This window comes from Pseudomonas sp. SLFW, from assembly GCF_009905615.1.
Taxonomy (GTDB): Bacteria; Pseudomonadota; Gammaproteobacteria; order Pseudomonadales; family Pseudomonadaceae; genus Aquipseudomonas; species Aquipseudomonas bambusae.
Map to the genome: position 1 here is coordinate 57,672 of NZ_JAAAKW010000005.1, position 224,285 is coordinate 281,956.

Consider the following 224,285-nt stretch of genomic DNA (forward strand, 5'->3'; position numbering starts at 1 on the left):
CCGCGTTGTTCGCCCGCATCCACTGCGTCTTGTCGCCCAAGGATTACCTGCGATTGCTGTTGACCGGCGAGCAGGTCAGCGACATGTCGGACGCAGCGGGCACTCTCTGGCTCGACGTGGCCAGGCGCGAATGGTTCGCGCCGATGCTCCACGCCACTAGCTTGACCCTGGCGCAGATGCCGCGCCTGCTGGAAGCCGATCAATTGTCGGGCCACCTGACGACTGAAGCGGCCCGGCAGCTCAAACTCCCCGTGAACCTGCCCGTAGCGGCCGGGGGCGGGGACAACCCGGTCTCGGCGGTGGGCATCGGCGCCGTCAATGCCGGGGATGCGTTCGTCACCCTCGGCACCAGCGCCGCCATCGTCGCGATCACCGATCACGCGGCGGGTCATCCACCAAGCGCCGTGCACAGTTTCTGCCATGCGCTGCCGAACCGCTGGTACACCATGGGCGCGATGCTCGCGGGCGCCAGTTGTCTGCGCTGGGTGACACGCTTGCTCGGTCAGCCGGACGAACAAACGCTGCTGGACTTGATCAACACCACGCTGCCGGTCAGTCAGCCTGTCGCCGAAAACGCCCCGCTGTTCTTGCCGTATCTCGCGGGCGAGCGCACCCCTTATAACGACCCGTTGCTGCGGGGCGGCTTCATGAACCTGGGGCATGACAGCACGCCCGCGATGCTCGGTTATGCCGTGCTGGAAGGTGTCGGTTTCGGGTTGCTGGATGCAATGAATGCCGCGCTGTCGGCAGGCGCATCGGTCAACGCCTGCGCGCTGGTGGGCGGTGGCGCGCGCAGCGAATACTGGGCGCAGTTGCTGGCCAATATTCTGGAGCGGGAAGTCTTCACCTTACAGGGCAGCGAATTGAGCGCGTGCATCGGGGCCGCGAAACTCGGGTTCATGGCGATCGGGCAGGGGGCCGATCTGCCACGGCAAGGTCTGCCGATCAAGGCGCGGTATCAGCCCATGCCATCGGCACAACCCGTTTTGCAGGCGCGGTACAGGAAGTTTCGGGGGCTGCTGCCCGCTGCTCGCGGGTTGCACGACTGAGAAGTGGCGGGCCAGCGCCGTCTGACCGCATTTTTTTTGGAACGCGTTTTCAACGGGGCGGTCGGAGTGGTGGGTGATGGCCGACGGCCCTGCTCACATTGGCTTCGACGACCGCTTCACTGTCATCACTCCGACACGTTCTCCGGGCAAAGTAGTGCGAGCGTCGTTAAGCCTGTTGATTGTCAATTCGACGTTTTGCAACCGCTATCGGGATGACTTATGAGTGCCACGGACGCCAGCGCCATCAAATACAAGGGATTGAAACGCCGCGCCACGGTCATTTATCGACGTGATGGAGACATTCTCTTCGTTCGGAAACGCCGGTCGAAATGGAATCTTCCCGGCGGGCGCGTCGAGCGGGGCGAAACCCCTCTGCAAGCCGCTAAGCGCGAGATGTCGGAAGAAACCGGCCTCAGCTTCGACCGCCTGACGTATGTGTCAGAATACAAGCAGGATAACGTCGTGCACTTCCTGTTCGAAGCGCGACGGACCTTGTCCAAGAAGCCCCGTCCCTGCAACGAAATCGACGACTGTCGCTGGATCAGCGCCAAGCGGCTGGCCAAACGCAATGTGCGTGAGCCTATCCGCGATTTGCTCAAGCGCTGCGCCACCGACCTGTAGACGCTGAACGCTAGTCTTCCCTCAGTGGTCAGACGCCTTTCATGACCGGGCGGCTCTGAGCCGACGGCAGCAGCCGCAATCCGGCGCTCTGCACGGGGTGCTGCCGATCCAGAATGAGGCGCTGATACTGCTGTTTCATTTCGCAGATCACAGGCCCCATAAGCGGGTGTTTCCTGAAATTCCCCAAACGCTGATCGATGATCTGTTCCACCCGGCGGAGGGCAGGGCCGGTGTCGTTCGCGGTCATGCAACCCGTCGTGACGGCCAGCAGTTCATCGTCGATCGCGGCCAGCAGGCGCTGGGCCACAGCTATGTCGTGGGTAAAGGTGGTGACTTCCGGAATGTCCATTAACTCGCTCCAAAACGCGCTGAAAGAAGGCCAAAAGGCCGTGCCATCAGTGAACGAAGACCGCTGAAAGTGCCATTCCAGAGCCTTCGAGGCGGTGCATGGTAACGCGACTCGAGTCATCATACGAGTGCGCGGCGATGACAATGTTTTCATTCATCGGGAGCGGCACATCGTGATGTGAGAAGGTCAGCGTAGCTTATGAATGGCATTCCGGGAGTGGATCAAGGGTGCAGCGCCTGGCAGGACGGGAGGTCGGTTTTCAGGTGCCGAGATGTCCATGGTCACAACATCTTGCTGTTGCGGAGGATGGAAACGCACGGGCCGAGACCTTGCTCACCGACTCCGCGCCCAGCAGGTTGATCAGTTCGCCGAGGGCCGGGTGGTGGAAGTGGCGTTCCATCGCCTGCGTGGATTCCCACAGGCCGGTGAGGATCCAGAGACCGCTTCGCCCATGGCTGTGCAGGGCCTGATAGGTGATGCACCCCGGCGTGTCGAGCATGAGGGTCGCGAGCGACGAGAGCTGCGACGCGCACGACGAGGCGGCAAGGTGTCGGGTGTGAACCTCGATAATGCTGATCGCTTCTGTCACGGGGGCATTCCTCATGGGGTCGTCGCTCTCAGGCGAATGTCTCAGGCGAAGCCGCCGTTGGCGCGCAGCACTTGCGAATTGATCCAGCCGCCGTCCGGGCCTGCCAGAAATGCCACCGCACTGGCGATGTCGTCCGGGGTGCCAAGGCGTTCCAGCGGGGCCAGTTGCGCGATGTGCTGAATCTGCTCCGGGGTTTTGCCCTCAAGGAACAGATCGGTGCCGACAGGGCCAGGGGCCACGGCGTTGACGGTGATGCGACGACCGCGCAGCTCATTCGCCAGCACGTGGACCAACCCTTCGACACCGGCCTTGGAGGCAATGTACGGACCGTAGGCCGGGAACGATTTGGCGATCACGCTGGTGGACAACGCGATGATGCGGCCGCCGTCTTCGACATGAGCGGCAGCCTGGGCCAGCACCAGAAACGCGCCGCGCAAGTTGGTTGCGATCACCTTGTCAAAGTCCGCCAGGCTGCCTTCGCTGATGCTTGCCATCGGCATCACGCCAGCGCTGTTGACCACGACATCAATCCTGCCGAACGCATCTTTGGCGGCACGGAACAAGGTCGCGACTTCGTCTGGCTGACCGACGTCGGCCTGCACCGCGATGGCTTTTCCGCCTGCCGCTTCGATGGTCGCGACGGTTTCCTGCGCCTTGGCGGCGTTGTGGGTGAAGTTGACCACCACAGCAAACCCGTCAGCGGCCAGGCGGGTGGCGATGGCTTGGCCGATGCCACGGGAACCGCCGGTGACGATGGCGGTGTGCACGATCTTGTCAGTCATGAAGAGCTCCGGTCATTCGAGTGGGTGGGCATGAGCGCCCTGTGATGCCCATGGTGCTTGTTTGTTGTTGCCGGATAAATACGTATAGATTGGCAACACTATTCAGCAGGGAACAACAATGCATGGACCGTTTCGACTCGCTTCAGCTGTTCACTCGCATCGTCGAGCTGAGCAGTTTCAGCCGGGCGGCTGCGGTGCTGAACATCCCCCGCGCAACCGCGACCCATGCGATCAAGGAACTTGAGAACAGGCTGGGCATCCGCTTGCTGGAGCGCACCACACGACACGTGCGCCCGACCGTCGACGGACAGGCGTTCTACGAGCGTTGCGTGTTTGTGCTGAGCGAGCTGGACGACGCCGAGTCATCGCTGCGTCACGTCGCCTCGAACCCGCAAGGCGTATTACGGGTGGACATGCATGGCACCCACGCCACCAAAATCGTGCTGCCGAGAATCGACGAGTTCAGAGCGCGCTACCCCGGCATCGAACTGACCGCCAGCGGGGGAGACCGGCTGGTCGATCTGGTCCAAGAGGGAGTGGATTGCGTCGTGCGCGCTGGCACCCCTCGCGACTCTACGCTGGTCGCTCGACCGCTGGCCGTGATGCCACAAACCATTTGCGCCAGCCCGGACTACCTGAAGCGGTTCGGCACTCCCCGGACGCCGGACGACCTGGCGAGCCATCAAGTCGTCAAATTCTTCTCCAGCACCGGCTCATCGAGTTTTCCGCTGGAATTGATCATCGACGGCCAGATCCGCTCGTTCGACCTCGACGGTTGGATGGCGGTCAACGACGCGGAAAGCTACGTGGTGTGTGCACTGCGCGGATGCGGCCTGATTCAGGTGCCGCGTTACCACATTGAGGAGGCGTTGGATGATGGGCGACTGGTCGAGGTCTTGCGTGATTGCCAAAGCCCGGGCCTGTCAGTGTCCGCGATGTACCCGCACCACCGGTATCTGTCGCCGAGGGTGCGGGTGTTTATCGACTGGTTGAGCGAGGTGTATCGGGACCGGTTTGGGGCGTTGCCGGGAGATTATCGGGAGGCGACATGAGTCGCTCGGCTTTGGCGCTGGCGTCTTCGGGCCATAGCGTCCGCTGATGTTTCGTCCCTCGCACGATGGAACATGGCCGAAGGCTCAGACAAACACCTCACGTTCCTGTTCGAACATGTCCGCCACCACATCTGCCACCATGCGGATGGACGCATTTTTCCGGTCGCGGCTTCGAGTGAGGAGGTACACCTCTCGGCTCGCAGGAAGCGCACCGAGGTCGCAGATCCGCAATGCGGGGTCTTGCCTGCCAATGTAGTGCGGGATCAGCGCGAGTCCGATACCTGAGCGGGCGGCCATGGACTGCAAAAACTGGTCTTTGGCACGAAATGCCACGCGCGCGCGTGGGAAGTGCTTCGTCAGCCATGCCGCTTGCGTCAGGTAGGCATCGGCCTCGTTGAAACCGATGAACACCAAATCGCTTCCTGCCTCAGCGGCGCGGCAGGCGTGTTCAGTGCCGTAGAAACCGTAGCCAATGGTGGTCAGTGGCCGCGCAATGATGTCGCCGTCTTTTGGTGCATCCACGCGAATCGCGATGTCGGCCTCATGCCGTTCCAGGCTCACCGATCGAAGGGCTGGTGCAAGGTCGATGTTCAATCGGGGGTAACGGGCCGCCAATACCGGAAGGCGGGTGATCAGAAAGCCGTTGGAGAGGCCGGGGGAGGAGCTGATCCGGATGAGGCCCGAGGGCGTTCCATCGTGCGTGCCATTGGTGAGCGCCTGCGCTGCGTCCTCCATCTCGCTGGCCGCCTGCAACGCGTGCGTGCCTGCCAGCGTCAGGACATACCCGTCTGGCCGTCGCTCGACGAGTTTTTCTCCCAGGGCGTCCTCAAGAGAGTGAATGCGTCGGGCGATCGTGGCGTGGCTGACAGACAGCATCCGCGCGGCTGCGGAAAGGCTGCCATGCCGAGCGAGGGCCAGGAAGACGCTGACATCTTGCCAATCGAGGGCTGTTCGTTTTTGATCAGTCATTGATCGAAGATAGGGAATTTCTGAACAGCTGACAACGCTTTATCGTCTGCTCACTCAACGAGCATTCAAGGAGTCAAGCCATGTCAGATTTCAAGAAAGTCGCCATCGTCACCGGCGCATCACAGGGGATGGGCGAAGCGATCGTGCAGGCGTACCGCGCAAGAGGTTACGGCGTCGTCGCCACATCCCGCACGATCCAGCCCTCCCATGACGCAGGCCTGGTGACCGTCGCAGGGGACATTGGGGATCCGGAAACGAGCAAGCGGCTGGTGGCGGCGGCCCTGGAGACATTTGGCCGCATCGATACGCTGGTGAACAACGCCGGCATCTTTATTGGCAAAGCGTTTACCGACTACACGGAAGAAGACTACCGCCTGAAATTGAAGACCAACCTGGACGGTTTCTTCTTCGCGACCCAGACAGTCATTCCGGTGATGCTGAAACAAGGCACCGGCCACGTCGTGCAGATCACGGCCTCCACCGCCGAGTTCGCCAGCTCACTGTCTCCTGCCTTCATTGCCATGTTGACCAAAGGCGGCATGAATTCCGCCACCAAAAGCCTGGCCATCGAGTACGCCACAAAGGGCATTCGGGTCAATGCCGTTGCCCCCGGTGTGATCCGAACGCCGATGCACGACCCTGCGATGGTCGAGCAACTGGCAGGGTTCCACCCCATGAAAAAGCTGGGCGAGGTCGAGGACATCGTCCGTGCGGTGCTTTATCTGGAAGATGCCGCCTTCTCGACGGGGGAGATCCTGCACGTTGACGGCGGCCTTATCGCCGGTCGTTGATCGTGAGCGCAGGGCGGTGACAATGCCCCGCGCTTCGGCGCGGGGGATTGCTGCCGGAGTGCCGTTGTTGCAACCTCGTCGTTCATTTATGTACGAGGTGGAGCATGGACTGGAGCGACATGCGGATATTCCTGGCGATTGCCCGCAGCGGCTCGCTGGGTGGCGCTGCCCGGCAGTTGGGGGTGAGTCATCCGACGGTCGGGCGTCGGTTGCAGGTGCTTGAGCAAACCAGTGGGCAGCCATTTTTTCTGCGGACTGCGCAAGGGCTGGTCCTGACCGACAGTGGTGAGCGGATTCTCGGTCTGGCGCAGGACATGGAACACAGCGCCCTGGCCATCGAACGTCGTCTGGCCGGAGACAGCGATCAGCCGGAAGGGCTGTTGCGCATTTCATCGGCCGACTGGTTCGCCTGTCATGTGTTGTCACCGGTGCTGAGCGAACTGGTGCGTCGGTATCCATTGATCGTTCCCGAAGTCATTGCCGGGCATCGACTGTTCGACCTTGCCCGGCGGGATGCCGACATCGCATTCCGCATCGTGCCTTTCACCGAACCCGACGTCGTGCACCGCAAGCTGACAACCTTGCCATACGGACTCTATGCCGCTGTGCATGCGCCGGCGCCCCACCCGGAGGGCGAAGGTGTGGGCCTGATCCTCATGAGCGTCGCCCAGGCTCACTACCCCGACGTGCTCTGGCTTCAGCAGCGCTATCCGCAGGCGCGCACCGTGTTCACCAGCAGCAGCCGGACCGTCCAGGCGCAGATGTGCGCGATGGGCCATGGGATTGCCGTATTGCCACGGGTCCTGGGCGATTCGGTGCCGGGACTGCGACTGCTGGATGAGTATGAGCCCCCACCGGGTCGGGACATCTGGATGGGGTATCACCAGGACATGCGCCAGATGGACCGCCTGCGAGCGCTGGCCGACCTTGCGTCGAGCATGATCGGCTCGGGTTAGAGCGTTTATGCCCTTCAGGACGTGCGAGCCGCCGACACCTCCGATGCCAGGGTCGACTCCCGCGCCAGGGTCAGGCTCACCGCAGCACCGACCGCCAGGCAAGCCGCGATGCACAGCACGGAAATCGTAAACGCGTGAGTGATGCTGGTCGGGGTTGTCTGGTCTCCCAGCAAGGTATAAAAAACGCCGCCGATCAATGCGACGCTCAGCGATGTGCTGATCTGCAACGTGGCGCTGGTGATGCCCGCAATCATCCCGGAATACGCCGGTGCGACTCGGCCGGTCACCATGCGCATCAACGTCGGCAAGGCCAGCCCTTGTCCAAAGCCGATCAGGAAAAGAATGACGACCAGTGACGTGAGCGGCGGGGCGAGGGCAGGCGGCGTCACTGAGACGAGCCAGCCAAGCCATAGAAACCCCGCCACTTCCAGTGCCATGCCTACGGGATTCACGTAGCCGCCAAGGACGCGTCTGAGTTGAGGGACCGACAGGGGGCCGAGGAGGAACCCTGCGCCAAATGGCAGGAAAATCAGGCCGGCCTGCAGCGCGGTCATTCGCAGCGCACCTTGCATGTACATCGAGAACAGCAGGAAAAATACCCCGATGGCATAGAAGCACAGCGCGACCAGTAACGCTCGGCCCAGGCCGGGTGCTTTCAGGGCGGCGGGCGCGAGGATGGGGGTTCCGCCAGCACGGTGCAGCCGGCTTTCGTAACGCCAGAACACGGCTGCCAGCACGGCGGCGGCCGCGAGCGACAACCACGCCCACAGGGGCCATCCCGCCTCACGGCCTTCAATCAACGGCACGACCAGGGCGGTCAGGCTCAACATCGATAATGCTGTGCCCACCAGGTCCAGCTTGCTGGCGTGCCGGGCGCGGGTTTCCTTGAGCAGAGGGATACCGAACGCAATGACCAGCAAAGCGATCGGCAGGTTGACCAGGAAAATCGCCCGCCACCCCATGCCCAACACGTCGACCGCAATCAAAACGCCGCCCAGCGCTTGACCGATCACAGACGCCAGTCCAAACACCGCTCCGTACAGGCTCAGTGCCAATGGCCTTTCCGACGCCGGGAAAATGGCCTGTACCGAAGCAAGCGCCTGAGGCGCCATCACGGCAGCAGTGACGCCTTGCAAGGCGCGTCCGAGGATGAGGACCCAGGGCGACGCCGCCAGGCCGCACATCAGGGATGCGGCAGCGAAGCCCAGCAGGCCAAGAAAGAACATCCGACCGCGACCGTACAGATCGCCGAGTCGACCGCCGGTAATCAGCGTCACGGCGTAGAGCGTTGCGTAGGAAGAGATCACGAGTTGCTCGGCGGAGGACCCGGTACCCAGATCCCCCTGTATCGAGGGCAGCGCGACATTCACGATGAAGAAGTCCAGGGGAGGCAGAAATGCGCCGACGAGCAAAATGGCGAACATCACCCAGCGCCGTGGCTCGGACACTTCGGTTTCAATTTGAGACATGACAGGCATCCTGTGTGGCCACTCAGGTTTCACGGCGAACGAGAGACGTCGATTGAAAAACAGGCTCGGTCGAGCAGGTTTTTTCGCCGACTCGGGTCAAGCCGATTGCGGCCGATTTTGAGGGTCACTCGCCGTTTTTGCGCCTTACAAAACTGCACGGCCGTCGTTCATTCGTGGCAGTGCCGCTCCGCTCCAAGGATGTTCACCATGGGCGTGTCGCTCCAAACGACGGTTTATTCATGTGGATCAATCAGGGGCATTCAGCCCCACAGGAGAACACCATGGGCATCGAAACCCTGAGCGCTCGACTCGACGCGCTGGAAAGCCGCGCCGCGATCGATCGACTCATCAGCGCTTACTCGAACGCATTCGACCGCATCGATGCGAGGCTCTTGAAAGACATCTGGCACCTCGACGCCAGCCTCGATCTGCCGGGGTTCGGCGCCGCGACGGGCCGTGATGAAATCCTCGCCATGGCTGAAAACAGCTGGCGCCAGATGCCCCATATGCATCACTGGATGGCCAATCCTCTGATCGAGATCGCAGGTGACAGCGCGACAGGAACCGTCGCCGCGGACTGCCTGTTTCATGACGTCGACAAAGGCCCGGTACAAGTCAGCGGGCTCTATCACGACCGGTTCGAACGCCGGGCAGGGAAATGGGCGTTCGTGTCCAGGCGGTTCGAGCTTCACTTCCTGACCCCATTGAACGACTGGCAGCCCATTGCAGGCGTGGAGTCATTTACAACGCTGCCGCTAGAGCCGCGGCAGGGCTGAGCGCGGCATGCCGTCCGGTGCCGTGTCATTCAAGCGCGAGCTCAATGCACCGCCCAGGACCGTGGCGCAGGCGTATGGGAAAACTTCGAAATCCCTTTCACCCAGAATCGCCGGTGGGAGGTCTGGTCCGGTGGCAGCAGCGGCTGGCTGGACCATTGATGCTGACGTTTCGATTCTTCGCGGTAGGCCTTCCATTCCATCGCTTCTGCCGTGTCTTTGGCCGCTCGCTCGTCATCGAACCAGCCCAAAACGGAAACTTCGCCCTGATCGCGGCCGTGTTCTACCAGCAGATAAATGTCGTACATGCCTGTGCCTTTCGTTCATCAAGTCCGGCCCGGTGTTCGGGCTCTACTGATGGCTTATCGACAGTTGACCGAAAAAATTGAGTGCAGCGTGATGGGGCGCTGACCGGCGGCGCCTTGTGCCAGAGCGCCGCGAGGGTCGACGTCGAGGTCACTTCGGCAGTGGCGTCAGCACCTCGCCGTTGTCGTCCAGCAGGATGAACACCAGCAATTTCGCCGGTTGTGTGGCACTGGCGTTGCGCGATTCGTAATGTTTCGATCCAGCGGGTTCGTACCAGGTTTGCCCTGCCTTATAGGTGATCGCCTTGCCGTCGTTGACACGTGAAACGACTTCGCCTTCGAGCACATAGGCCATGGCGCTGCCGGTGTGGCTATGGGGAATGGAAGCCTGGCCGGGCGTGTAATCGACGGTCAGGACCATGGCCTTTTTGCCCGGCGCGTTGAGCATCGGGTGATTTTCCAGGATCGTGATTTTTTCGTGTGTGTCGTCGTGGGCTTGCGCGTTGAAGGACAGCGGCAGGGAAAGCGCGAGGCAGGAGAGGGTGGCGGCCAGCAGTTTCATGAAGGGTGCTCCGAAAAAGGGTGACAGGTGACACGCTAAGCCTCGCGTGCCACCGGTCACACTGCCAATCCGGGGAAAGATCAGGGGGCCAATTGCAGTGCCCCGTTTTAGAGGACAGATATGGGGTAGTCGACGATCAGGCGAAATTCGTTCTGATCCCCCTCGGCCTGATCAGCGTTGCCGCGATGCCACGCCTGGCGGATGCGGAACGACAGATCCTTCGCCGGGCCGTCCTGAATCACGTATTTGGCTTCCAGGTTGGTTTCGTGGTGTTTGCCGTCCTCACCATAGCCATAGGCGCGGTAGGGGCTGTCGGCGGCCATTTTGGTGCCGTCGATGTCGCGGCCGTTGATGTAACGCGCCATGAAACTCAAGCCGGGCACGCCATACGTCGCCATCGATAAGTCATACCGGGCTTGCCACGATTTCTCGCCCGGGCCGTTGAAGTCCGAGTACTGCACGGAGTTGGCGAGGAAGATCGAGTCGCCAGTGGTACCCGGGCCGTTGTCGCCGAAAGACACGTAGTCGAACGGCTCGTCGCCATGGACTTTCTGGTAGGCGAGGGTGAAGGTGTGCCCCGCCAGAAAACTGTAGGCGGCCGCCAGCGACCAGGTGGTGTTGTTGATTTCACCGGCCTTGGCCTGACCTTCGTCGTTGGTGCGGTAGAGGTTGAAGTCAAAGGTCACCGACTGATCGCTGGGCATCGCCAGCACATAGTTGGCGTTGGCGTAGTACTGACGCCAGACGTCTTCGAATTCGGAACCGTATAACTGAACGGACAGGCTGTCGTTGATCGCGTACTTGCCACCGACGAAATCGACGCTGCTCGTGGTCACCCCGGCATAACTGGCGTACAGCTCGCCACTAGAGCTGGTGTGCTGCGGCCCGTTGCCTGCGGTGAAGTGACCACCTTCAAGGTCAAGCCCTTGTATCTCGCTGCTTTGCAGGCTGAAACCGGTGGCGGTTTGCGGGAACAGCCGGGTGCCCCCTGCGGCGAACACCGGCGCGGTGGGCTGCATCGTGCCCCACTTGAGTTCGGTCTTGGAGATGCGCGCTTTGATTGCACCGCCAGCGGTGGCGAATTCGTCTTCCGGGTTGCCGCTGCTGTCGACCGGAATATTGCCCGTGCCGGAGTGGCCCGCGCCGCCGTCGAGTTTCAGGCCGTACCAGCCGTAGGCATCGACGCCGAAACCGACCGTGCCGGGCGTGAAACCGGAGCTGAAGTTGGCCATGGCCGCCTGGGACCAGTCCCGACGATCCCCGGCACCGCTCTTGCCATCCCGGTTGAAGTAATAGTTGCGCAACAGCACGTTGAGTTTGGCGTCCTCGACGAAGCCTTTTGCATCGGCCTGGTCACTGACAAACGCCTCGGCGGCTTCCACCGATTGGACATATCCCGCTGAAACCGCCAGTGCGATCAAACTCAGACTTAGCATTCTCATAATGGCATGACCTCTGAAGTTCCTGAGGCAACGTGCTATCACGGTGTGCGTGCGATAGCGCTCACTTGCCTGCAAGAGCAGAAGCGTAATCCGGCTTTTTGAGTTCGCCACTTTCCGCGCGCAATCAGCCCCTCCGCAGGCCGTTTTTCTGACGATTGGTTTAGTTAACAGGCAATTAAGCGGGGTCGTTAAAGTGTTTGTTCAAGGGGAATTACTGCCCGGACGCTCAACGGCTTGTGGGAAAGTTGCAATGTTCAGCGTCGCTCTCGAACGCCACCTGACGCACGAAACAATTGCTCAGCAAGCCGTTCAAGCCTTCATTGCTCCGTTTGGCGAAGTGGGCGGCCATGACGTCGCAGGACGGCCAGCGCACGTCAATGATCCACAGATCCTGGTCTGCTTCGTCGCGGTTGAGGGTGCTGCTCAGGCAGCCGGACACGGAAGGGAGGTTTTTGACGACACCGGCCAAGTACTCGCCCAGTTCTTGTGAGCGGCCATGAGCGGCGTGAATCCGAACGGTGTTACAGGTTTCCAGGGTCATGCGAATGTCTCCGTCACAAACGATATCGTCTTTCAACGGAGCCATATTAGTGGGGGACGGCGCAAATGCCAGTGGCCAATCGGAGGAATGAGCGGGAGGCCAATGCTGTGGGGGGGAGGTAAGGTCCTGCGCGGCTGTCAGAAATGGCGGGGGAGCGAATCATCTCGCTCCCCCTCACTGCGATTCAAGACTGCTCATTGACAGTCGCAACAGCGCGCACAGCTTGGGGCTTACAGCTCGCCACTCAAGGCTGGCAGCTCGCTGCCCTTTATTTGCTACCGCTGGACCCGCCGGTACCGCCCGCGCCACCGCCGCTGCCGCCCATGCCGCTGCCATTGCTCATGCCGCCACCCTGGCCAGCGGCGCCATTACCGTCCGAGCTGCCCATGCCTTTGGTGCCTGGGGTGGAACTGTTGCCGGCTTTCGGCGTGCCGTCTGTGTTCGGGCCGGCGCTGCCATTACGTGGGCCAGTGGTGTTGGAGTTGGTATCAACCGGATTGGTCGGGCCGGTGGACCCTGCAAACGCAGAACCTGTTGCAATAGCCATCAGGCTGGCAAGGGTCAGAGCCGTCAGTTTTTTCATGATCATGATGTGAATCCCTTTCTGTTGTGGATACACATTGGTCTGGTAGCTGATCGTAGACGTGCCGTGGTCCCGACGAACGGTCATTTCGAACGGTCTGAAAAACCTGGAAACACCTTTATGACTCAATTGCAGCGTTTTGTTGAGCCATCACACGCAAGACCGACATCAACACCGGTCATCCTGACACCGTTTTGTCATATTCACGCCGAAAACACGGGGCTTCAGCGCCGTTATCGAGCCGATTGTGGCGCATTGATATTAATTTCTAAAAACGTGGACAACCCGGTTGGGAGCCAATGAATCCGGGGGTTTTGTTTTTACAGGGTGTAGGAAATCACCTACAAAATCGCCTCGATTCCAAGGTGTGTCCCAAGACTGTCATCAAACAGAAATGTTTCGGGTTTTAAATCTGCATCGGGTCTTCAACTGCGACCACACATACACATTCTCTTGCTGAGGTATTGCCGTGAATCTGCTGACAAAAACACGCCTGTCACTCCTGCTGGCTTCGATGGCCTTGTCCGGAATGGCACACGCTACGGACGTCACTGGTGCTGGTTCGAGCTTCGTGTTCCCAGTCATCTCGAAATGGGCGACCGAGTACAGCGCAAAGTCCGGCAACAAAGTTAACTACCAGTCGATCGGTTCCGGCGGCGGTATCGCACAAATCAAGGCAGCCACCGTTGACTTCGGTGCTTCCGATGCCCCTCTGAAAGCCGAAGACCTGCAGGCTGCTGGCCTGGGTCAGTTCCCAAGCGTGATCGGCGGTATCGTTCCAGTCATCAACGTTGAAGGCATCGAAACCGGCAAGCTGGAACTGAGCGGCAAAGTTTTGGCTGATATCTTCCAGGGCAAAATCACCAAGTGGAACGATCCAGCGATCGTTGCGCTGAACAAAGGCGTGAAACTGCCAGAAACCGCGATCACCGTGGTTCACCGTTCGGACGGTTCGGGTACTTCGTTCAACTTCACCAACTACCTGAGCAAAGTCAGCCCGGACTGGAAAGCCGGTCCTGGCGAAGGTTCGGCTGTTCAGTGGCCAGTCGGTGTGGGTGGCAAGGGTAACGAAGGTGTGGCTGCTTACGTGAAGCAGATCAAGGGTTCGATCGGCTACGTGGAATTCGCCTACGCCAAGACCAACAACATTTCCTACGTCAAGCTGGAAAACGCTGCTGGCAAAACGGTCGAGCCTAGCGCCAAAGCGTTCGCCGCTGCCGCTGCTACCGCTGACTGGGCAAGCGCCAAGGACTTCAACCTGATCATGACCAACGCCCCGGGCGCTGAGGCATGGCCAATCACTGCCACCACCTGGATCATCATGTACAAGCAGCCGAAGAAGGCTGAAGAAAGCAAGGCCGCTTTCGACTTCTTCAAGTGGTCGCTGGAAAGCGGTCAGGCTCAAGCCGAGTCGCTGGACTACGTTCCACTGCCTAAAGAGCTGGTCAGCAAGATCGAAACCTACTGGAAAGCCGAGTTCAAGTAAGAACTCGACGTTATCCGGCTAACCCCTGTCACCGAGCGCTCGGTGACAGGGTTTCCTTGCGAGTGGACCCACCATGACTGAGAACACCCAATATATGTCCGCTGTGATTCCGGATGCTGAATCCGAGAGCGAAAAACGCGCGGCCCGCGATCACCGACACGACGCCTGGTTCCGGCGCACGATGCTGGGAGCGGCTCTGTTGGTGCTGCTGTTGCTGGCGAGCATCGCTGGCTCGACGCTCTGGGGCGGTGCCCTGGCGTTCAAAACCTTTGGCTTCGAATTTCTTACCAGTACCGAATGGGACCCTGTCGCCGGTCATTTCGGCGCATTGGTGCCGATTTATGGCACGCTGGTCACCTCTTTCCTTGCGCTGCTGATCGCCGTTCCGGTGAGTTTCGGCATCGCGATTTTTCTGACTGAAGTGGCGCCGCCCTGGCTGCGCACACCGATTGCTTCCGCTGTCGAGTTGCTGGCGGGCATCCCCTCCATCATCTACGGCATGTGGGGCCTGTTCGTCTTCGGCCCCTTCATGGCGGCCTACCTGGCGCCCTGGATCAACGACAACCTCGGCGCATTGCCGCTGATCGGTCCGGTCTTCCAGGGTCCGCCGCTCGGCATCGGCATGCTCACCGCCGGTATCGTGCTGGCGATCATGATCACGCCGTTCATTACCTCCGTCATGACTGAAGTGTTCCGCAGCGTGCCAGTGGCCCTAAAAGAGTCGGCCTACGCACTGGGCGGCACGACTTGGGAAGTGGTCTGGGACATCGTCCTGCCCTACACCCGCTCGGCGGTGGTCGGCGGCGTCTTCCTGGGACTGGGTCGCGCACTGGGTGAAACCATGGCCGTGACGTTCGTACTGGGTAACGCTCACCAGTTCTCCGCATCGCTGATGATGCCAAGCAGTTCGATTGCGTCTGTGATCGCCAACGAATTCAGTGAGGCGTACACCGACCTGCATCGCTCGTCGCTGATCGCCCTGGGCTTCTTGCTGTTCGTTGTTACGTTCATCGTGCTGGCCATTGCCCGCCTGATGCTGTCCCGTCTGTCGCGCAAGGAGGGCCTATGAGTAAGGTCGACAACGAAAACCTGTATCGGATGCGGGCTTTCAAAAATAAGCTGGCGATGGTCCTGAGTTGCGGCGCGACCGTTTTCGGTCTGCTGTGGCTGGTGTGGATTCTGATCACCACCCTGGTCAACGGTTTCCAGGCGCTGAACCTGCGTCTGTTCACCGAAATGACACCGCCGCCAGGCGCTGAGGGCGGTCTGGCCAACGCCTTCTACGGCAGCTTCCTGATGTCCGGCATCGGTCTGTTGATCGGCACCCCTATCGGCCTGATGGCCGGTATCTGGCTGGCGGAATTCGCGCGCCACACCAAACTGGGCAACGCCGTTCGCTTCATCAACGACATCTTGCTGTCGGCGCCGTCGATCGTACTCGGTCTGTTTGTCTACACCGCCGTGATCCTGCCGATCAGTGCCGTGACCGACCACCGCATAGGCTTTTCGGCCTTCGCCGGTGCGCTCGCCCTGGCGTTGCTGGTGATTCCGGTCGTGGTGCGTACCACCGACGAAATGCTCCAACTGCAACCGGCGACCATGCGTGAAGCGGCGCTGGCTCTGGGCGTGCCACAGTGGAAACTGACCCTGCAGATTGTCCTGCGTGCCGCCCGTGCCGGTGTCATCACCGGTATCTTGCTGGCCTTGGCGCGCATCACCGGCGAAACCGCGCCGTTGCTGTTCACTGCATTTGGTAACCAGTTCTGGAGCGGTAACCTGCTCAAGCCGATCGCCAGCATTCCCGTCGTGATTTTCCAGTACGCCATGAGCCCGTTCGATGACTGGCACTCACTGGCCTGGGCCGGTGCCCTGATCATGACCCTGTTCGTACTGTTGCTGAGCCTCAGCTCCCGTCTCCTTCTTCTGCGCAATAAGGCATCCTGATGAATAACCTTTCGCTTGCCGACGAAAAAACCAAGATCCAGGTTCGCAACCTCGACTTCTACTACAACGGCCACCAGTCGTTGAAGTCCATCAACATGACCATTCCCGAGAAGCGCATCACGGCGATCATCGGCCCGTCGGGTTGCGGCAAGTCGACCATGCTGCGCGTGTTCAACCGCATCTACTCGATGTATCCGAAGCTGGAAGCCAAGGGCGAAGTCTTGCTCAACGGCGAAAACATCCTGGCGCCGGGCTATTCGATGAACCGTTTGCGCAGCCACGTAGGCATGGTGTTCCAGAAGCCGGTGCCGTTCCCGATGTCGATCTACGACAACATTTCGTATGCCGTGAAGCACCACGAAAAGCTGTCGCGTCGTGAGATGGAAGAGCGTGTCGAAGAAGCCCTGCGCGGGGCCGCGCTGTGGGATGAAGTGAAAGACAAGCTCAAGCAAAGCGCTCAGAGCCTGTCCGGTGGTCAGCAGCAGCGTCTGTGCATCGCCCGCACCATCGCACTGCGCCCGCAAGTGCTGTTGCTGGACGAACCGACCTCGGCACTCGACCCGATCTCCACCGGTCGCATCGAGCAACTGATCACGGAGCTGAAGGAACAGTTCACGGTGGTTATCGTGACCCACAACATGCAACAGGCCGCGCGTTGCTCGGACTACACCGCGTTCATGTTCCTGGGCGAACTGATCGAACACGGCGACACCGACACCATCTTCACCAAGCCGACCAAGACTCAGACCGAAGATTACATCACCGGTCGTTTCGGCTGATCCACGCTCCACGCCGTTGCCTGTGGCCGCTCAACCGGGTGGCCACAGGCACGACCCCGAACACCCTGTAGACCTGCAGCACCACGAAACCCCTGTAGGAGCGAATTCATTCGCGAAGGGCTGGTACATCCGACACTTCTCTGTCGGATGTTCGAACGCCTCGCGAATGAATTCGCTCCAACAGTTGGGCTTGCGTCACAGCTCAGCCTTTGGGCAGCGGCGGAATCGGGCTGTAATCCCCCATGAACTGCTCCAGCCGCTTGCGCAGCCAGCGCTCTGCCGGATCAGTGTCCATCACGCTCAGCCAGACCATCGACAGCTCCAGGTTCGGGGTAATGAACGGCAGCGGCTCCCCCTTCAACAGTCCCGAATTGCCCATCGCCAACGTCAGATGATCCGGCAGGTTGCACAACAGGTCGGTCCCGGCCATCAAGGCGGGCAGGGTGCTGTATTGCGGCACCGACAGGACGGCCTTGCGCTTGCGCCCGATGGCCGCCAGCCACTCATCCGCGAAGCTTGAAATATTCGCCACGTGGGAGACCACCACATGCGGCCGTGAGCAGTATTCGTCCAGGGTCAAGGGTTCGGGCGAATCGTCTGCCCGCACCACCATTGGCTGCACGCTGCGCAGCAACTTGCGCTTGGCATTGGCGGGGAGTTCGCGGGTCAGGCACACACCGACCGTGATCTCACCGGACATGAGCAATTCGGAGACATTCCAGTAGCTGACCTGCTGAATGACGATCACGACCCCCGGTGCTTCCTGGCGAATGGCGCGCAACAGGGGCGGCAACAGGCTGTATTCGACATCGTCAGACAGGCCGATGCGGAAGGTCATGTCGCTGCTGGCGGGGTCGAAATCGCGGGTCAGGCTCAGCGCCACGGACATCGCGTCCAGGGCCGGCGACAGGTGGTGGATGATCTCGTTGGCCCGCGCCGTGGGTTCCATGCGGTGGCCTACGCGGATGAACAAGGGGTCGTTGAACAACGCTCGAAGCCGGTTCAGGGCGGCGCTGATGGTGGGCTGGCCAAGGAACAGCTTCTCGGCGGCTCGGGTCACGTTGCGCTCTTGCATCAAGGTCTCGAACACCACCATCAGGTTGATGTCGGCCTTGCGCAGCTCGTTGCGATTCATACCTGATCCCTGTTACGCGACATTCGTCACCCTGCTCGTTGAAAGCCTGCGAAATGATGACCGGCAGTTTATGAAGCACCGTCGTCCGCCGTCCAGCGTAACCGTATGTTTCGCGGACCGGTTGGTTAACGGAAGGGCTTTGCGCCCTGTGCCTGTCGACCGACGCACAGACCTGTGGGAGCGAATTCATTCGCGAAAACGGTATTCCAGGCGATGGAGATGCGGCGCCTGCGCCGACGATTCGCGAATGAATTCGCTCCCACAGCGGTTTACCTGCGCTGCGGAGTCTGAGCCAGACACAAACCTTAACGTGTGGGAGCGGATTCATTCGCGAAAACGGTATGCCAGGCGATGGAGATGCAGCGTCTGGGCCGACGATTCGCGAATGAATTCGCTCCCACAGCGGTTCACCTGCGCTGCGGCGTCTGAGCCAGACACAAACCTCCCAAAGGTTTTTGATCGGGTGCAGCCTGGCGACATCCGCAATGAACTTCCATCCAAGGCCATCAGTCAGCATTTAAACGCTCATCTGAGGCTCGACATTCCATGCAGATTTCCTTGAAAGGCCAGGTCGCGCTGGTAACCGGTGCCAGCTCTGGCTTAGGCCTGGGCGCGGCCCGAGGGCTGGCGGCTTCCGGCGCCGCGGTCGTGGTCAATTACCACTCCCAACCCGAACCCGCAGAAAAACTGGTAGATGAGATATTGAAAGCGGGCGGCCGAGCCATTGCCGTCCGCGCCGACGTGTCGAAAGAGGAGGAGGTCGAGGCCCTGTTCGCCGAAACCCTCAAGGCGTTCGGTCGGCTGGACATCCTGCTCGCCAACTCGGGCCTGCAAAAAGATGCCCCTATTGCTGAACTCAGCCTCGACGACTGGAACACCGTGATCAGCGTCAACCTCACCGGCCAGTTCCTCTGCGCCCGTGCGGCGTTGCGCCAGTTCGCCAAGCAGGAGATCCGCCCCGAGATTTCCCGCGCACTGGGCAAGATCATTCACATGAGTTCCGTGCACCAGGTGATTCCTTGGGCCGGGCATGTCAACTACGCCGCCTCGAAAGGCGGAGTGGACCTGCTGATGCGCTCCATTGCCCAGGAAGTCGGCGAGCAGCGCATCCGCGTCAACAGCATCGCGCCGGGGGCGATTCGTACGGCGATCAACACCAAGGCCACCACCGGCGATGCCGAAAAATCGCTGCTGAAACTGATTCCCTATGGCCGCGTGGGCGAAGCGGAAGACGTCGCCAACGCGGTCGTCTGGCTCGCCTCCGACGCCTCCGATTACGTGCACGGCACCACGCTGTTCATCGACGGCGGCATGAGCCTGTATCCGGAGTTTCGCAACAATGGTTGAGCCTTCCCGCACGCAACACGACCCGCGCGACGAGCCGCAGAATGCCATCGAGAACCACGGCATCATCGGCGACATGCGCAGCGCCGCATTGGTGGCCGATACCGGCAGCATCGACTTCTGCTGCTGGCCGGATTTTGACAGCCCGAGCATCTTCACGGCGCTGCTCGACACCCCGGACGCCGGGATCTTCCAGCTGTCGCCCATCCTTCCCGACGCACGCCGTCAGCAGTTGTACCTGCCTGAAACCAACGTGCTGATGACTCGCTGGATCGCCAAGGATGCCGTGGTCGAAGTCACCGATCTGATGCCCATCGCTGACGAAGTCGAGGACCTGCCACGGCTGGTGCGGCGCATTCACGTGCGTCATGGCACGACGAAAGTGCGGATGCTGTGCCGCGTCCGCCACGATTACAGCCGCGCCGAAACCACCGCGCAGATGGAGGGCAAAGACGTGCGCTTCGAAGCCCAGGGCCAACCGGCCATGCGCCTCTGTGCCACGGTTGACCTGTCGCTGGACGGCCATGCGGCCATCGCCGAATTCGAGATGAAGCAGGGCGATATCGTCGAGTTCATGCTCGGCGGCGCCGACGACGAAAACGTCCGCGCTACGCAATGCGATTGCGACCTCAAAAGTACCGTCGATTACTGGCAGCACTGGAGCCGTCACTCCAACTACCGGGGTCGCTGGCGGGAAACCGTCAATCGTTCAGCGCTCGCCCTCAAACTTCTGACATCGCGCAAACACGGCGGCATCGTCGCGGCGGCCACGTTCGGGCTGCCGGAAGAAGAGGGCGGCGAGCGCAACTGGGATTACCGCTACACCTGGATTCGTGATGCGTCGTTTACCGTCTACGCCTTCATGCGCCTGGGCTACACCGACGAAGCCAACGCATTCATGCACTGGGTCCGCGAGCGCATGGGCGACTGCTGCGACGACTCGACCAAGCTCGGCATCCTGTATTCCCTCGCGGGCCAAGAAGAACTGCCCGAAGAAAACCTGACGCACTTCTCCGGCTACGGCGGCGCAACGCCCGTGCGCATCGGCAACGAAGCCTACAAACAGACGCAACTCGACATCTACGGCGAGCTGCTGGACGCCGTGTACCTGGCCAACAAATACGGCGAGGCCATCTCCCACGAAGGCTGGAAACACACCACCCGATTGGTCAACGAACTCTGCGAAAACTGGCGCAGCAAGGACGTCGGCATCTGGGAAATGCGCGGCGACGATCAGCACTTCCTGCACTCGCGACTGATGTGCTGGGTGGCGCTGGATCGCGCGCTGCGTCTGTCGTTCAAGCGTTCGCTGCCTGCGCCGTTCGAGCGCTGGACCAACGAGCGTCAGGCCATCCACGACGACATCTGGGGAAACTTCTGGGACCACGACCTCGGCCATTTCGTCCAGCACAAAGGCAGCAAAAACCTCGACGCCTCAATGCTGCTCATGCCGCTGGTGCGGTTCGTCGGCGCCAGCGATCCGAAATGGCTATCGACCCTTGATGCCATCGAACGCACCCTGGTGCGCGACGGCATGGTCTACCGCTACCGCAACGACGATGACTACGGCGACGGCCTCGACGGCGAAGAAGGCGCGTTCGTCGCCTGCTCCTTCTGGTACGTCGAATGCCTCGCGCGGGCAGGACGCGTGGAACAGGCGCATCTGGAGTTCGAACAGTTGCTGCGCTACGCCAATCCTTTGGGCCTCTACGCCGAAGAGTTCGACACCCATGGCCATCACCTCGGCAACACCCCGCAGGCCCTGAGCCACCTTGCCCTCATCAGCGCCGCCACCTTCCTCGACCGCAAACTCGAAGGCAGCCAGACCCTCTGGCAGCCCTGAGCGTTAACAAGGAGCAACCCTATGACCCATAAATTTAAAAAAGGCGATCACGTGCGCTGGAACTCAGACGTGGGGCATGTGGTGGGGGTGGTCACCAAGGTGCACACCAAGGATGTTGAGTTCATGGGCAAACATCGGCCTGCGTCGGAAGATGAGCCGCAATATGAGGTGAAGAGCGACAAGACCGGGCATTTGGCGATGCACAAGGAAGGCGCGTTGGAGAAGGTCTGACCACAATCCGGTCGCTCTACGATCTGCGTGTGCCCCGGATCTAAACCTGTGGGAGCGAATTCATTCGCGAAGTCGGAGGTACGGACGACGCAGAGGTGTCGCCAGCACTAGTGTTCACGAATGAATTAGCTCCCACAGAGCGCCGCGTCAGCCTCGAAACCTCTTTACTTCACCCGCAACTCATACCCCACCGGCAACGTCTCCAACGTAAACCGGTCCGCGATCATCCCGCAGTAACTGGTCCGTGCCAGATACGCCCCTGGCCCTTTCAAATAAGCATCGATGTTCGCGACTTCTTCACACAACTCAAACGTCCGCCCTTTGAGCAAGCCACTCGCCTGGGCGGATCGCAGGGCACCGTTGGGCGTCCAGTCGGCGATGATGAGGGCGCCTTCGGGGGCGGACTTTTCGTAGCTGCGCACGAACTCTTCGGCGGAACGGTCGGTGAGGTAGGGCACCATGAAATAGTGAATGTCGTTGCGAAACGGTAGGGTTTCCTTGTGCACGGGCAACTGAATGGCGCCACTGGCGTAAACGGCGAACACCGCGAGGATGACGACAGGCGCGGCGAGGGGCGAGGCGGTGGCAAGGCCCGCAGCGTTGCGCGGCAGCAGGGCGTACAGCTGAATCACGCCGATGATGCTCAGCAGCACGGCCCCTGGCAGGAAGAACGTGAAGCGGTCGGTGACGTTATAAGAGACCGCGAAGATGAAGTTCATCATTGCCGCCGCCCACAACACCCGCAGCGCCGGACGCTTGGGGAACAGCAGCAGGCCGACGAGTTGCGGGCCGATCAGCGACAGCATCAGCAGCACCACCGAGTTCTTCTCGTGCCACATGTCGTCGAAACGGAACAGCGAGCCTTGCCAGCTTTGCTCCGTGGTGCGGTCGGGGATGCCGATCAGGTAGCGATGACCGATGTCGTAGAGGCTCAGCCCGTTCTGCATTTCGTTGATGACGCCGGGGATTGCCACCCCGAAACCCACGACGAAGCCGGGCACGGTGATGAGAATGCGCGCCTTGTGCTGCCAGAGCATCTGCACGTACAGCGGGAACAATACGATGAAGGTCAACTGGTGAATCGCAGCGGCGAGGCCGGTCAATACGCCGATCAGGAACAGCGCGGGCATCACGCCCAGACGCGGTTTGTCTCTGAACTGGATCATGTAGGCGAAGATCACCAGCACCGTGTGCAGGATGTAGACCTCGGCCTTGGTCGAGACCCAGAACACGCAGTGACACAGTACGGCGGTGGCCGCGGCGACCAGCGCCTGCTGGGTCGTCGCGCCGACGCCTTTGGCGAGACGGTAGATGGCCCAGCCCAGCGGGATCAGCAACAGCGAATTCATGAAGCTCAACACCAGCGGCCCGAAGCCTGCAAACAGCGCGGTGCTTACGAACAGATAAAGCGGGTGGTCCAGCGGGCCGAGGGTCTGACTGAAGAAATGGCCTTGGGACGCGTCGGCGAGGAACATGCCGTTGTCCATCCACTGGATCGGACCGCTTGATGCGAGAAAGCTGGCGAGAATCGCCCCGATCATCAACAGCGCGGAAATCAGCATTGATCGATTGCGTACGGCTGCCACCATGAGTTGCACTCCTGTCCCTGTTTTTGCATGACGCGCAGCCGAACGGCGGTGCGCGTGAACCTTACTGAACCGCTTCGCGCCGAGGCGCCGCTTCACCCTTGAGCTTGAACAACATGACTGCGCCGATGGCCACGGCGAACCACAAGGTCGCCAGGCGAATCAGCACTGTGGCGGCCACGGCGTCGGCGCTGTTCATGCCTTTCCACACCAGCAGCCCGACCATCACCGCTTCCGCGCCACCCAGGCCCCCCGGCATGAAACTCACGGCCCCCGCGAGCATCGCCAAGGCGTACACGAACACCGCGAAGGTCAGCGGAATGTCCGCGCCCATCCAGTGCAGAATCCAGTCGAAAGCCAGCGCTTCCGCGCTCCAGGCCACGACGCTCAAGGCGGTGAGGCCCAGCATCAAGCGCAGGCGGTGACATTGCTGGGCATGCACCAGCACTTGCAGCAGATGGCGCAACAGGCCGATGACCTTGCCGCCCTCGGTGGGCACCAACAGGGTCAGGCGTTCCAGCAAACGACGTTGCGACAGCACCAGCAGGCCGGCCAGCCCCAGCCCCACGCCCACGACGATCATCGGCATCGCCTCGGGGTACAGCGACAGGCCGAAGAGGGTCAGCAGCACCACGGCGAACAGGTCCGACAGGCGCTCGCTGAAGAACGCCGCGAAACTCTGCGGATAGGGCACGCCCCAGCGTTTCAGCAGCACGCCGCGCAACGCTTCTCCGGCTTTGCCCGGCGTGGTGGTCAGGGCGAACCCGGCCAGGTAAATGTTCAGGCTCGGGCGCCACGGCATGGGGTGTCCCAGCACCTTGAGGTACGCCTGCCAGCGCACGAAACGCAGGCCGTAGTTCACCGACGACATGAACAGCGCGATGACGATGCCGATCAGGCCGACTTCGCGCACCGCTGCGCCCACGGCCTGCCAGCCGCCCCATAGCGAAAAGGCCAGGTAGCCCAACGCCGAGCCCACCACTGACAGCACGACAGCGCGGTAGCGCCAGCCCGAGAGCTGGACCGGTTCTTCGGAGGCTGTCGCGTTCACAGGTTCAGCCTCTTAAACACGGGCTGCGGGATCGAGCGGATGATCAGCATGATCAAGGCCCAGAACCCTGGCGCGTACAGGGTCGGCACCTTGTTGGCGATGCCTTTGACGATCCGTTGCGCAACCTGCGCCGGTTGCGCCAGCAGCGCGGCGGGCAGCGTCAGGCCTTGGGTCATCGGGGTGTCGACGAAGCCCGGCTTGATCGTGGTGACGTGCACGCCCAGCTTGAACAGCCGCGCCTGCAGCCCTTCGCAATAGGTCGAAACCGCCGCCTTGGCGCTGCCATACAGGTAATTCGAAGGCCGTCCGCGATCTGCCGCCACCGACGAAATGATCGCCAGACTGCCGCAGCGCTGGGTCTCGAATTGCGTTGCCAGCACCGTCAACAAGGCAATCACCGACGTGCAATTGTTGGCGAATTCACGCAGGGCCAGATGCACGTCGCGCTCGCAGGCTTTCTGATCGGGTAGGGTGCCGTGGGCGATCAGCGCGATGTCGATCTGGCCCAGGGCGGTCAGGCAGCGGCCCATCATCAGCGGGTGGGCGTCGATGTCGTTGGCGTCCATTTCATGCAGCGTGACGTTCTTCGCGCCCCGGGCCTTGAGGTCGGCGGCGGTCTGCTGGAGTTTGTCGACGTTGCGCGCGACCAGAAAGAAATCGCTGCCCTCGGTGGCCCACAAACGGGCGCAGGCGGTGGCGATGGCCGATGTCGCGCCAATGATCAGCACTTTTTTCATGTGGGGTGTGTTCATAGCAGCACGCGGCTCCAGAAACGGGACATCAGAGAGGGATCGCGCAGCGCTTCCAGTCGCTCCCAGGCGGGGTACGCCCGACGAAAGTCCGCGCCGCTCATATGGGCATCCTTGGCCGGATACAAGCGGCCTCCCGCAGCCCGAACGATGTCGTCCAGGCGCGGGAATACAACGTCCTCCAGGTGTTCGCTCTGGGGGAAGTCCAGTGCCAGCGAGGTCCCCGGCATCGGAAATGACAGCAAGCCTGGCGAGCGCACGTCGCCGCAGCGCTTGAGCACCGCGAGAAACGAGCCTTGCCCCGCATCGGCGATGGCCCGCAACAGCTCGCCCATTGCCGCTTCGGCGTTGGCGGTGGGAATCACGCATTGATACTGCTGAAAGCCCCGGCGACCGTAGATGCGGTTCCAGTGCAGGATGCGATCCAGTGGGTAGAAAAACGGTTCGTAAGCGCTGCGCCCCGGCGTGCGCCGACTCGGGTGCACGCGCCAATACAGGTTGTTGAAAGCGCTCAGGGACAGTTTGTTGATCAGCGACACCGGTGGCGTGACCGGGATGCTCAATTTAGTGCGACGCTCGGTAGCCAGCGAGCCGTACTGCGCGTGATCGCCGACGATGAACACGCCGCGCCCGGTGTCGGCGCCTTTGGCCAGGCAGTCGACCCAGGCGACGCTGTACTCGTGCTTGTCGTCCAGTTCATCCGAGAGCGCGAAGAATTCGGCGAGGTTGGCGAAGCGCACGGTGGTGGTGTCGATCTGGCTGGCGCGGATCGGCATCAATTGGATTTGCGCCCAATGAATGATCCCGGTCAGCCCCAGGCCGCCAATGCTGGCTGCGAATAATGACGCGTTGACGCTGGGAGAACAGACCATCTCCGGCTGGCCGTGACGCAACAGCCCGAAGCTGCGCACGTGACGGCCAAACGTGCCGCGCACGTGGTGATTCTTGCCATGTACGTCGTTGGCGATTGCGCCGCCGACGGTGGCGAATTGGGTACCGGGGGTGACCGGGAGAAACCAGCCGTGGGGAATCGCGACGCTCAGGACTTCGGCGAGGGTGATGCCCGTTTCGACCTTGAGCACGCCGTTGTCCCAGTCGGCCTCGATCAGCCTGTCCAGCGAGCGCATGTGCAGCACCTGATCGCTGGCCGCGAGGCAACTGTCGCCGTAGCTGCGGCCATTGCCATAAGGCAGGCTGCTGCGGTGATCATCGATCACCCGGTCGAGGTGCGCGGGCAGGTCGTCGAGCCAGACACAGCTGTGACCCCGTTGCGGACTCTGGGGGAAACGGCCCCAGGAATACAGGGGTGTGCTCATGCGGCGATCCAGAACATCAACAGGAAAATTGCGCCGATCAACTGGCTGGTGCGGTCGCGGATGGCGAACACCACCGGGTCTTCGTTCATCTGCCCGCGATGGGTCAGCATCCACACGCGGGTGACCCAGAACAGCAGCAGCGGGCACGCCAGCCAGATCACGTGGGGCGTGACGTACAGCGCGGTGGTCTTGGCGTCCTGGATGTACAGCGCCAGGACCATCACCGCCAGATACCCGGACGACGCACCGAGGGAGGCGATCATGTCCAGGTCACCGGGGTAATAGCCGCGCCCTCGGGCGAAGGTGTTCACTTCCCGAGCGCGAGCGTCGCGCAACTCGGCGTAGCGCTTGACCATCGCCAGACTCAGGAAGATGAACATCGAGAACGCGAGAATCCAGAAGGTCAGCGTGAGGTTGAACGCGGCGACCCCGGCAATGATGCGCGCGGTGTAGAGCATCGCCAGCGCGATCACGTCCCAGGCCATCAGCCGTTTGAGCTTGAGCGAGTAGGCCAGCGTGAGGCCGTAATACGCGGCCATGACCGCCGAGAACTGCCAAGGTAACAACAGCAACGCGGCGCCGAAGGCGGTGAGCAGTAGCGTCGGGACGAGAATCAGCCCGGCCTTGATCGACAGCCGTCCACTGGCAAACGGGCGGTTGCATTTGCTCTTGTGGTGGCGGTCGTCGCACAGGTCCAGCAGGTCGTTGAGGATGTAGACGCTGGAGGCGCACAGGCCGAAGCAGAAGAAGGCGAATATGCCGTCGCGCATCAGGTCGAATTGCGCCAGGCGGTGGGACGCCAGTAGCGGCACGAAAATCAGGGCGTTTTTCAGCCACTGGTGCATGCGCAGCGCCTTGCGCCAATCCCGCAGGCTGGCGGTGTGGGTGCGGATCGTCGGTTCGACTTGGGTCATGGCCTCTACGCGGGACTCAACCCCTGAATCCGGGTTGACCACGTAGGCTTGGCGGGAGACTTTCCAGATCGGCAAATCATCTTTCGAGTTGCCGATGTAATCGAAGCCGCCTTCACCGTAGTGCGCAACTAAGAGGTCACGTTTGTTATTGCCGGACAAGTTGCGATTGGCATTGGACGCTAATACCAGGTCAAACAGTTGAAGGTGTTCGGCAATCTTCTCCGCCAGACTGACATGGCTCGCCGTGGCCAATACGATCATCCGTCCCGTGGCTCTTTCAGCCTGGATCATTTCAATGATCTGGGGATCGTACGGTAATACGGATACATCGATTTCCGTCCCCAGCGCCAAGCCTTCCTTGAGCGCCGCCTTGCCTTTGAGCAACCACCGAAGGAGGCTGAACGCCTTGAGTGGCGTGCCTCTGACAAAGGCCATGGCCGTTTCCATCAGCAGATCGGAACGTAACAATGTGCCGTCCAGATCAACGACCAGCGGGGGAAACGTTTCCTGAACTCTTCCCTGAATTCTTGCCATGTTCGGGTGCTCCTTTGGGGATCAGTCCGACTATAAACAAAAATGTTTTTTCGAAACTTCATTTAAATTAAAGGGTCTCGCGCGGTGCGACGAGTGTCTGACGTCAGATTTAAACAACGCGTTATACCGGCACTATGAAGTGCAAATGTCTCAAGGGTGAAACAGCGCGCGGCGATTAATTGGCGACCAACTAATGGCGTATGTCTATGCCGTTGCGTGGGTGAAATCGTGCGGATTGGCCCTGGCGGCGCTTCGGGCCGGTGTCATAATGACAACGTTTTTTCGGCGCTTAACCGTGTTCTGGAGTTCTATGACCCACCCCTTGCTGCTGGCCCTCGTGCCCCTTGTGGCCGACTTGTCCCGTGATTTGCCAGACCAGGAACGTTATCGGCGGCTGTTACGCTCGCTGCGGCAGTTGCTGCCCTGTGATGCCGTCGCGTTGCTCCGGCTTGAGGAGGACGTGCTGGTGCCGTTGTCGGTCGAGGGATTGAGCCCTGACACCCTGGGCCGCCGCTTTCGGCTTGGCGAGCACCCGCGGCTGGACATCATCGTACAAAACCGCGAGCCCACGCGGTTTTCCACCGACTGTGACTTGCCGGACCCCTACGACGGTCTGGTTGACGGGGTACACGGCGACCTCGAAGTGCACGATTGCCTCGGCTGTCCGCTGTACGTGCAGGACACGTTGTGGGGCGTCATCACGCTGGACTCGCTGGACCCGGCGCGTTTCGGCAGCGCCGATCTGCGGGATCTGCAAGCGTTTGCCAGCCTCGCTGCGGCGACGGTCATGGCCAGTGAACGCATGAGCCTGCTGGCCCGCAGCGTCGAAGATCAGCGGCAACTGGCTGAAGTCTACAAGCGCGCTGCGGGAGGGCGCGGGCCCCGAGAGTTGATTGGGCAAAGCGCGGTGCATCGCCGCTTGCAGCAGGAAATCCAGCTGGTGGGCAACAGCCCGCTGACGGTGTTGATCACTGGTGAAACCGGCGTCGGCAAGGAGCTGGTGGCCGAAGCCATTCACCTGCAATCGCCTCGTGCCCAGAAGCCGCTGATCAGCCTCAATTGCGCCGCGCTCCCTGAATTACTGGTGGAAAGCGAACTGTTTGGTCACGTCAAAGGCGCGTTTTCGGGGGCCGTCAGTGGGCGCAGCGGCAAGTTCGAACTGGCCGACGGGGGCTCGATCTTCCTCGACGAAGTAGGAGAGTTGCCGCTGCCGGTGCAATCCAAGTTGCTGCGGGTGTTGCAGAGCGGGCAATTGCAGCGGGTGGGGTCCGATCAGGAGCATCGCGTGGACGTGCGCATCATCGCCGCCACTAATCGTGATCTCGCGGAGGAAGTGCGCGCCGGGCGTTTCCGGGCTGACCTCTATCACCGTCTGAGCGTGTACCCGTTGGTGGTGCCGCCCTTGCGCGAGCGAGGCCGGGATGTGTTGCTGCTCGCCGGGTATTTTCTGGAAGAGAACCGCGCACGGATGGGCTTGCGCAGCCTACGGATGAGTCCCGAGGCGCAAGGGGTGTTGCTGGGTTATTCATGGCCGGGCAACGTGCGCGAACTGGAGCACCTGATCAGCCGCGCTGTGCTGAAAGCCCTGTCGGCCCACAGCGAAAGGCCGCGCATTCTGACCATCGAGGCGCCCGCGCTGGGGCTGGAGGATGAATCGCCCGTCGCCCTCGGTACGCCATCGCTGCTCGCGGACGTGCACCCGGTGGTCAAACCCGGCGAGGGGCTGAAAGAGGCGGTCGACGGGTTTCAGACGCTGCTGATCAACGAGGCGTTGAGTCGGCACAACGGCAAATGGGCCGAGGTAGCGCGAGAGCTGAACCTGGACCGCGCCAACCTCAGTCGGTTGGCGAAGCGGTTGGGGATCAGGTGAGCGCCAGGCTCCGCTTTTGATTCTGGCCGGACTCCCACGGCCTCCGGCCAGAATCAAAAGCCCTTGCCCTGCGCCCCTCACCGATGCGCAATATCCTCCAGCGCCAGGTTCCGCGTTTTCGGCCCGAACGCGCCGATGGTGATGATCACGATCAGCATGCTGACGACGATGAAGGTCAACACCCCCGGCGTGCCGAAATGGTCGAGGAACAGGCCGATCAACAGGCTGCTGAACACCGTCGACAACCGACTGAACGAATAGCAAAACCCCACGGCGCGGGCGCGGATGTTGGTGGGGAACAGTTCGCTCTGGTACGAGTGATAGGCGAAGCTCAGCCACGCGTTACAGAACGTGATCATCACCCCGCAGACGATCAGCCCTGCCGCCGTACTCTGTTGCGCGAACAGCGTGCCGAAGATCATGGCCCCCAGCGCCGAGCCGACGATCTGCCATTTGTTCTCGAAACGGTTGGCGAACTTCACGAACAGCAGCGGCCCCAGCGGGTAGGCGAGGGTGATGATGAAGGCGTATGCCAGGCTGTGGGTGACGCTGACGCCTTGACCCGAGAGCAAGGCCGGCAGCCAGTTGCCGAAGCCGAAAAAGCCGATGGCCTGGAACACATGAAACACAATGAGCATCAGCGCGCGACGGCGATAGGGCGGCTGCCAGATGTCAGCGAAACGGCCTTTGCCTTCGACGGCCACGTTGTGGGTTTCCGGAGCGTCCAGCGCCTGGCCATGGTCCTTCACGCAGCGTGCTTCGAGGTCGTCCATGATCTTTTCGGCCTCGGCAAATCGTCCGTGCTGCGCCAGCCAGCGTGGCGACTCCGGCAACCGTGAACGCAACCACCAGATGAACAGCGCGAACACCGCACTGGCAATCACCACCCAACGCCAGCCCGCAATGCCGAATGGGTCCTGTGGCACCAGCCACCAGGACATCAACGCCACCGACGGCACCGACAGAAACTGCACAAAGAATGCAAAGGCGAACGCCGAACTGCGCATGCGCTTGGGCACCAGCTCCGAGAGGTAGGCGTCGATGGTCACCAGCTCGATGCCCAGGCCGATGCCCACCAGAAAACGCATGCAGATGATGCCCAGCGCTGAGGTCTGGATGCCCATCAGCACGGTGGCGACGGTGTACCAGATCAGCGCGAAGGTGAAGATCGCACGGCGGCCAAAGCGATCGGCAATCGGGCTCAGCAGGCTGGCGCCGAGAAACAGGCCGAGAAAGGTCGCCGAGGCGAATGCGGCCTGGTCGGAAAAGCCAAACACGCCCTGTGCGCCCGTGGCGAAGAGGCCGTCGCGAATCAGGCCGGGGCTGATGTAGGCGGTCTGGAACAGGTCGTAGAGTTCGAAGAAGCCGCCGATGGACAGCAACGCCACCAGTTTCCAGATCGTTGAAACGGCAGGGAGGCGATCGATGCGCGCAGAAATCCGGGCGGCGCGAACGGGGTCGATGCCATCCATTGGGGTTTGGGCAGGGTCGGAGGAGGGCGAAAGCGAAGACATTATTGTTTTCCAGTTCCGTGGGACGACGCATGTTAGAGCTTTTGCAGAGATTCAAGACAAAATATTTCCCGGCGTTTAAGCTTCATGGCTGATCGCAATCACCCGCCGGACTCCCGTGAAATACAAACTCCCCACCACCGCCACCGCGCCGTTTTGCCCCTCTGCCGTGACCGACACCGTCGCGATTCCGGCCAATGCTTCGTTCCTGCGCAAGTTGATGCTGTTCGTCGGGCCAGGCCTGCTGATTTCCATTGGCTACATGGACCCGGGCAACTGGGCGACGGCCATCGAAGCGGGATCGCGTTTCGGTTACGCGCTGCTGTTCGTGGTGGTGCTGGCGAGCCTGTCCGGGATGGTGTTGCAGAACTTGTGTTCGCGTCTGGGGATCGCCACCGGCCGGGACCTGGCGCAGTTGTCGGCTGAACGCTACAGCCGTCGTGTGGGCATGGGGCAGTGGATTCTGGCCGAGCTGTCGATCCTCGCGACGGACCTGGCGGAAGTGCTCGGCGCGGCGCTGGCCTTTCACCTGCTGCTGGGCGTGTCGATCACCACGGGCGTGGCGTTGACGGCGTTCGACACCGTGATCGTGCTCGCCCTGCAGGGCGCCAATTTTCGTCGTCTGGAAGCGATCATTCTGGGCCTGATCGCAACCATCGCGACCTGCTTCTTTATTGAATTGGTGCTGATCAAACCGTTCTGGCCGGATGTGGTTGCCGGGTTGAAACCGTCGTGGGACGTATTGAGTCAGCAAGAACCGCTGTACATCGCCATCGGCATTCTGGGTGCGACCGTGATGCCCCATAACCTCTATCTGCATTCGTCAGTGGTGCAGACCCGGGTCAATGGCAGCTCTGTCGAGAGCAAGGCCAGTGCGATTCGTTATGCGCGTGTCGACACCATCGCCTCCCTGAGCCTGGCGCTGGTGATCAACGCGGCGATCCTGATCCTTGCGGCGGCGGCCTTTCATGGCAACGGCCATTCCGACGTGGTGGAAATTCAGGACGCCTACCACCTGCTTGATCCGCTGGTGGGCGGCGCCTTGGCCAGCGTGCTGTTCGGGATTGCGCTGCTGGCGGCGGGGCAAAGCTCGACGTTCACCGGGACCATCGCCGGTCAGGTGGTGCTGGAAGGTTTCCTCAACGCCAAGATCCCGTGCTGGCAACGCCGCCTGATCACGCGGGCGCTGGCGCTGATTCCGGCACTGGCCGGTGTGATCTGGTTCGGCGACGGGGCGGTGGGCAAGATGCTGGTGCTGAGCCAGGTCGTCCTCAGCCTGCAACTGCCGTTCGCCTTGTGGCCGCTGATCCGCTTCACCAGCGACAAACAGCTCATGGGGCCGTTTGCCAATAACACCGTGACCAAGGTGCTGGCGTGGGGGCTGTTCGGCCTGATCTCGCTGGCGAACGTGATGTTGATGGTGTTTTGGGTGAATTGAGTTTGGTGGCGCTTGCGGCGTTTGATCCGGTGCCACGTTTTTTTGATTCTGGCCCGAGATGATGGCTATACCTCGATCCGCTTCTGGCCGCAGGCCGTGGGAGTTGGCTTGCCTACGATCTACTGCGCAGCAGTAGCAAAACCGGGCACCTCGGTTTCGTCAGACAAACCGCGTACGCGGGATATACGGCTGCTGCGCAGCCGATCGTAGGCAAGCCAACTCCCACGGCCTTCGGCCAGAAGCCCGACCGCGGCGCTTTTAACTTAGAAGAATCCCGCGTGCCATCCCCGTCGCCGCAATCACGATAATCACCATCAACGCCGCTTCCATGTGGCTGATGCGGGCGAAACGTCGTGAGCGGGAGGTGTCGATGGGTTGCTGTTTTTTGAACGCGATGCGCCATTTGATCAGGGCGAACATCGGCACGACTTCCAGCGCCAGAATCGCCACGAAGGCCGTGATCTTCAGGTGAAACAACGGTTGGTGCAGGTAGTAGAACGAGCCTTTCTCCAGCCCGCCGAACGCACGAAAGGCGCCGGTGATCAGTAGAATCCCCGCTGACACCGCCCAGATGTTGTCGACCACGAACACGTCGCGAAAGGAACGGGGATCGTCCGTGCGCAATCTGCGCAGTGCCCGCCCCCTTGCCAGAACCGCCGCCAGCGCGAAACCGAACGCCAACAGATGCAACGCAGCCACTATCCACTTGACGACCATGGTGCTACTCCCCCGAGCGGTATCCGAAACAAGCCGATACACCTCAAGCGTAGCGGGTCGCGGCCATTATGCGCGGCAGGATTGATGAAACTGTTGTCAGTTCCGCGGCTTAGCGCTGTCCGGGGGCGGGGAAGATGGCGCCTTGACGGGCGCCAACGAGGGCAAATCCGATGAAGCGAAGCGTCGAATCAATCCGAGGCTTGCAGGCCTTTCTGCTTCATGACCAGATTCTTTTCCTTCTTGTACTGCAACGCGACTTCCGGCGCCGGACCGCTCTTACCGGTCTCCATCCACAGGCGCATACGGCTGGCGTCCGCGAAGTGAGTGAACTTGCCGAAGGCGTCCAGAATCACCACCGAAACTTGACGGTTGGCCATGCTGGTCAGCAGCACCAGACAATGCCCGGCCTGGTTGGTGAAGCCGGTTTTGGTCAGCTTGATGTCCCAGTTGGACTTGCGCACCAAGTGGTCCGTGTTGCTGAAACCCAAGGTGTAGTTGGGTTTGCGGAAGCTCACGGTTTTCTCTTGGGTGGTGCTCAGCTCACGCAGTAATGGGTAGTTGCGCGCCGCCAGGGCCAGTTTGGTCAGGTCGCGGGCGGTGGACACGTTGAACACCGACAGGCCCGTTGGCTCCATGTACACGGTGTGGCTCATGCCCAGTGCCTTGGCCTTGGCGTTCATGGCTTTGATGAACGCCGGATAGCCGCCCGGGTAGCTGTGCGCGAGGCTCGCCGCTGCGCGGTTTTCCGACGACATCAGGGTGATCAGCAGCATGTCGCGGCGGTTGAGTTCGCTGCCCAGTTTCACGCGGGAAAACACGCCTTTCATTTCGGCGGTCTGGGAGATGTCGACCTTGACCATCTCGTCCATCGGCAACTTGGCGTCGAGGGTGACCATGGCGGTCATCAGTTTGGTCACCGAAGCAATCGGCACGATGACGTCGGGATTGCTGGAGTACAGGACCTGGCCGGTTTGCAGATCGGTGATCATGGCGCTGCCGGAAGCCAGATGAAGATTGGCCGGGTCACGATTGAAAGCAGCGGGTTCGTTCGCAAGGGCACCGGTGGAAAGTGCCGAGCCTGTGAGCGCAAAAAACAGGCCGATGAGGGTTGTGCGAATGTTCAAGAGCGAAGCTCACTTAAAAAGAATGGAGAGGGCGTGGACAGTCGGACTTTTTTCAAGAGCGACAACAAGATGGGCGCATTTTAGGAGCATGTTTCTAACTATGTCGATGGCCGGCATAGGACGTTTTGGTATTAAAAACCGCTTGTATGGCATCCGTTCAGGTTAAGGGCGAAAAAAACCTGTATTTGCGCTGGGCATGTCGATATTCATGGCACTGCGGCGAGTCACGAATTAGCATTCGACGCCATCGGTGTTTATCCCTCAAATGACCTAGGAGTTGTGCAATGCCCAAAGGGTTTATCAGCAAGGATTACGCGTCTCTGGTGTTCGGTGCGGCAATCGTTGCGGTGCTCTTGCTCGTCGCGGGCTTGTTCGTGCGGCCGTCGGACTGGGCGGGCTGGATTCAGGCCATCGGCCTGATCGTCGGTCTGATGATGGCGATTGCGGTGCCTGCGATTCAGAAACGTCAGGACTTGGCGTTGCAGCGCAAGCAATTGCGGGATCGCGAAACCGGCTATGCGCGGCGGATGCAGTACCTGTGTGGCGAGCTCAATGAGCTGCTGGCGAAAATCACGGTGAACCTGGTGCATTTGCGGGCGGCGGATCGGCACCGCTTGCAGCGCACGCTTGAGGATTACCTGCACCGGCTGTTCGAGTCGCACAAGCTGGACCAGAACGACGACCGTGTCGTAATCGCTCATGAACTGCGGTTAGTGGCGAATGAGATGATCGAAGAACTGGAAAGCGGCCGTTCGGACCGGGTTGTCCTCGGGGCGTTGGAAAAACGGTTGCAGAAACTGGCACATCGCTGCCAGGTGAATGCGACGCAGGCTGAGCGGGTTTGATTCTGTCAGGCAGATGCAAGCCTCCGGCGTCTCCGACGCAAAAAAAAGCCCGCATCTGGGATGCGGGCCAAAGGGAAGTGCGGAGCAACGCACGATTCAGGGAATAACGAATTCAGTTCAGCTGTTGAGCTTGCGGGCTTCAAATTGCTGGGACAGGGCTTGGGCCGCAGGCAACGACGGCAGAGGACCGCTGACCGGTTCGCCGTTCTGGACCAGGTACCAGCAGGCCAGCAAGCCACGTTCGCGAAGCGATGCGGGAACTGCGCTGCCAACTACCGACATGATCTGAACCTTGGTCATAAGTGCCTCCATCAATCTATGGCGCTACTTTACGGCGCGATCCCGATCAGCAGAAATCACCGCGCTCGATAGTCGTCATTGATGTGTGACAGGTCAGTTTTTTTGCCGCCGGGGCACAGGAATTGTGCATCCGTTCTCATCCGAAGCCTGTGACCCCTTCAGAGTCGAGCGCCACGGTCGACACTCAGCAGAAACGAAAACCCCGCCGGTTGGGCGGGGTCTGGTATTCGGGAGGCTGCCGATCGATAACCGACAGTCTCAGGTCGGTGCGTCACTGTTACCAGCGACCGCCACCGTGGTAGTAGCCCGGTGGTGGGCCGTAGTAGCGTGGCGGACCGTAGTAGCGTGGGCCGTAGACGACGGGACGCTCAACCACGTAGGCCGGTTGATAGTAAACAGGCGGTGGCGGCGGTGCGTAGTACACCGGCGCTGGCGCTGCATACACCGGAGCCGGTGCCGCGTAGACAGGGCCGGAAGCCACGGCGGCACCCACCACGCCGCCGACGACTGCGCCGATCACTGCCGCTCCACCCCAGCCTGGGCCGCCGCCATGGGCTTCAGCCTGACCTGCGAGGGCGAGGGCACCTAACAACAAGGCAACCTTGGGGATGTGACGAATCATGACTGTTCCTCGGTGTTCAGTCCCGTTGTCGCGAGCCTGCGTTACGCTCAGGCACTGCCACGGGATAACTGATCAGACAGCGACTTTCGGGAAATCTGCGAAGCCGCTGCGTAAATTTTGTGTAAGGTATTCGGTGACTTTGATGACAATTGCTGCGGTTAATGCCGCAAGCAACTGAATTCTACGCCTTTCTCAGGGCGTTAACGCATACCGTTCGGGAGATTTCATGTTAGTGACTGCAAGCAAGGAAACGCTGTTATGTATGTCCCTCGCCGGGCGTCCCGGCAACTTTGGGGTGCGGTTTCATAACTATCTGTATCAACTGTTGGGCCTCAACTTTTATTACAAGGCCTTTTCCCCGACTGACTTGCCAGCCGCCATCGCGGGCATGCGCTCCCTGGGCATTCGCGGGTGTGGTGTGTCGATGCCGTTCAAGGAGGCCAGCATTGCGTTGATCGATGAGATGGACCCGTCGGCGGCGGCGATTCAGTCGATCAACACCATCGTCAATACCGACGGGCATCTGAAGGCTTACAACACCGATTACATTGCCGTCGCTCAGTTGGTGGATACCCATGCCGTGCCACGTACCCCGTTTGCTTTGCGAGGCAGCGGTGGCATGGCGAAAGCCGTAGCCTGCGCGATGCGGGATGCCGGTTTTACCGATGGCCTGATCGTGGCGCGCAATGAACAGGCGGGCAGGGCGCTGGCGAAGACCTGCGGGTTTGAATGGCAAGCGGACCTGGGCAGCGAGCGGCCGCCCTTGTTGGTCAATGTGACGCCCTTGGGGATGGCTGGGGATCAGGCGGATGCCTTGGCCTTCGAGAAAGCGGCCATTGAAGCCGCCGACACGGCGTTCGACGTCGTCGCCACCCCGGCCCGTACGCCTTTTATCGTCGCGGCGGAAAAAGCGGGCAAGCGTTTGATCACAGGGGATGAAGTCGCTGCGATTCAAGCGCTGGAGCAGTTCGTGCTCTACACCGGCGTCCGCCCCACCGATGAGCAATATCAAGCCGCAGCGACGTTTGCTCGCGGCTGACGCGTACGGCCAACACATGGGTGTCGCCTGATAAGCCTTTCGCGAATAAATTCGCTCCCACAGGAATCCGATGCGCAGCGAGATAATGGGCCTGACGCAGCTCAACTGTGGGAGCGAATTCATTCGCGATTGAGGCCAGTAGATTCACCGCATGGGTGTCGCCTGAAAAACCTTTCGCGAGTAGATTCACTCCCACAGGAATCCGACGCGTCGAAATCTTGGGCCTGAAACGGCCACAACCGTGGGAGCGAATTCATTCGCGAGGCGGCGGACCAGGCGACAGAGACAGATCGCTCAGACAATCAAGTCGCGGCTGTCTGTAGCCGTTCAACCCTCCAGCTTCGCCAGTCGCTCTTCCAGCTCGTTAATCCGCGCTTCCAGCGCTTCAACCCGTTCCGCCAGCCCCGAGCTGCCGCCACTGGAACGCTCCACCGGAGTCTGCCGCGCCGCAAGAATGGCTTCCATGTCTGCCGGATCCCCCAGCGCGTGCATGTAACGGTCTTCCCGCTGCCCGGCCTGTTTCGGGATCAGCACCGCCAGCCCGCGACCGATCAGGCGCTCCAGTTGATGGACCACCGCGTCGGTGTCTTCAAAATCGTGCATGCGGTTGCTGCGAGTCAGCAGTTCGTTGACGGTTTGCGGGCCGCGCAGCAGCAACAAGCCGGTGAGGATGACCTGCGCCGGGACCAGCTCCAGCGTCTTGTCAGCCCGGTGTTCCCAGCGGTCGGCCCGGCTGCCCATCACCAGACGTGTCAATTGCAGGCTTTCCAGCGCCCGCAGGCTTTGGCCGACCTGACCGGGCGTCAGGTTCATCACCGGCTCGCGGCTGGTCTTCTGGTTGCAGGCCAGGACCAGTGCGTTGAGGGTCAAGGGGTAGGTTTCAGGGTTGGTGGCCTGCTTCTCGATCAGGCAGCCCAAAATACGCACTTCGGTGCTGTTCAACTGCAGCGTGTCTGCGTCGTCGCGACCGTTATCGGAATCCAGCTCGGTGGACATGGCCCGTTCCCTGTGTGTTGAAAAGGCTATGAGGGTAGGGGCTGGATGAGGTAAAAGACAAGCCGCGTTCGCATGTCACTCATGCCTCCCCAATGCGACTCACTCCATCAGGAACTGTCATGACCATTTCTCTGTACGCCGCTTCGATTCCTGTCTTCAAGCAAATGCTCACCGCGCTGAGCGCCGTGCTGGCCAAGGGTGAAGCCCACGCCACCGCGAAAAACATCCAGCCAGACGCACTGCTGCAGGCGCGTCTGTTCCCGGACATGTTCCAGTTGGTCCGCCAGGTACAGATCGCCGTCGATTTCGCCAAGGGCGCGAGCGCGCGTCTGTCGGGCATCGAGCCGCCGAAGTACGAAGACACTGAAGTCACCTTCGCCGACCTGCAAGCCCTGTTGACCAAAGTGCTGGCCTTCATCGACACCGTCACCCCTGAACAGGTCGACGGCAACGAAGAGCGCGAAATCGTGTTGCGCCCAGGCACCGACAAAGAAAAACGCATGAGCACTCAGAAATACCTGCTGCACTACTCGCTGCCACAGTTCTTCTTCCACGTCACCACCGCGTACGACCTGCTGCGTCACAACGGTGTGGAAGTGGGCAAGCGCGACTACATGGGCACCTACTGATACAGCCCGTCAGCCTGCGCTGAACCTCTGAATCCGGCCGCCGTCCGATCTGTTCGGGCGGCGGTTTTGTTTTTGTGCGCCGGTCGACCGACTCTGGCGCCGATGTCTGGTACTCTCCGCGCTTCGCACTACGTCATTCCGATTGGCCGCTCCGCAAGGACTGGTCTCTTCGTCGTTTTTGGAGATTTCATGTTTTTCCCCATTTACCTGTTGTCGGCCGCTGGCTTTACCGTGCTGACCACAGAGTTCGTCATCGTCGGCCTGTTGCCTGCCATCGCCCGCGACCTGGCCGTGACGATCCCGCAAGCTGGTCTGCTGGTGACCCTGTTCGCCTTCACCGTGGCCTGCTTTGGTCCGTTCCTGACCGCGTACTTTTCGCGCTTCGAGCGCAAGCGTCTGTTCATTTCGGTGCTGATCATGTTCGGCGTCGCCAACGTGGTCGCGGCGTTCGCGCCCAATATCTGGGTGATGGCCGTGGCCCGGCTGATTCCCGCGCTCGGGTTGCCGGTGTTCTGGGCGCTGGCCAGTGAAACGGCGGTCGATATCGTCGGACCCGATCACGCAGGACGAGCGATCGCCAAGATCGGCTTCGGTATCGTCTGCGCCACGGTGTTCGGGATTCCCGTGGGCACGCTGATTTCCGACGGGTTCGGCTGGCGCACCGCGTTCATGGTGCTGGCGGTGATGGCCTTCGCCAAGGCGCTGTTGCTGTTTATCTATCTGCCGAAGAGCATGCACAAGGATCAGGCGTCGTTCAGCAGTCAGTTTCGCATCCTGCGCAGCCCCATCATGCAGGGCCACGTGCTGCTCTCGGTGCTGGTGTTCAGCGGCATGTTCACGGCCTACACGTACCTGGCCGACATGCTCGAACGCCTGGCCGGGTTCAACGGCACCGTGGTGGGCTGGTGCCTGATGGGCTTCGGCGCCGTGGGCCTGCTGGGCAATTCGCTGGGTGGGCGCTTGGTGGACCGGCATCCGCTGATCGCCAGCCTGACGTTCTGCACGTTCATGATTGGCGGCATGGTGATGGTGGCGCCGAGCATGCATTCGCTGCCTGCCCTGGCGTTGGCCCTCGCAGTCTGGGGCGTGACGCAAGCGGCGTTGTTCCTGGTCAGCCATGTCCGCTTGATGAAAGCCGCCCCGGAAGCCCCGGCATTTGCCGCGTCGCTGAACATTGCCGGGGCGAACCTGGGGATCGGTATCGGTGCCATCGTCGGTGGACGGGTAATCGACCATCTCGGCCTGGCCAACCTGGGTTTCGCGGCGGCCGGGATCATCCTGCTGTCGATTCTGCTGGCCCTGCTGCTGATGACCTTCAAGCCGCGCCCCGTCGGCTGCAACGCTTAGTCGGTGAACAACTGGCGTCGCGCGCCTTCGGTGATGGCGACGATGCCGGGGTGCTTGACCTTGCGCTCGACCGAGATCGCGTAAAACGACTCGGTCACCGCATCGGTCTGGCCGATCAGTTCGACGTCGTACTGAGCCATCACTTCATCGGCGATCACGCTCGGTGCTATGAAGATGCCACTGCCGGACTTGCCAAACGCCTTCATGAGCGCGCTGTCATCGAACTCGCCGACGATCCTCGGCTGCACGTTCTGTTGGGCGAACCAGCGCATCAATCGGCTTCGCACCACGGTCTGCTGGCCGGGAATCAACAGCGGCGCGCCCTGCATGCCGTGAGGGAAATCCTGGCCGTAGGTGCGCGCCAAGGCGGCCGTGGCGAAGAAGCTCACCCCGCATTCCCCCAGTTTCTGGCTGTAGCCCTTGATGTCCAGATGCGAAGGCATGGGGCTGTCGGAAATCACCAGATCCAGGCGCTGAATGGCGAGGTCGGCCAGCAGGCGTTCCAGTTGGTCTTCGCGGCAGGTGATGCGAATCGGCTCGCTCAATTCCATCGTCGGAGCGATCAGCCGGTAAACGATGGATTTGGGCACCACGTCCGCGACACCGACCCGGAACAGGATTTGTTGTTCATCTGGCTGCGCCCGCAGCAACGCTTCCAGCTCGCCGCCAAGCTGAAACATCTGTTCGGCATAGGGCAGGGCGATGCGGCCCATCTCCGTCAGCTCCAACTGGCGTCCCACCCGCTTGAACAGCTCCACCCCGTAGGTTTGCTCCAACAGGCTAAGCTGACCACTGATGGTTTGCGGCGTAAGGTTCAGCTGCTCGCAGGCACGCACGATGCTGCCAGTCTTGGCCACCACCCAGAAATAGTGCAATTGACGGTAGTTGAGCATGAATTCGCCTCGGCACAGACACTTCGTAAAAAACGAAGTATACGCCTGATAAATACGAATTTTACTGAAGTGTTTCAGTCCCTAGAATGCCGCCTTGTCTCATCAACGCGACCCAATGGATACCGGCACATGGAATACCTTTTAGAACTGGCTGCAAGCCCCACCGCGTGGATCGCCTTGGCCACGCTGGTGGTCATGGAAATTGTCCTCGGCATCGACAACCTGATTTTCATCTCGATCCTGACCAACAAGCTGCCGGTTCATCAGCGCACGAAGGCGCGCCGCATCGGCATCAGCATGGCGCTGATTCTGCGGCTGGGCCTGCTCAGTACGGTGGCGTGGATCGTCCAGTTGACCGAGCCGGTCATCGACGTGTTCGGTCAGGTGTTCTCGTGGAAAGACATGATCCTCATCGCCGGTGGCTTGTTCCTGGTGTGGAAGGCGACCACTGAGATTCATCACAGCATGGACATCAAGACCGGGGAAGAGGCCGCGATTTCCAAAACCGTCGTGATGAGCATGGCCGCCGCCATCGGGCAGATCCTGATGCTGGACCTGGTGTTCTCCATCGACAGCATCGTCACCGCCGTCGGCATGACCGAGCATTTGCCGATCATGGTCATCGCTGTGATTGCCGCTGTGGTCGTGATGTTGGTGGCGTCCGAGCCCTTGGCGAAGTTCATTAACGATAACCCGACGGTGGTCATGCTGGCGCTGGGCTTCCTGATCATGATCGGCATGACGCTGATTGCCGAAGGTTTCGGCGCTCACGTACCGAAGGGCTATGTCTACACGGCGATGGCGTTCTCGGCGCTGATCGAAGTGCTGAACATGCTGGCCCGCCGTTCGAGGCAGCGTAAGCTCGACGCTGAAACGACGGCTACGAAAGGCTGACAGGCTGGGAATGAAAAACGGTCGGGGATGGGAATACCATCACCGACCGTTTTTTTGGCTTAAGGTTTACTGATCCGACGAGGTCGGGTGGGCGTCAGTGCGCCGTCGCATGACGGGGTTTACGCGCATTCAAGGGCGCGGATGTGCGGGTGGTTTCAAGGGTTCGATAATGCGGGTGATGACGGCGGGAAATCCGCATCACCCCCCACAGCATGGCGCCGGCCACAGCCAGCCAGGCAGCGATCAACATCACAATGGTCATTCCGAGGCTCATGTCTTCCTCCGGCTCTGCGCTCTTCGTTCTCTCAGTAACCGACAGTCTAGTACGTGGGTTGTTGCTGAAAATTGACCGATGGTAGGAATTCTGTGACCTATTTGTTCTATCCAGTTTCACCGACTGTGCAGAGAGGCTATACCCGGACCCTCGGCGGCTCTATGATCGGCGTCCAGGCCGGGTTGCAGGTTGCCCCGGCACCTGACAAGTGAGTGAAAAATGTCTCGAATGGAAGTCTCTGGAAGCAAACGGATGTGGTGGGGCTTGGCCTTGACGTTGATGCTGACGGGGTGTGCCGACCCTCACGCGTACAAGCCGGGTTATCCGCCGGTCTATAAAAGCCTGCCGGACCGGGTCGAGCTCAACTCGGTGCCGTTCTTCCGGGGCAAGTCTTACCAGAGCGGACCGTTCGCGTTGGCGAGCATGCTGAGCGTGCGCGGCGTGCAGACCACGCCTGGCTTGCTGGAAAAGCCGCTGAAGCTGCCGGCGTCGGAGAAAACCCTCGAACTGAGCATGACGAACGTGGCGCGCGAATACGGTTTCGTGGTGTACCCGGTCGATCATCAACTGCCTGATCTGCTGGCGCAGGTGTCCGCCGGTTATCCGGTCATGGTGCGGTTCAGCGAGGGCTCGTTCTGGTGGAAAGAGCAACGCTATGGCGTGCTTGTCGGGTTCAACCAGAACAAACGCAACATGCTGATCTACACCGGGCTGGGCCGCTTGACCGTGAGTTTCGACGAGTTCACTTCGGACTGGGATAACGCGGGCAACTGGGCGATTCTGGTGCAGGGGCCTCGTCAGTTGCCGTCCCCGGTGGATCGCGAACGTTGGCTCAAGGCTGCGAATGATCTCGCGCAGGCGGGGCAGGAGCAGGCGGCGGGTGAGGCGGTGAAGGCGTTGAATGCCGCGCATTGAGAATGCGGCCTACGCCAGCACGTCGATGATGGGCATTTTGGCTACAGGGTTCAGGTCGGGCGCAAGAAGCCCTGCACACCGCAGAACACCTGTGGGAGCGAATTCATTCGCGAAGAGGCCGGTGCAGGCCACGCACCTCCAGCGCCTGAAGATCTTTCGTCGGATTGCCGCCCAGAATGACTTCGCTTTCACAGTGGAAAACGCGTCATAAAGGGGGCATCTCATCGGCCCGGAGACATTTTGCCGCGTGGGTTGATCAGAACCCCAACTTGTCCCGCAAACTGTAATACCAGGCACCCAGCGCCGTCAGCGGCGTGCGCAACAGCTGGCCGCCGGGGAAAGGGTAGTGCGGCAGTCCGGCGAACGCATCGAAGCGTTCCGCCTGTCCGCGCAGCGCTTCGGCCAGCACTTTGCCCGCCAAGTGGGTGTACGTCACCCCATGGCCGCTGCAACCCTGCGAGTAATAGATGTTGTCGCCCAGACGGCCGACTTGTGGCAGACGCGACAGGGTCAGCAGGAAATTGCCGGTCCACGCGTAATCGATTTTCACGTCCTTTAGTTGCGGAAACGCCTTGAGCATTTTGGGACGGATGATGGATTCGATGTTCGCCGGGTCGCGCGCGCCATATACCACGCCGCCGCCGAAGATCAGGCGCTTGTCAGCGGAAAGACGGTAATAATCCAGCAGGTAATTGCAGTCTTCGACGCAGTAGTCTTGTGGCAACAGCGTGCTCGCGAGCTCCTCGCTCAGCGGCTCGGTCGTGATCACCTGCGTGCCGCACGGCATCGATTTCGCGGCCAGTTCCGGTACCAGATTCCCCAGATAAGCATTGCCCGCAACGATGATGAACTTCGCCCGCACCTTGCCTTGGGCGGTGTGCACCACCGGGCTGGCACCACGGTCGATCCTGATGGCCGCCGATTGCTCGTAAATCACGCCGCCCAGCGACTCCACGGCCGCCGCTTCACCGAGTGCCAGGTTCAGCGGATGGATGTGGCCGCCGCTCATGTCCAGCATGCCGCCGATGTATTCATCGCAGGCCACCACTTCGCGGATGCGGCGTTGGTCCATCAGCTCCAGCTGGGTATGGCCATAGCGCTCCCAGAGTTTTTTCTGCGCCTCCAGATGATCCATTTGCTTAGGGGTGATGGCCGCGAACACACCGCCGTCTTTCAGGTCGCACTGAATCTGGTATTTGGCCACGCGTTCACGGATGATACGTCCGCCTTCAAACGCCATCTCGCCCATCAACTGCGCCTGTCTTGCACCGACCGTGCGCTCGATGACGTCGATGTCGCGGCTGTAACTGTTGACGATCTGGCCACCGTTCCGGCCCGACGCGCCGAAGCCTACCTTGGCCGCTTCCAGCACCGTGACCTTGAAGCCGTTCTCCAACAGGAACAGCGCGCTCGACAGCCCGGTATAACCGGCGCCGATCACGCACACATCCGTTTCCACCTCACCTTGCAGCAACGGACGTTCAGGGGCGTGACTGGCGGACGCGGCGTAATAAGACTGAGGGTAAGCGGTGTTCGTCATCGAGTGGCCCCTGTTTAATATTTTTTACGAATGGGGCGATCCTACCTGAGATAAATGGCGGTCACCAGCGGGAAAGAGGCCGTTGGGTGTCTTATATATGTGCCACTTGGCATGAGTGTTCTGCAAAAAACGATAGTTATCAGCCGGTTAGAAAAAATACCCCGTTGACAGGCTGTGGAATATCCGTAGAATGCCGCTCCACAGCAGGCACGTAGCTCAGTTGGTTAGAGCACCACCTTGACATGGTGGGGGTCGTTGGTTCGAGTCCAATCGCGCCTACCAGTTGTAAGCCCCGAAATACGCGGGCTGTAGAAGGGCGATCAGAAATGGTCGCCCTTTTTTTTGCAAAACTTTTGCAAAACCCCCACCCATATTTCGGGTAAGAGGTGCATTTCTGGCCCGGCCTGCGAGGGCAGAGGGCGAGTCCTGCACCTACCTCGACGTACTCGATTTCCTTGGTGCGATGTCCCTCCTGGTATTCTTTCGTCATCTTCTCATCAGCGTGGCCCATGAGAGCCTGAACATGATCCGCGAGCGCGGCGCGCTGTCCGACATTCTCGTCGGCAACATCGCCGCCGCGATCGACAAGGTGTCGAACATCTGCGCAAGTCTGCCAGGTGCTGGTTATGGCAAGCACGAACACCGGCTAGAAGATTTGCTGGCGCGATATCAGGCGGCGGGCGGGATACTGGCCCCTTCGGTTTAATCGAATGCATCCATCCATCATTTCAGGTGATGAAAGAGTGAATTATGGTGGGCGCGAGTTCTGCACCAAAAAAGATCGGCAGATACTCCATCGCCTGGCCATAGGCCAACCCTCTTTTCTTAATCTTGATGGAAAACCCCATGCTCGGTCGCACGTTCCCCCTAGCTGTTGTCATCAGTTTCGCCACTGCTTTCTCTTCGGCCTTCGCCGCTTCTAACGCTGCGCCAGACACCACCCTGACGGTACCCGTCAGTGCAATGCACTTCTATCAGAACAAAGAGGGGCTAACTATTGCGAATGGCTGGGGCGACCCAGCAACGGGAGAGCACAGTAACTTCATCAAAATGCCGGGTAATACGGCAAGCCCGCTGCATAGTCACAGTTTCAGCTATTACGGTGTTGTCATTAATGGCGTCGTTGCAAATGAGCCTGCCGTTAATTCACCAGACCATCCCTTGGCTGCCGGATCGTACTGGTATCAAAAAGGCGGCGAATCGCACGTCACCAAATGCATATCTCAGACAGAATGCCTGTTCTTCGTGACATCCAAAGGCGCGTTCGATTTCAGCAAAACTAAATGAGTGGCGTTGATCCAGGAGGTGATATGTCTAAATCCGACGATCATGGGCAAAACCCATTGTTCGAACCCATCCGGGTAGGTCCGTATCTGTTGCGTAATCGTATCGTCAAATCGCCAATGTCGCGCATGCGTGCCGCGCAAAACGATATGCCAACAACCCTCATGGCCGAGTATTACAGCCAGCGAGCAAGTGCCGGTCTGATCATCACTGAATCAGTGCAGATATCGCGTCAGGGCAAGGGTTATCGCAACTCTCCTGGCATTTATAACGACGAGCAGATGAGGGCTTGGAAAACCATCGCAGACGGCGTGCACGCGCGCGGCGCGGTGATCTTTATGCAATTGTGGCATTGCGGCAGGCTCTCTCACCCAGATCTACAGCTGAATGGTGGCCAACCTGTTGGTCCTTCAGCTATTCGGCCTAACGTAGAGGTCTACACCGACTCCGGCCCGCAAGCGGTGCCAGAGCCCCACGAAATGGACTCTGACGAAATCGCGCAGGTTGTTGATCAGTATTTTCAAGCTTCGCTGCGGGCCAAGAAAGCCAACGTCGACGGCATTGAGGTCCATGCAGGGAATGGTTTCTTGCTGGATCAATTTCTTCGAGATGGCACCAATCGACGAACAGATCATTACGGAGGCTCTGTCGAAAACCGAGTTCGGCTTCTGATCGAGGTCGTGGAAGCGATCATCCCGATCTGGGGGGCCGATAGAATTGGTGTAAAGATGTCTCCCCTGTCGACCTACGGCGATATCCGTGACAGCAACCCCGAAGCGCTGTACTCGCATCTGGTTAGTCGACTGAATGGGTATGGGCTGGCCTATCTGCATTTCGCGGAAGGGGAATTGCTGTCCAGTCGAGATGTTCCGGGTTTGGATTTCGCTCGATTACGCAGGATGTTTCACGGGCCCGTCATCGGCAACAACTGTTACGACTTGGCCCAAGCCACCGAAGCACTGCAAAGTGGCAAAGTCGACATGATTGCCTTCGCTCGCTTATTCGCCGCCAACCCAGATCTCGTTGAGCGGTTTCGACTCGGCGCTGAATTAAATGAGCTTGACGTGACTACGTTGCAGTCCGGCGGAGCCAAAGGTTACACAGATTACCCAAAGCTGCTTTAGAACAGCTGTCGAAAACTGCGGATTCACTGTAATTATCCCGTATAAGGACTTGACCTTCATGTTCGAAGCAATGTTCAAATTCAAGCAGAAATCCAATCGTGAAGCACTTGAGGGCCTTGCCAAATCAGGTATTGAAATAAGCCAGCCTGATGGCCTTACTGCATTTCGATTCATGAATCACATAAATGTTGTAGATCAGATTTTCAAGGCGCATCTCACAAACACGTCCCATCCTTTTGAGGCCGCGAACACGCCGGAAACTCCAAGCCTCGATGAGCTTCGAGCGCGAATTACAGAGCTTGATGAGTGGTTCGTTGGGTACGCGTCGTCGATGACGACAGAGCAATTGAATGAGCCAATCGAATTTACTTTCACTGACGGCAAACAAGGTCGCATGTTACGGGAAGAAATCCTGCTCCATGTTTTGGCTCACGGGATTTACCACCGAGGAGCAGTAGGATTGATCTTGCAACGGCAGGGTGCGATGCCGCCTCCCGAGACGTTTACACGTTACCTGCATGAGTTGGAGCCGTTCAGGCGAGACGCCGTTTGATAGCTGGCGTGATACTGGCGAAAGCTCAAACGTTCACACGGTAACCGAACTCTTATTCAGACCTAAAGAATTTGCAAAACCCCTCGTAAGTTATTGATTCTTATGGAGTGAAACGGGCAATTTTGAAGGTGGTCGTTTAGATGGGCTTTTCCAATTAAATCAGTAGGTTAGGTGTTATATGCCACCCACCTTGACATGGTGGGGGTCGTTGGTTCGAGTCCAATCGCGCCTACCAAACAAATCCGCTCTGCTGGGCGGTCATGAGAAGGGCGATCCGGGAGGGTCGCCCTTTTTTGTCGTCGAACGTGTCGAGCCTGAACACGCTAGGTCTCGGCCTTGCCCCGCGTAATACGTCCCGCCTTGATCTCATCCACATACGCCCGCAACCGATCCGCGTCCTTGTACTGCTGGTTCATCAGGTGCAGCACCGCCACGACGTCTACATCGTTGATACGCTCGGCCAAACGGCTGATTTCCCCGGCTGTGCGTTCAAGATTACCGGCGATGGCGTTGAGGTCGCGCTTGAGTTCCAGCGCTGATTTTTTCATTCCCACGATCATGTTCCCCAGCTATCGACAGGGCAGGGCGAGAGGTTCTGCCTTTAATACCCCTGCGATGTAACAGGGATGTGATGATACGTCAGTTCCGGCTTTTTTCCGGCCATGAAAAAGGCGCCGCTCGGGCGCCATTTCATGAGAGGGGGTGTTGGTCAGCCACCAGCACCGCCTGCGCTGGAGGAGCCGCCTGACGAGCCTTTGGAACCGCTGCCAGACGAACCGCTGCCGGTGGTTGAGCCGCCTGGCAAATCGACGTCATTGCTGCCGCCGGTGCCGTTGCTCATCGCGCCGGTGTTCATGCCTCGACGAATGCCGTTAGCTGGATTCGCTGGGTCCATGTCAGTACCTTGTCGTTCGATGTCCGCGCCTTGTGTCCGTGGATCCTGGCCCGTCTGCGAGGGCGGTGGTCCCACGGAGGGAGACGCCGCACCAGCCAACGCTGCTATCGAGCCACACGCCAGCGCACAACCCAGCGCCAGTGCCGCAAATGATTTGTTCATCGGGAGATCTCCATGTCTAGGGTCCTGTCTTGACTTGGGCTCTCGGGAATCGAACGGAGTGCCGTCATGGCGACCAACGGTCATGGGACGGATCGGAGCGCGATGGAAACGCGTCCGCGAGGCCTTTGCAAAAAATTCGCATATTCATAGGGTTAACGTGAAAAAAGACGTTGACACACATTTGAATATCCGTAGAATGCCGACCCACAGCAGGCACGTAGCTCAGTTGGTTAGAGCACCACCTTGACATGGTGGGGGTCGTTGGTTCGAGTCCAATCGCGCCTACCAAACAAAATCCGCTCTGCTGGGCGGTCGCGAAAAGGGTGAGTCGAAAGACTCACCCTTTTTTGTTGTCGGTGGTTTTACGTTCCTCGAAAAGCTCCGGCTCAGGTGTGCCGGTGGCTTCAGGCATTTCTCGTCTATTTCTCAAACCCTTACGCAGAAAAAAATCCTGATTTTTCAGTCTCTCGGCTGGACCTTTTGCCACGATGCGCGATCATCAGTGCATGGAAATCGAAAGGAGGTGCGTATGTTTACTCGGTCGCTGACCCTTGCCGTTCTGTTGGCTGTTGCCGGTCCCCTGTTGGCAGCGGATGCAGACACCCCACTGGCGCAGGAGCGTGGCAAGTCGCGTCCGCTGATCATCATCGCTTCCAGTTCTGTGGACCCGACGCTGGTGACGCTGAAGAAAAGCCTCGATGAGCCTGCCAATAAAGAAGCCTTCGCCAAGCGCAACATGGTGCTCTACACCATCGTCTCTCTGGCCGGGCAGCGGAACGGCAAGGACATGGACGCCCAGTCGACCATGGCGCTGATCCGGGAATTGAAACTCGGCGTGCTGGACAAAAACCAGGCCCAGGTGATTCTGGTGGGCAAGGACGGCGAGAAGAAGATCGATCACAAAGGCGCGATCGATCCCAAGGAGATTTTCAGCACCATCGACCAGATGCCGATGGCTGAGAAAGAGGCCGCAGCCGCTGCACCGGTCGCGCCCGCGGCAGAGCCCAAAGCCGCGACGCAGGGGGGCAAACCGGGCAAGGCAGGTAAAGCGGCCCCTGCCGCGCCCCCCGCCGGGCTGGATGACTGATCAGGCGCAGTCAACGCAGGCAATGCGCATCATGTCAGTAGGGCATGGGTCCGCTTGCTGGTAAGATCGCTCCTTTTTTATCGAAGGGACTGTCATGAAACATTGGGCGGGAGCTGTGGCGTTGGCGCTGCTGACGGGGTGCATGGGCTTGAATCAAACGCGTTCCGCCGGGCCTGCGCAGGTGTATGCGAGCCAGAAACCCGCCGCTGCGGTGGCCGAATGCATCAAGGTCAGTTGGGGCAATGTGCAGCTGTTCGGTGATGTCGCCGATGTCTTCATGGAGCAGGGCAAGCCTGGGGAGTTCACGGTGTACACCACCGAAGGCGAGTACTTCGCGGACGTGAGTGCGAAGGGCGGCTCCACCGCAATCAGCTTCTACGCCAAGCCGGGCGGCAAGGCGGTAGACCAGCGTGGAGCAATGGTGGCTACGTGCTTGTGAGGCATGCCCTCTAATTACTGAAACGCTGTTTAAGCGCTCTTGATTCTGGCCACCCGGCCAGAATCAAAGCGGCGTAAGTGCGTCACATCGGCGGTGTCACGCCATTCTCACCCGCAGAAATCGACAGCGCGCTCAACGAGCCGTCCGCTGCCGGTTGTGCTTGCACGATGATCTTCACGCCCGGCTTGAGCAGGCTGCGGTCGCCGGGCACCAGGTTGACGATGGGCACGTCGTCCGGGATCACGATCTTCTTCTGACCGCCCTTGTAGTTGACGGTGATGGTCCGCCCGTTGCTGTTCACCAGATCGCCCACCGAGCCATTGGTCATCGTGCTGTCCTTGCCCAGGTCGAACGCCCGATGGCCGTCGCCCGTGCCGGCCATTTCCGGCGGGAACACGTGCACTTCCAGCGCTTTCAGGGTGCCGTCGGCTTGGGGCACGGCGGCTGAACCCACGTAACTGCCCGGTTTGATATCGGCGACCTGTGCCAGCGTCACGCCGCGCACTTGTGTGTCTTGGGTCAGCTTGACCTGCAGGTCTTCGTTGCGGTTGCTGTGAACCTTCAGTACATCGCCGTCAATCGCGGTGATTGCGCCGCGGACGCGGGTCGGCTTCGCATCTTCTGCCTGCGAGGGTCCGGCCATCAGCATGGCGGATGCCAACAGACTGGAAATCAGCAGGGTGTCACGCAGTCGCTTGCCTGTTGTGATCTTCATGGTGTCGCAATCCTGTGTGGTGAATCAGAACGCCGAGCTTAGCGTTCCCCGCACAGGAAGTGGATGACATCACTGTCAGAATTGGCAGCCTGCGCTTGAAGTGTTTCAGGCATGGCGCGGGAACATGCACAGACGCCCATGGGCGCGCGAGGCCGTGCAAAGCAGAGAGGGGAGTCAGGCGCGCCGTCGTGAGACACGACAGCGCGCCGCTCGAAGGGCGTATTACTGTTGCAGCGAGATGGATGTGTTGGCCAGTTTTGGCTGATTGAACATGCTCACCAGCACTTCATCGAGAATCGACGACGCACCCCAAGGGCGAGCGTCGTTGAGGATCGCGACCACGACCCAGGTGTTGCCGTTGCTGTCCCGACTGAACCCGGCGATGGCGCGAACGGTATTCAGGGTGCCGGTCTTGACGTGCGCTTCCCCGCGCAGCGCGGTGCGTTTCAGGCGTTTGCGCATGGTGCCGTCCATGCCCGCCAGCGGCAGCGAACTCATGAACTCGGCCTGGTACGGGCTGTTCCACGCGGCCTGGAGCATTTGCGCCATTTCACGAGCGCTCACCCGTTCAGCCCGGGACAGGCCAGAACCGTTCTCCATCACCAAATGCGGCGCGGTGATGCCTTTCTTCGCCAGCCACTGACGGATCACCCGTTGCGCGGCCTTGGCGTCATCGCCATCCGCCTCGTTGCGAAACTCGGAACCCAGGCTCAGGAACAGTTGCTGGGCCATCGTGTTATTACTGAATTTGTTGATGTCGCGAATGATTTCCGCGAGGTCCGGGGAGTAGGCCTTGGCCAGCAGCTTGGCGCTGCCGGGCACGACGTCCAGACGGTCCTTGCCGAGAATGGTGCCGCCCAGTTCTTGCCAGATGGCGCGCACGGCACCGGCGGTATAGGTCGGGTGGTCGAGCAGCGACAGGTAAGTCTGCGAGTTGCAGCCGTCGCCTAACTGACCGGACACCGTGACGGTGATGCCGCCATCGGCCTCAGGGACTGGGTTGTACAGCACGTCGCCGGTGCATTTGTTCGACGACAGCGCCTTGACCTGATTGTTGATGTGAATGGCAGCGATGGGCGGTTCGACCGAGACCAGAATCTTGCCGCCGTCGTTGCGGGTCACGAAACGCAGGGCCTTGAGATTGACCATCAGCGAATCGGGGCGGACCAGGAACGGTTTGTTCTTGTCATTGCCGTCGTCGTCGAACACCGGCAGTTGCGGCTGGATGAAATGGCTGCGGTCCAGCACCAGATCGCCCGTCACTTGCTGCACGCCATTGGCGCGCAGGTCACGCATCAACAGCCAGAGCTTTTCCATGTTCAGCTTCGGATCACCGCCGCCCTTGAGGAACAGATTGCCGCGCAGAACGCCGTTGCTCAGGGTGCCGTCGGTGTAGAACTCGGTTTTCCACTGATGGGTCGGGCCAAGCATTTCCAGCGACGCGTAGGTGGTGATCAGCTTCATGGTCGACGCCGGGTTCACCGAGACGTCAGCGTTGAACACGGTAGGAGTGCCCGGACCGGTCAGCGGAAGCATGACCAGGGAGAGGGCATCGTTGTTCAGTTTGGCGACCTTGAGGGCCTCTTGAACCTTGGGGGGCAATGCGGTGTTGATCGGGGCAGCGGCAACAGACAGCGAAATCGGTAGAAGCAGGGTGGCAAAAAACAACGGACGCAAAGACTTGATCATTCAATAAACCCTACTGCAATGAAGAGGGACAACCGGAGGGGATGGATTCCCTCGTGACATGAAAACGGCCGCGACTGAAAAGTGTCCCGGCCCAACAGGCAAAAAATAGCGCCCGGTGACAGTGCGGCATTATGCCCCAAGCTTTCGTGACTTGCGCCGGGGGACAGCCGTCAAACCGCGCTATTTTTTCAAATCTTGTCGAATTGTCACGTGAAACGACAGGCTTCTGTCTGTTTTCGATAAACCACCGCCCATAAAAAAACCACCCATGAAGGGTGGTTTTTAGTCATGACCGATGCCAAGCGACATTCAGTCATGTCAACGCAGCGCGATTACTTCGCAGCGTTGATCGGCTTTTCCGGGTACCAGGCATCCAGCAGTGCGCTGACTTCGACCTTGGTCACTTCACTGCGACCTTTCAGCCAGGCTTCAACGGTGGCGCGTTGCTCTTCGGTGACCGAGCCGCGCTCTGCCAGGCAAACCAGGCCGTAGTCGTCACCGCCAACATAGTCGAGGCCGTTGGCGTCCATGGCTTCGGTCAGGAAAGCGTCGAGGAACGCGTCCACTGCCGCTTCGTCCAGATCCTCTTTGAACTCCAGATTGAGCTCAAAACCCAATTCCTGAAACTCGTCAACACACAGCTTCTTGCGCAGACGACGGGAACGGTTAGTAGCCATGAAAAAATCCTCTAAGTAATTACGGTGCGCAGTCTATCAGCTAAGGCCGCGGGATGCCTGCTCTGTTCGAATGCCCATCCGGTCGCGATTTCATGGCCTCAAATCAATCCAGCGCTGGCAACGCCTCCAGGTTCGGCCGACTTGCCGGATCGGTGTCCTTGAACGTCGCGGGGCTGATGCGGCGGCGGTCGATGGTCAGGTCGAACACGTCGAAGCGGTTGTAATAGCCGGTGATGTCGTGAAACTGCTTCGGCTCGATGCAATCATTGAGGTTGAACGTGGCGTAGGCCAGGCCCTCTTCGTTTTGCAGCGTGTCGCCGAGGGTTGCGCCAGTCGGGTCAAGAAACTGCGTCGCGGCGCGGGGGCTGTTGTCGAGCACGTCGATGGCCACCGGGTCGCCGCTCTTTTTCAGCAGGTCGAGCATCGAATCATCGACGAAACCGGCGTTGAGGATGCCAAACACTTTCGCTTCGAACGAGTGAGCGCCCGCACGAATGCGGTTTGCCGCCAGGTTATCGAAGTTCTGGCCTCCGGGTTTGCGCGTCGGCCAGATCGCCGGCCATGCGGAAATGTGAATGTGCTCGCCTTGCGCCGCCAGTGAATAGCGGGCGAGGGGGTTGGTGTTTTCGCCGCAGATGAGCGCGCCGATGTTGCCGATACGCGTATTCGAGACCTGCAGGCCGTGGCCGTCGCCAGGTGCCCAAACCATCTTTTCGTAGAAGGTCGGGACGAGCTTGCGGTGGTGATTGAGGACCGTGCCTTCCTCGTCGATCAGGACGTTCGAGTTCCAGATGCAACCCACGCTCGCCCGTGTCGATTCGCTGAAACCCAACGACACGATGATCTTGTGGCGACGGGCTGCGGAACGGATCGCGGTGATTTCCGGGCCGTCGATCATCACGCTGTTTTCCACCATCAGACGAAACCAGTCGTGGTTGTAGATGGGGGCCCAGAGTGCCGCCCAGACCGGGAAACCGGGGATGAACGATTCCGGAAACACGACGAGCTCCGCGCCATTGGCGGCGGCCTCTGCGATGAACGAACAGGCTTTGTCGACGCAGGCGGCCTTGTTCATGTAAACCGACGCGGCGTGCGCGGCGGCGACGTTGACAGTGGGGAGTGCCATAACCTTTACCTTATTCAAACGATTTAGTGATGTGCCGCTTCGGCGACGCCCAGCCCGGTCTCGCGCCGGACGGAAAATTCAACCCAGCGCGACTGAGAGAGTTGGCTCGGGAACAACAGCGAAAACAGCACCACCAGCAAGAAGCCCAACGGGATGGAAATCAGGCCGGGGTTGCGAAGCTGGATCAACGGCTCGCTCAGGCCGACGAGGCTGGTGGCCGAGGCCGGAATTCCGTTCGCGATGGCCGTTTGCGCGGCGGCATCGCTGACCCATTTGGCGCGCTCTTCCGGTGTCGCTTGCAGGGTGCCGTTGTCGATCTTCTCGACCTTGGTGCTGGCGGCCGTCGCCGCGCTGATCGCCGCCTGTTTTTGCATCAGCGGGTAGGTCATGTTCGGCGACACCAGTACCAGTCCGATGGACAGGATTGTCCCGCCCAGCAACCCGGCCACCACGCCGGCGGTGCTGCAGCGTTTCCAGTACAGCGTCAGCAGGAGGGCAGGCAGGTTCGCCGACGCCGCCACCGCATAACCAAGGCCGACGAGCTGCGCGACGTTCTGACCCTTGGCGGAGATGCCCGCCAGAATGGCGACGGCGGCGATGGCCAGGGTCGCGATGCGTGCGGCGTTGGTCTGCTCCCGTTCGGTGGCCTTGCCTTGGCGAACCGCCCCGACGTACACGTCATGGGCCAGAGTGGACGCGGCGGCGAGCGTGAGACCTGCAACTACGGCGACGATGGTGGCGAAGGACACCGCCGCCACGAAAGCCAGCATCAGGTTGCCCGCGAGGCTGTCAGGGCCGCCCCCGAGGAATTGCGCGAGCATCGGCGCTGCGAGGTTGCCGCCTTTGTCCATGGACGCCACCGCAAACGGCCCGAGGTGCAGCGCGGCGGAGAACCCGATCACCACGATGAACAGGTGGCAGAGGCCGATGAGCAGCATCGCGGTGAGCGCCGAGGTTCGGGCCTGCTGGGCGTCACGCACGGTGAAGAAGCGCATCAGAATGTGTGGCATGGCGGCCGTGCCCAGCACCAGCGCCAGGCTCAGCGAGATCTGCTCAACCGGGTTTTGCAGGTACAGGCCAGGCTCCATGAAGCGTTGACCGGCCTGTTCCAGTGACAGATTCGACACCCCGTTCAGCAGCGTTCCGAGCACATGTTTCTGTACGGCGGCGCTGCCAACAAGGTCGCTGAAAAACGCGCTGATGTTGAAGCCATAGGGTGCCCAACTCAGCACCACCAGCAAGAAGCAGAACGAGATCAGCAGGGTGGCTTTGAGAATCTGCACCGAAGTAGTCGCCCGCATGCCGCCAAACAGCACGTAAATCAACATCAGACCGCCCACCGACACCACCGATATCTCGAACGGAATGCCAATCAACGCGGCGATGATGACGGCGCCGCCGACGATTTGCGGGACCATGTAAAACAGCGCCACCAGCACGCTTGATATGGCCACGGCAGATTTCGAGGCACGGAAACTGTTGCGGAAAGCGAGCACGTCGCCGAGGGTGAACTTGCCCAGATTGCGGCAAGGTTCTGCCACCAATAAAAGGACGGGAATGAAAGAGATGAAGAAGCCAATGACGTAGGTGATGCCGTCCAGCCCATAAATGGCAATCAGACCGGAAACGCCCAGGAACGCGGCAGCGGAGAGGTAATCCCCCGCAATCGCCAACCCATTCATTTTCCCGGAGAGCGCGCCGCCGGCGGTGTAGAAATCCTTGACGGAATTGTTCTTTCGCGCAGCCCAGTAAGTAATCGCCAGGGTGATAAAGAACAACAGTGCGAACACACTAAAGGTCATGGCCCGGTTGCCGTCCGACACTAAGGTCGCGGCCTGGCTGTGAGTGGCAACCATGGAAAGTAGGGCCGCCGCCAAGAGTTTCGCCTTGCCTGAGACATGAGCGGATGCGTGAGGGGAGCCGAGGAGGCGTGCGGGATTAATGTTTGACATGTTCATCCTGGAATCTCACGGAAACTTCAGTCACGAGGGAGGCGGCCATGCGATCAATGCCTTTCAGGCGATAGGCGTAGAGCACGGCAATGGCGGCGCCGAAAAAGTATTGACCCACGAGATAAATCAATCCGACGTTAATCGCGCCGATGACCTTGTAAGCCAGAAACTCGGGGAAGTAGGCGGACAGGACCGGGATCGCGAAGTACACGGCCATGCTGACAAACATCAAAAGAGACACCAGCCTTCTTCGGCGTCTAATTAATACGGCGAAATCGGGGTGCGCATAAATGGCGTTCCAGATGTTTTCAGGTTTCATGAACAGGCCTCGCAAGTGTGCAGTACGTTGGCGAGTCTAAATCAATGAAAGGCTTCGCCAATCAGCAATGCCACAAGGCCTGTTGCATTCCTGCATCCCTATCTCGGTGCCCTGAAACAGGATGTGCGACGCTTTGGTGCGATTTGAAAATGCGAGGTGCTGACGGCGGCTCGATGGGCTGCCAGTGCACGGCTTCAAGGCGGGTTGAGAATAAGGGCTGCACGTGGGCGGGGCGGCAAGTTTGAATGCGCTGCGTTTAAAACACTAAGAAAGGGGCGGGCCTGTACTAAGCGTTTCGGAAATGCTCGTCGTTTTTAAACAGCCGGGTCAAATAAGCGGTCATGGTTTTGATGCGGGCAATGTAACGCAGGTCCTGATGAACGCTCAGCCAGAGTTCTCGGGTAATGGCTGGGGTCGTCAGTTCGATTTTCCGAAGGCCGAAGCGCTCGGCTTCAGAAAACGAGGGCAACATGACCAGGCCCACGCCCGCCGCTGCGGCGAACATCTGCGACAGCATGCTATTGGAGTAAAACACGATGTTCGGCTTTTGGATCAGGTCATCCAGCCAGCGCACGGCGCTGATCTCGATCAGCTCTTCGACGTAACCGACGAAATCGTGTTCGGCCAGATTCTGCGCATCTGGCAAGCCTTTCTGGGCGATGTAATCGTCTGAGGCGTAGAGGTTCAGTTCAAAGCTGGCCAGCCGTTCGGAATGGAAGCCATGACCCTTGGGTTCGAAGAAGCCGAGGAAGACGTCAGCCTCGCGCCGGGTGACCTGCAATTGATGGGTCGACGTCACCAGCTCCAGGGTCACGTTCGGGTGCAGCGCTTGAAGCCTGGGAATCTGCCGGGTGAGGTACAGCGAAGCGAGCCCTTCCATCGTGCCGACTCTGACGCGGCCCGCGATTTCGTTGGTGCCTGTGTACAGCTCGTCCAGCAGCCCGGAAAACCCGGCGCCCATCAGCTCGACCTGCGCCAGCAACCGGGTCCCCTGATCATTCAGCTGCAATCCGGTGTTGCCGCGTTCGAACAGGCTGAAGCCGAGGCTGTATTCCAGATGATTGAGCCGACGGCTCACCGTCGATTGATCGACCTTGAGCTGCTTGCCGGCCTTGGACAGGTTTTCGCAGCGGGCCACGTGCATGAAAATCCGGAGGTCGTCCCAGCTTAGATTTTCAGCTCTCATCGATACGTCCTGGCGGGAGAAAGGCGAGGCTCATTATCGAGTGGCCCTTGCTCAAGCTCAAGGGCGGTTATCACCGGGGCGTCTGGCCTGATCAGGTCACCTTGAAACGCTGCACCAGCGCCGTGAGTTCGATGCTCAGGCGCGAGAGCTCGGCACTCGCCTCCGTGGTCCTCAAGCTGTTTTCCACCGACTCGTCCGCGATGTCGCGCACCTGCACCAGACGGCTGCTGATCTGTTTCGAGGCTTCGGTTTGCTGGTCCGCCGCGGCTGCAATGTTCAGGTTCATGCTGTGAATCGACGCCACCGAGCCACGGATTTCGCTCAGCACCTGTCCGGCGGCCCGGGCCAGTTCCACGCTGGAGTGGCTCATGCTTTCGCTTTGCGCCATCAGCGCCGTGGCGTCCCGTGCCCCGTTCTGCAATGACAGGATGAGTTGCTCGATCTCTTGAGTGGATTGCTGCGTGCGCTGTGCGAGGCTGCGAACTTCATCGGCCACGACCGCAAACCCTCGTCCACTTTCGCCTGCACGTGCGGCTTCGATGGCCGCATTGAGGGCGAGCAGGTTGGTCTGGTCGGCGACTTCGCGAATGACGCCCAACACCCCGTCGATCTGTTCGCTGTCGTGGCGCAAGCGAGTCATGGCCGTGCTGCATTGCGTCACGTGGGTCAGCAACTGATCGAAGTGAAGCAAGGCCTGGGCGATGATCTGGTCGCCCTCGACAGTGCGTTGCTCCGTCACCTCGGTGGCGTGGGAGGTGTCTCGGGCGTTTTGCGCAACGTGCTGCGCGCTGGCGACCATGTCTGCGACCGCCACGGCCACTTGCGAGGTCTGCTCCCGTTGCTGTCCGGCGCCCACGTCGTTTTGCGTGGTGATGACGGACAGCGCTTTAGCGGCCGAGGTCAGGCGCTCGGCACCGCCGCCAATACGGCCGATGATTTGCCGGAGCTGTTCGGCCATGTCCTGCATGGCCGTCATCATCTGGCCGATCTCGTCTCGGTTGTCGGTGCTGAATTCGCTCGACCCGAACTGGCCGGTCTTGCGCTCGCCGGTCACATCCCCCGACGCGATCTGACGGGCGAGCAGCAGGGCGCGGTTCAACGGCGGGATGATTTGTCGCGTGATGAGCCAAGCGGCGCCCAGCCCCAACATCAGTGTCAGCGTGGCGGTGGTGAAGAGGAACCCTTGCGCGAAACGCACATCCGCCTGACGCCCCTCGACATGCTGGCGATAAAGGGTTTCGCCCAGGGTTTGCAATTCTTTCGCCTGTGCAAGCATCTGCGCCTTGGCTTGCAGGCTGGTTTGAATGTCCTGACGGAATTGCGCCACCTGATCCTGATACACCAGCACGGTGCTGAGGGCTTCTTCCAACAGTCGCTGGAGGTTTTCGTTCGGCAACTGCTCCCACAAGTCGTTGCCCTGCTGGCGAATGCTGTCAGCACTGGAGGACAGCATGCGGTGCGCGTCGTCTGTCGGGTTCTGCACGTAACTGTCGACCTGATCCTGCAACGTGGCAGTCAGTGATTGCAGTGTCACGGCGGACTGAAGGGCGGCGCCAATGCGCACAGTGTCACCCGCCAGCGCGTCGAACAGTCCGCCGGTGACGTGCTCCAGTCGGCTTTTGATCTTGCCGATCACCGGCGTCATCAGGTGTTGGGCGTCCTGAGCGTGACGACGGGCCGCGACGAATTGGTTGAACGTGTCCTGATAGTGACCGCGCACGGCCTTGATGCGCTGGACGGACGCCAGAGCGCGGTCACCGGAATCGCTCTGGACGCTGGCGACGATCTGGTCGAACCGTTCGATTTCCTGGTGAAAGGCTTCAACCGCCGACGCCTCCATGGCACGGTCGAAGTCATGCTCCTGAAGGCGAATCTTCGCGATCTGGCTGTCCAGGGAAATGCTGTCCACCAGCGACTGGCTGCGGGTGGCGAGTTGGTTGACGTTGTACAGCGCGCTCCAGGTCAGCAGCGCGGTCAACAGCAGTACCGCACCAAACCCGGCGATCAATTTGCCCCTGACCGACGTCATCATGCCGGGCCTGCCTGCACCAGACGGATGTCCACTTCCCGGTCGACGAATTGCCATTCCACGGATTCGCGCAGGCGCGCCAGCAGATCGTCGAACGCGGCACTGTCCGCAGGGGCAAACTCGAACCAGGTGACGAAATCAAAGGGCTGAGCCATGGCAAGATCGCGGCAGTGGTACAGCCGGCGGGCGATGGCGGGGAGGTAGCGCATGCCGATGGCAATGTGGTTGGACTGCGTTTCGATGATCGCTCGGCGCTCGTCCTGGGTCAGCGCCCACCACGCAGGATTCTTGCGCAGCGCGATCAGGGCCGCGCAGGTGGCGGCGGGGCGCCCGAGATCGGGCTGGCGGGCAGCGAGCGCGGTTTTCTCATCGCGGGTCACGTAGCGCTCGTTGCTGGTAATGCCTTGCAGGTGCCAGACGGACACGCGTGGGGCCTCACCTGCGACGCCCGGCAGAACCGACACGCGCGCGGCATCTGGCAACGGCGCCCCCGTAAGGTTTGTCTGACGCTGAATCGGCCAGGACCCTTGTTCCCCGCCGATAAAACTGAACAGCCGTTGTGACGGTGCGCTCATCGCGAATACTCGAAAAAGACTGCACGGCTCGGGTGCAGCGTGTGGATGAACATCAGGCGGCCACCGACGGTGTGAGCCGTTGGGCGAGGTGTTGGATCAACGCCTGATCGGGGACCGGTTTCAACTGGTCAGCCGTGCCTTTTTTGCCGGTGCCACGCACCCTGAGCAGGTTCCCCTGATCGGGCCGGTAGAGTTCGTAACCCATTTCGCAGGCCGGGCAGAACACCAGATCGCCTGCGCCATGGGTGCGCGACACGACGACCGTGGGTCCGCAGTTCTCGCAGCGCCTGAGCGGAATGCCGGCATCGGTATGGCCCAAAATGTGCTGCAACCCGCCTTCACGCCCCAGGCTGACGAATAAATGCGCATAGGCCTCGTGAAACTGGCTGCCTGCGCTGTCCTCGACGATCTTCAATGCGTCATCGAGCGGCATGCCCTTGCGATAGGGCCGGTCGCTGGTCATTGCGTCGAAGGCATCGCAAATGCCGGTGATGGCGGCCATTCGCGGAATCTGGTCGCCGCTCAGTCCTCGCGGATAGCCCCGTCCGTTGGGCATTTCGTGGTGGGACCAGACCGCATCCATTACCAGCCCGGCCAGCGGGTGGGTGTCCAGTAAACGTTTGCCGATCTCGGGATGGGTCTTGATGACGTCGTATTCGTTCTCCTCAAGCCGACCCGCCTTGCGCAGCACCGCATCGGGAATGCCGATCTTGCCCAGGTCATGAACAAAACCTCCCAGCGCGATCAATTGCACCTCGGTCGCGGGCAGACCGGCTTTATCTGCCAGCAGCGCGCAATACTGAGAAACCCGCCACAAATGCCCGCCGGTGTAGGGGTCCCGTGCTTCCACCAACCAGGCCATCGACAACAGGCTCGCCAACAATGGCGTGTCGGCGGAGGGCGATGGGGGCACTGGCGTTCCCAGCCAGTCGTTCAACCTTTGCATCAGTTTCATGGGGTATCGGCTTCCGAAGGAGGAGTGAGCACGGCTGGCTTTGTGCCGCTATGCCACCCATTTCGTTGGCGAAGAGCGTTTGGTTACAGGCCTTTGAAATATTTTTTGGGGGCGGCGTGGAGGTGGCAATTTTGGTGAGTCGGCTGTGGCACAGGCTGAGCAAGCTCATCGGAGCCTGTGCATTTTTTATCAGCCGTTGAGACCAGATGGTGAATTTTTAAGTGCCTTCGGCGAACCTAAGATCGACTCCCCTGTTTGAATACGGCTGTTCTGCAATGACCCGCCGATCTTTTTTGGAGAGTAGAACCATGAGCAATTCGCAAAAAAAGTCGCCATCGTCACCGGCGCATCCCAAGGTCTTGGCGCCGCAATCGTCGCGGGCTATCGCAATGCCGGTTTTGCCGTGACCGCGAATTCCCGGAACATCAAGCCATCGTCGGACACCGGCGTTATCGCCGTGCCGGGTGACATCGCCAGCCGCGAAACGGCGCAGAAGCTGATCGACACCGCCATTGAGCGTTTCGGTCGCGTCGACACGCTGATCAACAATGCCGGCATCTTTATCGGTAAGCCGTTCACGGAATACACCGCCGATGACCTGGCCCGCATGCTGCAAACCAATATTCACGGCTTCTTCAACATTACCCAGCTCGCCATCCCGGAAATGCTGAAGCACAAGAACGGCCACATCGTTCAAATCACGACCACCTTGGTCAACCAGGCGTTGACCGATATTCCAGCGGGCCTGGCACTGATCACAAAAGGGGGCCTGGACGCGGTCACTCGCGGTCTGGCCATCGAATACGTGACCCGGGGCATCCGCGTGAATTCCGTGGCACCCGGCATCATCAAGACGCCAATGCACGGTCCGGAAAATCATGAGTTCCTGGGCAAGCTGCACCCAATGGGCCGTATGGGCGAAGAGCAGGAAATCGTTGACGCCGTGATGTACCTGGAGAACGGCGCGTTCGTCACCGGCGAGCGCCTGAACGTCGACGGCGGCCAGCACGCCGGTCGCTGGTAATCGACGGCTTGTCGACGCGGGTCGTGGATGACGCGGCGCCGCTCTGAATGCGCGGCTCGTAGCACGGCGTTTGGTGTCGCACTTGAGAGCGAGTCAGGGTGGTTTCGGAATGAAGGGCGGGGCGGGAACTCGCGGCCTCGCCTGATTTCGAAAGGGCCACACCCGGTTGTCATTCCGGGCCCAGGCCTCACGTCTTAACGCTGTCTTAACCAGCGGGTGGAAGCCTGCCTTTTTTCAGAGGGCTTTTCATGTTGCGATCAGAACTCTCGCGCCTGGCGCTCGCCTGTGCGTTCATTTTCACGGCGTCCACCGCCGCTGCGGCCGATGCTTCCACGTCCCGCTACGGGGAAAATCTGGAAGGCTTCAAATACCCTTATCCGTTGCATTATTTCGCCTTCGAATCCCAAGGCACCCAGCTGCAAATGGGCTACATGGACGTGCCGCCCACAGCGAACGCCAACGGTCGAACGGCGGTGTTGATGCACGGCAAGAATTTTTGCGGCGCCACCTGGGAAGACAGCATCAAATCCCTGAGCGCTGCCGGATACCGCGTGGTCGTGCCCGACCAGATCGGCTTTTGCACCTCGACCAAACCGGATCACTATCAATACAGTTTCCATCAGCTGGCGGACAACACCCATGGGTTGCTGGCCAGCCTCGGCATCAAGAACGCTGACATCATCGGTCACTCTACGGGCGGCATGCTTGCCGCTCGCTACGCGCTGAGCTACCCCGAGCAGACCGCTAAACTCGTCATGGTCAACCCTATCGGCCTGGAAGACTGGAAAGCGAAAGGGGTGCCGTGGCGCAGCGTCGATCAGTGGTATCAGCGTGAACTGAAGCTTAATGCCGACGGCATTCGCAAATACGAGCAGGCGACCTATTACGCTGGCCACTGGAAGCCGGAATACGAGCGTTGGGTGGACATGCTCGCGGGGCTGAACGCGGGTGCCGGGCATCAGAAAGTGGCGTGGAACTCCGCGCTGATCTACGACATGATTTTCACCCAGCCGGTCGTTTACGAATTGCCCAGCCTCAAGGTGCCCACGGTATTGCTGATCGGCGATGCCGACACCACGGCGATTGGCAGCGACATTGCGCCACCCGAGGTGAAAGCCCGGATCGGGCATTACAACGTCCTGGGCAAAGAAACCGCCAAGCTCATCCCGGGCGCCAGGCTGGTGGAGTTCCCTGAGAAAGGACACGCGCCACAAATGGAAGATCCGGTGCTGTTCAACAAGACGCTGCTCACCGAGCTGGACCGCAACTGATAGCGTGAGGTGCGTAAAGGGAAGCCGCTGTCTGGGGTGCTTCCCTTTTTTGTATTCGGTTCTCAGCGCTCACCGCTAGGATTGGCGGTGCTGAAGCAATGCGCGTTCGAGCCTCATCAGTGCGCCTCTCAATGCCTGTGCGTGATCCTTCAGCGTGATCGGCGGGCTTTCATCGTCACAGGCGTGTTCAAGCTGGTCACAGAGAGCAATGACCTCACTGGCGCTGATGATCCGCGCGGCGCCTTTGATCTTGTGTGCGATGTCGCGCATCTCCTGGCGATTGCCCCGTGTGCTCACGTCGTTCAGCTCTTGGGCATCGTCACGACAGCTGCTGATCAACTGTTTGATCAGGTGTTCGATCATCGTCGGACGATCGCCGGTCAGCGCCAGGATACTGCCCATGTCGAACGGTGGATTTTCGGTCTTGAGCCCCCGGTAGCGCTGCCCGACCCCGATTCGTGACAGCCGATCATTGAGCGCGGTGAGGCTGATCGGCTTGAACAGGCAATCGTCCATGCCGGCCTCGCGGCAGCGCAGGATTTCCTCGGGTTGTGCATTGGCGGTGAAGCCGAGAGTGGTGCACGGTTGCTGACCACCCTCACGTTCGTGGGTGCGGATTGCCCGTGTCAGGTCGTACCCATTCATGACGGGCATGTTGCAATCGACGATCACCAGATCGAAGTGTCGGGCCAACCAATGCTCCAACCCTTGGGCCCCCTGTTCGGCCACCTCGCAACGATGCCCCAGGAACTCCAGTTGCTGGCAGAGCAACAGGCGGTTGGCGGGATGATCGTCGACCACCAGAATGTCCAGCGTCGCGGTGTCATGCTCGCTGTTCTCCTTGACCACGGGAAGGTTGGCCAGCGGGTCGAGAGGCGTCAGGTCGAACATCATGTGCACGCGGGTGCCCTGGCCGGGCTCACTGTCGAGGGTCAGGGTGCCGCCCATCATTTCGCACAGACTGCGACAGATGACCAGTCCCAGCCCGGCGCCGGTTCGGGCCAATTGCCCGCTGTTGTCGGCCTGAGCGAAGGGCGCGAACAGCCGGGCCTGATCCTCCCGTGTAATGCCGATGCCGCTGTCCTGGATGACCACGTGCAGGCGAACCTGTTGCTCGGTGGCGGAGTCCTCGGCTTGCAGGCTGATGCGGACCTGACCCTGCTGGGTGAACTTGATCGCGTTGCTGATGAGGTTGGAAAGAATCTGCTTGAAGCGCAGGGGATCGATGAGCACATCGATGTTGATGCGGCTGTCCAGGTCCAGTTGCAGCGACAGGCTTTTTTGCCGCGCAAGGCCGTCGAAAACCCGGACCACCGATTCTACCAACTGCCGAAGATTCGCCCGCTCAGGGCTGAGGGTCAGGCGGCCCGATTCAATGCGCGCAATGTCGAGAATGTCGCCGATCAGTTCCAGCAGGTCCTTGGCGGAGCTGTACGCCACTTCAATGGCAGGACGGTCGAGCTGACCCTGGTCCGCACGTTTGAGGGCCAGTTCGAGCATGCCAATGACAGCGTTCATCGGTGTCCGGATTTCATGGCTCATGGTCGCCAGAAAAGTACTCTTGGCGCGGTTCGCGTCGTCAGCCTGTTGTTTGGCGGTTTGCAGTTCCTCGATCAATTGGCGGCGTTCGCTGATGTCGATCCAGCCACCGATAATGCCTTGTACCTTGCCGAGGGAATCCCGGAACGGAAGAATCCAGTGGTAGATGGTTAATGAGCGATCACCGATGTGCAGCGAACGGTCGAGGATCAGCGGCGTGTCGTTCTGCATGACCTGTTGATAGTCGGCAACGTACTGCCGGGCTTCCTGGGCATCGCTCAGCACCCCGTCGAGGATGCTCTTGCCGATCACGTCTTCGCGGTTAGCCGAAAAGGCGGTCAGGTAGCTGTCGTTGCACAGTTGCAGCAACCCGGCACTGTCGCGCACGTAGATGGGGTGGGGCGTGCCGTTGACCAGCGCGCTCATGAATTCGAACTGGTCACCCAGCGCACGTTCGGCACGTACGCGCTGCTTGATCTGACGCCGCATCCAGGCGTTCCAGGCCAGCAAGCCGAGCAGCAACAGGCCCGCACCGATGACGATCTGGTAAATCAGCAGTTGATAGTCCTGCCAGGCGCCACCCCCTGAAGGGACATACGTGCGCCAGCGGTTGTTTATCACCGCCAGGTCTTCCGGCGCAATGCTCGACAGCGCCTTGTCGATGATGCCGCTCAGTTCCGGGGCGTTGCGCGACGTTGCCATGGCGATGCGCGCCGGGTCACGGCCCACCGTCACCCGCATTTGCAAGGCATCGCTCAGCCCCCGCGATGAGATGAAATAATTGGCGCTGAACAACGACGTGATAGCCCCTTCCACGCGACCATGGGCCAGCATGTCGAGCGCCTGGGCGGGATTGTCGACTTCCACGGGATAAATGCGCGGGTACGCTTGCTGGAGGTATTCCATCACCGGGCTGCCGAGGGTGAGGGCAATGCGTTTGTCTTCCAGTTGATCGAGATTGGAAGGACTGGACGTTTCCTTGCGGGTCACCAGCACAAAGGCGTTGTCCATGTAGGGGCGACTGAAGTTGAAGCGGTTTTCGCGTTCGTCGCTGGGCACCATGGCGCCGATAAGGTCGGCCTGCCCTTGGGTCAGCCGGTTCATCATGTCGCGCATGCTCGGCGCGTGACTGACTTCGAAGCGCAGCCCGGTGCGCAGCTTGACAAGGTCCAGCAGGTCCGCCGTCAGGCCGCGAAAGTTACCGTTGACGTCGAAAAAAGTCAGCGGCGCGTAAGCATCGTTGATCACCACCCGAACCGTTGGATGCTGGGCGATCCAGCGTTCCTCGCGTAGGGTCAGTTGCAGTTTCTGGTCAGTGAGCAGCAGGTCGGCGCCTGCACCCCAGCGTTTGGAAATGGCGATGCGCTCCTCGATGGGAATGCCCTTGAGGACCAGGTTGACGATCTCCAGCAGCGCTGTGTTGTCGCCCTTGACGGCAAAGCTGAACCCGTTGGGCTCGTGCTTGCCAAAGTTGGCCATCTGAACGTTGTTGAGGTAACCCTTGTTGATGACGTAGTGGGTTGAAATGGCGTCGCCCAGAAAGACGTCGGCCTGATTGAACGCGACCGCATTGATCGCGCTCTGGAATGAAGGGAAAGTCTGTAAGCTCGCCTTGGGGTAAAGCGCGCTGATTTCGTCCGGGGGCAAGTAGTGATAGACCATGCTCAGGCGCAGGCCATTGAGACCATCGGTCAGACTCCGGTTCTCACCCGTACGCGTCACCAGTACCGGCTGGTCAACGGCGTACGGAGACGAAAGTTTGAGTTCGGACCCTGCGGCCTCGTAACCGTTGGCGCTGCCCAGCAGGTCGATTTCCCCGCTGAGCAGTGCGTCGATGGCCGCGTTCCTTGAGTCATAGCGCAGGACCCTGATGGGCAGGTCCAATGCCCGCCCCAGAATACCCGCGTAGTCGGCGGTGAAACCTTCGTAGTCACGGCCGGTGAGGGTCATGTCGAAAGGGGGGTAGTCCGGAGCGGAAGTGCCCAGGACCAGCTCGCGCTTGTTGCGCACCCACTGCCACTGCGTCCGGTCCAGCGTCACATCCATGTGCGCCGGGTTGGCACGGCTGAGCAGGGTATAGCGTTCGGCCGCAGCCGATCCGGCATGAATACCCATGCTCAGGCATGCCAACACGCATGCTATCCAATAGTCCTTCAACCCCTTAGACATCCTATCTCTCACACTAGCGAATTGCGTTTTGCCATCTCGATAAGTTCGACGAGCGTCTTGACTTTCAATTTTTGCATCAGACGGGTTTTATAAGTGCTCACCGTCTTGTTGCTGAGAAACATGCCCTTGGCGATTTCCTTGTTTGTCCGCCCTTGGGCAAATAGCTGAAGGACCATCAGTTCTCGGTCATTGACTATTTTGAAGCGCTCCAGTTCTTCGGGAACTCCGTCTGTCTGCGACATGCCGAGCGCCTGACTTGGAAAATAATTGTAGCCAGAGAGTACCGCTTTCACCGAGCTGACAAGTTCGCTGAGGTCTTCTTGCTTGCATACATAGCCCGCGGCGCCGTTTTGCATGCAACGGATGGCGAACAAACTGGGTGCTTGTCCGGTCAGTACCAGAATCTTTGCTGGCAGATTCATGGAATTGAAGCGCGTCAGGACCTCAAGGCCGTCGAGTTTGGGAATGCTGATGTCCAGGATGATCAGGTCCGGCATGCATTCGCGGACCATCTGCATGGCGTCCACCCCGTTGTCGGTCTCGCCCACGATCTCGTAATTCTCATTCTCAAGCAGCATCCGGATGGCGAGACGAATCACAGGATGATCATCGATGATAAAAACTGTTTTCATAATTCAATCCATAACGAGCAACGAAGAAAGCGCGCACCTTATCTCAGAAACTAGAGGGCGCGCATGAGCTGAAAGGGCTGATGGCTGTATATAGGAAATGTCCTACAAAAAATGGCGTATTGCCGTACGTCATTACTCAAGCGGCTCAAAAAAGTTTAAAAAACGAGCGTTATAGTCGTCGAAAAAAAGTTATCAGTCGCATGACGTTTATTGCGAATCGGAATGATCCTACATTGAAGTCAGGCGCTGACTACATATCTAAACCACTCAAAAAGGTGATGCAGCAACGCCTACCCTCAAAATGGGGTATTCATTAACGACTGGGCAGCGTGATGTTATTAACTTGCCAGCGATGCAAGTGCCAATGAGATGCCGCGATAGCGTCAGCAGTCACCGGGAATGGAAGAAATAAGTCGGAACAGTTCCAGCGTGTTCAACGGCTTGATCAGGCAACCGAGTAATGGGATGCCGTTTCTGATGGCCTGAGTTTCGATATCCTGCAACTGTGACGGTTCCAGACCACTCAGCAAGACGGCCTCTCTTATCAGGCACCGTCGGCTTGCCCGTTCGATCAGTTCGATGCCGCTCATGTCCGGCAGGCGTTGATCGCAGAGCAGGAGGTCGTAAGGGATGTCGCTGCGCTCCATTGCCGCCAGCGCTTCACTGGCGGTCAGGGCGGGGGTCACGCGGTAGAAGCCGTGGTTGTTGAGCAGGATCTGCAGCGCGATGAGCTGAAACGGATGATCCTCTACCAGCAAAATGCGAAGGGTGTGTCTGGACATCGTGGGTACCTGGCAGAGCGAGGGGGTTCGCATCGATGCGCAGCCTTGGCGCAGTAGATGGGAACACACAGGATTGAGGCGCTTTTGGCGGGCGAATAAGCGGCGCCGCCAGCGTTTGAGGGCTGCCGGATTATTCGGCAGCGGTCTGAGGGCTGCGATAGGGTATTTCCTGATCGCGTGTAGGACGTTTCCGAAGATTCTGTTTTCTTTTCTCTTGAGCACGCAAAGAAAAGCCCGAACTCCAATAGGATTTCGGGCTGTGAACGCAGCGTCCGGTCCTGGGATCAGTGGATCGGGTTCGAGCGCCCGGTCATTTCCCTCGCCATCTCGCTGGCGTAGCTGTCAGTCATGCCGGCGATGAAGTCGATGACCCTTAGGAACGAGGTGTGTAGCGACCAGTCGGGATCAGGCGCGTTGTTGCCCAGCAGGTCGAGGATGCGGCGGCTCTTGAATGACGGCGTGTGGCCACCGAACTGTTCCAGCGCAGCGCCGCAAAAAGCGTTCAGCAGGATTTCCAGCGTGGTGTAGGCGCCGATTTCGTGGAGGGTTTTGCGTTTGTCCTGAAAGATCTTCTTGCGGGCCATGTCCTTGGCGCTGAGGACGCAGCGTTTGGCCGGGCCGTGCATGTGCTCGACCAGATCGCCTTGCAAGGTGCCTGCAAGCAGGGCGTCCTGCTGTTCGACGAAGGCACGGGCTGCGGCGTTGGTCAGGTGCTCGATCGCCTTGCCGCGCAGGATCGCCAGTTTGCGTCGGCGCGAGTCGTTGGGCCCCAGTTGGCGGTACGTCTCCGGCAGGTCATCACCCACCAGCCCCAGCAGCAGGGACTCGACTTCCGGGTAGCTCAGCAGCTCCATCTCAAGGCCGTCTTCAAGGTCGATGAGTGCGTAGCAGATGTCGTCGGCCGCCTCCATCAGGTACACCAGCGGGTGCCGCGCCCAGCGTTGTTCTTCCAGTTGCGGCAGTCCGAGCTTATGGGCGATCTGTTCGAGGATCGGCAGTTCGCTCTGGTAACAACCGAATTTGTGTTTTTTGTAGCCCAGAGAGTCGGCGTGACGGGCGGTCCACGGGTATTTGAGGTACGTGCCGAGGGTGGCGTACGTCAGCCGGGTGCCGCCTTCAAACTGGTGGTATTCCAGTTGCGTCAACACGCGAAAGCCCTGAGCGTTGCCCTCGAAATTGAGGAAGTCATTGCGCTCGACGTCGGTCATCGCGTCAAGCCAGCCGCGGCCCGCTGCCTGTTTGAACCAGTTGCGGATGGCGTCTTCACCGGAGTGGCCGAACGGCGGGTTGCCGATGTCGTGGGCCAGACAGGCCGACTGCACGACCATGCCCAGGTCGCTTGGCTCGCACCAGTCGGGCAGGGCGCCGCGCAGGGTTTCACCGACACGCATGCCCAGTGACCTCCCCACGCAGCTGACTTCCAGCGAATGGGTCAGGCGCGTGTGGATATGGTCGTTGCTGGTCACCGGGTGGACTTGGGTCTTGCGTCCCAGCCGCCGGAACGCCCCGGAAAAAATGATGCGGTCATGGTCCTTGTGGAACGGGCTTCGCCCCAGTTCCTCGGGGCTGTGCAGGGTCTTGCCAAGGCGCTCGCGGGTGAGCAGGGTCTGCCAATCCAAGGCCGGTACTCCATCGAGTGATTACCGGGCTAGCTTCCCGGTTCGTCTGTCGGGCTGCAAGCAGAACATCAAGCAGCCGATGAATCAAAAGCCGGCGGCGTCGACGTCAATCAGCAGCAAGCGCTGGCCGTTATTGAAGAACTGCCCGGCGGTCAGGCAATACTGGTTGCTCGTCGCGTCGCGGTAGGTGTTGGAGAGGGTCAGACGACGCTCGTGCCAGCCCTCGGCGAGCAGGTGATAGAAGTATGGCCGCCACGACCAGTTATGCCCCATGTAGCGGGTGTCGGCGACCCATGCGCCTTGGCGCCATTCGAGGTTGGGGGTGAGTTGCGTGCCGTGTCGGTCGCATTGATAAAACCGCAGCAGCCAAGGGTATTCCTGCACGTCCGGCAGATGGCCCAGCGGCTCGTCGCCCTCGGCCCAGGCCTGCAAGCGCTGCATGAGCTGGCTGAGCTGTTTGCGCAGATTCATCCAGCGTTCGCGGTCCACCACCTTTTGCATGACGTAGCGGTCGCGCAATTCGGCGAAGCGCTCCACAAAGGCGTCGGCGGCGAAGAAGTTTTCTTCGGCCTGTGCGAACAGGAAGCCTTGGACGTAGCGGGAGCCGCATTCCAGCGCGAAATGCAGTTCGGCTTCGGTTTCCACGCCTTCGGCGATGATCCAGCAACCGGTCTTTTCAGCCATCTGCGCCAGGGCCTTGACCACGTCGCTGCTGGGGCCACCACGGGCCGCCGCCTGAAACAGACGCATGTCGAGTTTGAGGATGTCAGGTTGCAAGGCCAGCACCCGGTCCAACTGCGAATAGCCCGCGCCAAAGTCATCAATGGCGATGCGCGCGCCCGCTTCCCGGTAGCGCGCGACCACCTCGCTCAAGCGCTGGCTGTCGCCGCCCAACTCGGTGATCTCGAAGACGATGCGTTGCGCGGGGATACCGTGTTGCTGCAATTGTTTGAGGCTCGGCAGCGGCTGGCCGGGGCGCAGGCGGCTGATCCAGCGTGGGGAAATGTTGATGCTCAGAAACCAGTCATTCGGGACTTCATGCAACCGCCCCAGCGCGTTGTCGCGTATCAATCGGTCCAGTCGGCGGAGCTCGGCCGCAGGCCTTCTCGGGTCGGCGAACAACGGGCCCACGGACTGCAGGCGCCCGTCAGATTGACGCAGACGTCCCAGTGCTTCGATTCCTGCAATACGGCCGGTGGCGGTATCGATGAACGGCTGAAAACACGCTAGCGGTTGCCCATCGATCACAGGGTGTCCTCAATGATTATTGGCTTTATGGTCAGGCGTAGGCGCACCTTCGCCCCGTGAAAAAACACGGGGCAAAAGCGCAGACAAGATTTGTTGCAAGAATGCAGCCAAATGGCCAGCTCAGGGACGACGCCCCGAGGTTTGAAGGATGAGACGAATGATCGGCATCAGACTGGCGCTGAGTTTGATCAACCGCGTGACACTGCCAGTGCGTTTGCTGCGCGCGCCTTTGCCGGTCAGGAAGCCCAGCAGCGAAACGATGCCGACGCCCCACAGCGGCGCGTGTTTGATGCCCAGGGAACCGGGCAAGTCATGGGCCATGCCGCGCATGCGGTGGAGGGGGCGTAGCAACTGCGCGGACTCGTGGCGGATTTCCTGGCGATGCATTTCCATGCGCAGGCGGATCAGGGCTTTGCGCAGTTCCCGACGGTTATGAGTCTGGGGCGAATCGGGGTGGCTCATGGCATCAGTCGCTCGCGGTCATTGGCCAGTTCTTCCAGGGTCGAATGGAAGGGCGAGGATTCATCGAAGATTGCGGACCGCAGACGCATCGCGCAGAACAGCGCAGCCAGCGTATAGAAGACGCACAGTCCGATGATGCCGCTGAGTCGATAGCTGTCCCACACCAGAATCAGCAGCAACGCCGAGAGCCCGATGAGCAACAACAGCGCGAACACCAGCGCCAGACCCGCGAACAGCAGGAGGCTCACGGTGCGCGCTTTCTGCTCCTGCAATTCAATGCCGAACAGCTCGACGTGGCTGTGCAGCAAGCCAAGAAAGGCCGCTCCCAGTCGACGAGGCGAAGACGTGTTATCGGTCTCGGATGGACCTGTTCCTAGGGTCATATCAGTCAGCGCCTTGTAGCCAGCAGACCCAGCAAGAAGCCGACGCCAGCGGCAATGCCCACGGATTGCCATGGATTGGCTTGCACGTATTCTTCGGTGGCGACTACGGCTTCCTGGCTGCGGTTGCGCAGCGCTTCTTCCGCCAGCGCCAAGGTTTCGCGGGCACGTACCAGGCTGTCGTTGATCTGATCACGCAAGACGTCAGCCTGCTCACCGGCCAACGACGCGGTATGCGCCAGCAGCTTTTCGGTGTCGGCCACCAATGTCTGGAAATCTGCCATCAAAATATCCTGGGCTTTCTCTGCGGTCGGGCGAGCCATGGGTGTTCTCCGTAGGGGTGGCAATATTGGCTTTCGAGTATGGCCTATTCGCGAAGGTTCATTCCAATTGCCCTGCATTGCGATCTGTTTGGCTGGTACAGGTTTTGCTTTGTGTTGGTGCGCCAGGGAGGCGGCGCGCTCCATCGCGGAGCGCGGGAGTCGGTGAATGCGCCGACACGTTGATTCAAAACCATAAAACCGAGAAAAACCCTTAAGCGTTCAATTTTTCTGTCGATAAGCGTGCGCCAAACCGGTTCGCGCAGCGGTGCGCGTGCGCCAGATTGGTGCTGTTTGCCGAGTGCGATAGAAACGTTGTGCCGCTTTGGTGCTTTTCATCACTTGCAGGCCTGCCTCTCGATGGAAAATGTGCAAAGCGCGGTGGACACCCTGGTCCACAGCTCCAATACCCTGTTCATTCTGATCGGCGCGGTCATGGTTCTGGCCATGCATGCCGGTTTTGCCTTTCTGGAAGTCGGGACCGTCCGGCAAAAAAACCAGGTCAACGCGCTGTCCAAGATTCTCAGCGACTTTGCGGTCTCGACCCTGGCGTATTTCTTCGTGGGGTACTGGATTTCCTACGGCGTCAGCTTCCTGCAACCGGCGAGTGTGCTGGCGACCGACCATGGCTACGGCCTGGTGAAATTCTTTTTTCTGCTGACTTTCGCGGCGGCCATCCCGGCGATCATTTCCGGCGGCATTGCCGAACGTGCCCGATTCGCCCCGCAATTGTGCGCGACAGTGTTGATTGTTGCGTTTGTTTACCCGTTCTTCGAAGGCATGGTGTGGAACGGCAACTTCGGCCTGCAGGCCTGGCTGTTGAAGTCTTTTGGAGCGAGCTTTCATGATTTCGCCGGCTCAGTGGTGGTGCACGCGATGGGAGGCTGGCTGGCGCTGGCAGCCGTGACCCTGCTCGGCGCGCGCCACGGCAGGTATCGCGAGGGCAGGCTGGTGGCTTATCCGCCGTCGAGCATCCCGTTCCTTGCGCTGGGCTCGTGGATTCTCATCGTCGGCTGGTTCGGCTTCAACGTCATGAGCGCCCAGACGCTGGACGGCGTGAGCGGTCTGGTGGCAGTCAATTCGCTGATGGCGATGGTCGGCGGCACCGTTGCCGCGTTGATCGTCGGCCGCAACGACCCCGGCTTTCTGCACAACGGCCCGCTGGCCGGGTTGGTCGCCGTGTGCGCGGGTTCCGACCTGATGCACCCGGTGGGCGCGCTGGTCACCGGCATCATCGCTGGCGCCTTGTTCGTCTGGTGTTTCACCGCCGCGCAAGTGAAGTGGAAGATCGACGACGTGCTGGGCGTGTGGCCGTTGCACGGTCTGTGCGGCGTATGGGGCGGGATTGCCTGTGGCATTTTCGGTCAGACGAGCTGGGGCGGTATCGGTGGCGTCAGCCTGATCAGCCAGTTGATCGGCAGCGCGCTGGGTGTGGCGATTGCCCTGGTGGGGGGCTTCCTGGTCTATGGCGTGATCAAACTGTGCCTGGGGCTACGGCTCAGTCAGGAACAGGAGTACTACGGCGCCGACCTGTCGATTCACAAGATCGGTGCTGTCAGTCACGACTGAAGCGTGATACCCACCGTTGGCTATGCTTGTTCCCCAATGGGGCAGGCATGGCCAGAAGCGCCTGCCTCCGACATGCCGGATTTGTCGCGATCCTTGAGGACCGCGTCCGCAGTAGGAGCAGTCGATGGAACGTATCTATTCCCTTCAGGGGTTGAGGGGCGTGGCGGTGTTGGGGGTGGTGCTGTTCCACATGACCGCCGTGGAGCACAAATATTCGGGCGGCGACATTCTGCTGCCGCCGTTGCTGGATTTCTTTCAACTGGGCGTGGACCTGTTCTTCATCATCAGCGGTTTCGTGATGGTGATCGTCAGCCGGGGCCGATTTCAGAAAGCCGCCGAATCCAAGCGCTTTCTGTTCAATCGCGTTTCGCGCATTTATCCCACGTACTGGCTATATTTCTTCCTCACCCTGGCGGTGGTGCTGGTGCAGCCGAACATGGTGAACAGCACCCACGGATCGTCCAACCTGCTGATGTCCTTCCTCCTGCTGCCCAACGACAAAGTGTTGCTGGTGATGGTCGCCTGGTCGCTGCTGTTCGAGCTGTGGTTCTACCTGGTCTTCACCGGATTGATGCTGTTTCGTGAGCGCTGGCTGCCTGCGTTTCTGGCGGTCTGGGCGCTCGTCCTGATCGTGTTCAATTGCGTCCAGGACTGGCGGGACTACAACGCGGCGCTGAGGATCATCCTTCATCCGTACTCGCTGGAATTCATGGTCGGCGTGGCCCTGGCATTGCTGTTTTACGGCCCGCACAGCGCACGCATTCCTACGCGTGCCGTCGTCATCGCGCTGATCGCCGCGTTACTCCCGGGCATCGGGCTCATCGGTTATTACCGCCTGTTTGACGATGACGGCCTGCTGCGCATGTTCGCGGTGGGCGGGGTGTTTGGCACGCTGATCCTCGGGTTCGCCTTGCTGGAGCGCCGTCGTCACTTGCGCATGCCGCCATTTCTGGTGGCTGTCGGAGACATGTCCTACACCGTTTACTTGTCGCATCTGCTGGTGCTGGGGGTGATCGGGCGCGTCTGGCAGATCGTGGGAAGTCGGCCTGACAGCTTGTGGGACAACGTGCTGTTCACCGTGCTGATGATGGCCGCGGTGCTCTGCTACGGGTGGGTTGGCTATCGCTGGTTCGAGAAGCCGGTGCTGGACCGTTCCAACGACTTCTCTCGACGTCGGTTCCGGCTCGACGGCATTTCAGGGCGGGCCTAAACTGGCGTTCAGCCGTTGAAATCCCCATGCAGAGGGTCACGACATGCCGCCAGAGTGCCAACTTTTCGGGACGTTAGGGTGTTATTTATGCGAGGTTGCCGAGGCCGAGCTGATGCCCCTGGTGGAGCACGGCTTGTTGGTCGAGTTGGTCGATATTGCGGAGAGTGACGCGCTGAATGACGCGTACGGCTTGCGCATTCCGGTGTTGCGGCGCACTGACACCGGTGCCGAACTGGATTGGCCGTTCGACACCGGGCAGGTGGTGATGTTTTTGCGTGACTGAGGCCGGGCGGTCTCTCAGTCCGGGGCGCACAATCCAGGTCGGTCAATCAGAGATATTGCGTGTCCACGACCATCGCTTTCGCAACGGCTTCTTTCTGCGCTTCGCTCATGCCATCCCATACGTGCACTTTGGCGTAGTAGCCAAGGCCCGCGACGATGTACAGGCTCAGGGTGAAGACGATGAATACCGACATGAAGGTCCAGCGACCGATATCGCTTTCTTCGTCCTGGAAGGATTGCGAGTAGCGCTCTTCGCTTTCGGCCGGTGTGCCGGTGGAAAGACGTTTGATCCATTGAAACAGTTGAACCAGCATGGGTGTCACCTCAAAGTTTGAAATACAAAATCTGTCGTGGGCAGTGAGAACACCGGGGTGTCCTGGGTCTTCAGTGCCGACGTTGCGAGTCCGGCGGTCGCGCTCGATGCGCGGAACAAACGCTGAAAACGAAAAAAGCCCGTCGAGGACGGGCTTTCTTTTTATGAGTTCAGGTCCGGCAGGCGTTTTCGGATTCGGTCATCGGGTGGGTCTGTGAAGGCCCGGTTGATGTCGATCGGTGTCGCGCCTGCTTGCCGATTTGGAAACATTTTAGGACAAATCAGTTGTCGCTTCTACCGCTGTCATATGGATGTCTGACAACTGGTACTGAATCGGGCTGCGACAAATCGTCACGGCAGTGTCCACCACACCGTCATCCCTGTTGCAGCTCTGCTCGCGCAACGCGGCGGGGCTGGGCGATAATGCCGCGCTTGTCGTGTCCGCCCGATCACCGATCCAGAGCCCCTCATGTCCGAACCCGCTTTCATCGCCGCCGAACGCCAGGCCAGCACCCTTTATCTTCCACCGGGGCCGTGGCTGACGGTGGTCGATTGCCTGTGCGAACGCTTCAGCGCTATCAGCCGGGAACAATGGCTGGACCGGATTGCCCGTGGTCGAGTCCTGGACGGTGAAGGACAGCCCATCGCACTGGACCTGCCGTACCGTGAAGGCCTGCGCATTCACTATTTTCGCGAAGTGCCCAATGAAGTGGCGATTCCCGTGCAAGAGACTATTCTGTACGCCGACGAGCATCTGGTGGTCGCCGACAAGCCGCACTTCCTGCCAGTCACGCCTGCCGGGGAGTACGTCGAACAGACGTTGCTGCGGCGCTTGATTCGTACGCTCGACAACCCCAATCTGGTGCCGCTGCACCGTATCGACCGCCACACCGCAGGTCTGGTGCTGTTCTCCGCGAATAAAGACAGCCGCTCGGCGTATCAAGCGCTGTTTCCCACCCGGAAAATCGACAAACGCTACGAAGCCATCGCCCGCGCCTTGCCTGAGCTGGAATTTCCTCGGGTGCACAAGAGCCGTCTGGTGGATGGCGAGCCGTTTTTTCGCATGCAGGAAGGGGAAGGGCAGAGCAACACCGAAACCCGCATCGAAGTCTGTGAGCGCAAGGGCGACCTGTGGCGTTATGGCTTGTACCCGGTAACCGGCAAGAAGCACCAATTGCGGGTGCACATGGCGGCGCTGGGCGCAGGAATCTGCAATGACCCTTTCTATCCCGAGGTGATCAAGGACGCCGTGGATGATTACGACCGGCCGCTGAAGTTGCTGGCGCAGGGGGTGCGGTTCGTCGATCCGGTGACGGGGGAGGAGCGGGTATTCGAGAGCCGCATCAGGTTGGAGTGGTAAATGAAACGGGTGCAATCAGCAGCGCCCGCCTGACGTTGTGCGTTAATCTACGCCCTCAACCCGACCCCAAGAGCCCCCATGAGCGAAGACCTTCTGCCATCACCTGATGCGCTGCCGATGCAACCGGCGCAACGTCGCGAGATGATCATTCGCAGGCTTCGGCGCGAGCAGACGTTGAGCGTCGTGCAGCTCACGGAAATCTTCAATTGTTCGCACATGACCGTGCGCCGGGACATCGCGCTGCTGGAGCAGGAAGGACTGGTGTTTTCCGTGCCCGGCGGCGTGCGTCTGGCGAGTCAGATGGCCAACGAGCCGAGCCACCATAAGCGCGTGATTCTCGAATCCGAGCAGAAGCAGCGCATGGCCGTGATCGCCGCGCAGTACCTCAAGCCGGGGATGGTGGTTTACCTCGATGCGGGCACGACGACGCTTTGCCTCGTGCCGCACATCATCGCGCTGGAAGGCATCACTGTGGTCACCAACGATTTCAGCATCGTCATCGCCCTGTCGGAAGCGCGGCACGTCAAAGTGATTCACACCGGCGGCGTGCTGGACCACGACAACATCACCGGCATTGGCACCCTCGCTGCCGACACCCTGCGCAATCTCGCCACCGACATTGCTTTCATTTCCAGCAGCTCCTGGGATCTGCAACGGGGCATCACCACCCCGTCAGAGGCCAAAGTCGAGGTCAAGAAGGCCGCCATGGCCGGGTCGTCGCAGGTGGTGTTGATGGCCACCAGCTCCAAATACGGCACCTTCGGCATGTACCGCGTCGCCGGTCTTGACCGCTTCGATCCGATCATTTCCGACGACGGGCTGACGAGCGATTCCGCCGCTGGCATTCGCCGTTCGGGCATCGAACTGATCCTCGCCTGATCGCCGTTGACGTCGCCCTACGGTCAGCGGCTTCCATCCAGCGCCGTGCTGACCCGCATCCAGGCAAATTGGCCATCGCGCACCATCAGCACCTGGTCCTGCGGGATTTCCAGCAGCGGCACCTCGTCATCCCGCACGTCGGTGAGCAACGCCAGGCAACTGCGCAGCACCCCGGCGTGGGCGACCAGAACCGTGTCCCGCTGCAATGAACCCAGCAGGCTGCCGACGCGCTCGAACACGTGGGGGTAATTCTCGCCCTTGGTGGGCATGAAGTTCAGCGGATCAGCCTGCCGTGCGGCGTAACGCTCCGGCTGACGCTCGGCGATCTGCTGCCAGTCCAGTCCTTCCCACTCGCCAAAGTTGATCTCCACCAGCCGTTCATCGGTCTGGTAATCCCCGGCGTCCAGCCCCATTCGCTGACGGATGATTTCCATGGTCTCGCGCGTGCGGCCCAACGGGCTAGCGATGAAGTCGGTGCTCGACGCGTCTGGCAGCAGCCACTTGAGACAGGTGCCGGATACCGCCGCCTGGCCTTTACCCACGGCGTTCAAAGGGATGTCGCGACGCCCCTGCAACAGGCGTTTGGCGTTCCAGTCGGTTTCGCCGTGGCGGATCAGGTAGAGCGTGCGGTGGGTCTGTTCATCAGTGTTCATCAAGAATCCTGAATGTGAAAAGTGATAGCTTGCGCTGTTAAATCTTAACGCAGATTGCTTGACATTGTGAAAAAATAACAAATACTGTGAGCTGCTCACATGTAAAAGCCACACGCCACAACGCGTCGCTCATGACAGAGCGCTAGCCAGAGGGCCTGAACAGGCCATTCCGCGCGCTTTGCCTACCCCAATAAGAATAACGGAGGCAGCTTCATGTCTACACTCGACGGTACCCTGGGAGGCAGCACCTCTGCGCCCAACACCGAGCCGGTTGCGCAGTCGGCGCAACCCACCGCTCACCAGCTCAAACAGCGCCGCCGGGCTTCGGTGGGCAGTCTGATCGGCACCACCATCGAGTGGTACGAGTATTACATCTATGGTGCGACGGCTGCGCTGGTGTTCCCTCTGTTATTTTTTCCCACCCATGACCGACTCGTCTCCTTGATGCTGTCGTTCGCCTCCTTTGCCATCGCCTTCGCGATTCGCCCCATCGGCGCGGCAGTTTTCGGTCACTACGGCGATCGCGTCGGGCGCAAGACCACCTTGATCGTCACGCTGGTGATGACCGGGCTGGCGACCTTTCTCATCGGATTTTTGCCCACCTACGAGAGTATCGGGCTGTGGGCGCCGGTGATCTTGATCATCTTGCGTCTGGTCCAGGGCTTCGGCGTGGGCGGTGAGTGGGGCGGTGCGGCGTTGATGTCGCTGGAGTGGGGCGATCAGAAGAAGCGCGGTGCGGCGGGCGCCTGGCCGCAACTGGGCACGTCCATCGGCCTGATCCTGTCGACCTCGGCGGTGATGGGGTCGAGCTATTTCACCGGCGAGCATTTCCTTGATTGGGGCTGGCGCATTCCGTTCCTGCTGTCGGGGATTCTGGTGGTGGTCGGCCTGCTCGTGCGTCTCTCCATTGAAGAGACGCCGTCCTTCGCGGCGAAGAAGCAGAACCAGCAAATCGAGAAAAGCCCCCTCAAGTTCGTGGTCAAACACCATTGGCGCGAGATCGTCAAAGTGGCGTTCCTGCGCATGTCCGAGCAGATGCCGTTCTACATTTTTACGGCGTTCATCCTCGATTACGCGACGCAAACAGCTCACGTGTCGCGCACTTTTGTGCTGCTTGGGACGTTGTCCGCAGCGATCCTCGACCTGATCCTGTTGCCGATTTTTTCCAACCTCGCGGACCGGGTAGGTCGCCGCAACATGTATTACTTCGGGTGTGCGGTGCTGATCCTCATGGCCTTCCCGTACTTCTGGGTGCTGAATTCGGGCAACGAAACCTGGATTTTCATCGCCATTACCCTGTCGCTGGTGCCTCACGCCATTCAGTACGGCGCCCAGGCGTCGCTGATCTCCGAGCAGTTTCCGGTGCACGTTCGCTACACCGGTGCGGGGGTTGGCTACCAGATGTCCTCGCTGGTCGCCGGTGGTCCGGCGCCACTGATCGCGTCGTTCCTACTGGTCAGCTTCGGTTCGGGGTATGCGGTGGCGGCTTATCTGGCGGCGGGCGGCGTGATTGCCGCACTGGCTTTGTCGAGTCTCAAGGACCGCAGCGATCAGCATCTCTGATGGCTGGGTCTGTCATTCAAGAATAGGAGTTGCAGCATGACGATCAAGAAAGTGGCCGTAGTCGGTTCGGGCTACATGGGCGGCGGCATCGCTCAAGTGTTGGCCTTGGGCGGCGCGCAGGTGGTCTTGGGCGATGTGTCCGCCAGCGTGGCGAAGGACAATCTGGAGCGCCTGCTCAAACAGGCCAAGGCGTTCGCCGAAGCCGGGCTGTTTCCGGAAGATGCCCATGCGCGGCTGAGCGCAAACCTGACCGCCGCAGGCTCCATCGAAGAGGCGGTCGAGGGCGTGGATTACGTGACCGAGGCGGTGTTCGAATCGATGGACGTCAAGCGCGATGTACTGGGGCGCGTGTCGGCGGCGGCCCCAGCGGACACCATCATAGGCACCAACACCTCGGCGATTCCGATCGGCGAACTGGCGAAGTTCGTCACTCACCCGGAGCGTTTTCTGGGCGTGCACTGGATGAACCCGGCGCCGTTCATTCCGAGCGTCGAGCTGATTGCCAGCGAACACACATTGCCCGCTCATGTCGACACGCTGGAAGCGCTGATTCGCGCGGTCGGCAAGGTGCCTGCGCGGGTCGCGGACACTCCGGGGTTCGTCGCCAACCGTTTGCAGTTCGCGCTCTATAAGGAAGCGGTGATGGTGGTAGAAGAGGGATTGGCGACGCCGGAACAGGTCGATCTGGTGGTGAGCAATGCCTTCGGTTTCCGTCTGGCGCTGTTCGGGCCGTTCGCGATTGGCGACATGGCCGGGCTGGACGTTTATGCGTCTTCCTACAAAACGCTGTCGGGCACGTATGGCGACCGTCTGGCGGCGCCGAAAGCCCTGCAGGACCTGGTGGACGGCGGCAACTACGGCCTCAAGTCCGGGCACGGTTTTCTCGACATCGACCCGGAAAAACGCGCCGAACTGCTGGCGTATCGCGACAAGGCCTACGCAGCGTTGAGCAAGTTGCGTGCGGAGCTGGGGCCTGCGCCAGGTTTGGTGAGCTGAGGCCAGTCAGTGGCGGCGGTCAGATAGGTCGCCATCGCTGCCATCGTCCCCCCGGCGTCTCCCACGGGGTTTGCGGTGCGTGAGGATTTCGCGACCGGCCTGAACCTTGTGGGAGCAGCCCGAGCTGTGCGACGGCCGCGAAGCGGTGGGTCAGGCGTTGCACAGCCGGCTGACCCACCACAGTCTTGAATCACGGGCTGCCGAACTCGGCGCGCAGTTTTACAGCCGCCTGCTCGAACGCCACTTTCATCGCATTAATCACTTCATCCCCGTGGTCGAACGAGATGTAGATCCGTCCATAGGGTGACGGCATCATCAGCACACCGGCTTCGCGCAGGGCGAGGTGGAGGGCTTTGGTGAAGGCGGGGTTGGCGACCTTTGAAGCGTCTTCATACGTGACGGGCGCAACGTCGGCGTGCCAGATGCCGAATACGTTGCCATACCCGCTGGTCACGGCCTGGATGCCCTGGGCCTTGAAAATCTCTTCGATCGCCACACGCAGGTGCTCGCCGCGCTGCACCAACTGCTCGTAATCGCTTTGATCCAGCAACGCCAAGGTGCTGCTGACCGCCGCGCAGGCCAGCGGGTTACCGCTGAACGTGCCGCCCCGGGCGACGCGGCCTTCTTCGAAGCCCTGCAAGATATGCGGCTTGCCGACGACCGCCGAGACCGGCACGCCGTTACCGATCGCCTTGCCGACGCTGGCCAGGTCCGGGTCCAGGCCTTCGCGCAAACCCGCCAGCCCGGCAAACAGACGAAAGCCCATCAACACCTCATCGCAGATCACCAGCGCGCCGTGTGCGTGCGCGATGTCCTGGACATGCTTGAGGTAACCGGGCACCGGCATGATGCAGCCCGCGTTGGCGAGCATCGGTTCAAGGATCACCGCCGCAATATCGCCGTCTTCCGCAAACAGCCGCTCGACGTCAGCGAAGTCGTTGAAGCGCAGCAGCGTGGTACGTTCGGTCGCGGGGCGAGCGCCGTCTTCGAAACGCGCTTCGTTGGAGGTCACGTTGCCAAAGCTCACGTCATCGAACCAGCCGTCGAACCCCGCTGCCATCTTGGCGATTCTGCCGCGCCCGGTGTACGCACGGGCGGCTCGGCAGGCGAGGTGTACCGCTTCGCTGCCGGAGTTGGTGAACATCACTTTGGTCAGTTCGCCCGTGTGCTTCGCCAGCGCCGCCGCTGCCGCGTGTTCGCGCACGTGGGCCCAGGACGGCGCGGCACTGTCGCTCAATGCGTGCGTCACGGCCTCGTTGACGGTGTCGTTGGCGTGACCCAACAGCACCGCGCCGAAACCCAGCGCGGTATCGATGTACCGACGCCCTTTGTCATCCCAGAGCCAGGCGCCTTTGCCTTTCTGGATGAACAGCTTTTCACCGTTCAGTTCCGGCAGGATACGCGCGGCGCTGGATACATCGCCCACTAAGTTAGCCATTCTCAACCTCTGAATCCGGACAGTCGTTTGCCGCCCCTGCATAGGGTCGGGGCGGCCTCACATGGTTTTCAATACGTCCCGAACAAGGGACTGCCGCCTGTTTATTGTTGTTTGACCTTCAATTTTTCGTTACGCCGCCGCAGCACCTCCAGCGTCAGCAGCATCAAGACCGACAGCACGACCATGATGGTGGCGACGGCGGCGATATTCGGGCTGATGTTCTCGCGAATCCCGGCGAACATCTGCAGCGGCAAGGTGCGTTGCGAAGGGCTGGCGAGGAACAGCGTCACCACCACTTCATCGAACGAGGTGGCGAAGGCGAACAGTCCCCCGGAGATGACGCCGGGCGCGATCAGCGGCAGCACGACGCGAAAGAACACCGTCAGCGGCGGGGCACCCAGGCTCGCGGCCGCACGGCTCAGGTTGGTGTTGAAACCTTGCAGCGTCGCGTTGACCGTGATCACCACGAATGGCACGCCGAGCATGGCGTGGGCCAGCACCAGGCCGAGGTAGCTGTTGAGCAACTGCAGCTTGGCGAAGAAGAAATACAGCCCCACCGCGACAATGATCAGCGGCACGATCATCGGCGAAATCAGGAACGCCATGACCACGCTCTTGCCGCGAAAGTCACCGCGGCACAGCCCGACCGAGGCCATGGTGCCGAACACCATCGCCAGCAGCGTCGCACCGGGCGCGATGATGAAACTGTTTTTGAACGCCTGCCGCCATTCTTCCGAAGACATCAATTCCTGGTACCAGCGCATGGAAAACCCGTCCATGGGGTACGTCAGGAACGACGACGAGTTGAACGACAGCGGGATGATCACCAGGATCGGCACGATCAGAAACAGCAGGATCAGGATCGACACCGAGACGAGTCCGAAGCGGGCGAGTTTTTCGGCGGGGGATGCGTAGGGTTGCAACATGTCGATTACCTCGCCTGAGTCGGGTTGGTGAGTTTGCCGTACACCGCGTAGAGCAGCAGGGTGGCGATCAGCAACAGGCTGCCAAGGGCAGACGCCATGCCCCAATTCACGGTCTTGTTGGTGTAGAACGCGACGAAGTAGCTGACCATCTGATCCGCTGCACCGCCCACCAGCGCCGGGGTCACGTAGTAACCGATGGCGAGAATGAACGTGAGCAGAGCGCCCGCCGCCAGGCCCGCGAAGGTCTGCGGCACGTACACCCGCCAGAACGCCACGAACGGATGCGCGCCCAGGGAAATGGCGGCCCGCACGTAGTTCGTCGGGATGCTTTTCATCACGCTGTACAGCGGCAGAATCATGAACGGCAGCAGCACGTGGGTCATTGCGATGATCACTCCGGTGCGGTTGAACACCAGTTGGATCGGCGCATCGGCGATGCCGAAAAACATCAGTGTGCGATTGATCAAACCGTCCGATTGCAGCAGGACGATCCACGCGGCGGTGCGCACGATCAGCGAGGTCCAGAACGGCAGCAGCACGCAGATCATCAGCAGGTTGCTTTTGCCCTCCGGCAAAATAGCCAGCCAGTAGGCCACCGGGAAACCCAGGATCAGGCACAGCACGGTGACGATGGCGCCGATGTAAAAGGTGCGGGCAAAAATGTCCACGTAGATCGACTGATTTGGCTCCGCCTTCACCAGATTGACCGTCGCCGAATCCAGCCGATGATCGACGGACGCCAGCAAGTAATAGGGCGTGAGTTTCGACGACGCCTGTTTCAGCGCTTTCCAGTACACGACATCGCCCCAGGCTTTGTCGACGTCGATCAGCGCCTCGCGTTTCGAGGCCGCGCCGTCGTCGGGCAACTTGCGCAGGGTTTTGGTGATGACGGTGCGGTAGTCGGGAATCTCGTAACTCAGGCGCTTGCTCAAGGCGAGGATCTGACCGTTTTCCTTGGCGCTGGCAAGGTCCTTGATCAACGCGGCGTAGGTGCTTTCGCCGGGCAGCTCGGTGCCTTCCCAGCCACTCAAGGCAGTGGTGGTGGCGGGCATGGCGGTGTTGACTTCGGGGTTGTCGACGCTGCGGCTGAGCAGGGTGCCGATGGGGAAGGCAAAGCACACGAGCACGAACAGGAACAGCGGCGCGATCAGCGCCAGCGACTTCAGTTTATACGTGCGTTGGGACCTTCTGAGTTTGGCCCTCAGGTCGACGGGGTCTTCGTCGCGGTGCAACAGAACGGCGGTCTGACTCATGATCGGCACCTCAATGCTGGATGACGTCGAGCGCACGAATGTGCTCGTGCGCCCAGGACAGGGCGATGGAACTGCCGACGGTCCAGCTGCTGTCCATTTGGGTGGCGGGCAGTTTGATCATGAAGTCAGGTTGCCCTGCGATTTCCGTGATCATGCGCACGTGATCGCCGAGGTAGATGTATTCGCGAATCCGTGCGGTCAGGGGCGTACTGCCTGCTGCGCTGACAAGCACGCGTTCAGGACGAATGCACAGCGCGACAGGTTCTCCCGGCTGTGCGCCGGTCACGGTGATCGCCTGAACCAGACTGCCGTCCTTCAAGCGAACGGTGGAGTGGGTGGCGTCCTGGGACAGCACCGTGCCGTGCAGGGTGTTGTTCTCACCAATGAACTGGGCCACGAAGCTTTTGGTCGGGGTTTCGTAGATCGCCGCCGGGGTGTCGATCTGTTGGATCACGCCGTCATTGAACACGGCCACGCGGTCCGACATTGTCAGCGCTTCGCTCTGGTCGTGGGTCACGTAAACGACCGTCAGCCCCAACTGTTTGTGCAAATGCTTGATCTCCAGCTGCATGTGCTCGCGCAGCTGTTTGTCGAGGGCGCCCAAGGGCTCGTCCATCAACACCAGCTTGGGCTCGAACACCAGCGCGCGGGCCAGGGCAACACGCTGTTGCTGACCGCCGGACATCTGCGCCGGGTAGCGTTTGGCGAAGTCGTTGAGGCGCACCATGTCGAGGGCGCGGCGCACTTTCTCGGCGCGCTCGATGCGGTTCATCTTGCGCACTGACAGCGGAAACGCGAGGTTCTCCTCGATGGTCATGTGCGGGAACAGGGCGTAATTCTGGAACACCATGCCGATGTCACGTTTGTGCGGTGGCAGGTTGTGCAGCGGTTTGTCTTTCAGAAAGATCTCGCCCTGAGTCGGTGTTTCAAAACCGGCGAGCATCATCAGGCTGGTGGTCTTGCCCGAGCCGGAAGGGCCGAGCAGGGTGACGAATTCTCCTTCGGCGATGTCCAGGTTCAGGTCTTTCACGACCGGACGAAAGCCGTCGTAGGTTTTCTGGATGTTCTTGAAGCTGACCAGGTGTTTCATGTCGCAGCCCTCATCAGGGTGTAGGCAGGTGCCGTCTTCGCTACTCATCTGCCTGTTCACGCAAAATGAAGAAGCAATCAGTGGCCGTCACGTCGCGCACGGGCGCGCGACATGGCGGAGGTTTGCAGGGTGAGCCGCCACGCTGGAACGGTGGCGGAAAATGCGCCGGAATTACTTCTGGGCGATCCAGGCGTTGAAGCGCTCGGTCAGCGATTCGGTGTTGTCGACCCAGAACTCGACGTCCAGCGGCAGCGCGGCGGCGAGGTTGTCCGGGGTGGTCGGCAGGTCAGCCTTCAGGTCCGCAGGAACTAGCTCGTTGGCCTTTTTGTTCGGCAAGCCGTAGGCGATGAATTTCGGCAGTTTGGAGAGGTTTTCCGGCTTGCTGGCGAAGCCGATGAAGTCCATCGCAGCGGCTTTGTTTTCACTGCCTTTGAGCACGGTCCAGGAGTCGATGGCCGAGACGCTGCCGTTCCACAGGAATTTGAAGTGCTTGCCTTCGTTGCGGTTGAAACCGGTGATGCGGCCGTTGTAAGCCGAGCTCATCACTACGTCACCGGCCGAGAGCATTTGCAGCGGCTGCGCGCCCGCTTCCCACCAGACGATGCTGGATTTGATGCTGTTGAGCTTGTTGAACGCACGGTCCACGCCTTCCGGGGTGCGCAGCACTTTGTAAACGTCAGCGGGCTTAACGCCGTCGGCGATCAGGGCGAACTCCAGCGAGTATTTCGGGCCTTTGCGCAGGCCGCGTTTGCCGGGGAATTTCTGGGTGTCGAAGAAATCGGCCCAAGAGGTCGGCGCGGTTTTCAGCTTGTCGCCGTCCCACGCCACACCGGTGTTCCAGACGATGGCGCCCACGCCGCAATCGTTCACCGCTTCCGGAATGAAGTCAGCCTTGTTGCCGACCTTGGCCCAGTCGATTTTTTCGTAGAGGCCGGTGTCGCAGCCCAGCGCGAGGTCTTCGGCTTCCACTTCGACCACATCCCAGTTCGGGTTGCCGACTTTCACCTTGGCGTCGAGTACGCCGACGCCACCGTCCCAGCTCTGGTCGAGGACTTTTTTGCCGGTCTGTTCGCCGAATGGCTTGAAGAAAATCTCACGTTGCGCGTCCTGAAAGTTTCCTCCCCAGGAAACGATGGTCAGGTCACGGGCGCTTGCCGACTGTGCGGCGGCAAGTCCGGCAACGGTCAACGCGAGAGCGGCTAAAGCGTGGCACGGCTTGTGCTTCTTGTGCATGTGGAACCTCGACGCAGATGATGTTGTGTGGTGGTGGTAAAAATATTTACCACCTGCAAATCTGCGAAGCAAGTTTTATTTTCCCGCGCCCCCGAAAACTGAAATCGCCCGGATGACCGGTAAGCGATTGTTTTTTCACGCCCGGCTTTTGCGATCAGGCCAGCCGTCAAGCTCACGCCGTTCGGGGCATCGAGCCCACGGCCACGCCCGCGTCCGGTGATCGGTCGTCAGCGGTTGTTACTTTTGCGCTTGTCAGCTGACGCCGGTTGGTGCGAAATACCCAACTTGGTGCACCGCGACCCTTCAGGCATCGACGGATGCACGCCGTCTCATACGCGCATTCACGCGGCGTCGGCCCGTGACATGCCGAGTTCATTCGAGGACACAACCGTGACAGATTCGCCGGCGATCAGCCGCAACCCCCACGCGCCGGAAGAGCCCGTCGAAGACGAGGTCCCGAGCGAAGACACGGCGTCGGTCGGCGAGCGGCTCAAGGCGCTGCGTCAGAGCCGGGGGTTGTCGATCCGTGGTCTTGCCGAACTGGCGGGCGTTCCCCATGCCACGCTGTCGATCATCGAACGCGACAAATCGAGCCCGTCAGTCAGTATTCTCAAGCGCCTGCTCAAGCCGCTGAACGTCACCCTGAGCGTATTTTTCTCCGACTCGGCGGTCGTCGACCGTGCGGTGTTCTACAAGGCCAATGAACTGGTCGAACTGGCAGACGGCAAAATGCTGTCCTACCGGCAAGTCGGGGCCAACCTGACCAACAGCTCGATGATGATTCTTCACGAACGCTACGAACCCGGCGCCGACACCGGCCAGGAAGGCGAAGAGTTGTACTCCCACGAAGCCGAGGAGGGCGGCATCATCATCGAAGGTCGTCTGGAAATGACTGTCGGCGATGAGGTCCGCATCCTTGCGCCAGGCGACGCCTATTACTTCGACAGCCGCTTGCCGCACCGCATGCGCAACCCGTTCGACGAAGTGTGCGTGGTGGTCAGCGCGGTTTCGCCGCCGACGTTCTGATCGGCGTGCTTATTCCCATGGATGTTCCTTCAGCTTGTCTTCCAGAAAATCGCGGAACACGCGGATTCTCGGGCTCAGGTGCTTCCTGTTCGAATAAATCAGGTAAATCGGCTCTTTACCCGGCAGGTTGAAGTCGCTCAGCAGCGGGACCAATCGACCCTGCCGGATGTCCTCGCCGATGTGAAACTGCGCCAGCTTGACGATCCCCGCGCCGCTCAAGGCCATCTCCCGCAGCAAGTCACCCTGGGCAAAAACGGCCTTGGGGGCAATCGGCAGGGTGACGATGCCAGCCTCGGCGTCGCCTGTCCCGGCACGAAATTGCCAGGTGTTCCAGGCGCTGTGAAAGCCGAAGTTGAAGCAGTCGTGGTTCAGCAAGTCCTGCGGTTGAGCAGGCGTCCCTTTGCGCGCCAGGTAATCCGGTGACGCGCAGGTAACCCACGCGCTTTCACCGATCTTCCGCGCGATTCGCGAAGAGTCTGGCAGTCCGCCGCTGTGAATCGCCACGTCCAGCCCCTGATCGAACAGGTCCACGTACTGCGGCCCCACTTGCACATCCACCGTCAGGCCGGGGTAGCGCGCCAGGAATTCCGGCAGCCACGGCAGGATCTGGTGTTTGGCGAAAGTGGTCATCGTGTGAATGCGCAGCGCGCCGCTGACCCGGCCGGGAAATGCTTCCGCCAGCGAGTCCGCTTCCGCCATCGCATGGATCACCGCCCGCGCACTGACCAGATAGGCCGAGCCTTCCTCGGTCAGGGTCAACGTGCGGGTGCCGCGCTGAAACAGCCGCACCTGCAAACGGTCTTCAAGCCGGGTGATCAGCTTGCTGATGGCCGAAGGGGTCAGGCCGTTGGCCCGCGCCGCCGCCGAGAAATTGCCATGTTCGGTCGCCCATATGAAGGCCAGCATCTGTGAGTAGTTATCCATCTGCACGCTCGCGACAGGCTACGGTGGGCGCAGCCTGCCAGCATTCGGGCACACGAACAAGCCACCCGCCCGTCGCCGGAGATCGGCCTGTCAGCGAATGAACTGCTCGATGTATTCGTCCGGCAGCCCCAGGGATTTGTAATGTTTGCGTGCGGTTTCGAGCTTGGTGAACACGTCCTCGTATCCCACGGCCACGCCTTGCGGGTCAACGTAGGTGTAACCGCCCTGAACGTGGAACCAGGTGATCATTTCTTCCACGTCTTCCGGCACGAACAGGGTGTGGGTTTCCCCTGGTGGCTCGTAGGCGAAAGAACCTTCGGTGGCCACCCAGTCGTGTTCGAGGTAATACCAGCGGCCTTTAAGGACCAGCGCATGCACGCCGCCGCTGTGGCGATGACGAGACAGCACGCCGCTCTGGCGAACGCGCAACAGGTTGATGTAATAGCCGCCGGTGGTGCTGAGCAACAGGGGTTTGAACGAGACCGACGCGGTGACCGGCACCCATAGATTGTCGTCTTGCAGCCAATCGGTGAGGACGCCAGCGTGCACCATGTCCGGCGTCATGAACGGCACTTGGGGCAGTTGATAAGGGATTGCGAGTTCATCTGGCTTGGGGGCTGTGCTCATCGGTCTCTTTCCACGGTCAGTGATCAGAATCCCCAGAGGCATGTGTGTCCGGGGTGAGCACAGCGTAGGCGAGGGTTCCGGGCAATAAAACACCGCAGATGGCACAGCCAGTGTGAAGGCTCGTCACAGGTGGGCGCGTAAAAAACGAGTCAATGCAGCATGCGCCTGGCGTCGGCCAGTCCGTCCTTGAGAATGGCATTGAGTTCCCGCCAGGGGTAACGGGCTCCGGCCGCAGAGACCTCGCAGGTCTCGGTGTGTCTGAACGGTTGCTCGTTCAACGCGGGGCACTGCCCGGCACCACAGGACCGGCACACCAGTTTGTGGCCATGGATGATCCAGTCCTTGTTCCAGCAATCCATGGTGAAAGGGGGACGTTTGCTCGACATACATACACCTCCCGAAGTGAAAAACGGCGTGGATGATTCGGTTGATGGGGCGGGGATTGTCTGGGGGCGAGCGGACGGCTGGGCGTCATCCCCGAACAGACATTGGGAGTGTAGGAGGGTTTTTAACGCCGTGAAGGCAACTGGTCGGATTGCTGGAGGATCACGACCCAACCTCCCAGCGCAGACGCCCGCGTCCGCAAAACCGTTGCGTGAGTCACCCTGAAAAGTGGCGTTTCGCCGCTCTATTACGGCGTTTCGACACCATTGCGCTGTGCGGGCTCTTTTCTATACTCCCGCGACTCTTCTGGTAGTCCGAAGTCGGGAGGACCTCGTCAACTAATAAGAACACCAGAGGAATCTCGCATGTTGCTCCTACAGCGGTCTTTCACGTATGAAGGGGACCCCGACGCCGTAACGTCGGGGACGGTCGATCTCACGTTTCAATTGCCCCGCTTCAGTTACTCTCCCGGCCCGAGCCGGCAGGGGATTCAGCGCACGCAGATTGGCACGTTGACCCAGCGACAGAGCCTTCACCTCAAAGACAGCCGTTATGAAGCCAGCGCTCCTTCCGCCGGCCTGACCGGCGCCGATAATCAACTGCTGAACTTCCAGCGTTTCACCGACGCCATCATGAAACAGGGTGAAAAGGCCGTGCCGCAACTGGCTTTTCCCATCACCCTCCAGCTGACCATCGCCGAGCTGGAAATCCCGTACCCCACGCCGTTTTCCGCGCTCTATCTGATCAAAGGCACGAATGCCGACGGGGTGACAAGCAACGGCCTCGCCAACAGTATTTTCCTGGTCAATCAGCACCGATACGACGAAGCGCTCCCCGAGTTTCAGCGCATCACCGGTCGTCGCGGCACCGTCAGCCTGCTGCAATTCCTGAAAACCCTGATTGAAGAGAACGACCTTTCCCCCAAGGACCCGATGACCCCCGACGCTGTCATCAATGACCGTCTTGGGCCCCTCGTCAATCGCCTGCACCTGGAGAACGTGGCCGACTTCGCCGGTTTTCTGAAGCAGTACTTCTTTGCCCTGTTCGATTTCGACATCGTGGTCGAGGCGCTGGTCTGGATCGACATCGCTGGCCACCTGCACGTGACGACCGCTGATGGCCGCCTGATCGACAAACCGGATCTGTACTTCTACGCCCTGGACGCGCAATACAGCGGCCTCGATGCGAACGGGACGACGCGGTTTCGTTCCATCGCCTACGACTGGCTGCACAACGCCGAAACACCTGCCGAGAACCGGATTGCCTTTTCACTGACCGCCCAACACAAGCTGCTGCAAAACAGCGTGCAAGGCCCGATTGCGGTGCGGGTGCGCGGCTTCGACGGCGCTGAGCTGTGGCGCAACGAGTTCGCGGCGGATGACGCGCAACTCAAGGACCTGCACATCGAAGTCGCTGAATATGGCCCAGTCGCGCTGGACCCGGACCCTGCGAACCTGCCGGTGGACGGCAAACGGCTACGGGGCAAACTGGTCGGGCTGACCAAGGCATGCCCGTTCAAGGACGCGACGGTGCTGATTCAGGCCAGGGAACACACGGAAGATGTCTGGCGCGTGGTCGGTCAGGCCACCGCCGACAGCAACGGCAACTTCGCCATGGCCTATCCCTATGGCAATTACGTCGCGGCCCAGGCGCTGATTTCACTGACGCCAAACACCCCCGCCGACATCCCGGTCAATCCCGACACCCCCAACGAAACCATTTCCGATGACTTCCTGTACTTGTTGGTGACCGACCCGGTGTGTGACCCAGCGGACGATCAACACAAGGAGGATTGCGATTGTTCGGGCTCGGGCAAGGTCAGCCGCTTGCCGACGCAGGAAGACTTGATCAACTCCGACGAATACATGCAGGACATTGGCGGCGGCTGCATCAACCTGTCCACGCCCAATCGCACCCTGAGCGAATACAACTACACCGCCATCGTGCGTACCTCAGACCCGGATGTGGCCAATTACACCCTGACCCGTTCCACCCTGATGACCTTGCAGGGCGAAGAAGTGTCGGCGTTCCAGCTGGAAGGCGGCACCCAGCAGATCAACCGCAAGCCGGTGAACCTGGACAACCCCATTCGCTGGCAAGACACGCCCGCCGACGGCGATTACCTGTCGTTCTACCAGGCGGTCACGGTCGCGACGGGCCACATCCTGCACTACAAATCGGTGTTCAAGGCGGACGGTTATTCCCTGGGCAACCTGCTGTATTCCTTGCCGCTGGCACCCGGTCAGAAGAAACAGATCGCGGTTTTCGATTCGAGCCACGCGTTGCAAGCCGCCGAGTCGCAGAATGTTTCTCAGGGCGAACGGCTGACCGCTGACCTCGTTTCCGAGCGGGAAATCGCCGACCAGTTGGGCGGCTTTTTGGGGGAAGCCGTGCAAGGCCAGAGTTCAGCGACCACCAGCGGGGTGAGTGCCGGGCTGGGTGTGGCCGCCAATATTGGTGTGGTGTCAGGCGCACTTGGCGTGGCCGGGGGCACGGCCAGTTCCAGCAGCAGCGCCTCGCAAAGCGGCAGCCGCAACACCTCGCAGTTCTTCGCCGAGAAGCTGCGTCAGGCCGTGATGCAAAACGCCGACAGTTATCGCCAGCTCAACGCGTCGGTGGTCACCACCGTGCAAGAGGGTCAGCAATACAGCGCCACCACCGAAGTCGTCGCCAACCACAATCACTGCCACTCGCTGACCATGATGTACTTTGAGGTGTTGCGGCACTTCGCGGTGTTTCAGGAATTGGTGGCGGTGGAAGAGTGCATCTTCGTGCCGCTGCTGATGACCAACTTCACCATGGACAACATCCACAAATGGTCGGACGTGCTGGCGCCCGCGTTGCTGCCCATGCCGTCCAACACCTGGTTGCAGCGGTTCAGCTGGCTCAGGGTTCACCCGCTGCTGAAGGGTTTCGACGCCAACGAGCGGATCAGGACCCATTACGCCCACGTGGATTTCCCGGCCGCGCGCTATTGCGACGACGCGATCACTGAAGTGAAGGGCAGTTTCAGCGTGCGCGCCGTGCTGCCCCGGCCGAAAACCCGTTTCGACCGGATCCTGTCTTTGCCGATCATCCGCAAGACCGTCACCACCCAGGGCGGGGTGGACGTGGAAGGCACCATCCGCGACAACATCAAGTCCACCGCCATCGCGGCGGCTACGGGCGGGCTGTCGCTGCTGTTCGGCGGCGGGCCGTCGGTCAGCTATCAGACCGAATCCCATGACGTGCTGACCCCCGGCAAGATTTTCGACCTGTTCATGACCCTGGACGAGAACTACGAGTCGGTGTCGCCCGCCCAGTGCATCCGCGTGCATTCCTTCAATGACCAGAAAATCCTCGTCAACAACGTGCTGACCCCCATCAGCTTCTTTCAGGGCATGGAGGACGACAAAAAGCTCTGGGATGCCTACGCGAACATTCTCGACATCACGACGCTTGAGCTGCTGAACAAGTTCGCCAACAACGTGATTGCCGACTGGGACCGGATTTTCTTCAGCGACATCGCGCCGCAGCTGGTGACGCGGCTGATCAGCCAATCGACGCTGGTCATGAAGCCGTTCAGCTCCCTCGACATCACCGCGCTGAACCGCTACTCCACCAAAGAACAGTTGCTGCGCTACAACTTCCAGGCCAACAGCACCTCGACCCGCGCCACCATTGCGCAGATTCAACTGGTCTACAGCTTCGCCGCCAGCGTCTCGGCGGTCAGCCGCACCACGCTGGGCAACATGGTCACGCTGACGGTGGAAAGTCTCAACGTCAATTACGCCACGCCTCACTACAACGGGCGGATCTACAGCGGCTATCTGGGCAACGACCTGTTCGACGGCGTCACCCAATCCACCCCGATGAACTCCGATGAGCAACGCAACCCGCGCAAGGAGGACGTGTTCATTGTCAACAAGCTGACCGAGCACCTCAACAGCAACCTGGAGCACTACAACAACCGCCTGTGGTACGGCCTCGACCCGAACCGGCGCTACATGCTGCTCGACGGTTTTTCGATCCAGGTCTACAACGACAGCGGCGTGCCGCTGGTCTATCGAAGCCTGGCGTCGGTGGTGAAGAACGAGCTGATTTGCGTCACCGGCAACTCCCTGGTGTTTCCCGTGGCGGCGGGCTACCGGGTCAGTCAGGCATACATCGTCGAGCACGATGCGCAGGGGGAGGCGGTGGACGTATCGCTGTTCGATCACTACCGGCCGTTGACGCCGCCGCCACCGTTCCGCATCAGTGTGCCGTCCCGTGGCGTGTTCCTTGAAACGGTGCAGGGCGCCTGCGATGCGTGCGAGAAGGTCAAGGACAACACGTCCCAGGACTGGACCCAATTCACCACCGATGAGCCGACTTCAATCGCGCCGCTGACCCCGCCCACCCCGGTGGTCACCGACTGGAAAGCGGTGTTCAAGGACTTCGCGCCGCCGCTGATCAACATCCAGAACGCACCGGCCAACCCGGAACCGGGCGTGGGGCTGGCGACGCTCAACGAATTGCTCGGCAAGGCCGGCATCTTCAAGGACGTCACCGGGCTCGACGCGAACCAGCAGAACGCGATTCGCACCTACCTTTCCAATCAGGACAACGCCAAGGCCTTCGCCGAGATGGCGCAGAAAATGTCCATCCAGGGCCACAATACGGCCAATTCCGACAAGATCATGGACACCCTGAAAAGCGCCCGGCAGGACGGCGCGATTTCTCAAGACGATTACGGCAAGCTGGTCAAGGAGCACATCCAGAATCAGATCGATGGCGGCGACAAGGAAAAAACCGCCCTCGAACGGGCCAGTGCCGAAAAATCGAGCCTGTCCACCGCAGCGGTCAAGGCGATCGATCAGGGCAAAACCGTCAAGGCGCAAAAAACCGATCCCGAGGGCGTGGCTGAATCGGTCGAAGTGTCGGCGGGCACGGCGGAGCAGGTCGTCGCCAAGTTCGCGGGCACCGTGCCGAAAATGAAGCAGCAAAACAGCATGGCGTGCTGGGCGACGGTCGCCACCATGATGGTCAGCTGGAAAGAAGGCCATGCCATGACTGTCGAGGAAGTCTTGCAGAAGGCCGGTGCGCAATACCTGACCAAGTTCCAGAACCAGCAGGGGCTGGCGTCATCCGAGAAAGAAGCCTTCATCGGCGCGCTCGGCATGGTCGGCGAGCCACCCGCCAGTTATTCGATGGCGCAATACATCGATTGGGTGAACACTTACGGGCCGCTGTGGATCACCACCGATTCGTCCACCGCCACCGGGCAGTTCTCGCCCCATGCGCGGGTGGTCACGCGCATCACCGGGACCGGCGCCGCCGACGGCACGGCCACGCAATTCGTGTTCATCGACCCCGCCACCGGAAGCGAGGTGTCCGAGCCCTTCAGCACCTTCCTCGACGCCTACGAGCAAATGGTCACGGACAACCCCGGCGACCTGTTCATCCAGATCGTGCATTTCTCCGATGCCATCGGCGGCGGTGGAGAAGGGGGCACGCCGACGACGCCGGTGCCTGCCTGGGCTGACGCTGTCGATCCGTTTTCCGGCCCTGTCACGGTGAACATCGACACCGCTAACGCCTCGATGACGACCGCGTTCGCGCCGGTGACGGTCAGCACCGCGAACAACCTGTGCGCGGCAGTGGCCGATGTGACCGGGGCTCCGGCGTCGGCGGCGTTCGCGGGGCTCAACGATCAGGACATGGTCTTCGTCGGCAGCCTGATGAAAGTCACGGTGATGTACGCCGCCTTCGCTTTGCGGGCGCGGGTTCAGGCCATGGCCGACGCGGCGCGGCCCAACGGCATCACCACGGCGGCCGATCTGTTCCCGCTGATCAAACGCGCCTGGGCGCCGAAGCTCAAGGCGCTGTTTCCAAGCCGTCCGACCACCAGCCTCGGCAACGGCCAGGACGTGACGATTCCACAATTGAACACGCTGTTCACCCTGTCGGCTGCGGGCAAGGTCGAGTTCGCCATCGCCTCGCCCGCGATCAGCAACGCCGATCTGGACACAGCGGGTGAGTTCGGCGCGCCACCCGGGCAATTCTACGACTGGATGCGGCTGATGATGCGCTGGTCGAACAACACCGCTGCGGGCCGTTGCATCCTGGCGCTGGGGTATTTCTACCTCAACGGGCTGTTCGCCAATGGCGGTTTTTTCGACGCGGGCAGCAACAAGGGGCTGTGGGTGTCAGGGGATTATCAGGGCCATGACTGGGTGCGGAACACAGCCGAAGCGGCGGCGAACGCCGGAGGCGTGGCCCTCACACCGCGTTGGGCCACGGCGCAAGGACGGCAGAAGAGCAACTTTGTGGCCACGTCCCGGCAAGTGGGCCGCTTGATGACCGCCATGGCCATGGGCACGCTGGTGGATGCCCCGGCCTCTGCCGAGATGCGCACCCTGGCGAACCAGATGTCCGGCGGGATCGGCAGCTACGGAGGCAGTGCACTCATGGCTGTCGGGCGCACACCGACTGCCGTGTCGTCGAAAATCGGCTTCGGTGATGACAGCTTCAGTCACGACTGCGTGATCATCGAGCGTACCGTGGCGGGAAAATCGTTGCGTTACGCCGCCGTAGTGCTCGGCTCGGCGCCCACGAAGGCCCGGCAGGACCTCAACGATCTGTTCGTTCTTCTGGATGACACCGTGGTGGTGCATAACCCCTGAAGGCGTGTCGTCGTGCGCAGCAGGCGCAAATCCCGCGTGAGTGAGCGGGGTTTGCATCCCTGCGCCTGTACACGCGCCGAACGGTGACGTTCTTAATCATGGCAACGGGCAGTTTTAGGTACTATCTGCGCACTGCGACCCGATGAAGGCGAGCGGCATTAGAGCGTCTGGCGGGGTTGATGAAGCATGCAGGGTACTGAAGAAAGTCTTGAGCAGAAGTCGTTCGCCCAATTGCGGCCGCTCAAGATATCCAGCGAGATTCTGGCCGCCGTGGCGTGCTGCGTGGTGTTGTTCGTGGCCAGCCGGACCCAGCCCATATCCCCTTGGTTGTATGGCTACTGCGCCATCGCCGGGGTCATCTGTTTTCTCACGTACCGCGCCCGCACCACACGGGAGCTGTGGCTGACCGGGCTGCTGCTGTTGTGCACCTGCACCGCGTGCCTCGGTTCACTGGCCATCGCCCTGGGCAATCCGCTGCTGTGGTTCCTGCCCATCGGGCTGGTCTTGAGCTTGCCGGTGTCGGCCATGCATTTTCATCCACTGCAGGCCTTGAGCACCGGCGCGGCCATCTGGGCCACGCTGTTTTACACGGTGCAACCGGCCTTCGACCGGCAACTGGACCTGACCCTGACACTGATCCTCATCACCGGCAGCCTGCTGGTGGCCACGCTGGTGTGCCAGACGTTTTGCCTGATTCGCAAGGATGTGTTCGACCTGCAACATCAACTGCACGGCATGGCCTACAAGGACACCCTGACCGGGCTGCCCAACCGGCGCGCCTTCATCGAACGGCTCACCGCAACCATCGAGGACGGGAGCGCCACGTCGCCGCTGTTCTTCCTGATGCTCGACATCGACGATTTCAAGAAGATCAACGACGGCTACGGTCACGACGTCGGCGACCGGGTATTGGTCGAAGTCGGCAGGCTGTTGAAGGACCGGAGCCAGGGCCATAACTTCGCCCGGCTGGGTGGCGAAGAGTTCGCCGTCGCGGCTCACGTGCACGACCTCGCGGCGGCACAAGGGCTGGCACTGGCCATCGTCGAAGCCGTCAACACCAGCCCGTTATACGGCCTGACGTTGTCGATCAGCGTGGGCGTGGCGGAGCGTGAGCCGGGCGAGTCGATGTTCAGCCTGATGCGCCGCGCCGACCTGGCGTTGTACGACGCGAAAAGTGCGGGCAAGAACCGCTTCGCGATGGCCCCGTCGGAAGCGGTCAACGCCTGATCTTCACGGGTTTTACCGGGTCATGTGCGCAATCGTGGCTCGCTGTGAACGCACTCGACCAGAAAATCCATCACCGCCTTGACCGACGGCGAGCGCCGAAGATCGGGGTACACCGTCAGCCACAGATCACGGGCGGGGCCATCGCTGTCGACCGTCAGACGGCGTAGCGACGGGTCGCCGTCGCCCACGGTGGTCGGCAGCACCACCGCCCCCAATCCGGACCGGGCCGCCATCTGCTGGGACATCAAGTCGCTGGCGGCAAACACCACCGGGCGATGACGACGAATCTGGTGCAACCACGCCTGCTGCGGGAGGTGATCGCGGCTTGCGTCGTAACCGATGAACGTCCATTGCTCGGCGGGCTGCTCGGCAAACGCAGCGCTGGCGTAGAGCGCGAACCGCACCACGCCGACCTTGCGGCGGACCAACGCGTCTTCCTCGGGCCGCACCGTGCGCAGTGCAATGTCGGCTTCGCCTTTGTCCAGCGCCGCCAGCGACAGCGAGGGCAACAGTTCCACGTTCAAGCGAGGGTGCTGGCGTCGCAGCTCGGCCATGCGTGGCGCCAAGGTGTGTATGGCCAGCGAGGGCGGCGCGCTGACCTTGACCGTGCCCGCCACGTCGATGGACGCCACCCGCGACAACTGCTGCACTTCACTGGTAATTCCCGGCAGCGCTTCCAGAATCCGGCTCAAGGCCCGGCCGTCCTCCGTCAGCGGCCGACTGCGGGGCAAACGGTCGACCAGACGCAGGCACAGCGCTTTTTCCAGTGCGTCGAGGCGCCGTCCCACGGTAGCGTGCTCTACTTGCAATTCGCGGGCGGCCGCGGACAACGACTGCGTGCGGGCCAGCACCGAGAACACGTACAAATCCTGCCAATCGAACATCGGGTTGTTTCCGAACGGAGGGTGGGAAAGTTTGGGGAGTTATCGAACCGACTGCTGCGTTTTAACATGGATCGCATCGACGACGACAACCGTCCCGGAACTGACCCAGGAGTAAGCCCGATGAAAGGCATCATGATCCAGACCTACGGCGGACCCGAGGTCGTGCAATTGCGCAACGACCTGCCCACACCCGAGGTCACGCCGGGCCACGTAGTGGTCAAGGTCGCTTACGCCGGGATCAACTTCATGGACGTGCACACCCGTCAGGGCAAGTACGCGTCCTCCGCCACCTACCCGGTGCGAGCGCCCTGCACGCTGGGCATGGAGGGCGCCGGGAGAATTGTCGAGGTGGGCGAGGGCGTTACGCATCTGGCCGTCGGTGATCGGGTGGCGTGGTGCATTGCGTGGGGCAGCTATGCCGAGTACGCCAGCGTGCCCGCTGAAAAGGTCGCAAAAATCCCCGATGCCATTCCCTACGACCTGGCCGCTGCGACGATTTTTCAGGGCGCGACCGCGCATTACCTGGTGGACGACATCGCCCGATTGGGGCCAGAGAGCACCTGCCTGATTCACGCCGGGTCCGGCAGCATCGGCCAGTTGCTGATCCAGATGGCCAAGGCACGGGGCGCCGACATTTTCGCCACCGCCAGCAGTGAGCGGAAATGCGCGATAGCCACCGCACGCGGCGCCCATCACGCGATGCGCTACGACGAGGGCGGTTTTGCGGATCGCATTCGTGAAGCGACGCAGGGCAAGGGGGTGGACGTGGTGTTCGATTCGGTAGGCAAAACTACCCTGCGCGACAGCTTCAGGGCGTGCCGCACTCGCGGGCTGATCATCAATTACGGCAACGTCTCCGGCTCGGTCACCGACCTCGACCCCATCGAACTCGGGGAGGGCGGTTCACTGTTTCTCACCCGGCCTCGGCTGGCGGATCACATGGCCGACGGAGCCACGGTTCAGCGCCGCGCCGATGCCGTGTTCGGGGCCATTCTCGACGGAACACTGAAGATCGAGATCGAGGGTCGTTACCGGATGGAAGACGTCCAGACCGTTCACGCCCGGATCGAAGCCCGGGAGCAGATCGGCAAGTCGGTGCTGTGGGTGGCGGATGTGGATTGAACGTTAAGGTCGCCGCTTCTGTGCGCGATCAGTTGTCCGATTCAGTCTGCGGGGTTTGCTCGGCGGCCGCTTCAGCCTCAAGCTTTGCCCGGTCGGCCTTGCTGATGTACGTGGACTTTTTCTTCGGGGCCAGTTTGGCGCTGGCTTTTTTGGCCTTGGCCTTGAACAACTGTTGCAGCTTTTTCTGACGGTTCATCTTCGACTCGGCGCGTTTGGGCGGTGATGCGGAGGGACGCGCATTGTAGCGGTGGCGTGCCCTGGCCGATAGCAGGCGTCCGGCCAACCGACGAGCCGACGCCCTCTGCTACTATCGCCAGCCTGTAAGCGTCATCCCATGATCTTCGTGAGGCCGAGGAAATGAACAAGGATCAAGCCGATTTCGAGGGCAGCTGCCACTGCGGCACGGTGCGCTTTCGCGTCCGACTCGCCGATGGACTGAACACCGCCCGTCGTTGCAACTGCTCGTACTGCCGGATGCGTGGCGCGGTCGCCGTGACCGCCCGTCAGGAAGACCTGCAGATCGTGACAGGCGAAGACGCCCTCACGCTGTACGAATTCAACACGCGCACGGCCAGGCATTACTTCTGCTCCAAGTGCGGCATCTACACCCACCATCAACGCCGCTCCAACCCCACACAACTGGGGATCAATGCCGCGTGCCTGAGTGGCATCAGCCCGTTCGATTTTGCCGAGGTGCCGGTGAACGACGGGGTCAATCATCCTTCCGACAGAAAACGTGAAGGCGGGAGCGGCATTCTCGGGGTGTTGCGCTTTGAGCCGACGGAGGAAAAAGACCGCTAATAAAGGGTCTGACTGTCGGACACATCCCGGCGCTGCCATCACCGGCTTGTATGATCAGCCCTGACGGTATTCCTTCGTGGTCTTGCCGGTCCAGCGCTTGAAGGCACGCCTGAAGTTGGTGGGCTCCGAGAAACCGAGCAGTAGGGCAATGTCATCAGTGCTCATCACGGTCGTCTTCAAGTATTCGACCGCCAGTGAACAGCGCACGTCATCAACGATGGCAGCGAATGACGTGTCTTCCATCTGCAGCTTGCGGCGCAGGCTGCGGGTGGTCATGTGCAAATGCTCGGCCACCGCCTCCATGCTCGGAAACTCTCCTGGCGTCTGCATCATCATCTGATAGACCTCTCCGGCAATGCCCGCCGACACCTTTGCCTGCCCGATCAATCGTTCACAGGTTTCCTGGAGCACGGTCGCGGTCAGGCGATGGGCAAGGTGCGGCTTCTGATCGAGAATCGCGCTGTCGTAATGCAGCTCGCATTGCGGGTGGTCGAACACGCACGGACACCCCAGATAGTCGGGGTAGAGGTGGGCATAGGCGGGCGCGGGGTAGGAAAAGCAGGCTTTGGTCGGCGGGCAACTCTGGCCGAACACGTCTTGAAGATGAGTGACGTGCTGGGTGAATTGCTGCTCGATCCAGAACTGTTTGATTTCCCGGGACGGGCTCGGTGTAGAAGCATCGGGAAACGTCCACACCGCGCGGTCTTCGTATTCCTGCCATTCAATGGTCAGCGTCGGCGTGGCCAGCGCGTGGTATTTCACTCCCAGCCGAAAATAATCACGCAGTGACAGGCACGACATCAGCGCATATCCATACATGCCGTAGGCAGACAAGTGCAGGCGTGCGCCAGTCTTGAACGGGGTGGCCGGGTCTTTGGACAGCGACACGGCATTGCCGCACACGGTCGCGTATTGGCGGACCGAGGTGAGGGCAGTGGCGTCGTTGATCTGGTCTTCCGTTATGCCGCTGCCTTTCAAACTGTCGGCAGGGGCGATCCCTTGTTCTGCGAGGACTTCCACCAACGCCGCAATCTTGTAAGGGGCATAGATGCGTTCGTTGAACAGCGGCAGTTTTCGTGACATTCATGGGGCTCCGCTCAATGTCCTTCAGGGATTCTTTAGTGTCCGGTAAGGATCTTACTGCGAATGCACAAACGCAATAAGCTGATCTCGACACGCGCCGCGCCTGCCTGACGTCATTCGCGATGGCGCACACGCCAATAAAAACAAAGGTTGTCCTTCATGAGCTCGCCGAACCGAAAGGTCATCATTTCCTGCGCGATCACTGGCGCTACGCACACGCCGTCGATGTCCGAGTACCTGCCCCTGACGCCCTCCGAGATCGAACGGCACGCCATCGAGGCCGCCGAGGCAGGCGCGGCGATTCTCCATCTGCACGCCCGAGACCCTGAAGACGGACGCCCCACACCCGATCCCGACGTGTTCGCCCGATTCGTACCCGCGATTGCCCGCGCCACCGACGCCGTCATCAATATCACCACGGGTGGCAGCACTCGGATGACGCTGGCTGAACGTCTGGCGTATCCCCTGACGGCTCAACCGGAGCTGTGCTCGTTGAACATGGGCTCGATGAATTTCTCGATCCATCTGATCGCCCGCAAGATTGCGTCCTGGACGTATGACTGGGAGCGTGAACACGTCGAGGGCATGGAAGATGTGGTGTTCAAGAACACGTTCAAGGACATCCGCCAAATCATGCAGCAACTGGGCGAATGCGGCACGCGGTTCGAGTTCGAATGCTACGACGTCGGGCATCTCTACAACCTGGCGCATTTCGTCGAGCAAGGGCTGGTCAAGCCACCGCTGTTCATCCAGTCCTGCTTCGGGATTCTGGGTGGACTGGGTGCCGACCCGGAAAACATGCTGCTCATGCGCACCACGGCCGACCGGCTGTTCGGGCGCGAGAACTATGAGTTTTCAATCCTTGGCGCAGGGCGTCACCAGCTGCCTTTCGTGACCATGGGTGCGATCATGGGCGGCCATGTGCGGGTGGGCCTGGAAGACAGCATCTACCTCGCCAAAGGGGTCAAGGCCAAGACCAACGCCGAACAGGTGCGCAAGGTTCGGCACATTCTCGAGGAACTGTCATTCGAGATCGCCACCCCGCAGGAAGCCCGCCAGATGCTGGGCCTCAAGGGCCGTCAAAACGTGCACCTGCAGTGATGCAACGCGGCCAGACTATCGAGCAGTCAGAACAACAAGAAGAGGTTTGATCATGACGGTCATGTCCAACGCTGCGCAGCTCCATGCGCTCGCGACCCGGCGAGCGATGGTTCGATTGATACCGTTGATGTGCGCCATTTATTTTATGTCCTACCTGGACCGCACCAACGTTGCACTGGCGAAGGCGGCGCTCAATGCTGACCTGGGGATCAGCGCGGCGGCGTTCGGACTGGGCGCGGGCATCTTTTTCATCGGCTACGCCTTGCTCGAAGTCCCCAGCAATCTGCTCGCCCACCGCATCGGGCCACGACGCTGGATTGCCAGGATTGCAGTGACTTGGGGCGTGCTGTCTTCTGCGATGATGTTCGTGCAGGGCGAGGCGTCGTTTTACCTGCTGCGGGTGCTGCTGGGCATTGCCGAGGCCGGTCTGTTTCCGGCCTTGATGTACATGGTGACCCTGTGGTTCGCGCCCAAGGACCGCGGCATCGCCATCGGCTGGATTTACATCGCCCCGGCGCTGGCGCTGGTCATTGGCAACCCGATCGGCGGCGCGTTGATGCGGCTGGACGGGGTGAGCGGTTTGCACGGCTGGCAATGGATGTTTTTGCTGGAAGGCCTGCCGAGTGTGGTGGTTGGCGTGATTCTCTGGTTCAAATTGCCGGACCGGCCACGGGATGCGCGCTGGCTGAATGCGGCGCAGGCGCAATCGCTGGAGACCCACGCGCTGTTGCCGGGGCAGGGTGAGCCTCATCGCTATTCCGGGCAGTGGATGAAGGCATTGACGCGGCCGACCACGATCCTCATCGGCCTGATTTACTTCCTTAACCAAGTAGCGTTCGTGGGCCTCGTGTTCTTCACGCCGTCGATCATCCAACAGATGCAGATCACCTCGCCACTCACCGTGGGCCTGTTGTCCAGCAGCGTCGGCTTCGGTTTTCTCGCGGGGGTTCTGGTGTTGCCGAGGGTGCATCGCGCCGTGGATCGCGACACGTATTGCCTGAGTCTGTTCACTGTGGGGCTGATCGCCAGTTCAGTGGCGTTCACCCTGATTGATGACGCGATAATCCGCATTGCGCTGTTCACGGCCACGTCATTCTTCGCCGGTGGCGTGCTGCCGACTTATTGGGCCATCGCGATGAAACGGCTGCAGGGCATCGAAGCGGCGGCCGGGCTGGCCTTCATCAACACGCTCGGTTTGCTGGGTGGTTTCGTCGGCCCGTTTCTGTTTGGTCTGGCGGAGAAGGCATCGGGACTCAGTTCATCCGGCTTTTTTGTGATCGTGGCCGCCGCCGTGCTCGGCTTGCTCCTCGTACCCTTGTTGGGCATGGCGATCAGCGCGCAAGCGGGTCGCCCGTTGACTGAACCTGCTATTGAAGGAAGGGAAGCGCTGTGAAGATTGTCGATTTGCTCAAACCGCCCGCGGGTCTGAAAGTTTTGATCACCGGGGGCGCCGCTGGAATCGGTGCGGTCATTGCCAGGGCCTTCCATGAAGTCGAGGCCCAGGTGTATATCTGCGACATCGACGGCGAGGCCGTGGAACGGATGAAGCGCGAACACCCTGGCTTACGGGGCAGCGTGGCGGATGTTGGCGTCCGGCACGACGTGGACCGCATGATGGACGAGGCGACGTCATCGCTCGGTGGCGTGGACGTGCTGGTCAACAATGCCGGCATCGCAGGCCCCACCGGCAACCTTGAGGATCTGGATCCGGACGCGTGGGAGCACACCGTCTCGACCAACCTCAACAGTCAGTATTACGTGCTGCGCAAGGCTGTGCCCTGGCTGAAAAATTCAAACTGCAACCCCCATATCATCGCCATGTCTTCGGTTGCCGGTCGCCTTGGTTATCCCTTCAGAACGCCTTACGCCTCCACCAAATGGGCGATCGTCGGGCTCATGAAATCGCTGACCGGCGAACTGGGGCCAGACAACGTCCGGGTCAACGCCATCTTGCCGGGCGTGGTGACGGGCGAGCGCATGAACCGGGTCATCGATGCGCGGGCGCAGACGCTGGGGATCGGCTTCGACGCGATGCGGGACCAGTATCTGGAAAAGATTTCCCTGCGCCGCATGGTGACCATGGAAGACGTCGCAGCCATGGCGCTGTTCCTTTCCTCTCCCGCTGCCGTCAACATCAGCGGCCAGGCGATCAGCGTGGACGGGAACGTCGAATACCTGTGAGCGTACCCCGCTAGCCAAGGGCTAAGCCAACTGCTGCTCAATCGTCTTGCTCAACGGCGTCTCGACGTCGCCGGTGTGCAGGGTGTCCATCGGCTCGATCAGCACGATCCAGCATTCCTCGTCGGCCACCGGGTTGTGCATCACGCCTTTGGGCACGACGTGGATCGACCCGGCGGGTAACTGGGAGACGCGGCCCCCTTCGTATTCGATTTTCAGGTGGCCGCGCAGGACGTAGAACAGTTCGTCCTGTTCCGCGTGGTTGTGCCAGACGAATTGCCCCAGCAATTTCGCTACTTTGACGTATTGGTTGTTCACCTGCGCCACGACCTTCGGCGACCAGTGTTCGGTGATGTCGTCGAAGCAGGCATTCAGGTCGAAGGATTCGGCAAACGGCAGGCTGAGCATGGTCAACTCCAGGTGGGAATGATGGACAAAACGAGCAGGGCGGCCATGGCCAGGTTAAACAGCCGCCAGTGACGTGAGGTGCGCAATAGCCGCGCCAGCAGCACGCCGAGCCAGCACCAGAGGATCAGCGAGGCACACGCGGCGAGGCCGAACGACACGCCCAATAACGCTGCGAACCCGGCAGGGTGGGTCGCCAACGGCGAAAACGCGGCGGCCGCGCTGACGGTCATGGCCCAGCTTTTCGGGTTCAACAAGAGAAGCGGAATGGCGTTGGTAAAACCCAGCGGCTCATCCGATCCGGCGTCAGGCCCTGCACCTGTGGAAGGTGCGCCGCTGCGGGCGATGCGCCACGCCAGCCACAGCAGATAGGCTGAGCCCGTGACCTTGACCGCGAGTTCCAGTCCGGGTGCTTGAGCGATCAGGTTGCCGAGGCCGAACGCGGCGATCGTGGCGACAAACGCCAGGCTGAAGGCGATCCCGAGGATCAGCGGCAGGGAACGGCTTAAACCGAATCGCGCACCGGAGGCGGTGGCAAGGGATGTCGCGCCGCCGGGAGACAGTGTCGAGGCGGCGACGAACAGAAACAGCGGCAACAGCGTGGGCATTGGCCTTTCATCCGTCAGTTGAATGCCGCCGACAGTACGGCTGGCTCGCGGATTAGAAAATCGAATATCTTTAATGCCTGACATTACTGATCGTAATCCCACCATGACCCGAAACCTCGACCTCAGCCTGATCCGCACCTTCGTCGTTGTCGCCGATCACGGCAGCATGACGGCCGCCGCCAATGCGCTTTTCATGACCCAGGGCGCGGTCAGCCAGCAGGTGAAGCGCCTCGAAGAAACCCTCGGCTGCCAGTTGCTGATTCGCAAACCCCGGCAATTGGAGCTGTCGCAACAGGGCGAGCTGTTTCTGGCCAAGGCCCGGCAGTTGCTGCAATTGAACGACGACATCTGGGCGGACACCGTCGAAGGGCCGATTCGCGGGCATCTGCGGGTTGGCGCACCGCCTGATCTCATCACTTCGCTGGCACCGGCCATGAAAGCGTTTACCGACGCCCACCCGCTGGTGGAGTTGTCGTTGAAATGCGAGCCGTCGCCGGTGCTGCACGAAGCCATCGACAACGGTCATCTCGACGTGGCGCTGATCGAATACCTCACCCCCAACGCCCAAGGTCGGGTGATTCGCACCGAGCCGCTGGTGTGGGTGGGAAGTCGCACCAGCGAGGTCTGGAAAACCCGGCCGTTGCCGCTGTCACTGGTGGATGAGCGCTGCGTGTTTCGCCCATTGGTGTTGGGCGCGCTGGCGAAGGAGGGGATTGCCTGGCGGACCGTGTTCGAGAACGGCAGTTTCGAAGCCACCGCGTCCACCGTGCGGGTCGGTCTGGCGATTACCGCATGGCTGGCGTCCACTGTGCCGGAGGACCTGAAAGTGTTGCCGGACGACATCGGGTTGCCCGAACTGCCCGCGTTCGCGATTTGCCTGCGCTTGCCTGCAACCGTTCAGCCGGTGGCCGAGGCGTTCGCGCAGTGCCTGTTGGACAGCTTGCCCCACGAAGACATCGAGCGGATCGAAGAACCGGCAATGGCCTGATCGCTCAGGTCACTGCCGGGACAGTTTTAGCGCAGGCCGCCCGACACGACGAGCAGTTCGCCGGTCACCCAACGCGATGCATCCGAGGCGAGGAAGGTCGCCACGTCCGCGATGTCATCCGGTTGCCCGGCACGGCCCAGCGGGGTCAGGGCCACGAAATGTTTCTCCATGTCGGAACCGGTGATGCCGCCCGCGTGGGTGCCTTCAGTCTCGGTGTAGCCGGGGTTGATGGCGTTGACGCGAATCTTGCGCGGCGCCAGTTCGTTGGCCAGCACGCCGGTGATGGCGTCCACGGCGCCCTTGGTGCCGGTGTAGATGGCACTGGTGGCTGGGGACAGCGAGGTGACGCTGGAGCTGATGTTGATCACGCTCGACCCTTCGCCCAAGTGTTTGGACGCCGCCTGCGTCACCAGCAACAAGCCGAGGACGTTGGTGTTGAACTGGCGGTGAAACTCGTCTTCGGTGATCTCTTCCAGCGGCGAAAACGCATAAACGCCGGAGTTGTTGACCAGGATATCGAGGCGCCCGTAAGCGTCGATGGCGGTTTGCACGAACTTCTGCGCATCGGCCGCCTTGGTGACGTCGCCGCCGACCACAGTGGCCTTGCCGCCGCTTTCAACGATCTTCGCCGCCACGGCTTCCGCCGCTGACTGAGCGCTGGCGTAGGTCACCACCACCGCCGCGCCTTCAGCGGCCAGCGCCTTGGCAATGGCCGCGCCGATGCCTTTGGAAGCGCCGGTGACGAGTGCAACTTTTCCTTCTAACTGAGCCATGATGTTCTCGCATCTGAATGAAGCATTTAGGGAATGAAGCGACTGCGTTGGCCTCGTGGCCGTGTGGCCTCGGAGTGCCGGGTGAAATCGAAAGGGGTCGTCAATGGCGGTCTATGCGTGAATCCCAGATCTGACGCTCCTGAAAAAAAATGAGAAATATTGTGCGTTCAAAGACAACAATTAGCGGCAAAAAAAATCACGGACCGTCTTCGATGGCGGTCACGATTTGAGAGAGGGTGTGTTGCGCAAGGCCCTGTTCGAATGACGTTTGCGCGCTGCACAGCACGCCTTCGAGGCAGCCTTTGATATTGCGACTGACGTGACAGCCCTCGGCGACGGCATACCCGTGGACCACATAGGCCTTGGGCGCGTCGCTGGCGTTGTAAATGTCGAGCAGGGTGATCTCAGTGGCGGGTCGCGCCAGCATGCAGGACCCCGTCTTGCCTCGGGTGGTGGTGACCAGACCGGCCTTGGCCAGCTTGGAAATCACCCGACGCACGAAGCTGGGGTCGGCATTGACGCTGCTGGCCAGATCGGACGAACGCGTCGGCTCGCCGGGGCGGACCGCCAGCGAAGCCATGATGTGCGAAGCGACTGAGAACTGAACGTTGGGCTGAGGCATATTGTGAAACTAATCGTCACAATTCTGTTTGTCAACTGAGGATGGTGGGCTGCGCCAAACGGGCTGCGTTTGAAACCTTGGGTGTTTCAAGTACAGCGCGTATGCCGAGTTTACTGCCGCTGCGCGGCAGGAATCCAGACAACTCAAAATCCGGTTGCGCGCACAGTCCTGTGGGAGCTGGCTTGCCTGCGATCTGCCGCGCAGCGGCAGCAAAACCGGTGCATGCAATGGCGCTGGCACGGCGCAGGGGGCGGCTTCAGGGATTCCACCGCCACACCGGGTTCGAAAGGTGCTCGGCGAAAAAATCCGACAGCGCGCGGATTTTTGCGGGCCGGCTTCGCGCGGAGGGGGTGACAAAATACAGTCCGCCCCGGGCCATGCTCCAGCCCGGCAGGAGCGTGACCAGTCGGCCATCCGCGAGGTATTCGGCGGCAATGAACTCGGGCAGTTCGGCAATCGCCAGCCCCTCCAGCAGCACCGGGAGCAGCGCGTCCGAGTTGGTAACCCGCAATCGGCCTTTCGGCGCCACGTCTTCTTCCGTGCCGTCGGTGTGGGTGAAACGCCACAGGTCACTGCGCGCCCGATAGGCATAACTGAGGCATGACCGATCGGCGAGCTCTCGCGGATGCGCCGGATGCCCGTGCTCCGCCAGGTAACCCGGCGAGGCCACCAGAAATTGCGTCACAGAACACAGTCGGCGCGCTACCAGTGAGGAGTCAGGCAATACGGCGATGCGCAGTGCGGCATCGAAACCCTCGGCGATCAAGTCCACCGATGCGTCAGAAAGATGAAGGTCCACCGACAGCTCAGGGTATTGGCGCAGCAGTCGGGGCAACAACGGCGCAACCCAGCGCAGGCCGAACGCCATCGGCATCGCCAGGCGCACTTGCCCGCGAGGCTGGACGGCCAGATCCTGGGCCTCACTCTCGACCTCTTCGGCCTGCCGATAAATCTCCCCGGCCTTCGCCGCCATGCTCGAACCGAACTCGGTCAGTGCCAGTTGCCGAGAAGTCCGGTTGAACAGCCGACCGCCCAGACGCTCTTCCAACCGGGCCACCGCCCGCGAAACGGTAGGGACGGAAACGCCCATCAGCCGCGCCGCTGCCGCGAATGACCCTTCTTCCGCCACCTTGGCGAACATGGCGAGACCTTCGAAATCGGGGAGTTTGCTCATTTCATTTCTGCAATGATGGATTGCGGACAATTCTATTTTGAAAGGTGTCATTCGTCGATAAGCTTCTCCTCACCGAAACACCTTACCGAACTCACTGACTGACCTTTCTGGAGAAACACCATGGCTCGCAAACTCGAAGGCAAAATCGCACTGGTCACCGGCGGCACCACGGGCATCGGCCTGGCCACCGCCAAACGCTTCGCCGAAGAAGGCGCCCACGTCTACCTCACTGGCCGCCGTCAGGCCGAACTCGACGCCGCCGTCGCACAAGTCGGTAACGCCACCGGCGTTCGAGTGGACTCCACTCGCCTCGATCAACTCGATGCGCTGTACGCACAAATCAGTGCGGAGAAAGGGCATCTTGATGTGCTGTTCGCCAACGCCGGTGGCGGTTCAATGGTGCCGCTGGGCGAGATCACCGAAGCGCACTACGACGACACCTTCGACCGCAACGTGAAAGGCGTGCTGTTCACCGTGCAGAAGGCGCTGCCGCTGCTGGCGAAAAACGCCTCGGTGATTCTCACCGGTTCGACCGCTGGCAGCTCGGGCACCGCCGCCTTCAGCGTGTACTCGGCCTCGAAAGCCGCTGTGCGCGCCTTCGCCCGCAGCTGGATTCTCGACCTCAAGGACCGCAACGTTCGCGTCAACACCTTGAGCCCTGGCGCCACCAAAACCCCTGGCCTCGTTGACCTGGCCGGTCCGGATGCCGCGCAACAGCAGGGCCTGCTCAACTACCTCGCTTCGCAAGTGCCGATGGGCCGTGTGGGTGAACCGGTAGAAATCGCCAACGCCGCAGTGTTCCTCGCATCAGACGACGCGAGTTTCGTGAACGGCATCGAGCTGTTCGTCGATGGCGGTCAAGCGCAGGTGTGATGGATTAACGCGGGAGGGGATTGCCCCGGCTGTCATCGACGGGCGGCGCAAGAAGTGATGAAAACACTTGGCCAGGCGAGCGAATGCTCAGCCTGGCCAGCGTCATGGGCAAATCAGAACTTGCTATTACTCGTCAGTGCTACCGGCGCCCGACGGGCTTTTGTTGCCGGGGCTGGAGTTGCCGCCGCTGCCCGCTTCGCCACCGGAGCCTGGCAGCGCTGTGCCTTTGGTCTTGGCGCCGTTGGTGCCGGCTGCCTTTTTGTCGGTGTGAGTGGATGTGGTATGGGTTTGGCTCGCTTTGGTTTTGTGGGTGTCGCTAGGGGCAGTGGTGGTGCTGCTCGCGGCCATTACCGGCAGCGAAAGAATGCAGGTCAGTCCTGCCAGGGCGAACGCGGAACTCAGTTTCTTATTCATGTCGTCAAGCCTCATGGTCACTAAATTCAGAGCGCATGCATGCTGACGAGGGCGTCAGCAGCTCTAGTGTTTGGGGCATTGAGGGCGGGGAAAAGTTTGTGAAATTAATCCCCCGGCGATGAACGGTCAGATGTCGGGTGGTGACCCGACGCCGTTACGATGCATTCCCGACCCCGCGAAAGCTTGCAGGGAAGGGAATGGCCGGGTGTCAGACCAGACGCGCGCCGCTGGCCTTGTCGAACACGTGCACATGTTCGCAACTGCCCCGCAGCGTCAGCTGTTGGCCCAGTTGAAGGTCGCCCTTGCGCGGAAGAGAGGCCACGACCGGGGTCGTGCCGGACCTGCCGTAGACATGGCTTTCCGCACCCGTCGGTTCGATCAGGTCGATGGTGAGCGGCAGGCTGAAATCCGACGCATGCGCGCTGCCGAGGCTGAAATGCTCGGGCCGGATGCCCATCACCACCGGGCTTGCGCTGGCCAGATCGATACGGCGTCCAAGGTCCACCTTCTGATCGCCCACAAGCACGATCGACGTCGAATCTTCCTGCACCAGAATGCCGTCGATCAGGTTCATCGCCGGGGAGCCGATGAACGTGGCGACGAACAGGTTGGCGGGGCGGTCGTAGACCTCAATCGGGGTGCCGACCTGTTCGATGCGCCCGGCGTTCATTACCACGATCAGGTCGGACATGGTCATGGCCTCCATCTGATCGTGGGTCACGTAAATCGCCGTGGTGCCCAGCCGACGCTGCAAGGTGCGGATTTCGATGCGCATCTGCACCCGCAGTTTGGCGTCGAGGTTCGACAGCGGTTCATCGAACAGAAACACCTGCGGCTGACGCACGATGGCCCGGCCCATGGCGACCCGTTGACGCTGCCCGCCGGACAACGCCTTGGGATAACGATCCAGGTAGTTGGAAAGCCCGAGCATGGCGGCCGTTTCCTTGACCGCCGCCGCGATGCGGGCAGGTGATTCCTTGCGCAACTGCAGGCTGAACCCCATGTTCTGGGCGACGGTCATGTGCGGGTACAGCGCGTAGTTCTGGAACACCATGGCGATGTCCCGGTCCTTGGGCGACAGGTCGTTGATGACGCCGCCATTGAGTTCGATGGTCCCGGAAGACACCGATTCCAGACCCGCGATCATCCGCAGGAGCGTGGATTTCCCGCAGCCCGATGCCCCGACCAGCGAGACGAACTGACCGTCGGCAATGCTCAGGTCGATGCCGTGCAACACCGGGATCGTGCCGTAGTTCTTGCGAAGTTGCTGAATGTTTACGGTTGCCATTTCGGGACACTACCTCTGCCGGGCCACTGCTTCAGGAAAGACGTACAACCTTGGTGAGGTGGCGCGGGGCCGTGCTGTCGAGGCCTTTGTGCCGGGCCAGACGCTCACCGAACAGTTGCAGCGCCGGCAGGATCGCCAGGCTTCGGTCCAGACCGGTTTCGCTGACCTCGACGTGCAGGTCGCCGGGGCCGCCCACGCCAATCACCAGCGCGCCTTTGTCCTTGAGTTCGCTGTACAACGTGGTCTCTTCCTCGTGGGTTTGCGGGCTGTAGATCAGCACCACGCAGGTGTGGTCATCCACCAGGCTGACCGGGCCGTGACGGTATTCCAGCGGGTGGAACACCTGGGTGTAGGTCAGGCTCATTTCCTGGAGTTTCAACGCGCCTTCGCTGGCCAGGCCGTAGTAAGCGCCACCGCCGAGGTACACAAAGTGCGTGCGGGACAGCACGGTGGTGTCGACTTGACGATCCAGCGTCTGCATCGCGCGTTCAGCGGTGGCAGCGATGTGGGCGTCAACCGGCGAACCGGCGAGTCGCAGACCCAGCAGCAGCATCAGGCTGGCGGAGCTGCTCATGACGATGCCTTCCGAGGGGTGGGTCGGCGCAAACACCACCTGATCGCTGCCTTTCGCCAGGCTGCTTTCGCTTTCGCAGGTGATGCCGATGGTCTTCAAGCCACGGGCGCGGCTGGCCTGCACGGCCTCGACCGTCTCGGTGGATTCGCCACTGCGGGAGAGGGCGATGACCAGCGCGTCCTGATAGTGCGCCAGATACGCTTCCGGACGACGCGCCCATTCGCCGCCAGGCACGGCGATGGCGCGCTTGCCGTTGAGATTGAATGCGCTGGCCACCGTTTGCGCCAGGTAATACGAAGTGCCACAGCCGACGACCACCACGATGGTGGCGTCCACGGTCGGGAGGGGTTGAGTCAACGCGGCTTGCCAGAAGGGAAACTGCTCGACGATGACGCGTTCGGTAACGTTCATGTGCGGGTCCTTATAAGGTTATTTGGTCGCGCCGGCGATGAGGCCGCGCACGAGGAAACGGTTGAGAAAGATCACCAGCAACACGGGCGGCAGCATGGCGATGACCCCGGCTGCGTTCATCAGGCCGTAGTCGACGTAGTTGCGGGTCACGAATTCGGGAATCAGGACGGTCAGCGACTTGGTGGCCAATGAAGGCGAGAACACCAGCGGCACCATGAACTGCCCCCAGGCGCTGAGAAACGTGAGGATGGCAGTGGCGATCAGGCCGGGCGCCGCCAGCGGCAGAACGATGCGGATCAGCGTGTACGTGCGGCCCGCGCCGTCCAGCCAGGCGGCCTCTTCGAGGGACACCGGCAGCGATTGATACACGCTGCGCATGAGCCACAACGCCAGCGGCAGAAACGCGGACACGTAGATCAGCGTGACGCCCAGGTACGTGTCGATCAGGTGCAGCGAAATCATCAGGCGATACAGCGGAATCATCACCGTGTACGCCGGTACCGCCATGCTCGCGACCACCAGCCCGAACAGCAGGTTTCGGCCCGGAAAGCGCAGTCGCACGAAGGCGTAGCCCCCGAACGCGGCAGCCACCAGTGTCACCAGCGTCGCCGCGACCGAGGTCACCAGACTGTTGATGAACGCCCGGGAGAATTGCGGCCAGACCGACTGCACTTCGTTGCCCTGGGAGACGCTGCTGGCGCCGAACAGCTTGGCGAAGTGTTGCAGCGTCGGGTGTTCCGGCCACAGCGTCAGGTGCTGACTGAGCATGTCCTTCGGGTCGGTGAAGCTGGTCATCACGGCCCAGTACACCGGGCCAAGCGACCAGATCAGCAAGACCAGTACGGCGAGGGCGAATCCGGCCTTGCCCAGCCATTGCAGGGTGAGTTTGCGCATCAGTCGAACCTCGTCTCGCGGTAGACCTTGAGGACGTAAATCATCGACACCACCAGCGAGGCGATCATGGCCAGCACCGACAGCGCCATGCCGTAGGAGAACTTCAGGTTCTGGAACGCCGACATGTACACCTGAATGATCAGGCTGCGGGTGTCCAGGCTGGAGCCGTTGAGAATCCAGGCCTCGTCGAACAGGTTGAAGGCGAACACCGTGGACTGGCTCAGCGCAATGGCCAGCCCGCCTGCAATCAGCGGCAGCGTGATCATGCGAAAGCACTTGAGCGGGCCCGCGCCGTCGAGCTTGGCGGCTTCGTACAGATCGCCCGGAATCGCCTGCAACGCCGCGAGCAGAATGATCGCGGTGAGGGGCAGCATCCTCCAGACATGCACCAGTGCCACCAGCAGCAAGGCGGTGTTGTGGTCGTTGAACCACACCACGTTTTCGTCGAGCAGCCCGACCGCTTTCAGCAGGTTGTTGAGCAGGCCGTAACTGGGGTTGTAGATCCACAGCCAGACCAGCGCATTCACCACCGGCGGCAGGCACCACGGCAGCACCAGGGCTGCCAGCAACCACTGGCGCCCGTGACGGACCTTGTTCAGCAGCAGGGCGGCCCCCAGTCCTCCGACCGTTTCCAGGACCACGGCCAACACCACGTAAATCAAGGTGTTCCAGGTGGCGTGCTGCACGTTGCTGTCAGTGGCCAGGTTCTGGTAATTCAGCAGCCCGATGAAGGGGCTGCCCGGGCGCATCGGGTCGATGCGGTACAGGCTGTCGAGCACCGTGGTCACCAGCGGCACAAACACCAGACTGGCCATGACCACAATGATCGGAAGGACGTACACCAGCCCGAGCCAAGTCTCGCCCGGCACCGGGCGCAGCCGCTCGCGGATCGCGTTCAGATTCATCACGGCTGCATCGCACTCTGGGCTTCGCGGGCGATCTGGGCCACCGCCTGATCGACCGTCAACTCACCTTTGGCGGCCTGATTCAGCGCACTGGAGACCGCGCTGGTGAACTGCGGGTACCAGACCGGGGTGCCTTGCTTGAACAGCGGGTCCACCAGACCGGCCTGTTGCAGGATCACGTCACCGCTCTTGAGCTTACCTTCGCTGTTGAGCTGTTTGAGGACGCTGGTGCGGGTCGGGAGGTTGCCCAGGGTTTCATAGCTTTCGATCTGGTTCTGCGGCTTGATGAACCAGTTGATGAACGCCTTCGCCCCTTCCTTGTTTTTCGCGGTGGCCGGTATGCCGACCGCTTCCGGCAAACCGATGGTGCGCGCCGTGCCGGTGGTGGTCAGCATCAGGGCGGCGGCGACGTGATCCGCGACCTGGGATTTGGCCGGGTCGCTGTAGACCGCCACGTTGCCTGCCCAACCGGCGAGGTCGAAGGAGGCATCGCCTTTCTTGAACAGCTCCTGGACTTCCACGTCCTTGAGACCTGTCGCGGCGGGGCTGATCAGCCCGGCCTTGAGGGCTTCGACCTCGAAGGCCATCGCCTTGTAACCCGCTGAATCCGGCTTGACGAATTGCGGCTCCAGTTTGTCGTTGAACAGCTCGCCACCGAACACCTTGGTCAGCAAATACCAGGCGGTGGCACTGCCTTCGGTGGCCGACAGGGGAAGAGCGATCGGGTATTGGGTGATGTTCTTGGCCTTGATCGCCTTGGCATCTGCCAGCAACTGATCCGGGGTGGTCGGCGCCGCGCTGATGCCCGCCCGTTGCAGGTGATCGCGGTTGTAGATCAGTACGCGGAAGTCGTTGGCGTAGGGAATCGCCAGCAACTGGCCGTCGAACACGAACAGCTTGGCAGACGGGATGTCAGCCACGGTGGCCGCGTCCACCGCGCCGTCCAGCGGTTGGTACCACTTAGCGGTTCCGAACTGCCCGACCCACGACCAGTCCACTTCCGTCGCGTCCGCCGGTGGGCTGCCCGCGATCATCGAGGTCGCGACCTTGGTCAGAATCTGATCCCAGCCCAGGGTCTGAGTTTCCAGCGTGAGGTGGGTCTCGGCTGTCAGTCGATCCGTCATCGCCTTGGGCAAGGTGCCCCAAGGTGGCAACAGCACTTCGGTGGCGCTGGCCGCGCTGGCGAGCGGGACGAACGCCGGGGTGGCGAACGTCAGGGGCAACAGCGCGAGCGAAGCGATCAGGTGGCGTCGGAGCATGGCAAAACCTCTAGATCGGATAGGGGGAGGTAGATGGCAGTGCAAGCGTGTGATTCAGGTGTGAGGCGAGCGTGTTGATCCAGTTGTTATCCGGGTTCCATCCCGCGTTGTGTGCTGCGCGCCAGAGTGCGCCACCCACCGGTGGCAGACGGGGCGTAAGAGGGGCCGCGGACAGCAGCCGCGTCATCCGGGAGGCGATGCCAGGATGGCTGAACACGCCTCCGGCATGGCTCCAGACCGGGGCGTTCACACCGCCGATGCGCTGCCAGGCCGTCGCGACGTGTTCAGCGAGGTGGCGGGCGGCAGCGTTCAACAGTTCGAGGGCGTCCGGATCACCGGCGTCGGCCCATGCCGAGACCTGAGCGGCCAGCGTTGCGACGCCTGCGCGGCGATTGCGCAGGCCGTACACCCAATCGATCAATTCATCGGGTTTCAGGGCCAGATGCGTCAGCAGTGCCTGGGTCATGCGCGCTGCAGTGGCCCGTCCATCCAGCGTGCGACTGGCCAATGCCAAGGCCTGAATGCCGATCCAGTGCGCGCTGCCTTCGTCGCCGAACACATCCCCCCAACCCCCCACGCGCAGGTGCGGGGCGTCGTCTTCATTCCGACTCGCCCAGGCCATGGACCCGGTGCCCGCAAGGATCAGCACCCCTGCGTGAGCGCCGGTGAATGCGCCGTCGAAGGCGATGCGCACGTCGTTCTCGACGGTCACGGGGCAGGGCAATGCCAGCCGGGCGATGTCGGTCTGCTCCACTGACACCGCGTCGAGTTCGCCATGCAGCGGCAGTCCCAGAACGGCGGCGGCGAGGGGCGTACCCGCGGCTGTTGCCAGCAGCGCCCGCAGCTGTTCGCGCCACTGGGGATGAGTCATCGGGTCGAGCCCTTCGCTCGTTCCCCATTGCACGACCCGGCCCTGACGATCAGCCACGACCCACTGCGTTTTCGAGCCTCCGCTGTCCAGGCCCAGGATGCAGGTGTTCATGCCTTGAGGTCCTCGGCGGCCATCGATTGGCTGGAGCCGGTCAGCAGCCCGCAGCCCAATTCTTTCAGGCGGGCCTGCCATTTGCTGCTCAACTGTTCGTCGCTGACGACTGTGAGCGCTTCAGTCAAAGGGGCGACGCGGTAGGTCAGGCGTTGGTCGAATTTGCTGGAGTCCACCAGCAGCCAGGTGCCGCCAGCGCGGGCCAGCATTTTCTGGTTCAACTGGGCTTCGCTGGCGTCAAGGCTGTAGATGCAGGCGTCCGGGGCAATCGCGCCCGCGCCCAGAAACAGCTGATCGAACCAGAGGTTTTCGATCATCGCCTCGGCCAGCGCACCGACCATCGACGCGTTCTCGGCGCGTAATTGCCCGCCCAGCAGGACGATGGTGATGCCGGGGGTGTTCATCAGCACTTGCGCGACGTTCAGGCAGTTGGTGAAGACCGACAGCGGCACCGGGTCGAGACGCAGACGCCGCGCCAGTTGCAGCACCGTGGTGCCTGCATCGAGGAAGACAGTGGAGCCGGGAACGATCCGCTCATAGGCCACTTCGGCAATGGCGCGCTTGGCGTAGAGGTTCTGGTTTTCCCGCAGATCGAACGCAACCTCGACGCCTGCATTCTTGGCAATGCGTGCGCCGCCGTGGGTGCGATGGATCGTGCCGTCCGCTTCCAGGGTCAGCAGGTCCCGGCGAATAGTCGCCAGGGACGCCTCGGTCACATCCGCGATGGCCTGGATCGTGCTTTCGCCATGGCTGTAGAGGTGCTGGCAGATCAGCGATAAACGCTCGTCTTTAGTCACTGTGATTGCTCTTTAGTGATTCATGGGAATGAAATATAAGCCTTAAAAAATCACTGTCAATCAAAAATATGATTGATTGTGATCGTTTGGCTCTCTATGGTGACGCTTCAACGTCATCCAGAGGCTTTGGTCATGCAGGCTCATTATCTTCAGGAATTGGTGAAAGCTCACGCACAGGCTCGACCTGTCGGCATCACGTCCATTTGTTCGGCGCACCCATTGGTGATTGAAGCGGCCCTGCGTGAGGCGACAGGGCATCAGGGGCCCGTACTGATCGAGGCCACGTGCAATCAGGTCAATCACGAGGGGGGCTACACGGGCATGACCCCTGCGGACTTTCGGCAGTTCGTTCTCGACATCGCGCAGCGCGTGGGCTTCGACGCCGAGCGCCTGATTCTGGGAGGGGATCATTTAGGGCCCAACCCCTGGAAGGACTTGCCCGCCGAGACGGCGATGGTGAAGGCCGAAGCGATGCTCGACGCGTATGCCCGCGCCGGCTTTTCGAAGATTCACCTCGACGCCAGCATGGCCTGCGCGGGAGACGCCGAGCCGTTGCCGGGGGCGTTGATCGCCGAGCGTGCCGCGCGTCTGGCGGCCGTGGTGGAGCGGGCGGTCACGCGCTCCGGCATGCCGCCACCGGTGTACGTCGTCGGCACCGAAGTCCCGGTGCCTGGCGGTGCGCTGGAGAAGGTCGAAGACCTTGCCGTGACCACGCCGCAGGACGCCCAGGCGACTCTGGCGCTCCATCGTGAGGCGTTTGCCGCCCTCGATCTGCAAGAGGCCTACGGGCGGATTGTCGGGTTGGTGGTGCAGCCCGGCGTCGAGTTCGGCAATGAAAACGTGGTGGTGTACGACGCTCCCAAGGCGCGTGCGTTGAGTGCGGTGTTGCAGACCGAAAGGCAGGTGGTGTTCGAGGCCCATTCCACCGACTACCAGCCGCTGACGGCCCTTGGTGAACTGGTCCGCGACGGGTTTGCCATCCTCAAGGTCGGCCCCGGCCTGACGTTCGCGCTGCGCGAAGCCTTGTATGCCCTCGAACAGATCGCCGCGACGCTGCAGGTCTTGCCGGAACAGGGCCACGTGCATGACGTCATGGAAAACCTGATGCGTCAGCAGCCCCAGCACTGGAACCGCTATTACCACGGCGACGAATCGGCGCTGCGCCTGCAACGGCACTTCAGCTACAGCGATCGCATCCGTTACTACTGGCCGTCGGAACCGGCGAGCGAAGCGGTGGAGGTCCTGTTTCAGGCGCTGGGAGAGCAGCCGATCAGCGAAACCCTGATCAGCCAGTTCCTGCCACACCTCTATCCCCATGTGGCGAACGGCAAAGGCGACAGCTCGGCGAAAGGCCTCGTGCTGGCGGCGATTGCCCATGTGCTGAAGCAATACCGCCACGCGTGCGAGGGTGAGCAACAGCGCATGGCGTCCTGACGCGCAGTGGTGATTGGGTCATGGAAGACCCTTATGAACAGCGCGGTCTGCCTCCGAACCGGGCAGCGGTCAAAAAGTCCGAACTCCTTTCGCCCACGCAAAGTCCACCCTAGACGCGCACGTTGCGTCTGGACTTTTTAAAGGAGAGCACCATGACCGATTACCCGAAACCACCGTTCAAGCCTCAACAGCAGCCGGTGCCCGGTGATCAGAGCCGAATGGACCCGTACCCGGATTGCGGCGAAAACAGCTACAAAGGTTCGGGCCGCCTGGCCAACAAGATCGCGCTGATTACCGGCGCCGACAGCGGCATTGGCCGCGCCGTCGCCATCGCGTTTGCCCGTGAAGGCGCCGACGTGGCGCTGTCGTACCTCGACGAGCATGAGGATGCGAAAGAGACCGCGCGTTGGGTGGAAGAAGCGGGGCGGCAGTGCCTGCTGCTGCCGGGGGACCTGGCGAAAAAAGAGCAGTGCTCGGCCATTGTCGATGCCACCGTGAAAGCGTTTGGCCGCATCGACGTGTTGGTCAACAACGCTGCCTTCCAGATGACCCATGACAGCCTCGAAGACATTACCGATGAGGAGTGGGTGAAGACCTTTGACATCAACATCACTGCCATTTTTCGCATCTGCAAGGCGGCGCTGCCGTCCATGGCCCGTGGCAGTTCGATCATCAACACCAGCTCGGTGAATTCGGATTCGCCCAAGCCAACATTGTTGCCGTACGCCACCACCAAAGGCGCCATCGCCAACTTCAGCGCCGGTCTGGCACAGATGCTGGGGCCGAAAGGTATCCGCGTGAACAGCGTCGCGCCAGGACCGATCTGGACGCCGCTGATCGTTGCGACCATGACCGATGACGATGTCAAAAGCTTCGGTGAAGAAACGCCTCTTGGCAGACCCGGTCAGCCTGTCGAAGTGGCGCCGATTTACGTCCTGCTGGCGTCCGACGAGGCCAGTTACATTTCCGGCACCCGTTATGGCGTGACGGGGGGCAAGCCGATTCTCTGACCTGACCCTCAGGCCATAACCTTCAACACCCGGTTCGCCTGCTTCTCATGCCGGTTTTGGTTTGTCTCACTGACGGCCGAAATCGGAGTGGTCAGGGGCGGGAGCGGGTGTTCGTCTGCCTTCCGAAAAATACTGGGAATTTCCTGCGAACCGGCACTGTCCACCGACCACACAATAAAGGTCACCAAGGAACACGGACATGGCCATCTCCACGCTCGAACTTCGCCACATCATTGAATCTGCCTTTCTGCCCATGCGCTCCACCTGTTCGGCCTCGGCCAACGGTGAGCTGACCATCGAAATCATCGACCCGGCCACGGGGTTGAATGTCGTGTTCGGCGGTATTCCCATGGCGTCCCTCGGCACCAGTCGAGCGATTTCCGATCTGATTGCCCAGCTTCGTGCACAGGTCTGTCGTCCAGCCCGACACGCCAGTGCCTATCGGCCCCGCGCGATGGGGTGAACGCTGCTGAGGCGCGACTTGACGGCAGAGAGTGCTGGGCGCGGTCATCCGGAAGGATAAGTGCAGCCTGACGCCGATGTGTCGCCTGCCGGGTCCTTTCGCGAATGAATTCGCTCCCACAGAAATATGGCGTCGCCGTTGATCGTGCAGCCTGATCCAGATTCCACTGTGGGAGCGAATTCATTCGCGAAGGTCTTCAACACGCAGCCTATGTTACATTTGCCCCTGTTTTCACCAGGCGCAACCTTGAGCCTCTCCCCACGACCAGCCCCTTTCAGGACATCCATGACCGACCAGTTCGCGGCGTTGCGCGTGTTCGTTCGCCTTGCGCAGACCGGCAGTTTTTCCAGAACGGCACGGGAGCTGAAACTGTCGCAACCCACCACCTCGCGCATGATTTCTGATCTGGAAGCGCATCTGGGCGTGACCCTGTTCAATCGCACCACCCGCGCCGTGGCGCTGACCCAGGCCGGGGCGGACTACCTCGCGGACATCCAGCCGATTCTCGATGCCTTGACCGAAGCCGATTACCGCATTCGCGGCAGTGGCGAGTTGCGCGGAGAGTTGCGGGTGAGCATGGCGTCCATTATTGCGTCACGCATCATCCTGCCGCGCTTGAAGGGTTTCATGGCCGAACACCCGCATCTCACTGTTCTGCTTTCGACCGAGGACCGACGTCAGGACCTTATCCTGGAAGGCATCGACGTGGCGCTGCGCTTCGGCACGCTGGCCGATTCCAGTGCGTTGGCGCGCAAGGTGGGCAGTTGGCCGCTGATCATGGCGGGCGCCCCGGATTACCTCCGCCAACAGGGCACGCCCTCATCGCCGTCCGATCTGACTGCGCACCGCTTCGTCGTGTCGGGACCGGTGGCCGCCCGAACGCTGTTGATCGAACAGAACGGGCTGGAAATACCCGTCGAGACTCACGGCAACCTGACCGTCACGGGAACGGATGCGGGGGTCGTCGCGGGGAAGGAAGGCCTTGGGCTGGTGGTCGCGACCGTTCCCGCGCTTATCGCCGACATTGAAACCGGCAGTCTGGTGCGGGTCATGGCCGACTGGAACCTGGGTGCGGTGGACGCCTACGCACTTTATCCGGGAGGGCAGACGCCGAAACCCGCCGCCCGGGCATTCGTGGAGTTCATGATCGACGCGCTGAGCGATGTCGATCTCTGCCCCGAGTGAGTCAAGCTAGAACGCGACCCGCGCAGACCCTAACCGCTGCGGTGTTCGTGTAACACCTAAATATCTGAATAAGTCTTATACCTCGCCCGCCGTCGGAACTGGCGGACGCCGATGTTATCGTTCGGCTTCACCTGTATCGCCCGACAGGCAGACTTTTCGTCAACTTCGGGCTGTCCTGTATTTGGAGTCGTTGTCATGATCAAGATGAGTTTATTCCTCACCCGCCGTTCGGATCTCACGTTCGAACAATTCAGCGAATACTGGGCAAATGTGCACTGGCCCATCGTACAAACAGTGCCAGAAGTGTTGGAGCACACCATTCGTTATGTGCAGCAGCACAACGTCGGCGGCCTCCCGGAAGGCGTGCCTGCGGCCCCGTTCGACGGTTATGCGGAAGCCTGGTTCGCCAACAAAGAAGCCATTTATAAAGTGATCGGTTCTCCGAAGTGGGACGAAATCGTTGCGGTCGATGACGAGAACTTTCTCGACCGTTCAAAGACACTCGTATTGTTCACTGAAGAGAAAGTCGATTACGTCGCTTGAAACGTATAAGCGTTGTACAACGCGGTAAACGTTGAACTAAGGAGTCTCTGTGAAGAGGCTCTTTTTTGTGGCTGCATGGTCAAGAACCGGTACGCATGAAGGGCGTTTCCAGTCCCGACAGGTTAGTCGTGACCTGAAGGCAATCTGCATCGCGATTCGAGGGGTTTGCTGGTAGTCTGCCACCCGTGAATACGGGCTCCACAGGAGCAGCCATGACCCCTCTAAACGCCATCCCTACAGCACCTTCGTCCGCCGCGTCCGCGACGTCAAAGGATGATCTGTCCGACATCGAACTGCTGCACACCATCAGCATGGCGCTGATAGGCGAGCAGGACCTTGAAGCCCTGTACGGCAAGATCGTCGATGCAGCGGTGTCCATTACCGGTTCGCAGTTCGGCACGATGCAGAAACTTTGCCCTCCCGACCACGCGTCAGGGCATGGGGGTGAGCTTCAACTGCTGGCTTCTCGGGGCCTCCCCCCCGAAGCCATCGGATTCTGGCAATGGGTCAGCCCCACGGCCTACAGCAGTTGCACGATGGCGCTGAAACTGGGCGAACGAGCCGTCATCCCCGACTTCGAACAATGGGCCGACATTTCAGGCACCGAAGACCTGCAAGCCTTTCGCCGCACCGGCATCCGTGCCGCGCAGACGACGCCGCTGCTGTCGCGCAGTGGCGACCTGCTGGGCATGATTTCCACCCATTGGAGCCAACCTCACCAGCCGTCCGAGCGCGACTTGAGGTTGCTGGACATTCTGTCGCGCCAGGCTGCCGACCTTCTCGAACGCACGATTGCAGAAGAGTCGTTGCGTACGCGGGAACAGGAACTGGCACGCACCTGCGCCATGCTGCTGGAAATCGAAGAGCAGCAGCGTCAAGGCGCCGCCGAGCTGCGCCGCCTGAACGAAACCCTGGAACAGCGCGTCGCCGAACGCACCGCCGATCTGATGCAGGCCGAAGAAAAACTGCGTCAGTCGCAAAAAATGGAGGCCGTTGGGCAACTGACGGGCGGGCTGGCCCACGACTTCAACAACCTGCTGGCGGGCATTTCGGGCTCCCTCGAACTCATGGGCAAACGGATCGTTCAGGGCCGGCTGGCCGAGGTGGACAAATACATGGCCGCCGCTCAGGGTGGCGCAAAGCGGGCCGCCGCGCTTACCCATCGCCTGCTGGCCTTCTCGCGACGCCAGGCCCTCGAACCGCGCGCCACCCACGTCAACACGCTGATGCACGGGATGATCGAGCTGGTCCAGCGGACCGTCGGCCCCGGCATCACGCTGGAAACCGCCGGTGCCGCTGATTTGTGGCCGGCGTTTGTCGACGCGAGCCAGCTGGAAAACGCGTTACTCAACCTGTGCATCAACGCCCGGGATGCCATGCCCGACGGCGGATGCATCACGCTCAGGACGTCCAACGAATACGTCAATCGCGAGACCGCGCTTGCTCACGACATGTCGGAAGGGCACTACCTGTGTCTGTGCGTCAGCGACACCGGCATCGGCATGACGCCTGAGGTGATCGCCCATGCCTTCGAACCGTTCTTCACCACCAAACCCATGGGGCAGGGCACAGGGCTTGGGCTGTCGATGATCTACGGTTTCGCCCAACAGTCGGGCGGCCAGGTGCGGATTCAGTCCCGCGTGGGCGAGGGCACGAGCGTGTTCATCTACTTGCCGCGCCACCATGAAGAAGGGGTGCCGGAAGCGTCGCCCCGGAAAATCTCTGCCGTAGATGTCGCACGGTACGGGGAAACCGTGTTGCTGGTAGACGACGAACCCACCGTGCGCATGCTGCTGGCGGACGTGTTGGGTGAGCTCGGTTACACCGTGATCGAAGCTGCCGACAGCCTCGCCGGACTCAGGCTGCTGCGCTCGGACATGCACATCGACGTGCTGGTCACCGACATCGGCCTGCCGGGCGGCATGAATGGTTGGCAAATGGCCGACGCGGGACGGGAAGTACGACCCGCGCTCAAAACGCTGTTCGTGACCGGGTACGCCGAAAGTTTCGTGCTCGACAGCGGTCAGCTTCAGCCGGGTATGCAGTTGCTGACCAAGCCGTTCGAGATCGACACCCTCGGTGGCCGCCTGCGCGACCTGCTGTCCTCATAACGGTTGGCGGCGGGTCACGCGGCTGGCACCTGCGGCGTTGTGAACCAGGCCTCGGAAGGCGTAGGAAAGCGCATCTTCTCTCGAAGCCGTGCAGCGTTGTTCGCGTTGGTCAGCATCTCGACCAGCAGAAACGCCACTTCCGACGCCGTGCCCGGTCCAGTGGATGTGATCAGCTTCCCGTCTCGCACCACCGGTTGGTCGACGAACGTGGCACCGGTCTCCACCAGTTGCTGCTTTCGGCGTCCGCCCACCTGGTGATAAACCGTGGCGTGGCGGTCGTGCAGCACACCCGCCCGGCCCAGGCACAACGAGGAGACACAGACGCTGGCGACGATCTTGTCGGCCTCGACGAAGTGGCGGATCGTCTCCAGAAATGGCTCACTCAGCGCTTCCTCGTAAAACCCGCTGGGTTCGAAACCACCCGGCAATGCCAAGGCGTCGAACGCATTCAGGTCCAGATCGGCCAACTGCCGATTGGGGCGAATCACCAGGCCAAACGTCGAGGTGATCTCCTCCCGCAGACCTGCCATCACCAGTTCGATCTTTTCGTCTCCTACCAAGTCGGCCCAACCCAAGATGTCGGTGAACGCCGCCATTTCCATGGGTTCAACGCCATTGGCGAGTAACATCAAAACCTTTTTCACATCGTCTCTCCATTCACGTGGACGCACCTCCGGCTCGCAAGCCGTCAGTCATGAACGGAATGGTTGATGTTCGGGCGGCTGGGGACAATCCCTGGAAATCGCAATTGATCATTCCATGCAGTGAAATGATCGCGGGCACTGCGTTCGCTTACCGCTGCTGCAACGCCACCTTCAATCCCAACCCCACGAACAGCGTGCCGATCAGTTTTCCTTCCCAGCGACGGAGTTTCGCCAGGCCTTTGATGCAGCGCCCCAATGGGCGGATGGCAATCGCGATGAGGCTGGTGTACGCAACGCTCAGTCCGGAGAAAATCAGCCCCAGCAGGGCGAACTGCACCAATGAAGAATCGGCTCCGGCGTGAACGAACTGGGGCAGAAAGGCAAGGAAGAAGATCGCCGTTTTCGGGTTCAGGATTTCGGTGCCCACGGCTTGCAGAAACGCTTGCTTCGCGCTGACGGCGGGCAGGTCCGGGTGGCTTGTGGCGCCGGGTTTGGCGACGAACGCCCGGACACCGAGGTAAATCAGATAACAGGCGCCGGCCAGTTTTACCGCGTTGAACGCGGTGGCCGACGTCATCAGAATCGCCGACAACCCGAGTGCGGCGCTCAAGGTGTGAAGCAGATCTCCCGCTGCAATCCCCAACCCCGTCGCAATGCCCAGCTTTCGACCGCCTTGCAGTGTGCGGGTGATCACCAGCAATACCGCTGGACCGGGAATCAGAAACAGACCGAGGACGACAGCGACGTAGGTCACGAGAGAGGCGGGGTCGAACATGGCGGCAGGTCTCGTTGAGGGGTGGGGCGGACAGTAATCCTCAGGTTTTTTATGAAAGCAATAGGCGCGACCTTCCTGTAGCCGTCCGGCTGGGCGGCGGTGACATCTGAAGAGCGCCACCGTCGGCAAGCCGTGCGAATACAGGGGGTGATGTCATTCGCACGATCACGCACTGCCGAGAAACCTGTGGGAGCGAATTCATTCGCGAAAGGTGGGTACAGCCGATACACCTCTGTCGCCTGATCGATTTTTCGTCGGTATGCCGCCCAGAATGAACCGCTCCCACGGGGGGCATGGTGTGTCAGGTTTTTCGTAGCACTACCACGCCGCGCAGCTACGGCGGTTGGCATCACCATCCCCCGTGGTGCTCCAGCAAGAAATCCACGAATACCCGAACCCGCGCCGTCATGGTCGAGCCGCCCACGAACACGGCGTGGATCGGTTCGCGGTCGCCGGGGTTGTAGGCTTCCAGCAGGGGGATGAGCAGACCGCGTTCGATGTCCTCGGCCACGGAGAACGCGCCGATGCGCGCGATGCCTGCGCCGAGTATCGCCAGTTGTGAAAGCGCTTCACCGCTGCTGCATTCGAGGCTGCCGCTGACTTTGAGGGAAAAATGTTCGCCGTTGCGACAGAACGGCCAACCGTCTGCGGCGCGGCGAAAATTGAAGCGCAAGCAGTTGTGGCGGGTGAGGTCTTCGGGTTCGAGGGGCAGGCCGTGTTGTTCGACATAGCCGGGGGAGGCGACGATCACCTGGCCGGTTTCGCCGATGCAGCGGGCAGTCAAGGGGCTGTCGGGCAGGTCACCGAAGCGGATCGCCACGTCGGCCTGGCCCGCGAGAATGTCGACGATTTCGTCGCCCAGGGTCAGATCGACGAGGATTTCCGGGTACTGCGCGCTGAACGCAGCGATCAGCGGCACGATGGTAAGGCGACCGTGTGCCAGCGCTGCGCTGACCCTCAGGCGCCCTCGTGGGACACCCTGGCTTGTGATGGCTTCTTCGACTTCGGCCATGTCCGCCAGAATGCGCCGCGCACCGCGCAGGTACGTTTCGCCTTCGACGGTGAGGGCAATCGCCCGGGTCGTGCGCAATAGCAGGCGGGTTCCGATGCGTTGTTCGGTACGGGCGATGATCCGGCTGACGGCCGAGGGCGTGAGGTCCAGTGCCCGGGCAGCCGCTGATAGGCTCCCCGTCTGGGCCACCTTGGCGAACACCTCCATCTCACCCGACTTACCGTTGAGGTCCATTTGTGCTCCTGGCGCAAAAGTGCTTGTACAGAATGCGGTCTACCGCCTTTAAAGCGGGGATCGTAGCATTTGCGGCATAGATAAGGAGCCTCTCATGCGTATCAATCCACCCCTCATCGCGCTCTCGATCGGTGCCTTTGGCATCGGCGTGACCGAGTTTGCGCCCATGGGCATGTTGCCCGGTATTGCCGCCGACCTCGGCGTTTCCATCCCCACTGCTGGCCTGTTGGTCAGCGCCTACGCGTTGGGCGTGCTGATCGGCGCACCCCTGATGACCCTGACCACCGGAAAAATTCCACGGCGTGCTCTGCTGATCGGCTTGATGGCCATTTTCACGTTGGGCAACCTGATGTCGGCGCTGGCGACCAACTACGAAAGTCTGCTCATCGCCCGGGTGGTGACCTCACTGAACCACGGCGCTTTTTTTGGCATTGGCTCGATTGTCGCTGCCAGCGTGGTGGCGCCTGAGAAACGGGCAGGGGCCGTTGCGGCCATGTTCATGGGGCTGACCATCGCTACGATTGGCGGGGTGCCGCTGGCCAGTTGGTTCGGCGAAATGCTGGGCTGGCGAACGGCGTTCTGGGGCATTGCCGGCCTTGGCTTCGTGGCGATGATTTCCCTCTGGTTCGCCTTGCCTAACCTGCCACTGCCGAAGAGTGACGGCGTGATGGCGGAGGTTCGGGTGTTGCTCCGGGGATCGGTGCTGTCGGCCCTGGCGCTGACGGTCATCGGCTCGGGCGCGATGTTCACGGTGTTCACCTACATCGCGCCGATTCTGCAAAGTGAAACCCACGCCTCCACCGGGTTCATCACCGCCATGCTGGTGCTGTTCGGTGTGGGCCTGACGCTGGGCAACGTGTGGGGCGGCAAGGCGGCGGATCGCTCGGTCGACCGGACATTGATCGTCTCGCTGGTGGTGTTGATCGTAGTGTTGCTGGCGTTCTCGGTGCTCATGCGCTGGCCGCTGCCGACCGCGCTGGCGATTCTGGTCTGGGGCGCGGCGAGTTTTGCCTTGGTGCCGCCGTTGCAGATGCGGGTGATGGAAGCCGCGAAAGACGCACCGAACCTGGCCTCGGCGGTGAACATCGGCGCGTTCAACTTCGGCAACGCCATTGGCGCGGTGCTGGGCGGCGCGGTGATCAATGCCGGTCTGGGCTACCCCGCGATTTCGCTGGCGGGAGCAATGATGGCGGGGCTGGGCCTGTTGATGGTGTTGGGGTTTGCCTGGCGTGCGCGGTCCCGCTCGGTAGGGTATGCCTGACAAGGCGAGTGCGCCCGGATGTGCTGCCGCGCCGCAGCACATCCGAGCGACGCGGCGCCCGCTGCTATTCCATCGCCTCGGCCACCCCCTGATCTTCCCCCAGAAACCCGCCGCTCTGGTGCTGCCAGAGCCGTGCGTAGGTGCCGTTTTTTTCGAGCAATTCGGCGTGAGTGCCTTGTTCAATGATCCGGCCTTCATCCATGACGATCAGCCGATCCATCGCCGCGATGGTGGACAGTCGGTGAGCGATGGCGATCACGGTCTTGCCCTGCATCATTTCATCGAGGCTTTCCTGAATGGCGACCTCGACTTCTGAGTCCAGCGCGCTGGTGGCTTCGTCCAGCAGCAAGATGGGCGCGTTCTTCAACATCACCCGCGCAATCGCCACCCGCTGACGCTGTCCGCCCGACAGCTTGATGCCGCGTTCGCCGACCAGTGTGTCGTAGCCAGAGTGGCCTTGCTTGTCGCTCAACTGACGGATAAACCCATCGGCCTGAGCCATGCGAGCGGCTTCGTAAACGTGCTCGTCGGTGGCGTCGGGCCGGCCGTAGGCGATGTTGTCGCGGATGGAGCGGTGCAACAGCGAGGTGTCCTGCGTGACCATGCCGATAGCGCTGCGCAGGCTGTCCTGAGTGACGTGGGCAATGTCTTGGCCGTCGATGCGGATGTTGCCCTTGTCCACGTCATAGAAGCGCAGCAGCAAGTTGATCAGCGTGGATTTGCCGGCGCCGGAACGACCCACCAGGCCGATCTTTTCACCCGCACGAATGCTCAGGCTCAAGCCGTCGAGCACCTGGCGTTCGCCGTTGTAGTTAAAGCTCACGTTGTCGAAGGTGACGGCGCCACCGGAGGTCGTCAACACATGTGCGTCGGGCGCGTCCTGCACCTTGGGGCCGCGCGTGAAAGTGGTCATGCCGTCCTGCACGGTGCCGATACTCTCGAACAGCGAGGTCATCTGCCACATGATCCAGTGAGACATGCCGTTGATGCGCAAGGCCATGGCCGTGATCGCCGCCACTGCACCCGCACCGACATCGCCCTGATGCCAGAGCCACAGCGCGTAGCCACCGGCGCCGAAGATTAACCCGACCACCAGCGCCTGATTGACGATCTCGAATTGGCTCACCAGACGCATCTGGCGAAAGCCCGTGTGCTTGAAGTCTTCCATCGCAGCGCGGGCGAAGTGCGCCTCACGCTTGGAGTGAGAAAACAGCTTTACGGTGGTGATGTTGGTGTACGCGTCGGAGATGCGCCCGGTCATCGACGAACGTGCATGGGCCTGTTCCTGCCCGACCTTGCCCAGACGCGGCACGAAGTACCACATCGCCAGGCCAAACAGCACGATCCAGGCAATGAAAGGCAGCATCAGCTTCAGCGCGAAGCCCCCGGCCAACGCAATGATCGCGATGAAATACACGCCGATGCCGGGGGCGATTTCGATCAGGGTGAACAGCACTTCGCGCACGGCCAGGGCAGTCTGCATCACCTTGGTGGTGACCCGGCCCGAAAATTCGTCGGAAAAGAACGACAGGCTTTGCCGCAGCATCAAGCGGTGGAAGTCCCAGCGCAGCCGCAGCGGCAAGTTAATCGCCAGCACCTGGTGCTGCACCATCGTGCGCAAAGCCACCAGACCGACGCTGGTCACCAGCACAATGCCGATCCCCCAGAGCACGCGGGTTTCTTGCGCGACCGCGGCGTCTCCGCCGTTCTTCCAGGAGGACAACAGGTCCACCACCTGACCCAGAAAGGAAAACAGCCAGGCCTCGTAGATCGACACCCCGGCGCTGAGCAGGGCAAGGGCGAGCACGTAACCGCGAGCGCCACGGGTGCAGGCCCACAAAAACCGCACCAGACCGTCCGGTGGCGGCGGTACTTCGTCGGGTGGGAAAGGGTCGAGCCATCGTTCGAATGCGCGAAGCATCGGGTTCTCCATAACGTTTCAGTCGGGGGATTTTGCCATTGAACGGTATCGATGAGGGGATAACCGTATTCGCGCACCGATAACGAGAGGCTTCCTGCATATTCGCCTCGCACCATTGAGCGCGTTGCGACTCAGCGCACACGCAGTCGACTCTGCACGGCGAGGTCCAGTGCTTTCTGCATGTCCAGCCGGGCCGAGCGCCCCACATCCTTGTCGTTCAAACGATGGTCACGCTCCGAGGGGAGGATCGGTGCCGTCAGGTCTTCTGCGTCCATGGGCTCGAAATCGTAATTGTCACCGAGGGTCAGCGCGCTGCGCCGCAATAGCATGCGCACCTGCTCGGGTGTCAGGTCGGGGTTGATTGACAGCATGGCCGCCACGACGCCGGCGACCATTGGCGTCGCGTAAGACGTACCGCAATGCACTGCGCCGGTCTGATCGGGGGCTTGGGTGGAGGCGTGGACGCAGGCCGAGGCCGTGATATCCACGCGCATGTCGATGTTCGAGCTATTGCGTTTGACCGCGTAAGCCGGATCGTCGACGGGGAGGTCGGCCCGGTCGCTTCTCTGGTGTCCGCCCACCACCAGCAGTTGGTCGGTGATGAACGACGACGGCAAGCGGTATTCATCCGTGCCCGAAAACGAGGCGCCGTTCCCGGCGGAGTTGATCACGATCACGTCCGGGTGTTCCTTGCGCAGCCACAGGAAAAACTCCTCCAGCAGTTCTTCGTAACCGCTCATGGCGATGCCCGAGCGCAGCAACGAATCGACGTCGTCGCCGTTGACGTTTTTCGCGCCGACGCGGTGAATCCCCCAACTCCAGTTCAGCACCCGCACACCGTCTTCGACGAGGTTCACCGAGGCGGCGATGTTGGCGGTGATGCCTGCGTCGGAATTACGCTCGACGATCACCTCGAAGCCGCCGCTTGCCGGGTCGAGCCCCTTGAGAAAACCCGTATTGCCGCCGTTGTCCCACGCGGCGGCAAGAATGCCCGCGACCGTGGTGCCGTGACCATCGGGTTTCTGCGAGTCTCGGGCGTACACACAGGTGCTGGGCACGCTGCAATCACCGAGGTAGCCCGCGAAGTCCGCCGTGTCGAAGTCGACATCTCGCTCGATCAGGCCAATGCGCACCGGTTGAGGATGAAGGGGGGCTTGCGAGGCGGGGATGCGGCGCCGGTAGTAATTCACCGCATCCAGAAAACGGTTGGCCGCCCACTCATCCGAGCCTACGTCGGGCTTGTCGGCGACCGGGCGGGGCGCGTCGGCTTCCTCGGCTTTCTCTGGCGCTGACTCTTCGACCACCACGGCGTCCACGCTGGTCTCGCTGCCCAACCGCAGCACCAGCGCGTCTCGCTCCACCAAGTTTTTCGCGGGCAGGCGCAGTTGATACAGGTTCAGCGGCGCAATGCTGCCCACCACCGTCGCGCCGTATTTGGCCGCCAGACGCGTGGCTTCGTGACGGCCATCGTGGTCCTCCTCGATCAACAGGCTCACCAGATCGACGTACGTGGTCAGGCCGTCCATGTTTTTAGCCACTTCGTTCGGTTTCGCAGCGACCACGTGGCTGCCCTGGGCGGTCAGCCACACTGCGTTGCTCGAACGGTCGCCCTGTTTCACCACCAGCGGTCCGCTGGCGTGGTCGCGCGCGTTCAGGCGGATGTTCAGGCTGTCGCCGTCGCGCTGTACCGTTTGCGCGGGTAACGGCTTGCCGTCGAGGGTCAGGGTCGCTGTGTCCAGGGTCAGGCCCCGCACCTCAGCGCACCACGTGGAATGCTCGCGGTCCAGCTGGTCGCCGCACCGGTTCAGGCGTTCCAGCCGTAGCGGCAGCTGCGCGTCAACCAGCGGGCTGAACGCCAGGAAAAAGAAGGCGCTGAAGGTGGCAAGCGAGTAGGGCATCGGCCAATGGCTCATTGAAGAAAGGGCTGGTATTCCGACTGAACACTGACGCCCTTCGTTCAACTGCATCCCTACGACGCCATCGCTTGGGGCGGGCCGACTGTCATCACTATGAAATAAAAATGTCACGAAGACTTGTAGCCAGGAACGCTGACCCTTAACGTTGCTCCACCGCATGTGCGGCGTTAGGCGAAGCTTCGTCACAAGGCTTCGCTTTATTTGGATCGGGCAAGACAGCGCTGTCTTCGCCAGACATCAATAACAAAAAGTGCAGAGGTTCCCCCCATGCTTTCAAGATTGAATGCCGTAACCGGCATGTCTGGCGCCGTATTGATGCTCGTGTTGTCAGGGACGGCGCTCGCTCAGGACGCTATCGTCGCTGAGGAAATCGACTTCATCCGCCACGGACAAAGCGAGGACAACCTGGACGCTGGACAACCGGTGGTATCGCTTTCCGGGAAAATCTCTCCCAGTCGTGGAAAGATTCTGTCCGGCTGGAACGCGGCGAGCCTGACGATGCAAGGGGTCAGCGAGGCGGTGAAGGCGGGCGAATCGTTGAAGGCCCATGAGAGCGAGGCTGTCGTTGCGCTCAAGGACGCCAAGTGGGTGTACTCGCCACTGTTGCGCACGCAGCAGACATTGGCAGGGGTAATGGTCGGCGCAGGCATCGCCGACGACAAAGCGATTCAGGCCGCCACTCCGGACCCACGCCTGTTCGAGCGTTCGGCAGGTAGGGTCACTAATCTGACCTGGGATGAAGCCGGCGCAGTCTGGCCGGAAATGCAAAAGGGCCGCGACGCCCGCATCTTCACCGACGCGACTTTCGGGTATCCCAACGGGGAGTCCTTGAGCGATGTGTATCGCCGGTCAGCCGACGCGATCAATGACTACGCGAAAACCAACAAGCGCATCGTCTTCGTGTCCCACGAACTGACCATCAAGGCGATGTTGGCCTACCTGCTGGACGGGAAAATCGACAACGCGGCGTTCAAATACAAAGTGGAGAATGCCAAGCCCATTACCCTGCGTCGGGTGAATGACAAATGGATCATGGTCCAATGAGTCGGCCCCGCTCTGCGGCTGGGGCTTGCGATCCGAAGCTGACGCGCCTTATCGACCGCTGTGGTAGATGAACCAGGCTACCGTAGCCGCGAAAGGGGCGAGCACTATCAAGCTGCCGACGGCGAGCGCCAAGCCCCACGCAAAACCACGCTCTCCCTTGAAGCGGCCGCCAGTCAGCAAGCTCAGTGCAAACACGCCAATGCGATGAGCCAAGAGATTGATCACCGCATCTACTATGAAGTCCATTTGTTCACCTATGCCTCATGGATTTTATCGAGGTTCAGACAAGACCGAATCCCTGCCCCCGACGCATTGAACTCTATATGATGACTGTAATCTCTATCGTTACCTCATTTATTTTCGAGAGCGTCCCATGCACATCACCGAACAGCCGTTCCAAGGTACACGCTTACGATTAACGTCCTCCAGAGCGTTCGAGTCTGTGCTCGGTTCGCTTCTTGAAGACATCGGCCACACGCCGGTGAACATGGAAGAAATAACCGCACGCCACGAGACGTGGGAGGCTTTTCGTGATCATCTGCAACGGCTCGAAGGGCCGAGTGGTTTCATGCTGTTCGGTCTCGTCGACCACGGCGCCTGGACGCGCAAGGCAGGGCTTTCCCGCCGAGCGGTCAGGGTGATCCTGGGGAATCCGTTGATCGCGATCACGATGCTCAAACACGACTCGCAAGCAGGACTGTTTGCCCCGGTCGAGATGTTGCTGCTCGAAGAGCCTGGCAACACCAGCAGTCTGCTCTATGTGAAGCCGTCGTCGCTGATAGTGGTGGACGCCAACCCGCCGCTTAATGAGGCCGCTGCAGTGCTGGACCGCAAGCTTGCGGCGCTCGCCGATAAAGTGGTGGGCCAATAACGTTGTCCTGAGCGCCGAGCGGCTTCTGAAACCGCAGTCGGCGAGTGGCGTTCACTTACCAGGGCAACTCGGCCCCATGGCGGTCGGTGAAGCGAAGGCCGGGTTTACCTGCGTTTCGGGCGACGACGTCAACGACCAGAGGGATGCTCTCCGACACCTCCAACGATGCGCTCTGGGTGCCCATGTCCGTGCGAACCCAACCTGGGGCAACCAGAAGAAGTGCGCGGCTGTCGTGTGCGTGACGCGCATGGAAGCTCTTCATCAGCATGTTCAGTGCTGCCTTGCTGGAGCTGTAGAGTTCCCAAAAGCCGGTACTTTGCGTGATGCTGCCCAATTCAGAAGACATCACCGCGAGGACCCCGTTGTGTTTGACGTTGTCATGGAAGATCTCGATGACGCGCATGGGGCTCAACGCGTTGGTCAACAGCATGTCCAGATAGTCTTTTTCTGACACCTGCAACGGCGTCAGCGCATTGGCTTTGCAGATACCCGCGTTGACGAACAACACGTCCAGAATTCGACCTTGTTGACGACGATGCAGCGCCTGAACGGCGTCGAGATCCACAACATCGACCTGTTCGATTTCGAGGCAAGCGCCGAAGCGTTTTTCGAGGTCGTTGAGGCTTTCAGATGGACGACGGGTGGTTGCGACGACGTGCCATCCACGAGACAGATATTCTTCTGCGAGGGCCAGGCCAAGTCCGCGTGAAGCCCCGATGATCAAGGCAGCAGGTTGAGTGCTCATGATGTTCTCCTTGGTAACGCCCAGTCAGGAAGACGGGCGCAAACGAGGAGGAGAAAGTAGCAACCGCGTTCTTGAGCAACGACGCCTCAACGGTCATCGCAGTCATGACGGCCTGTCATCAATCCGGCCACGGTCGCGACGGGAATATCGCTGTCTTCGGGCAACAGGCTCGCCGAGGCTTCGCCCGTATCCTGTAGGAAGCCGGGTGTCTTGAATGCTCACTGCAGACGCAGCCTCATCCCTGTCAGCCATGGCAGTGTGTAGTTGAAAGCAGGCTCAAGCCAGCTGGGGGGGCAAATCAGGCTGGTTTTTCGTGCGCCCAGTCGCAAGGTCCAGCAGCGTTTGAACCAGCAGATCTGGTGCGCTCATCATCGCGTTGTGGCTCGTCGCAAGTTCTGTCCATGCCCAACCGAATGGCCCGCCTGACCCCTGTTCACGCTGTGCGACCGTTCATCAAACAGTCAGCGGCGCGTGACAGCCGAGTGGGCGGGCCGGGATGTCGCGGTGTGCCAGGACTGACCCGTGCGACCCTCAGGTATCGGGACTGAGCACACCCGCCATTCTGGCTTCTACCTCGTCACGGGTTGCAGCCCAGGCCGGTACGGTTTCGAGCAAACGATGTTGCCAGCGCAGCAGACTTGGAAATTCATTGAACGGTGCGCCGGTACGTGTGTACTGCGAGAAGGGCGCTGCGATGTCGATGTCTGCAAGCGTCAGGGTATCGCCGACGATGAAATTCCGGGTCGCCAGATGAGCGTCCAGGACGCGTGCGGCGTTGCGGATATTCGTCGTCGCCAACTCGACGATGGCGTCGGTTTTGGGTTTGCCCATGAACGTCGCGCCTGCCCACTCGTTGAACAGAAGCGTGGAGAATACCCGCCACTGTTCTCCTGCCCAAAACATCCATTGCAGCACCTGGAACCTGTCCGCCGGCGTTTCTCCGAGCAGTTTGGCGTTTGTTTTCTCGGCCAGGTAGAGGTTGATGGCCGACGCTTCCCAGATGACGATATCCCCGTCCTGAAGAACGGGCGTGAGACCGTGCGGATTGAGCTTCAGAAATTCAGGGGTATGACTTTCCCCCTTGAACAAGTCGACATTTATACGCTCGATGTCGAGGTTCATGATCGCGGCTGCGGTGGTCACGCGGCGAAGGCTACCGGAGCCTGGATCGCCGTAGATTTTGATGGACATGGTTTCTTCTCGCCTGTTGAAAGGGGGATGTTCAAAAGCTCGTTAGGGCTTGACGAGACCACGGTAAACTTTTTCTTCCGGCAAAATTATACTGTCGTTTCGCAGAACACTTATTTGGAATACGAATGACTGACCGTTGGCTGGAGATCAAGGTGTTCACGCGGATAGCCGAGTCCGGAAGTTTCTCCCGCGCCGCTCAGGAGCTTGGCCTGTCGCAGCCGTCCACTTCTCGTATCGTCACGGGCCTGGAGACTCGGCTGGGCGTGAAATTGCTGTTGCGCACGACCCGTAACGTCGCACTCACTGACGCGGGGGTAGCGTTTCTGGAGAGGGCGCGTCAGGCGGCGGCCGACCTGGAAGACGCCGAAGACGCAGCGCGTGGGATCGACTCACTCCGGGGCATCCTTCGAGTCGCAATGCCTATCGTGTACGGCAGCCGTGCGATCATCCCCGCATTGCCGGCGTTCCTGGCGCGCTACCCCGATCTGCGCGTCGAAATCACGATGCGGGACGAGCGACAGAATCTGGTGGCCGCTGGGGTCGACGTGGCAATCCGCATGGGCACGCTTGAGGATTCCACGTTTGGCGCCCGCCAACTGGCTTCCGTGGCGCGGGCTTTGGTGGCATCGCCTTCCTACCTGGCCAGCAGAGGGGTGCCCCAAACACCTGAAGATCTGCCGTTTCATGACGCACTTCTCCACGAACAAAGCTTTCCGGAGAAGAGCACATTGAAGGTGTGCAAAGCGGGCATCGAGCAGGTTGTGATGTTGCGAGGGAGACTCAAGGTCGATGCGGCACCCGGTATTCTGGCGGCTGCACTGGCAGGCCTTGGCATCGCCAATGTCACCACGATCATGGCCGAAAAAGCGCTGCGCGAAGGCCGTCTCGTGCAGTTGTTGCCGGACTACGACATCGAGCCATTGAAGGCGTTTGCCGTCTTTCCTTCCGGCCCGAAACCCTCTGCCAAGGTGCGCGCACTGGTCACCCACCTCATCGCGGCCTTGGCGGAGGGCGAACCGGGGTGATCCGCAGAACCCCCGCAGGGCCCATGCCCTGCGGGGTGCGAAGCGGCCGCCAAGGCGCTGGTCATCACCGGAAAAGGTCGATGTTTTCGATGACACGGTGGTTCTTTAGCGTTTGATCAGAAGCGACAACACCGCACTCGCGGAGCACAACCCGGCCACGATGGGAAAGATGATCGATGTGTCGCCACTGGTATCGATCAGATGCCCGATGATCGGCTCACCAATGCCAGCGAATACATAGGATGCGGTGTTGAGTACTCCGGTAGCCGTTCCAGCGGCGCTTCGGCCGAAAATATCAGGACACAGCGCCCAGAACGAAGAGGCAGGGCCAAAGACGAAGAAACCGCACGCGAACAACAACGCGATTGCCAACAGGCTGCCATGGGGGATGAACATCATGACGATGGCGGTTATTGACGCGAGCACCATGTAGGAGACGATTGCCAGATAGCGGCGCCCATTGAACACGGTATCGGAAATCCAGCTATTGGACAGCGCGCCCAGGGCCATGCCGATGGGTAACGCCACCGTTATCCACTTGGGGTCGATGACGGCTGAAGACGTTTTCCAGTCAAGCCCCAGAAAGTGGACAGGCACCCAAACCACCAATGCATAGCGCGCCGCATTCTGAAAGCCGATTGCCAGCCCCGTGATGTAGAGCTTCCAGTTTCGCAACACCATGACGTAGCGCTCGGCGCTGCTTAATGCTTCCTCCGGTGCCACGGACAAGTTGTTCGAAAGACTGCCTTCGGCCTGTTCCGACACCGTATCTTCGGGACGTTCGGAAACGAATAGCCACAGCACCAGCGCGCCCACTAACATCGTGAGCGGCGCCAGTCTGAATATCCAGATCCAATCCAGGTTCATCGCACCCAAAATAATGATGGGCAATATAAAAGCGAGGACAGAGGAGAAGCCTGAGAAGCCCACATAGATGCCATATACAAAACCGCGATGCTGATGCCCCCACCAGTTGGACAACAATCGACTGCCTGGTGCAAAGCCCATGGATTGAAAGTAACCATTGGCGCCCCAGGCCAGCATGAAAAACCAGAAAGAGTGACCAAAACTGAATAACCAGTTCGCCGCAAGCGACAAGATTACGCCGGCGATCATCATGCGTTTGCCGCCCAGTTTGTCCCCCAGATTACCGTTGATAAATTGCCCGCTGGCGTAGCACCACAACATCGTCGCGCTGATCCAGCCAATCTCGTACTTCGACAACCCATAATCATGCTGCAAGCCAGGAACGGCGAAACCCAATGTCTGACGGCCGGTGTAATAAAACAAATAACAGAACGTCACACCCATCAGGGCGCGCCATTTGTAGCGGTCGTAAGTTGCGCGGCGGTTTGAAGTGGAATAGTCCAGGGTATCAACGGTTTTTATTGTCATGCCTGTCTCCGGGCGGCGCGCCGTATTCGCGGCGCTAACCTTTTTTTAGGCGAAGGGGCGGCCTGCAATCCGGACGGCGCCCCTCATTGTTTTGTTGTTACGCAAGGTGGTTCAAGGCGAGGTCGATGATGTCGAAGTTGCGCAGACGTCCTTTCTTGACAAGTCCCGTCAGGCGGCGATTGAAGATCAACGGTACTTTCTGCTCGGATACGCCGCCGTGGGAACGAAGCGGTACAGTCAATCCCGTCAAATCGTGTTTGTCGGCGGCGGTCCCCAGCACAGTCAGGCGCTCTCCCACGACCACCAGATCGCCAATCCGGTCCCCTGGCAGTTCGAATCTTTCGCAGGCTTGGGCACGTGTCAGCACTTGCTCAACCCCGGCGATGGAAGACAGAAACGCTGCCAACGCTTCATGGCGGTCGGCATTTCTGACATACACGGTGGCGAACGATCCCAGCGCGCCGTGGTGGACGACATAAGGGTCAGTGATGGGCAGGAGTACTCGCGCTTCTTCAGATCCAAAATGTGCATCGAGCAGGTCTTGCAAATACAAAATATTGGGTCGCCCAATGGCGTCGGTCTTTGCATTCATCCCATGATCGGCAGTGATGGCAACGACAGCACCTTCGTCGTGATAGCGTTTGAAATAACTGTCCATCATTGCGTAGAACTGATTCGCTTCGGGTGTTCCAGGTGCGTGCTTATGCTGCACGTAGTCAGTGGTGGAAAGGTACATGAAGTCCGGCCGTTCTTTGGTCAAGAGGGCGAGGCCCGCCGCAAATACGAACTCTGAAAGTTGTGCGCTATAGACCGAAGGCACCGGCATGCCAACCCGCTCCACAATGCCTTCGATGCCGTGCTCCTCAAGGTTGACCTGGTCGGCTTTTTCAGCCGAAAAACAAATGCCTTCCAAGCGATGTCCGAGAAGACTGCGTAACTTGTCTTTTGCCGTCACGACTGCCACTCGCTGACCGGCCTTCGCCATCTCGGCCAGTACAGTAGGTGCACGCAAGTATTTGGCATCGTTCATGAGCACTTCTTCTTGAGTGTCCAGATCAAAGAAGAAATTGCCGCAGATCCCGTGAACCGAAGGCGGTGCTCCCGTCACGATGGACAAGTTATTGGGATTCGTGAAAGACGGAATCACGCAGTCGCCCGTCAATACGGTTCCGAAATTCGCCAACTCGGCAAGAAAGGGAGCATGGCCGGACTGTATGGCCTGGTTAATGTATTCCTGCTCGCACCCGTCAACGCAAATGACGATAGTTGGGGTCGTGGGCAGACGATAATCTCGCGAATTGACGGTGATGGTCTGTGTCATGGTCAGGCCTATAGTGGGTTTTTTAAAATGGCGCCTGGATAACCGCTGCGCCTGAACGCACTTCAGGTTTCAGAGATGCGTGAAGTCACCGTAAAATGCGTGCTCTCCTCACACAATCGAATTAAAGTATCGAACCCTGTGCGCGAGACTCACACATGAGACAGAAACTGCCGCCTCTGCATGCGCTTAAAATCTTTGAGGTCGCCGCTCGAGCGGGCAGCTACACCGCGGCTTCCAAAGAACTCAATTTGACCCACGGGGCGGTCAGCCGACAGATCGCTGTCCTGGAGGATTGGCTTGGCCAGCCACTTTTTGTGCGGGAGGGGCAGAGCATGGTCGCGTCTTCCCACGCACGTGCGCTTGCGAGAGAGATCAGCGCTGCGTTCGATCACATCTCGGATGCGGCCGAACGCTACGGCAAGAGCCAACAGCTGAAGGTTATTCGCGTCAGTGCGCCCGCGACATTCGCGATGCGCTGGCTCATTCCGCACTTAAACGCGTTCGCCGAGCGATGCCCTGGCATCGACGTGAGGGTTTCGACCGTGCTGTCCACGCAGCCGATGCTGAGCGGAAGTTTCGACGTCGCCATACGGAGGGAACCCTTGAACGCGGGGCAGTACCAGGTGCTCCCGTTGTTCAGCGAAACCAACACGATCATTGCCAGCCCGTCACTCCTCGCACGCCGAGGGATCATCGACGTCGAGCAATTGGCCGAAGAGACGTGGCTGACCACCGAGACTCGGCCTGGCGACTGGGAAGCGTGGACGCGCGCGACCCATCATTCAGCGCTCAGGGCCAACAGGATGCTTCGCTTCGATCACTATTTCGTCACGTTACAAGCGGTGATGGACGGCTTGGGATTTGGTATCGGGCCCTTTCCGACATTGGCTATCGAGTGCGCGAACGGTCGCCTCGCGCAGCCATTTCCCTCCCTCTGCGTCCCGGGCTCTAAATACCATGCGATGGTGCCGCTCGATGCCGATAAACCTGCGCATCTGCGCGCGTTCCTGGACTGGTTGCAGTCAGTTTGCCCTGAGCCCTGATCCGGCTGATACCGATTACGCAGACGCCCAGCAGGCGATCAGCCCGTCAGGGGATGGCGTGCGCTGCGTGTGATCAAGGCGGACACTCTCAAGACCTTCTCAAATCGCCCGCTGGTTGACGCGTGAAGAGAGCTGTTCGGCTGACTCTTTACGCTCTGAGTATCGGTCCACCAGGAAGTCTTTACGGTCGCGAAGCAACACGGTGAATTTCACCAGTTCCTCCATCACATCCACAATCCGGTCGTAGTACGCAGACGCTTTCATTCGATTGGCCTCGTCAAATTCCAGGTAGGCCTTGGGCACCGAAGACTGGTTGGGGATGGTAAACATCCGCATCCACCGGCCAAGCACGCGCAGTTGATTCACCACGTTGAACGACTGTGAGCCACCGCAAACCTGCATGACCGCGAGGGTCTTGCCCTGCGTCGGGCGAACGGCGCCGAGCGCGAGAGGAATCCAGTCGATCTGCGCCTTGAACACGGCCGACATGGCGCCATGGCGCTCGGGTGAACACCACACCTGGCCTTCCGACCACTGCACAAGGTCGCGCAACGCTTGCACCTTGGGGTGTTCAACCGGCGCGTCGTCCGGCAGTGGCAGGCTAGACGGATCGAAGATGCGCGTCTCGGCCCCGAAGTGCTCCAGCAGGCGCGCGGCTTCCTCGACCAGCAAGCGGCTGAATGAGCGCTCCCGCGTCGATCCATAGAGCAGGAGGATGCGTGGCTTGTGAGTGCTTGAAGGTGTTGCGGGAGCCTCGATGTCAAACAGACTGAGATCGAGGTTGTGAAGTTCTTCGGACATGTGTCCTCCTGCTTACAGGGTGGCGATGCGATTCAGCTCGTGCTTGAGGGCTTCCGAATCAAGGGACCTGAATGGAAGCTCGAAGAAGGCTCGGCAGCGTCGTTCGATACGTCCGAGGGTGGCGAGAAAGGCCGCATTCACTGTTTCCTCGTCACCGATGGCATCCGAGGGATCCTCCAACCCCCAATGCGCCTTCAGTGCGGGGCCGAAATAGACCGGGCAGGATTCGCCAGCGGCTTTGTCGCAGACCGTAATGACGATGTCCGGGGGACAATGCTCGAACGCATCATTGCCCTTGCTGCTCAGCCCGTCAGTAGAAATGCCAGACTGCTGCAGGGTGCTCAGGCTGCGAGGCAACACCTGTCCCTTGGGAAAGCTTCCGGAACTCACGGCTTCAAAACCAGCGGGAGCCAGGTGGTTGAACATCGCCTCGGACAAGATGCTGCGGCAGCTGTTGGCCGTGCACATGAACAACACTCGCATGAAAAGCTCCTGCCGCACTGAGGCGGACGTCGATGGTCGGTGTATCAGCAGCAGGCGGACGCGCGAACCGGGCGCCCATCCATCTGCTGCAAGCGTTCTGCATTGATCTGGAGCCACTGGGCGTTGGCCAGGGATGTCACGTCCAGGATCTCGTTCACCCACGTTGGCAGGTCAGGATTGAGGCGGTAGTAAACCCACTGGCCTTGGCGACGATCCAGCAACAGACCGCTGCTGCGCAGCTGTGCGAGGTGGCGACTGATCTTCGGTTGGCTGTCATCCAGCGCACACATCAGCTCGCACACACACAACTCGCCTTGGCTGGCGATCAGCAACGTGGCGCGAGCGCGCGTTTCGTCCGCGAGGCTCTTGAAGACTTCGGGAGGGGTGAGCATGGCTGTGCCTTACACATATGGATACGCGAATATACGGATACTCATATATGTTCGGCAAGCGCTGAATGCGCGGGCGCGGCAGTGCCGTTCATCGCTGAGACGCCGAGGCGATTCTCGCTTGCGACCACGCCCGCGCAACCAGCCCATGCCTACTCACCGAAGCGAGCATCACAACCGGCAGCATTGAAACGAAGAATATCCGTCCGGCGTTTTAACCGTTGTTTCTCACGCTGCCCCTGAAAAGAGCGCTCAACCTACGTCAGATTCAATCCGCCGTCTGACAGCAGCACCTCACCGGTCAAATAGTCCGAACCCACCAACATTAAAACCGCGTTTGCAATGTCGTCCGGGCTCGCTGCCCTGCGCATTGGGGCGCGATCTCGCCACAATGCCTGGGCATCTGTCCACTCTGCGGTCAGGGGCGTGTCTACCAGGCCGGGCGCCACAGCATTGACGCGAATGTCCGGCCCGAGTGACACCGCGAGCAGGCGGGTCATGTGATTGAGCGCCGCTTTGCTCACCGCGTAGGGAATGGATGCCCCCTTGGGACGGACACCCGCATGGGAACTGATGTTTACGACGCAACCTGCTCGGCGATCACGGGCAGCATCGCGTAGGGCCGATTCGGCCAATGTGACCAGATGGAACGGCGCCACCACGTTGATTTCGTTAAGTTCGTGCCACACCGCTGAGGTAGCCGCGGCAAGGTCGGTGTGCGGAATAATCCTGCTGATACCGGCGTTATTGACCAATACGTCGAGCTGACCCCACGCGGCGATCGCCTCGCTGACAAGCCTGACCCTGTCCGCTTCGATAGCAAGATCAGCTTGTATGTAGATAGCCTGTTTCATGTCGGCAGCCATCGCGCGCCCCGTGTCCGCAGAGTTTCGCGAATGGAGGATCACTGCATAGCCTGCCCGACTCAGCGCACGTGCGATGGCTGCGCCGATACCGGAGGTAGAGCCTGTGACCAAGGCGACGCGCAGTGCGTTATCGAGTGGCGGACTGGATTTCATAGTGAGATCTCGAATGGGTGGCTAGAAAGTTTCCACCGCAGCACCCTGCGCTGCCGGAGGTGGAAATGCCTTCCTGTTGGTTGGTCGTTCCCGCGCCGTATTTCTTCGTGTCATTCGGGTTTCAGGTCGTGGACTTGATGTTTGAATGCGTACAGCAGCGGGAGGTCTCAACGCCCCAACCACAAGGCGTTCAACGGCCTCCTCACTCGCGTCCATCTCGGATGCAGCGCCTTCGCTCATTCGGTAAACGGCAATGACGCTACCGGGCCCACAACCCATGTGGCCGCAAAGGGCGTTGGCTCCCGGGCAGGTTGAGCGGTTCGGCAATCCGCACCATACCTCATCCACGCGTCTTCAATAGTCGCCTGCGCACGGAAACCTCTACACTGCTCGTCCCAACGATCAAGAGCGTCCCACGCGATGCGTTTTTTCCTCCTCTTTTTATTGATCCTGCCTTCCCTCGCTGCTGCGCTCCCGGCCCTGAAAGACACTGAACTGTTCAGCAGCAAGGCGACGGACTGTCACGATGTGGACCTCGGGACATGGCAGCACCCGGCCCGCGCTGTCTTGGAGAAACATGACATCAAGCTGGAACGGGTTCAGCTGTGCAACGGCGGTCACTACCCGGTGTTCACCGGGGAGGTGCCGTACGATCCGACGGGACAGACCAAAGACTATTTCCTTCCGCTGTATCAGGAAATGAGGAAGGCGAACGGAAAATGGCCGTACGCAATCGTGGCCACCAGTGACGATATCGTGGTGTACGTCAGCTACCCGGCCAGTGACGGGATTTCGCTGGACTACGAGCAATTTGCTGCGCCGTAGGCGAGGATCGATTCACCTCTTGTTCAAGCATTCCTGCACTGGCACATTTTGCGGCTATCCATCCTGTCCCCTAATAATCGCCACGGCGCGGCCGATAGCCTGACGACAACCTTACGTCAGTGTCTAGCGATGATCCTTTATGCCTGAACCTTCCACCGCCATCGCCAGCCCAGTGCCGCGCCGCTCAAGTGTGAGCATCATTCGGGCCTCTGTGCTCAAATTCGTCGGCCTGCTGACGGGGGTGTTTCTCCTTGCCGGTTATCTGGTGCTGTATCTGGCCCATGACCTGGATCGCAACGAGGAAACCGAAAGCGCGTTTTATACCCAGAAAGCCGTGCGAGCCCTCGAAAAATCCATAGCCGCCACGGTCAAGGATTATGCGTTTTGGGGCGATGCCTATAAGCATCTGCACACTAGGATCGATACCGATTGGGCCTACGTGCGGCAAAACGTCGGGCCCACGCTTTATGCCGACTTTGGATTCAGGGGCATATTCGTCGTCGACGCCGCTGACCACACCGCGTATTCCGTCGTCGATGGGCAGCTGTCGTCGGTCGACGCTTCCACTTGGCTGAAGCACGGGCTTCCCGACCTCTTGACTCAAGCGCGGGCGGGCGCTGAAGCCGAAACCCCTACGACCCTGTTCGCCAACATCGACGGTCGACCCGCGCTGGTGGGGGCTGCAGCGATCACCCCCGGCACAGACCCGACCGTGACACCGGATGACGGGCCGCCTTCGGTATTGATCTTCGTCGACATCCTCGGAGACGACAGGTTGGGCACGCTGGGCAAAGATTACGGCGTGGATGAGTTGCGCATCGCCACGGCCGCCGAACTTAACGGGCCGTCGGTCTTCGTGTTGGGTGAAAACGGGGTGGCGGGGAGCTTGCACTGGAATCCGCCGAAACCGGGCGAACGCCTGCTTGGCCTCGGCTTGCCCTTGATCGGTATTGCCGCGTTGCTGGTGTGCCTGATGGCGTGGGCGATATTGCGTCGCACAACGGCGAGCGCCCGAGCGCTGGATGCCAGTTACCAGTCTTTGCAAAGCAGCCAGTCGGCGCTGGCGATCAGCGAGGCACGCTTTCGGGACGTCGTCGAAGCCAGTTCCGATTGGATCTGGGAGATCGACCATGCGGGCCGCTTTACGTACTTGTCTGAGCGATTCGAAAGTGTGACCGGTCTGACCCGGCCCGAGTGGCTCGGCGCACCCATGGATCAGCTGCTGTGCACGGAACTGGGCACGGTGACCCAGTGGCTGAGCATCCCCAATCGACGGCCTGACATCAGCGTTCAGTGCCGATACGTGGACACCCAAGGTCAGGAACGCATTACCCGCTTGTCTGCCCGGGCGATGGCCGACCAGGGATTTCGCGGCACTGCGACAGATGTCACGGAAGAAGTCGAGTCCCGTCGGCGCATCGAATTTCTATCTCAACACGACTCACTCACGGGACTGCCAAACAGAACCCGGCTCAGAGAGTTCCTCGATGGCAAGCTCAAGACGCGACCCACAGCCGAGCGACCGCTGGTCATGCTCAGTCTGGACCTCGACCGATTCAAATCGGTGAATGATCTGCTGGGCCACGCTGCGGGCGATGCGGTATTGAACGAAATCTCCAGTCGGCTGGCCAACCGTGTTCGCCATGGGGATCTGGTCGCGCGTATCGGCGGCGACGAATTCGTACTGATATTGACGGACCTCAAGGGTCAAGACGAAGTAGAAATGCTCTGTCAGCGCCTGATTGAATCGATCGAAAGTCCGATTCGGATCGGCGAGCAGGAGGTGTTCGTCGGTGCGAGTATCGGTATCGCGATGGCGCCCACGGACGCCACCGAAGCCACCGAGTTACTTCGCTACGCCGATATTGCGCTGTACGAGGCCAAGTCGGGAGGGCGGAACACATGGCGATTTTATGCTGGAGACATGAACTCGAAGATTGTCGAGCGCCGTCGCCTGGAGAGTGACCTGCGTTTCGCGATCAAGCATGGCGAGCTGCGCTTGCATTTTCAGCCGCGCTTTCGCATTGCCGATGGGAAAATGGTGGGCGCTGAAGCGTTGGTTCGTTGGCAGCACCCGGAGCGTGGCTTGATCCCCCCTGACACGTTCATTCCGATCGCTGAAGAAACCGGCTTGATCCTGGCATTGAGCAACTGGGTCATGGAGACCGCTTTTCAGTACGCCTCAAGCTGGCCTGATCAACTGTTCGTGTCGGTCAATCTGTCTCCCTCCGAGTTCAAGCGCGGCAGTCTGGTTGAGCGTGTGCAACGGGCCGTGCAGCAGTCGCGGATCGAGCCGGGTCGGGTCGAACTTGAAATCACCGAAAACGTCATGTTGGACGATGCGCCCGGTGCGTTGGAGATCATGCGAACGCTGAAACGCCTGGGCATTCGTATCGCCATGGATGACTTCGGCACCGGGTATTCATCACTGAGCTACCTGCGCACTTTCCCCTTCGACGGGCTGAAGATCGACCGCAGCTTTTTGTCTCGGTTGACCGCTACCGAGGACGACCGGCCGGTGATCGAAGCGATCGTCGGGCTGGGTCACGCGCTTTCTCTGACCGTGACAGCCGAGGGGATAGAAACGCCAGAGCATCTCGAATTGTTGCGGTCCGTACTCTGCGATGAGGGCCAAGGCTACTTCCTTAGCCGCCCCTTGGATATGGAGGGTTTCAGCGCTCTGATCCGGGTCACCGAGACCACCGGCGAAACCTGAAGGGCACCCTTACCGCCAAGGCGGACTGGGCCGAAACGATTCTTGAAGGAAACGCATGAAGTTGCGCGTCCGCTCCGGCAGTCCCTCTCGCTGATGGGTCAGCGCCACGACGTCGGCATCGGGCAGTTTCCATCCCGGCAGCAAGCGCACGAGCGAACCGTCTTTCAAGACATCGGCCACATCCCATTCTGAGCGGAGGATGACGCCGAGCCCCTCACACCCCCATTGCCGGATCACATGGCCGTCGTTGCTGCTCAGGGACGGCTGGATACGCACGCTCTGGGTGTTTCGCCCTCGGGTGAAGTGCCAGAGCGTGACGTCTTCGTTGTTTTCCCGCAGGGCGATGCAGGGCAGTTGAGTCAGGTGTTCGGGGCTTTCGACAGGGCCGTGACTGGCGAGGAAAGCGGGGGAGGCGCAGACAAAGCGGCGGTTCGGGGCCAGCGTGCGACAGACCAGGTTGGACGCGCCAAGCTGGCCGATATGGATGACCACGTCGAAGCGATCGGCCGCTTCCAGCATAGGCTGATCCGACAGGGTCAAGGCGATCTCGACTTCCGGGTGCAGCTGTTTGAACGCGGCAACCGACGGTGCTACGTACGCTCTGCCAAAGCCGAAAGGGGCGTTGATTTTCAGTTTTCCGACAAATCCCCGGCGTCGTTCGTGCAAGTCTTCCAGCAGGGTATCGAACTGCTCAAGCAGCTCGGCGCCCCGCACGCACAAGAGTTCGCCTTCGTCGGTGAAGCGCAGCTGACGGGCGGAACGGTCCACCAATCGTACGTCGAGTTTCTTCTCCATCTGCTGAAGGCGCTGACTGACGGCAGATGGCGTCAGGCCCAGTTTTCGGGAGGCCTCCAACAGGCTTTTGCTTTCACGAATCACCAACAAAAAGCGAATTTCAAGGGCGTCTGTCATTAAGAATTACTGAATCATAGAGTTAATGAGATTAACGTTCACGACGGTTTTGACGGCTTAGAATAGCGCCATTACCGGAGAGAACCTATGGCTGAACTACCTGAAACGCCCTTGCTGTTACTGGACCGTGAACGACTCGACGCCAACATCTTGCGCATGCGCAGCGCATTGGCGCCCCACAACGTCACCTTGAGACCCCACGTCAAAACCAATAAATGCCTTGAGGTCACCCAGCGTTTCTTCGCTGACGGCAAAGGGCCCATCACCGTCTCTACGTTGCGTGAGGCGGATGTGTTCTTCGCCGCAGGCTTCACCGACATCTTGTATGGCGTCGGTATCGCGCCCAACAAATTTGAGCACGCGGCAGGGTTGCTGGCGCAAGGGGCAGACCTGAAGCTGGTGCTGGACAATCTGGAAAGCGCGCGGCTCCTGGCGGATTACGCCCGCTCAAGCGTGCAGCGGTTCAATGTGCTGTTGGAGATCGATTGCGACGGGCACCGTTCAGGCATCCCGCCGGACTCCCCTGTGCTGGTCGAGATTGCACGCGTGCTCGAAGGCAGCGGCGTGACGGTGGGCGGCGTGATGACCCACGCGGGCAATTCTTATGACAGCCGATCAATTGCCGAGATCGAAGCCTTCGCCCGACAAGAGCGCGACGCGGTGGTGGAAGCGGCCCAGCGGTTGCGCGACGCCGGATTCGAGCTTTCCGTGGTCAGTGTGGGCTCGACGCCCACGGCACTGTTCACTCAGGGTCTGAGCGGGGTCACCGAAGTGCGCGCAGGGGTGTTTGCGTTCTTCGATCTGGTGATGGCCGGGCTGGGGGTTTGCAGGGTGCAGGATATTGCCGTCTCGGTGCTTGCGACCGTCATCGGTCATCAGCCGGAGAAAGGCTGGGTCCTGATCGATGCAGGCTGGATGGCGCTGTCTCGCGACCGTGGCACGGCCAAACAGCCTGTGGATCAAGGTTATGGCGTCGTCTGCGATGTGTCAGGCCAGCCGTTGGGCGACCTGATCGTGACGGCCGCGAATCAGGAGCACGGCATCATTTCGTCCCGCTCGGGGCATCTCGACAACTTCACCGCTCTGCCGGTGGGCACACAGCTGCGCATCCTGCCCAATCATGCGTGCGCCACCGCCGCGCAGCATGCTGGCTATCACGTCCTGACCGAGGGACGCCGCCTCGGTTACTGGCCCCGCATCGCGGGTTGGTGAATAGCGCCTTCTTCTCACTGCCGCCTATTAATCTCATAACAGTAAGGGCGTTAAACCTATGAAAAATCTTTCAGTCTGGATCGTGATCGGGATGCTGCTGGGCGCCGCCATTGGCGGTTTTCTGCACCCCGTTTTGAGTGAGTCCACCGCACAGGTCGTGGTGTCCCAGTACTTGTCGATACTGACGGACCTGTTCTTGCGAGCGATCAAAATGATCATCGCGCCGTTGGTCTTTTGTGGCCTGGTTTCGGGGGTGGCCAACTTGCAGGACACACACGCCATTGGCCGTATGGGGCTGCGTGCGCTGGCCTGGTTTCTGTGCGCGTCGTTCATCTCCCTGCTGATCGGCATCCTGGCGTGCAATCTGCTTGATCTGGGCGGCGAGATGGCGAGTCACCTGCCCGTAGCTGCGGAGAGTTCAGGCATCAACGTTGCGCCTTTCAACCTCAAGTCCTTCATCACAAACATCGTTCCGCAGAGCGTGATCAGTGCGATGGCCAGCAACGATATTTTGCAGATTGTGCTCTTTGCATTGCTGTTCGGTATTGCCACGGCGGCGGTTGGCGGGCCGTTGAAAGTCAGGGTCTTGGAACTGACGGATGCGGTCTTTGACATCATGTTGAAGCTCACGGGTTACATCATGTGGTTGGCACCCCTGGGCGTCGGGGCCGCGCTGTGTTCCATCGTCACGACCCGTGGGCTCGGCGTGTTGGCGACCTACGGAAAATTGTTGGGCGGCTATTACTTCGCCCTGTTTCTGCTGGCATTGCTGTTGATCGGGGCAGGGCGGGTGATTCTGGGACCTCGGGTTTTCCACCTCTTGAGGCTGATTCGTGATCCGCTGCTGATCGGCTTTTCGACGTCCAGCAGTGAGGCGACATTCCCCAAGACCATCGAGCAATTGCAGCATTTCGGGGTGTCGCGTCGTGTGTCCGGGTTCGTGCTGCCGTTGGGGTATTCGTTCAATCTGGACGGCGCGATGCTTTATCAAGCGTTTGCCGTCATTTTCATCGCCCAGGCGTTTCATATCGACATGACGTTCACCCAGCAGGTCGGGGTGCTGCTCGTGATGCTCTTGACCAGCAAAGGCATGGCTGGCGTTCCTCGCGCTTCTCTGGTGGTGGTCGCAGCCTCGTTGCCTTCGTTGGGCTTGCCAGCCTCCGGTTTGTTGCTGCTCCTGGGCATCGATCCGTTCTTCGACATGGGCCGTACCGCGATCAATGTGCTGGGCAACAGCATCGCCACGGCGTCAGTGGCGAAATGGGAGGGTGACCGTGGCGCTGAAACCGAGCCAGCACCGTCGCCTGTCGGGCGGCCAGTGGGTGCGCCCATCGAACCTCTTTCCAATGCATGAAGGGAGAACATCAATGAAAACGGTCACGTCATCCCAACTGCCTGCGCCGGGCGGGCACTACTCGCAAGGGGTCGTTGCGGGAAACCTGTTATTCGTTTCCGGGCAACTGCCTTTCGATCCTGCGTCGGGCACGTTTGCGGAAGGCATCGACGCTCAATTCCTTCAAGCCATGGCAAACGTCGAAGCCGTACTGGTAGCGGCGAATGCCACCTTGGAGAGTCTGGTAAACGTGCACATCTTCCTCTCGGATGTCGCGCACTGGACCACCGTAAACCAGCACTACGCACGGTTGCTGGGCGACCACAAACCCGCACGGGCGATCATTCCGTGCGGTGAACTTCACTACGGTGCCTTGGTGGAAATCACGGCCATCGCTGAACTCATCAACCCTGCACAGGAATCCCTGCCATGAATACGATCCTTGATCCACGCCTACAACCTCTCCAGCCCTCAGCGCCGGTTGAGCTGGTGTTGTTTGATTTGCTGACCGCCTTGCTGGATTCCTGGACCTTGTGGAATACCGTGGCCGGTTCTGCGGAAAGGGGGCGGACGTGGCGTATGGCCTATTTGAAAGCGACCTACGGCTGTGGCAGCTACAGGCCTTATGAAACGCTGGTTGAAGAGGCTGCCATAGAGGTCGGTTTGGGGCCGCAGGCCGCGTTGAGTCTAGAGGCGCGTTGGGGGGAGTTGCAGCCGTGGCCAGAAGCCAAGGCGGTGTTGGCCCAGCTCCAGACGCGTTACAAGCTGGGGATCGTGACGAACTGTTCGGAGAGGCTGGGCCGGATGGCAGCGGACCTGCTGGACGTGCCGTTTGACGTGATCATCACGTCGGAACAGGCCGGTTTCTATAAACCCGACCCGGCGCCGTATCGGCTTGCGCTGGAAGTGGCGGGCGTCGCCCCCGCCAACGCGGTCTTCGTGGCGGGTTCTGCCTACGATCTGTTTGGCACGGAAAAGGTCGGCCTGCCGACCATCTGGCACAACCGGATCGGTTTGACGGCTCCCGACGGGGCGCCCGCGCCTTTGATCATGAGGCCGACGCTGGAGACGCTGGCGTCAGATATCGCGGGGTTGGATGGCACACCCTCAGTCGTCCTCTGACCCCCGAAACGCTTCAGCCAAAAACTCGGCAAACGCCCGCGCGGAGGGCTTGGCGGCCCTGCCCGCGGCGAATACGGCATGCAGATCGATCAGGCCCATGTCCCAATCCGGAAGGAGTCTGATCAGCTCGCCCGTTTCAATCTCTTTGCGACAGCCACCGAGGCTCATCGACACGATACCCAATCCCGCGACGGCCGCCGCGATGGACACCTCGTTGACCGTCACCAACAGTTGGCCAACGACGCGTACCGACGTGGTTTTTCCGGCCTTTTGAAAGGACCAGGACTGGCCGATGCGTGACGGGCCAGCGATCACGGCGTGGTGCGTCAGGTCAGCCGGAATCAGTGGCACGCCCGCACGTTTCAGATACTCCGGCGACGCCGCCAGGACGCGGGGTGACGAGCAGATCCGCTTTGCCACGGCGGTGGAGTCGGTCAAAGCGCCGAAGCGCAACCCGACATCGACGCCGTCCGTTACGAAGTCCTGGCGTTGGTCGTCAAGGATCAGCTCGACTTTCAACCCGGGGTGTCTGTCCAGAAACGGCTGCAGTCGTGGCACCACGCCTCGAATCGCAAAGCTTGAAGAGACGCCGACGCGTAACACCCCACGGTAATCATCCGAGCCTCGGGCGGCCTGCTCGGCGTCTTCCAGCGCGTCGAGGATGGGTTCCAGTCGCGCCAGGAAGTCAGCGCCAGCCTCGGTCAGACTCACCGCGCGGGTAGTGCGCGTGAGGAGCGCGACACCCATGTTTTTTTCCAGCGAGGAGATGGTTCGCGAAACCGTAGGCTGGGGCAGGTTCAGGTCTCGACCGGCTGCGGAAAAGTTGCCTTGGCGGGCCACTCGGACGAAAAGTTTCAACGCGAGCAAGTGATCATTCATGACGGAAACGCATTTCTGAAATTCACGTTCGTTACCTAGTCCCATGGGGGGTGTGAGGGCTAGCCTTGGCGTTTTTACACCCCACGACGGAGTCTTTGATGGAAAAGCACATTGCGTTTATTACCGGCGGCAACCGCGGTATTGGCTTCGAAACAGCGCGGCAACTGGGGCAATTGGGCATTCATGTGGTCATCGGCGCTCGCGACAAGGCGTCGGGCCAGGCGGCGGTCGACCGCCTGCGCGAAGAACACATCGCGTCCGAAGCGATCACCTTCGATGTCACGTCCGAAGCCGATCATAAAGCGGCCTTCGATTACTTTTCCAGCCGCCATGGCCGGCTGGATATTCTGGTGAACAATGCAGGTCGTCATCTCGAAGGTGAGCCGGGCGTCGAGCACCGCTACTCGACCTCGACGTTGCCCATGCGGGTGTTGCGTGACACGTTCGAAGCGAATTTCTTCGGGTTGATCGGTGTCACGACCGCGCTGCTGCCTCTGCTTCGGCAATCGGCGGCGGGTCGTATCGTCAACCTGTCCAGCATCCTCGGTTCGTTGTCCTTGCACGCCGACCCCACGTCGCCCATTTATGCGATGAAATCCGCCGCCTACGACAGCTCGAAAACCGCCGTGAACGCCTACACGATCCAGTTGGCCTACGAGCTTCGGGGCAGCGCCATCAAGGTCAACGCGGCCCACCCTGGCTGGGTGCAAACGGACATGGGTGGACGTGCGGCGCCGATGGGCATCAAGGAGGGTGCCCAGACCAGTGTGATTCTGGCGACCCTGCCAGCGGGCGGTCCGACCGGCGGGTTTTTCCATCTGCATGATGCCTTGCCCTGGTAAGGCGCGCGCTGTTCGTGTCATTGAACGCGGCGCGCTTTCGTGCCATTGCAGGGCGTCGTCAGTGACACGAACACACCCGTTCTGCGGCGCCCAGGCCATCGTGACGTTGTCAGGGTGAGGCAGGTCATGCGTCAGCGACGAGAAAGGCAGCTTGGCCGCGCATCACGGCCGGTCGCATGGAAATCGCCTGGAACCAGCGGCTAAAGTGCGGGTGCGCATCCCAATCGAGGGTGTCGCGCATGAAGTCGGCGATGGTAAACGCTGCGATATCCGCAATAGAAAACGCGTCGCCTGCCATGAAGGGCGACGTTTCTACGTACTTTTCCGTCGAGAGCAGTGCCGTGACTGCGCGTTCGTTCAGCGCCTGTATGGCGGGGGAAGGTGACTGCGGACGCAGCGCCCATGCCGCGTGACTCAGCGCAATCACGTCGGTGACGAAAAAGAAAAACCGTTCAAGCGTCAACGCTCGGGCAAGTGGGTCTTGCTGGGGGATGAGCCGGTTAGGACCCGTTTCGGCCGCGTAAAGAACGATCGCATTCGACTGCGACAGCGCAAACGTCTTGCCCTTATCCGGAATGATCAGGGTGGGCACTTTGCCGTGGGGATTGATCGCCAGGTGTGCGGCTTCCCGGTGCTCCCCTTGCGACAACGCCAGGTGAGTAATTTTGTAGGGTATTCCGGCTTCTTCAAGGGCGATGGCTGCACGGATGCAGTTGCCGGTCAACGCGCCATGGAGGTGCAGCGTCTGATTCATACGTGCCTCAACGCTAAGTGTGTGAGCCGTCTATGGAAAGGAAACGACCGATCAGCAAGGCCAGGCCGTTGCGCACCGGTCGTCTCCAGGGAGCATATCCTGCTTCAGACGCCGCGAATCAACGCCTCTCTCAAATCAGGTCCGGTGGGTGCCCAGCCAAGCAGTTTTCTGGCGTTCGTGGCGCGCACACGCGCGTTGGTCGCCAGTGCCACGCGAGCGAAGGGGCCGAGCGCTTCTACCGCTTCGTCATAGGGCCAACTGCGTGTTTCGCCTTTGAACCCAAGAGCGGCGTGGACAGCTTCGGCGATCTGCTGAAAGGTCGATTCGCCGTTTTCCGCGAAAAAGAAGGCGCCTGACGGGGCGTTGTCGAGGGCCTGCACGTACAGGTCGGCCAGGTCGCTGATGTAGACGTTGGACCAGACAGTCGCCCCTTTGCCGATGAACACCCCGGCACCCACGGCCTGTGACTGCTTGACCAGCTTGGGCAATTGGTCGCTGTCCTTGCGCAGCCCCAAGCCTGTGCCGTAGACCATGGACGGGCAGATGACGAAGGCCCGGATGCCGTCGTGAATGCCGGCCGACCGCACCAGTTGATCGATCCGGACCCTGCCGCCTCTGTGCAGTTGGGGTTCGAAAGGCGTGTCGTCCTGGAAGATGGCCTCGCTGGCAAATTCGCCCTTGGCGTCATCGCAAACGATGCTGGTGCCGCTGGTGTGGATCAGCGTTTTTCCACTGCCCTTGAGCGAGCTGATGAGGGTCTGGATGGAGAAGAAGTGATCCGAGTTGGCGGCGTTGATGGTGGCGTCGGATTCGGTGGCGCCTTTGTGCAGGGCACCGGCGTCGTCCAGTGTTCCGATCAATGCCGAGATGCCCCGTTGTTCGAGTTGTGCGGCCTGTTCAGCGGTGCGCACGAGCCCCAGCACTTCATGGCCTTGTTCGATGAGCTTATGGCTGATCGAACCGCCCAGATACCCGGTAGCGCCAGTGACGAAAACTTTCATGGTGATCTTCCTCAGGGAATGTATTTCTGCTGACGCAGGCTAAAAATCGTGTCGATCAAAGACGCTTCAGGGCTTTTCATCGGGAGCGTGAAGCCGGCGCGGCGTATCTTGCCCATGTCTGAAAGCATGTCCTGCTTGATGCTGAAGACGAAGTCGCCGAACCCCCAATTGACCAGTTGCTGATACGGCACGGGTTTCAAATCGTGCTGATCCACCAGGCGCTGCCACGCTTCGGCCTTGTCAGGCATGTGTTGCGACAGCGAAACCGGTTGTGGCTCGGCCAGCTCAAGCTCAAACGCGTCGGCCACTTTTTGCCACAGGCGATTCCAGCGAAAAGGTTCGCCCACCAGATTGAACGCCTCGTTGCGCGCGTTGCGATCCGCCGCTGCCCATAGGCTCGCGCGAGCCAGCCAGTCGGCGTCTGTGACCTGGGCCAATACACCGCTGTAGGTTTCCAGCGCGCCGGGGAACCGCAATGGCACCCCAGCCTGTTTGCTCAGTGCGGCATAAACGGCGATGACCATGGCGATGTTCATGATGTTGCCAGCGATGTCTCCGATCACCGGGTCTGGCCGCAGGATCGACCATTCAAGCTCGCCCGCGCTGGCCCGTGCTCGCAGCAGGTCTTCCTGCGCGAAATAAAAGTTGGCGGCCAGGTGGCGGGGAGCATCTTCATAAAAAGGCGTGGAGATCGGGCCGCCCAAATGCGGGCCGTAGACTTTTGCGCCCTGGAACAAAACCACGCGCTCAAGATTCGCCCCGGCCTGTTTGAGCCCGTCCAGCACGTTGGCCAGCATCGCGGTGTTGACGGTCGATTCGACCTGGGCATTCTGGTGGGGCACCAGTGCGGCATAGAACACATGGGTCGTGTCTTTAGCCTGCTTGAGCGCTTCTGCGGTGGTTTCAGCGTCCGTGATGTCGCAATGCACAATTTCGACGTCAGGTACCAGGGCGCGACGGGTCGCGCGGACGTTCCAACGGGGATTGCGCAAAAGCTCCCGGGTCACGGCATTGCCGATGATTCCGCTGGCGCCTACGACCAGCGCCGTTTTTGTCTCTGTCATGTGTTCGCCTGTCCTGCGAGAGCCTGCTCTCGCGATTGAGTGTTGCCGCTGGACACGGCAGCGAGAAGGGAAGGGGCGCGGGTGCTTGAGGTGGGGAAGTGGCGGCGCAGCCTGGGTGCGTGACGCAGCCAACCCACATGAGCATTTGCGCTGCAGCGGATGCTGAGGTATTTGTGGCATGTCCACTATCCCCAAAAACTTAACAACAGATATTTGCCAGACAAATGAGTGATCGCTTTCAGGAACTGGTCGTTTTCACCCGCGCTGCGGACCTTGGCAGCTTCTCGGCGGCAGCTCGCGAGTTGGGGCTGTCTCAACCGTCGGTCTCCCGAATCATCTCGGAGCTGGAGACCCGTCTCGATACCCGGCTTCTGACCCGAAGCACGCGACGCATCGTCCCGACGGATGCGGGGGTTGTTTACCTGCAGAAGGCGCGTCAATTACTGCATGACCTGGATGACGCCGAGGCGTCGGCGAAAGGGCAGGACAGCTTGCACGGAAGGCTGCGCGTGGCGTTGCCGGCGATCCTGGCGGTGAGACACGTCATCCCCGAGCTGCCCGCGTTCGTCGCCCGGCATCCCAATCTGGACATCGAGTTGCTGACGTCGGACGACATGCACGATCTGATCGCCGAAGCGGCCGACTTGGCGGTAAGGTTCGGCCCTCTGGAAGACTCGAATTTCGGCGCGAAGAAGCTGGCCGTTGAAAACCGCCTGCTGGTGGCGTCGCCCGTCTACCTCTCACGCTTCGGCACCCCTGAACATCCGCAGGATCTGCTCAACCACACGTGCGTGGCAGGGCCGGGTGGTTCAGCGAGCAAGCGCTGGTCGTTCACCGCCAATGGCCAGGCATTTGCCGTTCCTGTCCGCTCCAGAATCCGGGTGACGTCCTCGGAAGCGACCCTGGCCAGCGGGGTCGCAGGATTAGGCATCATCATCGCATCGGAATGGATGTGCCGCGCCTCTCTCGCGGACGGCTCACTCGTCCGGCTTCTTCCGGGATACAGCCTCGACGCGGTGGACGTCCACGCGGTCTTTCCGAAAGGCCGCGTGCCGTCCAGCAAGGTGCGGATGTTTACCGAATTTCTGATCGAGGTGCTGGCGAAGGCCTGAGTTCTGTGGTCATTGAACAACACTTGGATGTCTTCTAGAATCCAAACACCGATGTTAGAGGTCCCCTGCACGTGCGAGATTTCAAACGATGAGAAAGTCCAGGCAAGAGGCTGCGCAAACCCGACAACGGATCGTTGAGGCTGCTTCTTGGGAGTTCCGCTGCAAAGGAATCGGTGATACCGGTCTCGCAGACATCATGGCCGCCGCGGGGTTGACCCATGGCGGTTTCTACAAGCACTTCGACTCCAAGGACCAAGTGGTCGAAGAATCCCTCACCCTGGCGATCGACGGGGTGGTTGGCACCGTGGAAGCCACGTTGTCGGCGCATTCGGGCAAGAAGGCGATGAACACCGTCGTTGCGGATTACCTGTCGGTCGAGCACCGCGACGATCCTTCCGGAGGTTGCCCGTTCGTGGGGCTTGGCATCGAGCTGTCCAGAAGCAGCGACAGCGTACGTGACGTCGCGACCGCCGGTTTCAAGAAGCTCATTGACACCCTCGCCAGCAGCTATGCGGAGATGACGTCGGCGGCGGCCAAAAAGGAAGCGATGGTGACGCTGTCGACGATCATTGGCGCGGCCACGCTGGCGCGGATCGTCAACGACGAAGCCTTGTCCACAACCCTGTTGCAGCAGGCGCGGCTAAGCCTGACCCAGTGATCCCGGTGTCAACTCCGCGCCCCCCCCGCGACATCCCATCGCGGGGGGCTGCACGGGCACTGTGCGTTATTTTCCAGCCAGCGCTGCTGATCCCTCCTTGCCGTGACTGGCGACCTCCGCGCCTTCATCCCATCCGCCCCCCAATGACCTGAAGACGCTCACGGCCGCACGGGCTGAATTCGCACGCGTGCCGTCGAGGTCATCACGGGCGGTCAGCAATTGCCGGTCGGAATCAAGCACATCCGTCAGGGTGATAGAACCCGCTTTATAGGCGTTCTCCGAGAGATTTCGGGCCCGCTGGAGTGACGCGACCTCATCCTCAAGCACCTGCTGCCGGACACTGGACTGTGTCAGCGCTGTGATTGCGTTCTCCACATCCTCTGACGCCCGCAATGCGGCCTGACGGTACAGGGCGAGTGCCTCGGCATTTTCGCCCTTGGCTTGCGCCACCTCAGCGTCCACCTTGCCGAAATCGAAGAGCCGCCAGCGCAGGGCGGCTACGCCGATCGGCTGGAAGGTCCGTGAGTTGAACAGGTGGCTGGCGTGGGTGTTGTCGAACCCCAGTACCGCTGACAGCGACAGTTTGGGATAGTAATCGGCCACGGCGGCGCCGATCCGTTCATTGGCGGCCGCCAGACGCCGTTCGGCAGCGATGATGTCTGGACGCCTTCTCAAGACGTCAACCGGGCGTGCGCTGTCGCTGATCGACGGAATGCCCGGAATATCGAATGGGACCGCCAATTCCTGTGCGTAGGTGCCCGGCTGGACGCCCAACAGCACGTCCAGTCGGTTCAGTTGCGCTTCAAGGGCGGTCCGCAGCGTAGGCACTGTGGCCATCGCCTGTTGCAACAGGGCTTCGGCTTGCGCCACCTCGCGGTCTTGCGAGGCACCGGCCTGCACGCGGGCCTTCACCAGGTTGAGCAACTGTTGATCGGTGTCGATCTGGTTTTGCGCCACGCTCAGTCGAGCCTGATAGCCTCTGATTTGCAGGTAGGCGTCGGCGACGTCGGCGGCCACGGTGATGCGGGTTCCCAGTTGGTCGGCCTCGACGGCCGCCGCTTCGGCACGCGCGGCGGCGGCCTTGCGGCGCAGACCTCCCGCCAGGTCCAGCTCCCAACTGGCAGCCGGGCCGACATTGAATTCCCGCTGATGGCGGTCATACCTAGGGGAGCCGCGTGCCAAGCGGCCGTCGGAGCTGTCCAGGCTCTGGTGTTGCACCGTCGCACTGGCATCGAAGTCCGCCGTCGGCAGCAGGTCCGCCCCGGCTCCGGCGGCGGCCGCTCTGGCCTGATCCACCCGAGCAAAGGCGGCGACGATGTCCAGGTTCTGCGCCAGGGCGCGTTCGAGCAACCGTGACAAGACCGGGTCGTTGAACCCCGTCCACCAACTGTCCAGCCGTGGCGCCGTTGCCGCGTTTTTCACCTGCGGCAATGCAGTGTGAAACGGGGCCAACTCAACGTTGGGCTGTTTGTAATCCGGCCCTACCGAGCAGGCGGACAGGGCCAGACTCAGCGACAGGCCGGTGCTCAGTGCCATGAAAGCCTGACGTAGCCGGAAGGGCGCTGGCATGTCGAAAGTTTGGGCGCCGACAGTGGCGTTCTGTTGAACACGGACGACATTCATTTAACGAGCTCCTTGCGGCCCAGCTTGCGGATCAGGATGTAAAACGCGGGCGTGAACAGCAGGCCGAACCCGGTCACGCCGAGCATGCCGAACAATACCGCTGTGCCCAGCGATTGCCGCATCTCTGCACCGGCGCCTGTTGCAATGGCCAACGGCACCACGCCGAGAATGAACGCAAATGACGTCATCAAGATCGGTCTGAGGCGCGTTCGAGCCGCGTGCACCGCCGCTTCGGTCGGGGAGAAGCCGTCGTCTTCTTTCTGTCGGGCGAATTCGACGATCAGGATCGCATTCTTCGCCGCCAGCCCCACCAGCACCACGAAGCCGATTTCCGCCAGGATGTCGATGGGCATGCCCCGCGCCATCAGGCCAGTGACGGACGCCAGGATGCACATCGGCACGATCAGGACGATCGCCAGCGGCAAGCGCCAGCTTTCGTACTGGGCAACGAGAACGAGGAACACGAACAATGCGGCTGCGCCGAAGACCAGCAGCGTCGGGGTGCCGTGCTGTTGTTGCTGGAAGGCGAGATCGGTCCATTCGAACTCGATGCCTTTCGGAAGCGTTTGATGGGCCAGCTCTTCCATGCGTTGCAGGGCCGTACCGGACGCTACGCCTGGCGCTGCGCCGCCCAGAATCTCGGCTGCCGGGAACAGGTTGTAGCGGGGCACGCGGTACGGGATGGTGTCAGTCTTGAGCTGCGCGACGGTCCCGATGGGCACCATGTCTCCGGCGGCATTTCGTGCCTTGAGACGGGTGATGTCTTCACCGCTCTGACGGAATTTTCCGTCCGCCTGCGCAATCACCTGATAAGTACGGCCCAGGTAGTTGAAGTCGTTGACGTATTGGGAGCCCAGATAGACTTGCAGCGTCGAGAACACATCCGTGGGCGTCAGACCCACTTGTTGCGCTTTCAGGCGGTCCAGATCGGTATAGACGGACGGCGAGTTGGCGTTGAACAGCGTAAACACCCCCGCGAACATCGGGTCTTTGTTGGCCGCCGCGACCAGCGCATTGGACGCTTCGACCAAGGCTTTCGGCCCGAGCCCGGCCCTGTCTTCGATCATCATTTTGAAGCCACCTGAGCTGCCCAATCCCTGAACGGGTGGAGGCTGGATCACCAGCACGCGTGCTTCCTTGATCGCCGACAGCTTCTGACGAAGCGCCGCCAGTGCGGTACTGGCCGTGACCCCCTCGACCTCATGGTTGTACAGCGAAGGCAGCCCGACAAAGATGGTGCCGGCGTTGGAGGCAATGGTGGACGTCGTGGCATCAAGCCCTGCGAAAGGCGCGACGTGCTCGATGCCAGGGGTACCGAGGATGATTTCCGTCGCCTCTTTGACGACCTTCTCGGTCCTGCTCAGCGACGAGCCCGGGGGAAGCTGAATGATGGTCAACAGCAGGCCCTGGTCTTGCTCCGGGATAAATCCGGTCGGTGTCTGGGAGAATTCGACACCCGCGAGTGCGATCAACCCGACGTACACCACCAGAACCAGCGCGAGTCCCCGGATCAATCGCCGTGTCAGGGTGCCGTATCCCGCAGAAATGCGCTCGAACCCATCGTTGAACACAGCAAAACCACGGTTCACCACGCGCCGGACAGGCCCGGGATTGGACGTCGCCGTTTCATCATGGGACTTGAACAACACCGCGCAGAGGGCAGGGCTCAACGTCAGCGAGACGAGACAGGAGATGACGGTCGAGGCCGCGATGGTGATCGCGAACTGACGGAAAAACAGCCCCGAGATACCGCTGACAAACGCTGCCGGTACAAACACCGCACACAGCGTCAGTGCGATGGAGAGCAACGCGCCGCCGACTTCGTCCATCGTGCGGTGGGCCGCGTCTTTGGGCGAAAGCCCATCGTGGATGTTCCGTTCGACGTTTTCGACCACCACGATGGCGTCGTCCACCACGATCCCCACCGCTAACACGAGTCCGAACAGCGAGAGGTTATTGAGCGAGATACCAAACGGGTAGAGCAGGATGAACGAACCCAGCAAGGACACCGGAATGGCGATCACCGGAATGATGGTTGCGCGCCAGTTCTGCAAGAAGATGAAGACGACGCACACCACCAGCAGGATGGCGATGAAAATCGTGACGATCACTTCATCGACCGATTTGCCGACGAAGTTGGTAGGGTCATAGATGATTTCGTAGTCGACGCCAGGCGGGAAGCTCTTCTTGAGCTCTTGCATGGTCGACAGCACTTCTCGCTCCACCGTCAGGGAGTTAGCGCTGGGCACCGAGAACATCGCCAGCGACGCCGAGTCAGTGCGGTCCATGAACGCCGACGAGCCATAGTTCGCTGCGCCGAGTTCGACCCGGCCGATATCACGAATACGCGTCACCCGGCCCTGATCGTCCGACTTGACGATGACATCCGCGAATTGCTCAGGCGTCGACAACCGCCCCATGGTTTCGACGTTGATCTGGTAGGCGTTTTCATTCGGCACGGGAGGCTGGTTCAGAATGCCCGCCGATACCTGGAGGTTTTGTGCACGCAGGGCGTTGAACACCTCTTGGGCGTTCAGGTTTCGGGCAGCGACCTTGTCCGGGTCCAGCCAGACGCGCATGGCGTATTGGCGCTCGCCGTAGAACTGAATATCGCCAACGCCGGGCAACCTCGCCAACACATCCCTGACGTTCAGGGTGATGTAGTTCGAGAGGTAAAGCAGGTCTCGCGACTTGTCGGGCGAATAGAAATGCACCGCGACCAGAATGGCCGGCGTGGTTTTGCGCACGTGCACGCCTTGGCGCTGAACATCCTCGGGCAGGCGGGTCAGTGCGTCCTGTACGCGGTTTTGCGTGAGCATCTGCGCGATGTTCAGGTCGGTCCCGATCCGAAACGTCACCGTGAGCGTGAGGTTGCCATCGCCCGTGGACTGGCTGTTCATGTACAGCATGTTTTCGACGCCGTTGATCTGCTGTTCAAGCGGCGTGGCGACGGTGCGGGCGATGGTTTCGGCGGAAGCGCCGGGGTAAGAGGTCGTGATCTGTACGGTGGGCGGGACAATTTCAGGGTACTGCGCGACCGGGAGCACGAACATCACCCCCAAGCCGATCAGCGTCAGGAAAGCGCTGACGACGGTCGCGAAACGTGGCCGTTCGATAAAGAAATGGGCAATACGCATGGTGGGCTCAGTCCTGATTGGCAGCGAACTGGAGGTCGCTGTCTTGTGGGTCGACCTTGGCCCCCGGACTTGCGTAAGGCAGGCCCCCGACGATGACGCGATCGTTTTCATCCAGACCGGACTGAATCACTCGCAAGCCACCGCGCTTGTCGCCGGGTTTCACCAGCTTGGGCACAACGGTGTTGTCGGCGCTCACGGTCATGACGGTGTATTGAGACTGGTCAGGCAGCACGGCGGCGTCGGGAATCAGCAGCGTGGGTGCGGCATGAGCGACGGCCAGACGGACCCTGGCGAACTCGCCTGGAACCAGGATCAGATCGGGATTGGGCACCGTGGCTCGCGCATGAATCGTCCCGCTGGCCCGATCCAGCACGTTATTGATGAAGTCGAGCGTGCCTGACCGGGCAAACTGCTGATCCCCGCCCAACGCAAGCTCGACTTTGTTCGACGGCAGCTCACGCAGTTGCTTGCGGAACTGGGTGAAGGTCTGGAAATCGGACTCGCTCATGTCGAAGTCCAGATGGATCGGGTCCAGCGAGACAAGGGCGGCCAACAAGGTGGTCGGGCTGGTCGCGGCGCGGCTGCCCGCGATGAGGTTGCCCACCGAGACCAGGTGCGTGCCGATGCGGCCGCTGAACGGCGCGACAATGCGGCAATGTTCCATGTCCAGCTGGGCATCGCGGATCTTAGCCTTGGCATCATCGGCAGCGGCGGCGGCGGAGAGCTGTTCTGCGGTGCGTTGCTCGACGCTTTGCACGGTGCCCGCGCTGCTTTTCACCAGATCCTGTGCGCGACGCAGTTCGCGGTCTGCCAGTTGGAGCCTGGCTTTTGCGGTTTCCAGCTGCGCGGTGGCTTGGGACAGTTTGATTTCGTAGGGGCGCGAATCAATGGTGAAGAGCACTTGGCCTTTCTGAACGATTTCGCCGTCCTTGAAATAAATGCCGGTGAGGGTTCCGCCGACCTGAGCGCGCAGCTCGACTTGATCGACTGCCGAGAACTGACCGAGTAAACCCAGCCGAGTGTCGAGGTCCTTTTTGAGTGGCTTACTGACGGACACCTTCGCTGGCGGAGGCGGCGTGGGATTCGCCGCGCTGCCTTTGTGGGTAAAAAAGTACCCGCCTGCGACGCCAAGGACGATCAATAACACCAGCAAAAACCAGCCCGCCGTGTGGCTCTTTTTGGCAGGTCGGCCGTGATGGCTCTCTTGGTTCAACCCATTGTCCAGCCTTGTTTCCGTGTTCACTCGGTGACGCCCCCGCCCAATGTCGTAACGCTTGATGTGTGGCTTTTCGCGCAGATGCAGCCAAAACCGGTCGCAAGGCAGCGCCTTTGGAACTCGGTCAAACGTCGGATCAACTGTCGCGTCGAGCATCTTGGATGTTTTGTAACTTCTAATTTCGAGAAAGGATTACATGCAACATCCAATTGGGTCAACGGGTCATGTGCCGCGATAAAATCCGCGTGGGATGGGCGGGGAAAGGTTTCCGCAATCCAGGAGATCCGTTGGGACGAATATGGGGCTACCATGGCGCAACGTCATTTGGTCACCTCAGCGAGAACCCCTCACCATGCTGGACAGCCTCAGCGGCATCATGGCCTTCGTGCAGGTCGCGGAAACCCGGAGCTTTACCGAAGCCGCCCGTTTGATGGAGATTTCATCTTCGGCGGTGGGCAAGAGTGTGTCGCGCATGGAAGAGCGCCTGGGTGTGCGGCTGTTTCACCGCAGCACCCGCAGCGTCACCCTGACCGCCGAGGGCGAGCTGTTTCTGGAGCGGTGCAAACGCATCATTCAGGAGGCTGAGCAGGCGGAAATCGAACTGTCGCAGTTGGCGGACGAGCCGCGGGGCAAGTTGCGCATCAGTGTGCCGTTGCAGAACACGCTGATCTTTCCATTGCTCACCGGCTTCATGGCGGCCTACCCGCAAATCGAGCTGGACGTGGACCTGTCCGACCGCATGGTGGACGTGATCGAAGAAGGCTTCGATGCCGTGGTGCGCACCGGGCAGCCGTCGGACTCACGACTGATGGCGCGCAAGCTGGGGGAATACAAACTCGAACTGGTGGCGTCGCCGGAGTATCTCGCCCGCCGGGGCCGACCGACCCACCCGGATCAACTGCGCAACCATGCGTGCCTGCTGCATAAATTCCCTGCCAGCGGTTCTCTTGAGCGCTGGCCGGTACGCGATCCGGACGCCGACAGCGACCCTGAGCTGGGTCGGGTCATCGCCTGCACCACCACCGACGCGTTGACCCACATGGCGCTGGAAGGGCTGGGGATTGCGTGTCTGGCAGACTTCTCGACGATTCAGGCGCTGCGCGATGGCAAGCTTGAACGCGTGCTGCCGGAATTCACTGATCATCGAGGCTCGCTGTGGATGCTGTGGCCGTCGAGCCGCAACGCCACGCCGAAGCTGCGGGTGTTTATCGACTATTTCAAACAGCACATCGCGACGGTAGAGCAGCCCTGACGCGACGAAAGGGGATTACAGCCGAATAGTCCGAATTGTTGTGACGGTTGGGCTGTTTATCTCGTTCGGGAAAAGCCTTGTACTAGCCGCCAGTGCCCAGGCCTGGAAGCGTTGGCTTTCGGGCGGGCAAGCGTCTTTTCCCTATCCGAACGAGGCAATCATGTCCAAGCTCCATACCCCGGTCACCGTCGGCCCCTTCACGTTTTCCCACCGTGTCGTGCTGGCACCCCTGACCCGCATGCGTGCAGAAGAGGGCGCCCGTCCCGGCGCCTTGATGGCTGAGTACTACGCACAGCGCGCGTCCGAGGGCGGCTTTCTCATTGGCGAAGCGACCATCGCGGCGCCCAACGGCAACGGCTATCTCGGCGCGCCAGGCCTGTTCGATGACAGCCAGATCGCCGGCTGGAAACAGGTCACCGACGCTGTCCATGCCAAGGGCGCAAAAATCTTCCTGCAGCTCTACCACGCCGGTCGCCAGTCCAACAGCGAAGTGCAGCCCCACGGCAGCATCCCGGTCGGACCGTCGGAAGTGCCCCACGGCGGGGTCGCTTACACCCAGGAAGGCTGGGTGCCGAACACCCCGAACCGCGCGCTGACCGTCGAGGAAATCGCTGAACTGGTCGAGAGCTTCCGCACCGCCGCCGAGCGTGGCGTGAAAGCCGGTTTTGACGGCGTCGAACTACACGGCGCCAACGGTTATTTGGTGGATCAATTCCTTCAGGACAACAGCAACAAACGCACCGACAACTACGGGGGGTCGTTCGAAAACCGTGCGCGGTTTCTGCTGGAAGTGACGAACGCGCTGATCTCGGTCTGGGGTTCGAACCGCGTGGCCGTGCGCCTTGGCCCAAGCGGCACTTGGGGCGACATGGGCGATGCCGATCCGGAAGGGCTGTTCACCTACGTCGCCCAGCAACTGGCGCCGCTGAACCTGGCGTATCTGCACCTGATCGAGCCGCGGATTCTGGGCAACGTGGAAGATGAAAACGCTGACCCGGCCCCTGTTGCGGCACAGATGATCCGCAAGCATTTCCCGGGCGTGATCATCGCGGCAGGCGGTTTCGACGGCGAAGGCGCCGAAGCGATCATTCGGGCGGGCGATGCGGACCTGGTGGCGTTCGGTCGCCACTTCATCGCCAACCCGGACCTGCCGGAAAGACTGCGTCTCAAACGGCCACTGAACGCCTACGACCGTCCGACCTTCTTCGGCGGCACGGAAGTCGGCTACATCGATTACCCGTTCTACGAAGCAGCCGCCGTGGTGTGACAGCCAAGCGGTGCAATCGAGCCGACAGCGATCCTTCGCTGTCGGCTTTTTTGTGGGCACGGCCCGCGGCCAGATGCGAACTCGACTTCGACGCGACCCGCTTCTGCCCGAAGGGCGTAGGAGCAAGCTTGCTCGCGATCGGCTGCGGAGCAGTCGCAAATCCGGTGTCTGCGGTCTGTCTGGCACAACGCCCAATAAAGCCCGATGGCAAGCATCGGGCGTTGAGGGGGAGGCGAGACGTCGCTTCAGTTCACAGTCACCACGATACGGCCAAGGTGCAGGTTCTTTTCCAGCTCACGGTGCGCCTCGATCATCTCGTCGAAGGTGAAGGTCTTGGCGATGACGGTGTGCAGCGCGCCGGACTTCAACCCCGCGAACACGTACTCGGTGGCCTTGCGTTGACGTTCCGGGTCGGTGGTGGTGCCAAACAGGTTGTAGCCGCGAATCACCGGGGTCTTGGCGATGACCGTCAGGAGCGGCAATGGCGTGATGTCTTCGCTCAAGGCGCCGTAGATGAACACGGTTCCGCCGACGCGCAAAGCCTCCAACAGTTTCGGGAAGGTGGCGCCGCCGACAGGCTCGAACACGATGTCGGCGCCGCGACCCTCGGTGATGCGGTTGACCGCGTCCACCAGGTCTTCTTCGTCGGTCACGATCACGTGGCTCGCACCGGCTGCCAGCAGTTGTTCGCGCTTGGCGCGGGTGCGGGTCAGTGCGACCGGAATGCCGCCCGCCGCCCGCACCACTTGCAAGGTGCCGAGGCCGACGGAGCTGGACGCGGCCGGTACGAGCACGACGTCGCCCGCTTTGAGCAGGTCGTTTTCGATCAGTGCGCCATAGGGCGTGATGAACACGTTCCAGATGGCCGTGGCCTGTTCGTACGACACTGATTCCGGCAGTTTGACCACGGCGTGGGCGGGCGCCAGGACTTCTTCGCCGTACATGCCGTAATCGTTCAGCGAGAAGGACGGCACTGTGCTGACCCGATCGCCGACCGCGACGTGTTTGACGTCGGCACCGACGGCCGTGACAACACCGGCCGATTCGTAGCCCAGGCGGGCGGGGAGGTGGACCGGCTCAACGTAACTGCCTTGCCGCCACATGGATTCAGCGCGGTTCAAGCCGATGGCATGAACCCGGAACAGCACTTCGGTCGCGGCCGGTGTCGGGGTTTCGATGGTTTGATAGCGCAGCACGTCAGGGTTGCCGTATTCGGTGAAATGGATGATGCGAGGCATGGGAATCTCCAGGGAAAGACAGGGGTAGGAAACAACGGTGCCCTCGGGAAGAGGGCGATGACGGGAAAGGTGTGTGCCTCAGACGGCACACACCAGGGCTGCACTGCTCGACATTTTTCGCCGGATCAGCAGGTGCAGCATCAGACCGGACAACTCACAGGCCGCCGCGACCCAGCCCAGTGCGGTCACCGAGGCAAAACTCAGTGTCAGCGAACCGAGGGCGGCGCCCAGTGAAAAACCCAGGTACATGAATGAGGCGTTGAGGGACAGCGCGATGGGCGTTCCTTTGAGACCGGCGATGCCGATCAGGCCCGCTTGTTGCGCCGGGTAAAACGACCAGTGGGCGACGCCCCACACCAGCACCCCGACCACGACCGGGACCAGCGCCTGATCGGCAGAAAACGTGTCGACGCTCAGGGAAAGGATCACGAACGAGGCAATCATCGCCGTGAGGCAATAGGGGATGACTCGACGCGCACCGAGACGATCCACCAGCTTGCCGCCGACGATCACACCCACGCCCGCCGCGACACCCCAGGCGAAGAACACGTACCCGACTTGCGCGCCAACCAACCGCGTCGTGTCGGTGATGAACAACGCCAGGTAGGTGTAAACGGTGTACGCACCCGTCGCCCAGAGCGTGGTCACCCACAGGCTGAGCAGAATGACCGGACGGCGGGCCGTGTCGAGTCGGTCGCGCAGTGAAGCCACCGGCAAGCCCTGACCGATGGCCGCAGGCAGCCCGATGATCAGGCCAAGACTGGCCAGTGCGGACAGCGCCGCCACCCCGGCGAAGGTCATCCGCCAGCCGAGGTGTTCCCCGACGATGGCGCCCAGCGGCACCCCGAACGCGACGGCGAGGGTGATGCCGCCGTTGACGATGGCCAGCGCCGTGCCCCGTTTGTCGGGACCGGCAATCGCACCGGCCAGCGCATTGGCCCCCGGCACGAACAGCCCTGCTGTGAACGCCAGCAACACTCGGGCGAACATCAGCACCCAATAATTGGGCGCCACGAAGGCAATCAGGTTGGCGAGGGTGAAGCCAATCATCGTGAAAATCATCAGCGTTCGGCGGCTGAACCGGCCCGTCAACGCCGTAAGGATCGGCGAGCTGAAGGCATACGCCAGCGCAAAGACCGTCACCAGTTGTCCGGCGGCGACGACGGTCGTCGCCAGGTCGGCGGCAATGTCTGGCAACAGCCCCGCGAGCATGAAACTCTCGGTGCCGACGGCGAAGGTGCCCAATGCCAGCCAATACAAGGGCACGAGTGAAATCGACGGGGTATTCATCGGTGTGATCCTCCTGACAGTGAAGCGCTGGAGACGCGGCGGTCAGCGCGGGGTTTGCTCAGCGGCGTATTCGGGAAAGTCGTTGTAGTCCTGGGCCGTGCCGCCCCAGAACGCGTCCCGCACGTAAGGGGTCAGTGGCCAGTCGTGGCGCAGGCGTTCGGGCAGGTCCGGGTTGGCGCTGAAGTGGCGACCGAAAGCCACCAGGTCCGCCGCGCCGGATTGCAGAATGGCTTCGGCACCCCCGCGATCAAACCCGCCAGCCGCGATGATCGGACCGTCGAAAAACGGTCGCAGAAAGGCAGCCGCCACGGGTGGACGGTCAGGCTCGATTTCATTGGTGCCCTTGATGCGCGGTTCGATGACGTGCAGGTACGCCAGGCCGTATGCATTCAGTCGCCGCACGAAATACTCGAAAGTGGCTTCCGGGTTGCTGTCAGAAATCGAGCCCCATTGGCCGCTCGGCGACACGCGCACGCCGACCCGGTCCGCACCCCAGACCGACACCAGCGCGTCGAGCACCTGCAACGGGAAGCGCACGCGGTTTTCGAGGGAGCCTCCGTATTCGTCTGTGCGCTTGTTGGTACCGTCCTGCAGAAAGGTGTCCAGCAGATAGCCGTTGGCATTGTGCAGTTCGACGCCATCGAAGCCCGCATCCAGCGCACGTTGGGCGCTTTCTCGATAGCTTTCGATCAGCGCGGGCAACTCGTCTTTTTCGACGGCGCGGTGAGGCGAAGCTGGCACCCAACCGTCCTGAGTGAAGGCGTTGGTCTCGAACGGCACGACCGAGGGCGCAATCGGCGGCTTGCCGTTGCTCAAGTCGCTGTGGGACTGACGGCCGTCATGGCCGAGTTGCAAGAACACCACGCCGCCCTTGGCGTGCACGGCCTCAACGATGGGTTTCCAGGCGTCGCGATGGGCGTCGGTGTAAATGCCCGGCGCACCGAGGTAACCCCGGCTGTCCACCGAGGGGTGGGTTGATTCGACGATCAACAGGCCGCCTTGCGAGGCGCGTTGCTCGTAGTAGCGCAGCATCATCCGGCTCGGGCTGTCGTCGCGGTCTGCGCGCAGTCGGGTCATGGGCGCGTGCACCACGCGATGGCTGAGGCGATGGGGGCCGACAACGGCGTCCGATAACAGCTTCAAGGGTGAAGAGGCCATGGTTGTATCTCCAGAAATGGGCTTGGCAATCAGTGATCAGGATTCAAAGGGCGAGCAGGGAGCGGCGGCCGGTTTGCGACGAGGCCAGCACGCCGTCGAGCAGCTTGTGCATGCGCACGGCGTCGTCGAACGTCGCGGCGGCGTGGGTGCCCTCGGCAAGGTCCTGGGCGTACACGTGGTACAGCTCGGCGAGTTCGAGCACCGAGGACGGCAGGTTTTCAGCCGTTGGAAGGCGCGAGTAGCTGGCGGGGATCGGCAACACCTCCAGCGGCAGGTGATCGCCGTGGGCGCCTTCGATCACATAGTCCTCGCCCACCCCGCCGAACGCCGAAACGTTGGTGATGCGCAAGTCACCTTCGTGACCGGTGATTTCGATCTGCACCCCCGAGCCATTGCGTTTGCCGCCTTCAATGTGAACCGAGAGCAGGGCGCCGTCCTCCAGTTGCCCGGCGAGAACCAGTTGGTCTGGCGCGGTGCCGCTCAATTGCTCACCGGTTTCCTTGATGGTGACGACGTCGAATTGGTTGACCGCCAGCGCGCTGACGTTGACCGGCCAGCCCATGGCGGTGAACAGCATGTCGAGGAAATGGCCGGCGTAGATCGACACCACGCTGGAGAAGTTCTCCACCGGTACGGTCCAGCGCAGGGCGTTCGGGCGCAGCGCCTGGAAGTAATTCATGCTGACGTGGATGCGCACCGAGCGCACTTTGCCAACGTAGCCCTGTTGCAGCAGGTCTTGCAGGTAACGGTTGTGCGGCGCGTGACGGCGCTGCAAACCGACGATGGTGCGCACACCCGCTTGCTTCGCCAGGCAGGCCAGCTCTTGCGAGACCGCGGTGCTGGTGGTCAACGGCCATTCGCAATAGACGTTCTTGCCAGCCGCGATGGCGGCGCGTACCGCCTCTTCGTGTTGAGGGGCAATCGTCAGGACCACCACCAGATCGACGTCGGGGTGATTGACCAGCTCGTCCAGGGATTCGGCTACATGGGGAATGCCCAGGTGGGCAGCGGCGACTTGCGCACTGTCCAGACGTTGGCTGTAAACGGCAGTGATTTCATATTGAGGCAACAGCGAGAGCACGCGAACGTGACCGTGCATGGCCCAGTTGCCAATACCGACCAGGCCGACGCGGATAGGGGAAGCAGTAGGGCGCATGACAGACTCCAGAGATTCACGGGACAGGCTTCGAAGTCTAGGGAGCGCAGGGCAGGGGAAAAACAGGCCGGATATCCGAACATTTCGGACAAAAAAGCTTTAATGGCAAAGGAGCAGAGCCAAAGCCCGTGTAGCGAGGGCACCAGCCTGCGGGGGGATTTCAGCCTTTTTGTCCACTGTGTTCGGAGGCGTGGCCGGTTTTTCCCGGCACGTCGATTGCCTACCCTGTGGGCTTCCTCGCCACATCGCTGGAGGCCCGCCGATGGACCTGTTTTTCGCCATGAAAGTGTTCACCCGCGTGGTGGAATCCAACAGCTTCACGCGGGCGGCTGACACGCTGCACATCCCCAAGGCGTCGGCCACCATCGTCATTCAACAGCTCGAAGCCCACTTGAAGATTCGGCTGTTGCAGCGCACTACCCGCAGCCTCGGACTGACGCCGGACGGGGCGGCGTATTACCAGCGTTGCGTACGAATTCTGGCGGACATCGAAGAGGCGGAACACGCGCTGGTCGCAAAAGCGGACACGCCGCGCGGCACGTTGCGCATCGACATGCCGACGTCTCTGGGCAAGTTGTTGGTACTGCCGGACCTTTATGCCTTCCACCAGCGCTACCCCGACATCGAGCTGATGGCAGGCTTTGGCGACAAGCCGGTGGACCTGATTCAGGACAGCGTCGATTGCGTGATTCGCGTGGGTGAACTGCCGACATCGAACATGGTGGCGCGGCGCATTGGCTTCTATCGACCGGTCACGGTGGCCAGTCCTGATTACCTCGCACGACACGGCATGCCCACGGCGCTGGACGAGCTCAAGACCCACGTCGCGATCAATTTTTTCTGGGGGCGCCACGGCAAGCTGATGAACTTCAGTTTCACCGTCGCAGACCAGGTCGTCGAAACGCTGTTGCAGGGCAACCTGGCCGTGAACGACACCGACGTCTGGATGCAGTCCTGTTTGAGAGGGTTGGGGATCATTCAGGCGCCGCAGTTCATGGCGGCGCCTTATCTGGCGTCCGGGGAGCTGGTGGAAGTATTGAATACCTACGTTCCACCGCCTTTGCCGATTTCAGTCGTCTACCCGCAAAACAGACACCTTGCACCGACGGTCAGGGTGTTTGTCGATTGGATCGCCGAGCTGTTTGCACACCATCCGCTGTTGGTGGAATGAAACGTCAGTCCACTTGCACGACTTCGCTGATCTGATACACCGGCGATGCATTGGTGAAGTTGGCGATGTCGTTTTCCAGTTCCTCGCCGTGGGGCGCAATACCGGCTTGAAACGCTTCGACGGATTCACAATACAGATGGCACAGGCCGACGTATAAGGGCGCGCTGTCCGGTTCCATCCCCGACAGCCCCTTGTCGATGCCGTAGGAGATCAGGTGATCCCCCAATCGCCTCTTCACCAACGGCAGGTGGACGTCGCGATAATAACGGTGATTGAAATGAATCCCGCGTCCGGAGGGGTACATCACGCTGATCTTGATCACGTTGTCGCCTCCCCATCAGCGGCTTTTATAAATCGCGGCGAAACGCTTGGCGAAGGCTTCAATGGACGTGCCACCAAACGGCGCTTTCGTTTCGAAGAAGTGTTCGAACAACAGCCCTTTGTCCAACGTGTCGAACATCTCGACGTAGTCGTTCGCCGCGCCCTTGGCGAACCCGTAGCCCAACAGCACTTGGCGGAAGTCTTCTTTCTCGAACTTCTCCCATTTCAGATCCGGGATGCCGATTTCCTTGCCGATCAGTGCGGCAATTTCATCGGTGCCGGTGATATCGCTGATGACGTACTGGTAGCTGTGGCCCTTGAAGTTCTGGGTGGCCAGCGCCGCTGCGGCGGTACGGGCAATGTCTTCAGGGTCGACGACCGTGAAACGGCCTTGCGGGATGGCGAACATGTTGCCCATGTGCCCGGCCTTTTTGATCAGGTCGATGGACAGCAACAGGTTGCTGTAGAAGTAGCCCGTGCGCAGGCTCAATACGTTCACGCCGGAGCCCAGTGTATTCAGCACATCTTCGGCCAGGCCCATGCCGCTGATGGGGCCGGCATCCGTCTGGCGGTCAGCGCCGTAGCTGCTCAGGAACACCACGTTTTTAACGCCGGTGGCCTCAATGGCGGCCTTGAAGTTATGGGCGTATTCGATGCTTTGTTGCTTCTGGTCCTGCGAGTTCCACATCGGCGGCAGCATCAAGTACACGCCGTCTGCACCCTTCAACGTGTCTTTCAGAAAGGCCACATCTTCCATGTCGCCAATTGCGGCATTCGCGCCTTGTTTGACTAACGCGGCGATGTTGGCAGCGTTGCGGCTGACCACGCTCACGTCATGACCCGCGGCCAGAAGCAGTTCGGTCAGAGGTTTGGAGACATTGCCAGCACTGCCTGTTACGACGAATTTCATATCGAGTATCCCGTAGTGAGAGAAGAACATTGCCGTGTCCACATGGGGGAACACTGCAGGGGTGGGCCGACGATACGGGGCGGATGAACCGGGATAAATCGAGGGGCGCGGTAAACAGAATTCATTTGGGCTAAACAATGCATCAATGGGCCCGTGGGCTGGACGGCAAAGGAATAACAGACAAAAACGCCGAAGTGACCGGACTGCCGCGCCGTTTATTGCGAACAACGCTTCGGACATGCTGAAGGTCATCCACTCTGATCGATGAGGTTCACATGAACGGTCTGTTTTCAGCCTTGCAACTGCGGGGCCTGACGTTGCCCAACCGCATTGTCGTGTCCCCCATGTGCCAATATTGCGCGGCCGATGGCCTGGCGAACTCTTGGCATGTCGCTCACCTCACACAACTGGCCATTTCCGGCGCCGGCATGTTGACCATCGAGTCCACGGCGGTCGAGCCTGACGGGCGCATCACTCCCGGTGACCTTGGACTGTGGAGCGATGACACTGAAGCGGCGCTCGGCACGGTCATTCAGGCGATCCGGGATCATTCGCGGACGCCCGTTGCCCTGCAACTCGCTCACGCCGGGCGCAAGGCGTCGAGTTATGAGCCTTGGCGCGGCGGGCAGCTCATCCCGGTGTCCGAGGGTGGTTGGGAGACCGTCGCACCGTCCGCGATTCCTCATAAAGAAGGTGAAGCTGCGCCGGTCGAGCTGACAAAAGCCGACATCGTGCGTCTTCGCGAAGCCTTCGTCGCCGCCACCCGGCGCGCGGCCCGCTTGGGCGTGGACGCGCTGGAATTGCATGGTGGCCATGGCTACCTGATTCACCAGTTCTTGTCGCCGATCTCTAATCAGCGCACCGACGAATACGGCGGCTCGCTGGAAAACCGCATGCGCTTTCTGCTGGAAGTCTTCGACGCCGTGCGCGACGCCTGGCCGGACGAGCGCCCCCTGGGTGTGAAACTGTCGGCCTCCGATTGGGTGGAAGGCGGGCTGGACATCGACGCGACGGTGACCATTTCTCAAGCCCTGAAGGCACACGGTGCGGACTGGGTGGTGTCGTCGTCGGGCGGCATTTCCCCGCTGCAAAAAATCGCCCCAGCCCCCGGCTATCAGCTGCCGTTTGCCGCTCGGGTGAAGCAAGAAGCCGGGCTCGTTTCCACCGCCGTCGGCCTGATCACCGAACCGCGCCAGGCCGATGAAATCATCCGCTCGGGCGAGGCCGATCTGGTGGCCGTCGCCCGCGCCATGCTCAACGACCCGCGCTGGCCATGGCGAGCGGCCGCCGAGCTGGGCGCCAAGGTGACGGCACCGCCGCAATACTGGCGAGCGCTGCCCCAAGGCCACTCAGACATTTTCGAGCACCTCGTGTTTGGCGCCCGTTGAGTGGGCGTGACACCGCGAATCAACTCTGGAGAATCCTATGAGCAGCTCTGTAAACAACAGCAACGATGGGCCAGTGGCGCTGATCACAGGCGCGCTGGCGGGTATTGGTCGAGCGACGGCCATTGCGTTCGGGCAGGCGGGCTACCGGGTGGTGATCTCGGGGCGTCGCGAAGAAGCCGGGCAAGCGTTGCTCGCGGAACTGGAAGCGCAGGGCGTGCAGGCGATCTTTCAGCGGGCCGATGTCCGTTATGAAAACGAAATCGAACGCCTCGTGGACGTGACCGTCGCCGAGTTTGGCCGACTGGACACCGCCGTCAACAACGCGGGCGTGGACGGGAAATTCGCGTCCATCCTGGAGGTGACGTCCGCCGAATACGAACAGGTGTTCGCCGCCAATGTGCTGGGCACGCTGCTGTCGATGAAGCACGAGATGCGTGTGATGCGGGCGCAAGGGTTTGGCAGCATTGTCAACCTGTCATCGAGTATGGGCATCAAGGGCGCGCCCAATGCTTCTCTTTACGCGGGGAGCAAGCATGCGGTGGAAGGGATCACCAAATCGGTGGCCCTGGAAGCCGCGCCGTTTGGCATTCGGGTCAATGCTGTGGCACCCGGCCCCGTGCAAACCGAGATGTTCGACCGCATCACGGGTGACGAAGCGGGAAGAGAACGCATGATCGACGGCGTGCCCATGAAACGGATCGGCACACCGGAAGAAATCGCCCGCATGATCGTGTTCGTCGCCTCGGGCGCCGTGCCATTCATGACCGGCGAGATCGTGCGCGTGAACGGCGGCAAGACGGCCTGAGTGGCGATGATTTTTAAGCAGGAAATGGTCGATGGCAAAGGCAGAATGGACGGTGCTGGACAGCGTTGAAAATGACGAGCGCAATCGGTGTGTCGATATTTTCGTGCGCACCGATGGTTCATACGGGTTCGAAGAGTTCCGCTTCGATCCCGAGGACGGCCAGTGGATGAAGACTCGTTACTACGCCGATCAGCGTTTTGTGGCGCTGGATCAGGTCTATTCGGAGATTGAGCGCCGAGTGCCCTGGAGCCACGGAAAACAAAGGGGTTGACTGATGTGCATATACACATATGATGGGCGTCATGAAAGAAATTACCGGCCCCGATCTCTGCCATTGCCTTGCCGTCAGGCGCAATGCGAGGTACCTCACTCGACTCTATGACCGACATCTGGCCAGGACCGATCTGTCGATCTCGCAGTTTTCGTTGTTGGCGATGCTCGTCAAACACCCGGAAATCTCCATCTCGGACCTGGCCGAGATCATGGTCATGGAACGCACGACGTTGGTAAGAGCCCTCAAACCGCTTCAAATGTCAGGATTCGTCCTCAGCCGCACGGAAGGGCCACGGTCGGCCTTGCGGCTGTTTCTCTCCGAAGGCGGGAGGGCGAAATTCGAAGAGGCGCTGCCCGATTGGGACGCCGCTCAAGCCGAACTGGAAGCAGAAATGGGCCGGGAGCAAGCGGTGTCGGTTCGGGCGTCGTTATTGGTGGTCGTACCAGAGCTGTGATTTTTTTTGACTCTCTACTGTGTAATTACACACTAACCTCGCGAAGCCGCTGCTTCGCGTTTCTGAATCATCAGGAGCATCCAATGAATATCGCCGGATCAGTCGTGTTTGTGACGGGGGCCAGCCGTGGCCTGGGCCTTGCGCTTGCCAAAGTGGCGTTGGCCCAAGGGGCTTCGAAGGTTTATGCGGGTGTGCGCAACACCGAAGGGTTCGACGTGCCGGGCATCATTCCGGTCAAGGTCGATGTCACCGACGCAGCGTCGGTGCTGGGGGCCGCCGAACAGTGTCAGGACACCACGGTACTGGTGAACAATGCGGGGATTGGCGAGATTCAGGACAGTGCCCTGGCGCCCAACATGATTGAGCTGACTCGGCGCATGATGGACACCAACACCTTCGGCATTGTGCGCACGGCCCAGGCCTTTGCCCCGATTCTCGCGCGCAATGGCGGCGGTGCAATCGTCAACGTGTTGTCGGACGTGACGTGGTTGAGTCGGCCGATGCTCGCTGCTTACGCGGCGTCCAAGTCAGCCGCCTGGAGCGTGACCAACGCGCTGCGCCTCGAACTCACTGGCCAGAAGACTCAGGTCGTTGCCGTGCACGTGGGCTTTGTCGACACCGACCTCGTCAGAGGCTTCGACGTGCCGAAAACCGACCCCCGCGTTGTGGCTGAAGTGGTGTTCGAGGGCGTGAATGGCGGGGCGCTCGAAGTGCTCGTCGACGAAGGCACTCGACTCATCAAGTCCAGCCTGTCACTGCCTGATGCGGTGTATTTCAACCCACAGTGAGCATGAGGAAAAAGGTATGAGCGACGTCCCGTACATTCTGCTGGTGAACGCAACGGTCAAGCCTGAATACCTGACGGAGGTGCTGGAAGCCGCTGCTGTCACGCTGGCACACACGCTCAGAGAGCCGGGCTGTGTGGCGTTTCATCAGACTGCTTATGCGCAGGACCCCACGCATCTGTGTTTCTTTGAATACTTTGCCTCGGAAGCGGCCCATGCCGAACACATGGCGCAGCCCTATACCCAAGCGTTCATGACGCTGCTGGAAGGCAAACTGATGAGCGCACCAGATATGCAGCGACTGACTCTGGCATACGCCGGTTGATGGAGCTGCTTTACCCAGGCAGGCATGACGGGCCTGCTTTCATTGACTGAGGAGGTATTTATGACGATGGGTGCGGTGAGTTCTTCTTCGGGGATCGTGCAACTTCGCACGATCAACCCCAACGAGATGAATAAGGTGATCATGACAACGCCGGATTCATCAGAGCCTCTGAAACTGGACAGCGCAGGCAAGGTGATACCGCCGTCTTCTTCGCTGTTGGCACCACCGTCAGACGCGCAAAAGGCCGCCGCGAAAGCTGAGGATCGACAACATGAAGCATTCGCCCGACTCAAAGTCGAGATGAGCGCCAAGCGTTAAGTTCACGTTTGATTGTTTCGCGCGTTACAGCCACACATTACCTGAGATTCGCCGCTCATCATGTACACGATGAACGGTGAAGTTCTCGGGTATTTGTGTTTGAAGAATCAATCGTCCTGAGCAGTGAAGAGCTGATGCTTCACGGTTAGCCATTCCTGTTTGCGGGGTAAGCGCGTGTTCCATTGTTTTTCCATATGGGGCTGATGATTAAAAGCCAATGGCTGACAACTCCCACACTCACCAGTATTCGGAGGCTATTAATAATAAATGAGGAAATAATGTCCATGAGCCATAATCGTTCTCTCTGGAGCGCCTCCGTGCTCGCTGTTGCCATTGCCGCTTCATCTGCCGTTCATGCAGATCAACTCACGCGAGACAGTGGTGCCCCTGTCGGCGACAATCAAAACTCTCAAACGGCAGGCGATGCCGGTCCCGTATTACTTCAAGACTCCCACTTGATTGAAAAACTGCAGCGGTTTGATCGCGAGCGCATTCCCGAACGCGTCGTTCATGCGAGGGGCACGGGGGCCTTTGGTGACTTCGAGCCGACTGCTGATCTGCATGACCTGACCGTGGCGCAAGTTTTTCAACCGGGCAATAAAACGCCCGTATTCGTCAGGTTTTCCACGGTGATGGGGTATCGGGGATCGCCCGAACAAGCCCGTGATCCCCGCGGTTTCGCCGTGAAGTTCTACACCTCACAAGGTAACTGGGACATGGTCGGCATTAACTGGCCGATCTTTTTTATCCGCGATGCGATCAAATTTCCCGACTTCGTTCATGCCAACAAACCCAGCGCGGTCACCGGCGTACAAGATCCCAACCTGGCGTTTGACTTCTTCGCGCACACGCCAGAAGCCACCAATATGTTGACTCACCTCTATACCGTCGAGGGCATGCCGGATTCCTATCGACACATGGATGGCTCGGCGGTACACGCATTCAAATTCATCAACGCTGATGGCGTGACCCATTATGTGAAGTTTGCCTGGAAGAGCCAGCAGGGCGTTCATGGTTTTGAACCCAAACACATCGGTGGTTCCATTGCGAATGACTGGAACTTGATGACTAATGATTTGTATGGCGCCATCAAAAAAGGTGACTTTCCCAAATGGGATCTCTATGTCCAAGTGCTGACGCCAGGGGAGTTGGGCAAGTTTGATTTCGATGCGCTCGACGACACAAAAGTCTGGACCGGTGTGCCGGAGCGAAAAGTCGGCACGCTGACGCTGAATAAAATTCCGGACAATTATTTTGAATCCACCGAAGAGTCGGCCTTTGCACCGTCACGTTTGGTGCCGGGAATTGAAGCATCCGAAGACCGCATGCTTCAGGGACGCTTGTTCGCGTATGCAGATACCCAAATGTATCGGCTCGGCGCCAACTATCAGCAACTTCCCATCAACGCGCCGAAAACACCTGTCAGCAATAACAGCCAGGACGGTGCCTTGAACGCGAGTGGACGTCAGGGCGAGATCAACTACGAACCGTCGGGCATCAAGGAACTCAGCCAGGACCCTAAATACAAAGATGCAGCGACGCCGGTCAGTGGGGTTACTCAGCAGCGCATGACCCAAAAACCTCGAAACTTCTTCCAGGCCGGCGAGTACTACCGGGGCCTTTCCGAGAAGGACAAAGGCTTCCTGATCGAAGCCTTGAGCGCGGACCTGAACCACGTCACCAACGAGGCCAACAAGTACACGATGCTTTCCTACTTCTATAAGGCGGACGCCGGTTACGGCGGGCAGTTGGCGAAGGCGACCCACGCCGACGTCGAGCGCGTCAAGTCACTCGCAACTCGCCTGCAAGACTGAGTCGGCGTTGAGAACGGCCATCGCGTCGGGTAATGACGCGGTGGTCTTGAGGAGATGATCCATGCACACCTATTCCCGTCGCCGAATCGGCTTCGTTGTTGCTGCACTGGTGCTGTTGGCGGGTCTTTCGTGGGTGGGACTGCGCGTCAGCCACCTGCTTGTGCCCGATTTCTGGCTGCCCTCGACCCCCGAGCACCTGGTCAGTGAGGAACGCCCCGTGCAGGTGAATCCGCATATCTATGATCAGCAATGGTTCGACGCCGCCCGTGCGGGGCGAACCGACATCAGCCAGGCGCTGATCGACGCCGGTTTTCCGGTGAACAGCCAGAGTGGCGAGGGTTACACCGCGCTGGTGTTGGCGACCTACCACGGACAGACCGACGAGGTCAGGTTGTTGCTCGGCGCCACCGCCGACCCTTGTATCCCCGACCACAACGGCAACACCGCGCTGATGGGCGCGTTGTTCAAGGGAGAAATGGCCATGGCGAAGTTGCTGGTTGATCGTTGCGCCATCGATCAGACCAACAACAGCGGCCAAACCGCGCTGGCCTTCGCGGCGCTGTTCGGGCGTCTGGATTTCGTGCCGGTGTTAATCGCACAGGGTGCCGATCTGAACCATCAGGACGCACGGGGCGAAACCGCGCTGAGTATCGTGATGGGGCAGGGCAATGAGATCGCCGCCGCTGCGTTGCGTCGCCGTGGGGCGACGGAATGAAACAACGCGTTCCCGCTCGCTCACTCCATCAGTTTTCGGCTGAATTTGGTTTCCATCACGATGTGAGACGACGTATGCGCGACACCCTTGATCATGTTGATCCGGATCAACTCGGCGTTGAGGTCGCTCAGGGTGGAGGTGGCCAAATGAATGATGAAATCCGATTCCCCCGACACGGCGTACACCGCCTGCACCGCGTCCATTTTGCGCAGGGAAGTCATCACATCGGTGTAGCTCTTGTTGGTGCACGAGGTCATGGTGAAGCAGTTGATGGTCTGTTGGAGACGGTCCTGGTCGATGCGCACGCTGTAGCCGGTAATGACCCCGGCTTTTTCCAGACGGGTGATGCGCTCCTGCACGGACGAGCGCGACACGCCCAGCTTGCGTGCCAACGAGGCGGTGGGTTCCCGGGCGTTGGCTTGCAAAAGGCTGAGCAGTTGTCGGTCTTTGTCGGTCAGGTTGAACAGCGGACCGGGGGTAGGCGCATCCATGAAAACGTCCTTGGCCTTGCTCTGATTCAGGGGTGAGAAACCGCTTTGCGCTGTGACCGGGTTTCCTGAAAGAAATCCATGATCTTCAGCCCGGCGTAAACCGTTTGGGCCGCCGCGGGCCCGAGAGGACCACCGTTCCATTGCAGTCCGTACGCATCGAACAACCGGTAGCGATCGCTTTCGCCGCAAATGGCTTCGGCGATCACGCGTCCGCCAATGGGCGCAGTGTTCATACCATGGCCGCCGAACGAGGTACAAGCCCAGAGCCCCGTGCCCAATGAAGCGATGTGAGGCATCTTGTGCCGGGCATAGCCCATCAGCCCCGACCAGGCTTTATCGATCTTCACCCCTTTCAACTGCGGGTAGACGTCGAGAATATCGGCCGTCAACAACTGCCCCAGGCGCTGTTCATCCTGCAGGTTTTTGGTGGTGATGCGCCCGCCCCAGAGCAAACGATCGCCATCCACGACCCGGTAATAATCGGAGGCCCGGCGATTGTCGCCCACCGCATCGCGGGTGTTCACGGCCGCCGCCAACCCCGACCCAAGGCGTTCGGTCAGTACCGCGTAAGTGGCGATGGGCAGAAAGGCGCCGCGTAGCTTGCCGAACTCGGGGCCGCCATACCCGCCGCAGCAATACACCACATCGCCGCACTCGACGCTGCCCTTATCCGTGATCACCCGATGCCCGCCGTCCCGGCGCTCGACCCGAACCATCGGCGACTGTTCGTAAATCGCGCCGCCGCTGCGTTCAATGAGCCCGGCCAGGCCGAGGCAATAATTCAAGGGGTGAAAATGGAAACCGTGGGTGTCCCGAAGTGCCTGAAAGTAGCGGTCGGTTTTCAGCCGTTCACGTACCGCATCGCGATCCAGGTAGTCGAGATGAAAGTCGAAGTCCGTGGCCATTTTGTCCTGCAGTCGCCGCAGGCTGTCGGCATCGTCGTAGCGGATCACGCTCAGCTTTCCCGTCGTGGGTAAACAGCCGGGCAGGGCGTGTCGGGCGATGGTTTCACGCACGATATCGACCCCTTCCAGCGACAGTTTAAACAGCGCGGCAGCGGTGGTTTTCCCGCAGCGTCGTTCGATGGCCGACATGCCTTCGGACCAACCCTGAAGCACGAAGCCGCCATTGCGCCCTGACGCGCCCCATGCCACTCGGCCAGCGTCGAGCAACGCGACAGTCTTGCCTCGTGTCAGCAGTGCCCAGGCCGTGCTCAACCCTGCCAGCCCTGCGCCGACCACGCAGACATCGGCGGGCACGTTGCCTGACAGCGCAGGCCGCGAGGGCGTGTCCTGCATCGTCGCGGTGTAGTAGTTGTTGTTATAGGTGAACATGAAAACCGTTGTCCTTTTTGCTGGGCGCAGGCGTCCAGGACGCCACGTCGAGGACGGGCGCCTGTACGGTCTGTTGGGGGTTATTGCACTTGCGTGAGGTCGGCGCCGTACCATTTTTCGGACAGCTGCTTCAGCGTTCCGTCGGCTTTCATGTCGGCGACGATCTTGGTCAACGCGCTGTTGAACGCTTCATCGCCCTTGTCGACGGCAATGGCCAGCGGTTCGTAGTAAGCGGGTTTGCCCTCCACGCGCACGATGGGATAGCCGTTCTTGACCGCCGCCACGATGGTGGGCAGGGCGGACAAGGTCGCATTCAGCCGGACGCCATTGCCCATCCGCAGATCATCCAGCGGGCCCATGCTGTCGCCATAGGTTTTCACTTCACCGGGCGTGACGTCGTAGGTGAACGATGGCACGTCCGCCGCGTCGATCTTCAGGCGGCGATTGATGTAATCCTCGGACGTCGTTCCCGCTTCCACGCCAATGATCTTGCCGTTCAGGTCCGCAGCCTGGGTGCCGGCAGCATCCTTGTGCACAGCGAACACGTACGGGGTGTAGTAATAGATGGCCGGGAAATCCAGCACGCGACCGCGCTCGGTGGTCGGGGTCATGGAACCGACGGACAGGTCCCAGCGGTTCGACCAGCGCCCGGCCGTGATGACCCCGTATTCGGGAGTCACGAATTCGGTCTTGCTGCCCAGGCGTTTGCCGATTTCGTTCGCCACGTCGATGTCGAAGCCTTGCAGTGTGTTGTCTGGGCCCAGGAAAGACTGGGGTGGCCAGTTGGCGGCCGTGGCGACCTTGATCACCTTGGTCTGGTGAACCCGGTCGAGGGTCGCGCCTGCCCAGGCGCCTCCGGTGGCCAACATGACGGCAGTGGTGACAGCAGCGGTCGCGAAGAAACGCGTGAACGGGATCATGGGTAAGCTCCTGGTGTCCGAAATGGTTTTTGTTGTTTTCGGTGAACGTTGCAAGGTGCGGTGAAGCCTCTCAGTGGCTGAGAATCTGCGACAGAAACTCTCGGGCACGCGGGTGCTGAGGGTTGTCGAAAAAATCGGTGGGGCGGGCCTGCTCGATGATCGCGCCCTGATCCATGAAGATGATGCGATCGGCCACACGACGGGCGAACCCCATTTCATGGGTCACGCACACCATCGTGATGCCGTCCTGGGCCAGTTCGCCCATCACGTCCAGCACCTCCTTGACCATTTCCGGGTCGAGTGCCGAGGTGGGCTCGTCGAACAGCATGATGCGCGGCCGCATGCAGAGGGCCCGGGCAATCGCCACACGCTGTTGTTGACCGCCCGAGAGCTGGCCGGGGTATTTATCGGCCTGGTTCCTGATCCGCACGCGGTCGAGGTATTCATACGCCAGTTCGCGGGCTTTCGATTCGCTGAGCTTGCTCACGAGGCGAGGCCCGAGCATGAGGTTTTCCAGCACGGTCATGTGCGGGAACAGGTTGAACTGCTGAAACACCATGCCGATCTGGCGACGAATCCCCGCCACGCAGGTGGCATCGCGGGTCAGCTCGACGCCGTCGATGAACACGTGGCCTTTCTGGAAATCCTCCAACAGATTAAGACAGCGGATCAGCGTGGACTTGCCGGAGCCGGAAGGGCCGCACACCACGACGATTTCACCGGCCGCGATGTGCAGGTCGATCCCTTTGAGCACGTGAAAGTCGCCGTACCACTTGTGCATGTCCTGGATCGAGACAGCCGGATACGACGCCGACGCGAGGGAAACGGATTGCTGATTCATTGTCGTGCTCCTGATCAGCGATGGGCGCGGTTGAAGTGTTTTTCCATCCGTGCCTGAACCGTTTCCAGCACGATGGACAGCAGCCAATACAGCACGGCAGCGGTGATGAGCATTTCCAGGTGACGGAACTCGGCGCGGCCTTGGGTGCGGGCGAGGAACATCAGCTCCCACACCCCGATTACCGATACCAGCGAGCTGTCCTTGAGCATCGAGATGAACTGATTGCCGGTCGGCGGGATGATCAGCCGCATGGACTGCGGGAGGATCACTCGGGTCATGGTCTGGAATGGCGTCAGGCCGATGGCCCGCGAGGCTTCCCACTGCCCACGGGAAATGCTGCTGATGCCCCCGCGGAAAATTTCTGTCATGTAGGCGCCGTAGCACAGTGAGAGCGCGAGAATCCCCGCGGGCACTGCGCCGACCACATAGCCCAGCTGGGGGATGCCGAGGTAGATCAGGTAAATCTGAATCAGCAGCGGGACGCCGCGAAAGAACGAGGTGTAGAAACTGGCGATGGCAATGGCGAAGCCGTTGGACGACAGCCGGGCCGTGGCACCCAACAGCGCCAGCACGAACGCGATGGCAATGGAAATGGCGGACACGTAGACGGTGGTGAACACCCCTTGGGTGATCATGAAGCCGACCTTGGTGGCGATGAAGCTGTAAGACAGATTGAACGTGTCGAAGAACAGCAGGAACAGCACCAGCAGCTCGCACCAGACGGTGATGATCTGCGCCCGTAGCGGAAAGCGGCCGAGCATGAACAGATTCAGCATGGCGGTGAGGGTGAAGGTCCCGCCCACCGCGATATTGCGTGCCCACGGCGATTCCAGATCGAGGACGATGGGGCCCATCAGGTGTGAGAGCCGACTTTCGCCAACGCCACACAGGAGGGTGATGCAGAAAATGACAGCGGCGATGGCGCCCATGAACATGACACTGTCAGTGAAACGCGCCTTGATGATGTGATCCTTGTACATCGCTTGCATGCCTCAGGGTGAACCCCATTTGTTGTTGTGGGGCCATTATGAGGGCGCGATTTGCCGGGCGGCAGCCTGCGATTTAACGGTTGTCAGGCTTTGTTACCGAATAATCGCCGGTCAAACCCCTACATCTGACGGCGCGGGGCGTCATGTTGAGTGGGAAAGAGGCGCAGCCTTCAGAACGTCCGTGTCGAATGCTCAAGCACCCGACAGCGGGATGCCTGGATGCTCAGCGGTTCAGCACCTCCAACACCGCATCGGCGAACACGGCGGGTGCTTCTTGCGGGACGTTATGACCCACGCCCGGCAGCACCTGTCTGCGCACCTTCGCGCTGAAGCCTTTCACGGCAGCCGCGTCATCCCGCTTCGACGAGACCCCATCATCGGCCCCGCCCAGAATCACGCTCGGCACCGAAATCGGGGGCCGTTGCGCCAGTTGGCGTTCGATCTCGGCGTAACGGGGATCGCCCTCTACCAACCCGAACCGGTGGCGGTAGGAGTGGGTCACGACGTCGACAAAGTCCGGGTTGGAAAACGAATCCGCGCTCGCCTCATAGGTCCCCTCGCTGAATGTCCAGCTGGGCGACCACTGTTCCCACAGCAGGCGACAGAACGCTTTGCCATTGGCCTTTAACCCGGCATATCCACGCTCGCCATGGAGGTAATACTGATACCAGAGACGATGCTCGCTCCGGGCTGAAGAGGGCGTGTTGGCGGCAGCAATGTCCTGAATGTTGTAGCCCGGATCACCGCTTACCAGGCCGATCACCCGCTCGGGCCACAACGCTGCGACGACACACGCCGCGCGGCCACCCCAGTCATAGCCCGCCAGCACCGCACGTTCGATGCTCAGCGCGTCAAGCAAGGCCAGCAGATCGGCGCCGAGGGCGGCCTGTTCACCGGATCGAAGCGTGGACGCATCGAGAAAGCGCGTGGGGCCGTAGCCCCGCAAGTACGGCACGATGCAACGGCAACCCGCGTCCGCGAGCCGTTTCGCGACCTCGTCATAGGCGCGAACGTCGTAAGGAAATCCGTGCAACAGCACCACGACTGGCCCGTCGGCGGGACCGCTTTCGAGGTAGGCGATATTCAGCACGCCTGCTGTGACCTGTTTCATGTGTCGCTCCCACGTCTAATGTGCCCGCGTCGAAATCCTGCCAGACGCCGAGGCAGGGTCATGTGCTTCAGACCCAACTCCGATGTCACAGGTTTAACGAATCTTGGCGGCGGTGCGTGCAGGATGCACCGCCACGGCGACAAACCCATGAACGTGGTCACTCCTGACCGCTATCGCCCCAGACACACCCGCACATCCTCCAACAACCCCGGCCCCTTCGGGTTCCACCCCAGCCGTTCCCGTGTCTTGGTGTTCGACGCCGACATGTCCTGCCCCGCGAACCCGGCCATCCAGCCGAAATGCGCTGCGGCCTGTTCAGGGCTCAGGGAAACGGTCGGCACGCCCAGCCCTTCGCCAATCACCTGCGCGATGTCACGGAAGGCAATCGTCTGTTCGGCGGTGGCGTTGTAGCGGGCACCGGGTGCGTGTTTTTCCAGGGCCAGGCGGTAGAGGTGGGCCGTGTCGGCAAGGTGTGCGGCGGACCATCCTTCGTTTCCTTCACTGACGTAAGCCGACACGCCTTTCTGCCGCGCCAAGTCGATGAGGTAGGTGACCAGACCCTGTTTCACCGGGTTGTGGATTTGCGACAAGCGCATGACCACCACATTGATACCCCGCTCGCTCAGTGCGTGGCCGGCCAGTTCCGAGGCGGTGCGTGGATGGGGATGGGCCGGGTCGAAATGGTCTTCGTCCGCAGGCTGGCCGGGGGCGGGGCAGCCCATGGCGGTGCCGGAGGTGATGATCAATGGGCGCGCCGAACCTTCCAGCGCAGCGCCTAACGCCGTGATGACGCGGCCATCCTTCTGGCAATTTTCGACGAAGTAAGTGAAATCGTGATCGAAGGCGGTGTGGATCACCGCGTCGCATTGTTCGGCGCCTTTGCGCAGGCTGTCGAGGTCTTCGATGTCGCCTCGGTGAGCGACAGCGCCCACGGCACGCAACGCACGTTCGCCGTGATCGGAGCGGGTCAGACCCAGCACGTCATGGCCTGCGTCGAGCAATTCCCGCGTGACCTGGGTGCCGATGAAACCTGTGGAGCCGGTGAGAAATACGCGCATGGGGTCACTCTCGCTTTGCTGAAAACACCAGCCTGCGCGTAGTCTGTATCCAGTTAAAGACGTGACGTTATCAGGGTATACACACTAACAGGCTTGCTATGTCAGATCAGTCGGTTCAATTGCTGGGTGCGTATTTGAAGGATTGCCGGGGGCGGCTCGACCCGGTGAGTTTCGGCTTTTCCAATGCGCGCAGGCGCACGCCGGGATTGCGTCGCGAGGAGGTCGCGCAGCGCGCCAACATCAGCGCCACTTGGTACACCTGGCTGGAACAGGGCAGGGGTGGCGCGCCGTCCACCGAGGTGTTGAACCGCATCGCCCAAAGCCTGTTGATGACCGAACCTGAGCGCGAACACTTGTTCATGCTCGCGTTCGGCCACCCGCCCGAAGTGATTTACCGGGCGCCTGAAGGCGTGACGCCGCGTTTGCAGCGCCTCTTGGACACCCTTGAGTTCAGCCCCGCGATCATCAAGACGGCCACTTGGGATGTACTGGCCTGGAATCGTGCGGCGGCTGTTGTATTCACCGATTACAGCCTGCTGCCGGTGAAGGAGCGCAACATTCTGCGCCTGATGTTCTGTCGGCAGGGCGTGCGCGAACGGCAGGAGGATTGGGAGAGCATGGCGAGGTTCGTGGTGGCGGCGTTTCGCGCGGATGCGATTCGAGCGGGGGCGGCGTCGGAGGTCAGCAAACTGGCCGAGGAGCTGTGCGTGTTGAGCGCTGACTTTGCGCGGTTCTGGCGGGACAACGATGTGCGGGTACACGGTGAAGGCAGCAAGCGGCTGCATCATCCGACGATGGGCTTGATCGCGCTGGAGTATTCGGGATTTGCCGTGGATGGCAGGCCGGACCTCGGCATGGTTATTTACAACCCTGCCACTGCTGAGGATACCGACAAGATCCGGGTGTTACTGAAGGGGAATGATTAAGCGTCAGCTCGTGGTTTCGTCGCAGTTCTTGTCGAGGGATTTGACCAATACGCCGTCCTGGAAGAGTTCCAGGTGAATGTTGCAGGCGGCTTCCGGTGGAATGCTCAGGCGCACGAGAGAGGTGCTGGCGCCGGTCTGGATATCGCCCTGCTGGCTGATGCTGGAGGTGCCCGCGGCGCTGCGTTGGCTGATCGCCATGCGGTAACGCAGGGTCAAGGGCGTCGGGTTTTCGATGTGCGGACGAATCAGCACAGCCGCCCCTTCACGGTGGGTATCGATGGCGACGACCAATTGCGATAAGTCGATCATGGGTCTCACTTCTGCGTGACTGTAGCGTTCATGTTGCTGCCGAACTGCTGGACACTGACCACGCCACCAAACCCGCTTTGGGTGACGTTGGCCTGGTTGTTCTGGCCATACTGCCCGACGTACGCCTGATTATAGGCGCCGCTTTGCACGACGTTGGCCTGGTTGCCGGTGCCCACTTGCGCGATGGCCGCCTGGTTGTAGCGCCCGCTCTGCTCCAGGGTCATAACGTTGTTGTAGCCGTTCTGCTGGGCATACGCGGCATTGTAGGCGCCGCTCTGGTTAATGGTCGCCGCGTTGGCCTGGCCCGTCTGGATTTCCACCAGACGCTGGCGTTGGCCACTTTGATCGACCGTGGCGCGGTTGTAGGAGCCGATCTGGCTCAGGTCAACCCGGCTGCCCGACACACCAAGGCCGGAGTAGCGAGCCTCGGACACCAGGTCGGCGGCCGAACACAGCGTACTGCCAAGGGTCAGTAAGGCAGCGCAGGTCAGCAGCGCATATTTATTGTGGTTGCGCACTTGAATCTCCCAAGAGCTTGGTCTGCTCCGCAGAGGTAATTGGCGTATTCATCGTCTGCTCGTCATACGCCTTCAGGTAGCCCGCAAGCAGGGGCTTTTTCAGGTCGTCCGGGTTTTTCAAGGACCAGCTGCCGTCGCGGGCACCTTGGGCAATCAGGTGAATCAGGCCCGCTTCGATGGCTTCACGCACGCACTGCTGAACCGGTTCGTTGCGTGAAAGGCCGGTTTCCACTTCCAGCAGGTGACGCAGCGACACGAACTTGAAGACGCCGAAATCCAGCTGGATAGAAAACACGGTCTTGGTGGTGGTGATGCTCTGGATCACGTCGCCGGTGCGGATGTCCACTGCTCGCAGGTTGATGGTCACCTGATCCTGGCGGTAAATGTCCGACGGGCCGATGCCCAGGTAACGCACGCCGAAACCGCCGGTGCGCACGTTGCTTTCGTAGGCGACGATGGCGCCTTCGATGATCATGTTGGCCGGACGCAGCGGAGGCAATTGAGTCTGTGCCCGGTCAGATGGCTGCTCCAGCGCTCGAACGATCTTGCGTTCGGTCAGAAGGTCTTGCAGGTTTTCGCGTTCCACCGGTTTGAACCAGCGCGAATCGCGTAACGCCCCGACCAGAAGCGACGCGGCGCCCTGAGTCACTGACGTGGAAAAAGAACTGTCCGGCGAAGGCTTGTACTGGCCGGTCTGGTCACGCATGCCGTACACCGCCACTGGAATCTGACCTGCTGGAAGCGGCAGGTTGGCGAGGTCGCGTGTGGATTGGGTGGGCGGCGAAATGGTCGCCGGAGAAATGGTGCCCGCCGGGCGCGAAGTGGCACAACCACTCAGGACTACAGCGGCGAAAATCATCAATGAAATCGTGCGGGCGCGCATGATAAAACTCCGAAAAAACCCGCCGGCGAACCGGCGGGTACGACCTGGATTAGTGCTGATTGATCACAACGTTGTTGTTCAGGCCGCCGGTCTGGGTGACGTTGGCGGTCAGGTAGTTGCCGGACTGAGTAACGCGAGCGGTGTTGCTGATCGCCGAAGCAGTCTGGTTGAGGTCGATCGAGTTGTGGCCGCCGGCTTGCTGAGTCAGCTCAGCCAGGTTGTTGATGCCAGCCTGGTTGCTGAGGATGCTGTTCTCGTAGCCGTCCTGCGTGGCGACCAGGCGGTTTTTGCTACCGGTCTGGTTGCTGGTGGTGGCGTTGCCGTCACCGGTCTGGGTGATTTTCGCGGACAGATCGTAGCCGTAGGTTTGATTGGCTACGACGCGGTTGTACGATCCGTTTTGGGTCGCTTGGATGCTGCCGTCGAACGAGTTTTTCTGAGTCAGCGCGCCGGTGTTGTTGCTGCCAGTCTGCGACAGTGTCGCGGAGGAACCATCAGCGACGTTCTGGTAGATCGTGCCGGTGCTGTTGTTGCCGTTCTGGGTCAGCGTGGCATGGGTGGTCCAGGTGTCGTTCTGCAGAATCGAACCGGTGTGGCCATTGCCGTTCTGGGTCAGGTCAGCCGTCGAGTCGCGGGTACCGTTCTCTTGGGTGGTGGTGGCCTGGTTGTAGCCGCCGTCCTGACTGATGGTAGCGGTGACTTTGTAGCTGCCAGTCTGGGTCAGGTTCGACGTGTTGTTGTTGCCGCGCTGAGTGACGGTGCCGGTGGCATCCGTGTTGTTTTTCTGAGTGACGTAGGCGCGGTTGTCATTGTTGTACTGCTTGACGGTGGCGACTGCCTTGTTATTGCCTTCCTGACGGAGCTCGGCCGTATGACCGGAACCGTCCTGGTTCAAGGTGGCGCTGTTTTGTTGGCCCAGGTTGTTTTTCTGGGAGATGTAGCCGGTGTTGTAGCTACCGTCCTGGGTCAGGGTAGCGGTCTGCTTGTTGTCCGAGTTGAAGTTGGTTTTGCCAACCTGCTCGATGGCTGCGTTGTTCTGGACACCGCCACGCTGGGTAGCGTAGGCCGTGTTGTAGGCATTGCTCTGCAGGATGGTCAGGTTGCTGTCACGGGACGCCTGAAGCACCTTGCTGCCTTCGGTACCGGCCACGTTACGGTTGCCAGTCTGGTTGAGGGTAGTGGTGGAGTTGATCGCACCGCTCTGTTCAATGTTGGCGCCGTTGAAGCTACCGTCCTGGTAGCTGTTGACGGTACCGTTGCCAGCGAAAGCTGCGCCTGAGACAGAAGCCAGTACTGCGAGGGCGATAATGGATTTACGTGCTTGCATGATTAATTCCTTTATTCAATGTTTTAGTTGTTTCTGGGTTTAGGGCAGGCGAGCGACGCCCGCGAGTTATTGCACAAGGCACAACACGTCTTACAGGAGCGTTACAGCGAAATCGTTAGTGCTGAAGCGGTACAGCGACCATTACTTATTGGTTGATCTGGAACGACGTACTTTGACCGGTGGTTTTATCGGTGGTGGTTATTTGCAATAAGCCTGGCGACAAGTTGACGATGGAAATCGTGAAGTCCGTGGTTTCAACGGTTCCTGGCGTCAACTTGCCGTCGGTGCCGACAATGCTCGATGTCACCGCGGACGAAACGCGGCTCAGAATCGCGCTTTGCAACATACTGTTGAACTGATTCAGCGTGCTTTGCGTCGATCCCGAGGAAGACGACTTCTCGGTGAACTTGTTTTGCGCGTTCGCCTGGTTCAACAGCACGGGGCCGTTGAGCGGGTTGCCGCCGAAGGATGGGTTGACCGGGACGTACACCAGTTCACTGGCAAGGACGCTGGCGCAGGGGCCGGACAGCGAGAGCAGACTGATGAAAGCAAGAGACAAGCGATTCATGATTAACTCCTTTTAGATCTCATCGCGACCCATGTCAGGGTCCCCGAAGAACTGCGCCAATTGGTAGTCAAGAATGGCCTGGAACACTTGAGCCGCCACGTCTGCACCCAGTCCGGCAATCTGGCTGCGGTTCGGTGGGAGGGCCACCTGAAGCATCCGGCGATTGCCGTAGTTGATGAAAATCTGACTGCCTAAACGTGCGGTGGGGCGCTCCGTGACTGAAACCGTAAAACGACCTTCTTCATCTTTTTCGGCCCAGGCCGAGGCAAAACTGTCGTAAAACGCATGCCCGTTCTGAGTCACTGTCTGCCCGACGACCAGTCCGCCGACTTCAGCGCGATTGAGGGAGCGCTGAGAAGATAAAGCCGGTGTTGTGTTGACGCTTTCTTCGGCAAATGCCGTCGCGGCAAGGCACAGGGGAAGCACCATCATTATCCTTAAAGTGGTGTGTTTCATGGCAGGCACATACAAAGTTTGTTGGAGTGGTCACAGTGTAAATACAAATAATGGGAATACGCCACCACGAAACTAAAAATAATGTCATTTATAAATTGGCGCCAAAAATTAGAGTGACTAACTAGTGCGGTTTAAAAAGACTAATCGCGTCGCTAAGTTGACGTCGGTTTTTCGTGCGGGTCCGCGTGTTTCGCGGAGGCTGTCCTGCAAAGTCACACGGAAAGGCCGGTTCAGACAGCGCGCCTGAAAAAGTATCTTTCGGAGGAGTAACCCACTTAAGCGCGGTTATTTAAGAGCGTTGTTTTCTGTCTCGTTTTTGAGACTTTTACGGCGGTGGCGGTATAACGAAAGTTATAACTGTCAGGAGCCCCGAGGGGGCCTGAGGCATGCGGGGCGAGGGGGGCAGGGCATTTTTTGCCGACAAACGGCAGGGCGTCGGCGTCTGTTTCAGGTCGCCAGAATGCATTTGATGCGTGCGGCAAGGTCGTCCATGGTGAACGGCTTGGTCAGCAAGTGCATGCCGGGCTCCAGTTGTTCTTCCCACAGCAGTGCGTTGTGCGCATAGCCGGTAATAAAAAGCACCTTCAAGTCCGGGCGCACGCTGCGTCCGGCGTCGGCCACCTGCCGGCCATTGAGACCGCCTGGCAGACCCACGTCCGTCACCAGCAGGTCAATGCGCTGGTTCGATTGCAGCACCTGAAGACCTTGCGCACCGTCCTCCGCATCCAGGGCGGTGTAGCCCAGGTCTTCCAGCACTTCGGCGATCAACATGCGCACGGTCGGTTCATCGTCGATCACCAGCACGGTTTCCCCCAACCCGGCCAGTGCGCCGGACACAGCGGTCGGCGTCGACACGCTTGCAACGTTGCGCGTGGACCTCGGCAGGTAGAGCGTCATAGTGGTGCCCACGTCCATGCGCGATTCAATGTGAATGCTGCCACCGGACTGGCGCACGAACCCGTAGATCATCGACAGGCCCAGCCCGGTCCCTTTGCCAGTGGGCTTGGTGGTAAAGAAGGGGTCGAAGGCATGGGCCATCACGTCACCGCTCATGCCACTGCCGGTATCGCTGACGCTCAGCGTCAGGTATTCGCCGACGGGCAGCTCCAGGTCTGCTGCGGCCTTGGACGTCAGGTTGCGATTGCCGGTGGCGATGGTCAGCGTGCCGCCCGACACCATGGCGTCTCGGGCGTTGATACAGAGGTTGAGAAGGGCGTTTTCCAGCTGGTTCGGGTCTACTTGGGTCAGCCACAGGTCAGCGGTGTTCTGGATGTCGATATGCACGGCTGGCCCGATGGTGCTGCGGATCAGCTCCAGCATGCCGTGGATCAGCGCATTGACGTCGGTGGACGTCGGCTCCAGCGTCTGACGCCGGGAGAACGCCAGCAGACGATGAGTGAGCGCGGCGGCCCGTCGCGAGGCACCCTGGGCGGCCTCGAAATAACGCTCGGTGTCATTCAACCGGCCCTGACCGATGCGTAGCCGGAGCATTTCAAGGCTGCCCATGATCCCGGTCAGCAGGTTGTTGAAGTCGTGGGCCAAGCCGCCGGTCAACTGACCCACAGCCTCCATTTTCTGGCTTTGTCGCAGCTGTTGTTCCAGCAGCCGTTGAGCGGTCATCTCCACACCCACACCGGTGCGGCGCACGGGGTCGCCTGCGTTGTTGAAATAGGTGTGCCCTCGGGACAGCACCCAGCGAATCGCGCCGTTCGGGTGCAGGATGCGGTATTCGAGTTCCAGGTCGCCGCTGTTGACCAGGCCGCCTGCCATGGTCTTGCGCAAGGCCACCAGATCGTCGGGGTGGACGTTGGCGAGAAAGTCCGTGCGTTTGATGCCCGCCGCCCCCTGAAGCGGATCGATGCCGTAGAGCTCGCTGATGCCTTCATCGCAATAGAAGCAATCGTTGGACACTTCATAGGTCCATACCCCGACCCCGCGCACGGCCGACAGGGCCAGTCGAGTGAAGTCCATGGAGTCGTACAGTGCGGTTTCGCCCTGCGCCTCGGCCGCCACGTCGCGCCGGGCCGCGTCATTGGCCTGCATGATGCGCAGGGCGGCACGTCGAGCCTCCTCGTCGGTGGCGTAATGACCCGCGCTGACCTGAGCATCGAGCAGGGCGGAAAGCGCCAGACTCAGGGCCAGGTCCTGGGGTGCGCGGTAGGACATGAAGGGTATTCTCTGCGTGGACAGTTGAGCGGGCGAGTAAATATCACACAACGTCGAGCGGGAATAGCCTGTCGCCAGCCGTCGGGCGTTTTAACGTTCAGTGAGCGCCCGTTTCTTCCGGGTTTACACCGCGCGTCGCAGGCCCGACAGAAAAAAACCCTGCCGTCTTTCGAAGCCCAGTCGTTCATATAAGGCGATGGCTGAAACGTTGCTGCTGAGGACATGCAGAAACGGAGTGGCGCCACGGGAGAGAATGTCGCGACGAAGAGCGTTCATCATGCGCCCCGCCAGTTGCCGCCCGCGATACGCCTCGTCCACGCACACGGCGCTGATTTCCGTGAATCCGTCGAGGCGCATGCGCTCGCCGGCCATGGCGATCAACCGGCCATTGTCGCGGACGCCCAGATAGCGGCCCATTTCGATCGTGCGCGGACCGAACGGGCCAGGACGGGCGCTGGCGGTGAGTTGCAGCATGTCCGGGATATCCGCCATCCCCAGCGGTTGCAGGTCGGTGTCGTCGTAGGCCAGCGGCGCACCGGGCGCGACCATTTGCATCAGGGTGCCAATCTCGCTCGCGACGAGATTGCGCATGGCGGGCAGCGGCGCGAGGGTTTGAATCGCCACCTGGCCGTCGTGGGGGATCAGGTCATGCAGGGCGTCGAACGCTTCGGGCGAAGGTTCGATGACCGAGGCGAAAGGCGCGACGTCTGGCAAGTAACGGCCACTCAACGCGTCCCTTTCGCCGAGATGGCGCTGGAGGGTATTCAATGCATGCCAGGTGGGGTTGTCGAGCGTGGCGTAGGCGTTGTGCATGAGGAACGAGTCGTCAGGTCGGATGGGTGTGGGCCATTGTTTGTCTGTTATCAGCGGATTAGGGCAGTTTCACACCATGAAATGATAAGAGCAATCCTGTGGGAGCGAATTCACCCGCGAAGGGTGGGTACATCCACAGCATCTCCATCGCCTGAGCTCTCTTTCGCGAATGAATTCGCTCCCACAGGTTCCCGGCCACGGCGCGATCAGGTGACGGCGGGGCAGCGAGTTCACGGCCCCGCCCCGACAGGCCGCAACCCCAACTCATCCAACAACCACTTTTTGAACACTTCCGCTGCCTCATGCCGGGTCCGCCGTTTCGGGTAAACGAGGTAGTGCCCGATGTATTGAATGTCGTGGGTCACGGCGCGGAGCGGGGCGACCAGCGTGCCTTTTTCCAGTTCGGTCTGGGCCAGCAGGGTCGATTCCAGCACCACGCCCATGCCGCTGGTGGCGGCCGCAATGGCCATGATGCTGCGGTCGAAGCGCAGGGCGTAATGGTGCGGTGACATGAGGTGGTTGGCCTCGAACCAGCCTTTCCATTGCAGCATTTGCACATCGCACTGAATCAAACGGTGTTCGTACAAGTCCTGGGGCGTGCGGATGCTGGCCGCCAGTTCGGGGCTGCACAGCGGCGTCAGGTGCTCCACGGCCAGCGGGATTTTTTCGATGAGGTTGGAGCGCGGTTCGCCGTAGACGATGTCCAGGTCGAAATCATCGTTTTCGAATTGCGCGTAATCGGTGCTGGCGGAGAACCGCAGGTCGATGGACGGGTACGCCTGCACGAAGCGCGACAGTCGTGGCATCAACCATTGCATGCCGAAACTGGGGGCGGTGTGCAGGCGCAGGGGCGGCGGTTCCTCGGTCTTGGCCAGCATGAAACCGCGCTGCATTTCGTCGAGCCCGCGCTGCACATGCTCCATCAGCAAGCGGCCCTTCGGTGTCAGGTTGACTTCACGGGTGGTGCGCTCGAACAGCTGGATGTCGATGGACTCTTCCAGCTTGCGGATGGAATGACTGACCGCGCTTGGCGAAATCCCAAGCTCTTGTGCGGCCTGAATGAACGAGCCGGTGCGTCCCGCCGATTCGAAGACCCGCAGGGAAGACAGCGGCACTCTGCGCAGTTGTTGTATTAGTGAATTCTGTTCATTCATTGCTGTAAAAATGTCTTTTGTAGGGGCTTATTTCTCGATGTTAGCTTGATTGCAAGTCGGACGCAGGCCCTTTGATGAATTCGAAACATCAGTCGATAGCCTGCTTCCTGCTCTGAATCGTGAACCGATAAAAATAAGCAGGCACCCATAATGACAACAATTCCTCAAGGCGCCGCCGTGGCCACGTCGCCGCTGCAGCGTGTCGCGCATCATGCGTGGCGCATCCGTCGTTTTGCCCTGCGCATGGGCGAAGTCCAGGGTCAGGGTTATGTCGGGCAAGCGCTGGGCTGGGCCGATGTCCTCGCCACCGCTTACTGTCACGCCATGAACGTCAAGCCCAACGATCCGCTGTGGGAAGGCCGCGACCGCTTCCTGCTGTCACACGGGCACTACGCAATTGCCCTCTACGCCGCGTTGATCGAGGCGCAAATAATTCCTGAAAGCGAGCTGGAAACCTACGGTTCCGACGACAGCCGTCTGCCGATGTCGGGCATGGCGAGCTATACGCCGGGGATGGAAATCTCCGGTGGTTCGCTGGGCCAGGGCCTGCCCATTGGCGTCGGCATGGCGCTGGGGCTGCGCATGAAAGGCAACCCGGCGTGGGTCTTCAACTCGATGTCCGACGGCGAACTGGACGAAGGCTCGACCTGGGAAGCCGCCATGTCTGCGGCTCACCACAAGCTGGGCAACCTGATCGCGCTGGTCGACCTTAATAAACAGCAGGCCGACGGCAACTCCCACGAGATCCTCGATTTCGAACCCCTGGTCGACAAATGGCAGGCGTTCGGCTGGCACGTGCAACGTGTCGATGGCAATGACTTGGCTGCGGTCATCGCTGCCTTTGATGAAGCCATGGCGCTGAAAGAGGCGAAACCCCGCGTGATCCTGTTCGACACCCTGATGGGCAAAGGCGTGGACTTCCTTGAAGTGCGCGAAAAGAACCACTTCATTCGCGTTGAGCCTGATGAATGGCAGGCCGCGATCAAGGTTCTGGATGCCAGCTACCAGTCCCATCTGGAATCGGAGAAACGCTGAAATGGATACGCCAACCATGAACAAACCGCGCCTGACCACCTCGGCGATGATTGCCTCGATTGCCAGCGAAGGGCAGCGCACCGAAGCCGCACCGTTCGGTCACGCATTGGTCGCTGCCGCGCAGAAAGATTCCCGCATCGTCGGCATGACCGCCGACCTGTCGAAATACACCGACTTGCACATCTTCGGTCGTGAGTTCCCCGAGCGTCACCTGCAAATGGGCATGGCCGAACAGCTCCTGATGGCCGCAGCAGGGGGCATGGCGAAAGAGGGCATGATCCCGTTCGCCACCACCTACGCGGTGTTCGCCACCCGTCGCGCTTATGACTTCATTCATCAGGTAATCGCCGAGGAAAACCTCAACGTCAAGATTTGCGCCGCGCTGCCGGGCCTGACCACCGGTTACGGCCCGAGCCACCAGGCGACCGACGACCTGGCGCTGATGCGCGCTGTGCCTGGCCTGACCGTCATCGACCCGTGCGACGCGCTGGACACCGCGCAAGCCGTGGCCGCCATCGCCGAATACAACGGTCCGGTCTACATGCGTCTGTTGCGCGGTAAGGTGCCGATGGTGCTGGACCAATACGACTATAAATTCGAGCTGGGCAAGGCCAAATTGCTGCGCGACGGCAAGGACGTCCTGATCATCTCCAGCGGCATCATGACCATGCGCGCCCTGGAAGTCGCCGAGCTGCTGGGCGACGGCAGCGCTGATGTGGCGGTGTTGCACGTGCCGACCATCAAGCCACTGGACGAAGCCACCATCATCGAGCAGTGCCGCCGCAGCGGGCGTCTGGTGATCGTCGCGGAAAACCACAGCACCGTCGGCGGTTTGGGGGAAGCCGTGGCGCTCGCCCTGTTGAAAGCGCGGGTCAGCCCGGCCTTCCAGCAAATCGCCTTGCCGGATGCCTACCTCGACGCCGGTGCGTTGCCGACGCTGCATGACCGTTACGGTATTTCCACTCAAGTCATGGCGGCCAACATCCGCCAGTGGCTGGCATGAGGAGCGCGCAGATGAACGTTGCATTCATTGGTCTGGGCGCCATCGGCCTGCCCATGGCCCGGCAGATTCAAAAGGCGGGGCACGGCGTCGTCGGCGTCGAATTGAGCGAAGCGAACCGCGCCCTCGCGTTGACCCACGGCATTGAATCGAGCGCTGACTGGCGCGTGGCAATCGATGCCGACGTGGTGGTGGTCATGGTCGCCACCCCCGCGCAGCTGGATGCGTTGGTCAGCCAGTGCACCGAGCTGAAGCCCGGTCAGCATTGGGTGGTCATGAGCACGGTCGGCCCGGCCTCGGTGCGTGAGCAATCCGTGCGCTTGCTGGAGAAAGGCGTGCAGGTGGTGGACGCGCCGGTCACCGGTGGCGTGGCGCGGGCGGAAACCGGCAGCCTGCTGATTTTTGCGTCGGGGCCTCTGGCCGCTGTCGAGCGCGTCGAACCGGTGCTGCGGAGCATGGGTGAAGTGCGCGACGCGGGCACGGATATCGGCGACGGGCAGGCGATCAAGGTCGTCAACCAGCACCTGTGTTCGGTGCACCTTGTGGCCGCCGCCGAAGCGCTCAGCCTTTCGCGTTCGCTGGGCCTTGACCCGGCGCGGGTGCTGGATCTGGTGCAAAAGGGCGCGGGCGGCTCGTGGATGTTGTCCGACCGAGGCCCGCGCATGCTCGAAGGCACTGACACCCGCGTGACGAGCATGGTCAACATTTTCGTCAAGGACAGCGGCCTTGTGGCCTCGGAAGCCCAGAGCTGTGGTGCTGTCGTGCCGTTGCTCGACATTGCCCACGCCCGTTTCAGCCAGGCTTCCGAAGCCGGGTTGGGCAAGCGGGACGACAGCCGGGTCATCGAGACCTGGGACTGACGCCCGATACAGATGTAACGACGTTCCAACACTCAGGGCAGGTTCGTGATCTGCCCGCTACAACAACAATAAAAGTTCGGAGTTTGCCATGAGCAGATCCACAACGGCGTCAAGCCAGACAGACAGCAAAGCCGGAAAAGTCTCCTTCGCTTCCATGGTCGGTTCGGCCGTGGAAAGTTATGACTTCTTCATCTATGGCACGGCGGCGGCCGGCTGGTTTGGCCAAGTATTTTTCCACACCACCGAGCCCATCGTCGGCATCCTCGCGGCGTTCGCCACCATGGCCGTGGGTTTCTTCATGCGCCCGCTGGGCGGCTATCTGGCGGGGCATTTCGGTGATCGGCTGGGTCGCAAGACGGTGTTGCTCTGGTCATTGTTGGCCATGGGCGGCGCGACGGTGTTGATCGGTGCGTTACCGACCTATGCGCAGGCCGGGGTCATCGCCCCGATCTTGCTGATTCTGTTGCGGATGATTCAGGGCATCGGGTTCGGTGCGGAGTGGGGCGGCGCGGTGCTGATGGCCTGTGAACATGCCCCGGCCCACCGTCGCGGTTTCTTCGGCGCGGTGCCGCAGATCGGCATTCCGCTGGGGCTGTTGATGGCCAACGGCGCATTCCTGCTGTCGGCGGTGCTGTTCGAAGGCGACTGGGTGTGGCGCGCGCCGTTCCTGGCGTCGGTCGTGATGGTGGCCGTCGGCATGTGGATTCGTCTGAGCGTCAGTGAGTCGCCAGAGTTCGAAAAGGCCAAGGCTGAAAACACCCTGGTCAAACAGCCTGCGCTGCAAGTGATCCGCGAGGACTGGCGCAAAGTGCTGCAAATCGCGGGTCTGCGCCTGGCGGAGACCGGCGGTTATTACCTCGCGACCAGCTTCATGTTGTCGTACGTGGTCCTCTCCGGCATCGCCACCAAACAGAACGTGCTGTGGGGCACGATGATCGGCTCGGCCATCGGCCTGGGCAGCCATCTGTTCTACGGCGCGTTGAGCGACCGGATCGGGCGTAAACCGGTGTTCCTGATCGGCTCGCTGTTCACCATCGTGTTCGGCATCCCGATGTTCATGATGATCAACACCGGGATCGTGCCGCTGATCATTGTCGCGGTGGCCATGGCGCTGATCCTCAGCCACGACCCGATCTTCGCGGTCGAGGCCAGCTGGTTCACCGAGCAGTTCCCGGCCAACGTGCGGTCGTCCGGTATCTCGCTGGGCTACAACTGCGCGTCGCTGGTGGCCGGTACGCTGCCGTTCATTGCCACGGCGCTTTATTCGCAAGTGGGGTGGATGGGGCCTGCGATTCTGTTCAGTTTGCTGGGCGTGGTGTCGACAGCGTGCGCGGTGAAAATGCGGGAGACGGCACCGTCGGTGGCGAAGGATCTGCCGCCCGCGGTGCACAAGGCACCGGTGGGTAGTCAAGCGTTGCAGTAACAAAAGGAAGCGTGCACAGCGGGGCCGCACCTGACGAGGGTTCGGCCCCGCTCTGTCTGAAGCGGTTGAATGAGGCCGTTACGAATGCATTCTGCCCATGTTCAAGCTCGACCTTCACTGTCGGGTCTTCAACGGTGACGGCTGTGGAGGAATTCTGTTGAACAACCTTGAAGGTGATCACGCTCTTCTTCCGTTCGCGCCGAGGGACGCCGCAGGCGAACGGATGCGTCCATGCTGCCTTTCCTGCTGATAGGCCGTCGCGGTGGATGTTGCCAAAGTCAGAAATTTGCCTATGTTGAACGAGGGCTCTTCTGTTGTTCGACCTGGCAAGGTCGTGAGTTTTTAGTTGATCGCTGGTTCTCTGTGTTCGGTGAGTATCGCCCGCCTTAGTGCTTCGCTCATCCAAAACGCGAACAGGAGAAGTCCATGGTCACTGGAAATGATGTATACGCGCTTGCTGCCACCAAAGAGGGCCAGAAGTACGCCAACGTACTGGTCCCGAAAGACAACCCGCGTTGGAGCGGTCCTTGGGATTGCGCAGAGTTTGTCTCGTGGGTGCTCTACCAGAAACTCGGCGTGTTGTATGGCTGTATCGACAACAACGGCAACCCTGCGACCACCGAGGCCTATTCCGGGGCCTGGGTCAGGGATGCGAAAAACGGCACGCTGCTCCCCAGCGATGAGTCGGACGCTCGGCTGACGGCCGGGGTTGTCCTGATTCGCAAACCTCCGCTTCCAGGCCAGATGGGTCACGTGGCGATTTCCGACGGCTTGGGTAAAACCATGGAGGCGGCAGGTACCCGATTGGGCGTACGGGCGGGAAATGTGGGGGGCAGGGTCTGGGATTTCATCTGCCGGGTTCCCGGTGTCAGCTACAACAGCGATCAAAGGACCTTGCGTGCTCAGGTGCAACCCGCATTTGTCCGGCTGGAAGACACGCCGGTCAAAAATGCAAAGGTCAAAGAGGTTCAACAGCGTCTGAAGGCGTTGGGCATCGATCCGGGCAAGATCGACGGAGAATACGGCCCGCATACAACGGCGGCGGTGATCGCGTTCCAGACGATGAACCGTCTGGTGGCGGACGGCATTGTCGGCCCGGCGACTGCTCGGGCGTTGAAGATCCAGTGGCCTTGATTGCCAGCCAGGGTCAGCCCTTCACGTCGCAGCCCCCCGTGCCAACGTCATGGCACGAGGGGCTACGAGAGCAGTGTTACCAGCGACCGTCCCCACGATGGTCATAGTGACGGTCATAACCCCGACCGTAATACCCATGCGGTGGCGGCGGGGCGAAGCGACGGTATTCCACTCGCTGCACCGGCACATAGGCCACGGGTTGATACACCGGCTGATAGCGAGGCTGTGGGCGGTAATCACGATACTCGGGACGGTGGTGGTCATGGCCGGAACCGCTGAGCACGGTGGCCAGCACTGCACCGACTGCCGCCCCGGCGATGACGGGCACGACCACATCGCGTTCACTTGCGGAGGCTGCACCCGCAGCGACCAGGCAACCGGACAGGATCAAGGCTTTAGTCATCTTCGAAATCATGGTGTCTCCTCAGGCGATGTGTTTGGGTTCGCCATGTGTGTATGAAACACCCGATCCGTGTAAACGAACGTCCAGACTCCGTAAAAATTGAGTAAAGAGTCAGGAATTACCGAGCGGCTTGCGCATGAACACCCGCGCGAAGCCTTGCTGCGTTGCCCGATGGGTTTCTCGATAGCCGAGCTTGCTGTAGATCGCGAGGTTTTCAGTCATCAATTCGTGGGTGTACAGCCGAATCCCCAGGCAGCCCAGCGCAAGGGCGCAATCTTCGCAATAGCTCATCAGCTGCTTGCCGATGCCCTGGCCCTTGCAGCGGTTGGCGACCGCGACATTGACCAGCAACAGGTCGGTGTCTTCCGGTTGCACCACCAGCACGCCGGTGATCCCGGTGTCGTCCTCGCAGACGTACACCACGGATTCCTCGATCACCTGCGCATAATCGTCGAGCATCGGTCCCGGCTTGCGGCCAATGCGCGGGATGTAGGGCGAATAGGCCTCGTCTACCAGTGATGCAATCCCCATCGCGTCGTCGGGGCGTGCCCGGCGAAGGGAAACGGAAGGTGTCGAATCAGCAAATCCCATCAGGTCATTAGCCTCTGTTCGATAAAAGCCCTGTCAGCTGTTCATTAGCTCACGCACCCGCGACGTCAGTGCGTCCACGGCAAACGGCTTGGTCAGCACCCACATGCCGGCCCCCAGATCGCCGTTGCCGAGGGCCACATTTTCCGCATAACCGGTGATGAACAGGGTTTTCAGATCGGGCCGGACTTCCCGCCCCGCGTCGGCCATCTGCCGGCCATTCATGCCGCCCGGCAAGCCGACATCCGTAATCAGCAGGTCAATGTGCACATCCGAGCGCAACAGTTTCAGCCCCGCCACACTGTCAGCGGCCTCCATCACCGTGTAGCCCTGATCGGCGAGGACATCCATCAGCAACATGCGCACGGTTGGTTCATCGTCCACCACCAGCACGGTCTCGCTGGCTGCACAGGCAGGGCTTTGCGGATCACAGGCCTGGTTTTCTTCCGTCACCGCGTCACCGTTGTAACGGGGGAGGAAGATGCACAGTGTCGAGCCTTTCCCGACCTCCGAATACGCCCGGACCTGCCCGCCTGACTGCTTGGCGAAACCGTAGATCATCGACAGGCCCAGGCCGGTGCCTTGACCGATGGGCTTGGTGGTGAAGAAGGGGTCGAACGCCTTGGACATCACCTCGGGCGTCATGCCGGTGCCGGTGTCCGTGACCGACAGCGACACGTAGGGACCGGGCGGAATGTCGTGGGCGGCGGCGACGTCGGCGTCCAGCCACTGGTTGGAGGTTTCGAGGGTAATCGTGCCGCCTTGGGGCATGGCATCCCGGGCGTTGATGCAGAGGTTCAACAGGGCGTTTTCCAGCTGGCCGGCGTCCACCCGCGTGGCCCACAACTGCGGCGCACCGACGGTTTGTAGCTGGATGGCCGGGCCGACAGTCCGCTGGATCATTTCAGTGATCCCCAATACCAGCGCGTTGACGTCCGTGGGGCGCGGGTCGAGGGTCTGGCGGCGAGAGAACGCCAACAGCCGATGGGTGAGGGCGGCTGCCCTGCGGGTCGCGGCCTGGGCCGCAATGATGTATTTCTCGACGTCGTTGAAGCGGCCCTGAAGAATCCGACTGCTCATCAGTTCCAGCGACCCGGAAATCCCGGCCAGCAGGTTGTTGAAGTCGTGGGCGATGCCGCCGGTGAGTTGGCCGACCGCTTCCATTTTCTGCGACTGCCGCAGTTTTTCTTCGGCTTGCATGAGGTCGGCAGTGCGTTCGACGACCCGCTGCTCCAGCGTGTCGTTCAGCGCCCGCAATGCCGCCGTGGCTTTGTCACGCTCGTTTTCCACCGAGCGGCGCTCTTCGACGTCGATCAGCACACCGGGGAAACGCAGCGGCGTGCCGTCTTCCGCCAGCTCGACGCGGCCGTTGGCTTCAAGCCAGTAATAGACGCCGTCGGCGCGGCGCACGCGGTACTGGTGAGCGTAGGCCCCGCCCCGGGCAATCGCGGCGGTGATGGCGACCTTCAAGCCTTCCCGGTCTTCGGGGTGAACGGTGGCGATGACTTGTTCCAGGCTCAGGCCTTCACGCCCCAGCGTTGGGTCGAGGCCGAACGCTCGGGCGAAGGCTTCGTCCACGGCAAACCGGTCGGAGGGCAGGTGCCAGTGCCAGGTGCCGATGATGGCTCCGGCTGCCAGTGCCAATTGCACGCGCTCGATGTTTTCCCGGGCAATGGCCTCGCTGATCGACAGGCGTTCCTGGGCGCGGCGCCGTTCGGTAACATCGCTGAAGAAAATCGCGATCTGACGCTCCGCCGGATCCCCCACTCGAATCGCCCGCACGTCGAACCAGCGCTCGAACGCCTCGGCGTAGCTCTCGAAATTGGCAGGCTCGCCGGTCTTGGCCACGTGGCCGTAGGTCTGGAACCAGAAGCGTTCGAGGTTCGGCGCGAATTCGGTGACCCATTTGCCTCGCAGGTTGACCCCCGCCTGCTGCTCGAACGCGGGGTTGGCCTCGACGAAACGGTAATCCACGGGAAGGTCGTCGGCGTCGAACTTGACCTCGACAATGGCGAAAGCGGCTTCAATGGTTTCAAGGATCGTGCTGGAGCGTTCGGCGTTCTGCCGCAACGCAGCCTCGGCGCCGCGCACCTGCGCCAGTTCGCTGCGCAGTCGTGTGACTTCAGCGGCCAACTCTTCCCGAGTCTGGTCGTTCAACGCGGCCTCCCATGACACATGGCGATTTTCCTGTGGTGATCAGTGACAGCGCACCCCGAGGCGCCATCAGATCAGAAACGGCGATAACTTGCACTAGCGCCGGGCCCCGCAGACCGTGGCCTGCGTTGATGTTTTTGGAGCGGGACGGTGGCCAGGGGTTCCTTCAAAATCTGCCATCGATCGGGCGTCAGCGATGGCGCCGTCCCCCCGAAATCCTGTACAACGTAGTCTTTATGTACAAACCACCCAAAGGCACCGAACTCCTCGCTGCTTCCGGTGCCAAACGGTCAAGCATTCCGAGTAGTAGCGATTGAATACATCCTTTAAGCCTGAAGCGTCGAACCCTTCCTCCTCGAACCCGCAGCTGGCAAAAGCCGCCACGGGCATCGAGGGGCTGGACGATATTTTATTAGGCGGCATTCCCCAGGGCCGACCGACGCTGGTGTGCGGTGCTGCGGGGTGCGGCAAGACGCTCTTCGGCATGACGTTTCTCGTGAAAGGCGTGACCGACCACGGCGAAAACGGCGTGTTCATGAGCTTCGAAGAGCGCGCCAGCGACCTGGTGCAGAACGTCGATTCCCTGGGCTTCGACCTGCAAACCCTGGTCGACGACAAGAAAATTGCCATCGACCATATCTATGTCGATCGCAGCGAAATCGAAGAAACCGGCGACTATGACCTCGAAGGCCTGTTCCTGCGCCTCGGTTATGCCATCGACAGCATCGGCGCCAAGCGCGTGGTCCTCGACACCATCGAAGCGCTGTTCTCCAGTTTCAAAGACACCGCAATCCTGCGTTCCGAACTGCGTCGGTTGTTCTACTGGCTGAAGGAACGGGGCGTCACCACCATCATTACCGGCGAGCGCGGTGACGGTCAGCTGACCCGCTACGGCATTGAAGAATACGTCTCGGATTGCGTAATCCTGCTCGATAACCGTGTGGTGGACCAAATCACCACCCGGCGTCTGCGCGTTGTGAAGTACCGCGGTTCGGCCCACGGCACTAACGAATACCCGTTCTTCATCGACGAGCATGGCTTCACGGTCCTGCCGATCACCGCTGCCGGTTTGAATCATCAAGCCCCTCAGGACATCGTCGCCACCGGCATTCGTGGCCTCGACTCGATGATGTCCCGCGGCGGTTATTACAAAGGCGCCAGCGTATTGGTGTCTGGCCTCGCGGGCACGGGCAAGACCACCTTCGCCGCCAGCTTCGTTGACGCCTGCTGCGCCCGTGGCGAGCGCTGCCTGTATTTCTCCTTTGAAGAGTCCGCCAACCAGTTGCTGCGCAACATGCAGTCGGTCGGCATCGATCTGGCCGGTTATCAGGACAGCGGCCTGTTGAAGATCGAATCGGCGCGGCCAAGCCTGTACGGGCTCGAAGTGCACTTGGCGCGCATGCACCGCGAGATCAAGACCTTTCAGCCTCACGCCGTCGTCATCGATCCGATTTCGGCGTTCCGTGGGCCGGAGTCCGAGGTGCACGCAACGTTGCTGCGTCTGGTCGACCTGCTCAAGTCCCGCGGCATCACCGCCATTTTCTGCAGCCTCGCCGATGTCGCGGTGCGCTCTCCGGGCCTTGAGCGCGAGATTTCCTCGCTGATGGACAGCTGGATTTCCTTGACCAACATCGAGGCCGATGGCGAGCACAACCGCTTGCTGTTCGTGCTGAAGTCCCGGGGCATGGGCCACTCGAATCAGGTACGCGAATACCAGATCGGTCATGACGGGATCAACCTGTTGCAGCCTTATATCGGGCCGAACGGCGTGTTGACCGGCACGGCGCGGTTGCGTCAGGAAGCGTTCGAACAGCGTGCGGAAGACGCCCGGATCGAAGCGGTCGAACGGCGCAAGCGGGAGGTCATCAAAAAGCGGGCTGAGCTGGAACGGCAGATCGCCGCGATGCAGGCTCAGCTCGAAACCCAGGACCTGGACGAAGCCTTCCTCTCCAGCGACGAGGCCAACCAGGCCAGCGCTGAAGATCGGACCCGCAAGACGCTGGCGTCCGTTCGGGGGTTCACCGAGTGAGTAACGACCCACAAGCCATCGACCCCGAACAACCCGGCGACACCGGTCACTACGCGTTGCGCCTGTACGTTGCGGGCCAGACGCCGAAATCCATGATCGCGCTGAACAATCTGAAGAAGATCTGCGAAACCTACCTCGCCGGGATCTACAGCATCGAGATCATCGATTTACGAGAGCATCCGCAACTGGCGGCCGGTGACCAGATTCTGGCCCTGCCGACCCTGGTGCGGCACCTGCCGACGCCGCTGGTGAAGATCATCGGCGACTTGTCCAACACGGAAAAGGTATTGGTCGGACTCGATATCCGTCCTCGGCAGAACCGCGCGTGAACGGCGCACCCCCGGAGGAGGAGAGGCATCTCATGCAGACGCCCGTCCAACACCTCAAGCTGTATATCTCGGGCAATACGTCCCGGTCTTCCTTTGCCGTGCATCAGCTCAAGGCCGTGTGTGAGAAGTACCTGGCCGGGCGCTATGTGCTCGAAGTCATCGACATTTATCAGGACAGCGGCGCGGCGCGGGACGACCGCATCGTCGCGGTGCCGACCCTGATGAAACTCGACCCTGATTTCAGCCGGCGGTTGATCGGTGATTTGTCGGACGTGGAAAAACTGAAGCTGTTCCTGGGGATTGCCCCGGGCACTGAGAGCGCATCGTGATCGCCCGGCCCGTCGGCATGACGGATGCCCAGTACATCGAACTTCTGAGCCGTCGCTTACAGGAGGCCGACGACGTGCTGGAGGCGATCAGGACCGGCAGCGTCGATGCATTGTTCATTCAGGGCGAACTGGGCGAGACCGTCTACACCCTCGACAACGCCGACAAGCCCTACCGCCTGCTCGTCGAACAGATGCAGGAGGGCGCCGTGTCGATTTCCGCTGACGGCACAATTCTTTATGCCAACCAGCGCTTCAGTGAGATCATTGGCGCGCCCCTCGAACAGATTTTCGGCCGGGTGTTGCAGGATTATCTGCAAGACGCCGACGCCGAGCATTTCAGCACCTACCTCCGCGCCGACGCCGACAAGGCGATCCGCCGTGCGGCGTCGTTCCATCGCCCCGATCTCACGGTGTTTCCCGGTCATCTGTCGTTCAGCAAACTGCCGGACGACTTCTCCGGGGAGGCAATCTTCTGCGGGGTGATCACCGACCTGACCGATCAAAAACTGATGGAGGCCCGCCTGCATCAGTCGCAAAAAATGGAAGCACTGGGGCAGTTGACCGGTGGTCTCGCCCACGACTTCAACAATCTGTTGCAGGCCATTCAAGGCAGCTTCGACCTGATCATCCGTCGTCCGGATTCGGAGAAAGTCACGCGCTGGGCGGAAAGCGGCTTGAGGGTGGCAGACCGGGGCGCCAAGCTGACGTCGCAACTGCTGGCGTTCTCTCGCTCGCAGAAACTGGAATTGAAAGTCTGCTCGGTCAATGCCGTGATTCACGGCATGTCGGACCTGCTCATCACGACCTTGGGACAGGGCATCAAGCTGGTGTTCGAACTCGACGTGACCGACAGCCACGTCCTCACCGACCCGGTGCAGCTCGAACTGGCGATCCTCAATCTGGCGATCAATGGCCGGGATGCCATGGGCGGTTCGGGCCAGTTGCTGATCGGCACACAGCACCTGCAACGCCATGAATTCCTGTCGTCCGCATCCGGGTTTCTGGAAGTGCGCGTCGTCGATACCGGCGCGGGCATGAGCGAGCAGACGCGCCTCAATGCCTTCAACCCGTTCTTCACCACCAAGGACGTAGGGCAGGGCACAGGGCTGGGCCTGGCTCAGGTCGAGAGCATCGTGCAGCAGTCCAGCGGTGCCGTCAGCATTGAATCGGAGCTGGGCAAGGGCACGAGCATTTGCCTGGCCTTTCCGTGCGTGGACGATGCGAGAATGCCTGAGGAACACCTGCCATCGGCATTGGCCGACGCGGCAGGTGACCTAAAGATTCTGGTGGTCGATGACGATGACGAGGTGCGCCGGACCCTGGTGGACATGCTCGACATGTTGGGCCACGAGGTGGTTGAAGCCGCCAGTGGCCCCGCCGGGCTCGACGCCATCGGGCAACAGGCGTTCGACCTGGTGATTCTCGACTTCGCCATGCCTGGCATGAATGGCGCCCAAGTCGCACTGGAAATCCACCGCTTGGACGCCCTCAAGCCTATTGTGTTTGTCAGCGGCTATTCCGACACCGACCAACTGCGGCCTGTGATGAACACCAACACCGCGCTGTTGCGCAAGCCGTTCACCCTCGACGGGTTGAAGGCCACGCTACAGGCGATGGTGCAGCACTAAACACGTTTCGCTTTACCTTTTAGCAACTCCGCCACCGCCGTCAACGCCATCCGGTAACCCAGCGCGCCCAGCCCGGCGATCACGCCGGTGGCGGCCTTCGACACGTACGAGTGATGCCGAAAGCTTTCGCGCTTCCAGATGTTGCTCATGTGCGCCTCGATGATCGGGCCGTCGAACGCGAGCAGTGCGTCCAGAATCGGAATCGAGCTGTAGGTCAGCCCCGCCGCGTTGATGATCACCGCGTCGGCGCGCAGACGGGCTTCCTGAATCCAGTCCACCAGCACGCCTTCGTGATTGCTCTGGCGAAATTCGAGGGTCAGGCTCAGCGCGTCAGCGTGTTTCTGGCAGCCGGCTTCGATGCTGGCGAAGCTTTCCGTGCCGTAGGTGCCGGACGTGTCCAGCCCGTACAGGTTGGCGTTGGGGCCGTTCAGGAAAAATACGGTGTAAGGCATGGTGACTCCGGGGCATTATTCGAAAGGGCAGGTGGCGCGCATGGCCGGGTGTTGATCGAACGTGGCGAACCAGTCAGCGGTCGCAGGGTGCGCCGCTCGCCAGTCCAGGTGCGGGAAACGGAAATCCAGATAGCCGAGGCCGCAGCCCAGAGTGATCAGTCCGATGTCATCGGGGGTGCGGCTGAACTGTGCGGCGTGGGTTTCAACGTCTGCAAGAACGGCGCGGACCTTGGTCAGTTGCCCGTCGAGCCAGCGATCCCATTGCTTGTCCGGTGGCCGTGCGACGGTCTCGTAGCGGGCGAGCAGGGCGGCGTCCAGCAAACCATCGCCCAGCGCCTGTCGGGTCAGGCTGACCCAGCGCCGGTCGCCTTCCTGGGGAAACAACGTGCCCCCGGCATGATCGTTCAAGTATTCGCAGATCACCCGGCTGTCGTAGAGCGACAGGCCGTCCGCGGTTTGCAGGGCGGGTACTTTCGCCAGCGGGTTGAACACGGCGATGCGCTCATCACGATTGACCGGGTGCGCCGCCGAATCGAGGCGTTCGATCTGCCCGTCCAGCCCCAGGCAATGAGCGACCACCATCACTTTGCGCACGTAGGGCGAGGTCGAGGCGTAATACAGTTTGAACATCGGCGTCTCTCGGGTCATGACGCTGCGCCGGTGACCAACAGCACCTTGCCCAGGTTGGCGTTGCTCTCCAGCAGCCGATGGGCGTCGGCCGCCTGATCGAGGGGCAGGCGCCCATGGATCTGCGGCCTGACCTGCCCGGACGCGAGCCAGAGCAACACGTGCTCACGAATGCATGCGGCCAGCCGCGCCTTTTCCTCGGGGCTTTTGGGGCGCAAGGTGGACGAGGTCAGGCTCAGGCCCTTGCGCATCACCGTTTGCAAGTCCACTTCCACTTTCGCGCCTTGCAGGAACGACAGGCTGACGTGACGACCGCCCATGGCCATGGCCTGAAGGTTGCGCGCCACGTAAGGCCCGCCGACGTTATCGAGGACCACGTCGACGCCACGGCCCTCGGTGCAGGCTTCGATCACCGCGACGAAATCCTCGGTGTGGCGATCCACCGCTCGCCAGACGCCCAAGGCCTCCAGCATCGCGACCTTGTGCGCGCCGCCCGCCGTGGCAATGACCCGCGCACCGGCGGCGTGGGCGCATTGCACCGCAAAACTGCCGACACCACTGGCGGCGCCATGAATCAATACCGTGTCGCCTGCCTGCAACCCACCCAATTCGAACAGGTTGTGCCACACCGTAAACGCGGCTTCAGGCACGCCAGCGGCATCGACCAGCGACAACTCGGCAGGAACGGGGAGGCACTGATCCGCCCGTGCGACGCAAAATTCCGCGTAGCCACCGCCGTTCAAGAGCGCCATGACCCGATCCCCCACAGCCACCCCGACGACATCGCTGCCGAGCGCGACGACGGTGCCCGACACTTCCAGCCCCAGCACGTCCGTGATCCCCGGTGGGAGGGGCATGCCGCTGCGTTGCATCACGTCGGGGCGGTTCACGCCCGCTGCGGCCACCCTTATCAAGACCTCGCCTGCGCCCGGCTGCGTCATCGGACATTCGACTAGGGTCAATACCTCAGGCCCGCCGGGCTCGCGGGCGATCACGGCCCGGAGGGTGTCGGGCAAGGCGTTCATGAGTGACGCTCCGTAGAACGAGCGCGTTGAGCGATGCAGGCAAAGGCTGTCATGGAAAATCCGAAATCAAAGAGAAGAGGGGAGTTCGGCGGCCACCGCCGTGAGCCCCTGAACGTCAAAACTCAACCCGGCCGCTGCGCCCACGGGCCAACGGCTCAGGGCGTCGTGACCCGAATGGCGCACGAACAGATTCGATCCCAGTGCTGGAACGTCCACCTGAATCTCGACGTGGTCGCCGTGAGTCACGTGGGCGATGACGGTAGCGCTGAGCAGGGTGTCTGGCCCCAGTGCGTCGAGGCGGATGCTCTCGGGGCGCAGAGAGATCATCAGGCGTTCGCCGACCTCGGCCTGCACCCGCTCGACTGGCACCCGTAACAACGCGCCGCCGAACGTCAGCACGGCCCCGTCGTCACGGCTTTGGTAACGCCCGAAGAGCCGGTTGACGCCATTGAGGGCAGGCATCGTCGGTGTTGCAAATGGCGTGTTGTGTGGGCTGGCCATGGGAGGCTCCGGTGGCGAGGAAACGCAGGAGTCAGGCGGCGGTCCAGTCGTCCGGGATCACGGCGATGACGTCGATTTCCATCAGCCATTCCGGCTGGCCCAACCCGGAAATCACCAGGCCGGTCGAGATCGGGAACACGCCCTTGAGCCACTTGCCGACTTCGCGGTACACCGGCTCGCGGTAGCGCGGGTCGATCAGGTAGGTGGTGGTTTTGACGATGTGCGAGAGGTCCGAACCGGCCTCTTCCAGCAGTTGCTTGACGTTTTTCATCGCCTGTTCGGCCTGTGCCCGTGGGGCGCCCAGACCCACGAGATTGCCCGCAAAGTCGGTGCCGATCTGGCCCCGGACGTACACTGTGTTGCCAGCGCGCACGGCCTGGCACAGGTCGTTGTCCAGCGACTGATTGGGGTAGGTCTCTTTGGTGTTGAACATGCGGATGCGAGTGTGGGTAGGCATGGCGTGGCTCTCGTTGAAATAGCGCTCGTTGAAATAGATCGCCTGAAAACAGGTCGCGGGACAACCGTGAATAGCCCCAGCTTCACACTGCCCCCAACAGGGCGAAACCAGCATTTGCGTGGGGCAGTGATTAGGAAAAACCGAAGGGCCTGTAAACCCTTATCCGGCGGGACGTTTCGTGGGTCAGCGCCGGCCGGCCATTCAGTCTCAGGAGCGTTCGTAGGTCATGTAGCCGTTCTGCAGGACGATGTGGTCGGCGATGTATTTCGCGTCGTGCCACACGCCGTAGATGAACGAGGACGCGCGGTTCACCAGGTTCGGCAAACCAAGGAAATAGATCCCGCTTTCCGCGCAGATGCCGCGCTTGTGGAAGGGTTCGCCCTTGTCATCGAAGGCGTTGACCTGCAACCAGCTGAAGTCGAATTTGAAACCGGTCGCCCAGAGAATCGTGGTGATGCCTGCGGCTTCCAGATCGAGGTTGAGGATCGGGTTGATCAGGCAGTCCGGGTCGGGCAGCAATTCCCAGGCGTCGGGCTCCGGCGGGAACGGCAGGCCGTTCTGTTCGATGTACGCATCGGCATCGCGCAGCACGTCGAAGTACGCGCGGTCGCCTTCGGCCACGTTGGCGGCCAGCCCCGGTTCGAAGCTCATCACGCCGTTGTCGAAGGCTTTCGTCAGCCCCACCAGGTTGATCCCTTGGTGCGCCAGACGACGGAAGTCCACGGTCTTGCCGCCTTCATAGCCGCTGACCGCAAACGCCACGTGCTTTTTCTTCGGCGTGATCCGCACTTCGTCCCACAGGCCCAGCGCGCCCAGCCACCAGCAGTAATCGCGGCCACGGTAAGCGCGGGGCGGGCGGTAGTGTTCACCCACCGAGAGGTAGACGGTCTTGCCGGCCTTTTGCAGTTCTTCGGCGATCTGCGAACCGGAAGCCCCGGCGCCGACCACCAGCACGGCACCCTCGGCCAACTGGCCCGGGTTCTTGTAGCTGGAGGAATGCAACTGCTGAACCTTGGCGGTCTCGGGCACGATGTTCGGCACGGCAGGGCGCTGGAACGGGCCGGTCGCGGCCACCACGTTGGTGGCTTCGATCACGCCTTGGGAGGTGGTCACCTTGAAGCCGGGGCGGCCGACGTGGCGCTCGACTTTCAGCACCTCGACGCCGGTGCGCACCGGGGCCTTGAGCATGGCCACGTAGTCTTCGAAATAGTCCGCCATGCGTTCTTTCGGCGGGAAGGCTTCAGGCGACACGTCGCTGAATTTCAGGCTCGGAAAACGATCGTGCCAGGCCGGGCCGTTTGCGACCAGCGAGTCCCAGCGTTCGGAGCGCCAGCGTTCAGCGATGCGGTTGCGCTCCAGGACGATGTGCGGCACTTCCATCAGCGAGAGATGCTCGCTCATGGCGACACCCGCCTGGCCTGCGCCGACCACCAAGGTGTTGATTTTTTCGACTGACATGTGAACTTCCTAAAGAGAGCGACCTTGATCGGTTGGGCCGATGCCTGGGCACCGACAGCGTGTCGAGAAGGCACAGGCGCCTTGCAGACGTCGTCCATCTGCGAGGGCAGTGTGATCAAGGGGCTGTCGTATAGGAATTCTGCTTTTTGAACGTAGAGCTTAGGAAAAACCGAACCCTGCTTCGGCACCCCGCACTGGATGATGGCACTTCGTCGCATGCTGTCGGGGTCACCAACGACCCGGCATGAAGCGTGCAAATGCAGTCAGTCGAGGGGCCGAGCAATCCTGCGCCCTGTCGTCAACATCGCGGAGGGCGTGATGCTCAGTCGTATTACTCAACGTCAGTTGGAGTACTTTGTCGCATCCGGGGAAGCGGGCAGTATCAGCGCCGCGTCGGAGCGCATTCACGTGTCGTCGCCGTCCATTTCGGCCGCCATCACCCACATGGAATCCGAGCTGGGCATTCAGTTGTTCGTCCGGCACCACGCCCAAGGCATCTCGCTGACGGCCGTGGGGCGGCAGGTGATGCAAGAGGCCAAACTCATCCTCGAACAGATGAGCAACCTTTATACGATCGCGTCGGAATCCTTGAACACCGTGCGCGGGCCATTGCGCGTCGGCTGCATGCATTCGCTGGCACCGATGATCACCCCCGAGCTGGTGTTCGGCTTTGGCCGGGCGTTTCCCGGCGTGCGCATCAGCCAGGTCGAAGGCGACCATGAACAGCTGCTGGACAAGCTGCGCAGCTCGGAAATCGACATCGCGTTGACCTACGATTTGATCGCCAGTGAAGGCATCGATTTTCAACCTCTGGCGAAGCTGCCGCCGTACGTGATGGTCGGTGAACACCACCCCTTGGCCAATGTCTCGGCGGTGGGTATTCAGGACCTCGAACCCTATCCGATGGTGCTGCTGGACATCCCGTGGAGCCGGGAATATTTCCTCAGTCTGTTCATTCCCGCCGGCGTCACGCCCAACATCGTGATGCGCTCCAGCAACCTCGAAACCGTGCGCGCTTTGGTCGGCAACGGCATCGGCTACAGCATTGCCAACGCCCGGCCCAAGGGCAACATTTCTCAAGACGGCAAGCGCCTCATCCGCATCCGTCTGGCCGGTGAACAGCACGCCTTGCAGCTGGGTTACGCCACCGCCAGCAACGCGCAGCCGTCCCGCGTTGTGTCGGCTTTCATCGAGCGCTGCCGCATGTTCGTGTCGGACCAATACATCCCCGGCATGGCCGCGCCAAGCTTCTTCGACCCCCACGCCGTGCGGGCCGCCGCCGACGCCGAGTGATCGACCGCGCACCACGGTCGATCATCCCGCGACGCCTCCGCTGCTTCGGATTTTCTCGCCCCAGTTCCAAGCCAGAAACGAATTTAACCGACGCCACCGCGCCTGCAGACTGCAGGCACAGGATGAGCCCAGGGACGATCACGGACACGCCGCACTGAAATGTGGCGCCCGCCGGAGGGCGGCCTGAGTGATGCGCCATTGCGGGGCATTTCCGTTGCACACCGATCAAGTGCGGTTCATTGCACGTTTTTTGATCGCACGGCTGCATCGGATCTGCCTACTCACTGGTCCGGTTAATCCTAATTGACCGTTAGCGCGTCTCTCCCCGAATCTCGTTTCAACGGTGCAGCCGTGAGACGGGGTCGAGCGAGACGCCCGGTTGGACTTTCTGATTTTTTTGTAGAGCGCGGCGACGATGACATTCGACTGGAATTACATGTTTGGTTTGCTTTTCGATGCCGAGTTCTGGCGTGCGACGTGGACCGTCATCAAGCTGAGTTTCGTGACCTGGCTCGTCAGTATCGGCCTCGGATTTTTCGTGGCGCTGGCCAAGCAGTCCAAACGCCCGTTGCTCAGTGCCCCGGCCCGCGCCTACATCTGGCTGTTCCGCAGTGTGCCGCTGCTGGTGCTGCTGATCTTCGTCTACAACATCCCGCAGGCCTTTCCCTCGGCGTCGGTGGTCTTGGGCGACCCGTTCTGGGCCGGCTTGCTGGCGATGGTGATGTGTGAAACCGCATACGTGGCGGAGATTCATCGCGGCGGTTTGCTCTCGATTCACAAGGGCCAGACCGAAGCCGCACGTGCCCTCGGGCTGCGCTTTCTCGGCACCCAATGGCGGGTGGTGATCCCTCAGGCATTGCGGGTCGCGTTGCCGTCGCTGGCCAACGAATACATCTCCATCGTCAAGCTCAGCTCGCTGGTGTCGGTGATCTCGCTGACTGAAATTCTCATGGTCGGTCAGCGCCTGTATTCGCAGAATTTTCTGGTGATGGAGACCATGGCGGCGGTGGCGTTCTATTACGTGCTGATCGTCACCGTGTTCGACTTCCTGCTCAAGCGGCTGGAGACATACCTCGACGTCAACCAGCGCAACGTGTCTCGCGTCCCCGATGCCGCCGTGCTGGCCCTCGCCACGCAGCAACGTGAAGCCGTGCAACGCCCGATCACCACGGGTTTGCAAGCTCCGGCGTTGCAGGCCAACCGGTTGCACAAGGCCTACAACAACGTCGAAGTGCTGGGGGCGGTCAGCCTGAAGATTCAGCCCGGGGAAGTGGTGTCGGTGATCGGCCCGTCCGGTTCCGGCAAGACCACGCTGATTCGCCTGCTCAATGGCCTTGAGCAGATCGACAACGGCGACATCCAGATCAACGGCCAACCGTTCATTCACCTGAACAAACAGGGCGCGCAAAAGCCGCAATACGTGGAGCACGCCGAGCACCGGTTGAACATCGGCATGGTGTTCCAGAGCTTCAACCTGTTCCCGCACCTGACCGTGCTCGACAACCTGCTCATGGCACCGCGTTACCACCGCCTGGGTCGCCTCGATGACCTCAAGCAGCAGGCCTATGCCTTGCTGCACAAAGTCGGGATGCTCGACCACGCCTGGAAATACCCGAGCCAGTTGTCGGGCGGTCAGCAGCAGCGCGTGGCGATAGCCCGGGCCTTGATGATGCGCCCGCAAATCATGCTGTTCGACGAGCCGACCTCCGCGCTCGACCCGGAAAAAGTCAACGAGGTGCTGCAGGTCATCGAAGCCCTCGCCCAGGAAGGCATCACCATGGTGATCGTCACCCACGAAATGAACTTCGCCTTCAAGGTCTCCGACCGGATTGTCTTCATGGAGAAGGGCCGCGTGGTGTGCGACGACGAGCCCCAGGTGCTGCGCAACGGCCATAACCCACGTGTCGACGCATTCCTCAAGGATGTCTCGCTGGCGTGATCCCCCCATCGTCCACATTTGAAGAAAGGTAAGCAGATGATCGAGCAAGCGCAGATTGAGCAGTTCCACCGCGACGGCGTTCTGGTGGTGGAAGGGGTCCTCTCGGCGGACGAAGTGGCGGCGTTGCAGCACGACTTCGACCAGTGGGTGGAAGAGAGCCGCAGCCACGAACAGGGCTGGGGTGAAACCATCGACGGCCGGGCGCGTTTCGACCTCGAAGGCGACCACCGCGCGGATCACCCGTCACTGCGTCGTGTCAGCTCGCCGACCGAGATTTCGGCGGCCTATTTCCAGGTCGCGCTGCAATCGCGCATGGCGCAAATCGCTGCGCAATTGATCGGCGGCAACGGCACGCGCTTTCACCACAGCAAGATCAACTCGAAGCTGCCCCACACCGCGACCCAGGTGAAGTGGCACCAGGACTTTTTGTTCACGCCCCACAGCAACGACGACATCGTCACCGCGTTGTTGATGGTCAGTGAAGTGACCCCGGAGAACGGCCCGTTGAACGTGATCCCCGGCAGCCACAAGGGGCCGCTGTGGTCCCACTGGCATGACCAGCGGTTCACCGGTGCCGTGGACGACGAGGTCGTCGACGAGCACTGCCAGACGCCCGTGGCCTGCTTCGGCCCGGCGGGTTCCGTCTGCTTCATGCACACCCGTTTGCTGCACGCTTCAAGCCCTAACGAGACCGAACTGCCGCGCACCCTGTTCATCGGTGTTTACGCCGCTGAAGACGCGCTGCCATTCGGCGAAAACCCTCTGCCCAGTGAGCACGCCGGCCTGATGGTGGCCGGTCAGGAAAGTGGCCTCGTGCGTTCCACGGCCAACCATATGCGGTTGCCGCAGAAACCCCGTGGCGCTTCTTTCTTCGTGCAACAGGCCGGGCAAGACCGAACCACTGCCTAACTTCTCTTAACCTTGCGGGGATTCACCATGACAGCGTTGCACCAGATTGTTCGCCCTATTGCCCTGAGCCTGGTTGGCGCAGCGGTTGCGATGACCTCGTTGGCGGCCTCGGCCTTCCAGCAGGATGGCAAGATCATTGCCGGTTCCGATGTGACGTTTTTCCCGTATGAGTACATGGACAACAACCGTCCTGCCGGCTTCGACATCGAGCTGATGGACGGGTTGGGCAAGGTCATGGGGCGCAAGGTGGAAACCCTCGACACGCGCTTCCCGAACCTTATCACGGGTCTCCAGGGCGGTCGCTTCGACGTCACCAACTCGTCGATGTACATCACCGGCGAGCGGGTGAAAGTCATCGACATGATCCCTTACCTGAAAAGCGGCGAGTCGATCCTGGCAGTCAAAGGCAGCGCCTATCAGCCCAAGCGTCCGGAAGACTTCTGCGGCCACAAGATCGGCTCCATGGCCGCCACGTCGTGGTTGCAGCAGATGCACAAACTCTCCGATGAATACTGCGTGAAAAACGGCCTGCAGCCGATCGCGATCAGCGAATACGCCACCGACCCGCAGACCACCCAGGCGATGCTCGCCCACGCCGTCGAAGCGCAAATCACCGACGCCGCCGTGGCCCGTGGCGTGGTGGACAAGCTCGGCACCCGCGTGGTGATTTCCTCCGACACCCTGATCTACCCGGTGCTCAACGGCTTCGGCGTGAAGAAGGGCAACGACCAGATCAAAACGGCGTTGGTGGATGCGCTGGCCAAGTACCGCGCGACCCCGGAATACGCGGCGTTGCTGAAGAAGTACAACTTCGAAGCCCCGACCGACGAAGACATCGCGGCACTGATGCCGAAACCCTGACACGAGCCTGTCGCGTGAGCCGCATCCTTTGATGCGGCCACGCCCTGTGGAGACCTGATTCATGGCGTTATCACTCGAAGAGCAGGCGCGCATCGACCTGGCCGCGACCTTTCGCATCGTCGCCCACTTGGGCATGCACGAAGCGGTCGCCAACCATTTCAGCGCCGCCGTCTCGGCCGATGGCAAGCAATTCCTGATCAACCCGAAGTGGAAACACTTCTCCCGCATTCGCGCCAGCGACCTGTTGCTGCTGAACGCCGATGACCCCGCCAGCGCCGAGCATCCTGATGTCGATTCGACCGCGTGGTCGATCCACGGACAGATTCACCAGCGCCTGCCGGAAGCCCGCGCGGTGCTGCATCTGCACCCGGTCTACACCACCGCCGTGGCCTGTCTGGCCAAACCTCAAGTGCTGCCGATCGACCAGAACACCGCCCGCTATTTCAACCGCATCGCCGTGGACGACATGTACGGCGGCATGGCCGACACCGAAGCCGAAGGCGCGCGCCTCGCCGGTCTGCTCGACGGCAAACGCCGCCTGCTGATGGGTAACCACGGCGTCATGGTCATCGCCCCGAACATCGGAGAAGCATTCGACGATATCTGGACCCTGGAACGCGCCTGCCAGATCTACGTGACAGCCCTGTCCACCGGCCAGCCGTTGCGGGTGCTGTCGGATGACGTGGCGGAAAAGACGGCGAAAGGCTGGGAGAAAATCACTGACTTTTCCCGGCGGCATTTCGAAGAGATGAAAGACCTGATGATTGAGCAGGACCGCTCGTTGTTGGATTGAATCCGTGAGTGGGCGCCGGTTGCTCTTACACGGTGAACGGCGCCCCGGCGGGTTCAGGTGCTTGCCCCTGTGCGTTCGAAGTCTGCGTTCTCTTGCACCCGCCAGCCCTGGGCAATCCCAAACGCTACCTCAAACACAGTAAAACCCAGCAGCAGAAAGCTCGCCCCATGGGCCACGGCATAGAGTTGCCACACGGCGAACAACCCGCGGGCCAGCGCGTCGTAGAGGCCGACGATTCGGCTGGCATGTCTCAAGCGCCACAGGGACCAGACCACCACCACGCTGCCGAGCAGGTTGGCAAGCAGCATGGCCGTGACGTCCAGCGTCGGTATTGGGCGATCCAGTCCCAGCGTGTCGGACATTTTCGCAAACCCCTCGAACACCCACGCCGCCGTCCAGGGCGTCATGAAGCCTGCCGTCACCACCAAGTCATATCCGGCGCTGGCCCGGACGATCTGTTTATTGCGCTTTACGCTGACCATCGTCATCCCTCACAGTTTGAGCCCGCAGGCTAAAGCCTGGTCCTAAGTCCAGAGTCAATACGGGCGTCGAGCATCATGAGAATTGGCGAAGTGGCAGCGCTCACCGGGGTCTCGGTGGATGCGTTGCGGTTTTACGAAGAGAAGCAGTTGATCAAGCCGCAACGGACGGCCAACGGTTATCGGCTGTACCCCGAGCAGACCGTGCAGTTGGTGGGGTATATCAAGCTGGCGCAGCAGTTGGGGTTTTCACTGGCAGAGATTGGTGAAAATTTGCCGCTTTTGTGGAACAGCGAGGCGGTGTCGGCGCCGGTGCTGGCGCAGCTGTTCGCTGAAAAGATCGCAGTGTTGGACGCGAGGATCGCGCAGATGAGCGTGTTGCGCGGGTTGTTGGTGGAACGGGCAGGGCAGGTGTGTCCGTTGTTGGCGCCGAACTGAGAGGGTTTTTCGGCACGCCGCCATTCCCTGTGGGAGCGAATTCATTCGCGAAAGGATTTGGCAAGTGACACATCCGGGGCGGATCTACCGCCTTCGTGAATGAATACACCCCTACAGGTTCCGAGGCTCAACAAGCCTTGATCGACGCGCTGGCCCCTGCATTCACTTGCTCAAAAACTTCGCCGCATAGATCGCCCTGGCCCGGTCCATGTGGCCGTAGGACAGGCGGTCGAGGCGTTCGCGGTCGCAGGTGCGCAGGGCGTCGACCATGTCGGCGTGTTCCTGGCAGGCTTGCGCCAGGGCTTCGGTGTCGGCCACGCCGTAGGCGCGGGCGGGGAAGCTGAGCCAGTCGTGGAGGCGGATGGATTCAGCGAGGTAGGGGTTGTCGCACAGGCCGTACAGTTCGCGATGGAACTGCATGTTGGCGCGGTTGATCTGGATGATGTCGCCACTCTCGGCGGCGTCGGCGTGGGCCTGCATCGCGGCGGTCACCCGGTCGAGACGCTCAGGGTCGACCGGCAGTTTCATCATCGTCACGGCGGCGCGGTGCAGCACGCTGCGCATGCGATAAAGATCGTCCAGGGCCTGAGCATCGAAGCGACGAATCTGCGCGCCAAGGTGCGGCGGTTTTACCACCACGCCCAGTCGTTCAAGCTCCACCAGCGCAGCGCGAACCACATGGCGTTTGGCGTCGTAATCGTCCATCAGATGATCTTCGATCAGCCGCGTACGGGGCAGAATCCGGCCTTTGATGATGTCCGTTTCAATCGCTTCGATCACCGCCGCCACCGGTTCGGGCAGGGCGTGGTGGCTGTGTTCCGCGCTCATGTGGCCGTCAAACTTGCTCATCGATTGTTCTCGTTATTCTCAAATTCGTTCATCCGGCATTGGCAGATCGATGCCAAATCCCTGTGATTTCACGACCGTTCCCTGGCGGATGGCAGCAAGGCGTTATCAATAACCTTATCACCATTAATGGCGACAACGTGCTGGTTGTTTCGGCGCCGGACATGCACGCAGACTGGCTTCAATCAACAAGAACTGGAGCCGTCATGAACGCTTTCACACCCGAAGAATTCCTCATCAGCACCGACCCTGCCACCGGCCTGCAAGTGGGCAGGGTACGGGTGACGCCGGTCGACGAACTGGACGCCATTGTCGCCCGTGGCTGGAAGGCATTCAACGAGTCCGGCTGGAAAGCCCTGTTGCCCCATCGCCGCGCGGCGGTGTTGCGTGCCATCGCTGACGGCCTGGCGGCGGAAAAGGAAACCCTCGCGCAACTGCAAATGCGCGACAACGGCAAGCCCATCGGCGAATGCCGTGGCATGGTCGATTCGGCCGTGGGCACCTTCCTGTATTACGCCTCGGTGTGTGAAACCCTGGAAACCGACGTCACCCCGGCGCGGGGCGATTACGTGTCGTTCACCGTGCTCGAACCCTACGGTGTGGTCGCGGCCATCACCCCGTGGAACTCACCAATCATGAACGACGCCACCAAGGTCGCCCCCGCTTTGGCGGCGGGCAACGCGGTGTTGCTCAAACCTTCTGAAGATTCGCCTCTGCTGGCCCCTGAATTGCTGCGCATCGCCCTGGCCGCCGGTCTGCCGGAGGGTCTGCTGCAAGTGGTGCAAGGTCGCGGCGCCATCGTCGGTGCGGCGCTGGTCGCGCACCCTGGCGTGCGCATGGTGTCCTTCACCGGCGGCACTCAATCCGGTCAGGCCATCGGCAAGGTGGCCGGAGAACGTCTGATTCCGGTGGCGCTGGAACTGGGTGGAAAATCTCCTCACGTGGTGTTCGCTGACGCCAACATCGAACACGCTGTCGCTGCCGTCGTGGCCGGGATTTTCGGCTCTGCCGGGCAGTCTTGCGTCGCCGGTTCGCGCCTGTTCATCGAAGAAAGCATTTACGACGACGTCCTTGAGCGCGTGGTGCAGCGTGCACGGGAACTCAAGGTCGCGGCCCCTGACGCTCAAGGCGTGGAAATGGGCCCACTCGCCTCGTTCCACCATCGTGAGCGCGTGATCCGTTTCGTGGGCCGCGCCCGCGACGAAGGCGGCCGCATTCTGTGTGGCGGTGGCGTGCCGGTGGGCGCGGAGTACGCGAAGGGCGCCTATTACCTGCCGACCGTGATCGACGGTCTGGGTCCGGACGCATTGTCGTGTCAGGAGGAAGCCTTCGGCCCGGTGCTGGTGGCGCTGCCGTTCAAGGACGAGGCCGACCTGATTGCTCAAGGCAACGGCACGGCTTTCGGTCTGGCCTGCGGCATCTGGACCGAGAGCTTCAAGCGCACGTGGCGCATCGGCCGTGCCCTCGAAGCCGGTTCAGTGTGGATCAACACCTACAAGCAGTCGGTCACCAGCACGCCGTTTGGCGGGTTCAAGAACAGCGGCATTGGCCGCGAAAAAGGCATCGACGGCCTGCGTCTGTACGCGCAAGTGAAGAGCCTGTATTTCGGCCTCCACGAAAACCCGCTGGCGGTCGCCAAGTAACGCGGGAAAGCGAGTGGTCGGCGCCTGGCGGAGCAGGGCCGATCACCCGTCGAAAGCGTCCGGATCTGCCGACCGTTTTATGTACAGCGGTCATCGAAAATAACAATAGCCACCTTAAGGTGATGTCATGTCCGAAGCGAATCGCGTGCTTGAATCCACGACCATGAAACGCGTGGCGTTTCGTGTCGTGCCGTTGTTGGTCATCTGCTACATCGTGTCTTACCTCGACCGGGTCAACGTGGGTTTCGCCGCGTTGACCA

The 224,285-nt window shown here is 60.9% G+C and carries 222 protein-coding genes, 2 tRNA genes and 2 pseudogenes (2 of these 226 cut by a window edge); 99 read left to right on the forward strand and 127 right to left on the reverse strand.

The genetic code is table 11. The features are described from left to right. Together xylB and GVN17_RS10675 are read left to right on the forward strand one after the other, a co-directional pair. A protein-coding gene (gene xylB / locus GVN17_RS10670) for a xylulokinase (RefSeq protein WP_166595230.1) crosses the window boundary here: on the forward strand, positions 1–1,049 show its 3' portion. Its footprint begins 436 nt before the window's first position; 1,049 of the gene's 1,485 nt are visible here — the last part of the coding sequence; the start codon falls outside the window, past its left edge; it ends in the stop codon at positions 1,047–1,049. Between the two features lie 219 nt (positions 1,050–1,268). Beyond that, on the forward strand, positions 1,269–1,670 hold the full coding sequence (locus GVN17_RS10675) for an NUDIX hydrolase (RefSeq protein ID WP_166595231.1): 402 nt from the start codon (positions 1,269–1,271) through the stop codon (positions 1,668–1,670). A gap of 28 nt (positions 1,671–1,698) precedes the next feature. Here the strand turns inward: GVN17_RS10675 and GVN17_RS10680 are convergent, their stop codons facing one another. The 3 genes from GVN17_RS10680 to GVN17_RS10690 form a co-directional block, all read right to left on the reverse strand. Next, positions 1,699–2,019 (reverse strand): hypothetical protein, encoded by a 321-nt coding sequence (locus GVN17_RS10680; RefSeq protein ID WP_166595232.1) that lies wholly within the window; start codon positions 2,017–2,019, stop codon positions 1,699–1,701. A gap of 259 nt (positions 2,020–2,278) precedes the next feature. Beyond that, a complete protein-coding gene (locus GVN17_RS10685; protein WP_166595233.1) occupies positions 2,279–2,608 on the reverse strand; it encodes an antibiotic biosynthesis monooxygenase in 330 nt (109 codons plus the stop codon). A 41-nt stretch (positions 2,609–2,649) separates the two neighbouring features. Further along, entirely contained in the window at positions 2,650–3,390 is a 741-nt protein-coding gene (locus GVN17_RS10690; protein ID WP_166595234.1) for an SDR family oxidoreductase, read from the reverse strand. A 122-nt stretch (positions 3,391–3,512) separates the two neighbouring features. Between GVN17_RS10690 and GVN17_RS10695 the strand changes: the two genes are divergently transcribed. Beyond that, positions 3,513–4,442 (forward strand): LysR family transcriptional regulator, encoded by a 930-nt coding sequence (locus tag GVN17_RS10695; RefSeq protein ID WP_166595235.1) that lies wholly within the window; start codon positions 3,513–3,515, stop codon positions 4,440–4,442. A gap of 84 nt (positions 4,443–4,526) precedes the next feature. Here the strand turns inward: GVN17_RS10695 and GVN17_RS10700 are convergent, their stop codons facing one another. Next, positions 4,527–5,411: a LysR family transcriptional regulator gene (locus GVN17_RS10700; RefSeq protein ID WP_166595236.1), complete on the reverse strand. Its 885-nt coding sequence runs from the start codon at positions 5,409–5,411 to the stop codon at positions 4,527–4,529. Positions 5,412–5,491: 80 nt separating this feature from the next. On the opposite strand from GVN17_RS10700, the gene GVN17_RS10705 reads away from it, so the two are divergent. Both GVN17_RS10705 and GVN17_RS10710 read left to right on the forward strand, forming a co-directional pair. Then, the gene (locus GVN17_RS10705; RefSeq protein WP_166595237.1) at positions 5,492–6,202 is read left to right on the forward strand and encodes an SDR family NAD(P)-dependent oxidoreductase; all 711 of its coding nucleotides are present in this window, start codon (positions 5,492–5,494) and stop codon (positions 6,200–6,202) included. Between the two features lie 104 nt (positions 6,203–6,306). Further along, positions 6,307–7,158, forward strand: coding sequence for a LysR family transcriptional regulator (locus GVN17_RS10710; RefSeq protein ID WP_166595238.1), 852 nt, complete (start codon positions 6,307–6,309; stop codon positions 7,156–7,158). A gap of 14 nt (positions 7,159–7,172) precedes the next feature. On the opposite strand, the gene GVN17_RS10715 is transcribed toward GVN17_RS10710, so the two are convergent. Further along, on the reverse strand, positions 7,173–8,627 hold the full coding sequence (locus GVN17_RS10715) for an MFS transporter (protein WP_166595239.1): 1,455 nt from the start codon (positions 8,625–8,627) through the stop codon (positions 7,173–7,175). A 281-nt stretch (positions 8,628–8,908) separates the two neighbouring features. Here GVN17_RS10715 and GVN17_RS10720 point away from each other — a divergent pair, with 281 nt between their 5' ends. Beyond that, positions 8,909–9,403, forward strand: coding sequence for a nuclear transport factor 2 family protein (locus GVN17_RS10720; RefSeq protein ID WP_166595240.1), 495 nt, complete (start codon positions 8,909–8,911; stop codon positions 9,401–9,403). A gap of 41 nt (positions 9,404–9,444) precedes the next feature. Here GVN17_RS10720 and GVN17_RS10725 read toward each other — a convergent pair whose 3' ends face one another. From GVN17_RS10725 to GVN17_RS10745, 5 genes are all read right to left on the reverse strand, one after another. Beyond that, complete coding sequence (locus GVN17_RS10725) at positions 9,445–9,708, reverse strand: hypothetical protein (RefSeq protein WP_166595241.1); 264 nt, start codon at positions 9,706–9,708, stop codon at positions 9,445–9,447. A 148-nt stretch (positions 9,709–9,856) separates the two neighbouring features. After that, on the reverse strand, positions 9,857–10,267 hold the full coding sequence (locus GVN17_RS10730) for a cupin domain-containing protein (RefSeq protein ID WP_166595242.1): 411 nt from the start codon (positions 10,265–10,267) through the stop codon (positions 9,857–9,859). Between the two features lie 107 nt (positions 10,268–10,374). Next, positions 10,375–11,709 (reverse strand): OprD family porin, encoded by a 1,335-nt coding sequence (locus GVN17_RS10735; RefSeq protein WP_166595243.1) that lies wholly within the window; start codon positions 11,707–11,709, stop codon positions 10,375–10,377. Positions 11,710–11,935: 226 nt separating this feature from the next. Further along, positions 11,936–12,250 (reverse strand): putative quinol monooxygenase, encoded by a 315-nt coding sequence (locus tag GVN17_RS10740; RefSeq protein ID WP_166595244.1) that lies wholly within the window; start codon positions 12,248–12,250, stop codon positions 11,936–11,938. Positions 12,251–12,518: 268 nt separating this feature from the next. Continuing rightward, entirely contained in the window at positions 12,519–12,920 is a 402-nt protein-coding gene (locus tag GVN17_RS10745) for a hypothetical protein (protein ID WP_166595245.1), read from the reverse strand. A 33-nt stretch (positions 12,921–12,953) separates the two neighbouring features. On the opposite strand from GVN17_RS10745, the gene GVN17_RS10750 reads away from it, so the two are divergent. From GVN17_RS10750 to pstB, 5 genes are all read left to right on the forward strand, one after another. Next, the gene (locus tag GVN17_RS10750) at positions 12,954–13,136 is read left to right on the forward strand and encodes a hypothetical protein (RefSeq protein WP_166595246.1); all 183 of its coding nucleotides are present in this window, start codon (positions 12,954–12,956) and stop codon (positions 13,134–13,136) included. 166 nt (positions 13,137–13,302) lie between these two features. Beyond that, a complete protein-coding gene (pstS, locus tag GVN17_RS10755; RefSeq protein WP_166595247.1) occupies positions 13,303–14,319 on the forward strand; it encodes a phosphate ABC transporter substrate-binding protein PstS in 1,017 nt (338 codons plus the stop codon). 73 nt (positions 14,320–14,392) lie between these two features. Beyond that, the gene (gene pstC, locus GVN17_RS10760) at positions 14,393–15,388 is read left to right on the forward strand and encodes a phosphate ABC transporter permease subunit PstC (protein ID WP_166595248.1); all 996 of its coding nucleotides are present in this window, start codon (positions 14,393–14,395) and stop codon (positions 15,386–15,388) included. Continuing rightward, entirely contained in the window at positions 15,385–16,263 is an 879-nt protein-coding gene (gene pstA / locus GVN17_RS10765; protein WP_166595249.1) for a phosphate ABC transporter permease PstA, read from the forward strand. Before pstC ends, pstA begins: the two co-directional genes overlap by 4 nt. Then, positions 16,263–17,042 carry a phosphate ABC transporter ATP-binding protein PstB gene (gene pstB / locus GVN17_RS10770; RefSeq protein ID WP_166595250.1) on the forward strand — a complete coding sequence of 260 codons (780 nt, stop codon included), beginning with the start codon at positions 16,263–16,265 and terminating at the stop codon, positions 17,040–17,042. Before pstA ends, pstB begins: the two co-directional genes overlap by 1 nt. 202 nt (positions 17,043–17,244) lie before the next feature. On the opposite strand, the gene GVN17_RS10775 is transcribed toward pstB, so the two are convergent. Next, a complete protein-coding gene (locus GVN17_RS10775; protein ID WP_166595251.1) occupies positions 17,245–18,177 on the reverse strand; it encodes a LysR family transcriptional regulator in 933 nt (310 codons plus the stop codon). A 546-nt stretch (positions 18,178–18,723) separates the two neighbouring features. Between GVN17_RS10775 and GVN17_RS10780 the strand changes: the two genes are divergently transcribed. The 3 genes from GVN17_RS10780 to GVN17_RS10790 are packed head-to-tail and all read left to right on the forward strand — an operon-like array spanning position 18,724 to position 21,595. Next, positions 18,724–19,524 carry an SDR family oxidoreductase gene (locus GVN17_RS10780; protein WP_166595252.1) on the forward strand — a complete coding sequence of 267 codons (801 nt, stop codon included), beginning with the start codon at positions 18,724–18,726 and terminating at the stop codon, positions 19,522–19,524. Further along, complete coding sequence (locus tag GVN17_RS10785) at positions 19,517–21,364, forward strand: glycoside hydrolase family 15 protein (protein ID WP_166595253.1); 1,848 nt, start codon at positions 19,517–19,519, stop codon at positions 21,362–21,364. The genes GVN17_RS10780 and GVN17_RS10785 overlap by 8 nt, the downstream gene beginning before the upstream one ends. Positions 21,365–21,385: 21 nt before the next feature. Further along, complete coding sequence (locus tag GVN17_RS10790; protein WP_166595254.1) at positions 21,386–21,595, forward strand: DUF2945 domain-containing protein; 210 nt, start codon at positions 21,386–21,388, stop codon at positions 21,593–21,595. Positions 21,596–21,759: 164 nt separating this feature from the next. Here GVN17_RS10790 and GVN17_RS10795 read toward each other — a convergent pair whose 3' ends face one another. The 5 genes from GVN17_RS10795 to GVN17_RS10815 form a co-directional block, all read right to left on the reverse strand. Then, positions 21,760–23,184, reverse strand: a complete 1,425-nt coding sequence (locus GVN17_RS10795) for a DUF2723 domain-containing protein (protein ID WP_256665181.1) — start codon at positions 23,182–23,184, stop codon at positions 21,760–21,762. Positions 23,185–23,245: 61 nt separating this feature from the next. Continuing rightward, positions 23,246–24,232 (reverse strand): YbhN family protein, encoded by a 987-nt coding sequence (locus GVN17_RS10800; protein WP_371928532.1) that lies wholly within the window; start codon positions 24,230–24,232, stop codon positions 23,246–23,248. Continuing rightward, on the reverse strand, positions 24,229–24,969 hold the full coding sequence (locus GVN17_RS10805; protein WP_166595544.1) for an SDR family oxidoreductase: 741 nt from the start codon (positions 24,967–24,969) through the stop codon (positions 24,229–24,231). Before GVN17_RS10805 ends, GVN17_RS10800 begins: the two co-directional genes overlap by 4 nt. 11 nt (positions 24,970–24,980) lie before the next feature. Continuing rightward, positions 24,981–26,297, reverse strand: coding sequence for an FAD-binding oxidoreductase (locus GVN17_RS10810; protein ID WP_166595255.1), 1,317 nt, complete (start codon positions 26,295–26,297; stop codon positions 24,981–24,983). Beyond that, entirely contained in the window at positions 26,294–27,745 is a 1,452-nt protein-coding gene (locus GVN17_RS10815; RefSeq protein WP_166595256.1) for a UbiA family prenyltransferase, read from the reverse strand. The genes GVN17_RS10810 and GVN17_RS10815 overlap by 4 nt, the downstream gene beginning before the upstream one ends. A 310-nt stretch (positions 27,746–28,055) precedes the next feature. On the opposite strand from GVN17_RS10815, the gene norR reads away from it, so the two are divergent. Then, entirely contained in the window at positions 28,056–29,615 is a 1,560-nt protein-coding gene (norR, locus tag GVN17_RS10820) for a nitric oxide reductase transcriptional regulator NorR (protein ID WP_166595257.1), read from the forward strand. A gap of 77 nt (positions 29,616–29,692) precedes the next feature. On the opposite strand, the gene GVN17_RS10825 is transcribed toward norR, so the two are convergent. Beyond that, positions 29,693–31,129 (reverse strand): MFS transporter, encoded by a 1,437-nt coding sequence (locus GVN17_RS10825; RefSeq protein WP_166595258.1) that lies wholly within the window; start codon positions 31,127–31,129, stop codon positions 29,693–29,695. Positions 31,130–31,244: 115 nt separating this feature from the next. On the opposite strand from GVN17_RS10825, the gene GVN17_RS10830 reads away from it, so the two are divergent. Then, positions 31,245–32,564 (forward strand): Nramp family divalent metal transporter, encoded by a 1,320-nt coding sequence (locus tag GVN17_RS10830; protein ID WP_166595259.1) that lies wholly within the window; start codon positions 31,245–31,247, stop codon positions 32,562–32,564. 258 nt (positions 32,565–32,822) lie between these two features. Here GVN17_RS10830 and GVN17_RS10835 read toward each other — a convergent pair whose 3' ends face one another. Together GVN17_RS10835 and pbpG are read right to left on the reverse strand one after the other, a co-directional pair. Continuing rightward, positions 32,823–33,281, reverse strand: a complete 459-nt coding sequence (locus tag GVN17_RS10835; RefSeq protein ID WP_166595260.1) for a DUF2214 family protein — start codon at positions 33,279–33,281, stop codon at positions 32,823–32,825. A 188-nt stretch (positions 33,282–33,469) separates the two neighbouring features. Then, a complete protein-coding gene (gene pbpG / locus GVN17_RS10840) occupies positions 33,470–34,405 on the reverse strand; it encodes a D-alanyl-D-alanine endopeptidase (RefSeq protein ID WP_166595261.1) in 936 nt (311 codons plus the stop codon). 284 nt (positions 34,406–34,689) lie between these two features. Here pbpG and GVN17_RS10845 point away from each other — a divergent pair, with 284 nt between their 5' ends. Then, complete coding sequence (locus GVN17_RS10845) at positions 34,690–35,250, forward strand: hypothetical protein (RefSeq protein WP_166595262.1); 561 nt, start codon at positions 34,690–34,692, stop codon at positions 35,248–35,250. A 117-nt stretch (positions 35,251–35,367) separates the two neighbouring features. Here the strand turns inward: GVN17_RS10845 and GVN17_RS10850 are convergent, their stop codons facing one another. Together GVN17_RS10850 and GVN17_RS10855 are read right to left on the reverse strand one after the other, a co-directional pair. Further along, complete coding sequence (locus GVN17_RS10850; protein WP_166595263.1) at positions 35,368–35,550, reverse strand: hypothetical protein; 183 nt, start codon at positions 35,548–35,550, stop codon at positions 35,368–35,370. A gap of 277 nt (positions 35,551–35,827) precedes the next feature. Next, positions 35,828–36,172, reverse strand: a complete 345-nt coding sequence (locus GVN17_RS10855) for a hypothetical protein (protein ID WP_166595264.1) — start codon at positions 36,170–36,172, stop codon at positions 35,828–35,830. Between the two features lie 226 nt (positions 36,173–36,398). On the opposite strand from GVN17_RS10855, the gene GVN17_RS10860 reads away from it, so the two are divergent. Further along, positions 36,399–37,211: a shikimate 5-dehydrogenase gene (locus tag GVN17_RS10860; RefSeq protein ID WP_166595265.1), complete on the forward strand. Its 813-nt coding sequence runs from the start codon at positions 36,399–36,401 to the stop codon at positions 37,209–37,211. A 327-nt stretch (positions 37,212–37,538) separates the two neighbouring features. Here the strand turns inward: GVN17_RS10860 and GVN17_RS10865 are convergent, their stop codons facing one another. Continuing rightward, complete coding sequence (locus tag GVN17_RS10865) at positions 37,539–38,207, reverse strand: YceH family protein (RefSeq protein WP_166595266.1); 669 nt, start codon at positions 38,205–38,207, stop codon at positions 37,539–37,541. A gap of 119 nt (positions 38,208–38,326) precedes the next feature. Here GVN17_RS10865 and GVN17_RS10870 point away from each other — a divergent pair, with 119 nt between their 5' ends. Both GVN17_RS10870 and GVN17_RS10875 read left to right on the forward strand, forming a co-directional pair. Further along, entirely contained in the window at positions 38,327–38,836 is a 510-nt protein-coding gene (locus GVN17_RS10870) for a DUF1993 family protein (protein ID WP_166595267.1), read from the forward strand. 189 nt (positions 38,837–39,025) lie between these two features. Then, positions 39,026–40,183 carry an MFS transporter gene (locus GVN17_RS10875; RefSeq protein WP_166595268.1) on the forward strand — a complete coding sequence of 386 codons (1,158 nt, stop codon included), beginning with the start codon at positions 39,026–39,028 and terminating at the stop codon, positions 40,181–40,183. On the opposite strand, the gene nhaR is transcribed toward GVN17_RS10875, so the two are convergent. Further along, the gene (nhaR, locus tag GVN17_RS10880) at positions 40,180–41,076 is read right to left on the reverse strand and encodes a transcriptional activator NhaR (protein WP_166595269.1); all 897 of its coding nucleotides are present in this window, start codon (positions 41,074–41,076) and stop codon (positions 40,180–40,182) included. The genes GVN17_RS10875 and nhaR overlap by 4 nt on opposite strands. 129 nt (positions 41,077–41,205) lie before the next feature. On the opposite strand from nhaR, the gene GVN17_RS10885 reads away from it, so the two are divergent. Then, the gene (locus GVN17_RS10885; protein ID WP_166595270.1) at positions 41,206–41,970 is read left to right on the forward strand and encodes a TerC family protein; all 765 of its coding nucleotides are present in this window, start codon (positions 41,206–41,208) and stop codon (positions 41,968–41,970) included. A gap of 94 nt (positions 41,971–42,064) precedes the next feature. On the opposite strand, the gene GVN17_RS10890 is transcribed toward GVN17_RS10885, so the two are convergent. Beyond that, on the reverse strand, positions 42,065–42,244 hold the full coding sequence (locus tag GVN17_RS10890; protein WP_166595271.1) for a hypothetical protein: 180 nt from the start codon (positions 42,242–42,244) through the stop codon (positions 42,065–42,067). A 219-nt stretch (positions 42,245–42,463) separates the two neighbouring features. Between GVN17_RS10890 and GVN17_RS10895 the strand changes: the two genes are divergently transcribed. Further along, on the forward strand, positions 42,464–43,159 hold the full coding sequence (locus GVN17_RS10895; RefSeq protein WP_371928533.1) for a peptidase C39 family protein: 696 nt from the start codon (positions 42,464–42,466) through the stop codon (positions 43,157–43,159). A 256-nt stretch (positions 43,160–43,415) separates the two neighbouring features. Here the strand turns inward: GVN17_RS10895 and GVN17_RS10900 are convergent, their stop codons facing one another. Next, positions 43,416–44,699 carry an FAD-binding oxidoreductase gene (locus tag GVN17_RS10900; protein WP_166595272.1) on the reverse strand — a complete coding sequence of 428 codons (1,284 nt, stop codon included), beginning with the start codon at positions 44,697–44,699 and terminating at the stop codon, positions 43,416–43,418. A gap of 205 nt (positions 44,700–44,904) precedes the next feature. Here GVN17_RS10900 and GVN17_RS10905 point away from each other — a divergent pair. The 5 genes from GVN17_RS10905 (at position 44,905) to GVN17_RS10925 (ending at position 47,660) form a co-directional block, all read left to right on the forward strand. Beyond that, positions 44,905–44,981 (forward strand) — tRNA-Val (locus GVN17_RS10905). Positions 44,982–45,162: 181 nt separating this feature from the next. Then, a complete protein-coding gene (locus tag GVN17_RS10910; RefSeq protein WP_166595273.1) occupies positions 45,163–45,405 on the forward strand; it encodes a glycoside hydrolase family 104 protein in 243 nt (80 codons plus the stop codon). Positions 45,406–45,545: 140 nt separating this feature from the next. Then, positions 45,546–45,986, forward strand: a complete 441-nt coding sequence (locus GVN17_RS10915) for a DUF4437 domain-containing protein (protein WP_218576162.1) — start codon at positions 45,546–45,548, stop codon at positions 45,984–45,986. A 23-nt stretch (positions 45,987–46,009) separates the two neighbouring features. Beyond that, positions 46,010–47,107 carry an alkene reductase gene (locus tag GVN17_RS10920; protein ID WP_166595275.1) on the forward strand — a complete coding sequence of 366 codons (1,098 nt, stop codon included), beginning with the start codon at positions 46,010–46,012 and terminating at the stop codon, positions 47,105–47,107. A gap of 58 nt (positions 47,108–47,165) precedes the next feature. Beyond that, on the forward strand, positions 47,166–47,660 hold the full coding sequence (locus GVN17_RS10925) for a DinB family protein (RefSeq protein ID WP_166595276.1): 495 nt from the start codon (positions 47,166–47,168) through the stop codon (positions 47,658–47,660). 323 nt (positions 47,661–47,983) lie between these two features. Here GVN17_RS10925 and GVN17_RS10930 read toward each other — a convergent pair whose 3' ends face one another. After that, positions 47,984–48,208 (reverse strand): hypothetical protein, encoded by a 225-nt coding sequence (locus tag GVN17_RS10930; protein WP_256665182.1) that lies wholly within the window; start codon positions 48,206–48,208, stop codon positions 47,984–47,986. Positions 48,209–48,369: 161 nt separating this feature from the next. Continuing rightward, a complete protein-coding gene (locus GVN17_RS10935) occupies positions 48,370–48,717 on the reverse strand; it encodes a hypothetical protein (protein WP_166595278.1) in 348 nt (115 codons plus the stop codon). 211 nt (positions 48,718–48,928) lie between these two features. Between GVN17_RS10935 and GVN17_RS10940 the strand changes: the two genes are divergently transcribed. The 3 genes from GVN17_RS10940 (at position 48,929) to GVN17_RS10950 (ending at position 50,243) form a co-directional block, all read left to right on the forward strand. Continuing rightward, positions 48,929–49,005 (forward strand) — tRNA-Val (locus tag GVN17_RS10940). A 241-nt stretch (positions 49,006–49,246) separates the two neighbouring features. Then, positions 49,247–49,804 carry a DUF4174 domain-containing protein gene (locus GVN17_RS10945; RefSeq protein WP_166595279.1) on the forward strand — a complete coding sequence of 186 codons (558 nt, stop codon included), beginning with the start codon at positions 49,247–49,249 and terminating at the stop codon, positions 49,802–49,804. 94 nt (positions 49,805–49,898) lie between these two features. Next, positions 49,899–50,243, forward strand: a complete 345-nt coding sequence (locus GVN17_RS10950; RefSeq protein ID WP_166595280.1) for a 2-oxoacid ferredoxin oxidoreductase — start codon at positions 49,899–49,901, stop codon at positions 50,241–50,243. 82 nt (positions 50,244–50,325) lie between these two features. Here the strand turns inward: GVN17_RS10950 and GVN17_RS10955 are convergent, their stop codons facing one another. From GVN17_RS10955 to GVN17_RS11000, 11 genes and pseudogenes are all read right to left on the reverse strand, one after another. Next, positions 50,326–50,958: a DUF5666 domain-containing protein gene (locus tag GVN17_RS10955; RefSeq protein ID WP_166595281.1), complete on the reverse strand. Its 633-nt coding sequence runs from the start codon at positions 50,956–50,958 to the stop codon at positions 50,326–50,328. Between the two features lie 222 nt (positions 50,959–51,180). Beyond that, on the reverse strand, positions 51,181–52,647 hold the full coding sequence (gene dacB, locus GVN17_RS10960) for a D-alanyl-D-alanine carboxypeptidase/D-alanyl-D-alanine-endopeptidase (RefSeq protein WP_166595282.1): 1,467 nt from the start codon (positions 52,645–52,647) through the stop codon (positions 51,181–51,183). A 332-nt stretch (positions 52,648–52,979) separates the two neighbouring features. Beyond that, the gene (locus GVN17_RS10965; protein ID WP_166595283.1) at positions 52,980–53,324 is read right to left on the reverse strand and encodes a YggL family protein; all 345 of its coding nucleotides are present in this window, start codon (positions 53,322–53,324) and stop codon (positions 52,980–52,982) included. 103 nt (positions 53,325–53,427) lie between these two features. Beyond that, the gene (locus GVN17_RS10970) at positions 53,428–54,450 is read right to left on the reverse strand and encodes a carbon-nitrogen hydrolase family protein (RefSeq protein ID WP_166595284.1); all 1,023 of its coding nucleotides are present in this window, start codon (positions 54,448–54,450) and stop codon (positions 53,428–53,430) included. A gap of 23 nt (positions 54,451–54,473) precedes the next feature. Continuing rightward, the gene (locus GVN17_RS10975; protein ID WP_218576164.1) at positions 54,474–56,402 is read right to left on the reverse strand and encodes a cation acetate symporter; all 1,929 of its coding nucleotides are present in this window, start codon (positions 56,400–56,402) and stop codon (positions 54,474–54,476) included. Further along, entirely contained in the window at positions 56,389–56,721 is a 333-nt protein-coding gene (locus GVN17_RS10980; RefSeq protein ID WP_166595285.1) for a DUF485 domain-containing protein, read from the reverse strand. Before GVN17_RS10980 ends, GVN17_RS10975 begins: the two co-directional genes overlap by 14 nt. A 286-nt stretch (positions 56,722–57,007) precedes the next feature. Next, positions 57,008–57,907, reverse strand: a complete 900-nt coding sequence (locus tag GVN17_RS10985) for a LysR family transcriptional regulator (protein ID WP_166595286.1) — start codon at positions 57,905–57,907, stop codon at positions 57,008–57,010. Positions 57,908–57,998: 91 nt separating this feature from the next. Further along, a complete protein-coding gene (locus GVN17_RS29960; RefSeq protein ID WP_371928538.1) occupies positions 57,999–58,883 on the reverse strand; it encodes a methyl-accepting chemotaxis protein in 885 nt (294 codons plus the stop codon). After that, positions 58,857–59,993 (reverse strand): annotated as a pseudogene (locus GVN17_RS29965) (methyl-accepting chemotaxis protein); the annotation flags it as partial. The pseudogene GVN17_RS29965 and the gene GVN17_RS29960, both read right to left, overlap by 27 nt. Continuing rightward, complete coding sequence (locus tag GVN17_RS10995; protein WP_166595288.1) at positions 59,936–60,511, reverse strand: chlorite dismutase family protein; 576 nt, start codon at positions 60,509–60,511, stop codon at positions 59,936–59,938. The pseudogene GVN17_RS29965 and the gene GVN17_RS10995, both read right to left, overlap by 58 nt. A gap of 52 nt (positions 60,512–60,563) precedes the next feature. Next, positions 60,564–61,466, reverse strand: coding sequence for an HD-GYP domain-containing protein (locus tag GVN17_RS11000; RefSeq protein ID WP_218576165.1), 903 nt, complete (start codon positions 61,464–61,466; stop codon positions 60,564–60,566). Positions 61,467–61,800: 334 nt separating this feature from the next. Between GVN17_RS11000 and GVN17_RS11005 the strand changes: the two genes are divergently transcribed. Further along, on the forward strand, positions 61,801–62,490 hold the full coding sequence (locus tag GVN17_RS11005) for an SDR family oxidoreductase (protein ID WP_166595548.1): 690 nt from the start codon (positions 61,801–61,803) through the stop codon (positions 62,488–62,490). Positions 62,491–62,738: 248 nt separating this feature from the next. Then, positions 62,739–63,761, forward strand: coding sequence for an alpha/beta fold hydrolase (locus tag GVN17_RS11010; protein WP_166595289.1), 1,023 nt, complete (start codon positions 62,739–62,741; stop codon positions 63,759–63,761). Positions 63,762–63,836: 75 nt separating this feature from the next. Here GVN17_RS11010 and GVN17_RS11015 read toward each other — a convergent pair whose 3' ends face one another. From GVN17_RS11015 to GVN17_RS11050, 8 genes are all read right to left on the reverse strand, one after another. After that, a complete protein-coding gene (locus GVN17_RS11015; protein ID WP_371928534.1) occupies positions 63,837–67,469 on the reverse strand; it encodes a transporter substrate-binding domain-containing protein in 3,633 nt (1,210 codons plus the stop codon). A gap of 8 nt (positions 67,470–67,477) precedes the next feature. Beyond that, complete coding sequence (locus GVN17_RS11020; RefSeq protein WP_166595290.1) at positions 67,478–68,101, reverse strand: response regulator transcription factor; 624 nt, start codon at positions 68,099–68,101, stop codon at positions 67,478–67,480. A 383-nt stretch (positions 68,102–68,484) separates the two neighbouring features. Further along, the gene (locus GVN17_RS11025) at positions 68,485–68,883 is read right to left on the reverse strand and encodes a response regulator (RefSeq protein WP_166595291.1); all 399 of its coding nucleotides are present in this window, start codon (positions 68,881–68,883) and stop codon (positions 68,485–68,487) included. 284 nt (positions 68,884–69,167) lie between these two features. Then, positions 69,168–70,502, reverse strand: coding sequence for a deoxyguanosinetriphosphate triphosphohydrolase (locus GVN17_RS11030; protein ID WP_166595292.1), 1,335 nt, complete (start codon positions 70,500–70,502; stop codon positions 69,168–69,170). A gap of 84 nt (positions 70,503–70,586) precedes the next feature. Then, positions 70,587–71,750: an EAL domain-containing protein gene (locus GVN17_RS11035; protein WP_166595293.1), complete on the reverse strand. Its 1,164-nt coding sequence runs from the start codon at positions 71,748–71,750 to the stop codon at positions 70,587–70,589. Between the two features lie 120 nt (positions 71,751–71,870). Beyond that, positions 71,871–72,212, reverse strand: coding sequence for a hypothetical protein (locus tag GVN17_RS11040; protein WP_166595294.1), 342 nt, complete (start codon positions 72,210–72,212; stop codon positions 71,871–71,873). Next, positions 72,209–72,595: a phage holin family protein gene (locus GVN17_RS11045; protein WP_166595295.1), complete on the reverse strand. Its 387-nt coding sequence runs from the start codon at positions 72,593–72,595 to the stop codon at positions 72,209–72,211. Before GVN17_RS11045 ends, GVN17_RS11040 begins: the two co-directional genes overlap by 4 nt. Before the next feature lie 5 nt (positions 72,596–72,600). Beyond that, positions 72,601–72,915 (reverse strand): YqjD family protein, encoded by a 315-nt coding sequence (locus GVN17_RS11050; RefSeq protein ID WP_166595296.1) that lies wholly within the window; start codon positions 72,913–72,915, stop codon positions 72,601–72,603. A gap of 357 nt (positions 72,916–73,272) precedes the next feature. On the opposite strand from GVN17_RS11050, the gene GVN17_RS11055 reads away from it, so the two are divergent. The 3 genes from GVN17_RS11055 to GVN17_RS11065 all read left to right on the forward strand — a co-directional run bounded on the left by GVN17_RS11055 (position 73,273) and on the right by GVN17_RS11065 (position 75,974). Then, positions 73,273–74,481 carry an ammonium transporter gene (locus GVN17_RS11055; RefSeq protein WP_166595297.1) on the forward strand — a complete coding sequence of 403 codons (1,209 nt, stop codon included), beginning with the start codon at positions 73,273–73,275 and terminating at the stop codon, positions 74,479–74,481. 124 nt (positions 74,482–74,605) lie between these two features. Continuing rightward, positions 74,606–75,691 carry an acyltransferase gene (locus tag GVN17_RS11060; RefSeq protein WP_166595298.1) on the forward strand — a complete coding sequence of 362 codons (1,086 nt, stop codon included), beginning with the start codon at positions 74,606–74,608 and terminating at the stop codon, positions 75,689–75,691. A 43-nt stretch (positions 75,692–75,734) separates the two neighbouring features. Then, positions 75,735–75,974, forward strand: coding sequence for a glutaredoxin family protein (locus GVN17_RS11065; RefSeq protein ID WP_166595299.1), 240 nt, complete (start codon positions 75,735–75,737; stop codon positions 75,972–75,974). A 46-nt stretch (positions 75,975–76,020) separates the two neighbouring features. Here the strand turns inward: GVN17_RS11065 and GVN17_RS11070 are convergent, their stop codons facing one another. Beyond that, positions 76,021–76,287 carry a hypothetical protein gene (locus GVN17_RS11070; RefSeq protein ID WP_166595300.1) on the reverse strand — a complete coding sequence of 89 codons (267 nt, stop codon included), beginning with the start codon at positions 76,285–76,287 and terminating at the stop codon, positions 76,021–76,023. Positions 76,288–76,755: 468 nt separating this feature from the next. On the opposite strand from GVN17_RS11070, the gene GVN17_RS11075 reads away from it, so the two are divergent. Continuing rightward, positions 76,756–77,646, forward strand: coding sequence for a pseudouridine synthase (locus GVN17_RS11075; protein ID WP_166595301.1), 891 nt, complete (start codon positions 76,756–76,758; stop codon positions 77,644–77,646). Positions 77,647–77,724: 78 nt separating this feature from the next. Then, positions 77,725–78,525 (forward strand): DeoR/GlpR family DNA-binding transcription regulator, encoded by an 801-nt coding sequence (locus GVN17_RS11080; RefSeq protein WP_256665185.1) that lies wholly within the window; start codon positions 77,725–77,727, stop codon positions 78,523–78,525. Between the two features lie 23 nt (positions 78,526–78,548). On the opposite strand, the gene GVN17_RS11085 is transcribed toward GVN17_RS11080, so the two are convergent. After that, positions 78,549–79,178, reverse strand: coding sequence for a histidine phosphatase family protein (locus GVN17_RS11085; RefSeq protein WP_166595302.1), 630 nt, complete (start codon positions 79,176–79,178; stop codon positions 78,549–78,551). Between the two features lie 213 nt (positions 79,179–79,391). Between GVN17_RS11085 and GVN17_RS11090 the strand changes: the two genes are divergently transcribed. Continuing rightward, positions 79,392–80,741: an MFS transporter gene (locus tag GVN17_RS11090; RefSeq protein WP_166595303.1), complete on the forward strand. Its 1,350-nt coding sequence runs from the start codon at positions 79,392–79,394 to the stop codon at positions 80,739–80,741. A gap of 36 nt (positions 80,742–80,777) precedes the next feature. Beyond that, positions 80,778–81,737: a 3-hydroxyacyl-CoA dehydrogenase family protein gene (locus GVN17_RS11095; protein WP_166595304.1), complete on the forward strand. Its 960-nt coding sequence runs from the start codon at positions 80,778–80,780 to the stop codon at positions 81,735–81,737. A gap of 190 nt (positions 81,738–81,927) precedes the next feature. Here GVN17_RS11095 and GVN17_RS11100 read toward each other — a convergent pair whose 3' ends face one another. The 5 genes from GVN17_RS11100 to GVN17_RS11120 all read right to left on the reverse strand — a co-directional run bounded on the left by GVN17_RS11100 (position 81,928) and on the right by GVN17_RS11120 (position 87,677). Beyond that, positions 81,928–83,175, reverse strand: a complete 1,248-nt coding sequence (locus tag GVN17_RS11100) for an aspartate aminotransferase family protein (RefSeq protein WP_166595305.1) — start codon at positions 83,173–83,175, stop codon at positions 81,928–81,930. A 101-nt stretch (positions 83,176–83,276) separates the two neighbouring features. Next, a complete protein-coding gene (locus tag GVN17_RS11105) occupies positions 83,277–84,101 on the reverse strand; it encodes an ABC transporter permease (protein ID WP_166595306.1) in 825 nt (274 codons plus the stop codon). Positions 84,102–84,106: 5 nt separating this feature from the next. Then, positions 84,107–85,354, reverse strand: coding sequence for an ABC transporter permease (locus tag GVN17_RS11110; RefSeq protein ID WP_166595307.1), 1,248 nt, complete (start codon positions 85,352–85,354; stop codon positions 84,107–84,109). Positions 85,355–85,364: 10 nt separating this feature from the next. Beyond that, positions 85,365–86,444 (reverse strand): ABC transporter ATP-binding protein, encoded by a 1,080-nt coding sequence (locus GVN17_RS11115; RefSeq protein ID WP_166595308.1) that lies wholly within the window; start codon positions 86,442–86,444, stop codon positions 85,365–85,367. Between the two features lie 171 nt (positions 86,445–86,615). Further along, on the reverse strand, positions 86,616–87,677 hold the full coding sequence (locus tag GVN17_RS11120) for an ABC transporter substrate-binding protein (RefSeq protein ID WP_166595309.1): 1,062 nt from the start codon (positions 87,675–87,677) through the stop codon (positions 86,616–86,618). Between the two features lie 390 nt (positions 87,678–88,067). On the opposite strand from GVN17_RS11120, the gene GVN17_RS11125 reads away from it, so the two are divergent. Further along, entirely contained in the window at positions 88,068–88,703 is a 636-nt protein-coding gene (locus GVN17_RS11125; protein ID WP_166595310.1) for a cupin domain-containing protein, read from the forward strand. A gap of 9 nt (positions 88,704–88,712) precedes the next feature. Here GVN17_RS11125 and GVN17_RS11130 read toward each other — a convergent pair whose 3' ends face one another. The 3 genes from GVN17_RS11130 to GVN17_RS11140 form a co-directional block, all read right to left on the reverse strand. Beyond that, positions 88,713–89,627 carry a LysR family transcriptional regulator gene (locus GVN17_RS11130; protein WP_166595311.1) on the reverse strand — a complete coding sequence of 305 codons (915 nt, stop codon included), beginning with the start codon at positions 89,625–89,627 and terminating at the stop codon, positions 88,713–88,715. 90 nt (positions 89,628–89,717) lie between these two features. Further along, on the reverse strand, positions 89,718–90,254 hold the full coding sequence (locus GVN17_RS11135) for a 2,4'-dihydroxyacetophenone dioxygenase family protein (protein ID WP_166595312.1): 537 nt from the start codon (positions 90,252–90,254) through the stop codon (positions 89,718–89,720). A 149-nt stretch (positions 90,255–90,403) separates the two neighbouring features. After that, on the reverse strand, positions 90,404–90,640 hold the full coding sequence (locus GVN17_RS11140; RefSeq protein WP_166595313.1) for a hypothetical protein: 237 nt from the start codon (positions 90,638–90,640) through the stop codon (positions 90,404–90,406). Positions 90,641–91,003: 363 nt separating this feature from the next. Here GVN17_RS11140 and GVN17_RS11145 point away from each other — a divergent pair, with 363 nt between their 5' ends. After that, entirely contained in the window at positions 91,004–97,282 is a 6,279-nt protein-coding gene (locus tag GVN17_RS11145; RefSeq protein ID WP_166595314.1) for a papain-like cysteine protease family protein, read from the forward strand. 186 nt (positions 97,283–97,468) lie between these two features. Continuing rightward, positions 97,469–98,509, forward strand: a complete 1,041-nt coding sequence (locus tag GVN17_RS11150) for a GGDEF domain-containing protein (protein WP_166595315.1) — start codon at positions 97,469–97,471, stop codon at positions 98,507–98,509. A 20-nt stretch (positions 98,510–98,529) separates the two neighbouring features. On the opposite strand, the gene GVN17_RS11155 is transcribed toward GVN17_RS11150, so the two are convergent. Beyond that, positions 98,530–99,393 (reverse strand): LysR family transcriptional regulator, encoded by an 864-nt coding sequence (locus tag GVN17_RS11155; RefSeq protein ID WP_166595316.1) that lies wholly within the window; start codon positions 99,391–99,393, stop codon positions 98,530–98,532. A 120-nt stretch (positions 99,394–99,513) separates the two neighbouring features. Here GVN17_RS11155 and GVN17_RS11160 point away from each other — a divergent pair, with 120 nt between their 5' ends. Continuing rightward, positions 99,514–100,515: a quinone oxidoreductase gene (locus GVN17_RS11160; RefSeq protein WP_166595317.1), complete on the forward strand. Its 1,002-nt coding sequence runs from the start codon at positions 99,514–99,516 to the stop codon at positions 100,513–100,515. Between the two features lie 28 nt (positions 100,516–100,543). On the opposite strand, the gene GVN17_RS11165 is transcribed toward GVN17_RS11160, so the two are convergent. Continuing rightward, a complete protein-coding gene (locus GVN17_RS11165) occupies positions 100,544–100,711 on the reverse strand; it encodes a DUF2986 domain-containing protein (protein ID WP_166595318.1) in 168 nt (55 codons plus the stop codon). Positions 100,712–100,872: 161 nt separating this feature from the next. Here GVN17_RS11165 and GVN17_RS11170 point away from each other — a divergent pair, with 161 nt between their 5' ends. After that, the gene (locus GVN17_RS11170; RefSeq protein ID WP_166595319.1) at positions 100,873–101,316 is read left to right on the forward strand and encodes a GFA family protein; all 444 of its coding nucleotides are present in this window, start codon (positions 100,873–100,875) and stop codon (positions 101,314–101,316) included. Positions 101,317–101,370: 54 nt separating this feature from the next. On the opposite strand, the gene GVN17_RS11175 is transcribed toward GVN17_RS11170, so the two are convergent. Continuing rightward, positions 101,371–102,399 carry an AraC family transcriptional regulator gene (locus GVN17_RS11175; RefSeq protein ID WP_166595320.1) on the reverse strand — a complete coding sequence of 343 codons (1,029 nt, stop codon included), beginning with the start codon at positions 102,397–102,399 and terminating at the stop codon, positions 101,371–101,373. Between the two features lie 159 nt (positions 102,400–102,558). Here GVN17_RS11175 and GVN17_RS11180 point away from each other — a divergent pair, with 159 nt between their 5' ends. From GVN17_RS11180 to GVN17_RS11190, 3 genes are read left to right on the forward strand one after another with little or no spacing between them, the layout of a single operon-like run. Beyond that, positions 102,559–103,500: a 3-keto-5-aminohexanoate cleavage protein gene (locus GVN17_RS11180; RefSeq protein WP_166595321.1), complete on the forward strand. Its 942-nt coding sequence runs from the start codon at positions 102,559–102,561 to the stop codon at positions 103,498–103,500. A gap of 52 nt (positions 103,501–103,552) precedes the next feature. After that, on the forward strand, positions 103,553–104,893 hold the full coding sequence (locus tag GVN17_RS11185) for an MFS transporter (protein WP_166595322.1): 1,341 nt from the start codon (positions 103,553–103,555) through the stop codon (positions 104,891–104,893). Beyond that, on the forward strand, positions 104,890–105,681 hold the full coding sequence (locus GVN17_RS11190; protein WP_166595323.1) for an SDR family oxidoreductase: 792 nt from the start codon (positions 104,890–104,892) through the stop codon (positions 105,679–105,681). Before GVN17_RS11185 ends, GVN17_RS11190 begins: the two co-directional genes overlap by 4 nt. Positions 105,682–105,702: 21 nt before the next feature. Here the strand turns inward: GVN17_RS11190 and GVN17_RS11195 are convergent, their stop codons facing one another. Then, positions 105,703–106,086 (reverse strand): cupin domain-containing protein, encoded by a 384-nt coding sequence (locus GVN17_RS11195; RefSeq protein ID WP_166595324.1) that lies wholly within the window; start codon positions 106,084–106,086, stop codon positions 105,703–105,705. 2 nt (positions 106,087–106,088) lie between these two features. After that, positions 106,089–106,691 (reverse strand): LysE family translocator, encoded by a 603-nt coding sequence (locus GVN17_RS11200; protein ID WP_166595325.1) that lies wholly within the window; start codon positions 106,689–106,691, stop codon positions 106,089–106,091. Positions 106,692–106,764: 73 nt separating this feature from the next. On the opposite strand from GVN17_RS11200, the gene GVN17_RS11205 reads away from it, so the two are divergent. After that, on the forward strand, positions 106,765–107,679 hold the full coding sequence (locus GVN17_RS11205) for a LysR family transcriptional regulator (RefSeq protein ID WP_218576166.1): 915 nt from the start codon (positions 106,765–106,767) through the stop codon (positions 107,677–107,679). Between the two features lie 26 nt (positions 107,680–107,705). Here GVN17_RS11205 and GVN17_RS11210 read toward each other — a convergent pair whose 3' ends face one another. From GVN17_RS11210 to GVN17_RS11220, 3 genes are all read right to left on the reverse strand, one after another. Further along, positions 107,706–108,452 (reverse strand): glucose 1-dehydrogenase, encoded by a 747-nt coding sequence (locus GVN17_RS11210; RefSeq protein WP_166595326.1) that lies wholly within the window; start codon positions 108,450–108,452, stop codon positions 107,706–107,708. A gap of 196 nt (positions 108,453–108,648) precedes the next feature. Further along, positions 108,649–109,074, reverse strand: coding sequence for an Rrf2 family transcriptional regulator (locus GVN17_RS11215; RefSeq protein ID WP_166595327.1), 426 nt, complete (start codon positions 109,072–109,074; stop codon positions 108,649–108,651). Positions 109,075–109,330: 256 nt separating this feature from the next. Then, positions 109,331–110,248 (reverse strand): LysR family transcriptional regulator, encoded by a 918-nt coding sequence (locus GVN17_RS11220; RefSeq protein ID WP_166595328.1) that lies wholly within the window; start codon positions 110,246–110,248, stop codon positions 109,331–109,333. A 120-nt stretch (positions 110,249–110,368) separates the two neighbouring features. Between GVN17_RS11220 and GVN17_RS11225 the strand changes: the two genes are divergently transcribed. Continuing rightward, a complete protein-coding gene (locus GVN17_RS11225) occupies positions 110,369–111,121 on the forward strand; it encodes an SDR family NAD(P)-dependent oxidoreductase (protein ID WP_166595329.1) in 753 nt (250 codons plus the stop codon). A gap of 126 nt (positions 111,122–111,247) precedes the next feature. On the opposite strand, the gene GVN17_RS11230 is transcribed toward GVN17_RS11225, so the two are convergent. The 8 genes from GVN17_RS11230 to GVN17_RS11265 all read right to left on the reverse strand — a co-directional run bounded on the left by GVN17_RS11230 (position 111,248) and on the right by GVN17_RS11265 (position 118,645). After that, a complete protein-coding gene (locus GVN17_RS11230) occupies positions 111,248–111,535 on the reverse strand; it encodes a hypothetical protein (RefSeq protein WP_166595330.1) in 288 nt (95 codons plus the stop codon). Between the two features lie 208 nt (positions 111,536–111,743). Then, positions 111,744–112,823 carry an ABC transporter ATP-binding protein gene (locus tag GVN17_RS11235; RefSeq protein ID WP_166595331.1) on the reverse strand — a complete coding sequence of 360 codons (1,080 nt, stop codon included), beginning with the start codon at positions 112,821–112,823 and terminating at the stop codon, positions 111,744–111,746. Positions 112,824–112,854: 31 nt separating this feature from the next. Beyond that, the gene (locus tag GVN17_RS11240) at positions 112,855–113,808 is read right to left on the reverse strand and encodes an SIS domain-containing protein (RefSeq protein ID WP_166595332.1); all 954 of its coding nucleotides are present in this window, start codon (positions 113,806–113,808) and stop codon (positions 112,855–112,857) included. Positions 113,809–113,826: 18 nt separating this feature from the next. Continuing rightward, positions 113,827–114,702: a carbohydrate ABC transporter permease gene (locus GVN17_RS11245; protein ID WP_166595333.1), complete on the reverse strand. Its 876-nt coding sequence runs from the start codon at positions 114,700–114,702 to the stop codon at positions 113,827–113,829. Continuing rightward, on the reverse strand, positions 114,702–115,607 hold the full coding sequence (locus GVN17_RS11250) for a carbohydrate ABC transporter permease (RefSeq protein WP_166595334.1): 906 nt from the start codon (positions 115,605–115,607) through the stop codon (positions 114,702–114,704). The genes GVN17_RS11245 and GVN17_RS11250 overlap by 1 nt, the downstream gene beginning before the upstream one ends. Next, entirely contained in the window at positions 115,607–116,866 is a 1,260-nt protein-coding gene (locus GVN17_RS11255; RefSeq protein ID WP_166595335.1) for an extracellular solute-binding protein, read from the reverse strand. Before GVN17_RS11255 ends, GVN17_RS11250 begins: the two co-directional genes overlap by 1 nt. Positions 116,867–116,876: 10 nt before the next feature. After that, positions 116,877–117,848, reverse strand: coding sequence for an N-acetylglucosamine kinase (locus GVN17_RS11260; RefSeq protein ID WP_166595336.1), 972 nt, complete (start codon positions 117,846–117,848; stop codon positions 116,877–116,879). Further along, positions 117,845–118,645 (reverse strand): DeoR/GlpR family DNA-binding transcription regulator, encoded by an 801-nt coding sequence (locus GVN17_RS11265; protein WP_166595337.1) that lies wholly within the window; start codon positions 118,643–118,645, stop codon positions 117,845–117,847. Before GVN17_RS11265 ends, GVN17_RS11260 begins: the two co-directional genes overlap by 4 nt. 132 nt (positions 118,646–118,777) lie before the next feature. Between GVN17_RS11265 and GVN17_RS11270 the strand changes: the two genes are divergently transcribed. The 6 genes from GVN17_RS11270 to GVN17_RS11295 all read left to right on the forward strand — a co-directional run bounded on the left by GVN17_RS11270 (position 118,778) and on the right by GVN17_RS11295 (position 125,391). After that, positions 118,778–120,079: a D-tagatose-bisphosphate aldolase, class II, non-catalytic subunit gene (locus GVN17_RS11270; RefSeq protein ID WP_166595338.1), complete on the forward strand. Its 1,302-nt coding sequence runs from the start codon at positions 118,778–118,780 to the stop codon at positions 120,077–120,079. Between the two features lie 152 nt (positions 120,080–120,231). Continuing rightward, the gene (locus tag GVN17_RS11275; protein WP_166595339.1) at positions 120,232–121,089 is read left to right on the forward strand and encodes an SDR family oxidoreductase; all 858 of its coding nucleotides are present in this window, start codon (positions 120,232–120,234) and stop codon (positions 121,087–121,089) included. A gap of 199 nt (positions 121,090–121,288) precedes the next feature. Further along, positions 121,289–121,552, forward strand: a complete 264-nt coding sequence (locus GVN17_RS11280; protein WP_166595340.1) for a DUF1652 domain-containing protein — start codon at positions 121,289–121,291, stop codon at positions 121,550–121,552. Between the two features lie 285 nt (positions 121,553–121,837). Then, on the forward strand, positions 121,838–122,737 hold the full coding sequence (locus GVN17_RS11285; RefSeq protein WP_166595341.1) for a LysR family transcriptional regulator: 900 nt from the start codon (positions 121,838–121,840) through the stop codon (positions 122,735–122,737). 195 nt (positions 122,738–122,932) lie between these two features. Next, positions 122,933–123,280 carry an EthD domain-containing protein gene (locus GVN17_RS11290; RefSeq protein WP_166595342.1) on the forward strand — a complete coding sequence of 116 codons (348 nt, stop codon included), beginning with the start codon at positions 122,933–122,935 and terminating at the stop codon, positions 123,278–123,280. A 212-nt stretch (positions 123,281–123,492) separates the two neighbouring features. After that, a complete protein-coding gene (locus tag GVN17_RS11295; protein WP_166595343.1) occupies positions 123,493–125,391 on the forward strand; it encodes an ATP-binding protein in 1,899 nt (632 codons plus the stop codon). A gap of 14 nt (positions 125,392–125,405) precedes the next feature. On the opposite strand, the gene GVN17_RS11300 is transcribed toward GVN17_RS11295, so the two are convergent. The 3 genes from GVN17_RS11300 to GVN17_RS11310 form a co-directional block, all read right to left on the reverse strand. Further along, positions 125,406–126,035 carry a DJ-1/PfpI family protein gene (locus GVN17_RS11300; protein ID WP_178115719.1) on the reverse strand — a complete coding sequence of 210 codons (630 nt, stop codon included), beginning with the start codon at positions 126,033–126,035 and terminating at the stop codon, positions 125,406–125,408. Positions 126,036–126,183: 148 nt separating this feature from the next. After that, entirely contained in the window at positions 126,184–126,810 is a 627-nt protein-coding gene (locus tag GVN17_RS11305) for a LysE family translocator (RefSeq protein ID WP_166595344.1), read from the reverse strand. Positions 126,811–127,159: 349 nt separating this feature from the next. After that, complete coding sequence (locus tag GVN17_RS11310) at positions 127,160–128,056, reverse strand: LysR family transcriptional regulator (protein ID WP_166595345.1); 897 nt, start codon at positions 128,054–128,056, stop codon at positions 127,160–127,162. Between the two features lie 94 nt (positions 128,057–128,150). Between GVN17_RS11310 and GVN17_RS11315 the strand changes: the two genes are divergently transcribed. After that, entirely contained in the window at positions 128,151–129,317 is a 1,167-nt protein-coding gene (locus GVN17_RS11315) for an MFS transporter (protein WP_166595346.1), read from the forward strand. 64 nt (positions 129,318–129,381) lie between these two features. On the opposite strand, the gene GVN17_RS11320 is transcribed toward GVN17_RS11315, so the two are convergent. Continuing rightward, positions 129,382–131,238, reverse strand: coding sequence for an ABC transporter ATP-binding protein (locus tag GVN17_RS11320; protein ID WP_166595347.1), 1,857 nt, complete (start codon positions 131,236–131,238; stop codon positions 129,382–129,384). A 131-nt stretch (positions 131,239–131,369) separates the two neighbouring features. Further along, positions 131,370–133,136, reverse strand: a complete 1,767-nt coding sequence (locus tag GVN17_RS11325) for a S8/S53 family peptidase (RefSeq protein ID WP_166595348.1) — start codon at positions 133,134–133,136, stop codon at positions 131,370–131,372. Between the two features lie 285 nt (positions 133,137–133,421). Here GVN17_RS11325 and GVN17_RS11330 point away from each other — a divergent pair, with 285 nt between their 5' ends. Further along, on the forward strand, positions 133,422–134,198 hold the full coding sequence (locus GVN17_RS11330; RefSeq protein ID WP_166595349.1) for a histidine phosphatase family protein: 777 nt from the start codon (positions 133,422–133,424) through the stop codon (positions 134,196–134,198). Between the two features lie 48 nt (positions 134,199–134,246). Here the strand turns inward: GVN17_RS11330 and GVN17_RS11335 are convergent, their stop codons facing one another. Further along, positions 134,247–134,444: a hypothetical protein gene (locus GVN17_RS11335; protein ID WP_166595350.1), complete on the reverse strand. Its 198-nt coding sequence runs from the start codon at positions 134,442–134,444 to the stop codon at positions 134,247–134,249. Between the two features lie 127 nt (positions 134,445–134,571). On the opposite strand from GVN17_RS11335, the gene GVN17_RS11340 reads away from it, so the two are divergent. Further along, a complete protein-coding gene (locus GVN17_RS11340) occupies positions 134,572–135,069 on the forward strand; it encodes a DUF302 domain-containing protein (RefSeq protein ID WP_166595351.1) in 498 nt (165 codons plus the stop codon). 55 nt (positions 135,070–135,124) lie between these two features. Here the strand turns inward: GVN17_RS11340 and GVN17_RS11345 are convergent, their stop codons facing one another. Together GVN17_RS11345 and GVN17_RS11350 are read right to left on the reverse strand one after the other, a co-directional pair. Beyond that, positions 135,125–135,814, reverse strand: coding sequence for an SDR family NAD(P)-dependent oxidoreductase (locus GVN17_RS11345; protein ID WP_166595352.1), 690 nt, complete (start codon positions 135,812–135,814; stop codon positions 135,125–135,127). 531 nt (positions 135,815–136,345) lie between these two features. Continuing rightward, positions 136,346–137,005 (reverse strand): glutathione S-transferase family protein, encoded by a 660-nt coding sequence (locus GVN17_RS11350; protein WP_166595353.1) that lies wholly within the window; start codon positions 137,003–137,005, stop codon positions 136,346–136,348. Positions 137,006–137,130: 125 nt separating this feature from the next. Between GVN17_RS11350 and GVN17_RS11355 the strand changes: the two genes are divergently transcribed. Next, positions 137,131–138,030, forward strand: a complete 900-nt coding sequence (locus GVN17_RS11355; protein ID WP_166595354.1) for a LysR family transcriptional regulator — start codon at positions 137,131–137,133, stop codon at positions 138,028–138,030. 105 nt (positions 138,031–138,135) lie between these two features. Here the strand turns inward: GVN17_RS11355 and GVN17_RS11360 are convergent, their stop codons facing one another. Together GVN17_RS11360 and phnA are read right to left on the reverse strand one after the other, a co-directional pair. Then, positions 138,136–139,425: an MFS transporter gene (locus GVN17_RS11360; protein ID WP_166595355.1), complete on the reverse strand. Its 1,290-nt coding sequence runs from the start codon at positions 139,423–139,425 to the stop codon at positions 138,136–138,138. A 97-nt stretch (positions 139,426–139,522) separates the two neighbouring features. Further along, positions 139,523–140,746: a phosphonoacetate hydrolase gene (gene phnA / locus GVN17_RS11365; protein ID WP_178115720.1), complete on the reverse strand. Its 1,224-nt coding sequence runs from the start codon at positions 140,744–140,746 to the stop codon at positions 139,523–139,525. A gap of 155 nt (positions 140,747–140,901) precedes the next feature. On the opposite strand from phnA, the gene GVN17_RS11370 reads away from it, so the two are divergent. Continuing rightward, positions 140,902–141,789, forward strand: a complete 888-nt coding sequence (locus tag GVN17_RS11370) for a LysR substrate-binding domain-containing protein (RefSeq protein ID WP_166595356.1) — start codon at positions 140,902–140,904, stop codon at positions 141,787–141,789. A 99-nt stretch (positions 141,790–141,888) separates the two neighbouring features. Here the strand turns inward: GVN17_RS11370 and arsH are convergent, their stop codons facing one another. The 4 genes from arsH to GVN17_RS11390 all read right to left on the reverse strand — a co-directional run bounded on the left by arsH (position 141,889) and on the right by GVN17_RS11390 (position 144,481). Beyond that, a complete protein-coding gene (arsH, locus tag GVN17_RS11375) occupies positions 141,889–142,590 on the reverse strand; it encodes an arsenical resistance protein ArsH (protein WP_166595357.1) in 702 nt (233 codons plus the stop codon). A 12-nt stretch (positions 142,591–142,602) separates the two neighbouring features. After that, complete coding sequence (locus GVN17_RS11380) at positions 142,603–143,073, reverse strand: arsenate reductase ArsC (RefSeq protein ID WP_166595358.1); 471 nt, start codon at positions 143,071–143,073, stop codon at positions 142,603–142,605. 44 nt (positions 143,074–143,117) lie between these two features. Then, on the reverse strand, positions 143,118–143,465 hold the full coding sequence (locus tag GVN17_RS11385; RefSeq protein WP_166595359.1) for a metalloregulator ArsR/SmtB family transcription factor: 348 nt from the start codon (positions 143,463–143,465) through the stop codon (positions 143,118–143,120). 254 nt (positions 143,466–143,719) lie between these two features. Continuing rightward, a complete protein-coding gene (locus GVN17_RS11390; protein ID WP_166595360.1) occupies positions 143,720–144,481 on the reverse strand; it encodes an SDR family NAD(P)-dependent oxidoreductase in 762 nt (253 codons plus the stop codon). 420 nt (positions 144,482–144,901) lie between these two features. Between GVN17_RS11390 and GVN17_RS11395 the strand changes: the two genes are divergently transcribed. Beyond that, complete coding sequence (locus GVN17_RS11395; protein WP_166595361.1) at positions 144,902–145,306, forward strand: hypothetical protein; 405 nt, start codon at positions 144,902–144,904, stop codon at positions 145,304–145,306. Positions 145,307–145,445: 139 nt separating this feature from the next. Then, positions 145,446–148,022: an EAL domain-containing protein gene (locus GVN17_RS11400; protein ID WP_166595362.1), complete on the forward strand. Its 2,577-nt coding sequence runs from the start codon at positions 145,446–145,448 to the stop codon at positions 148,020–148,022. Between the two features lie 9 nt (positions 148,023–148,031). On the opposite strand, the gene GVN17_RS11405 is transcribed toward GVN17_RS11400, so the two are convergent. After that, positions 148,032–148,934, reverse strand: a complete 903-nt coding sequence (locus tag GVN17_RS11405; RefSeq protein ID WP_166595363.1) for a LysR family transcriptional regulator — start codon at positions 148,932–148,934, stop codon at positions 148,032–148,034. An 87-nt stretch (positions 148,935–149,021) separates the two neighbouring features. Between GVN17_RS11405 and GVN17_RS11410 the strand changes: the two genes are divergently transcribed. From GVN17_RS11410 to GVN17_RS11425, 4 genes are read left to right on the forward strand one after another with little or no spacing between them, the layout of a single operon-like run. Continuing rightward, complete coding sequence (locus tag GVN17_RS11410; protein ID WP_166595364.1) at positions 149,022–150,146, forward strand: alanine racemase; 1,125 nt, start codon at positions 149,022–149,024, stop codon at positions 150,144–150,146. A 58-nt stretch (positions 150,147–150,204) separates the two neighbouring features. Next, on the forward strand, positions 150,205–151,500 hold the full coding sequence (locus GVN17_RS11415; protein ID WP_166595365.1) for a dicarboxylate/amino acid:cation symporter: 1,296 nt from the start codon (positions 150,205–150,207) through the stop codon (positions 151,498–151,500). A 13-nt stretch (positions 151,501–151,513) separates the two neighbouring features. Then, positions 151,514–151,912: a RidA family protein gene (locus tag GVN17_RS11420; protein ID WP_166595366.1), complete on the forward strand. Its 399-nt coding sequence runs from the start codon at positions 151,514–151,516 to the stop codon at positions 151,910–151,912. After that, positions 151,909–152,601 carry an HAD-IA family hydrolase gene (locus GVN17_RS11425; RefSeq protein WP_166595367.1) on the forward strand — a complete coding sequence of 231 codons (693 nt, stop codon included), beginning with the start codon at positions 151,909–151,911 and terminating at the stop codon, positions 152,599–152,601. The genes GVN17_RS11420 and GVN17_RS11425 overlap by 4 nt, the downstream gene beginning before the upstream one ends. Here the strand turns inward: GVN17_RS11425 and GVN17_RS11430 are convergent. Next, positions 152,587–153,480 carry a LysR family transcriptional regulator gene (locus GVN17_RS11430; RefSeq protein ID WP_166595368.1) on the reverse strand — a complete coding sequence of 298 codons (894 nt, stop codon included), beginning with the start codon at positions 153,478–153,480 and terminating at the stop codon, positions 152,587–152,589. The genes GVN17_RS11425 and GVN17_RS11430 overlap by 15 nt on opposite strands. A gap of 98 nt (positions 153,481–153,578) precedes the next feature. On the opposite strand from GVN17_RS11430, the gene GVN17_RS11435 reads away from it, so the two are divergent. Continuing rightward, positions 153,579–154,322, forward strand: a complete 744-nt coding sequence (locus GVN17_RS11435) for an SDR family oxidoreductase (protein ID WP_166595369.1) — start codon at positions 153,579–153,581, stop codon at positions 154,320–154,322. Between the two features lie 124 nt (positions 154,323–154,446). Here GVN17_RS11435 and GVN17_RS11440 read toward each other — a convergent pair whose 3' ends face one another. From GVN17_RS11440 to GVN17_RS11450, 3 genes are all read right to left on the reverse strand, one after another. Then, complete coding sequence (locus tag GVN17_RS11440) at positions 154,447–155,076, reverse strand: glutathione S-transferase family protein (RefSeq protein ID WP_166595370.1); 630 nt, start codon at positions 155,074–155,076, stop codon at positions 154,447–154,449. A 104-nt stretch (positions 155,077–155,180) separates the two neighbouring features. Further along, positions 155,181–156,077: an NAD-dependent epimerase/dehydratase family protein gene (locus GVN17_RS11445; protein WP_166595371.1), complete on the reverse strand. Its 897-nt coding sequence runs from the start codon at positions 156,075–156,077 to the stop codon at positions 155,181–155,183. Between the two features lie 11 nt (positions 156,078–156,088). Then, positions 156,089–157,141, reverse strand: coding sequence for an SDR family oxidoreductase (locus GVN17_RS11450; RefSeq protein ID WP_166595372.1), 1,053 nt, complete (start codon positions 157,139–157,141; stop codon positions 156,089–156,091). Between the two features lie 224 nt (positions 157,142–157,365). Between GVN17_RS11450 and GVN17_RS11455 the strand changes: the two genes are divergently transcribed. Together GVN17_RS11455 and GVN17_RS11460 are read left to right on the forward strand one after the other, a co-directional pair. Continuing rightward, positions 157,366–158,253 carry a LysR family transcriptional regulator gene (locus GVN17_RS11455; RefSeq protein ID WP_166595373.1) on the forward strand — a complete coding sequence of 296 codons (888 nt, stop codon included), beginning with the start codon at positions 157,366–157,368 and terminating at the stop codon, positions 158,251–158,253. 88 nt (positions 158,254–158,341) lie between these two features. Beyond that, positions 158,342–158,911: a TetR/AcrR family transcriptional regulator gene (locus tag GVN17_RS11460; RefSeq protein WP_166595374.1), complete on the forward strand. Its 570-nt coding sequence runs from the start codon at positions 158,342–158,344 to the stop codon at positions 158,909–158,911. A gap of 66 nt (positions 158,912–158,977) precedes the next feature. On the opposite strand, the gene GVN17_RS11465 is transcribed toward GVN17_RS11460, so the two are convergent. From GVN17_RS11465 to GVN17_RS11475, 3 genes are read right to left on the reverse strand one after another with little or no spacing between them, the layout of a single operon-like run. Next, entirely contained in the window at positions 158,978–160,534 is a 1,557-nt protein-coding gene (locus tag GVN17_RS11465; protein ID WP_256665190.1) for an efflux transporter outer membrane subunit, read from the reverse strand. Beyond that, positions 160,531–163,671: an efflux RND transporter permease subunit gene (locus tag GVN17_RS11470; protein ID WP_166595375.1), complete on the reverse strand. Its 3,141-nt coding sequence runs from the start codon at positions 163,669–163,671 to the stop codon at positions 160,531–160,533. The genes GVN17_RS11465 and GVN17_RS11470 overlap by 4 nt, the downstream gene beginning before the upstream one ends. Positions 163,672–163,678: 7 nt before the next feature. After that, entirely contained in the window at positions 163,679–164,884 is a 1,206-nt protein-coding gene (locus tag GVN17_RS11475; protein ID WP_256665191.1) for an efflux RND transporter periplasmic adaptor subunit, read from the reverse strand. Positions 164,885–165,242: 358 nt separating this feature from the next. Between GVN17_RS11475 and GVN17_RS11480 the strand changes: the two genes are divergently transcribed. Together GVN17_RS11480 and GVN17_RS11485 are read left to right on the forward strand one after the other, a co-directional pair. Next, positions 165,243–166,139 (forward strand): LysR family transcriptional regulator, encoded by an 897-nt coding sequence (locus GVN17_RS11480; protein ID WP_166595555.1) that lies wholly within the window; start codon positions 165,243–165,245, stop codon positions 166,137–166,139. Positions 166,140–166,299: 160 nt separating this feature from the next. After that, positions 166,300–167,406, forward strand: a complete 1,107-nt coding sequence (locus GVN17_RS11485; protein WP_166595377.1) for an alkene reductase — start codon at positions 166,300–166,302, stop codon at positions 167,404–167,406. Between the two features lie 245 nt (positions 167,407–167,651). On the opposite strand, the gene GVN17_RS11490 is transcribed toward GVN17_RS11485, so the two are convergent. From GVN17_RS11490 to GVN17_RS11505, 4 genes are all read right to left on the reverse strand, one after another. Then, positions 167,652–168,644: a zinc-dependent alcohol dehydrogenase family protein gene (locus GVN17_RS11490; RefSeq protein WP_166595378.1), complete on the reverse strand. Its 993-nt coding sequence runs from the start codon at positions 168,642–168,644 to the stop codon at positions 167,652–167,654. A gap of 78 nt (positions 168,645–168,722) precedes the next feature. Then, entirely contained in the window at positions 168,723–169,934 is a 1,212-nt protein-coding gene (locus GVN17_RS11495) for an MFS transporter (protein WP_166595379.1), read from the reverse strand. 42 nt (positions 169,935–169,976) lie between these two features. Beyond that, positions 169,977–171,092, reverse strand: a complete 1,116-nt coding sequence (locus GVN17_RS11500; protein WP_166595380.1) for an alkene reductase — start codon at positions 171,090–171,092, stop codon at positions 169,977–169,979. Between the two features lie 43 nt (positions 171,093–171,135). Further along, the gene (locus tag GVN17_RS11505) at positions 171,136–172,248 is read right to left on the reverse strand and encodes a Gfo/Idh/MocA family protein (RefSeq protein ID WP_166595381.1); all 1,113 of its coding nucleotides are present in this window, start codon (positions 172,246–172,248) and stop codon (positions 171,136–171,138) included. Positions 172,249–172,510: 262 nt separating this feature from the next. On the opposite strand from GVN17_RS11505, the gene GVN17_RS11510 reads away from it, so the two are divergent. After that, positions 172,511–173,419 (forward strand): LysR family transcriptional regulator, encoded by a 909-nt coding sequence (locus tag GVN17_RS11510; RefSeq protein WP_166595382.1) that lies wholly within the window; start codon positions 172,511–172,513, stop codon positions 173,417–173,419. 4 nt (positions 173,420–173,423) lie between these two features. On the opposite strand, the gene GVN17_RS11515 is transcribed toward GVN17_RS11510, so the two are convergent. Further along, a complete protein-coding gene (locus GVN17_RS11515) occupies positions 173,424–173,741 on the reverse strand; it encodes an EthD family reductase (RefSeq protein WP_166595383.1) in 318 nt (105 codons plus the stop codon). A gap of 15 nt (positions 173,742–173,756) precedes the next feature. After that, positions 173,757–174,650, reverse strand: a complete 894-nt coding sequence (locus tag GVN17_RS11520; RefSeq protein ID WP_166595384.1) for an NAD(P)H-binding protein — start codon at positions 174,648–174,650, stop codon at positions 173,757–173,759. A gap of 275 nt (positions 174,651–174,925) precedes the next feature. Here GVN17_RS11520 and GVN17_RS11525 point away from each other — a divergent pair, with 275 nt between their 5' ends. The 9 genes from GVN17_RS11525 (at position 174,926) to GVN17_RS11565 (ending at position 181,528) form a co-directional block, all read left to right on the forward strand. After that, on the forward strand, positions 174,926–176,038 hold the full coding sequence (locus GVN17_RS11525) for an NADH:flavin oxidoreductase/NADH oxidase (RefSeq protein WP_166595385.1): 1,113 nt from the start codon (positions 174,926–174,928) through the stop codon (positions 176,036–176,038). 37 nt (positions 176,039–176,075) lie between these two features. Then, a complete protein-coding gene (locus GVN17_RS11530; protein ID WP_166595386.1) occupies positions 176,076–176,843 on the forward strand; it encodes an SDR family NAD(P)-dependent oxidoreductase in 768 nt (255 codons plus the stop codon). A 31-nt stretch (positions 176,844–176,874) separates the two neighbouring features. After that, a complete protein-coding gene (locus GVN17_RS11535) occupies positions 176,875–177,114 on the forward strand; it encodes a hypothetical protein (RefSeq protein ID WP_166595387.1) in 240 nt (79 codons plus the stop codon). A gap of 31 nt (positions 177,115–177,145) precedes the next feature. Continuing rightward, positions 177,146–177,571 (forward strand): MarR family winged helix-turn-helix transcriptional regulator, encoded by a 426-nt coding sequence (locus tag GVN17_RS11540; RefSeq protein ID WP_256665192.1) that lies wholly within the window; start codon positions 177,146–177,148, stop codon positions 177,569–177,571. 83 nt (positions 177,572–177,654) lie between these two features. Further along, on the forward strand, positions 177,655–178,359 hold the full coding sequence (locus GVN17_RS11545) for an SDR family oxidoreductase (RefSeq protein ID WP_166595389.1): 705 nt from the start codon (positions 177,655–177,657) through the stop codon (positions 178,357–178,359). 16 nt (positions 178,360–178,375) lie between these two features. Next, positions 178,376–178,681 carry a putative quinol monooxygenase gene (locus GVN17_RS11550; RefSeq protein ID WP_166595390.1) on the forward strand — a complete coding sequence of 102 codons (306 nt, stop codon included), beginning with the start codon at positions 178,376–178,378 and terminating at the stop codon, positions 178,679–178,681. A 60-nt stretch (positions 178,682–178,741) separates the two neighbouring features. Further along, a complete protein-coding gene (locus GVN17_RS11555) occupies positions 178,742–178,999 on the forward strand; it encodes a hypothetical protein (protein ID WP_166595391.1) in 258 nt (85 codons plus the stop codon). 278 nt (positions 179,000–179,277) lie between these two features. Beyond that, positions 179,278–180,813 (forward strand): catalase, encoded by a 1,536-nt coding sequence (locus GVN17_RS11560; RefSeq protein WP_166595392.1) that lies wholly within the window; start codon positions 179,278–179,280, stop codon positions 180,811–180,813. A gap of 61 nt (positions 180,814–180,874) precedes the next feature. Then, positions 180,875–181,528: an ankyrin repeat domain-containing protein gene (locus GVN17_RS11565; protein ID WP_166595393.1), complete on the forward strand. Its 654-nt coding sequence runs from the start codon at positions 180,875–180,877 to the stop codon at positions 181,526–181,528. Between the two features lie 20 nt (positions 181,529–181,548). Here the strand turns inward: GVN17_RS11565 and GVN17_RS11570 are convergent, their stop codons facing one another. The 7 genes from GVN17_RS11570 to GVN17_RS11600 all read right to left on the reverse strand — a co-directional run bounded on the left by GVN17_RS11570 (position 181,549) and on the right by GVN17_RS11600 (position 188,272). Continuing rightward, entirely contained in the window at positions 181,549–182,019 is a 471-nt protein-coding gene (locus GVN17_RS11570) for an Lrp/AsnC family transcriptional regulator (RefSeq protein ID WP_166595394.1), read from the reverse strand. 26 nt (positions 182,020–182,045) lie between these two features. After that, positions 182,046–183,353: an FAD-binding oxidoreductase gene (locus GVN17_RS11575; protein WP_166595395.1), complete on the reverse strand. Its 1,308-nt coding sequence runs from the start codon at positions 183,351–183,353 to the stop codon at positions 182,046–182,048. Between the two features lie 80 nt (positions 183,354–183,433). Then, the gene (locus GVN17_RS11580) at positions 183,434–184,273 is read right to left on the reverse strand and encodes a transporter substrate-binding domain-containing protein (RefSeq protein WP_166595396.1); all 840 of its coding nucleotides are present in this window, start codon (positions 184,271–184,273) and stop codon (positions 183,434–183,436) included. Between the two features lie 70 nt (positions 184,274–184,343). Then, entirely contained in the window at positions 184,344–185,114 is a 771-nt protein-coding gene (locus GVN17_RS11585; protein WP_166595397.1) for an amino acid ABC transporter ATP-binding protein, read from the reverse strand. A 14-nt stretch (positions 185,115–185,128) separates the two neighbouring features. After that, positions 185,129–186,094 carry an amino acid ABC transporter permease gene (locus GVN17_RS11590; RefSeq protein ID WP_166595398.1) on the reverse strand — a complete coding sequence of 322 codons (966 nt, stop codon included), beginning with the start codon at positions 186,092–186,094 and terminating at the stop codon, positions 185,129–185,131. A gap of 232 nt (positions 186,095–186,326) precedes the next feature. Then, positions 186,327–187,214 (reverse strand): alpha/beta fold hydrolase, encoded by an 888-nt coding sequence (locus GVN17_RS11595; protein WP_166595399.1) that lies wholly within the window; start codon positions 187,212–187,214, stop codon positions 186,327–186,329. Positions 187,215–187,384: 170 nt separating this feature from the next. Beyond that, a complete protein-coding gene (locus GVN17_RS11600; RefSeq protein WP_166595400.1) occupies positions 187,385–188,272 on the reverse strand; it encodes an SDR family oxidoreductase in 888 nt (295 codons plus the stop codon). 98 nt (positions 188,273–188,370) lie between these two features. Here GVN17_RS11600 and GVN17_RS11605 point away from each other — a divergent pair, with 98 nt between their 5' ends. Then, positions 188,371–189,198: a helix-turn-helix transcriptional regulator gene (locus GVN17_RS11605; protein ID WP_166595401.1), complete on the forward strand. Its 828-nt coding sequence runs from the start codon at positions 188,371–188,373 to the stop codon at positions 189,196–189,198. Positions 189,199–189,201: 3 nt separating this feature from the next. Here the strand turns inward: GVN17_RS11605 and csgH are convergent, their stop codons facing one another. The 9 genes from csgH to GVN17_RS11650 form a co-directional block, all read right to left on the reverse strand. Then, on the reverse strand, positions 189,202–189,507 hold the full coding sequence (gene csgH / locus GVN17_RS11610; RefSeq protein ID WP_166595402.1) for a curli-like amyloid fiber formation chaperone CsgH: 306 nt from the start codon (positions 189,505–189,507) through the stop codon (positions 189,202–189,204). Positions 189,508–189,512: 5 nt separating this feature from the next. Next, positions 189,513–190,025, reverse strand: a complete 513-nt coding sequence (locus tag GVN17_RS11615) for a curlin-associated protein (RefSeq protein WP_371928535.1) — start codon at positions 190,023–190,025, stop codon at positions 189,513–189,515. Then, positions 190,009–190,908 (reverse strand): CsgG/HfaB family protein, encoded by a 900-nt coding sequence (locus GVN17_RS11620; RefSeq protein WP_166595403.1) that lies wholly within the window; start codon positions 190,906–190,908, stop codon positions 190,009–190,011. Before GVN17_RS11620 ends, GVN17_RS11615 begins: the two co-directional genes overlap by 17 nt. Positions 190,909–190,957: 49 nt before the next feature. Further along, positions 190,958–192,235, reverse strand: coding sequence for a hypothetical protein (locus GVN17_RS11625; RefSeq protein ID WP_166595404.1), 1,278 nt, complete (start codon positions 192,233–192,235; stop codon positions 190,958–190,960). A 145-nt stretch (positions 192,236–192,380) separates the two neighbouring features. Then, positions 192,381–192,803 carry a curli assembly protein CsgF gene (locus GVN17_RS11630; RefSeq protein WP_166595405.1) on the reverse strand — a complete coding sequence of 141 codons (423 nt, stop codon included), beginning with the start codon at positions 192,801–192,803 and terminating at the stop codon, positions 192,381–192,383. Positions 192,804–192,815: 12 nt separating this feature from the next. Further along, a complete protein-coding gene (locus GVN17_RS11635) occupies positions 192,816–193,259 on the reverse strand; it encodes a CsgE family curli-type amyloid fiber assembly protein (protein ID WP_166595406.1) in 444 nt (147 codons plus the stop codon). 447 nt (positions 193,260–193,706) lie between these two features. Continuing rightward, positions 193,707–195,425, reverse strand: a complete 1,719-nt coding sequence (locus tag GVN17_RS11640; protein WP_166595407.1) for a PAS domain-containing hybrid sensor histidine kinase/response regulator — start codon at positions 195,423–195,425, stop codon at positions 193,707–193,709. Positions 195,426–195,548: 123 nt separating this feature from the next. Beyond that, entirely contained in the window at positions 195,549–196,238 is a 690-nt protein-coding gene (locus tag GVN17_RS11645) for a GNAT family N-acetyltransferase (RefSeq protein WP_166595408.1), read from the reverse strand. 230 nt (positions 196,239–196,468) lie between these two features. Next, a complete protein-coding gene (locus GVN17_RS11650; RefSeq protein WP_218576168.1) occupies positions 196,469–197,392 on the reverse strand; it encodes a LysR substrate-binding domain-containing protein in 924 nt (307 codons plus the stop codon). A 150-nt stretch (positions 197,393–197,542) separates the two neighbouring features. On the opposite strand from GVN17_RS11650, the gene GVN17_RS11655 reads away from it, so the two are divergent. The 5 genes from GVN17_RS11655 to GVN17_RS29805 all read left to right on the forward strand — a co-directional run bounded on the left by GVN17_RS11655 (position 197,543) and on the right by GVN17_RS29805 (position 202,844). Further along, entirely contained in the window at positions 197,543–198,427 is an 885-nt protein-coding gene (locus GVN17_RS11655) for a transketolase (protein WP_166595409.1), read from the forward strand. A 1-nt stretch (position 198,428) separates the two neighbouring features. After that, positions 198,429–199,430, forward strand: a complete 1,002-nt coding sequence (locus GVN17_RS11660) for a transketolase family protein (RefSeq protein WP_166595410.1) — start codon at positions 198,429–198,431, stop codon at positions 199,428–199,430. Between the two features lie 11 nt (positions 199,431–199,441). Next, on the forward strand, positions 199,442–200,287 hold the full coding sequence (locus GVN17_RS11665) for an NAD(P)-dependent oxidoreductase (protein WP_166595411.1): 846 nt from the start codon (positions 199,442–199,444) through the stop codon (positions 200,285–200,287). A gap of 88 nt (positions 200,288–200,375) precedes the next feature. Beyond that, entirely contained in the window at positions 200,376–201,710 is a 1,335-nt protein-coding gene (locus GVN17_RS11670) for an MFS transporter (protein ID WP_166595412.1), read from the forward strand. 426 nt (positions 201,711–202,136) lie between these two features. After that, on the forward strand, positions 202,137–202,844 hold the full coding sequence (locus tag GVN17_RS29805; RefSeq protein WP_218576169.1) for a peptidoglycan-binding protein: 708 nt from the start codon (positions 202,137–202,139) through the stop codon (positions 202,842–202,844). A gap of 76 nt (positions 202,845–202,920) precedes the next feature. Here the strand turns inward: GVN17_RS29805 and GVN17_RS11680 are convergent, their stop codons facing one another. The 3 genes and pseudogenes from GVN17_RS11680 to GVN17_RS11690 all read right to left on the reverse strand — a co-directional run. Further along, positions 202,921–203,259, reverse strand: a complete 339-nt coding sequence (locus tag GVN17_RS11680) for a hypothetical protein (protein WP_166595413.1) — start codon at positions 203,257–203,259, stop codon at positions 202,921–202,923. A 99-nt stretch (positions 203,260–203,358) separates the two neighbouring features. Then, the gene (locus tag GVN17_RS11685) at positions 203,359–203,838 is read right to left on the reverse strand and encodes a GNAT family N-acetyltransferase (RefSeq protein WP_166595414.1); all 480 of its coding nucleotides are present in this window, start codon (positions 203,836–203,838) and stop codon (positions 203,359–203,361) included. Between the two features lie 33 nt (positions 203,839–203,871). Then, positions 203,872–205,929: pseudogene (locus tag GVN17_RS11690) on the reverse strand (ATP-binding protein); the annotation flags it as partial. 373 nt (positions 205,930–206,302) lie between these two features. Here GVN17_RS11690 and kaiC point away from each other — a divergent pair. Genes kaiC through GVN17_RS11710 form a run of 4 tightly spaced genes read left to right on the forward strand, consistent with a single transcriptional unit; the run spans position 206,303 to position 210,304 of the window. Then, a complete protein-coding gene (gene kaiC / locus GVN17_RS11695) occupies positions 206,303–208,018 on the forward strand; it encodes a circadian clock protein KaiC (RefSeq protein ID WP_166595416.1) in 1,716 nt (571 codons plus the stop codon). Then, complete coding sequence (locus tag GVN17_RS11700; RefSeq protein ID WP_166595417.1) at positions 208,015–208,347, forward strand: circadian clock KaiB family protein; 333 nt, start codon at positions 208,015–208,017, stop codon at positions 208,345–208,347. The genes kaiC and GVN17_RS11700 overlap by 4 nt, the downstream gene beginning before the upstream one ends. 32 nt (positions 208,348–208,379) lie before the next feature. Further along, the gene (locus GVN17_RS11705) at positions 208,380–208,676 is read left to right on the forward strand and encodes a circadian clock KaiB family protein (protein ID WP_166595418.1); all 297 of its coding nucleotides are present in this window, start codon (positions 208,380–208,382) and stop codon (positions 208,674–208,676) included. Further along, positions 208,673–210,304 (forward strand): response regulator, encoded by a 1,632-nt coding sequence (locus GVN17_RS11710; protein ID WP_166595419.1) that lies wholly within the window; start codon positions 208,673–208,675, stop codon positions 210,302–210,304. The genes GVN17_RS11705 and GVN17_RS11710 overlap by 4 nt, the downstream gene beginning before the upstream one ends. Here GVN17_RS11710 and GVN17_RS11715 read toward each other — a convergent pair. The 6 genes from GVN17_RS11715 to GVN17_RS11740 all read right to left on the reverse strand — a co-directional run bounded on the left by GVN17_RS11715 (position 210,301) and on the right by GVN17_RS11740 (position 214,824). Beyond that, positions 210,301–210,756, reverse strand: coding sequence for a type II 3-dehydroquinate dehydratase (locus GVN17_RS11715; RefSeq protein WP_166595420.1), 456 nt, complete (start codon positions 210,754–210,756; stop codon positions 210,301–210,303). The genes GVN17_RS11710 and GVN17_RS11715 overlap by 4 nt on opposite strands. A 15-nt stretch (positions 210,757–210,771) precedes the next feature. Beyond that, positions 210,772–211,404, reverse strand: a complete 633-nt coding sequence (locus GVN17_RS11720) for a glutathione S-transferase (RefSeq protein WP_256665194.1) — start codon at positions 211,402–211,404, stop codon at positions 210,772–210,774. Further along, positions 211,401–212,408, reverse strand: coding sequence for an NAD(P)H-quinone oxidoreductase (locus GVN17_RS11725; protein WP_166595421.1), 1,008 nt, complete (start codon positions 212,406–212,408; stop codon positions 211,401–211,403). The genes GVN17_RS11720 and GVN17_RS11725 overlap by 4 nt, the downstream gene beginning before the upstream one ends. Before the next feature lie 66 nt (positions 212,409–212,474). Next, on the reverse strand, positions 212,475–212,909 hold the full coding sequence (locus tag GVN17_RS11730) for a TOBE domain-containing protein (RefSeq protein WP_166595422.1): 435 nt from the start codon (positions 212,907–212,909) through the stop codon (positions 212,475–212,477). 31 nt (positions 212,910–212,940) lie between these two features. Next, positions 212,941–213,366: a RidA family protein gene (locus tag GVN17_RS11735; RefSeq protein WP_166595423.1), complete on the reverse strand. Its 426-nt coding sequence runs from the start codon at positions 213,364–213,366 to the stop codon at positions 212,941–212,943. Between the two features lie 207 nt (positions 213,367–213,573). Beyond that, positions 213,574–214,824 carry an NAD(P)/FAD-dependent oxidoreductase gene (locus GVN17_RS11740; protein WP_166595424.1) on the reverse strand — a complete coding sequence of 417 codons (1,251 nt, stop codon included), beginning with the start codon at positions 214,822–214,824 and terminating at the stop codon, positions 213,574–213,576. 318 nt (positions 214,825–215,142) lie between these two features. On the opposite strand from GVN17_RS11740, the gene GVN17_RS11745 reads away from it, so the two are divergent. From GVN17_RS11745 to GVN17_RS11765, 5 genes are all read left to right on the forward strand, one after another. Then, the gene (locus GVN17_RS11745) at positions 215,143–216,117 is read left to right on the forward strand and encodes a LysR family transcriptional regulator (protein ID WP_166595425.1); all 975 of its coding nucleotides are present in this window, start codon (positions 215,143–215,145) and stop codon (positions 216,115–216,117) included. Between the two features lie 415 nt (positions 216,118–216,532). After that, complete coding sequence (locus GVN17_RS11750; RefSeq protein WP_166595426.1) at positions 216,533–218,056, forward strand: amino acid ABC transporter permease/ATP-binding protein; 1,524 nt, start codon at positions 216,533–216,535, stop codon at positions 218,054–218,056. Between the two features lie 36 nt (positions 218,057–218,092). After that, positions 218,093–218,965, forward strand: coding sequence for a phytanoyl-CoA dioxygenase family protein (locus GVN17_RS11755; RefSeq protein WP_166595427.1), 873 nt, complete (start codon positions 218,093–218,095; stop codon positions 218,963–218,965). 27 nt (positions 218,966–218,992) lie between these two features. Continuing rightward, positions 218,993–219,826 (forward strand): ABC transporter substrate-binding protein, encoded by an 834-nt coding sequence (locus GVN17_RS11760; protein ID WP_166595428.1) that lies wholly within the window; start codon positions 218,993–218,995, stop codon positions 219,824–219,826. A gap of 61 nt (positions 219,827–219,887) precedes the next feature. Beyond that, the gene (locus tag GVN17_RS11765; protein ID WP_166595429.1) at positions 219,888–220,619 is read left to right on the forward strand and encodes a class II aldolase and adducin N-terminal domain-containing protein; all 732 of its coding nucleotides are present in this window, start codon (positions 219,888–219,890) and stop codon (positions 220,617–220,619) included. A gap of 53 nt (positions 220,620–220,672) precedes the next feature. Here GVN17_RS11765 and GVN17_RS11770 read toward each other — a convergent pair whose 3' ends face one another. After that, positions 220,673–221,101 (reverse strand): hypothetical protein, encoded by a 429-nt coding sequence (locus tag GVN17_RS11770; RefSeq protein ID WP_166595430.1) that lies wholly within the window; start codon positions 221,099–221,101, stop codon positions 220,673–220,675. A gap of 75 nt (positions 221,102–221,176) precedes the next feature. Between GVN17_RS11770 and GVN17_RS11775 the strand changes: the two genes are divergently transcribed. Next, the gene (locus GVN17_RS11775; RefSeq protein ID WP_166595431.1) at positions 221,177–221,536 is read left to right on the forward strand and encodes a MerR family transcriptional regulator; all 360 of its coding nucleotides are present in this window, start codon (positions 221,177–221,179) and stop codon (positions 221,534–221,536) included. Positions 221,537–221,698: 162 nt separating this feature from the next. Here the strand turns inward: GVN17_RS11775 and GVN17_RS11780 are convergent, their stop codons facing one another. Next, on the reverse strand, positions 221,699–222,385 hold the full coding sequence (locus tag GVN17_RS11780) for a GntR family transcriptional regulator (RefSeq protein ID WP_166595432.1): 687 nt from the start codon (positions 222,383–222,385) through the stop codon (positions 221,699–221,701). A gap of 203 nt (positions 222,386–222,588) precedes the next feature. On the opposite strand from GVN17_RS11780, the gene GVN17_RS11785 reads away from it, so the two are divergent. Both GVN17_RS11785 and GVN17_RS11790 read left to right on the forward strand, forming a co-directional pair. Continuing rightward, positions 222,589–224,025 (forward strand): aldehyde dehydrogenase, encoded by a 1,437-nt coding sequence (locus tag GVN17_RS11785; RefSeq protein ID WP_218576170.1) that lies wholly within the window; start codon positions 222,589–222,591, stop codon positions 224,023–224,025. A 127-nt stretch (positions 224,026–224,152) separates the two neighbouring features. After that, positions 224,153–224,285: the 5' end (the start) of an MFS transporter gene (locus tag GVN17_RS11790; RefSeq protein ID WP_166595433.1), read on the forward strand. 1,199 nt of this gene lie beyond the right edge of the window; the window shows 133 of its 1,332 coding nt (coding positions 1–133); it begins with the start codon at positions 224,153–224,155; its stop codon lies beyond the right edge, outside the window.

Excerpts from the sequence above, each read along its gene's own strand:
- GVN17_RS11200 (WP_166595325.1), bottom strand. The coding sequence starts at position 106,691 with ATGCCCACGCTGTTGCCGCTGTTTCTGTTCGTCGCCGCCTCGACACTG.
- GVN17_RS11445 (WP_166595371.1), bottom strand. The coding sequence starts at position 156,077 with ATGAAAGTTTTCGTCACTGGCGCTACCGGGTATCTGGGCGGTTCGATC.
- GVN17_RS10725 (WP_166595241.1), bottom strand. The coding sequence starts at position 9,708 with ATGTACGACATTTATCTGCTGGTAGAACACGGCCGCGATCAGGGCGAA.
- GVN17_RS11535 (WP_166595387.1), top strand. The coding sequence starts at position 176,875 with ATGGCAAAGGCAGAATGGACGGTGCTGGACAGCGTTGAAAATGACGAG.
- dacB (WP_166595282.1), bottom strand. The coding sequence starts at position 52,647 with ATGATCAAGTCTTTGCGTCCGTTGTTTTTTGCCACCCTGCTTCTACCG.
- GVN17_RS11405 (WP_166595363.1), bottom strand. The coding sequence starts at position 148,934 with ATGACAGACGCCCTTGAAATTCGCTTTTTGTTGGTGATTCGTGAAAGC.
- GVN17_RS11650 (WP_218576168.1), bottom strand. The coding sequence starts at position 197,392 with ATGAATGAACAGAATTCACTAATACAACAACTGCGCAGAGTGCCGCTG.
- GVN17_RS11625 (WP_166595404.1), bottom strand. The coding sequence starts at position 192,235 with ATGCAAGCACGTAAATCCATTATCGCCCTCGCAGTACTGGCTTCTGTC.
- GVN17_RS10750 (WP_166595246.1), top strand. The coding sequence starts at position 12,954 with ATGACTCAATTGCAGCGTTTTGTTGAGCCATCACACGCAAGACCGACA.
- GVN17_RS11520 (WP_166595384.1), bottom strand. The coding sequence starts at position 174,650 with ATGAAATTCGTCGTAACAGGCAGTGCTGGCAATGTCTCCAAACCTCTG.
- GVN17_RS11010 (WP_166595289.1), top strand. The coding sequence starts at position 62,739 with ATGTTGCGATCAGAACTCTCGCGCCTGGCGCTCGCCTGTGCGTTCATT.
- GVN17_RS10965 (WP_166595283.1), bottom strand. The coding sequence starts at position 53,324 with ATGGCTACTAACCGTTCCCGTCGTCTGCGCAAGAAGCTGTGTGTTGAC.
- GVN17_RS11425 (WP_166595367.1), top strand. The coding sequence starts at position 151,909 with ATGAATACGATCCTTGATCCACGCCTACAACCTCTCCAGCCCTCAGCG.
- GVN17_RS10945 (WP_166595279.1), top strand. The coding sequence starts at position 49,247 with ATGTTTACTCGGTCGCTGACCCTTGCCGTTCTGTTGGCTGTTGCCGGT.
- GVN17_RS11645 (WP_166595408.1), bottom strand. The coding sequence starts at position 196,238 with ATGCACAACGCCTACGCCACGCTCGACAACCCCACCTGGCATGCATTG.
- GVN17_RS10835 (WP_166595260.1), bottom strand. The coding sequence starts at position 33,281 with ATGGTCGTCAAGTGGATAGTGGCTGCGTTGCATCTGTTGGCGTTCGGT.
- GVN17_RS11720 (WP_256665194.1), bottom strand. The coding sequence starts at position 211,404 with ATGACCCGAGAGACGCCGATGTTCAAACTGTATTACGCCTCGACCTCG.
- GVN17_RS11660 (WP_166595410.1), top strand. The coding sequence starts at position 198,429 with ATGGATACGCCAACCATGAACAAACCGCGCCTGACCACCTCGGCGATG.
- GVN17_RS10915 (WP_218576162.1), top strand. The coding sequence starts at position 45,546 with ATGCTCGGTCGCACGTTCCCCCTAGCTGTTGTCATCAGTTTCGCCACT.
- GVN17_RS11210 (WP_166595326.1), bottom strand. The coding sequence starts at position 108,452 with ATGGCTCAGTTAGAAGGAAAAGTTGCACTCGTCACCGGCGCTTCCAAA.
- GVN17_RS11770 (WP_166595430.1), bottom strand. The coding sequence starts at position 221,101 with ATGGTCAGCGTAAAGCGCAATAAACAGATCGTCCGGGCCAGCGCCGGA.
- GVN17_RS11110 (WP_166595307.1), bottom strand. The coding sequence starts at position 85,354 with ATGAGTCAGACCGCCGTTCTGTTGCACCGCGACGAAGACCCCGTCGAC.
- GVN17_RS11485 (WP_166595377.1), top strand. The coding sequence starts at position 166,300 with ATGTCCAAGCTCCATACCCCGGTCACCGTCGGCCCCTTCACGTTTTCC.
- GVN17_RS11590 (WP_166595398.1), bottom strand. The coding sequence starts at position 186,094 with ATGTACAAGGATCACATCATCAAGGCGCGTTTCACTGACAGTGTCATG.
- GVN17_RS11050 (WP_166595296.1), bottom strand. The coding sequence starts at position 72,915 with ATGGCTCGCCCGACCGCAGAGAAAGCCCAGGATATTTTGATGGCAGAT.
- GVN17_RS10695 (WP_166595235.1), top strand. The coding sequence starts at position 3,513 with ATGGACCGTTTCGACTCGCTTCAGCTGTTCACTCGCATCGTCGAGCTG.
- GVN17_RS10825 (WP_166595258.1), bottom strand. The coding sequence starts at position 31,129 with ATGTCTTCGCTTTCGCCCTCCTCCGACCCTGCCCAAACCCCAATGGAT.
- GVN17_RS11140 (WP_166595313.1), bottom strand. The coding sequence starts at position 90,640 with ATGTCGAGCAAACGTCCCCCTTTCACCATGGATTGCTGGAACAAGGAC.
- GVN17_RS11070 (WP_166595300.1), bottom strand. The coding sequence starts at position 76,287 with ATGCTGGTTCAACTGTTTCAATGGATCAAACGTCTTTCCACCGGCACA.
- GVN17_RS10860 (WP_166595265.1), top strand. The coding sequence starts at position 36,399 with ATGTTAGTGACTGCAAGCAAGGAAACGCTGTTATGTATGTCCCTCGCC.
- GVN17_RS11400 (WP_166595362.1), top strand. The coding sequence starts at position 145,446 with ATGCCTGAACCTTCCACCGCCATCGCCAGCCCAGTGCCGCGCCGCTCA.
- GVN17_RS10845 (WP_166595262.1), top strand. The coding sequence starts at position 34,690 with ATGCCCAAAGGGTTTATCAGCAAGGATTACGCGTCTCTGGTGTTCGGT.
- GVN17_RS11620 (WP_166595403.1), bottom strand. The coding sequence starts at position 190,908 with ATGCGCGCCCGCACGATTTCATTGATGATTTTCGCCGCTGTAGTCCTG.
- nhaR (WP_166595269.1), bottom strand. The coding sequence starts at position 41,076 with ATGCTCAACTACCGTCAATTGCACTATTTCTGGGTGGTGGCCAAGACT.
- GVN17_RS11385 (WP_166595359.1), bottom strand. The coding sequence starts at position 143,465 with ATGCTCACCCCTCCCGAAGTCTTCAAGAGCCTCGCGGACGAAACGCGC.
- GVN17_RS11095 (WP_166595304.1), top strand. The coding sequence starts at position 80,778 with ATGACGATCAAGAAAGTGGCCGTAGTCGGTTCGGGCTACATGGGCGGC.
- GVN17_RS10985 (WP_166595286.1), bottom strand. The coding sequence starts at position 57,907 with ATGAGAGCTGAAAATCTAAGCTGGGACGACCTCCGGATTTTCATGCAC.
- GVN17_RS11040 (WP_166595294.1), bottom strand. The coding sequence starts at position 72,212 with ATGAGCCACCCCGATTCGCCCCAGACTCATAACCGTCGGGAACTGCGC.
- GVN17_RS11290 (WP_166595342.1), top strand. The coding sequence starts at position 122,933 with ATGATCAAGATGAGTTTATTCCTCACCCGCCGTTCGGATCTCACGTTC.
- GVN17_RS11360 (WP_166595355.1), bottom strand. The coding sequence starts at position 139,425 with ATGACAATAAAAACCGTTGATACCCTGGACTATTCCACTTCAAACCGC.
- norR (WP_166595257.1), top strand. The coding sequence starts at position 28,056 with ATGACCCACCCCTTGCTGCTGGCCCTCGTGCCCCTTGTGGCCGACTTG.
- GVN17_RS10935 (WP_166595278.1), bottom strand. The coding sequence starts at position 48,717 with ATGAACAAATCATTTGCGGCACTGGCGCTGGGTTGTGCGCTGGCGTGT.
- GVN17_RS11350 (WP_166595353.1), bottom strand. The coding sequence starts at position 137,005 with ATGTCCATCAAAATCTACGGCGATCCAGGCTCCGGTAGCCTTCGCCGC.
- GVN17_RS10700 (WP_166595236.1), bottom strand. The coding sequence starts at position 5,411 with ATGACTGATCAAAAACGAACAGCCCTCGATTGGCAAGATGTCAGCGTC.
- GVN17_RS11225 (WP_166595329.1), top strand. The coding sequence starts at position 110,369 with ATGGCTCGCAAACTCGAAGGCAAAATCGCACTGGTCACCGGCGGCACC.
- GVN17_RS11605 (WP_166595401.1), top strand. The coding sequence starts at position 188,371 with ATGTCAGATCAGTCGGTTCAATTGCTGGGTGCGTATTTGAAGGATTGC.
- GVN17_RS11100 (WP_166595305.1), bottom strand. The coding sequence starts at position 83,175 with ATGGCTAACTTAGTGGGCGATGTATCCAGCGCCGCGCGTATCCTGCCG.
- GVN17_RS11230 (WP_166595330.1), bottom strand. The coding sequence starts at position 111,535 with ATGAATAAGAAACTGAGTTCCGCGTTCGCCCTGGCAGGACTGACCTGC.
- GVN17_RS10970 (WP_166595284.1), bottom strand. The coding sequence starts at position 54,450 with ATGGCACTCCCCACTGTCAACGTCGCCGCCGCGCACGCCGCGTCGGTT.
- GVN17_RS10680 (WP_166595232.1), bottom strand. The coding sequence starts at position 2,019 with ATGGACATTCCGGAAGTCACCACCTTTACCCACGACATAGCTGTGGCC.
- GVN17_RS11460 (WP_166595374.1), top strand. The coding sequence starts at position 158,342 with ATGAGAAAGTCCAGGCAAGAGGCTGCGCAAACCCGACAACGGATCGTT.
- GVN17_RS11505 (WP_166595381.1), bottom strand. The coding sequence starts at position 172,248 with ATGCGCCCTACTGCTTCCCCTATCCGCGTCGGCCTGGTCGGTATTGGC.
- csgH (WP_166595402.1), bottom strand. The coding sequence starts at position 189,507 with ATGATCGACTTATCGCAATTGGTCGTCGCCATCGATACCCACCGTGAA.
- GVN17_RS11155 (WP_166595316.1), bottom strand. The coding sequence starts at position 99,393 with ATGTTCGATTGGCAGGATTTGTACGTGTTCTCGGTGCTGGCCCGCACG.
- GVN17_RS11045 (WP_166595295.1), bottom strand. The coding sequence starts at position 72,595 with ATGACCCTAGGAACAGGTCCATCCGAGACCGATAACACGTCTTCGCCT.
- GVN17_RS10690 (WP_166595234.1), bottom strand. The coding sequence starts at position 3,390 with ATGACTGACAAGATCGTGCACACCGCCATCGTCACCGGCGGTTCCCGT.
- GVN17_RS11735 (WP_166595423.1), bottom strand. The coding sequence starts at position 213,366 with ATGCCTACCCACACTCGCATCCGCATGTTCAACACCAAAGAGACCTAC.
- GVN17_RS11395 (WP_166595361.1), top strand. The coding sequence starts at position 144,902 with ATGCGTTTTTTCCTCCTCTTTTTATTGATCCTGCCTTCCCTCGCTGCT.
- GVN17_RS11060 (WP_166595298.1), top strand. The coding sequence starts at position 74,606 with ATGGAACGTATCTATTCCCTTCAGGGGTTGAGGGGCGTGGCGGTGTTG.
- GVN17_RS11740 (WP_166595424.1), bottom strand. The coding sequence starts at position 214,824 with ATGTCAGTCGAAAAAATCAACACCTTGGTGGTCGGCGCAGGCCAGGCG.
- pstB (WP_166595250.1), top strand. The coding sequence starts at position 16,263 with ATGAATAACCTTTCGCTTGCCGACGAAAAAACCAAGATCCAGGTTCGC.
- GVN17_RS11025 (WP_166595291.1), bottom strand. The coding sequence starts at position 68,883 with ATGTCCAGACACACCCTTCGCATTTTGCTGGTAGAGGATCATCCGTTT.
- GVN17_RS11765 (WP_166595429.1), top strand. The coding sequence starts at position 219,888 with ATGGCGTTATCACTCGAAGAGCAGGCGCGCATCGACCTGGCCGCGACC.
- GVN17_RS11540 (WP_256665192.1), top strand. The coding sequence starts at position 177,146 with ATGAAAGAAATTACCGGCCCCGATCTCTGCCATTGCCTTGCCGTCAGG.
- GVN17_RS10730 (WP_166595242.1), bottom strand. The coding sequence starts at position 10,267 with ATGAAACTGCTGGCCGCCACCCTCTCCTGCCTCGCGCTTTCCCTGCCG.
- GVN17_RS11600 (WP_166595400.1), bottom strand. The coding sequence starts at position 188,272 with ATGCGCGTATTTCTCACCGGCTCCACAGGTTTCATCGGCACCCAGGTC.
- GVN17_RS11270 (WP_166595338.1), top strand. The coding sequence starts at position 118,778 with ATGCAGGCTCATTATCTTCAGGAATTGGTGAAAGCTCACGCACAGGCT.
- GVN17_RS10780 (WP_166595252.1), top strand. The coding sequence starts at position 18,724 with ATGCAGATTTCCTTGAAAGGCCAGGTCGCGCTGGTAACCGGTGCCAGC.
- GVN17_RS11255 (WP_166595335.1), bottom strand. The coding sequence starts at position 116,866 with ATGCTCCGACGCCACCTGATCGCTTCGCTCGCGCTGTTGCCCCTGACG.
- GVN17_RS11325 (WP_166595348.1), bottom strand. The coding sequence starts at position 133,136 with ATGCCCTACTCGCTTGCCACCTTCAGCGCCTTCTTTTTCCTGGCGTTC.
- pstA (WP_166595249.1), top strand. The coding sequence starts at position 15,385 with ATGAGTAAGGTCGACAACGAAAACCTGTATCGGATGCGGGCTTTCAAA.
- GVN17_RS11075 (WP_166595301.1), top strand. The coding sequence starts at position 76,756 with ATGTCCGAACCCGCTTTCATCGCCGCCGAACGCCAGGCCAGCACCCTT.
- GVN17_RS11465 (WP_256665190.1), bottom strand. The coding sequence starts at position 160,534 with ATGAATGTCGTCCGTGTTCAACAGAACGCCACTGTCGGCGCCCAAACT.
- GVN17_RS11235 (WP_166595331.1), bottom strand. The coding sequence starts at position 112,823 with ATGGCAACCGTAAACATTCAGCAACTTCGCAAGAACTACGGCACGATC.
- arsH (WP_166595357.1), bottom strand. The coding sequence starts at position 142,590 with ATGTCCGAAGAACTTCACAACCTCGATCTCAGTCTGTTTGACATCGAG.
- GVN17_RS10705 (WP_166595237.1), top strand. The coding sequence starts at position 5,492 with ATGTCAGATTTCAAGAAAGTCGCCATCGTCACCGGCGCATCACAGGGG.
- GVN17_RS11420 (WP_166595366.1), top strand. The coding sequence starts at position 151,514 with ATGAAAACGGTCACGTCATCCCAACTGCCTGCGCCGGGCGGGCACTAC.
- GVN17_RS11630 (WP_166595405.1), bottom strand. The coding sequence starts at position 192,803 with ATGAATCGCTTGTCTCTTGCTTTCATCAGTCTGCTCTCGCTGTCCGGC.
- GVN17_RS10865 (WP_166595266.1), bottom strand. The coding sequence starts at position 38,207 with ATGTCCACCGAGCTGGATTCCGATAACGGTCGCGACGACGCAGACACG.
- pstC (WP_166595248.1), top strand. The coding sequence starts at position 14,393 with ATGACTGAGAACACCCAATATATGTCCGCTGTGATTCCGGATGCTGAA.
- GVN17_RS11135 (WP_166595312.1), bottom strand. The coding sequence starts at position 90,254 with ATGAGCACAGCCCCCAAGCCAGATGAACTCGCAATCCCTTATCAACTG.
- GVN17_RS11665 (WP_166595411.1), top strand. The coding sequence starts at position 199,442 with ATGAACGTTGCATTCATTGGTCTGGGCGCCATCGGCCTGCCCATGGCC.
- GVN17_RS11430 (WP_166595368.1), bottom strand. The coding sequence starts at position 153,480 with ATGAATGATCACTTGCTCGCGTTGAAACTTTTCGTCCGAGTGGCCCGC.
- GVN17_RS11345 (WP_166595352.1), bottom strand. The coding sequence starts at position 135,814 with ATGAGCACTCAACCTGCTGCCTTGATCATCGGGGCTTCACGCGGACTT.
- GVN17_RS11755 (WP_166595427.1), top strand. The coding sequence starts at position 218,093 with ATGATCGAGCAAGCGCAGATTGAGCAGTTCCACCGCGACGGCGTTCTG.
- GVN17_RS11510 (WP_166595382.1), top strand. The coding sequence starts at position 172,511 with ATGGACCTGTTTTTCGCCATGAAAGTGTTCACCCGCGTGGTGGAATCC.
- GVN17_RS11685 (WP_166595414.1), bottom strand. The coding sequence starts at position 203,838 with ATGGGATTTGCTGATTCGACACCTTCCGTTTCCCTTCGCCGGGCACGC.
- GVN17_RS11785 (WP_218576170.1), top strand. The coding sequence starts at position 222,589 with ATGAACGCTTTCACACCCGAAGAATTCCTCATCAGCACCGACCCTGCC.
- GVN17_RS11175 (WP_166595320.1), bottom strand. The coding sequence starts at position 102,399 with ATGTCACGAAAACTGCCGCTGTTCAACGAACGCATCTATGCCCCTTAC.
- GVN17_RS11080 (WP_256665185.1), top strand. The coding sequence starts at position 77,725 with ATGAGCGAAGACCTTCTGCCATCACCTGATGCGCTGCCGATGCAACCG.
- GVN17_RS11275 (WP_166595339.1), top strand. The coding sequence starts at position 120,232 with ATGACCGATTACCCGAAACCACCGTTCAAGCCTCAACAGCAGCCGGTG.
- GVN17_RS11090 (WP_166595303.1), top strand. The coding sequence starts at position 79,392 with ATGTCTACACTCGACGGTACCCTGGGAGGCAGCACCTCTGCGCCCAAC.
- GVN17_RS11260 (WP_166595336.1), bottom strand. The coding sequence starts at position 117,848 with ATGAACACCTGCATCCTGGGCCTGGACAGCGGAGGCTCGAAAACGCAG.
- GVN17_RS11180 (WP_166595321.1), top strand. The coding sequence starts at position 102,559 with ATGAGCTCGCCGAACCGAAAGGTCATCATTTCCTGCGCGATCACTGGC.
- GVN17_RS11195 (WP_166595324.1), bottom strand. The coding sequence starts at position 106,086 with ATGCTCAGCCTGCCGTTTGCCGAATCCTTCGACCTGAATGCCTGCTTC.
- GVN17_RS11635 (WP_166595406.1), bottom strand. The coding sequence starts at position 193,259 with ATGAAACACACCACTTTAAGGATAATGATGGTGCTTCCCCTGTGCCTT.
- GVN17_RS10980 (WP_166595285.1), bottom strand. The coding sequence starts at position 56,721 with ATGAAACCTGAAAACATCTGGAACGCCATTTATGCGCACCCCGATTTC.
- GVN17_RS11585 (WP_166595397.1), bottom strand. The coding sequence starts at position 185,114 with ATGAATCAGCAATCCGTTTCCCTCGCGTCGGCGTCGTATCCGGCTGTC.
- GVN17_RS11165 (WP_166595318.1), bottom strand. The coding sequence starts at position 100,711 with ATGAACCGTCAGAAAAAGCTGCAACAGTTGTTCAAGGCCAAGGCCAAA.
- GVN17_RS10735 (WP_166595243.1), bottom strand. The coding sequence starts at position 11,709 with ATGAGAATGCTAAGTCTGAGTTTGATCGCACTGGCGGTTTCAGCGGGA.
- GVN17_RS11390 (WP_166595360.1), bottom strand. The coding sequence starts at position 144,481 with ATGAAATCCAGTCCGCCACTCGATAACGCACTGCGCGTCGCCTTGGTC.
- GVN17_RS11055 (WP_166595297.1), top strand. The coding sequence starts at position 73,273 with ATGGAAAATGTGCAAAGCGCGGTGGACACCCTGGTCCACAGCTCCAAT.
- GVN17_RS11550 (WP_166595390.1), top strand. The coding sequence starts at position 178,376 with ATGAGCGACGTCCCGTACATTCTGCTGGTGAACGCAACGGTCAAGCCT.
- GVN17_RS10715 (WP_166595239.1), bottom strand. The coding sequence starts at position 8,627 with ATGTCTCAAATTGAAACCGAAGTGTCCGAGCCACGGCGCTGGGTGATG.
- GVN17_RS10920 (WP_166595275.1), top strand. The coding sequence starts at position 46,010 with ATGTCTAAATCCGACGATCATGGGCAAAACCCATTGTTCGAACCCATC.
- GVN17_RS11450 (WP_166595372.1), bottom strand. The coding sequence starts at position 157,141 with ATGACAGAGACAAAAACGGCGCTGGTCGTAGGCGCCAGCGGAATCATC.
- GVN17_RS11310 (WP_166595345.1), bottom strand. The coding sequence starts at position 128,056 with ATGGACCTCAACGGTAAGTCGGGTGAGATGGAGGTGTTCGCCAAGGTG.
- GVN17_RS10720 (WP_166595240.1), top strand. The coding sequence starts at position 8,909 with ATGGGCATCGAAACCCTGAGCGCTCGACTCGACGCGCTGGAAAGCCGC.
- GVN17_RS10785 (WP_166595253.1), top strand. The coding sequence starts at position 19,517 with ATGGTTGAGCCTTCCCGCACGCAACACGACCCGCGCGACGAGCCGCAG.
- GVN17_RS11340 (WP_166595351.1), top strand. The coding sequence starts at position 134,572 with ATGCACATCACCGAACAGCCGTTCCAAGGTACACGCTTACGATTAACG.
- GVN17_RS10870 (WP_166595267.1), top strand. The coding sequence starts at position 38,327 with ATGACCATTTCTCTGTACGCCGCTTCGATTCCTGTCTTCAAGCAAATG.
- GVN17_RS11725 (WP_166595421.1), bottom strand. The coding sequence starts at position 212,408 with ATGAACGCCTTGCCCGACACCCTCCGGGCCGTGATCGCCCGCGAGCCC.
- GVN17_RS11085 (WP_166595302.1), bottom strand. The coding sequence starts at position 79,178 with ATGAACACTGATGAACAGACCCACCGCACGCTCTACCTGATCCGCCAC.
- GVN17_RS10740 (WP_166595244.1), bottom strand. The coding sequence starts at position 12,250 with ATGACCCTGGAAACCTGTAACACCGTTCGGATTCACGCCGCTCATGGC.
- GVN17_RS11595 (WP_166595399.1), bottom strand. The coding sequence starts at position 187,214 with ATGAAACAGGTCACAGCAGGCGTGCTGAATATCGCCTACCTCGAAAGC.
- GVN17_RS11775 (WP_166595431.1), top strand. The coding sequence starts at position 221,177 with ATGAGAATTGGCGAAGTGGCAGCGCTCACCGGGGTCTCGGTGGATGCG.
- GVN17_RS11530 (WP_166595386.1), top strand. The coding sequence starts at position 176,076 with ATGAGCAGCTCTGTAAACAACAGCAACGATGGGCCAGTGGCGCTGATC.
- GVN17_RS10890 (WP_166595271.1), bottom strand. The coding sequence starts at position 42,244 with ATGAGCCTCGGAATGACCATTGTGATGTTGATCGCTGCCTGGCTGGCT.
- GVN17_RS10950 (WP_166595280.1), top strand. The coding sequence starts at position 49,899 with ATGAAACATTGGGCGGGAGCTGTGGCGTTGGCGCTGCTGACGGGGTGC.
- GVN17_RS10805 (WP_166595544.1), bottom strand. The coding sequence starts at position 24,969 with ATGAAAAAAGTGCTGATCATTGGCGCGACATCGGCCATCGCCACCGCC.
- GVN17_RS10895 (WP_371928533.1), top strand. The coding sequence starts at position 42,464 with ATGTCTCGAATGGAAGTCTCTGGAAGCAAACGGATGTGGTGGGGCTTG.
- GVN17_RS11570 (WP_166595394.1), bottom strand. The coding sequence starts at position 182,019 with ATGGATGCGCCTACCCCCGGTCCGCTGTTCAACCTGACCGACAAAGAC.
- GVN17_RS10815 (WP_166595256.1), bottom strand. The coding sequence starts at position 27,745 with ATGGCAAGAATTCAGGGAAGAGTTCAGGAAACGTTTCCCCCGCTGGTC.
- GVN17_RS11750 (WP_166595426.1), top strand. The coding sequence starts at position 216,533 with ATGACATTCGACTGGAATTACATGTTTGGTTTGCTTTTCGATGCCGAG.
- GVN17_RS10975 (WP_218576164.1), bottom strand. The coding sequence starts at position 56,402 with ATGTCAAACATTAATCCCGCACGCCTCCTCGGCTCCCCTCACGCATCC.
- GVN17_RS11670 (WP_166595412.1), top strand. The coding sequence starts at position 200,376 with ATGAGCAGATCCACAACGGCGTCAAGCCAGACAGACAGCAAAGCCGGA.
- GVN17_RS11715 (WP_166595420.1), bottom strand. The coding sequence starts at position 210,756 with ATGCCTTACACCGTATTTTTCCTGAACGGCCCCAACGCCAACCTGTAC.
- GVN17_RS11305 (WP_166595344.1), bottom strand. The coding sequence starts at position 126,810 with ATGTTCGACCCCGCCTCTCTCGTGACCTACGTCGCTGTCGTCCTCGGT.
- GVN17_RS11580 (WP_166595396.1), bottom strand. The coding sequence starts at position 184,273 with ATGATCCCGTTCACGCGTTTCTTCGCGACCGCTGCTGTCACCACTGCC.
- GVN17_RS11555 (WP_166595391.1), top strand. The coding sequence starts at position 178,742 with ATGACGATGGGTGCGGTGAGTTCTTCTTCGGGGATCGTGCAACTTCGC.
- GVN17_RS11415 (WP_166595365.1), top strand. The coding sequence starts at position 150,205 with ATGAAAAATCTTTCAGTCTGGATCGTGATCGGGATGCTGCTGGGCGCC.
- GVN17_RS11335 (WP_166595350.1), bottom strand. The coding sequence starts at position 134,444 with ATGGACTTCATAGTAGATGCGGTGATCAATCTCTTGGCTCATCGCATT.
- GVN17_RS11655 (WP_166595409.1), top strand. The coding sequence starts at position 197,543 with ATGACAACAATTCCTCAAGGCGCCGCCGTGGCCACGTCGCCGCTGCAG.
- GVN17_RS11015 (WP_371928534.1), bottom strand. The coding sequence starts at position 67,469 with ATGTCTAAGGGGTTGAAGGACTATTGGATAGCATGCGTGTTGGCATGC.
- GVN17_RS11495 (WP_166595379.1), bottom strand. The coding sequence starts at position 169,934 with ATGAATACCCCGTCGATTTCACTCGTGCCCTTGTATTGGCTGGCATTG.
- GVN17_RS11000 (WP_218576165.1), bottom strand. The coding sequence starts at position 61,466 with ATGAAACTGATGCAAAGGTTGAACGACTGGCTGGGAACGCCAGTGCCC.
- GVN17_RS11705 (WP_166595418.1), top strand. The coding sequence starts at position 208,380 with ATGCAGACGCCCGTCCAACACCTCAAGCTGTATATCTCGGGCAATACG.
- GVN17_RS11680 (WP_166595413.1), bottom strand. The coding sequence starts at position 203,259 with ATGATTTCGAAGATGACTAAAGCCTTGATCCTGTCCGGTTGCCTGGTC.
- GVN17_RS11145 (WP_166595314.1), top strand. The coding sequence starts at position 91,004 with ATGTTGCTCCTACAGCGGTCTTTCACGTATGAAGGGGACCCCGACGCC.
- GVN17_RS11295 (WP_166595343.1), top strand. The coding sequence starts at position 123,493 with ATGACCCCTCTAAACGCCATCCCTACAGCACCTTCGTCCGCCGCGTCC.
- GVN17_RS11330 (WP_166595349.1), top strand. The coding sequence starts at position 133,422 with ATGCTTTCAAGATTGAATGCCGTAACCGGCATGTCTGGCGCCGTATTG.
- GVN17_RS11490 (WP_166595378.1), bottom strand. The coding sequence starts at position 168,644 with ATGCCTCGCATCATCCATTTCACCGAATACGGCAACCCTGACGTGCTG.
- GVN17_RS11020 (WP_166595290.1), bottom strand. The coding sequence starts at position 68,101 with ATGAAAACAGTTTTTATCATCGATGATCATCCTGTGATTCGTCTCGCC.
- GVN17_RS10925 (WP_166595276.1), top strand. The coding sequence starts at position 47,166 with ATGTTCGAAGCAATGTTCAAATTCAAGCAGAAATCCAATCGTGAAGCA.
- GVN17_RS29805 (WP_218576169.1), top strand. The coding sequence starts at position 202,137 with ATGGTCACTGGAAATGATGTATACGCGCTTGCTGCCACCAAAGAGGGC.
- GVN17_RS10675 (WP_166595231.1), top strand. The coding sequence starts at position 1,269 with ATGAGTGCCACGGACGCCAGCGCCATCAAATACAAGGGATTGAAACGC.
- GVN17_RS29960 (WP_371928538.1), bottom strand. The coding sequence starts at position 58,883 with ATGACGGCCATGCAGGACATGGCCGAACAGCTCCGGCAAATCATCGGC.
- GVN17_RS10900 (WP_166595272.1), bottom strand. The coding sequence starts at position 44,699 with ATGACGAACACCGCTTACCCTCAGTCTTATTACGCCGCGTCCGCCAGT.
- GVN17_RS11730 (WP_166595422.1), bottom strand. The coding sequence starts at position 212,909 with ATGGCCAGCCCACACAACACGCCATTTGCAACACCGACGATGCCTGCC.
- GVN17_RS11285 (WP_166595341.1), top strand. The coding sequence starts at position 121,838 with ATGACCGACCAGTTCGCGGCGTTGCGCGTGTTCGTTCGCCTTGCGCAG.
- GVN17_RS10995 (WP_166595288.1), bottom strand. The coding sequence starts at position 60,511 with ATGAGCGCACCGTCACAACGGCTGTTCAGTTTTATCGGCGGGGAACAA.
- GVN17_RS11215 (WP_166595327.1), bottom strand. The coding sequence starts at position 109,074 with ATGCCTCAGCCCAACGTTCAGTTCTCAGTCGCTTCGCACATCATGGCT.
- GVN17_RS11120 (WP_166595309.1), bottom strand. The coding sequence starts at position 87,677 with ATGCACAAGAAGCACAAGCCGTGCCACGCTTTAGCCGCTCTCGCGTTG.
- GVN17_RS11205 (WP_218576166.1), top strand. The coding sequence starts at position 106,765 with ATGCCTGACATTACTGATCGTAATCCCACCATGACCCGAAACCTCGAC.
- GVN17_RS10795 (WP_256665181.1), bottom strand. The coding sequence starts at position 23,184 with ATGGTGGCAGCCGTACGCAATCGATCAATGCTGATTTCCGCGCTGTTG.
- GVN17_RS11380 (WP_166595358.1), bottom strand. The coding sequence starts at position 143,073 with ATGCGAGTGTTGTTCATGTGCACGGCCAACAGCTGCCGCAGCATCTTG.
- GVN17_RS11525 (WP_166595385.1), top strand. The coding sequence starts at position 174,926 with ATGAACGGTCTGTTTTCAGCCTTGCAACTGCGGGGCCTGACGTTGCCC.
- GVN17_RS11250 (WP_166595334.1), bottom strand. The coding sequence starts at position 115,607 with ATGAATCTGAACGCGATCCGCGAGCGGCTGCGCCCGGTGCCGGGCGAG.
- GVN17_RS10910 (WP_166595273.1), top strand. The coding sequence starts at position 45,163 with ATGTCCCTCCTGGTATTCTTTCGTCATCTTCTCATCAGCGTGGCCCAT.
- GVN17_RS11410 (WP_166595364.1), top strand. The coding sequence starts at position 149,022 with ATGGCTGAACTACCTGAAACGCCCTTGCTGTTACTGGACCGTGAACGA.
- GVN17_RS11470 (WP_166595375.1), bottom strand. The coding sequence starts at position 163,671 with ATGCGTATTGCCCATTTCTTTATCGAACGGCCACGTTTCGCGACCGTC.
- GVN17_RS10885 (WP_166595270.1), top strand. The coding sequence starts at position 41,206 with ATGGAATACCTTTTAGAACTGGCTGCAAGCCCCACCGCGTGGATCGCC.
- GVN17_RS11240 (WP_166595332.1), bottom strand. The coding sequence starts at position 113,808 with ATGAACGTTACCGAACGCGTCATCGTCGAGCAGTTTCCCTTCTGGCAA.
- GVN17_RS11220 (WP_166595328.1), bottom strand. The coding sequence starts at position 110,248 with ATGAGCAAACTCCCCGATTTCGAAGGTCTCGCCATGTTCGCCAAGGTG.
- GVN17_RS10930 (WP_256665182.1), bottom strand. The coding sequence starts at position 48,208 with ATGAAAAAATCAGCGCTGGAACTCAAGCGCGACCTCAACGCCATCGCC.
- GVN17_RS10855 (WP_166595264.1), bottom strand. The coding sequence starts at position 36,172 with ATGATTCGTCACATCCCCAAGGTTGCCTTGTTGTTAGGTGCCCTCGCC.
- GVN17_RS11245 (WP_166595333.1), bottom strand. The coding sequence starts at position 114,702 with ATGCGCAAACTCACCCTGCAATGGCTGGGCAAGGCCGGATTCGCCCTC.
- GVN17_RS11105 (WP_166595306.1), bottom strand. The coding sequence starts at position 84,101 with ATGTTGCAACCCTACGCATCCCCCGCCGAAAAACTCGCCCGCTTCGGA.
- GVN17_RS11760 (WP_166595428.1), top strand. The coding sequence starts at position 218,993 with ATGACAGCGTTGCACCAGATTGTTCGCCCTATTGCCCTGAGCCTGGTT.
- GVN17_RS11435 (WP_166595369.1), top strand. The coding sequence starts at position 153,579 with ATGGAAAAGCACATTGCGTTTATTACCGGCGGCAACCGCGGTATTGGC.
- GVN17_RS11280 (WP_166595340.1), top strand. The coding sequence starts at position 121,289 with ATGGCCATCTCCACGCTCGAACTTCGCCACATCATTGAATCTGCCTTT.
- GVN17_RS11370 (WP_166595356.1), top strand. The coding sequence starts at position 140,902 with ATGAGACAGAAACTGCCGCCTCTGCATGCGCTTAAAATCTTTGAGGTC.
- GVN17_RS11115 (WP_166595308.1), bottom strand. The coding sequence starts at position 86,444 with ATGAAACACCTGGTCAGCTTCAAGAACATCCAGAAAACCTACGACGGC.
- GVN17_RS10810 (WP_166595255.1), bottom strand. The coding sequence starts at position 26,297 with ATGAGCACACCCCTGTATTCCTGGGGCCGTTTCCCCCAGAGTCCGCAA.
- GVN17_RS11315 (WP_166595346.1), top strand. The coding sequence starts at position 128,151 with ATGCGTATCAATCCACCCCTCATCGCGCTCTCGATCGGTGCCTTTGGC.
- GVN17_RS10875 (WP_166595268.1), top strand. The coding sequence starts at position 39,026 with ATGTTTTTCCCCATTTACCTGTTGTCGGCCGCTGGCTTTACCGTGCTG.
- GVN17_RS11640 (WP_166595407.1), bottom strand. The coding sequence starts at position 195,425 with ATGTCCTACCGCGCACCCCAGGACCTGGCCCTGAGTCTGGCGCTTTCC.
- GVN17_RS10955 (WP_166595281.1), bottom strand. The coding sequence starts at position 50,958 with ATGAAGATCACAACAGGCAAGCGACTGCGTGACACCCTGCTGATTTCC.
- GVN17_RS11065 (WP_166595299.1), top strand. The coding sequence starts at position 75,735 with ATGCCGCCAGAGTGCCAACTTTTCGGGACGTTAGGGTGTTATTTATGC.
- GVN17_RS11355 (WP_166595354.1), top strand. The coding sequence starts at position 137,131 with ATGACTGACCGTTGGCTGGAGATCAAGGTGTTCACGCGGATAGCCGAG.
- GVN17_RS11440 (WP_166595370.1), bottom strand. The coding sequence starts at position 155,076 with ATGAATCAGACGCTGCACCTCCATGGCGCGTTGACCGGCAACTGCATC.
- GVN17_RS11745 (WP_166595425.1), top strand. The coding sequence starts at position 215,143 with ATGCTCAGTCGTATTACTCAACGTCAGTTGGAGTACTTTGTCGCATCC.
- GVN17_RS11150 (WP_166595315.1), top strand. The coding sequence starts at position 97,469 with ATGCAGGGTACTGAAGAAAGTCTTGAGCAGAAGTCGTTCGCCCAATTG.
- GVN17_RS11320 (WP_166595347.1), bottom strand. The coding sequence starts at position 131,238 with ATGCTTCGCGCATTCGAACGATGGCTCGACCCTTTCCCACCCGACGAA.
- GVN17_RS11565 (WP_166595393.1), top strand. The coding sequence starts at position 180,875 with ATGCACACCTATTCCCGTCGCCGAATCGGCTTCGTTGTTGCTGCACTG.
- GVN17_RS10775 (WP_166595251.1), bottom strand. The coding sequence starts at position 18,177 with ATGAATCGCAACGAGCTGCGCAAGGCCGACATCAACCTGATGGTGGTG.
- GVN17_RS11170 (WP_166595319.1), top strand. The coding sequence starts at position 100,873 with ATGAACAAGGATCAAGCCGATTTCGAGGGCAGCTGCCACTGCGGCACG.
- GVN17_RS10710 (WP_166595238.1), top strand. The coding sequence starts at position 6,307 with ATGGACTGGAGCGACATGCGGATATTCCTGGCGATTGCCCGCAGCGGC.
- GVN17_RS11780 (WP_166595432.1), bottom strand. The coding sequence starts at position 222,385 with ATGAGCAAGTTTGACGGCCACATGAGCGCGGAACACAGCCACCACGCC.
- GVN17_RS11185 (WP_166595322.1), top strand. The coding sequence starts at position 103,553 with ATGACGGTCATGTCCAACGCTGCGCAGCTCCATGCGCTCGCGACCCGG.
- GVN17_RS10850 (WP_166595263.1), bottom strand. The coding sequence starts at position 35,550 with ATGACCAAGGTTCAGATCATGTCGGTAGTTGGCAGCGCAGTTCCCGCA.
- GVN17_RS11500 (WP_166595380.1), bottom strand. The coding sequence starts at position 171,092 with ATGGCCTCTTCACCCTTGAAGCTGTTATCGGACGCCGTTGTCGGCCCC.
- GVN17_RS10790 (WP_166595254.1), top strand. The coding sequence starts at position 21,386 with ATGACCCATAAATTTAAAAAAGGCGATCACGTGCGCTGGAACTCAGAC.
- GVN17_RS11545 (WP_166595389.1), top strand. The coding sequence starts at position 177,655 with ATGAATATCGCCGGATCAGTCGTGTTTGTGACGGGGGCCAGCCGTGGC.
- GVN17_RS10745 (WP_166595245.1), bottom strand. The coding sequence starts at position 12,920 with ATGACCGTTCGTCGGGACCACGGCACGTCTACGATCAGCTACCAGACC.
- phnA (WP_178115720.1), bottom strand. The coding sequence starts at position 140,746 with ATGACACAGACCATCACCGTCAATTCGCGAGATTATCGTCTGCCCACG.
- GVN17_RS11160 (WP_166595317.1), top strand. The coding sequence starts at position 99,514 with ATGAAAGGCATCATGATCCAGACCTACGGCGGACCCGAGGTCGTGCAA.
- GVN17_RS11575 (WP_166595395.1), bottom strand. The coding sequence starts at position 183,353 with ATGTTCACCTATAACAACAACTACTACACCGCGACGATGCAGGACACG.
- GVN17_RS11455 (WP_166595373.1), top strand. The coding sequence starts at position 157,366 with ATGAGTGATCGCTTTCAGGAACTGGTCGTTTTCACCCGCGCTGCGGAC.
- GVN17_RS11560 (WP_166595392.1), top strand. The coding sequence starts at position 179,278 with ATGTCCATGAGCCATAATCGTTCTCTCTGGAGCGCCTCCGTGCTCGCT.
- GVN17_RS11130 (WP_166595311.1), bottom strand. The coding sequence starts at position 89,627 with ATGGATAACTACTCACAGATGCTGGCCTTCATATGGGCGACCGAACAT.